This is a genomic window from Chryseobacterium daecheongense, assembly GCF_003729955.1.
Taxonomy (GTDB): Bacteria; Bacteroidota; Bacteroidia; order Flavobacteriales; family Weeksellaceae; genus Chryseobacterium; species Chryseobacterium daecheongense.
In genome coordinates, this window is sequence record NZ_RJTX01000001.1 from 692,060 (window position 1) to 922,745 (window position 230,686).

The 230,686-nt window shown below is 36.3% G+C and carries 218 protein-coding genes, 4 tRNA genes and 1 riboswitch (2 of these 223 cut by a window edge); of the genes, 86 read left to right on the forward strand and 136 right to left on the reverse strand.

What is annotated here, in order from left to right; all coding sequences use genetic code 11:
• From EGI05_RS03200 to atpB, 8 genes are all read right to left on the reverse strand, one after another.
• Positions 1–1,686, reverse strand: partial view of an autotransporter outer membrane beta-barrel domain-containing protein gene (locus tag EGI05_RS03200; RefSeq protein ID WP_123261616.1) — the 5' portion only. It extends 240 nt beyond the left edge of the window; 1,686 of the gene's 1,926 nt are visible here — the first part of the coding sequence; the start codon lies at positions 1,684–1,686; the stop codon falls past the left edge of the window.
• A 17-nt stretch (positions 1,687–1,703) separates the two neighbouring features.
• Positions 1,704–2,180 carry a T9SS type A sorting domain-containing protein gene (locus tag EGI05_RS03205; protein WP_123261617.1) on the reverse strand — a complete coding sequence of 159 codons (477 nt, stop codon included), beginning with the start codon at positions 2,178–2,180 and terminating at the stop codon, positions 1,704–1,706.
• 157 nt (positions 2,181–2,337) lie between these two features.
• The gene (atpG, locus tag EGI05_RS03210) at positions 2,338–3,198 is read right to left on the reverse strand and encodes an ATP synthase F1 subunit gamma (protein ID WP_123261618.1); all 861 of its coding nucleotides are present in this window, start codon (positions 3,196–3,198) and stop codon (positions 2,338–2,340) included.
• An 86-nt stretch (positions 3,199–3,284) separates the two neighbouring features.
• On the reverse strand, positions 3,285–4,862 hold the full coding sequence (gene atpA, locus EGI05_RS03215) for a F0F1 ATP synthase subunit alpha (protein ID WP_123261619.1): 1,578 nt from the start codon (positions 4,860–4,862) through the stop codon (positions 3,285–3,287).
• Positions 4,863–4,880: 18 nt separating this feature from the next.
• Positions 4,881–5,420: an ATP synthase F1 subunit delta gene (gene atpH / locus EGI05_RS03220; protein ID WP_123261620.1), complete on the reverse strand. Its 540-nt coding sequence runs from the start codon at positions 5,418–5,420 to the stop codon at positions 4,881–4,883.
• Between the two features lie 2 nt (positions 5,421–5,422).
• The gene (locus EGI05_RS03225) at positions 5,423–5,917 is read right to left on the reverse strand and encodes a F0F1 ATP synthase subunit B (RefSeq protein WP_123261621.1); all 495 of its coding nucleotides are present in this window, start codon (positions 5,915–5,917) and stop codon (positions 5,423–5,425) included.
• 98 nt (positions 5,918–6,015) lie between these two features.
• Positions 6,016–6,234: an ATP synthase F0 subunit C gene (locus tag EGI05_RS03230; protein WP_007844726.1), complete on the reverse strand. Its 219-nt coding sequence runs from the start codon at positions 6,232–6,234 to the stop codon at positions 6,016–6,018.
• Positions 6,235–6,289: 55 nt separating this feature from the next.
• On the reverse strand, positions 6,290–7,417 hold the full coding sequence (atpB, locus tag EGI05_RS03235; RefSeq protein WP_123261622.1) for a F0F1 ATP synthase subunit A: 1,128 nt from the start codon (positions 7,415–7,417) through the stop codon (positions 6,290–6,292).
• Positions 7,418–7,875: 458 nt separating this feature from the next.
• On the opposite strand from atpB, the gene ffh reads away from it, so the two are divergent.
• Positions 7,876–9,237, forward strand: a complete 1,362-nt coding sequence (ffh, locus tag EGI05_RS03245; RefSeq protein ID WP_123261624.1) for a signal recognition particle protein — start codon at positions 7,876–7,878, stop codon at positions 9,235–9,237.
• Positions 9,238–9,490: 253 nt separating this feature from the next.
• Here ffh and EGI05_RS03250 read toward each other — a convergent pair whose 3' ends face one another.
• The 4 genes from EGI05_RS03250 to EGI05_RS03265 all read right to left on the reverse strand — a co-directional run bounded on the left by EGI05_RS03250 (position 9,491) and on the right by EGI05_RS03265 (position 12,734).
• On the reverse strand, positions 9,491–10,153 hold the full coding sequence (locus tag EGI05_RS03250; protein ID WP_123261625.1) for an outer membrane beta-barrel protein: 663 nt from the start codon (positions 10,151–10,153) through the stop codon (positions 9,491–9,493).
• A 210-nt stretch (positions 10,154–10,363) separates the two neighbouring features.
• Positions 10,364–10,861, reverse strand: a complete 498-nt coding sequence (locus EGI05_RS03255) for a hypothetical protein (protein WP_123261626.1) — start codon at positions 10,859–10,861, stop codon at positions 10,364–10,366.
• Positions 10,862–10,995: 134 nt separating this feature from the next.
• A complete protein-coding gene (locus EGI05_RS03260; protein WP_123261627.1) occupies positions 10,996–11,655 on the reverse strand; it encodes a porin family protein in 660 nt (219 codons plus the stop codon).
• A gap of 119 nt (positions 11,656–11,774) precedes the next feature.
• The gene (locus tag EGI05_RS03265; RefSeq protein ID WP_123261628.1) at positions 11,775–12,734 is read right to left on the reverse strand and encodes a PhoH family protein; all 960 of its coding nucleotides are present in this window, start codon (positions 12,732–12,734) and stop codon (positions 11,775–11,777) included.
• Positions 12,735–12,859: 125 nt separating this feature from the next.
• Here EGI05_RS03265 and EGI05_RS03270 point away from each other — a divergent pair, with 125 nt between their 5' ends.
• The 6 genes from EGI05_RS03270 (at position 12,860) to rplI (ending at position 18,023) form a co-directional block, all read left to right on the forward strand.
• A complete protein-coding gene (locus tag EGI05_RS03270; RefSeq protein WP_123261629.1) occupies positions 12,860–13,687 on the forward strand; it encodes an SAM hydrolase/SAM-dependent halogenase family protein in 828 nt (275 codons plus the stop codon).
• A gap of 63 nt (positions 13,688–13,750) precedes the next feature.
• Positions 13,751–15,067, forward strand: coding sequence for a dihydrolipoamide acetyltransferase family protein (locus tag EGI05_RS03275; RefSeq protein WP_123261630.1), 1,317 nt, complete (start codon positions 13,751–13,753; stop codon positions 15,065–15,067).
• A gap of 150 nt (positions 15,068–15,217) precedes the next feature.
• Positions 15,218–16,579, forward strand: coding sequence for a chloride channel protein (locus EGI05_RS03280; protein ID WP_123261631.1), 1,362 nt, complete (start codon positions 15,218–15,220; stop codon positions 16,577–16,579).
• A gap of 123 nt (positions 16,580–16,702) precedes the next feature.
• A complete protein-coding gene (gene rpsF / locus EGI05_RS03285; protein WP_123261632.1) occupies positions 16,703–17,044 on the forward strand; it encodes a 30S ribosomal protein S6 in 342 nt (113 codons plus the stop codon).
• A 32-nt stretch (positions 17,045–17,076) separates the two neighbouring features.
• Positions 17,077–17,379, forward strand: coding sequence for a 30S ribosomal protein S18 (gene rpsR / locus EGI05_RS03290; protein ID WP_002979091.1), 303 nt, complete (start codon positions 17,077–17,079; stop codon positions 17,377–17,379).
• A gap of 140 nt (positions 17,380–17,519) precedes the next feature.
• Positions 17,520–18,023 carry a 50S ribosomal protein L9 gene (rplI, locus tag EGI05_RS03295; RefSeq protein ID WP_123261633.1) on the forward strand — a complete coding sequence of 168 codons (504 nt, stop codon included), beginning with the start codon at positions 17,520–17,522 and terminating at the stop codon, positions 18,021–18,023.
• A 117-nt stretch (positions 18,024–18,140) separates the two neighbouring features.
• Here the strand turns inward: rplI and EGI05_RS03300 are convergent, their stop codons facing one another.
• Positions 18,141–18,710, reverse strand: a complete 570-nt coding sequence (locus EGI05_RS03300) for a thioredoxin family protein (RefSeq protein ID WP_123261634.1) — start codon at positions 18,708–18,710, stop codon at positions 18,141–18,143.
• Positions 18,711–18,790: 80 nt separating this feature from the next.
• On the opposite strand from EGI05_RS03300, the gene EGI05_RS03305 reads away from it, so the two are divergent.
• The 9 genes from EGI05_RS03305 to EGI05_RS03345 all read left to right on the forward strand — a co-directional run bounded on the left by EGI05_RS03305 (position 18,791) and on the right by EGI05_RS03345 (position 28,349).
• Positions 18,791–19,675 carry a lysophospholipid acyltransferase family protein gene (locus tag EGI05_RS03305; RefSeq protein ID WP_123261635.1) on the forward strand — a complete coding sequence of 295 codons (885 nt, stop codon included), beginning with the start codon at positions 18,791–18,793 and terminating at the stop codon, positions 19,673–19,675.
• A gap of 3 nt (positions 19,676–19,678) precedes the next feature.
• Positions 19,679–20,647, forward strand: coding sequence for a glycosyltransferase family 2 protein (locus tag EGI05_RS03310; protein ID WP_123261636.1), 969 nt, complete (start codon positions 19,679–19,681; stop codon positions 20,645–20,647).
• Between the two features lie 239 nt (positions 20,648–20,886).
• Complete coding sequence (locus EGI05_RS03315; protein WP_123261637.1) at positions 20,887–21,717, forward strand: helix-turn-helix domain-containing protein; 831 nt, start codon at positions 20,887–20,889, stop codon at positions 21,715–21,717.
• A gap of 48 nt (positions 21,718–21,765) precedes the next feature.
• A complete protein-coding gene (locus EGI05_RS03320; RefSeq protein ID WP_123261638.1) occupies positions 21,766–22,170 on the forward strand; it encodes a hypothetical protein in 405 nt (134 codons plus the stop codon).
• 313 nt (positions 22,171–22,483) lie between these two features.
• Positions 22,484–23,008: a hypothetical protein gene (locus EGI05_RS03325; RefSeq protein WP_123261639.1), complete on the forward strand. Its 525-nt coding sequence runs from the start codon at positions 22,484–22,486 to the stop codon at positions 23,006–23,008.
• A gap of 82 nt (positions 23,009–23,090) precedes the next feature.
• Positions 23,091–23,891, forward strand: a complete 801-nt coding sequence (locus EGI05_RS03330) for a fimbrial biogenesis chaperone (RefSeq protein WP_123261640.1) — start codon at positions 23,091–23,093, stop codon at positions 23,889–23,891.
• A complete protein-coding gene (locus EGI05_RS03335) occupies positions 23,884–24,903 on the forward strand; it encodes a hypothetical protein (RefSeq protein ID WP_123261641.1) in 1,020 nt (339 codons plus the stop codon). The genes EGI05_RS03330 and EGI05_RS03335 overlap by 8 nt, the downstream gene beginning before the upstream one ends.
• 7 nt (positions 24,904–24,910) lie before the next feature.
• On the forward strand, positions 24,911–27,712 hold the full coding sequence (locus EGI05_RS03340) for a carboxypeptidase-like regulatory domain-containing protein (RefSeq protein ID WP_123261642.1): 2,802 nt from the start codon (positions 24,911–24,913) through the stop codon (positions 27,710–27,712).
• Between the two features lie 82 nt (positions 27,713–27,794).
• Positions 27,795–28,349, forward strand: coding sequence for a 3'-5' exonuclease (locus tag EGI05_RS03345; RefSeq protein WP_123261643.1), 555 nt, complete (start codon positions 27,795–27,797; stop codon positions 28,347–28,349).
• 70 nt (positions 28,350–28,419) lie between these two features.
• On the opposite strand, the gene apaG is transcribed toward EGI05_RS03345, so the two are convergent.
• The 7 genes from apaG to glgB all read right to left on the reverse strand — a co-directional run bounded on the left by apaG (position 28,420) and on the right by glgB (position 38,957).
• Positions 28,420–28,830, reverse strand: coding sequence for a Co2+/Mg2+ efflux protein ApaG (gene apaG / locus EGI05_RS03350; protein WP_228428538.1), 411 nt, complete (start codon positions 28,828–28,830; stop codon positions 28,420–28,422).
• A 58-nt stretch (positions 28,831–28,888) separates the two neighbouring features.
• Positions 28,889–30,145, reverse strand: coding sequence for a 2-oxoglutarate dehydrogenase complex dihydrolipoyllysine-residue succinyltransferase (gene odhB, locus EGI05_RS03355; RefSeq protein ID WP_123261645.1), 1,257 nt, complete (start codon positions 30,143–30,145; stop codon positions 28,889–28,891).
• Between the two features lie 41 nt (positions 30,146–30,186).
• Complete coding sequence (locus EGI05_RS03360) at positions 30,187–33,000, reverse strand: 2-oxoglutarate dehydrogenase E1 component (RefSeq protein WP_123261646.1); 2,814 nt, start codon at positions 32,998–33,000, stop codon at positions 30,187–30,189.
• Between the two features lie 123 nt (positions 33,001–33,123).
• Complete coding sequence (locus tag EGI05_RS03365; RefSeq protein WP_123261647.1) at positions 33,124–34,164, reverse strand: SRPBCC domain-containing protein; 1,041 nt, start codon at positions 34,162–34,164, stop codon at positions 33,124–33,126.
• Between the two features lie 145 nt (positions 34,165–34,309).
• Positions 34,310–35,578 carry a glucose-1-phosphate adenylyltransferase gene (locus tag EGI05_RS03370; protein ID WP_123261648.1) on the reverse strand — a complete coding sequence of 423 codons (1,269 nt, stop codon included), beginning with the start codon at positions 35,576–35,578 and terminating at the stop codon, positions 34,310–34,312.
• Positions 35,579–35,599: 21 nt separating this feature from the next.
• Positions 35,600–37,006, reverse strand: coding sequence for a glycogen synthase (locus tag EGI05_RS03375; protein WP_123261649.1), 1,407 nt, complete (start codon positions 37,004–37,006; stop codon positions 35,600–35,602).
• Position 37,007: 1 nt separating this feature from the next.
• On the reverse strand, positions 37,008–38,957 hold the full coding sequence (glgB, locus tag EGI05_RS03380; RefSeq protein ID WP_185144951.1) for a 1,4-alpha-glucan branching protein GlgB: 1,950 nt from the start codon (positions 38,955–38,957) through the stop codon (positions 37,008–37,010).
• A 210-nt stretch (positions 38,958–39,167) separates the two neighbouring features.
• Here glgB and EGI05_RS03385 point away from each other — a divergent pair, with 210 nt between their 5' ends.
• The 9 genes from EGI05_RS03385 (at position 39,168) to EGI05_RS03425 (ending at position 48,747) form a co-directional block, all read left to right on the forward strand.
• Complete coding sequence (locus EGI05_RS03385; RefSeq protein ID WP_123261651.1) at positions 39,168–40,289, forward strand: alpha/beta hydrolase-fold protein; 1,122 nt, start codon at positions 39,168–39,170, stop codon at positions 40,287–40,289.
• Between the two features lie 5 nt (positions 40,290–40,294).
• Positions 40,295–41,710, forward strand: coding sequence for a leucyl aminopeptidase family protein (locus EGI05_RS03390; protein ID WP_123261652.1), 1,416 nt, complete (start codon positions 40,295–40,297; stop codon positions 41,708–41,710).
• A 140-nt stretch (positions 41,711–41,850) separates the two neighbouring features.
• Positions 41,851–43,062, forward strand: a complete 1,212-nt coding sequence (locus EGI05_RS03395) for an ATP-grasp domain-containing protein (protein WP_123261653.1) — start codon at positions 41,851–41,853, stop codon at positions 43,060–43,062.
• A gap of 80 nt (positions 43,063–43,142) precedes the next feature.
• Positions 43,143–43,856 (forward strand): alpha/beta hydrolase-fold protein, encoded by a 714-nt coding sequence (locus tag EGI05_RS03400; protein ID WP_123261654.1) that lies wholly within the window; start codon positions 43,143–43,145, stop codon positions 43,854–43,856.
• A gap of 48 nt (positions 43,857–43,904) precedes the next feature.
• Complete coding sequence (locus EGI05_RS03405; RefSeq protein ID WP_123261655.1) at positions 43,905–44,858, forward strand: ATP-grasp domain-containing protein; 954 nt, start codon at positions 43,905–43,907, stop codon at positions 44,856–44,858.
• Between the two features lie 31 nt (positions 44,859–44,889).
• Complete coding sequence (locus EGI05_RS03410) at positions 44,890–46,008, forward strand: carboxylate-amine ligase (RefSeq protein ID WP_123261656.1); 1,119 nt, start codon at positions 44,890–44,892, stop codon at positions 46,006–46,008.
• 34 nt (positions 46,009–46,042) lie between these two features.
• A complete protein-coding gene (locus EGI05_RS03415) occupies positions 46,043–46,876 on the forward strand; it encodes a type 1 glutamine amidotransferase (RefSeq protein WP_123261657.1) in 834 nt (277 codons plus the stop codon).
• Between the two features lie 202 nt (positions 46,877–47,078).
• The gene (locus tag EGI05_RS03420) at positions 47,079–48,263 is read left to right on the forward strand and encodes an ATP-grasp domain-containing protein (RefSeq protein WP_123261658.1); all 1,185 of its coding nucleotides are present in this window, start codon (positions 47,079–47,081) and stop codon (positions 48,261–48,263) included.
• A gap of 22 nt (positions 48,264–48,285) precedes the next feature.
• Complete coding sequence (locus tag EGI05_RS03425; RefSeq protein WP_123261659.1) at positions 48,286–48,747, forward strand: hypothetical protein; 462 nt, start codon at positions 48,286–48,288, stop codon at positions 48,745–48,747.
• A 31-nt stretch (positions 48,748–48,778) separates the two neighbouring features.
• Here the strand turns inward: EGI05_RS03425 and cphA are convergent, their stop codons facing one another.
• The gene (gene cphA / locus EGI05_RS03430; protein WP_123262561.1) at positions 48,779–51,406 is read right to left on the reverse strand and encodes a cyanophycin synthetase; all 2,628 of its coding nucleotides are present in this window, start codon (positions 51,404–51,406) and stop codon (positions 48,779–48,781) included.
• 201 nt (positions 51,407–51,607) lie between these two features.
• Between cphA and EGI05_RS03435 the strand changes: the two genes are divergently transcribed.
• The 3 genes from EGI05_RS03435 (at position 51,608) to EGI05_RS03445 (ending at position 53,724) form a co-directional block, all read left to right on the forward strand.
• Complete coding sequence (locus EGI05_RS03435; protein WP_123262562.1) at positions 51,608–52,495, forward strand: cyanophycinase; 888 nt, start codon at positions 51,608–51,610, stop codon at positions 52,493–52,495.
• Between the two features lie 51 nt (positions 52,496–52,546).
• On the forward strand, positions 52,547–53,389 hold the full coding sequence (locus EGI05_RS03440; protein ID WP_123261660.1) for an isoaspartyl peptidase/L-asparaginase: 843 nt from the start codon (positions 52,547–52,549) through the stop codon (positions 53,387–53,389).
• 98 nt (positions 53,390–53,487) lie between these two features.
• Positions 53,488–53,724 carry a YtxH domain-containing protein gene (locus EGI05_RS03445; RefSeq protein WP_123261661.1) on the forward strand — a complete coding sequence of 79 codons (237 nt, stop codon included), beginning with the start codon at positions 53,488–53,490 and terminating at the stop codon, positions 53,722–53,724.
• 48 nt (positions 53,725–53,772) lie between these two features.
• Here the strand turns inward: EGI05_RS03445 and EGI05_RS03450 are convergent, their stop codons facing one another.
• The 8 genes from EGI05_RS03450 to EGI05_RS03485 form a co-directional block, all read right to left on the reverse strand.
• The gene (locus EGI05_RS03450; protein WP_123261662.1) at positions 53,773–54,573 is read right to left on the reverse strand and encodes a class I SAM-dependent methyltransferase; all 801 of its coding nucleotides are present in this window, start codon (positions 54,571–54,573) and stop codon (positions 53,773–53,775) included.
• 15 nt (positions 54,574–54,588) lie between these two features.
• A complete protein-coding gene (locus EGI05_RS03455) occupies positions 54,589–54,951 on the reverse strand; it encodes a hypothetical protein (RefSeq protein WP_123261663.1) in 363 nt (120 codons plus the stop codon).
• 21 nt (positions 54,952–54,972) lie between these two features.
• Positions 54,973–55,509 (reverse strand): PH domain-containing protein, encoded by a 537-nt coding sequence (locus tag EGI05_RS03460; RefSeq protein ID WP_123262563.1) that lies wholly within the window; start codon positions 55,507–55,509, stop codon positions 54,973–54,975.
• 63 nt (positions 55,510–55,572) lie between these two features.
• Entirely contained in the window at positions 55,573–56,232 is a 660-nt protein-coding gene (locus EGI05_RS03465; protein ID WP_123261664.1) for a GNAT family N-acetyltransferase, read from the reverse strand.
• A 49-nt stretch (positions 56,233–56,281) separates the two neighbouring features.
• Entirely contained in the window at positions 56,282–57,349 is a 1,068-nt protein-coding gene (locus EGI05_RS03470) for a leucine-rich repeat domain-containing protein (RefSeq protein WP_123261665.1), read from the reverse strand.
• 2 nt (positions 57,350–57,351) lie between these two features.
• Positions 57,352–58,704: a histidine--tRNA ligase gene (gene hisS / locus EGI05_RS03475; RefSeq protein WP_123261666.1), complete on the reverse strand. Its 1,353-nt coding sequence runs from the start codon at positions 58,702–58,704 to the stop codon at positions 57,352–57,354.
• A gap of 118 nt (positions 58,705–58,822) precedes the next feature.
• On the reverse strand, positions 58,823–59,272 hold the full coding sequence (locus EGI05_RS03480; RefSeq protein WP_228428539.1) for an HRDC domain-containing protein: 450 nt from the start codon (positions 59,270–59,272) through the stop codon (positions 58,823–58,825).
• Between the two features lie 24 nt (positions 59,273–59,296).
• Entirely contained in the window at positions 59,297–59,629 is a 333-nt protein-coding gene (locus EGI05_RS03485) for a single-stranded DNA-binding protein (protein WP_123261668.1), read from the reverse strand.
• Positions 59,630–59,799: 170 nt separating this feature from the next.
• On the opposite strand from EGI05_RS03485, the gene EGI05_RS03490 reads away from it, so the two are divergent.
• The 8 genes from EGI05_RS03490 (at position 59,800) to EGI05_RS03525 (ending at position 67,545) form a co-directional block, all read left to right on the forward strand.
• Entirely contained in the window at positions 59,800–60,693 is an 894-nt protein-coding gene (locus EGI05_RS03490; protein WP_123261669.1) for an arginase family protein, read from the forward strand.
• 11 nt (positions 60,694–60,704) lie between these two features.
• The gene (locus EGI05_RS03495) at positions 60,705–61,310 is read left to right on the forward strand and encodes an HPP family protein (RefSeq protein ID WP_123261670.1); all 606 of its coding nucleotides are present in this window, start codon (positions 60,705–60,707) and stop codon (positions 61,308–61,310) included.
• Positions 61,307–61,651, forward strand: coding sequence for a hypothetical protein (locus tag EGI05_RS03500; RefSeq protein ID WP_123261671.1), 345 nt, complete (start codon positions 61,307–61,309; stop codon positions 61,649–61,651). The genes EGI05_RS03495 and EGI05_RS03500 overlap by 4 nt, the downstream gene beginning before the upstream one ends.
• Positions 61,652–61,674: 23 nt before the next feature.
• Positions 61,675–62,586 carry a TIGR01777 family oxidoreductase gene (locus EGI05_RS03505; protein WP_123261672.1) on the forward strand — a complete coding sequence of 304 codons (912 nt, stop codon included), beginning with the start codon at positions 61,675–61,677 and terminating at the stop codon, positions 62,584–62,586.
• Between the two features lie 9 nt (positions 62,587–62,595).
• Positions 62,596–63,174 (forward strand): hypothetical protein, encoded by a 579-nt coding sequence (locus EGI05_RS03510; RefSeq protein WP_134197373.1) that lies wholly within the window; start codon positions 62,596–62,598, stop codon positions 63,172–63,174.
• Between the two features lie 50 nt (positions 63,175–63,224).
• Positions 63,225–63,408, forward strand: a riboswitch (cobalamin riboswitch).
• A 181-nt stretch (positions 63,409–63,589) separates the two neighbouring features.
• Entirely contained in the window at positions 63,590–65,905 is a 2,316-nt protein-coding gene (gene metE, locus EGI05_RS03515) for a 5-methyltetrahydropteroyltriglutamate--homocysteine S-methyltransferase (protein ID WP_123261674.1), read from the forward strand.
• A gap of 104 nt (positions 65,906–66,009) precedes the next feature.
• Positions 66,010–67,026, forward strand: coding sequence for an HNH endonuclease (locus EGI05_RS03520; RefSeq protein ID WP_123261675.1), 1,017 nt, complete (start codon positions 66,010–66,012; stop codon positions 67,024–67,026).
• Positions 67,027–67,098: 72 nt separating this feature from the next.
• Positions 67,099–67,545 (forward strand): KTSC domain-containing protein, encoded by a 447-nt coding sequence (locus EGI05_RS03525; protein WP_123261676.1) that lies wholly within the window; start codon positions 67,099–67,101, stop codon positions 67,543–67,545.
• A 258-nt stretch (positions 67,546–67,803) separates the two neighbouring features.
• Here the strand turns inward: EGI05_RS03525 and EGI05_RS03530 are convergent, their stop codons facing one another.
• The 10 genes from EGI05_RS03530 to recQ form a co-directional block, all read right to left on the reverse strand.
• Positions 67,804–71,382, reverse strand: a complete 3,579-nt coding sequence (locus EGI05_RS03530; RefSeq protein ID WP_123261677.1) for an efflux RND transporter permease subunit — start codon at positions 71,380–71,382, stop codon at positions 67,804–67,806.
• Between the two features lie 19 nt (positions 71,383–71,401).
• The gene (locus EGI05_RS03535; RefSeq protein ID WP_123261678.1) at positions 71,402–72,649 is read right to left on the reverse strand and encodes an efflux RND transporter periplasmic adaptor subunit; all 1,248 of its coding nucleotides are present in this window, start codon (positions 72,647–72,649) and stop codon (positions 71,402–71,404) included.
• A gap of 111 nt (positions 72,650–72,760) precedes the next feature.
• Positions 72,761–74,113 carry a TolC family protein gene (locus tag EGI05_RS03540; RefSeq protein WP_123261679.1) on the reverse strand — a complete coding sequence of 451 codons (1,353 nt, stop codon included), beginning with the start codon at positions 74,111–74,113 and terminating at the stop codon, positions 72,761–72,763.
• Between the two features lie 97 nt (positions 74,114–74,210).
• Positions 74,211–74,804 (reverse strand): TetR/AcrR family transcriptional regulator, encoded by a 594-nt coding sequence (locus EGI05_RS03545; RefSeq protein WP_123261680.1) that lies wholly within the window; start codon positions 74,802–74,804, stop codon positions 74,211–74,213.
• A 169-nt stretch (positions 74,805–74,973) separates the two neighbouring features.
• Positions 74,974–75,798: a CvfB family protein gene (locus tag EGI05_RS03550; RefSeq protein ID WP_123261681.1), complete on the reverse strand. Its 825-nt coding sequence runs from the start codon at positions 75,796–75,798 to the stop codon at positions 74,974–74,976.
• 122 nt (positions 75,799–75,920) lie between these two features.
• Positions 75,921–77,324: a dihydrolipoyl dehydrogenase gene (lpdA, locus tag EGI05_RS03555; protein WP_123261682.1), complete on the reverse strand. Its 1,404-nt coding sequence runs from the start codon at positions 77,322–77,324 to the stop codon at positions 75,921–75,923.
• A gap of 124 nt (positions 77,325–77,448) precedes the next feature.
• The gene (locus EGI05_RS03560; RefSeq protein ID WP_123261683.1) at positions 77,449–77,775 is read right to left on the reverse strand and encodes a hypothetical protein; all 327 of its coding nucleotides are present in this window, start codon (positions 77,773–77,775) and stop codon (positions 77,449–77,451) included.
• Positions 77,776–77,873: 98 nt separating this feature from the next.
• On the reverse strand, positions 77,874–78,263 hold the full coding sequence (locus EGI05_RS03565) for a cupin domain-containing protein (protein WP_123261684.1): 390 nt from the start codon (positions 78,261–78,263) through the stop codon (positions 77,874–77,876).
• 17 nt (positions 78,264–78,280) lie between these two features.
• Positions 78,281–79,363, reverse strand: a complete 1,083-nt coding sequence (locus EGI05_RS03570) for a glycosyltransferase (protein WP_123261685.1) — start codon at positions 79,361–79,363, stop codon at positions 78,281–78,283.
• A 49-nt stretch (positions 79,364–79,412) separates the two neighbouring features.
• On the reverse strand, positions 79,413–81,617 hold the full coding sequence (gene recQ / locus EGI05_RS03575; RefSeq protein ID WP_123261686.1) for a DNA helicase RecQ: 2,205 nt from the start codon (positions 81,615–81,617) through the stop codon (positions 79,413–79,415).
• A 157-nt stretch (positions 81,618–81,774) separates the two neighbouring features.
• Between recQ and EGI05_RS03580 the strand changes: the two genes are divergently transcribed.
• Both EGI05_RS03580 and tatC read left to right on the forward strand, forming a co-directional pair.
• Positions 81,775–82,734 carry a KpsF/GutQ family sugar-phosphate isomerase gene (locus EGI05_RS03580; protein WP_123261687.1) on the forward strand — a complete coding sequence of 320 codons (960 nt, stop codon included), beginning with the start codon at positions 81,775–81,777 and terminating at the stop codon, positions 82,732–82,734.
• Positions 82,735–82,860: 126 nt separating this feature from the next.
• On the forward strand, positions 82,861–83,685 hold the full coding sequence (gene tatC, locus EGI05_RS03585) for a twin-arginine translocase subunit TatC (RefSeq protein ID WP_185144952.1): 825 nt from the start codon (positions 82,861–82,863) through the stop codon (positions 83,683–83,685).
• A gap of 50 nt (positions 83,686–83,735) precedes the next feature.
• Here the strand turns inward: tatC and EGI05_RS03590 are convergent, their stop codons facing one another.
• Entirely contained in the window at positions 83,736–84,512 is a 777-nt protein-coding gene (locus EGI05_RS03590; protein ID WP_123261689.1) for a hypothetical protein, read from the reverse strand.
• A 224-nt stretch (positions 84,513–84,736) separates the two neighbouring features.
• Between EGI05_RS03590 and EGI05_RS03595 the strand changes: the two genes are divergently transcribed.
• The 6 genes from EGI05_RS03595 (at position 84,737) to EGI05_RS03620 (ending at position 90,706) form a co-directional block, all read left to right on the forward strand.
• Complete coding sequence (locus EGI05_RS03595; protein WP_123261690.1) at positions 84,737–85,117, forward strand: DoxX-like family protein; 381 nt, start codon at positions 84,737–84,739, stop codon at positions 85,115–85,117.
• Complete coding sequence (locus tag EGI05_RS03600; RefSeq protein WP_123261691.1) at positions 85,117–85,881, forward strand: DUF2071 domain-containing protein; 765 nt, start codon at positions 85,117–85,119, stop codon at positions 85,879–85,881. Before EGI05_RS03595 ends, EGI05_RS03600 begins: the two co-directional genes overlap by 1 nt.
• Positions 85,845–86,597: a class I SAM-dependent methyltransferase gene (locus EGI05_RS03605; RefSeq protein ID WP_123261692.1), complete on the forward strand. Its 753-nt coding sequence runs from the start codon at positions 85,845–85,847 to the stop codon at positions 86,595–86,597. Before EGI05_RS03600 ends, EGI05_RS03605 begins: the two co-directional genes overlap by 37 nt.
• A gap of 10 nt (positions 86,598–86,607) precedes the next feature.
• A complete protein-coding gene (locus tag EGI05_RS03610; RefSeq protein WP_123261693.1) occupies positions 86,608–87,006 on the forward strand; it encodes a hypothetical protein in 399 nt (132 codons plus the stop codon).
• Positions 87,007–87,076: 70 nt separating this feature from the next.
• The gene (locus tag EGI05_RS03615) at positions 87,077–88,708 is read left to right on the forward strand and encodes a M1 family metallopeptidase (protein ID WP_123261694.1); all 1,632 of its coding nucleotides are present in this window, start codon (positions 87,077–87,079) and stop codon (positions 88,706–88,708) included.
• A gap of 141 nt (positions 88,709–88,849) precedes the next feature.
• The gene (locus EGI05_RS03620) at positions 88,850–90,706 is read left to right on the forward strand and encodes a M61 family metallopeptidase (RefSeq protein WP_123261695.1); all 1,857 of its coding nucleotides are present in this window, start codon (positions 88,850–88,852) and stop codon (positions 90,704–90,706) included.
• Positions 90,707–90,799: 93 nt separating this feature from the next.
• On the opposite strand, the gene EGI05_RS03625 is transcribed toward EGI05_RS03620, so the two are convergent.
• From EGI05_RS03625 to pepE, 3 genes are read right to left on the reverse strand one after another with little or no spacing between them, the layout of a single operon-like run.
• The gene (locus EGI05_RS03625) at positions 90,800–91,960 is read right to left on the reverse strand and encodes a sensor histidine kinase (RefSeq protein ID WP_394337977.1); all 1,161 of its coding nucleotides are present in this window, start codon (positions 91,958–91,960) and stop codon (positions 90,800–90,802) included.
• Positions 91,961–93,334 (reverse strand): D-alanyl-D-alanine carboxypeptidase/D-alanyl-D-alanine endopeptidase, encoded by a 1,374-nt coding sequence (dacB, locus tag EGI05_RS03630; protein WP_123261697.1) that lies wholly within the window; start codon positions 93,332–93,334, stop codon positions 91,961–91,963.
• A 54-nt stretch (positions 93,335–93,388) separates the two neighbouring features.
• Positions 93,389–94,081, reverse strand: coding sequence for a dipeptidase PepE (pepE, locus tag EGI05_RS03635; protein ID WP_123261698.1), 693 nt, complete (start codon positions 94,079–94,081; stop codon positions 93,389–93,391).
• Between the two features lie 180 nt (positions 94,082–94,261).
• On the opposite strand from pepE, the gene EGI05_RS03640 reads away from it, so the two are divergent.
• Positions 94,262–94,819: a tetratricopeptide repeat protein gene (locus tag EGI05_RS03640; protein ID WP_123261699.1), complete on the forward strand. Its 558-nt coding sequence runs from the start codon at positions 94,262–94,264 to the stop codon at positions 94,817–94,819.
• Positions 94,820–94,865: 46 nt separating this feature from the next.
• Here the strand turns inward: EGI05_RS03640 and EGI05_RS03645 are convergent, their stop codons facing one another.
• Positions 94,866–95,357 carry a YdeI/OmpD-associated family protein gene (locus tag EGI05_RS03645; RefSeq protein WP_123261700.1) on the reverse strand — a complete coding sequence of 164 codons (492 nt, stop codon included), beginning with the start codon at positions 95,355–95,357 and terminating at the stop codon, positions 94,866–94,868.
• A gap of 115 nt (positions 95,358–95,472) precedes the next feature.
• On the opposite strand from EGI05_RS03645, the gene fsa reads away from it, so the two are divergent.
• Both fsa and EGI05_RS03655 read left to right on the forward strand, forming a co-directional pair.
• On the forward strand, positions 95,473–96,126 hold the full coding sequence (fsa, locus tag EGI05_RS03650; protein ID WP_121460849.1) for a fructose-6-phosphate aldolase: 654 nt from the start codon (positions 95,473–95,475) through the stop codon (positions 96,124–96,126).
• Positions 96,127–96,290: 164 nt separating this feature from the next.
• Positions 96,291–97,283 carry a serine hydrolase domain-containing protein gene (locus EGI05_RS03655; RefSeq protein ID WP_123261701.1) on the forward strand — a complete coding sequence of 331 codons (993 nt, stop codon included), beginning with the start codon at positions 96,291–96,293 and terminating at the stop codon, positions 97,281–97,283.
• A 40-nt stretch (positions 97,284–97,323) separates the two neighbouring features.
• Here the strand turns inward: EGI05_RS03655 and EGI05_RS03660 are convergent, their stop codons facing one another.
• The 3 genes from EGI05_RS03660 to EGI05_RS03670 all read right to left on the reverse strand — a co-directional run bounded on the left by EGI05_RS03660 (position 97,324) and on the right by EGI05_RS03670 (position 100,607).
• The gene (locus tag EGI05_RS03660) at positions 97,324–98,232 is read right to left on the reverse strand and encodes a GLPGLI family protein (protein WP_123261702.1); all 909 of its coding nucleotides are present in this window, start codon (positions 98,230–98,232) and stop codon (positions 97,324–97,326) included.
• A 99-nt stretch (positions 98,233–98,331) separates the two neighbouring features.
• Entirely contained in the window at positions 98,332–100,239 is a 1,908-nt protein-coding gene (locus tag EGI05_RS03665; protein ID WP_123261703.1) for a M56 family metallopeptidase, read from the reverse strand.
• Between the two features lie 2 nt (positions 100,240–100,241).
• Positions 100,242–100,607: a BlaI/MecI/CopY family transcriptional regulator gene (locus EGI05_RS03670; protein WP_123261704.1), complete on the reverse strand. Its 366-nt coding sequence runs from the start codon at positions 100,605–100,607 to the stop codon at positions 100,242–100,244.
• Between the two features lie 337 nt (positions 100,608–100,944).
• Here EGI05_RS03670 and EGI05_RS03675 point away from each other — a divergent pair, with 337 nt between their 5' ends.
• Positions 100,945–101,529 (forward strand): hypothetical protein, encoded by a 585-nt coding sequence (locus tag EGI05_RS03675; protein ID WP_123261705.1) that lies wholly within the window; start codon positions 100,945–100,947, stop codon positions 101,527–101,529.
• A 102-nt stretch (positions 101,530–101,631) separates the two neighbouring features.
• On the opposite strand, the gene EGI05_RS03680 is transcribed toward EGI05_RS03675, so the two are convergent.
• From EGI05_RS03680 to EGI05_RS03700, 5 genes are all read right to left on the reverse strand, one after another.
• Positions 101,632–101,704: transfer RNA gene (locus EGI05_RS03680), tRNA-Met, on the reverse strand.
• A 63-nt stretch (positions 101,705–101,767) separates the two neighbouring features.
• Positions 101,768–101,995, reverse strand: a complete 228-nt coding sequence (locus tag EGI05_RS03685) for a hypothetical protein (RefSeq protein ID WP_123261706.1) — start codon at positions 101,993–101,995, stop codon at positions 101,768–101,770.
• Positions 101,992–102,228: a glutathione synthase gene (locus tag EGI05_RS03690; RefSeq protein WP_123261707.1), complete on the reverse strand. Its 237-nt coding sequence runs from the start codon at positions 102,226–102,228 to the stop codon at positions 101,992–101,994. The genes EGI05_RS03685 and EGI05_RS03690 overlap by 4 nt, the downstream gene beginning before the upstream one ends.
• A 105-nt stretch (positions 102,229–102,333) precedes the next feature.
• Positions 102,334–102,409: transfer RNA gene (locus tag EGI05_RS03695), tRNA-Met, on the reverse strand.
• 33 nt (positions 102,410–102,442) lie between these two features.
• A tRNA-Met gene (locus EGI05_RS03700) sits at positions 102,443–102,515 on the reverse strand.
• Between the two features lie 101 nt (positions 102,516–102,616).
• Between EGI05_RS03700 and EGI05_RS03705 the strand changes: the two genes are divergently transcribed.
• Genes EGI05_RS03705 through EGI05_RS03720 form a run of 4 tightly spaced genes read left to right on the forward strand, consistent with a single transcriptional unit; the run spans position 102,617 to position 105,235 of the window.
• Positions 102,617–103,228 carry an L-threonylcarbamoyladenylate synthase gene (locus tag EGI05_RS03705; protein ID WP_123261708.1) on the forward strand — a complete coding sequence of 204 codons (612 nt, stop codon included), beginning with the start codon at positions 102,617–102,619 and terminating at the stop codon, positions 103,226–103,228.
• A 35-nt stretch (positions 103,229–103,263) separates the two neighbouring features.
• Positions 103,264–104,022, forward strand: coding sequence for a peroxide stress protein YaaA (gene yaaA, locus EGI05_RS03710; RefSeq protein WP_123261709.1), 759 nt, complete (start codon positions 103,264–103,266; stop codon positions 104,020–104,022).
• Complete coding sequence (gene prmC / locus EGI05_RS03715) at positions 104,023–104,871, forward strand: peptide chain release factor N(5)-glutamine methyltransferase (RefSeq protein WP_123261710.1); 849 nt, start codon at positions 104,023–104,025, stop codon at positions 104,869–104,871. It begins immediately after the preceding gene.
• Between the two features lie 4 nt (positions 104,872–104,875).
• Positions 104,876–105,235, forward strand: coding sequence for a DUF4180 domain-containing protein (locus EGI05_RS03720; protein WP_123262564.1), 360 nt, complete (start codon positions 104,876–104,878; stop codon positions 105,233–105,235).
• 6 nt (positions 105,236–105,241) lie between these two features.
• On the opposite strand, the gene EGI05_RS03725 is transcribed toward EGI05_RS03720, so the two are convergent.
• The 7 genes from EGI05_RS03725 to EGI05_RS03755 all read right to left on the reverse strand — a co-directional run bounded on the left by EGI05_RS03725 (position 105,242) and on the right by EGI05_RS03755 (position 113,964).
• Positions 105,242–106,216: an NAD-dependent epimerase/dehydratase family protein gene (locus EGI05_RS03725; RefSeq protein ID WP_123261711.1), complete on the reverse strand. Its 975-nt coding sequence runs from the start codon at positions 106,214–106,216 to the stop codon at positions 105,242–105,244.
• Entirely contained in the window at positions 106,213–106,998 is a 786-nt protein-coding gene (locus tag EGI05_RS03730; protein WP_123261712.1) for an SDR family NAD(P)-dependent oxidoreductase, read from the reverse strand. Before EGI05_RS03730 ends, EGI05_RS03725 begins: the two co-directional genes overlap by 4 nt.
• Positions 106,999–107,155: 157 nt before the next feature.
• Entirely contained in the window at positions 107,156–108,256 is a 1,101-nt protein-coding gene (locus EGI05_RS03735; protein ID WP_123261713.1) for a helix-turn-helix domain-containing protein, read from the reverse strand.
• 28 nt (positions 108,257–108,284) lie between these two features.
• Positions 108,285–108,926, reverse strand: a complete 642-nt coding sequence (locus EGI05_RS03740; protein ID WP_123261714.1) for a rhomboid family intramembrane serine protease — start codon at positions 108,924–108,926, stop codon at positions 108,285–108,287.
• A gap of 13 nt (positions 108,927–108,939) precedes the next feature.
• Positions 108,940–111,543 carry a DNA gyrase/topoisomerase IV subunit A gene (locus tag EGI05_RS03745; RefSeq protein ID WP_123261715.1) on the reverse strand — a complete coding sequence of 868 codons (2,604 nt, stop codon included), beginning with the start codon at positions 111,541–111,543 and terminating at the stop codon, positions 108,940–108,942.
• On the reverse strand, positions 111,518–112,033 hold the full coding sequence (locus tag EGI05_RS03750) for a hypothetical protein (RefSeq protein WP_123261716.1): 516 nt from the start codon (positions 112,031–112,033) through the stop codon (positions 111,518–111,520). The genes EGI05_RS03745 and EGI05_RS03750 overlap by 26 nt, the downstream gene beginning before the upstream one ends.
• A 50-nt stretch (positions 112,034–112,083) precedes the next feature.
• Complete coding sequence (locus tag EGI05_RS03755; protein ID WP_123261717.1) at positions 112,084–113,964, reverse strand: DNA topoisomerase IV subunit B; 1,881 nt, start codon at positions 113,962–113,964, stop codon at positions 112,084–112,086.
• A 359-nt stretch (positions 113,965–114,323) separates the two neighbouring features.
• Between EGI05_RS03755 and EGI05_RS03760 the strand changes: the two genes are divergently transcribed.
• Positions 114,324–115,052 (forward strand): LytR/AlgR family response regulator transcription factor, encoded by a 729-nt coding sequence (locus EGI05_RS03760; RefSeq protein WP_123261718.1) that lies wholly within the window; start codon positions 114,324–114,326, stop codon positions 115,050–115,052.
• 218 nt (positions 115,053–115,270) lie between these two features.
• Positions 115,271–116,473, forward strand: a complete 1,203-nt coding sequence (locus EGI05_RS03765; protein WP_123261719.1) for a T9SS type A sorting domain-containing protein — start codon at positions 115,271–115,273, stop codon at positions 116,471–116,473.
• A gap of 78 nt (positions 116,474–116,551) precedes the next feature.
• Here EGI05_RS03765 and EGI05_RS03770 read toward each other — a convergent pair whose 3' ends face one another.
• Complete coding sequence (locus tag EGI05_RS03770; RefSeq protein WP_123261720.1) at positions 116,552–117,334, reverse strand: TIGR00266 family protein; 783 nt, start codon at positions 117,332–117,334, stop codon at positions 116,552–116,554.
• Between the two features lie 199 nt (positions 117,335–117,533).
• Here EGI05_RS03770 and EGI05_RS03775 point away from each other — a divergent pair, with 199 nt between their 5' ends.
• The 3 genes from EGI05_RS03775 (at position 117,534) to EGI05_RS03785 (ending at position 122,586) form a co-directional block, all read left to right on the forward strand.
• Entirely contained in the window at positions 117,534–120,452 is a 2,919-nt protein-coding gene (locus tag EGI05_RS03775) for a sensor histidine kinase (protein ID WP_166668314.1), read from the forward strand.
• Positions 120,421–121,152 carry a LytR/AlgR family response regulator transcription factor gene (locus EGI05_RS03780; protein ID WP_123261722.1) on the forward strand — a complete coding sequence of 244 codons (732 nt, stop codon included), beginning with the start codon at positions 120,421–120,423 and terminating at the stop codon, positions 121,150–121,152. The genes EGI05_RS03775 and EGI05_RS03780 overlap by 32 nt, the downstream gene beginning before the upstream one ends.
• A 285-nt stretch (positions 121,153–121,437) precedes the next feature.
• Positions 121,438–122,586, forward strand: a complete 1,149-nt coding sequence (locus EGI05_RS03785; protein ID WP_123261723.1) for a methionine aminotransferase — start codon at positions 121,438–121,440, stop codon at positions 122,584–122,586.
• Here EGI05_RS03785 and cls read toward each other — a convergent pair whose 3' ends face one another.
• The 3 genes from cls to EGI05_RS03800 form a co-directional block, all read right to left on the reverse strand.
• Positions 122,587–124,083, reverse strand: a complete 1,497-nt coding sequence (gene cls, locus EGI05_RS03790; RefSeq protein WP_123261724.1) for a cardiolipin synthase — start codon at positions 124,081–124,083, stop codon at positions 122,587–122,589.
• Positions 124,084–124,140: 57 nt separating this feature from the next.
• Entirely contained in the window at positions 124,141–124,905 is a 765-nt protein-coding gene (locus EGI05_RS03795) for an SDR family NAD(P)-dependent oxidoreductase (RefSeq protein WP_123261725.1), read from the reverse strand.
• Between the two features lie 86 nt (positions 124,906–124,991).
• Positions 124,992–125,930 (reverse strand): helix-turn-helix domain-containing protein, encoded by a 939-nt coding sequence (locus EGI05_RS03800; protein WP_123261726.1) that lies wholly within the window; start codon positions 125,928–125,930, stop codon positions 124,992–124,994.
• A 119-nt stretch (positions 125,931–126,049) separates the two neighbouring features.
• On the opposite strand from EGI05_RS03800, the gene EGI05_RS03805 reads away from it, so the two are divergent.
• Entirely contained in the window at positions 126,050–126,607 is a 558-nt protein-coding gene (locus tag EGI05_RS03805) for a hypothetical protein (RefSeq protein WP_134197371.1), read from the forward strand.
• A gap of 87 nt (positions 126,608–126,694) precedes the next feature.
• Here EGI05_RS03805 and ychF read toward each other — a convergent pair whose 3' ends face one another.
• From ychF to typA, 4 genes are all read right to left on the reverse strand, one after another.
• The gene (gene ychF / locus EGI05_RS03810) at positions 126,695–127,786 is read right to left on the reverse strand and encodes a redox-regulated ATPase YchF (protein ID WP_123261728.1); all 1,092 of its coding nucleotides are present in this window, start codon (positions 127,784–127,786) and stop codon (positions 126,695–126,697) included.
• A gap of 172 nt (positions 127,787–127,958) precedes the next feature.
• Positions 127,959–128,510: a ferritin gene (locus tag EGI05_RS03815; RefSeq protein ID WP_123261729.1), complete on the reverse strand. Its 552-nt coding sequence runs from the start codon at positions 128,508–128,510 to the stop codon at positions 127,959–127,961.
• 256 nt (positions 128,511–128,766) lie between these two features.
• Positions 128,767–130,362: a glycoside hydrolase family 10 protein gene (locus EGI05_RS03820; RefSeq protein ID WP_123261730.1), complete on the reverse strand. Its 1,596-nt coding sequence runs from the start codon at positions 130,360–130,362 to the stop codon at positions 128,767–128,769.
• A gap of 116 nt (positions 130,363–130,478) precedes the next feature.
• Complete coding sequence (typA, locus tag EGI05_RS03825; protein ID WP_123261731.1) at positions 130,479–132,287, reverse strand: translational GTPase TypA; 1,809 nt, start codon at positions 132,285–132,287, stop codon at positions 130,479–130,481.
• A gap of 220 nt (positions 132,288–132,507) precedes the next feature.
• Here typA and EGI05_RS03830 point away from each other — a divergent pair, with 220 nt between their 5' ends.
• Positions 132,508–134,025 carry a glycosyl hydrolase family 28-related protein gene (locus EGI05_RS03830; protein WP_123261732.1) on the forward strand — a complete coding sequence of 506 codons (1,518 nt, stop codon included), beginning with the start codon at positions 132,508–132,510 and terminating at the stop codon, positions 134,023–134,025.
• Between the two features lie 141 nt (positions 134,026–134,166).
• The gene (locus tag EGI05_RS03835; protein WP_185144953.1) at positions 134,167–136,566 is read left to right on the forward strand and encodes a hypothetical protein; all 2,400 of its coding nucleotides are present in this window, start codon (positions 134,167–134,169) and stop codon (positions 136,564–136,566) included.
• 73 nt (positions 136,567–136,639) lie between these two features.
• On the opposite strand, the gene EGI05_RS03840 is transcribed toward EGI05_RS03835, so the two are convergent.
• A complete protein-coding gene (locus tag EGI05_RS03840; protein ID WP_123261733.1) occupies positions 136,640–137,317 on the reverse strand; it encodes a YceI family protein in 678 nt (225 codons plus the stop codon).
• Between the two features lie 157 nt (positions 137,318–137,474).
• Between EGI05_RS03840 and EGI05_RS03845 the strand changes: the two genes are divergently transcribed.
• The gene (locus tag EGI05_RS03845; protein ID WP_123261734.1) at positions 137,475–139,598 is read left to right on the forward strand and encodes a Tex family protein; all 2,124 of its coding nucleotides are present in this window, start codon (positions 137,475–137,477) and stop codon (positions 139,596–139,598) included.
• A 34-nt stretch (positions 139,599–139,632) separates the two neighbouring features.
• Here EGI05_RS03845 and EGI05_RS03850 read toward each other — a convergent pair whose 3' ends face one another.
• The 13 genes from EGI05_RS03850 to EGI05_RS03905 all read right to left on the reverse strand — a co-directional run bounded on the left by EGI05_RS03850 (position 139,633) and on the right by EGI05_RS03905 (position 155,220).
• Positions 139,633–139,809, reverse strand: a complete 177-nt coding sequence (locus tag EGI05_RS03850) for a histone H1 (RefSeq protein WP_040994607.1) — start codon at positions 139,807–139,809, stop codon at positions 139,633–139,635.
• A gap of 98 nt (positions 139,810–139,907) precedes the next feature.
• Positions 139,908–141,560 carry a right-handed parallel beta-helix repeat-containing protein gene (locus EGI05_RS03855; protein WP_123261735.1) on the reverse strand — a complete coding sequence of 551 codons (1,653 nt, stop codon included), beginning with the start codon at positions 141,558–141,560 and terminating at the stop codon, positions 139,908–139,910.
• A 114-nt stretch (positions 141,561–141,674) separates the two neighbouring features.
• Positions 141,675–142,478: an SDR family oxidoreductase gene (locus EGI05_RS03860; protein ID WP_123261736.1), complete on the reverse strand. Its 804-nt coding sequence runs from the start codon at positions 142,476–142,478 to the stop codon at positions 141,675–141,677.
• A 23-nt stretch (positions 142,479–142,501) separates the two neighbouring features.
• The gene (locus EGI05_RS03865; protein WP_123261737.1) at positions 142,502–144,160 is read right to left on the reverse strand and encodes an FAD-binding dehydrogenase; all 1,659 of its coding nucleotides are present in this window, start codon (positions 144,158–144,160) and stop codon (positions 142,502–142,504) included.
• Positions 144,161–144,344: 184 nt separating this feature from the next.
• Entirely contained in the window at positions 144,345–146,546 is a 2,202-nt protein-coding gene (locus EGI05_RS03870) for a peptidase domain-containing ABC transporter (RefSeq protein WP_123261738.1), read from the reverse strand.
• Between the two features lie 3 nt (positions 146,547–146,549).
• Positions 146,550–147,761, reverse strand: a complete 1,212-nt coding sequence (locus EGI05_RS03875; RefSeq protein ID WP_123261739.1) for a lanthionine synthetase LanC family protein — start codon at positions 147,759–147,761, stop codon at positions 146,550–146,552.
• On the reverse strand, positions 147,733–150,801 hold the full coding sequence (locus EGI05_RS03880; RefSeq protein WP_123261740.1) for a lantibiotic dehydratase: 3,069 nt from the start codon (positions 150,799–150,801) through the stop codon (positions 147,733–147,735). Before EGI05_RS03880 ends, EGI05_RS03875 begins: the two co-directional genes overlap by 29 nt.
• 235 nt (positions 150,802–151,036) lie before the next feature.
• Positions 151,037–151,222, reverse strand: a complete 186-nt coding sequence (locus tag EGI05_RS03885) for a class I lanthipeptide (protein WP_123261741.1) — start codon at positions 151,220–151,222, stop codon at positions 151,037–151,039.
• Positions 151,223–151,295: 73 nt separating this feature from the next.
• Positions 151,296–151,472, reverse strand: coding sequence for a class I lanthipeptide (locus EGI05_RS17935; RefSeq protein ID WP_166668312.1), 177 nt, complete (start codon positions 151,470–151,472; stop codon positions 151,296–151,298).
• A 127-nt stretch (positions 151,473–151,599) separates the two neighbouring features.
• Positions 151,600–151,782, reverse strand: a complete 183-nt coding sequence (locus EGI05_RS03890) for a class I lanthipeptide (protein WP_123261742.1) — start codon at positions 151,780–151,782, stop codon at positions 151,600–151,602.
• A gap of 89 nt (positions 151,783–151,871) precedes the next feature.
• The gene (locus EGI05_RS03895) at positions 151,872–152,054 is read right to left on the reverse strand and encodes a class I lanthipeptide (protein ID WP_123261743.1); all 183 of its coding nucleotides are present in this window, start codon (positions 152,052–152,054) and stop codon (positions 151,872–151,874) included.
• Positions 152,055–152,142: 88 nt separating this feature from the next.
• Positions 152,143–154,509 carry an outer membrane beta-barrel family protein gene (locus tag EGI05_RS03900; RefSeq protein ID WP_123261745.1) on the reverse strand — a complete coding sequence of 789 codons (2,367 nt, stop codon included), beginning with the start codon at positions 154,507–154,509 and terminating at the stop codon, positions 152,143–152,145.
• Positions 154,510–154,575: 66 nt separating this feature from the next.
• Positions 154,576–155,220 carry a hypothetical protein gene (locus tag EGI05_RS03905; RefSeq protein ID WP_123261746.1) on the reverse strand — a complete coding sequence of 215 codons (645 nt, stop codon included), beginning with the start codon at positions 155,218–155,220 and terminating at the stop codon, positions 154,576–154,578.
• A 134-nt stretch (positions 155,221–155,354) separates the two neighbouring features.
• Here EGI05_RS03905 and EGI05_RS03910 point away from each other — a divergent pair, with 134 nt between their 5' ends.
• Entirely contained in the window at positions 155,355–156,113 is a 759-nt protein-coding gene (locus tag EGI05_RS03910) for a response regulator transcription factor (protein ID WP_123261748.1), read from the forward strand.
• Positions 156,114–156,115: 2 nt separating this feature from the next.
• Here EGI05_RS03910 and EGI05_RS03915 read toward each other — a convergent pair whose 3' ends face one another.
• Positions 156,116–156,865, reverse strand: a complete 750-nt coding sequence (locus EGI05_RS03915) for a ThiF family adenylyltransferase (protein ID WP_123261749.1) — start codon at positions 156,863–156,865, stop codon at positions 156,116–156,118.
• Positions 156,866–157,125: 260 nt separating this feature from the next.
• Between EGI05_RS03915 and EGI05_RS03920 the strand changes: the two genes are divergently transcribed.
• From EGI05_RS03920 to EGI05_RS03940, 5 genes are all read left to right on the forward strand, one after another.
• Complete coding sequence (locus EGI05_RS03920; protein ID WP_123261750.1) at positions 157,126–157,908, forward strand: SDR family oxidoreductase; 783 nt, start codon at positions 157,126–157,128, stop codon at positions 157,906–157,908.
• 10 nt (positions 157,909–157,918) lie between these two features.
• Positions 157,919–158,353 (forward strand): DUF2147 domain-containing protein, encoded by a 435-nt coding sequence (locus tag EGI05_RS03925; RefSeq protein WP_123261751.1) that lies wholly within the window; start codon positions 157,919–157,921, stop codon positions 158,351–158,353.
• Positions 158,354–158,464: 111 nt separating this feature from the next.
• Positions 158,465–158,662 carry a hypothetical protein gene (locus EGI05_RS03930; protein WP_123261752.1) on the forward strand — a complete coding sequence of 66 codons (198 nt, stop codon included), beginning with the start codon at positions 158,465–158,467 and terminating at the stop codon, positions 158,660–158,662.
• Positions 158,662–159,015, forward strand: coding sequence for a hypothetical protein (locus tag EGI05_RS03935; RefSeq protein ID WP_123261753.1), 354 nt, complete (start codon positions 158,662–158,664; stop codon positions 159,013–159,015). Before EGI05_RS03930 ends, EGI05_RS03935 begins: the two co-directional genes overlap by 1 nt.
• Before the next feature lie 12 nt (positions 159,016–159,027).
• Positions 159,028–159,936: a helix-turn-helix domain-containing protein gene (locus EGI05_RS03940; protein ID WP_123261754.1), complete on the forward strand. Its 909-nt coding sequence runs from the start codon at positions 159,028–159,030 to the stop codon at positions 159,934–159,936.
• Between the two features lie 62 nt (positions 159,937–159,998).
• On the opposite strand, the gene EGI05_RS03945 is transcribed toward EGI05_RS03940, so the two are convergent.
• The 4 genes from EGI05_RS03945 to EGI05_RS03960 form a co-directional block, all read right to left on the reverse strand.
• The gene (locus tag EGI05_RS03945; protein WP_123261755.1) at positions 159,999–160,859 is read right to left on the reverse strand and encodes an SDR family oxidoreductase; all 861 of its coding nucleotides are present in this window, start codon (positions 160,857–160,859) and stop codon (positions 159,999–160,001) included.
• A 77-nt stretch (positions 160,860–160,936) separates the two neighbouring features.
• Positions 160,937–161,506, reverse strand: a complete 570-nt coding sequence (locus tag EGI05_RS03950) for a Crp/Fnr family transcriptional regulator (RefSeq protein ID WP_123261756.1) — start codon at positions 161,504–161,506, stop codon at positions 160,937–160,939.
• A 160-nt stretch (positions 161,507–161,666) separates the two neighbouring features.
• Positions 161,667–162,185, reverse strand: a complete 519-nt coding sequence (locus tag EGI05_RS03955; RefSeq protein WP_123261757.1) for a DUF2911 domain-containing protein — start codon at positions 162,183–162,185, stop codon at positions 161,667–161,669.
• A 186-nt stretch (positions 162,186–162,371) separates the two neighbouring features.
• The gene (locus EGI05_RS03960; RefSeq protein WP_123261758.1) at positions 162,372–162,914 is read right to left on the reverse strand and encodes a hypothetical protein; all 543 of its coding nucleotides are present in this window, start codon (positions 162,912–162,914) and stop codon (positions 162,372–162,374) included.
• Between the two features lie 546 nt (positions 162,915–163,460).
• On the opposite strand from EGI05_RS03960, the gene EGI05_RS03970 reads away from it, so the two are divergent.
• Positions 163,461–164,150 carry a hypothetical protein gene (locus EGI05_RS03970; RefSeq protein ID WP_123261759.1) on the forward strand — a complete coding sequence of 230 codons (690 nt, stop codon included), beginning with the start codon at positions 163,461–163,463 and terminating at the stop codon, positions 164,148–164,150.
• Positions 164,151–164,216: 66 nt separating this feature from the next.
• On the opposite strand, the gene EGI05_RS03975 is transcribed toward EGI05_RS03970, so the two are convergent.
• The gene (locus EGI05_RS03975; RefSeq protein ID WP_123261760.1) at positions 164,217–165,824 is read right to left on the reverse strand and encodes a reverse transcriptase domain-containing protein; all 1,608 of its coding nucleotides are present in this window, start codon (positions 165,822–165,824) and stop codon (positions 164,217–164,219) included.
• A gap of 440 nt (positions 165,825–166,264) precedes the next feature.
• Between EGI05_RS03975 and EGI05_RS03980 the strand changes: the two genes are divergently transcribed.
• On the forward strand, positions 166,265–167,470 hold the full coding sequence (locus EGI05_RS03980) for a hypothetical protein (protein ID WP_123261761.1): 1,206 nt from the start codon (positions 166,265–166,267) through the stop codon (positions 167,468–167,470).
• A gap of 80 nt (positions 167,471–167,550) precedes the next feature.
• Here EGI05_RS03980 and EGI05_RS03985 read toward each other — a convergent pair whose 3' ends face one another.
• Together EGI05_RS03985 and EGI05_RS03990 are read right to left on the reverse strand one after the other, a co-directional pair.
• Positions 167,551–168,222, reverse strand: a complete 672-nt coding sequence (locus tag EGI05_RS03985) for a hypothetical protein (RefSeq protein WP_123261762.1) — start codon at positions 168,220–168,222, stop codon at positions 167,551–167,553.
• Between the two features lie 64 nt (positions 168,223–168,286).
• Positions 168,287–168,961 carry a hypothetical protein gene (locus EGI05_RS03990; protein ID WP_123261763.1) on the reverse strand — a complete coding sequence of 225 codons (675 nt, stop codon included), beginning with the start codon at positions 168,959–168,961 and terminating at the stop codon, positions 168,287–168,289.
• Between the two features lie 252 nt (positions 168,962–169,213).
• Here EGI05_RS03990 and EGI05_RS03995 point away from each other — a divergent pair, with 252 nt between their 5' ends.
• From EGI05_RS03995 to EGI05_RS04005, 3 genes are all read left to right on the forward strand, one after another.
• Positions 169,214–170,233 carry an SDR family NAD(P)-dependent oxidoreductase gene (locus EGI05_RS03995; protein ID WP_123261764.1) on the forward strand — a complete coding sequence of 340 codons (1,020 nt, stop codon included), beginning with the start codon at positions 169,214–169,216 and terminating at the stop codon, positions 170,231–170,233.
• Positions 170,234–170,252: 19 nt separating this feature from the next.
• Complete coding sequence (locus tag EGI05_RS04000; protein ID WP_123261765.1) at positions 170,253–170,981, forward strand: SDR family NAD(P)-dependent oxidoreductase; 729 nt, start codon at positions 170,253–170,255, stop codon at positions 170,979–170,981.
• Between the two features lie 152 nt (positions 170,982–171,133).
• A complete protein-coding gene (locus EGI05_RS04005) occupies positions 171,134–171,946 on the forward strand; it encodes a helix-turn-helix domain-containing protein (protein ID WP_123261766.1) in 813 nt (270 codons plus the stop codon).
• Positions 171,947–172,086: 140 nt separating this feature from the next.
• On the opposite strand, the gene EGI05_RS04010 is transcribed toward EGI05_RS04005, so the two are convergent.
• From EGI05_RS04010 to EGI05_RS04020, 3 genes are all read right to left on the reverse strand, one after another.
• Positions 172,087–172,158, reverse strand: a tRNA-Arg gene (locus tag EGI05_RS04010).
• Between the two features lie 73 nt (positions 172,159–172,231).
• On the reverse strand, positions 172,232–174,001 hold the full coding sequence (locus tag EGI05_RS04015) for a TonB-dependent receptor (protein WP_123261767.1): 1,770 nt from the start codon (positions 173,999–174,001) through the stop codon (positions 172,232–172,234).
• Between the two features lie 81 nt (positions 174,002–174,082).
• The gene (locus EGI05_RS04020) at positions 174,083–177,046 is read right to left on the reverse strand and encodes a tetratricopeptide repeat protein (RefSeq protein ID WP_123261768.1); all 2,964 of its coding nucleotides are present in this window, start codon (positions 177,044–177,046) and stop codon (positions 174,083–174,085) included.
• 197 nt (positions 177,047–177,243) lie between these two features.
• Here EGI05_RS04020 and EGI05_RS04025 point away from each other — a divergent pair, with 197 nt between their 5' ends.
• Positions 177,244–178,920, forward strand: coding sequence for an amino acid permease (locus EGI05_RS04025; protein WP_123261769.1), 1,677 nt, complete (start codon positions 177,244–177,246; stop codon positions 178,918–178,920).
• A 122-nt stretch (positions 178,921–179,042) separates the two neighbouring features.
• Entirely contained in the window at positions 179,043–179,357 is a 315-nt protein-coding gene (locus EGI05_RS04030; RefSeq protein ID WP_123261770.1) for a DUF962 domain-containing protein, read from the forward strand.
• Positions 179,358–179,471: 114 nt separating this feature from the next.
• On the opposite strand, the gene EGI05_RS04035 is transcribed toward EGI05_RS04030, so the two are convergent.
• Entirely contained in the window at positions 179,472–181,496 is a 2,025-nt protein-coding gene (locus tag EGI05_RS04035) for a DUF3857 domain-containing protein (RefSeq protein ID WP_123261771.1), read from the reverse strand.
• Between the two features lie 151 nt (positions 181,497–181,647).
• Here EGI05_RS04035 and EGI05_RS04040 point away from each other — a divergent pair, with 151 nt between their 5' ends.
• Positions 181,648–181,995 (forward strand): DUF4377 domain-containing protein, encoded by a 348-nt coding sequence (locus tag EGI05_RS04040; RefSeq protein ID WP_123261772.1) that lies wholly within the window; start codon positions 181,648–181,650, stop codon positions 181,993–181,995.
• 33 nt (positions 181,996–182,028) lie between these two features.
• Here the strand turns inward: EGI05_RS04040 and EGI05_RS04045 are convergent, their stop codons facing one another.
• Together EGI05_RS04045 and EGI05_RS04050 are read right to left on the reverse strand one after the other, a co-directional pair.
• Positions 182,029–182,970, reverse strand: a complete 942-nt coding sequence (locus EGI05_RS04045; RefSeq protein ID WP_123261773.1) for an SPFH domain-containing protein — start codon at positions 182,968–182,970, stop codon at positions 182,029–182,031.
• 70 nt (positions 182,971–183,040) lie between these two features.
• A complete protein-coding gene (locus tag EGI05_RS04050) occupies positions 183,041–184,396 on the reverse strand; it encodes a deoxyguanosinetriphosphate triphosphohydrolase (protein ID WP_123262566.1) in 1,356 nt (451 codons plus the stop codon).
• A 152-nt stretch (positions 184,397–184,548) separates the two neighbouring features.
• On the opposite strand from EGI05_RS04050, the gene EGI05_RS04055 reads away from it, so the two are divergent.
• Positions 184,549–185,091: a hypothetical protein gene (locus tag EGI05_RS04055; RefSeq protein ID WP_123261774.1), complete on the forward strand. Its 543-nt coding sequence runs from the start codon at positions 184,549–184,551 to the stop codon at positions 185,089–185,091.
• Positions 185,092–185,149: 58 nt separating this feature from the next.
• Entirely contained in the window at positions 185,150–185,884 is a 735-nt protein-coding gene (locus EGI05_RS04060; protein ID WP_123261775.1) for a DNA-formamidopyrimidine glycosylase family protein, read from the forward strand.
• Positions 185,885–185,889: 5 nt separating this feature from the next.
• Here the strand turns inward: EGI05_RS04060 and EGI05_RS04065 are convergent, their stop codons facing one another.
• Entirely contained in the window at positions 185,890–186,225 is a 336-nt protein-coding gene (locus tag EGI05_RS04065) for a DMT family transporter (RefSeq protein ID WP_123261776.1), read from the reverse strand.
• Between the two features lie 743 nt (positions 186,226–186,968).
• On the opposite strand from EGI05_RS04065, the gene EGI05_RS04070 reads away from it, so the two are divergent.
• Both EGI05_RS04070 and EGI05_RS04075 read left to right on the forward strand, forming a co-directional pair.
• A complete protein-coding gene (locus tag EGI05_RS04070; RefSeq protein ID WP_123261777.1) occupies positions 186,969–187,688 on the forward strand; it encodes an AAA family ATPase in 720 nt (239 codons plus the stop codon).
• A 45-nt stretch (positions 187,689–187,733) separates the two neighbouring features.
• The gene (locus EGI05_RS04075; protein WP_123261778.1) at positions 187,734–188,099 is read left to right on the forward strand and encodes a hypothetical protein; all 366 of its coding nucleotides are present in this window, start codon (positions 187,734–187,736) and stop codon (positions 188,097–188,099) included.
• Positions 188,100–188,198: 99 nt separating this feature from the next.
• On the opposite strand, the gene gcvP is transcribed toward EGI05_RS04075, so the two are convergent.
• Positions 188,199–191,057: an aminomethyl-transferring glycine dehydrogenase gene (gene gcvP, locus EGI05_RS04080; protein WP_123261779.1), complete on the reverse strand. Its 2,859-nt coding sequence runs from the start codon at positions 191,055–191,057 to the stop codon at positions 188,199–188,201.
• Between the two features lie 272 nt (positions 191,058–191,329).
• Here gcvP and EGI05_RS17940 point away from each other — a divergent pair, with 272 nt between their 5' ends.
• Positions 191,330–191,482, forward strand: a complete 153-nt coding sequence (locus EGI05_RS17940; protein ID WP_166668311.1) for a hypothetical protein — start codon at positions 191,330–191,332, stop codon at positions 191,480–191,482.
• Here EGI05_RS17940 and EGI05_RS04085 read toward each other — a convergent pair.
• The 22 genes from EGI05_RS04085 to tpx form a co-directional block, all read right to left on the reverse strand.
• Complete coding sequence (locus EGI05_RS04085) at positions 191,479–192,126, reverse strand: J domain-containing protein (protein ID WP_123261780.1); 648 nt, start codon at positions 192,124–192,126, stop codon at positions 191,479–191,481. The genes EGI05_RS17940 and EGI05_RS04085 overlap by 4 nt on opposite strands.
• Positions 192,127–192,300: 174 nt before the next feature.
• Complete coding sequence (locus EGI05_RS04090; protein ID WP_123261781.1) at positions 192,301–192,570, reverse strand: hypothetical protein; 270 nt, start codon at positions 192,568–192,570, stop codon at positions 192,301–192,303.
• Positions 192,571–192,662: 92 nt separating this feature from the next.
• On the reverse strand, positions 192,663–193,010 hold the full coding sequence (locus EGI05_RS04095) for a hypothetical protein (RefSeq protein ID WP_123261782.1): 348 nt from the start codon (positions 193,008–193,010) through the stop codon (positions 192,663–192,665).
• 12 nt (positions 193,011–193,022) lie between these two features.
• Complete coding sequence (locus EGI05_RS04100) at positions 193,023–193,577, reverse strand: RNA polymerase sigma factor (RefSeq protein ID WP_228428541.1); 555 nt, start codon at positions 193,575–193,577, stop codon at positions 193,023–193,025.
• A gap of 288 nt (positions 193,578–193,865) precedes the next feature.
• On the reverse strand, positions 193,866–194,324 hold the full coding sequence (locus EGI05_RS04105; RefSeq protein WP_123261784.1) for a DoxX family protein: 459 nt from the start codon (positions 194,322–194,324) through the stop codon (positions 193,866–193,868).
• On the reverse strand, positions 194,321–194,770 hold the full coding sequence (locus EGI05_RS04110) for an SRPBCC family protein (RefSeq protein WP_123261785.1): 450 nt from the start codon (positions 194,768–194,770) through the stop codon (positions 194,321–194,323). The genes EGI05_RS04105 and EGI05_RS04110 overlap by 4 nt, the downstream gene beginning before the upstream one ends.
• Before the next feature lie 24 nt (positions 194,771–194,794).
• Positions 194,795–195,223 (reverse strand): SRPBCC family protein, encoded by a 429-nt coding sequence (locus EGI05_RS04115; RefSeq protein WP_123262567.1) that lies wholly within the window; start codon positions 195,221–195,223, stop codon positions 194,795–194,797.
• A gap of 55 nt (positions 195,224–195,278) precedes the next feature.
• Entirely contained in the window at positions 195,279–196,112 is an 834-nt protein-coding gene (locus EGI05_RS04120; protein ID WP_123261786.1) for an SDR family oxidoreductase, read from the reverse strand.
• Between the two features lie 47 nt (positions 196,113–196,159).
• Complete coding sequence (locus tag EGI05_RS04125) at positions 196,160–197,017, reverse strand: VOC family protein (protein ID WP_123261787.1); 858 nt, start codon at positions 197,015–197,017, stop codon at positions 196,160–196,162.
• 11 nt (positions 197,018–197,028) lie between these two features.
• Positions 197,029–197,466 carry a GNAT family N-acetyltransferase gene (locus tag EGI05_RS04130; RefSeq protein WP_166668310.1) on the reverse strand — a complete coding sequence of 146 codons (438 nt, stop codon included), beginning with the start codon at positions 197,464–197,466 and terminating at the stop codon, positions 197,029–197,031.
• Positions 197,441–197,698: a DNA-directed RNA polymerase subunit alpha C-terminal domain-containing protein gene (locus EGI05_RS04135; protein ID WP_228428542.1), complete on the reverse strand. Its 258-nt coding sequence runs from the start codon at positions 197,696–197,698 to the stop codon at positions 197,441–197,443. Before EGI05_RS04135 ends, EGI05_RS04130 begins: the two co-directional genes overlap by 26 nt.
• 34 nt (positions 197,699–197,732) lie before the next feature.
• Positions 197,733–198,146 carry an SRPBCC family protein gene (locus EGI05_RS04140; protein WP_123261790.1) on the reverse strand — a complete coding sequence of 138 codons (414 nt, stop codon included), beginning with the start codon at positions 198,144–198,146 and terminating at the stop codon, positions 197,733–197,735.
• An 80-nt stretch (positions 198,147–198,226) separates the two neighbouring features.
• Positions 198,227–198,658: a VOC family protein gene (locus EGI05_RS04145; RefSeq protein ID WP_123261791.1), complete on the reverse strand. Its 432-nt coding sequence runs from the start codon at positions 198,656–198,658 to the stop codon at positions 198,227–198,229.
• 35 nt (positions 198,659–198,693) lie between these two features.
• Positions 198,694–199,470 carry an alpha/beta fold hydrolase gene (locus EGI05_RS04150; RefSeq protein WP_123261792.1) on the reverse strand — a complete coding sequence of 259 codons (777 nt, stop codon included), beginning with the start codon at positions 199,468–199,470 and terminating at the stop codon, positions 198,694–198,696.
• A 3-nt stretch (positions 199,471–199,473) separates the two neighbouring features.
• Positions 199,474–199,998 (reverse strand): DinB family protein, encoded by a 525-nt coding sequence (locus EGI05_RS04155; RefSeq protein WP_123261793.1) that lies wholly within the window; start codon positions 199,996–199,998, stop codon positions 199,474–199,476.
• Positions 199,999–200,019: 21 nt separating this feature from the next.
• Positions 200,020–200,460, reverse strand: a complete 441-nt coding sequence (locus EGI05_RS04160; RefSeq protein WP_123261794.1) for an SRPBCC family protein — start codon at positions 200,458–200,460, stop codon at positions 200,020–200,022.
• Between the two features lie 56 nt (positions 200,461–200,516).
• Complete coding sequence (locus EGI05_RS04165) at positions 200,517–200,978, reverse strand: hypothetical protein (RefSeq protein ID WP_123261795.1); 462 nt, start codon at positions 200,976–200,978, stop codon at positions 200,517–200,519.
• 32 nt (positions 200,979–201,010) lie between these two features.
• Positions 201,011–201,418 (reverse strand): VOC family protein, encoded by a 408-nt coding sequence (locus EGI05_RS04170; protein ID WP_123261796.1) that lies wholly within the window; start codon positions 201,416–201,418, stop codon positions 201,011–201,013.
• Between the two features lie 76 nt (positions 201,419–201,494).
• Positions 201,495–202,085 (reverse strand): Crp/Fnr family transcriptional regulator, encoded by a 591-nt coding sequence (locus EGI05_RS04175; RefSeq protein WP_123261797.1) that lies wholly within the window; start codon positions 202,083–202,085, stop codon positions 201,495–201,497.
• Between the two features lie 89 nt (positions 202,086–202,174).
• Positions 202,175–203,386, reverse strand: a complete 1,212-nt coding sequence (locus EGI05_RS04180) for a DUF763 domain-containing protein (RefSeq protein ID WP_123261798.1) — start codon at positions 203,384–203,386, stop codon at positions 202,175–202,177.
• A gap of 126 nt (positions 203,387–203,512) precedes the next feature.
• Positions 203,513–203,920, reverse strand: a complete 408-nt coding sequence (locus EGI05_RS04185; protein ID WP_228428543.1) for a glyoxalase superfamily protein — start codon at positions 203,918–203,920, stop codon at positions 203,513–203,515.
• 98 nt (positions 203,921–204,018) lie between these two features.
• On the reverse strand, positions 204,019–204,519 hold the full coding sequence (gene tpx / locus EGI05_RS04190; RefSeq protein ID WP_123261800.1) for a thiol peroxidase: 501 nt from the start codon (positions 204,517–204,519) through the stop codon (positions 204,019–204,021).
• Between the two features lie 169 nt (positions 204,520–204,688).
• Here tpx and EGI05_RS04195 point away from each other — a divergent pair, with 169 nt between their 5' ends.
• On the forward strand, positions 204,689–206,908 hold the full coding sequence (locus EGI05_RS04195; protein ID WP_123261801.1) for an NADP-dependent isocitrate dehydrogenase: 2,220 nt from the start codon (positions 204,689–204,691) through the stop codon (positions 206,906–206,908).
• A gap of 180 nt (positions 206,909–207,088) precedes the next feature.
• Here EGI05_RS04195 and EGI05_RS04200 read toward each other — a convergent pair whose 3' ends face one another.
• From EGI05_RS04200 to EGI05_RS04220, 5 genes are all read right to left on the reverse strand, one after another.
• On the reverse strand, positions 207,089–208,087 hold the full coding sequence (locus EGI05_RS04200) for an MBL fold metallo-hydrolase (protein WP_123261802.1): 999 nt from the start codon (positions 208,085–208,087) through the stop codon (positions 207,089–207,091).
• 3 nt (positions 208,088–208,090) lie between these two features.
• The gene (locus tag EGI05_RS04205; protein WP_123261803.1) at positions 208,091–209,281 is read right to left on the reverse strand and encodes an MFS transporter; all 1,191 of its coding nucleotides are present in this window, start codon (positions 209,279–209,281) and stop codon (positions 208,091–208,093) included.
• A 66-nt stretch (positions 209,282–209,347) separates the two neighbouring features.
• Positions 209,348–210,349, reverse strand: a complete 1,002-nt coding sequence (locus tag EGI05_RS04210; protein WP_123261804.1) for an aldo/keto reductase — start codon at positions 210,347–210,349, stop codon at positions 209,348–209,350.
• An 86-nt stretch (positions 210,350–210,435) separates the two neighbouring features.
• On the reverse strand, positions 210,436–211,338 hold the full coding sequence (locus tag EGI05_RS04215) for a helix-turn-helix domain-containing protein (protein WP_123261805.1): 903 nt from the start codon (positions 211,336–211,338) through the stop codon (positions 210,436–210,438).
• A gap of 121 nt (positions 211,339–211,459) precedes the next feature.
• The gene (locus tag EGI05_RS04220; protein ID WP_134197369.1) at positions 211,460–211,885 is read right to left on the reverse strand and encodes a hypothetical protein; all 426 of its coding nucleotides are present in this window, start codon (positions 211,883–211,885) and stop codon (positions 211,460–211,462) included.
• A 155-nt stretch (positions 211,886–212,040) separates the two neighbouring features.
• Here EGI05_RS04220 and EGI05_RS04225 point away from each other — a divergent pair, with 155 nt between their 5' ends.
• Positions 212,041–213,315, forward strand: coding sequence for a hemolysin family protein (locus EGI05_RS04225; protein ID WP_123261807.1), 1,275 nt, complete (start codon positions 212,041–212,043; stop codon positions 213,313–213,315).
• Positions 213,316–213,424: 109 nt separating this feature from the next.
• Positions 213,425–213,712: a GNAT family N-acetyltransferase gene (locus EGI05_RS04230; protein ID WP_123261808.1), complete on the forward strand. Its 288-nt coding sequence runs from the start codon at positions 213,425–213,427 to the stop codon at positions 213,710–213,712.
• On the opposite strand, the gene EGI05_RS04235 is transcribed toward EGI05_RS04230, so the two are convergent.
• Positions 213,709–214,803 carry an MBL fold metallo-hydrolase gene (locus tag EGI05_RS04235; RefSeq protein ID WP_123262568.1) on the reverse strand — a complete coding sequence of 365 codons (1,095 nt, stop codon included), beginning with the start codon at positions 214,801–214,803 and terminating at the stop codon, positions 213,709–213,711. The genes EGI05_RS04230 and EGI05_RS04235 overlap by 4 nt on opposite strands.
• A gap of 182 nt (positions 214,804–214,985) precedes the next feature.
• Here EGI05_RS04235 and EGI05_RS04240 point away from each other — a divergent pair, with 182 nt between their 5' ends.
• A complete protein-coding gene (locus tag EGI05_RS04240; RefSeq protein ID WP_123261809.1) occupies positions 214,986–216,521 on the forward strand; it encodes a S41 family peptidase in 1,536 nt (511 codons plus the stop codon).
• Positions 216,522–216,560: 39 nt separating this feature from the next.
• On the opposite strand, the gene EGI05_RS04245 is transcribed toward EGI05_RS04240, so the two are convergent.
• The 7 genes from EGI05_RS04245 to EGI05_RS04275 all read right to left on the reverse strand — a co-directional run bounded on the left by EGI05_RS04245 (position 216,561) and on the right by EGI05_RS04275 (position 224,151).
• Entirely contained in the window at positions 216,561–217,157 is a 597-nt protein-coding gene (locus EGI05_RS04245; protein ID WP_123261810.1) for a hypothetical protein, read from the reverse strand.
• A gap of 20 nt (positions 217,158–217,177) precedes the next feature.
• On the reverse strand, positions 217,178–217,675 hold the full coding sequence (locus EGI05_RS04250; protein WP_123261811.1) for an RNA polymerase sigma factor: 498 nt from the start codon (positions 217,673–217,675) through the stop codon (positions 217,178–217,180).
• 124 nt (positions 217,676–217,799) lie between these two features.
• Complete coding sequence (locus EGI05_RS04255; RefSeq protein WP_123261812.1) at positions 217,800–219,818, reverse strand: M4 family metallopeptidase; 2,019 nt, start codon at positions 219,816–219,818, stop codon at positions 217,800–217,802.
• A gap of 266 nt (positions 219,819–220,084) precedes the next feature.
• Entirely contained in the window at positions 220,085–220,900 is an 816-nt protein-coding gene (locus tag EGI05_RS04260; RefSeq protein ID WP_123261813.1) for a hypothetical protein, read from the reverse strand.
• Between the two features lie 16 nt (positions 220,901–220,916).
• Entirely contained in the window at positions 220,917–221,420 is a 504-nt protein-coding gene (locus tag EGI05_RS04265) for an RNA polymerase sigma factor (protein ID WP_123261814.1), read from the reverse strand.
• Positions 221,421–221,559: 139 nt separating this feature from the next.
• Positions 221,560–223,185 (reverse strand): NADP-dependent glyceraldehyde-3-phosphate dehydrogenase, encoded by a 1,626-nt coding sequence (locus EGI05_RS04270; protein WP_123261815.1) that lies wholly within the window; start codon positions 223,183–223,185, stop codon positions 221,560–221,562.
• A 207-nt stretch (positions 223,186–223,392) separates the two neighbouring features.
• Positions 223,393–224,151 carry an NAD(P)-binding domain-containing protein gene (locus tag EGI05_RS04275; RefSeq protein WP_123262569.1) on the reverse strand — a complete coding sequence of 253 codons (759 nt, stop codon included), beginning with the start codon at positions 224,149–224,151 and terminating at the stop codon, positions 223,393–223,395.
• A 179-nt stretch (positions 224,152–224,330) separates the two neighbouring features.
• Between EGI05_RS04275 and EGI05_RS04280 the strand changes: the two genes are divergently transcribed.
• Both EGI05_RS04280 and EGI05_RS04285 read left to right on the forward strand, forming a co-directional pair.
• Positions 224,331–224,783, forward strand: coding sequence for a DUF2975 domain-containing protein (locus EGI05_RS04280; protein WP_228428544.1), 453 nt, complete (start codon positions 224,331–224,333; stop codon positions 224,781–224,783).
• A gap of 29 nt (positions 224,784–224,812) precedes the next feature.
• On the forward strand, positions 224,813–225,028 hold the full coding sequence (locus EGI05_RS04285) for a helix-turn-helix domain-containing protein (RefSeq protein WP_123261816.1): 216 nt from the start codon (positions 224,813–224,815) through the stop codon (positions 225,026–225,028).
• A gap of 52 nt (positions 225,029–225,080) precedes the next feature.
• Here the strand turns inward: EGI05_RS04285 and EGI05_RS04290 are convergent, their stop codons facing one another.
• The 4 genes from EGI05_RS04290 to EGI05_RS04305 form a co-directional block, all read right to left on the reverse strand.
• On the reverse strand, positions 225,081–225,623 hold the full coding sequence (locus EGI05_RS04290) for a S1 domain-containing protein (RefSeq protein ID WP_123261817.1): 543 nt from the start codon (positions 225,621–225,623) through the stop codon (positions 225,081–225,083).
• A gap of 5 nt (positions 225,624–225,628) precedes the next feature.
• On the reverse strand, positions 225,629–227,614 hold the full coding sequence (locus EGI05_RS04295; RefSeq protein WP_123261818.1) for a urocanate hydratase: 1,986 nt from the start codon (positions 227,612–227,614) through the stop codon (positions 225,629–225,631).
• Between the two features lie 126 nt (positions 227,615–227,740).
• Positions 227,741–228,175: an endonuclease domain-containing protein gene (locus tag EGI05_RS04300; protein WP_123261819.1), complete on the reverse strand. Its 435-nt coding sequence runs from the start codon at positions 228,173–228,175 to the stop codon at positions 227,741–227,743.
• A 185-nt stretch (positions 228,176–228,360) separates the two neighbouring features.
• On the reverse strand, positions 228,361–230,686 hold the 3' portion of the coding sequence (locus EGI05_RS04305) for a T9SS type B sorting domain-containing protein (RefSeq protein ID WP_123261820.1). It continues 1,880 nt past the right edge of the window; the window shows 2,326 of its 4,206 coding nt (coding positions 1,881–4,206); the start codon falls outside the window, past its right edge — the gene reads right to left on this strand; its stop codon occupies positions 228,361–228,363.

Genomic DNA, 230,686 nt, shown 5'->3' on the forward strand with positions numbered 1-230,686 from the left:
ATTGGCATAGTTGTCTTTACGTATACCAGTAACCTGCCAGCTTACTTTTACGGAAGGTTTATCTGTTTTTATTTCAAACGTATTATTTTTCACTTCCTGGGAAACTATGGCATTGGCAAAAGTTCCGATTACGGTTAGCTGATAACGAAAATCTTTATTGAGCGCACTGAAATATTCCGGTAGTTTCACAATGGCATTTCCATTAGCATCGGTAGTAATGTTTCCATTATAGATATTCATCATATCCGGGCTTTCGACAAAACTGTGGTATAAGTATTTATTCTCCGGATCTAACGGGTGATCTATTTTAAACGTACCACTTCCTTTGGCAATAGATCCGGTAATCTGAACATTTCCGGAAAAATATCCTGCATAATTGGTAGTTGCACCGGAAGCAAAACCGTAAACTCCATAGCGAACATTAGGAACCGTTGCCCCACCTACAGTTTGTGCATTTCCATACACCCCATAAGTATTCCCGATTCCCGTAGTTGCAGCGAAAGAAGCATTTTTATTATATCCCACAACTCCTATTCCTCCAATAGAAGCTCCCATCACTCCTGCAGTATTTGCAGATCCGTATACTCCTAAGTCTTGATTTCCTACCCCGAAAGTAGTATTGGCATCCGTATTATTTACACCATTATAACCAGTTCCTTGTAAACCCGTTCCGTAATTGCTCCCGTTATAATATCCATAAACACCTCCTTTAAGTGCTCCTTGTACAGTATAGGAATAGCCCGATATAGCAGGATAATCATCTAACCCCGCCACAGGAGTTGCCGGCTGCATAACTGTAAGTCTTCCTGTTGGAGTACTTGTTCCTATTCCCGAAGCACCGTTGGATACTATAATTCCACGTCCGGTAGTTCCTCCGTCGAAAAATCCGGCTACCCCTGCTCCTGTTGCTACTCCCCAGATACCATTCCCCGTACCTGTACTTACTCCAACTGTTCCACCTAAGGTTCCTGTAGATAAACCATAGACTCCATTTTGAGAGCCACTTACACCAATCACTCCGATTCCTGTGGTTGATTCTCCATAAATAGAACCCGCAGTTGCAATTGCGGTAGCAGGAGTACCTATCAACATTCCTCGGATGGTATTGCCTCCCGTAGTAGCATTGACCTGGAATTTTATATTATTGTTTAAGGTTCCAACATTTACCCCCACGCTTGTTCCATCATCTGTCATTTGTGAATTTCCTATAACATTGGCAGCAGTAAATTTAGGAACAGAATTGGCCGTTCCGCTAATTCCTGATGTAGATTTAGAATATAGTGCGTAAGGTACACTTAAAAGCTGAGAGTCTGAGATCAGTGAATAACTTGTTCCTCCAGCGGGATCTATCTCTACCTTAACAAAATAAGGCCCTGATGACCAATCGATGGCAGCAAAAGTACCGTTTACCGGTGTTCCGGAACCAATTTCCAATGTTAAAAGCCCGTTTGAACTTGTTGTTGGATTAGGATTAAAGACTTCTTTATACATTTCAGTACCACCGGGTGATGTTTTCATAATGCTTATTCTTACTCCGATAGCCTGGTTAGCTACCAAAGCATTACTTGCGTTTCTAATGACAGCCTGATAGCTCATTTTTTCAGGAGCTTGAGCCTCAATATTTTGAAATAATAATAGCAAGGTAGCTATTACAGCTAATTTCATTAAGTGAGAAATTTTTTTCATGGTATTTTATTTTTGTATTAGTTTTTAATGACTTTGAATGTTTTAATGATACTATCTGATCTTAAAACACTTAAAATATAGACTCCGGAAGGTTTAGAAGCCAGATCAATAGAAGTCTCCGTCTGCTGTATCCTATCTTGGAAGATTATTCTTCCTGAAGAATCAAACAGACGGTAGTTTAAGTTTTGGAGAGGGAGATTTTCGATTTTAAGAAAAAGCAATGAAGCAGTCGGGTTTGGATAAACCTTGATCTCGAGCTGAATTCCCGGATACTCATTGGTTCCTAATGTAGTTACTTCATAAGGTTGCTGAACACCTTCTATAAGTACAATCCCGCCACCATTTGTCTGGTGATAGAAAGACTGTCCTATTGAATACGAAACAGAATTGTTAGCATTCGCTGCTTTTCCGCCTGAAGCATTCACAGACTGCTGGGCAAAGCTTGCGAAAGAAAACAATAACAGAAGAAATGAAAGGTATTGCTTTGTTTTCATGGATACAATAATTTTTTGTTAGTTTTTATGCAACAAATTTATTTTATCCAATACAACTTAGTATCCGTTAAAACCCTATTTCTTGTCAGTGAATTTCCTGAAATAAAAAAGCACCGAATAATTTCGATGCTTATATAATAATAAATAATTTTTTTTATTAATTTTTCAAGGCTTCTGCTCCTGAAACGATCTCCAGTATCTCGTTTGTAATAGCTGCCTGTCTTGCTTTGTTGTAGAAGATTACTAATTCATTCTTCAAAGCCTGAGCATTGTCTGTTGCTTTATGCATTGCCGTCATTCTCGCTCCGTGCTCAGATGCTACTGAATCCAAAATAGCTTTGAAGACCTGAGTTTTGATAGATTTTGGAATCAAATTATCAAGGATCTCATTTCTGTTCGGTTCAAAGATATAATCCGTTTCTACTTGAGGCTCGGTATTTTCAGGCATTGAAATCGGAAGAAGTTTTTCTGTATTCACTTCCTGAGTAGCTGCATTAACGAATTTATTATAGATTAAATAAACTTCATCAAATTTACCTTCTCTGAAGCTTGTCATTACCCCTTCAGTAACGTTAGAAACTACATCAAAGTTCAGGTTATCATAAACAGCACTTGAATTTCCATACACTGTACGGTTTCTTCTTACTGCATCATATACTTTTTTTCCAATAGTAAGAACTTCTACTTCATATTGAGAATTGTTCTGGAACTGGTTATTAAGCTCTTTTACGATAGAAGAGTTAAAAGCACCAGCCAAACCTCTGTTGGAAGTGATAGCAATAAAAAGAACTCTTTTCACAGTCCTTTTCTGAGCATAAATAGAAACCTGATCAGGATCTGAACTAGAATTTACATTCTGGATAAGCTCCTGTAATTTTTCAGAATAAGGTCTTAACATTACGATGGCATCCTGTGCTTTTTTTAGTTTCGCAGCGGAAACCATTTTCATAGCACTTGTAATTTGCATCGTAGATGAAATTGAACTGATTCTTCCTCGTATTTCTTTTAAGTTTGCCATATTTGGGTTAGTTGTTGGTTGTCGGTTGTTGGTTGCTAGTTTTAGAAAATTCTGTCAACTATCAACCAAAAACCATCAACTAATTTTTAGTTATATTTAGAAGCTAAATCGTTAGCCGCTTGCTTAAGAACACCTGTGATGTTATCATCGATTTTCCCAGCTTTGATTGCAGCCATTGTTTCAGGGTGCTTAGATCTTAGGAATTCAACATATTCTTTCTGGAATTCTTTTACTTTATTGATCGGAACGTTTCTTAATAAGTTCTCCGTTCCTGCATAGATCATAGCAACTTGGCTGTCTACCGGAAGTGGAGAGTTAACCGGCTGCTTAAGAATTTCCACGTTTCTTTCTCCTTTAGAGATTACTGCTAAAGTAGAAGCATCAAGGTCAGAACCGAATTTAGCAAACGCTTCTAATTCTTTATATTGAGCCTGGTCTAACTTAAGTGTACCAGAAACTTTTTTCATTGACTTGATCTGAGCATTACCTCCTACCCTTGATACAGAGATTCCCACGTTGATCGCCGGACGAACCCCTGAGTTGAATAGATCAGACTCCAAGAAGATCTGTCCGTCTGTAATAGAGATTACGTTGGTTGGGATATACGCAGAAACGTCACCTGCCTGAGTTTCGATAATTGGAAGTGCTGTTAATGAACCACCACCTTTTACGATTGGCTTTAAAGATTCTGGTAAATCGTTCATCTGGCTAGCGATATTATCGTCAGCGATTATTTTCGCAGCTCTTTCCAATAATCTTGAGTGAAGATAGAAAACGTCTCCAGGATAAGCTTCACGTCCCGGTGGTCTTCTCAATAGAAGAGAAAGCTCACGGTAAGCAACAGCTTGCTTCGATAAATCATCATAAACGATAAGCGCTGGTCTACCAGTATCTCTGAAGAACTCACCGATAGATGCACCTGCCATTGCAGAATATACCTGCATTGGAACCGGATCTGAAGCGTTAGCAGCAACAATTACAGTATACGCTAAAGCACCTTTATCTGAAAGGGTTTTAACGATTTGAGCTACTGTAGAAGCTTTCTGCCCAATCGCTACATATATACAATATACAGGTTGTCCTGCATCATAAAATTCTTTTTGGTTGATGATCGTGTCAATCGCAACAGTAGTTTTACCTGTCTGTCTGTCACCAATGATAAGCTCTCTTTGTCCTCTTCCTACAGGAATCATAGAGTCGATAGCAACGATACCTGATTGTAATGGCTCGTTTACCGGTTGTCTATAGATAACTCCAGGAGCTTTTCTTTCCAATGGCATTTCGTATAAATCCCCAGTAATAGGACCTTTACCATCGATAGGGTTACCAAGAGTATCTACTACTCTTCCTAACATACCTTCCCCTACTTTGATAGAAGAGATTCTGTTTGTTCTTTTTACAGTGTCTCCTTCTTTTACTAATTTACTTTCACCAAGTAGAGCAACACCTACGTTGTCTTCTTCAAGGTTAAGTACAATACCTTCTACATCACTAGAAAATTTCACCAACTCTCCGTATTGTACGTTTTCTAACCCGTATACACGAGCAATACCATCACCGATGGTTAAAACTGTACCTACTTCCTCAACATTAGATTGAGTATCGAAGTTGGCCAATTGCTGTTTTAAGATCGCAGATACTTCTGCCGGATTTATTTCTGCCATTGTATGGTTGTTTTTTTCTTAATTTAATTGAAAATCTTTTTTAACTTGATTAAGTTTGGTTTTTACAGATGCGTCTACCTGCTGGTCTCCAACTCTCAAAATATACCCTCCAAGGATTTCAGGCTTGATGTTTACCTTCAAATCAAAATTGGAGCTCACATTTACCATATTTGAAGATTTTAAAATCTCCTCGATATTTGCATTGGAAAGCTGAGTTGCTGTAGTTAGCACTACTCTCTGTATTCCATTGATATCCTCTACCTTATTGATATATTCCTGAGCGATATTTCTAAGCTGATTTTCACGACCTTGCTTAATCACCAATCGGATCAAATTCTGAGAAGAAAGGGATAAACCTTTGAAAATTTCGTTTGCTACTTCTATTTTCTTTTTAGCATCAATGTAAGGTGTCATGAAAAATTTGTTCAGATCCTTAGATTCGGACATAATTTTCGCAACATCTTTCATTTCAGAAAATACAGTAGCTGTCTGACCTGATTCATTAGTGAAATCAAGCAAACCTTGTGCGTATCTTTTAGCTACTTTAGATGTAAGCATTCTTAGTTAAGGTTAGATTTGTTTAAATAATTTTGAACTAATTCATTTTGAGCTTCACTGTTATCTAGCTTTTGTTTCAAGATAGATTCAGCAATATTCACAGATAAAGTACCGATTTGAGTTTTGATATCTGCCATCGCTGCATTTTTCTCAGCCTGAATTGTTTGTCTGGCAGCGTCAATCATCTTGTCTCCTTCAGTTTTTGCTGCATCTTTAGCTTCCCCTACAATTCTGTCTTTGATTTCTCTTGCTTCTTTAAGGATAGCATCTCTTTCGATTTTAGCCTCACGAATGATTCTTTCATTGTCAGCTTTAAGATCTTCCATTTCTTTTTTAGCCAATTTAGCTTGGTTTAATGCATCAACAATAGATGCTTCTCTTTCGTTAACAGCATTAACGATTGGCTTCCAAGCGAATTTTGCCAAAAGAAACAACAGGATAACAAAAGTAAGCGTCATCCAAAACAAAAGTCCAATTCCAGGTTCAATAATTCCCATATCTGTAAAATCTTTTTTAAATGTTATTTATGGATTGTTTTTAAAATTCTTAGCAGCAGCCAACCGCTTTACTGCTAAGAATGTTTTTTTGAGGATAATTACTTGATGAAAGCACCAAAGATAATCGCGATAAGACCAGCACCTTCAATAAGACCAGCAGCAATAAGCATTGCTCCTTGGATCTTACCAGCTTGTTCTGGTTGTCTAGCGATAGCATCCATTGCGTGACCTCCAATTTTACCAATACCTAGACCTACACCTAGTACTGCTAAACCGATACCTACGTAAATTAATCCTGCTCCAGTTGATAAATCCATAATAAATAAATTATATTAGTTAAAAATTATTTTAAATTTTATTTTTTAATTTTAATTAGTGAGCATGTTCTTCATGACCATGTTCGTGATCGTGATCTGCTACTGCGATACCAATAAATAATGCTGACAATACAGTAAAGATATACGCCTGTAATGCTGCAACTAATAATTCCAATACCGATACAAATAATGCTAATGGTACTGATGCAAAACCTAAGAATGGAGACTTGAAGATGAAGATTAATGAAATAATCGCCAGAATCATAATGTGTCCCGCTGTTACGTTAGCGAAAAGTCGCATCATTAATGCAAACGGCTTTGTAAAAATCCCAATGATCTCAATTGGAACCATGATCGGGTACAATAAGATAGGAACCGGCGGCATGAAGATGTGCTTCCAGTAATCTTTATTTGCACTAAATAAAGTGATCAGTAATGTAATAATAGCTAACACAGCAGTGATTGCAATATTACCAGTAAGGTTGGCTCCTCCAGGGAAGAAAGGGATCAATCCGAAAAGGTTGTTAAACCAGATAAAGAAAAATGCTGTTAAAAGATAAGGCATATATCTTTTGTATTTCACTGATCCAATATTTGGAATAGCCACTTCGTCTCTGATGAATACAATTACCGGCTCCATTACTTTTCCAAATCCTTTTGGAAGCTGTGACTTTTTATAATTTCTTGCCATTCCTATGAAAACAACCGCCATAAAAATTACTGACAAAAACATTGAAGCTGTATTCTTCGTAATTGATAAATCAAAGAAAACCTCGTTTGATTTTTGTTTCCCGCTAATGATTGAGAATAATGTTGCTTTTTCAATTCCTTTAGTAGAAACTACTTGTCCGTGCTCTAAAGTATAACCGTCATGCTCATGTCCATGGGCAATATCTTTAGAAAGGAAAGTATGCCACCCTTCATTATCTTTAATAATCACAGGCAAAGGAATAGAGATGTGATGTTCCTCACCGTTATCATCTTTTGTAGTCCATAAATGCCATTCGTTTGAATCACCAATGTGTTCCATGATCATCTTGGTAGCATTGAAGCCTTCTTCCGCTTCTTTGTGCTCTACTTTTTCAGCTGACTTTTCACCTTCAGATTCATGTTGTGCAGCAGCGAAACCACTGATAAACACAAATAAAAATGCGAAAAACAATGAAGAAATCTTTCTGTTCATATCTCTTTTTTAATCGTGTGCAAATATATCGATTTTATTAAACTTTACCAATATTAAAAATTGATTTTTATCATCAAAAAAATCAAGATTTGTTAATGTCTTTTATTATAGGTAAGTATATGAGAAAGGAAGCTATAATAAAACAGATCACAATAAATAGAAAACCCTCTCTTGTTTTATCAATAATTGATAAAGAGACAACAAGCCATACAATATCCTTAAAAATATTGACAACAAGGAATTTCATTCCTGCGTTGGGTTTTCTGTATATATATTTTTTAAATATTATATAAACAATAACATTTAAAAGGAGTATTAAAAGTATGACAAAGAAGCTATCTAAAAAATTCATGCTGCAAAAATAAGACTATAATTTATAAACAAAACAAATCTCCACCCCAGTGTATCATATATATTGTCAAAAATTCCTTATTTTTGCAACCTATAATTGATAAAATATGTTTAATAGTTTACAGGATAAATTAGACAAAGCACTTCATAATATTTCCGGAAGAGGAAAAATTACAGAAATCAATGTGGCGGAAACCGTAAAAGAAATCCGAAGAGCATTGGTGGACGCCGACGTTAACTATAAAGTGGCTAAAGATCTTACGAAAAGGGTTCAGGATAAAGCATTGGGACAAAATGTTCTTACTTCGCTTACTCCGGGACAATTGATGACGAAGATCGTTCATGATGAATTGGTAGATTTAATGGGAGGTTCTCAGGAAGGTATTAATCTTTCAGGGAAGCCATCTGTTATTCTTATTGCAGGTCTTCAAGGTTCGGGTAAAACTACTTTCTCAGGAAAGCTTGCTAATTATTTAAAAACTAAAAGAAATAAAAAACCTCTATTGGTAGCTTGTGACGTATATCGTCCTGCTGCTATCGATCAGCTGAAAGTTTTAGGTGGGCAAATTGGGGTTCCTGTTTTCACGGAGGAAGGTTCTACAAACCCTTCTACCATTGCTGAAAACGCAATCAATTTCGCTAAATCAAACGGTCACGATGTAGTTATTGTGGATACAGCAGGTCGTTTGGCAATTGATGAACAAATGATGAATGAAATTAAATCTGTTCATTATTTCATTAAACCGAACGAAACATTATTCGTTGTAGACTCCATGACAGGTCAGGATGCTGTAAATACAGCAAAAGCATTCAACGATGCTTTGAATTTTGATGGTGTAGTTTTAACAAAATTAGATGGTGATACACGAGGTGGAGCCGCTTTGACGATCCGTTCCGTGGTTGAAAAACCAATTAAATTCATCTCTACCGGTGAAAAAATGGAAGCCTTAGATCTTTTCTACCCGGAAAGGATGGCGGACAGAATTTTAGGAATGGGAGACGTTGTTTCCTTAGTAGAAAGAGCTCAGGAACAGTTTGATGAGGAAGAAGCTAAAAAACTTCACAAAAAGATCGCTAAAAATGAGTTTGGTTTTGATGATTTCTTAAAGCAGATCAATCAGATCAAGAAAATGGGTAATATGAAGGATTTGATGGGAATGATTCCGGGAGTAGGGAAAGCCATTAAAGATGTAGAGATCAGCGATGATGCTTTCAAACATATTGAAGCGATCATTTACTCTATGACTCCGGACGAAAGAAGGAGACCTTCTATCATCAATACGCAGAGAAAACAAAGAATTGCAAAAGGAGCAGGAAGAAAGATTGAAGATGTAAACCAACTGATGAAGCAGTTTGATCAAATGGGGAAAATGATGAAGATGATGCAGGGACCTCAGGGAAAACAGATGATGCAGATGATGAGCAAAATGCCGAATATGCCTGGAATGGGTGGAATGTTTGGAAAATAAAATTCAGAAATAAGGAAATATAAAAAATCCGGTTCTTTCGAACCGGATTTTTTATATTTCCTTCAAAAAGTTTAAGATTCCTGTTTCATTCAACCATCTTGTTTACCGTACTGAAAACGTCTCAACAAAGTTTAGAGATCCCAACGAATGACCAATATAATGTCAAGATATTTATCAGACAAACTCATCACATTTAATTTTAAACAAAAAGCCCTGAGTAAACTCAGGGCTTCTATCTTCAATGTTTCGTTAATTATTTACCGAAAACATATTTAACACCGATAGTTACAGATGATAAATTCAAACCGAATTTATAATTGTTGATGCTTTTTGCACCGTCAACATCTAACTTAGAAGTGTTGTATCCAAACTCACCGATAGTAGCTTCGATAGTCCAGTTTTTGTTTAAGAAATAATCTAAACCTGGTTTGATGTTAACACCTACTGAAGTGTAGTTAGCTTCATCAGAAGTAGAAGTAGTTGTAATGTTTCCTCCTACGTTAGCAGTTGAAGTAGACTCTTCTTTCAATTTACCGAATTCCATTGGAACTTCTAATTGACCGAAGATATATAATTTATCACCTAAAGTCCAGTATTTTCTTACGAAAGGAGCCACTACAAATGCAGACTGAGTAGATTTGTTTTCAGAAGTTACTACAGCAGATCCAACAGTATTTGTTGTAGATACAGTAACTTTATCATTTACATATCCTACTCCTGTACCGATTGCTAAGTTAGGAGCAACGAAATAACCTACAGTAGGTACAATTCTGAAGCTTTCTACTTTAGAATCATTATTATTGTTTTCCTCCTGAGAGTATCCAACTTGTCCAGATACATAAACAGTTCCTTTAGAAATCTGTGCATTCGCTAAACCGAAAAGTGCAACTGCACTCGCTAATAATAATTTTTTCATTTTAAAAAATTTTAATACTTTCTGGGGCAAATTTACAGTGAGCCTTGTTAATATTAAAATTTGTTAATGTGATTAATATCATTAATAAATTTTAGCAATTTCCGATAATAAAACCTATAAATTATAGGGTTTTGCCTTTTTCACAATATTTTGAATAAAAAAACTCCAATTTTTCAATTGGAGCCTAAAAAATGTTCTTTTTTAATATCTTTATTTCAGGAAGAAATTGTATCCAATGTTCACTGCACCTACTGTCCAGCTGGCTGTATACCATCCCCAATCACGCTTATTGCTGATAGATTGATATCCAATATACAATTCACCTTTAGACATTTGGTATCCGAACTTAGGATAAGCATAAAAACCGCCATCTACCCCATCTTTCGTAGAAATTCCATATCCAAGATCCAGCCCTACAAAGATAGGAGCTCCTGAGAATCTATACTTTCCTGAAACCGCAACCGGAATAAATCCAAAATCGTCGAAGTTATCTTCTCCGAAGAAATGAGAATATCCTGAAGCAACCCCCAAATCAAGGCCTTTCGTAATATTCCACATATAAGCTGCATCAATACCTAAAGTAAATGATGAAGCATCACTTGCGTCTGCTACGGGAATACCGATATGGCCCCCTAATTTAAAACCTTCCTGCGCCTGAGCTATACCTCCTAAAAGCGCAAAAGCACCTAGTAATAATAGTTTTTTCATTGTATAATAGTTTAAATTGATGACGTTTCAAATTTAACAATTTATTTTCTATTAGATGGCAAAAAGAAATATTATTATAAACAAAAAAGCCGCTTTAAAGCGACTTTTTTAATTTTATGGTCTAAAAAATTATTTTAGTTACCTCCAAATTTGAAACCTACACCTACTTGCGCAAAGCTGTTAGTTATTTTCCCAGATCCTTCTTTAACAAGGTTGGATACACCATAATTATATCTTGCATCAAAGAATAACCCGTTTTCTAAAGCATATTCTACTCCTACAAATGGAGCAATATTAAGAGATTTCACATCATCTTTAATATCAAACTCCCCGTCTTCTGCTTCAATTCCCACTCCTTCCGGGAAATTTCCGCTCACCTCTGTTTTCTGTTTTGCAGAAAGGATAAATCCAAAGCTAGCTCCCGCCGAAACAGAAAAATATTCCGTAATGAAATACTTAGCAGAAACAGGAACTAATAATGTTCCGAATTTTACATCTGTTTTCTCAGAAAAAGAATATCCGCCTTCTGATACAGAAACATCTTCTTTCCCCCCTAGTGGAGAATATAAAACTTCTCCCTGAAGCCCGAATTTATCACTCAATTTATGCTCTACAAAAGCTCCTGCATAAAAAGTATGTTTAGGATCCATAGATCTGCTGTTAAGATCATCCTGATCATCATCAATTTTGATAGTTGACATTGAGTAACCAGCTTTTACACCGAATCTTGTTTCCTGTGCATTGATGTTTGTTCCCACAAGAGCTAAAGCTCCAATCAATAATAGTTTTTTCATGGTTTATTATATATTATTATTCAGCCGGCTAAACTAATTATTATTTCTCAAATTAACAAATATTAACAGAAAATATTAACAAATTATACAGTTTATAAATAATATTTTTAATTACTCTTTCAATCATTTCTTAATCTTTTCTCCTCATCATTATAAGCAAGGATAATCTTTTTAACTACAGGGTGACGCACCACATCCTCTTCTGTAAGATGCACAAAACCAATCTCTTTCACATCTTTTAAAATTCTCATGGCTTCTTTCAATCCGGATTGCTGTTTAGGTGGTAAATCGACCTGGCTAGGATCTCCCGTGATAATAAATTTAGCATTCATCCCCATTCTGGTGAGGAACATTTTCATTTGAGAATGAGTGGTATTCTGGGCTTCATCAAGTATCACAAAAGCATCATCCAATGTTCTCCCTCTCATAAAAGCCAATGGAGCTACTTCAATAACTTTTTTCTCCATAAAGCCCTCGAGCTTTTCATGCGGAATCATGTCACGAAGCGCATCATATAAAGGCTGTAAATACGGATCAAGCTTTTCTTTAAGGTCCCCGGGTAAAAATCCTAAGCTCTCCCCTGCTTCCACAGCCGGCCTCGTCAGAATGATTCTTTTAACCTCCTTATCTCTTAAAGCCCTTGCAGCCAATGCAACACTCGTATAGGTTTTTCCGGTTCCGGCAGGTCCTATGGCGAAAACCATATCCTTTTTCTCCGTTTCCTTAACGAGCTTTTTAAGATTCGTGGTCTTAGCCTTGATGATCTTCCCATTTACTCCCTTCACAATAATATCCTGATCAAAGATCAATTGCTTCTCATTTTCATCTTTGATATTGAGAATATTTTCAACGTCTTTGAGTTCGATAGAATTATTTTTAGAAATAAATCTTACAATATCATCCAGTTTCTGTTTCAGTATATCCAGAGCCTCCTGATTTCCCATTGCGAAAATAAAATGGTCTCGTCCTGTAATTTTAAGAGTCGGAAAGCTTGATTTTATTAAGTTAAAATATTGGTTATTTACACCATAGAAGCTTTTTGCATCAATTCCCTCTAAATCATATGTTATTTCAAACATGCAAATATTTTTTATTTCGATTTTAAATTTAAAGTTTTTTTTCAAATTTATATTAAATTGTTATCCACAATCTTTCGGGCTTTGTTTTATTTTTAGATAAATTTGCAATTCTATTCTTCAGCTACATGTCAATTATCACCCTTACTTCGGATTTCGGAAATTTAGATTACAGAGTTGCCGCTGTAAAAGGTAAAATCCTTTCTCTGAACCCTGAAGTGAATATTATTGATATTACCCATGATATTCAGGCCTATAATCTGATACAAACCTCCTATATTGTAAGGAATGCTTACAAACATTTCCCGAAAGGCACTATTCATATCCTTTCCGTGGACAGTTTTTTTCATAAATCGAGGAAAAATATATTATATAAAGCAGACGGTTCCTATTTTCTGGCAGCAGATAACGGATTATTGAGTCTTGTTTTTTTTGATATTAAACCTGAGGCCATTTATGAAATTACTTTAAACAACAGGTTTGATGATGTGGTGAATTTTACTTCAACAGATGTTTTTGCTCCTGTGGCAGTACATTTAGCTAACGGTGGATTGCCTGAAGTGATCGGCAGAAAGATAAAATCCTCCAAACAGCTTCTCTTCCCAAAACCTGTTTATAACGAATCTGAAAAGATGATTATTGGCGAAGTCATGTACATTGATAATTTCGGAAATATAATTTCAAATATCAGCAAAGATTTTTATGAAAATATAGCAAAAGGATTTGAAAATTTCACGATTAAGTTCAGAAACCTATCCCTTTCTAAGATATTTTCCAGCCATAGCGAAGTGGTTTCCGACTGGGAAAGGGAAACAGAATTCCATGGACAGTCGGCTGCTATTTTCAATGACAGTCAGCTATTGGAACTTACCATCTATAAAGGCAGCAAAAAAAATGGAGCCAAAACTTTGTTTGGATTGAATGTGGGCGAGAATATTTACATCGAATTTTCCTAAAATTATATTTTTCATAAAAAAACCGATTTTTTTTATATATTTGTCAAAATCTAAAAAATAAAAATGGCAGAGTACAAATTATTGCTTCCTTCCATGGGAGAAGGTGTTATGGAAGCTACAATTATCACTTGGTTATTCAATGAAGGTGATACTGTTAAGGAAGACGATTCCGTAGTAGAAATTGCAACAGATAAGGTGGATTCGGATGTTCCGACACCAGTTTCGGGGAAAATCGTGAAGATCTTAAAACAGAAAGACGAAGTTGCAAAAGTTGGGGAAGCCATTGCTATTTTAGAAATTGAAGGAGAAGGCGGAAATACAGCTTCTGAAGAAGTGAAAACTGAAGCTCCTGCTGCAACTCCGGATGCAGAAACATTAAAAACAATTGAACAGCCTTTACAAGTAGCTGCTTCAACAGAATTTTCGGGTGATCTTTATCTATCCCCGCTTGTAAAATCTATCGCTCAACAGGAAAACATTTCCGAAGCTAAACTTAAAACCATCAAAGGAAGCGGTTTAGAAGGAAGAATTACTAAAGAAGATATCTTAACATACGTTGCCAACAGAGGAAACCAACCGGCAGTTCAGCAAGCCGCTCCGGTACAACAGGCTGTTTCGGCTCCACAGCCAGTGGCAACATCAACTCCGGCTAGTACCATTTCTGCAGGTGCAGGTGATGAAATCATTCCAATGGACAGAATGAGAAAGATCATCGCTGAAAACATGGTAAAAGCAAAACAGATTGCTCCACACGTTACCTCTTTCATCGAAACAGACGTTACCAATGTTGTAAAATGGAGAAATAAAAATAAGACAGCATTCGAAAAAAGAGAAGGTGAAAAGCTGACTTTCATGCCGATTTTCGTAAGAGCGGTAGTAAAAGCTATCCAGGATTTCCCAATGATCAATGTTTCCGTAAATGGTGACAATATCATCAAGAAGAAGAATATCAATATTGGTATGGCAACTGCTTTACCAGATGGAAACCTTATTGTTCCTGTTATTAAAAATGCAGATCAGTTATCACTTTCAGGTCTTGCAAAAGCCATTAATGATTTAGCTTACAGAGCCAGAAACAAAAAATTAAGACCTGAAGATACTCAGGGTGCCACTTATACCATTTCCAACGTAGGAAGCTTTGGAAACCTAATGGGAACTCCGATTATTCCTCAACCTCAGGTTGCGATCTTAGCAATCGGAGCTATTGTTAAAAAACCGGCAGTTCTTGAAACTCCGGATGGAGATGTGATTGCTATCAGAAACTTAATGTTCATGTCTCACTCTTATGACCACAGAGTAGTAGACGGATCTTTAGGAGGAATGATGTTGAAGCATGTTCATGATTACCTGGAGAACTGGGATCTGAATACAGAAATCTAAAATAAATGATCATTGTATCTTAAATATAAACCTTCGGATTTTCCGGAGGTTTTTTTGTTGCCTGTACTTAAAATTATCAATATCAAAATTTTCACATATCATTTACCTCAAAAATTTTCATTTTAATAAATAATAGCCTACATTTGAGGTATGTTCAAAATTTTGCTTCAAATCCGTAAAGGCCTCAAAAAATCTTTTGACAATATCCGAAACGAACGGCTGAAACACAATCTGCTTCAGGCTATCCCTTTTTGGATTGGTTCGGTGATTACCGGTTTTTTCGCAGTGATGTATGCCAAAATTTTTGCATGGGGAGAAAAGCTCCTCAACCTTATCCTTGACTGGCACGACTGGATGATCTTCATTATAGCTCCTATTGGTTTTGTAATTTCATGGTGGCTCGTTAAAGAATTTGCGCCTAATGCCAAAGGAAGCGGGATTCCACAGGTAATGGCAGCTGTAGAATTAGCCAATCCTAAAGAACATAAATATATCAGGAGCTTCTTAAGCCTGAAAATTATTGTTTTTAAAATTTTATCATCCGTTATTTTGGTGATTGGCGGTGGCGCTGTAGGCCGTGAAGGACCTACCATACAAATCGCGGGTTCCGTATTCAGGAAAGTTAATGAATATCTTCCTGACTGGTGGCCGAAGATTTCCAAGAAAAATATGATCATGACAGGAGCTGCGGCAGGACTTGCAGCGGCTTTCAACACTCCACTCGGAGGAATTGTATTTGCCGTGGAAGAGCTTTCTAAAACGCATATTAATTACTTTAAAACAGCCCTTTTCACTGCGGTGATCATAGCCGGTTTAACAGCACAGACACTAGCAGGTTCCTATTTATATCTTGGTTATCCGAAAACCAATGATGTTTCATTGATGGTAATGTTCCCTATTATTCTGGTCGCTGGAATTGCCGGGATTTTAGCCAGCCAGCTTTCCGTCACGATGCTCGCTATGAGTGACTGGAAAAAAAGAAAACTGAAAACACAAAAAGCGAATATTGCATTCCTTGTTTTGAGCGCCCTAATTATTGCTTCTATTGCCTTTTTCATCAACCGGGAAATTTTAGGTTCCGGAAAAGAGATCATGGAGCGTGTCCTTTTTACTTCAGACAAACATGAAGACTGGTATGTCCCTATTTTAAGAATGTTGGGTCCTGCTCTATCCTTTACTTCAGGAGGAGCCGGTGGAATTTTCGCTCCGGCACTCACAGCGGGCGCAAGTATCGGTTCTGTAATTTCAGGATTTATTCATCTAACACCTAATGAGACCAATGTGGTAATTTTAGCCGGAATGGTGGCCTTTCTCACGGGAATTACCAGAGCTCCATTTACCTCTGCCATTATCGTATTGGAAATGACAGACAGACATTCTTTAATTTTTCATCTGATGTTGGCAGGAATGGTTTCCTCTATTGCGTCCATCCTAGTAAGCAGACATTCTTTATATGATGTGATTAAAGTGAACTTCCTGGAAGAAATTAGAAGTAAGAAGTTAGAAGGTTAGTGAAATTAATGTTGAACATTAATAATTACTCTATTCCCACAAATATTCTACTTCCTTATTGCATATTACAAATATAATTTCTAATTTTGCACCTCGAAATAATTAACAAATTTATTTAACATTATGAACAATTACGAAACTGTTTTCATTTTAACTCCCGTTCTATCTGATGCACAGGTGGAGGAAGCAGTGAACAAGTATGTAGATCTTTTAAAAGAAAAGAACTGCGAAATCGTTGCTAAAGAAAACTGGGGATTAAAAAAATTAGCTTATCCGATCCAATTGAAAAAGAACGGATTCTACACTTTGATCGAGTTTAAAGGTGAAGGTACTATCGTTGCTGATCTAGAATTAGCTTTCAAACGTGACGAAAGAGTAATCCGTTACCTTACTACAAAACTAGACAAGCATGCTGTTGAGTACGCTGTAACTAGAAGAGCTAAAGTAAAAGCTGCTAAAGCTTAATTATTAACCCAATTTATTAAAACAGACAAGACATGGCAATAGATGAAATGGCTAAACAAGCCTCAGCTGGAGGAGAATCAGAAGTAAAATTCCTTACTCCGCTTGATATCAATACAAAATCTGAAAAGAAATATTGTAGATTCAAAAAATACGGAATTAAGCACGTAGATTATAAAGATGCTGATTTCTTATTACAATTCGTAAACGAACAAGGTAAAATCTTACCAAGAAGATACACTGGAACTTCTTTAAAATATCAAAGAAAAGTTTCTGCTGCTATCAAAAGAGCTAGACACTTAGCTTTATTACCATACGTAGCTGACTTATTAAAGTAAGATATAAAGAAACAAGAAGAAAGAGAAAAGATTCCGGTCTTTTTCTCTTTTTTTAAGTTGCTGAATTAATTAATAAATTCTAACGATGTGAAGAGAGCCCGGAAACTCCGGAACTCGGAACACTAAAACGGACAACAACAATGGAAATTATCCTAAAAAAAGACGTAGAAAACTTAGGACTTGAGTTTGATACAGTAAACGTAAAGCCAGGTTATGCTAGAAACTTCTTAATCCCTCAAGGATTTGCACTTTTAGCTACACCTAAAAACAAAGCTGCTTTAGAAGCTACATTAGAAGCTAGAAAAGAAGAAGAAGCTAAATTAATCGCTGCTGCTAACGCTGTAGTTGAGCAATTAAAGAAAACTTCTATCACAATCCCTGCAAAAGTAGGTTCTGGTGACAAATTATTCGGATCTATCAACAATGCTGATCTTGCTGCTGCTCTAGAAAAAGCGGGTGTATCTGTAGATAAAAAATACATCAAAATCCCTGGAAGCACTATTAAAAGAACAGGTAAATTCTCTGCTCTTGTTAGACTTCACAGAAATGTTGAGTACAACTACGAGTTTGACATCGTTTCTGATGCTCCGGTTGAAGCTGCTCCTGCTGCTAAAAAAGAAGAGGCTAAATCTGAAGAAGCTTAATCAACAGACGAGATTTTCTCAAAATATGAAACCACTTCAATTGAAGTGGTTTTTTTGTTACCTGTTATAAAACGGAGTCCTTAAAAATAAAAACCGGGAATTTTCCCGGTTATGTTTTTATGATTTAGGAGTCCAGCTACTGAAAAACTCTTTTACTTTTTCCAGGCTATATCCTTTTCCTTCTTCCAACACATCACTTTGCTGTACGTGGATCATCTTTCCATCTTTATCCAGAACAATAAATACTGGATATCCGAATTTCTCTCCGGGATTGCCATACTGGGCAAAAATCTTTTCATTTTTATTATCAGGAGAATAATTAAGATGATAATACAGATAGTTCTGATCTACAAGTTCCTTTAATTCCGGTGTTGTCTGTACAAACTGATTAAACCTCAGACACCAGATACACCAGTTCCCTCCTGCCTGGATCATAATGTTCTTCTTCTCTTTCTTAGCTTTCGCGATCAGCTGATTAATATCTTTCTGTGCATCCGCTTTAGGATCATAAGGCTTCGGAAGCCTGGCTTTTTCTTCTGCTGCTTTTTTCTTAGCCTCTAACTCAGCGTTATCCGGTTTTACCAAAAGAGCCTTTTCTCCTGAGTTTCGTTCAGGAGTATTTTTAATTTCCTGGGAAAAAGCAACTGTGCTTAGTAACAGGAAAGCGAATAATGACAATTTTTTCATGCTTTAAAAATAAAAAAAATAATACTTAACATCAGCAAAAATGAAACCATAATCATATAATCACTAAATTTGTACGTTTTATGAATTTCTTAATAAAAATACTATATCTCATATCCAAGCTGCCGCTCAAAATATTATATATTTTCTCGGATATTATATTTTTTCTGAATCATTATATTGTAGGATACAGAAAAAAAGTGATCACACAGAATATAAAGAACTCTTTCCCTAATAAATCCGACGAGGAAATCAAAGAAATACGGAAAAAATTTTATCGCAATTTCTCTGATTACCTGGTGGAAACAGTAAAGTCATTCAGCATTTCCGAAACCGAATCCAGGGTAAGGATGCAGCACATTAACCAGGATTTATTTCATGAAGCCAAGAAGGAAGGGAAAAACATTATTCTTTTGGCAGGACATGTCTTTAACTGGGAATGGATCAATGCTTTGGCCAAAATCATTCCTCAAGACCACTGTCACCCGGTTTACAGAAAAGTAAACAGTGAATTTTGGGAGAATCAAATGAAAAAAGTCCGCAATAAGTTCGGAAATGAAGCATTAGAAGCCAATGAAGTTATCCTGAATATTTTCAGATCAAAAAACGATGGAAGTTCTGCTTATATGTTTGTGGCGGATCAAACTCCCCATTTCGCTCATATTACTTATGGCCTGGAATTTCTTAATCAAAGAACACCTGTTTTTACGGGATACGACAGATTGGCCACAAGGATGGATCTTATTTTCATCTATTGTGAAATGAAGAAGGTAAAACGGGGATTCTATCAGGTAAATTATCATAGGATTTATCCGGATGGAGAAAAATTTGTAGAGCATGAAGTTGTGAAGAAATTCCATAAATTACTGGAAAACACCTTACACAAACGTCCTGACAATTATCTCTGGTCACATAGAAAATGGAAATATAAAGACTCCATTAAAAACTTCGATTCTGAAAAAGTATAAATCATGTCTGAAAGATTAGCAATCGTCATATTAAACTGGAATGGTAAAACCTGGCTGGAAAAATTTTTGCCCAGTGTGATCCGTTTTTCAGAAAAAGCCAAAGTATATGTCATTGATAACCTTTCCACAGACGATTCAGTGCCTTATTTACAGGCTAACTTTCCGGATGTAGGAATTGTTATCAACAATCAAAATTACGGCTTTGCAGGCGGTTATAATGAAGGTTTAAAGAAGATCAATGCTGAGTATTACTGTTTATTGAATTCCGATGTTGAAGTTACAGAAAACTGGACCAGTCCTGTATTAGGTTTATTTGAAAGAAACTCTGAAATTGCAGCAATACAGCCGAAAATTTTATCTTATCAAAATAAAAATTTCTTTGAATTTGCAGGAGCCGGAGGCGGCTTGATTGATAATTTAGGATACCCTTATTGCAGAGGACGTATTTTTGATGATCTGGAGGAAGATAAAGGACAATATGATGATGAGACGGAAATTTTCTGGGCTTCAGGCTGTTGTTTATTTATCCGTTCTAAAGATTTCTGGGAACAGAATGGTTTTGATGCGAGATTTTTTGCTCATCAGGAAGAAATTGACCTCTGCTGGAGATTGATCAATACCGGGAAGAAAATATATTATACGGGAAAATCTAAAGTGTATCATGTAGGCGGCGGTACACTGAATAAACAGAATGCTCAAAAGACTTATTTAAATATCAGGAATAATCTTTCCATGATGTTGAAAAACCTGCCTTTTCCTCAATTGATCTGGCTGATATTTTTCAGGCTTTGCTTAGATGGTGTTGCCGGGATTTATTTTGGGGTTAAAAACGGATTTCCTCATCTCTGGGCTGTGGTAAGAGCACATTTCAGCTTTTATGGGCAGGCTGTCCAAACCTGGAAGCTTCGCCAGTCATCCCAAAAACATCAATTCTATCAGTCAAAGTGGCTGATTTTCAAACATTTTCTTTAGTCCAGAATATCCATATAGGATGATGAATCTAATTTTTAAACTTTGGGTTTAAAAACCTACCGGTGTGTCTGTTATTTCTCATTTTTCACCTTGTGGTATAACTGCTCTATTTATGATAAAACATTGAAATATGAATATTTAACAATAAAATATTCACAAATAATTCAAAATAAATAATAAAAATTTTATATTTACACCATAATAATAATTAATTTTTATTAAAAATAATCTAATAGTAAATGTATACAATAACAGATCAGTTAAAAGATATGGGATTCAGTATCAACCCATTAGATTATATCATAAAGAGAAACAACAATCACAGGCATTTTAATACGTTAGATTATTTCTGTATATTTATTGTATTGCAGGACCTGGATTTACTCGTTGAAAACATTTTTCACAGCATAAAAGCAGGTAATATTGTTTTCATCGGTCCTCAGAAAAACATCACATTTGGAGAGAGTAAAGGTCCGGAAATTTACCTTATCGCTTTTTCCTCCTGTTTTTATGAAAGATCAACCAAAGACAGCCTTTTCCTTAATTCTCAGCTTTTCTTCAATTATTCTTCTGATATATTTGTTGCCCCTTTTCACAACAAAGAAGAAATGAAGGTGGTTTTTATGGAAAGAATGAAAAGCTTTCAGGAAAAAGATCAAAGTCTGTATGTAGCTGCTGCTCACAATGCTATTGAAAGATTAATGCTGGATGCTTTTCTGCATATTCCTCCTGAAGAAATCAAAAAAGATTATAATTTCGAATACCTATATTACGTCAATAAGTTTAAAGTCATTTTGCAAAGGGATTATAAAAAGGCAAAGAAAGTATCTTATTATGCGAATGAACTTAATATAACTTCCAGGAAACTGACGGAAATGACGGAGTATATTTTCGGTAAAACTGCTAAGCAGCTTATTATTGAAAAGCTTATCACCGAGTTTGAAAAAGCCATCAATTTTTCCAATCATACCATTTCTGAAATCTCTTATGAGCTGGGATTCAGCGACGAAGGAAATTTCAGCAATTTTATAAAAAAACATGCTGGAAAATATCCCTCCGAAATGAAATAAATTGTATATTTACCTAAGTAACCGTTTGGTGAAAAATCTTAGGGAAATATGCTTACCAGGTTTTTAATCATCACTTTCATGTTTGCTTTTGCTGCTATTTCCGCACAGGCAAATGATCGTTTGCAATTAAATATCCGCTTGCACCCTATCCAAACTCTTACTATTAGTGATACAGAATCCAATCCTGATAATAAAGAAATTCTGTCTCCTGAATATATTACGGTATCCAGCGCATCTGCATTTCAGGTAAAGGTAAAGCGTGAAAGCTACAGCAATAAAAAAGAAGATACCAAAAAACATCATGTCCCTAATGAATATAATCTTATCAGTCATTCAAAAGGCGTCATGCATAAAAAATATAATATAGATAAACCTATAGAAAATATCATAAAAGAAACAGAAAATACTACAACTGAGAATAATCTTTTAGTATTCACTATTATTTCGAAATAAATTTTCTGTTCAATTTGTAAAAAATAACTATGCTAAGAATAACAATATTGAATATTGTTCATTCACAACTTATTATCAATTTCTTTTTATGGATAATATTATAGTATTTTTTATATTTTATCATTAAACTTATCATTTTCATATACCACATTTTGTCAATAATTCACAAAATGAACCTATTTTTTACGGCCTTAATATTTGACAAAAATTACAAATTATAAGTATTTTTTCACAAAAGAGTATCTATTCTTTATCTCTACTTTTGCACCATAAAAATTCAAATATACTTAACAAAAAAAAACATTATTTAACTATGAAAAAATGTATTTTGGCTTCTTTTGCTCTAGTAGGATTCGTAACACTTAAAGCGCAACAAAACGTAACATTAAACGTAAGATTAAAACCAATCCAGACGCTTGTTGTAAATAACGCACAAAAAGTGGTTAATCTAGACTATGTAACAAAAGATGATTATACTAATGGAGTAACTTCAGTAAACGCTGACCATTTAAGCATCTACAGTACAGGTGGATTCCAGGTAAAAGTAAAAAGTGCTAATGCAGCTTTACAAAACGGAAGTAAAAACATTCAGGCTAATACAATACAAATCAAAGCAACTGCTGGTTCTGATGCTGTAAACGGAGCTCAGTATGCACAAAATGTACAGCTATCTGCTAACGAAACAACTTTAGTAACTTCCACTCACGGAGGTGTAGACAAAAAAATCAGCATTGAATATAAAGGTGCAGGAGCAAATGCTTATCTTGACAATTATATTGCTGGACAGGATCCGACAGTATATACTACTGAATTAACCTATACTATTGTTTCTCAATAATATAACTCTAATATAGAAAAACTGAAAAGTGTTGTGATTATATTACAACACTTATCTTTTGTTTTTTACGATCAATTCTGTTATGAAAAAACTGTTTTTGTCTTTTCTATATATAATCTGTGCCTATTTTTCAACCGGATACGCGCAGACCGGAGTTTCCGTTTCTCCGCCAAGAGTGTATTTTGAGTCTGATCCAGGAAATAGTAATACCCAGAAAGTTACCGTTACTAACGTAAGCACAAAGAACTCTCTGGATTTCGCCGTAAGCCTGGGAGATTGGGAGTATGACCAGAAAGGGGAAAATGTAATGTATCCCGCCAATACCCTCCCAACATCATGCACAAGCTGGGTTACTATAAAAAAGGAGGATAATTATTTTACATTAGCCCCTGGTGAAAGAAGGGATATTGATATTACCATTACTGTTCCGAATAAGCTAACAGATAAATCACCGGTATCTACTGCTGTTTTATATGTAAGTCAGATGAATCCTGTAGATGATGTAGACAGCAAAGGAGCCCATATAAAAGTAAGTATCCGTTCCGGGATAAAGCTTTTCCATAAATTGCCTTCCGCTAAAAACAAAAAGCTTGAGATTGAAAACCTGGTTTATAATCAGCCTAAAAATACGCTTGATCTGTTTTTTGAAAATCAGGGAGATGTATGGACAGACGGGAAAGTATACACAGACCTTGTTAATACACAGAACGGGAAAAAGACAACGCTAGAATCTGTTGTTTTTTATACAATGCCGGGAAATAAAAGAGAAATGAATATTTCTCTTCCTACCACACTTGAAAAAGGAAAATACACAGCTTCGATCATGCTTGATTACGGAGATAACAACTTGGAAATGGGAGAATTAAATTTCACCTATGAGTAAGAAATTTGTCTTTATTTTACTGCTTCTTTCCGTTAATTGTTTCTCACAGGTGTATTACAGCTCATGGATCAACAGCTATTTACAGATCAATTCTTATAACGGAAACACTAATCCTGATGCATATACGCTTACTTTTGCGGGTAACGGAAATATTAATGTTCCCTATTGGAGGCTGTCTGTAAAATTAAAACAGCCTATTACCTCCATTTTCGGAAATTATGTTATTCCGGCCAATAAAATTTCATTCCAGCCGGTTTCAACATCAGGTCAGGCTTATCCTAATCCTATCCCTTCCATTCCACAGATCGGAATGCCATTGAATGTTTTTTTACAGGAAGGTTCAGAAGTTTTCTTAGTACCACAATCCAATGCAGCATTGTACAACCATCCCGCAAGCCTACTCGGCTATTATAATTTTCAGCTGAAATACAGCATGAGTGTTGCAGGAGGAGCCTATTTGGGCAATTATCCTGCATGGACAGTCTTTACTGCTCCCCTACAGTTTACCGCATATGATCAGTATAACAATATTATTGGTAAAGCTGACCATTATTTTCAGTTTCAGATCGGTACGCTTTCAGGAACACCGCCACCGGAAATGTCTTTGAAATTGAGTGCTAATGCCGTAAATGGAGCATTGGAATTTAAAAGTATGGGAGATTATGTCAACGGGGTAAGTGTAACGTATTCCAATGCATTGATTGTAAGCAGCAATACAAATTATCAGATTAAAATGAAATCTCTGCAGGGTCAATTTACCTCTGCCGCCGGGAATACGATTCCTCTGAATGCCGTCAAGCTGACTTTAAGCCCCACTTCGCAAAATAATGGAAATGTGTATCCGGTCTCATTAAGTGCTTCGCCGCAGCTTATTGCTACCGGAAGCTCCACTCAGGGATCGAGTGTGTACTATGACATCAAATATTTTACGGGATCTAATGATGAAAGGCTTATTGATGCAAAATCCGAAGACTATTCTACTACTATTCAATACGAGATAACTCCCCAATAAATCTATAATGCTACAAGATCTGCTCAAAAAAATAATTCTTGTTTTTTTGATTCCGTTATCAGCTATTCTGATTTCGGCGCAGGATCATTCCGGGATCAGCATGGAGGTCCGCAATGAATCCAAAGCAGATAAAAGCAATATTGTAGATCTTATTGTAGTAGTAAAAAATGAAAATCCCAACACTTCTTTCAAAGGAAATATTACCATTGATGTTCCTACAGGTTTCAGAAGTATTTTGAACAATAGAATTGAAGTGGATCTGAAAGCCGGTGAAAATATCTTTTTACCCGTAAAAATACTGATCAATAATGATGCTCCTTATGGAGAGGCCAATCTTAAAATCAGCCTTACAGACCTTCAAAACCGTTCTGTTGCGCAAAAAGTATTGGTACACAATGTGGCAGAGAATAATATGTTGAGAATAGCCCCGGAAAATTCACTGATTCACATCAATAACTCCAATGATTCCATTGAAGTACGGGCAAGGGTATCTAATATGGGCAATAAAAAACAAAATGTTACTGTAGTTTTTAAAATTCCTGAAGCCACCCAGGAAAACTTCTTTGTAGAGAAAAAAGGAAGTATCGGAGTGCACAGGGATTCGGTATTTGTTTTTCGTTTTATGCCATCAAACAAGATCATTAAGAGTTCTCAGTTTGCCGTCAATATTGTAGGTTTCAGAGATCCTGACAAAGAAATATTCGGAAATGCTTCGGTTTCGGTACAGAACGTTTCGTCAGTGCAGCACTATCAGGATTTGCAGATCAACCCTTTTTCAAACTACACAAAAAACAGTATTACAGCCAGCTATAGAAGTATAGGCAGAGATATTGACATGTATCAGATTACTGGTTCTGGCGGATTCAATCTTCCTGCCGGATATGTTTTTATAAGGGGAAATATTTATACTGTCAATAATCAAAGGGATCCTATCGTTAATAACACCTATGTTTCCTATCGCCGGGAAAACAATGAATTTACTGTAGGAAATATCAGTAAGCTACTGGAATTATCTTTATTCGGAAGAGGTGCAGAATATGCATTTACATCATCTGATAGAGATAAAAAGCTGGAGGTGGGATTTGTTGACCAAAGTTTTAGCCTTATTGAAAGAAATTCATTTTTGAAAAACGGTTATGGCTTTTATGCAAGAGGAATAATAGGTGCTCAAAACGCTTCTAAAAATATGGCCGGAACCTATATTTTCAGGGATGATCCTTATGACAAGGCAAAGCATCATGTATTCGGAACAGATTTGACGCACACTTTTAATGAAAACTGGAAATTAAATACTAAACTATACGGCGGACTCAGCTTTTATGAGAGCATCAATAAAGTAAAGCCTTCATTGGCTATAGAATCTCAATATTCAGGCCTTATTGATAAGACTAACCTTAACGGAAATTATTTTTACAGCACAGATTATTATCCGGGAAACCGAAGAGGGATACTTCAGATCCAACAGAATTTCTCAAGGAATATTTTTAGAGATTATTATCTGTATGCCAATATAACGGTGTCTAATTTTTCACCTAAATTCTATTTTTATAATACCGATTTAAAATCCAACAGTACCCGACTGGATTTCGGACTGAACTTTCCTAAAAAAGGTAATTTGAGTTTCGGGATGGGCTATCAGTATCAGGAAGAGCGTTCCAATACTTATAATACTTTTTTTAATATTGCCGGAACCCAGGAATCAAAACAGCTAAAAGCTCAGCGATTAACAGAATATACGGCCTGGATAAGCCCTGACAGAAAGCACTCTTCCATGCTGAGTATCGAAGCAGGATTTGTTCGTTACCCGGATTTTAGCAGTCCGGAATATCAAATGAAGATAAGCGGTAATTATAATTATAAGTGGTTCAATCTAAGCTATATTTATCAGTATGGCAGTTATTTTCTTTCGGAATACGCTTTTTCCAAAATGCTTAATGAGAACTCACCATACAAGAAATTATCTGTGTCAGCTTTCTTTAATAAAGGCTTTTTTAAAGAAAAGATCAATCTCACCTCCGGTTTAGCTTATACGGACGACGCTTTATATGGAAGATCACCTTCAGGATTTGTCAACCTTAAATACACAAAGGAACGATATGGCATTTTCCTGAACTCTTCATGGTATCATTATTCTTTAAATAATTTAAAAAACAATCTTTTTACCATTGAAGCCGGTTTCACTTTCAACCTTCAGCCCAAAACACTGGATCCGGGAAAAAAATCAAATATAAAAGCATTTGCTTATTATGACAGGAACAATAACAATGTATATGATGAAGGCGATCAGGCAGCCGAGGATTATTTGGTAATGATCAATAACATCTCTTTTAAAACCGATCATGAAGGAAATATCATCTACACAAGAATTCCTTACGGAAAATATACTTTAAAACAAGTTATCCAGCAGGGATGGTATTATGATGATATGGAGTTTGAAGTAAGCAGTCATCAGCATTATTTGGAAATTCCTCTTCATCAAAACGGAACTGTACATGGAAAAGTGACCTATGAATTCAATGCAAAAACAGCTTTAGATTTTGAGCCTAAAATTGAAGGAATTGTTTTTAATATTTATCAGCAGGATAAGCTTATACAACATTTGTTTACAGATGATAATGGTGAATTTATTTCTTTTTTGCCTTCCGGAAGCTACAGAATCAGCATTAATGCCAATTCACTGCCTTTAAATACCTTTTGTGAACAAGCGTATACAGATGTGGACATTCAGGCAGGAAAGATAACACAAGCCCAGCCTTTTATTATTAAAGTAAAAGAAAAAAATATCCGAGTTAAAAAATTTGGGAATTGACCTGTTTTTAGTTTGTATCCTATAAAAAAATATTGGAAATTAAGGGTAAATTTGTACATTTAATCTTTAATAACCTTTAATAATGGATTTCTGTGCAATAGATTTTGAAACCGCCACTCATGAGAGAAGTTCTGCTTGTGAATTGGGTATATGCATTGTACAGGATTCAAAGATCATAGAAACCAAAACATGGCTGATCAAGCCGCCAAGCTTTCCGTATTTTAACCCTTATAATGTAGATATCCATGGGATCACTCCGGATGATGTAAGAGACTCTCCTACTTTTGATGAAATCTGGTATGAAGTGGAAGAAATGATGTACGGAACGTTAATGATTGCCCACAATGCGAGTTTTGATGCTGGAGTTCTGAGAGGATGCCTTAATCATTACGGAATGTTCACCCCGAAGCTCAATTACCTTTGCAGCATTCAGCTTGCCAAGAAATCATGGAATTATCTTCCGCGCTACGGTTTAAAGCATCTGGCTGAATATCATCAGATAGAATTCAAGCATCACAGAGCCGGAGATGACGCCGAAGCATGTGCTAAAATTTCCTTACTGGCTTTTGAAAAGCTCTTACTTCTAAGCAATGAGGAAATACATGATCATATGAAGCTTAAGATTAAAAAGCTGTAATTCTCACTTATGCCAATGACTATGTAATCTTACCAGAATGTAAAGTTACTTCATGCCATTAATCTTGACTTTAATTGCTTAAAACTTCTGACAGCAGGTTGAATTTTGGAATATCGATCTCAAAATTCTCCTGGGTCTTCATGTTTTTCACCAAATATTTACCACTCATATTCCCCACTCCCGAACGTAGCATGACGTTGGAAAAATAGGCAAAATTATCATTGGCCGGTATTTCAGGAGTTAAACCGATCACACCATCACCGATAATTTCTGTGTATCCGAAACCAACATCAAAAATCAGCCACTTTCTTTTCAATATTTTTATAGGGAAATCACCTTCGTTTTCTATAGTGATATTGTATTTGAAAACGTATCGATTTTCAGAAGGGTAACTATTCTTGCTATCATATTCAGGAATTACTGAAACTTTGATATTTGAAGTTATTTTTGAAAACATCATTTTAGTATTTATCAAATACATACAAAAATCTCGCCTTTTTTGAGGCGAGATTTATAATTTATCATTATAATTTCATTAATTATAATTCAAGAGCTTTTCTTTCGTCACCTCCCATTAATACTTCAACAGGGTTATCAATACCTTCTTTTACCGCTACCAGGAATCCTACAGATTCTCTACCATCGATAATTCTGTGGTCATAAGACATCGCTACATACATCATTGGACGAATTACCACTTGTCCATCAACAGCAACTGGTCTTTGAATGATATTGTGCATTCCTAAGATTGCAGATTGAGGAGGGTTGATGATTGGTGTAGATAACATAGATCCGAATACACCACCATTGGTAATTGTAAATGTACCACCAGTCATTTCGTCAACCGTAATTTTACCGTCTCTTACTCTGTCAGCAAGATTTTTAATATTTGCTTCCACTCCTCTGAAAGACATTCCTTCAGCATTTCTCAATACCGGAACCATTAATCCTTTAGGACCTGAAACCGCAATGGAGATATCGCAGAAATCGTAGTTGATTTTGAAATCACCGTCGATAGATGCATTTACATCAGGGTACATTTGTAATGCTCTGGTAACAGCTTTCGTGAAGAAAGACATGAAACCAAGACCAATCCCGTGCTTTTGAGCAAATTCATCTTTATATTGTTTTCTGATTCTGAAGATTTCAGACATGTCTACTTCATTGAAAGTAGTTAACATCGCTGTTTCATTCTTCACAGAAACTAATCTTGCAGCTAATTTTCTTCTAAGAACAGAAAGTTTAGTTGTAGTTGTAGACCTTGAACCAGTAGCCGTTAATGAGCTACCTCCCATTGCAGGAACAGCAGCTAACTCAGCATCAGTTTTAGTGATTCTGCCGTCTCTTCCGCTTCCTGAAACCTGTCCTGCATCAATTCCTTTTTCGTCAAGGATTTTCTTTGCAGCAGGAGATGGAGCTCCGGTTGCATAAGTCTGAGCAGCAGCCGGTTGAGCCGCAGGTTTTGGAGCTTCTTGCTTAACTGGTTCAGCCGCTTTTGGAGCCTCCTCTTGTTTCGGAGCTTCAGCAGCTGGAGCAGCAGCGCCTTCCGGCTTAGCAGCATCCATATCAATTAAACAAACTACCTGACCTACTTGTACCACATCACCTTCTTCAGCTTTTAAAGTAATAACACCACTTTGTTCAGCAGGCAATTCCAGCGTTGCTTTGTCTGAGTCTACCTCAGCGATAGGTTGATCTTTTTCTACATAATCACCATCTTTTACAAGCCAAGTTGCAATTTCAACTTCTGTAATTGATTCGCCCGGTGAAGGAACTTTCATTTCTAAAACTGACATATTGAGTATTTTTTTTATTTTTTAATTGATTATTATTTTTATTAAGCTGTTACCGGTCTTTTTACAGGAGCATCGTTTCTGTCGAATACTCTGTTGATCACCGCATTTTGGTTTTTCTCAAACATTTTGTGGCTACCTGGAGCTGGTGCACCGCTAGGTACAGGAGCAATTACCTGGATTCCCGTATCTCTGAAGTTTCTCAGGATATAAGACCAAGCCCCCATATTTTCCGGTTCTTCCTGAGCCCAAACCAATTCTTTTCTATTTTCGTATTTATTGAAGATCGCTTCAATAGCATCTGCCTGAAGCGGATACAACTGCTCAAATCTTACTAACGCAATATTATCAGCATTCAATTCTTCTTTCTTCGCTAGTAATTCGAAATATAACTTACCTGAACAAAGAACCAATTTTTCCACTTTTTTAGGATCAGCAGTCGGATCGTCTAATACTGGCTGGAATGAACCATTGGCAAAATCTTCCAGTGGAGAAACTACTTTCGGGTGTCTCAACAGAGATTTCGGGCTCATTACTATTAATGGCTTTCTGAATGCCCACTTCAATTGTCTTCTTAATAAGTGGAAATAGTTAGCAGGAGATGTAATATTCGCTACCACCATGTTTTCGTTGGCACAAAGTGTCAGGAATCTCTCCAATCTTGCAGAAGAGTGTTCAGCACCCTGTCCTTCTGAACCGTGAGGCAATAACATCACCAATCCGTCCTGGATTTTCCATTTTTCCTCAGCAGCAGCCAAATACTGGTCAACAATAATCTGCGCTCCATTCACAAAATCCCCGAACTGAGCTTCCCAGATAGTTAATGTATTCGGAGAAGCCATTGCATATCCGTAATCGAATCCTAACACCCCATATTCTGAAAGGTGTGAGTTGTACACATCGAATCTGTTTTCAGAAACATGTCTTAACGGGATATATTCTTCTTCTGTATCTTCTGTTTTCACCACTGCATGTCTGTGAGAGAAAGTCCCTCTTTCCACATCTTCTCCGGAAATTCTTACGTTATGTCCTTCAGTAAGTAATGTAGCATATGCTAACCATTCTCCTAAAGCCCAGTCTAAAGAATTTCCTTCAATAGCTTTGATACGGTTTTCGAATAGTCTTGTAATTTTATTGATGAACTTTTTATCAGCCGGAAGTGTAGACATTTTAATCGCCAGTTCTTTCAGCTTAGCTAAGTCATATTTTGTATCAACTGTTTCCTGAACAGCTCCTCTTTTAGCAATTGGGTAGTTCGTCCAGTCTTCAGCCATAAACACGTCCATTACGTTCTTCTCGATCTCTTTGGATGCATCAAAGTCTTTATCTAAAAGTCCTTTGAAATCTGCTTCCATTTTAGCGATCACGTCATTGGAAGTAACGCTGTCCTTCAATAATTTATCTTTATAAATTTCTCTTGGGTTAGGATGTTTTGAAATAGTTTTATATAAATTAGGCTGTGTGAATCTTGGCTCATCCCCTTCGTTATGACCATATTTTCTATACCCTAATAAGTCGATGTATACATCTTTACCGAATTTAGCTCTGAAATCGGCAGCAAAGTGCATTGCATGAACTACTGCTTCAGCATCATCTGCATTCACATGCATTACAGGAGATTCTGTAACTTTTGCAATATCTGTACAATAGGTTGATGATCTTGCGTCAATATAGTTGGTGGTGAACGATACCTGGTTGTTAACAACAATATGAACCGTTCCTCCTGTTCTGTATCCTTCCAGTGTCATCATCTGAGCCACTTCGTAAGCGATTCCCTGACCAGCAATCGCACCATCACCGTGGATAATGATTGGCAATACTTTAGAGTAATCTTTGTATTTATCATCTACTTTTGCACGGCAGATTCCTTCTACAAGAGCTGCTACGGTTTCAAGGTGAGACGGGTTTGGAGTAAGGTTGATAGAAACTTCTTCTCCTGAAGCTGTTTTGATCTTTTTAGATGATCCTAAGTGATATTTAACGTCTCCTGAGAATACATCTTCTTCAAATTCTTTTCCTTCAAATTCTGAGAAGATTTGTTTGTAAGACTTTCCGAAGATATTGGATAATACGTTCAATCTTCCTCTGTGAGCCATCCCTAACACAACCTCATCTACTCCTAATTGAGAAGATCTTGAGATCAATTGGTCCAATGCAGGAATCAACGTTTCTCCTCCTTCCAACGAGAATCTTTTTTGTCCTACGAATTTGGTGTGAAGATAGTTTTCAAAAGCAACAGCCTGATTTAATTTTAATAAGATCTCAGTTTTTTCATTGGCTGAAAGATTGGGATGGTTTTCGTTTACCTGTAACCATTTTTTGATATAATCTTTCTCCTCAACATTGTTAATGTGCATATATTCCACCCCGATAGAATCACAGTAAATGTTTTCTAAGTGAGTGATAAGATCTTTCAATGTTGCAGGCTCTTTCATTCCTGTTTCTACCGCACAACTGAATTTTGTATTCAGGTCTTCTTTAGACAATCCGAAATTTTCGATGTCTAAAGTAGGGGTATAATGTCTTCTTTCTCTAACCGGGTTAGTTTTGGTAAACAAGTGACCTCTTGTTCTGTATGCTTCGATAAGGTTTACAACCTTGAATTCTTTTTTGATCTGTTCAGGAACTTCTCCGTTGGAAACTGCCTGAGAAATTTGTTGTGCTACAGGAGCAGCATTAGCCGAAGCCTGAGTATATTGAATGCTATCGTCATCGCTATAGTTCTCTAAAGCAAAATCAAAGCCTTGAAAGAAAGCTTTCCATGATGGTTCTAAAGAGTCCGGGAATTTTAAATACTGTTGGTATAAGTCCTCAATTAACTGAGAATGAGCTGCGTTTAGGAATGAAAATCTGTCCATTATTACAGTGTATCTATTATTAAAATTTGTTTGTAGAATTAATCTTCAAATTTAATAAAAAAAACCGACTTGGGATAGCTTCAAACCGTTAAAAAAAACATAAACGCGATAAATATCAGGAATTTACTTAAACACCGTTAAAGAGAGCTTTATGTTAACATCCTGATCTTCCATAGGACGCTCAATAAAGGTTTGTTGAACATCACCAAAACGCATTTCATCTTTTTTAGCTTTTTGGATCAGCTGCTGAATCGCTTTGACTCTCCCGGCATAAGTTCCTTTGTAATACATGACGTAATTCTGGCTGGGATTTACCGTTCTGAAACTAAAGTTATTATCTGTAACTCCCATCTTCTTGGACAAAGGAATACCAATGAAATAGGAAATTTCTTTATCTTTATAATTATCTGCATCCGTCATCAGCATAGGGTACCCGAATTCATCATCTTTTTTGCCTAAATCCATTGTCACATAGTTGTACACTTTGTTGTAGTTCATCACAATATTTCTGTACAACGCATCTTTTTTGTTGGAAGCACTTACATTGATCCCCAACAATAGTTTTTCTTCCTCATTTTCCACCATCAGACTATCGTATTTTATGGCAGCCAGCTGATTGTCTTTTTCTACTTTATTTCCAAGCACATTCCTTAAGGTTGCCATGCTTTTATCAATATTTTCAACGAAACGATCCTCCGTCCAGAAGTTCTGTACTCTTCTGAACACCGAAAGCTTCGGCGTATGGACATACCAGGTGATTTTAGTTTTATTCGCTGAAAGCGCTTTAAATTTCACATCTACAAGGGTAGGATTTTCATTCTTATCTTCAAAAAGCTGATATCTTAATGTCTTATTGGGGTTTTCATACCGAATGAACATTTCTCCATCCGTATCATTTTTAGGGTCTGTATAACTGATGGCGCTTCCCTGCCCTTCATAAGGAGTATAATAATCAATATCAATAGACTGGGAACTTTTAAAAAAATTATTCCATCTCGTGAAATTCTGTAGATTATTAAATTGTGAAAACACTTTATCTACCGGATAATCTATTTCCTTTTCAATCTGAAAATTTTTGCTTTCATCCACAAAATAATACATGGAAAGCGCATAAGCACCTACCAGAAAAAGAATAATAACAGCTATGATTTTTATAAAACGCATCGCACAAAAGTAATACAAATAAAAAAAGTGACCAATAAGTTGATCACTATAGTTGTATGTTAAAATTGTTTAAAATTATTGAAGATGGAAGTTATTGAACTTATAATATTAAAACTTCCATCATCCGGCTTCAAACTCCCTACTTTTATCCGATATGAGTTCCCGGAGGAAGCACCGCTCCTTTTTTCACCACTACAATACCGTCCTGAACGGAGTGGGTACCGTAATCTCCATCTGGCAAGTGTTTCCCGCCTATGATTCTTACATTATCTCCAATATAGCAATTTTTATCAAGAATTGCCTTTTCAATATAGCAGTACTTCCCGATTCCCATATTAGGACGGCCTCCTCTGTCATTCATCACTATTTCAGCAGTATTCTGATAGAAATCGGCTCCCATTACATAAGAATTAACGATCGTACTTCCTTTATCTATTCTCGTTCTGTTTCCTATCACCGAATTTTCGATTTTATCTGCCATAATAATGCATCCATCGCCAAAAACGGCTTTACTTACGTAGGAACCATTAATTTTGGATGGCGGAAGCATTCTCGCTCTTGTGTAAATAGGCGAAGAAGAAAAAAGGTTGAACTGTGGAAAATCCTGGCAAAGATCAAGATTAGCCTCATAGAATGACTCTATAGTTCCGATATCAGTCCAATATCCTTCATACTGATAGCTTAATGTGGTATACTTCCCTATGGAGCTCGGAATAATATCTTTCCCAAAGTCGTCTCCCGCTCCTTCTTCAAACATCTTTTTGAGGATATTTTTAGTAAAGATATAGATTCCCATAGAAGCTAAATATTCTTTTCCTTTGTGTTTGTTCTCATCGGAAACCTCAGATTTCAGACCTTCCAACAGATCAAATCCCGGTTTTTCCACAAAAGAGGTGATATTCCCATCATCATCTGATTTCAAAATCCCAAAACCGGTAGCGTCCTTTGCATTCACCGGAATCGTAGCAATCGTTACATCGCCTCCGTTTTCAATGTGAAAGTCCAGCATTTCCCTGAAATCCATCTGATACAACTGGTCTCCGGAAAGAATCAGGATATAATCGTAATCATATTTTTCAAGATGCTTCATCGACTGGCGAACTGCATCCGCCGTTCCCTGATACCAACTGTCGTTTTCCACATTCTGCTCCGCAGCAAGAATATCTACAAAACCTCTGCTGAAAATATCAAAATGATAAGAGTTTTTAATATGTGAGTTTAATGAAGCTGAATTAAACTGCGTCAAAACCAAAATTTTATTCAGTCCGGAATTCAGGCAATTTGAAATCGGAATATCTACCAAACGGTATTTTCCTGCAATCGGAACCGCAGGTTTAGACCTTGAATAGGTTAACGGAAAAAGCCTTGTTCCTCTACCTCCTCCCAAAACAATGGAAATAACATTGTGTTTCATAATTATCTTGCGTTTTTATATTTAGTTATTGTATAAAGCTATATATTTTTCTGCAGATTTCTCCCATGCGAAATCAAACTGCATATTCGCCTCAATCAGTTTTTCCATTGTGTCTTTTTTGTTGTAGAGAGTAATACCTCTGTTAATGGCATGGATCATATCATCAACTCCGGGATAGGTAAAATTCAGTCCTGCTCCGCCAGTGGAAATATCAGCCACTGTATCTTTCAGCCCTCCGGTATATCTTACTACAGGAATCGTTCCATACCTCATGGAATACATTTGGTTCAGTCCGCATGGTTCTACTCTTGACGGCATTAGTAAAAAGTCCGCCGAAGCATATATTTTATGCGAAAGATGTTCCTTATATCCTAAATCCAAAGCAAAATTGCTGTATGTATAATCATATTCCTTCAGCTTATTTTCAATATAAGGGTTTCCGGACCCAAGTATCATAATATTCAAAGCCCCGTAACTCTGTTTTATACTTCTCCATACCATATCGGGAAGCAGATCCGCTCCTTTTTCTGTTGCAAACCTTCCGATGAAGGCAAACAAAGGAAGTTCCGGTTTCAAGCCATATTCTTTACAAAGCTTCTCTTTATTTTTCTTCTTTTGGGCAACCGCATTTTTAATACTATAATTAAAATCAAGCATCGGATCGGTTTCCGGATTCCATACTTCCGTATCAATTCCATTGATGATTCCGTAAGCTTTGCTGAACTCCTGACGCACCAGACTTTCCAACCCTCTGAATCCTATATACAGCTCTTCCAAATAACCTTCGGAAACAGTGGTAAAAGCATGAGAACATTTGATCATTGAAGCTAATGGATTGATCAATCCGTTCCAGTCTAAAAATCCCCATTTCCAGGAATCGAAATAAGGCATATAATTAGCCATATTCCAGCTCATCATCCCCTGATATTCTCCGTTATGGATAGTTCCTATGGTTTTCACTCCTTTAAGGAATTCAAATTCGGGACAGTTTTCAATCATAAAAGGAACCAGTCCTGTATGATAATCGTGGCAGTGTAAAACATCCGGCCGAATCTGCATAGCACTCAGCCAATGCAAGGCTCCATGCTGAAAGGCTAAAAACTGAAAGCTTTCATCCTGATATCCATAAGGATTATCGCGGTCCAAAAGCCCGGGAATTTTCACCATGTACAATTCAAAACCTAGTACATTCGTTTTTTCCTTCATGACCTGAACCTGAAGCATATTCGGTCCCTGATGAATAAAACCATCAAAAACTATGTCAAACTCATGATCATAAAAAAAAGATTTATTGTACCAAGGCATTACGACTTTAGCATCAACCCCTTTTATTTTATTTTGGTATTTAGGCAACGCTCCTACTACATCTGCCAAACCTCCGACTTTTGCCACCGGATAACATTCCGTACTAAGGTGATAAACAACCATTCTACTTTTTATGTAATTTAATTCTGTGTAATTTATATTTTTTGTCTTTTCTCTGTCTTAAGATCACTCCGGCCAAAGGCGGTAATTTCAGGGTAATAGATTTCGGGTGATTCATCCATTCTTCATATTCTTCTCTGATCACTTCCGGCTTCACTCCGCTTCCGCTATATCGTTCATCATCGGAATTGAAAATAACTTCCCAATGAGTACCACTATTCACTCCTATTTTATAATCCATAACCTGAGGCGTAAGATTTAACACCACCATAAAAACATCTTCTCTTTTTTTGCCTTTCCTCAGATATACATAAACGGAATTGTTCTCATCATTGGCTTCAACCCATTCAAAACCATTGGGATTGAATTGATTTTCATAAAAAGCGGGTTCAGATCGGTAAATATGATTCAGATCTTTCACCACGTTCTGCACCCCTTGATGCACCGGATATTGCAATAAATGCCAATCTAAACTTTGGGTGAAGTTCCATTCGCTTGTCTGTCCAAATTCATCACCCATAAACAAGAGTTTTGCTCCGGGATGGGTATACATATACACGTATAAAGCCCGAAGATTAGCAAATTTCTGCCACTCGTCTCCCACCATTTTGTAAATCAGGCTTGCTTTTCCGTGTACTACTTCATCATGAGACAAAGGCATCATATAATTTTCATTATACATGTACATGGAAGCAAAAGTTAGCTTATGATGATGATATTTTCTACTGCCCGGTTCTTCTTTAAAATAATCCAGTGTATCATGCATCCACCCCATCATCCATTTCATCCCGAATCCTACTCCGCCGTCATGTACCGGTTTGGTCAGCAGCGGAAAATCAGAGCTTTCTTCTGCAATGGTCATGATACTATTTCCAAATTCTTTATAAACAGCAGTATTAAAATCCTGTAAAAAGGCTTTCGCTTCAAGGTTTACATTTCCTCCATGTATATTAGGCTCCCATTCCCCCTCATTCCTGGAATAATCCAGATGCAGCATGGAAGTCACCGCATCTACCCGTAATCCATCTGCATGATAACGCTCCAGCCAGAACATCGCATTGGAAATAAGAAAAGATTTCACTTCATTCCTTCCATAGTTGAAAATGTGTGATTTCCAGTCCGGATGAAAACCTTTTCGGGGGTCCTCATGCTCATATAAAAAAGAACCGTCAAAACGGTGCAGTCCATTAGCATCTCCCGGAAAATGAGATGGTACCCAATCCAAAATAACTCCGATATCATTTTTATGAAGCTCATCAATCAGATACATCAGATCCTGCGGAGAACCGAAGCGAGACGTTGCAGCATAAAAACCTGTGATCTGATATCCCCAGCTTGGGTCATACGGATATTCCATAACGGGCATAAACTCCACATGAGTAAAACCCATTTCTTTAATATAAGGAACAAGCTTTTTAGCAATATCCCTGTAATTCAAAAATCTGTCGGGAGCATCTCCATCTCTCACCCAGGACCCCAAGTGAAGCTCATAAACTGAAATAGGGGCCTCCAGATTATTTTTTTTCCATCGGTTTTGAATCCATTCTTTATCCCCCCATTCGTACCAGGTCGTAGAAACCAATGAAGCAGCCTGAATATTCTGTTCCCAGCTTAATGCATAGGGATCACTTTTCTCCAGAATTTCCCCGTAAGCGGTTTCAATGGCGTATTTATATAAGGTTCCCCACGTTAATCCCGCAATAAAGCCTTCCCAAATTCCGGATTCATCCCAACGGGGATATAAAATATGGTCTTTATGATTCCAGTGATTAAAGTTCCCGATCACGGAAACTTTTTTAGCATTCGGGGCCCAAACCGAAAAATATACCCCCTGAATTCCGTCTTTTTCTACAGAATGGGCTCCAAACTTATCATACAGCTTATAGTGCTTACCCTCCTTAAAAAGGTAAATATCATGCTCTGTGAAAAGCGTGTATGTTTTAACAGAATTCATCAAGGCTGTTTTAATTTTATATTTTCATTGAAACTACAAAAAATATTAACAATAATCGTTACATATTATTGAAATAATTATTATGTTAATTCCCTCTTTTACCCGTTTTCTCAAATATATCATTTTTTCAATCAACGTTTTTATGATTTCAAAATAATCTATAAAAAGATTTTTTATAAATTTAGTGTTTAATTTTTTTCAACACATATGATGAGGTTCGAACTTTATACGGAAGAAAACGATGACAGAACGGTTTATATCACAGGGAATTTCAACAATTGGAACCCTAAAGATTATAATTACCAGCTTAAAGCGTCAAGTTCCGGGACTTATTTTATTGACATTGACGACGGTATCCTTCCGGACCATATTGAATACAAATTCACCAAAGGAGGCTGGGAAAATGTAGAGCTGGATAAATATGGAAATATTACCCCTAACCGTAAAATTGAAAAATCAGCAGGAAAAATTTCGGATATTGTGGAAAAATGGAGGCTCAACTGGGGACCTTTCAAAAAGGAATTTTTCCCTATTGCTGAAATCATTTCGGAGGAATTTTATATTCCGCAGCTTGACCGTTACCGCAAAGTCTGGGCTCTTTTACCTTACGACTACTATGTTTCCGATAAAAGTTACCCTGTTTTATATCTTCAGGATGCACAGAACCTGTTCAATGAAGGGAGCGGTTACGGAAACTGGGAAATCGACAAAAAACTATCCATCCTTGCGGAATATGGCAGAGGGGATTTAATTATCATAGCCATAGAACACGGCAGCGAAGAAAGAATCAAAGAATATATATTCGATAATGATCATGTGGCCAATGGTTCCGAAGGGAAAAAATACATCCGTTTCATTACGGATACTTTGAAACCTTTTGTGGATGAAAACTACAGGACCAAAAAAGACAGGGACAATACAGGTATCGGCGGAAGCTCTTTGGGGGCTTTAATCAGCATTTACAGTGGTTTTCTTTATCCTGAAGTCTATTCCAAATTATTGATCTTCTCCCCTTCTCTTTGGGTAGAGCCGAACAACAATTTCCCCATGATGAATTTCAGAGTTCCCTATAAAATGAAGATCTATTTATACGGAGGCGAAAAAGAAGGCGCTAAAATGGTAAAAAGGATCCATCTTTTTGAAGAATACCTGCGAAGATGGGAAAAGAAAAACCTTTTTGATTTTGAATTCAGAACCAACATTAATCCGGAAGGAGAACACAGTGAATTTTATTGGTCTCAGGAATTTCCAAGAGCTATAGAATGGTTGTATTATGACAATAGTGAAAACCCTGTAGAAGTAAAACCACAACAGAAAAGCATCAAAAATTAACAGGCATGAAATTAATAAATAAAAGAAATAAACAATATACTCAGGTCTTTCATCTGTTCACCGAAGAAGAATGGACTAAAACCAGCAAAAATTTCAATAAAAATATTTCCACGTTTTTCACGGGAAAGAAAAATGAAGTTTTCATCAATGCCCATGAAGAAGGCATTACCTATTTTATCGGTCTCGGAAAATCAACTTTAGCGGATTTTGAAATTCAGCAGGTGGCCAATAAATTCTCTCAAACACAAAAGAAAAATATCCGGACAGTTCCCACATTGTTTTTGGCTGATTTTTTCAATGAAAAACAGTTTGAAGAATTCATCAAAGGGCTTCTACTTGGAACTTATCATTATCCGTTTGATAAAAGCCATCCTTTCTGGAATTCCAAATTTGAAATTCATGTTGAAAATTTAAGCCCTAAAAAATTAGATGCCATTCTTCAAAGATCGGAAGCTTTATGTAACGGACAAACTGCCTGTCAGGATTGGTTGAACAAACCAGCCAATCTTAAAAAACCTGATATTTTTAATGCTTATCTGAAAAATCTTGCTAAAAAATATCAACTAAAATATACAGCTTTTAACAGAAAAAAATGTGAAGAGCTGGGATTGGGAGCCTATCTTGCAGTGAATCAAGGAAGCGCTTATGACGCAGCTTTCACGATTTTAGAATATACTACAACCGTTAAAAAAGCTAAAACCATAGGTTTAGTCGGAAAATGTGTATTGTTTGATACCGGAGGGATTTCCCTGAAAAACCCAACCAATATGCATTATATGAAATCCGATATGGGTGGAGCTACTGCTGTTTTAGGGACATTGATCTATGCCTCGGAAATGAATCTTCCGGTAAATATTATTGCCGTTTTGCCTATTACAGACAATGCAATTTCAGAAAGTGCATACCTTCCAAGCGATGTTATTACCGCCTACAATGGAAAGACCATAGAAGTTCTTGATACAGACGCCGAAGGAAGAATGACTTTAGCCGATGGACTCTCCTATCTTACTAAAAACTATAAAACAGATATTGTTATTGATTTGGCAACATTGACAGGTAGTGCAGTAAGAATGTTTGGCGATACTTGCGGTGCGTTATTCTCCAATAATGAAGAATTGAAAAATCTTTTGATCAAAACCGGTGATGCTACCAACCAAAGACTATGGAATCTTCCATTATGGGACGTTTGGAAAGATGATATCCAGTCTGATGTCGCCGATCTGAAAAACATTTCCATGAAGCCTATTGGAGACTGTATTATTGCCGCCAAATTTCTGGAGCAATTCATTGAAAACCACCCTAAGTGGGCTCATTTGGACATTGCCGGGGTTGCTTTTGGAAACACCAATTATTCTAAAGAAAAAGCAGCAACAGGATATGGGGTACAACTTTTATCACATTTAATTGAAAATTATCACTAAAAATTAGTTTTTTACAAAATTTCTCTGTATAATTGAGTTAGGATTTTCAAAAGCGCATCATATTTCGGATTTTGATATTAAATAATCAATAAAAAATTGCTTTTATTTTTGAAAATCCATCAAATTTTAAAAAACATTATATGGAGGAGAAAACAATAGTATGTATTTCGTGCTATTACAAGGGCTATGATTTCATGGATGAAATGAAGAAGCTCGGTAATAAAATTATCTTAGTAACATCCGAAAATCTTAAAGAAAAAAACTGGCCATGGCATGCCATTGACGAGGTATTTTACATGCCCGAGCTGAAACCTTCTGTCTGGAATCTGGATCATCTTATCCAAGGATTTTCTCATCTGATGCAAACAAGAAAAGTAAATGCTGTAGTTGCTTTGGATGATTATGATGTGGAAAAGGCCGCCCTGATCAGAGAGACCTTCCGAATTCCCGGGATGGGACAGACTACGCACCGTTATTTCAGAGATAAACTTGCCATGCGGCAAAAAGCTAAAGATTCAGGGATTAATGTACCGGAATTTACTGCTGTTTTCAATAATGATGAGGTGAATCAATTTATAGAAAATATACCCGCTCCATGGGTTCTGAAACCCCGCTCAGAAGCATCTGCATCAGGAATTAAAAAATTAGCGACCAAAGAACAGCTTTGGGAAGCTTTAGATGCCCTTGGGGAAGAACGCCATCTGTTTTTATTAGAAAGCTTTAAACCTGGAGATGTGTATCATGTGGACAGCTTAACATTTAATAAAGAAATTGTTTTTACTTCCGCTTCCAAATACTTAGCCCCTCCTATGCAGGTTTCTCACGAAGGAGGTGTTTTCAGAAGTAAAACGCTGGGAAGGTATTCCGATGAATTCAAATCGCTGGAACAGGTAAATGCTAAAGTACTTTCCAGTTTTGGATTGCTGAATGGAGCTACCCATACGGAATTTATCCGTAGCAAGGAAGATGGGAAATGGTATTTCCTTGAAACCTCTTCCAGGGTTGGAGGAGCTCATATTCCTGATCTTGTGGAAGCTTCAAGCAATATCAATATATGGCGGGAATGGGCCAAAATTGAAGATGCCCTTTTAAGAGGCAAAAACTATGAAGTGGCTAAACCTACAGGATATTATTCCGGGCTAATTGTTGCTTTAATCAAAGATAAAGAGCCGGATTACAATGAATTTGAATGTGATGAAGTAGTTAAATTCTTACCTATCGATTATCATGTGGGAATCGTTTATAAATCCAATGATTCCACTGTGGTACAGGAAAGACTCGACAGTGCTGCTGAAAAAATCCAGGCCGATATGCTGAACATCCTTCCACCGAAAGGGAAACCTACAAGTTAAGAAGTTAGGCGAAATTATTATTGATAACTCATCACTATAAAAATTAATCATCACTAATCAATTATCATTTATATTAAAGCATGCCGCAAATAGAACATACCGACTATTATTCCCATATATTAGGAACCAGCCTTAAAGTAGAAGTAACCGGGCATTACGGATACCCGATTGTCATGTTTCCAACTTCCCAGGGACAATATACCCAAAACCACGATTTCCATCTCAATGGAAGTATCAATTGGTTCATTGAGCAGGGAAAAGTAAAGCTTTATAATATTCAGACTATTGACGCCTGGAGCTTTTACGATGAAAAAATATCTCCACAACAAAGAATCAAGAACTATGAATTATATGTACAGTTTTTAATCAAAGAATTTATTCCTTATATCCAAAAACTTCATCAAACCCATCGCGTTGCGGTGGCGGGAGCCAGTTTTGGCGGATACCATGCAGCCAATTTTGCATTCAGGTTTCCTGACGTGGTTTCTCACTTGTTCTGTCTTTCAGGAGCATTCAGCATCAGGAATTTTATGGATGGGTATTCCGATGAATTAGTCTACTTCAATTGCCCGAGAGAGTTTGTGAAAAATGATGAGGCATGGAAGTATAAACATATGCATATTGTGTTGAGTACTTCCGACCAGGATATCTGCAAAGACAAAAATCTGGAAATGGCAGAAATATTAAGTTCCAAAGGGATTGATTTCTGGTATGATGAACGAAAATGGATCAATCACGACTGGCCATTATGGAGAATGGTTTTCCCAACATTCATCGGGGCTTTCTTCTCCTGAAAACTGGTATTTGAAAAAAATTAGTATACAACATTAAAAACAACAATTATGACAAAAAAAGTGGGAATTCTATTTGGAATGGAAGATACATTTCCCTGGGCGTTTATAGAAAAGGTAAATGAGCTGGGTGGCGGAGAAATTATTGCAGAGCCTGTAAATATCGACAAACTGGAGCAAGGAGCAGATTATGGTTATGCAGTAATTATTGACAGAATCTCGCAGGACGTTCCCTTTTACAGAGCTTATCTGAAGAATGCAGCATTGAATGGCACCTACGTGATTAATAATCCATTCTGGTGGAGTGCCGATGAAAAATTCTTCAATAACGCTTTGATGACCAAACTGGGAATTCCACTTCCTAAAACAGTATTGCTTCCTTCTCATGAAAGGCCGACCAATACTTCGGAAACCTCATTCAGAAATTTAAAATTCCCTCATGACTGGGATTATATTTTCAACTATGTGGGCTTTCCTGCGTATATGAAGCCTCATGATGGTGGTGGCTGGAGAAATGTCTACAGGGTGGAAAATCCTGAAGATATGTGGAATAAACTAAGCGAAACGGAACAGCTAGTAATGATGGTTCAGGAAGAGATTATTTTCCAGGATTATTACAGGGTGTATTGCTTAGGGAAGAAATATGTTCACATCATGCCTTATGAGCCTAGAAACCCTCATCATTTACGATATGCAACAACTCATCAAACACAGGGTGAAGAACTGGAAAAACTACTGAAAACTATTCATGATTATACGATCAAAATGAATGAAGCTTTAGGATATGATTTCAATACTGTAGAATTTGCTGTAAGAGATGGCATTCCTTACGCTATTGATTTCTGCAACCCTGCACCGGATGCCGACAGAAATTCTGTAGGAGAAGATAACTTCGCATGGATCGTAGAGCATGCCGCAAAGCTGGCTATTGAAAAAGCCAAAGAATATGTTCCTGGGAAACCTAATATCTCTTGGGGAACATTTGTAAAAGAATCAGCTAAATAACCATTATTAAAAAATACAAACACAGAAAAAAATGCATCAATTTACTATCGGAATCGAAGAAGAGTATCAGATCATTGATGTTGAGAGCAGGGATCTAGTTTCTCATGTTTCGAAAATTATTGAGGGCGGAAAGGCCGTTTTAAGTGAAAATTTAAAACACGAAATGCATGAATCCATGGTTGAAATGGAAACAGGCATCTGCCAGAATATCCAGGAAGCCAGAACAGAGCTTACCAACTTGAGAAGACACCTGATCAATATTGCCCATGAGCAAGGATTACGTGTTTCAGGAGGCGGAACCCACCCTTTTTCAAACTGGGAACATAATACCATTACGGATGGGGAACGCTACCACAAAATTGTAGACGACATGGGTGATGTAGCGCGAGGCAATCTTATTTTCGGGCTCCATGTTCATATCGGTATCCCGAATCGTGAAGAAGGAGTGCGGATTCAGAATGTCATGCGTTATTTCCTTCCTCACGTCTATGCCCTTTCTACCAACTCTCCTTTCTGGATCGGAAGAAGTACTGGGTTCAAATCTTACCGACAGGAAATCTTCGTCAAATTCCCAAGAACAGGGATTCCGAGTTATTTTAATTCATTGGCTGAGTTTGACAGCTATGTTGATCTGCTTGTGAAAACCGGAACCATTGATAATGCCAAGAAAATATGGTGGGATCTAAGAGTGCATCCATTCTACCCTACCATTGAGTTCAGGATTTGCGATATGCCGTTGAGAATTGACGAAACGGTATGTTTAGCCGCTATCATGCAAAGTCTGGTCGCTAAAATTTATAAACTTCACCAGCAAAATTTAAGCTTCAGGAGTTATAGAAGATTATTATTGAACGAAAATAAATGGCGGGCTTCCAAAAGTGGAATTGAAGCCCATCTTATCGATTTTGGGAAAGAAGAATCTGTTCCTTATCCGGACCTTTTAAAAGAGCTTCTTGAGTTCATTGATGACGTGGTGGACGAATTGGGATGCAGAAAAGAAGTGGAATATGCATGGACGATCTTACAAAATGGAACCGGTGCAGACAGACAGCTTAAAATTTTCAATGAGACCGGTGATCTTACCAAAGTGGTGGACTATATGATCTCTGAAACAGAGTATGGCATAACACATGGCGAACCCGCTTCATAATTTTTTGATAACTTTGCCAAAAATATGAAGTAGTATGAAAGATATTCGAATGGCTTTGTTGGATTTAAACAACAACCATGTCAATCAGGGTTTTAGAAACATCAGAGAGATTTCTGAGGCATTCCAGCAAAGTTCGGAAGAAAACGTAAGTATACAGACCTTTGATGTGAGGTATAAAAATGAAATGCCGAACGTTGAAGATTTTGATATTTTCATTTCTTCAGGCGGGCCGGGAACTCCACATAAAGAAGGTTTTGAATGGGAAGAAAAGTATGGGAATTTCCTGGATGCTATTTATGAGCACAATCAATTCAACGAAAATAAAAAATACCTTTTCTTAATCTGCCATTCATTCCAACTGGCAAGTATTCACTGGGAACTGGGTAATATCTGCAAAAGAAAATCCTATTCTTTCGGAGTAATGCCGGTTCATAAAACGGAAGAAGGTGAACAGGAATTTTTATTTAAAAATCTTCCGGATCCTTTCTATGCGGTGGATTCAAGAGCGTACCAGTTTATTGAGCCGAACCATGACCGTTTTGAAGAATTAGGAATGCAAATCGTTGCCATTGAAAAATTCCGTCCTCATATCAATCTTGAAAGAGCTGTAATGGCGGTTCGTTTTTCAGAGGAGATCTTCGGCACCCAATTCCACCCTGAAGCTGATCCTGCCGGAATGATGGAAAACTTGAAAGACGAAAAGAATAAAGAAGCCATGATTGAAAACTTCGGAATGGAGAAGTATCTTGAAACGCTGGACAGAATGGATGACGAGGATAAAATTGTGCTTACCAGAAGCCAGATCCTTCCAAGATTCCTGCAATTTGCCAAAAAAAGTATTTTGAAAGGTGTTGCTGTAATGGCATAATGAATAGTTGATGATTGATAAATGATAGTTGATGAATAATTATATTTTTCATCTCAATTTAAAATCTTTTTATAATTTTTAAGTTGTTATGCTAAACACAAACTATAAGTTTACGAACGGAAGTTTACGAAGCATTTTAAAATAATAACCCCATATAAATCGAGCAATACTGCTCGATTTTTTAAAATCACAAAGAAAAAATATGATCCCAAAATACAGAGAACAATTCAACCAGGAATTTTCACAGGAAAAATACCAGCAGTTTAAGGAAATGCTAAAGCAAAAAAGTGGGATAGAACCTGGTTTCAGGATTTCTGAGAGCCCGATTTTTCTTACCAAAGAATTTGAACATCAACTTATTGATGTCTGCGAAAGCATTATAGACCAGATCAAGGCTTTACCATCTGAAACGCTGGAAAAAGCAATTCCTGAAAACTGTAAGGTTCCCAATGATACCAAGCAGCCTCATTTTCTGACGATAGATTTTGGGATCTGTAAAAATGACAATGGGGACATTGAGCCTCAATTGATAGAACTACAGGCTTTCCCTTCTTTATATGCCTTTCAGAAAATATTTGAAGAGACCTTTTGTGAAGTGTATCCTTTCTTACATGAAATCAGGAATAAGATGCCTCAAGAAGAGTTTAAGAACTATTTAAAGGAGGTTATTATAGGAGATGAAAACCCGGAGAATGTCATTTTGCTTGAAATTTATCCTGAGAAGCAAAAAACTGCTATTGATTTTGTTTTCACTGAAAAATTACTGGGAATAAAAACAGTTTGCTTGACCAAAGTAAAAAAAGAAGGCAGAAAATTATATTACGAAAATGACGGAAAGCTCATAGAGATTAAAAGAATCTACAACCGTGTTATTTTTGATGAGCTGGACAGAATTCCTGATCTTATTACCGAGTTTGATTTCAGGGAAGATATTGATGTTAAATGGATCACACACCCTCACTGGTTCTTTAAGATTTCAAAATTCCTTTTACCTTTGCTGAAACATCAGTTCATTCCGAAAAGTTATTTCTTACATGAATTTCCGGAAGATGAACACCTGGAGAACTTTGTTTTAAAACCATTATTTTCATTTGCAGGAAGCGGTGTTAATTTAAGCCCTACTAAAGAAGTCACAGCAGCCATTGAAGATAAAGAAAACTACATTCTGCAGAGAAAAGTAAACTATGAACCTATTTTCAAGGATATCAATGGTGAATTTTCAAAAGCGGAAATCCGTATGTTGTATGTTTGGAGAGAGAATGACGAGCGTCCTGTTCTATTGGAAAATCTGGGAAGAATGACCAAAGCAGCAATGGTAAATGTAGATTTTAATAAAAAGGATGCGATCTGGATCGGAAGTTCTAATGCATTTTTTGGAGAAGAATAAATTAATTTGATATTTTTATAGCATGGAAGAAAAATCTGCTTTTGACGAATTTGATACAAAAACCAACATTTTACGAAGAAGGGCTTTGCTACCTGTATGGGTAAAAATCTTTATATGGATATTTTTATTTATAGGATTGATCGCCGTACTAATATTGGCTTTTGGATTCTTCCTGAATAATAATGCCAGACTTTCAGTTTATGGGTTGGAAACTACCTCTATTTACAGCCCTATCGGACTTATTATATTAAGCATTCTGATTTTCAAAGGCATAGTTTCCTATGGACTTTGGTTTGAGCAGGAATGGGGACCAAAAGCAGCTGTTATTGATGCTTTTTTGGGAATTTTTATATGTGGAATTACAATGCTTATTTTACCTTTTGTAACCAATGGTCATCATTTCACAATGAGATTTGAATTTCTTTTTTTGATTCCCTATTTAACGAAGATGCAGAAAATCCAGAAAACCTGGATCAAGCTATAATAAAAGCCTCCGATTTTCGGAGGCTTTTATTTTAAATTTTATCGTCTTCCTGCAGCTCTCTCGCCTGATATTCCTGAACCAGGTCAATTGCATTGGAGATCACATCACTTAAGGCCGTAATGAAGGTTCCCTCTTCCGCCATACTCATCGCATGTTTCAGTGCCTCTATTTCTTTCGGAATGATTTCATAACTCACATCTCTTCCTGCTTCATTAATTCCGTCTATAATCAATCCGTTGATTTCCTCTTCAGTTCTTCCACGAAGATGCTTCTCATTTCTGATAATGATATAATCAAACATTCGTCCTGCAATTTTTCCGCACAACTTAATGTCTTCATCCCTTCTATCTCCCACTCCCGAAATAATACCTATTTTCTTGGTAGCTTCCACATTTTTCAGATAATCCTCAATGGCTTCATATCCTGCAGGGTTATGAGCAAAGTCAATTAAGACCTTAAAGCTTTTAAATTTGAAAATATTCAGTCTTCCGGGTGTAAGCTGTGCACTTGGAATAAAGGTTCTCAGTGAATTAGAAATATCTTCAATACCAAAGCCATACAGATAGGAAGCTAAACTTGCGGCAAGAACATTCTGAATCATGAATTTAGCCTTCCCTTCCATAGTGATCGGGAAATCTTTTGCTTTACCGATTCTGATCTTCCAATCCCCTTTTTTGATGGTTACAAAACCTTCTTCGTATACACAGGTAATTTTGCCTTCTTTTGCAAATTTTTTGATGTGGGAATTATTTTCATCCATACTGAAAATAGCTACATTAGAATCTAAGTCATTAACTATTTTCATAGAGTATTCATCATCAGCATTCATCACACTCCATCCACTCTTCTTTACACTGTCAAGAACTACTCTCTTTACTTTGGTAAGATCTTTCAGGTTGTGAATATCGTTCATTCCCAAATGGTCTTCTTTGATGTTCGTTAAAACACCGATATCACATTGTGAAAAACCTAATCCCGAACGAAGAATTCCCCCTCTTGCCGTTTCCAGCACGGCAAATTCTACCGTTGGATCTTTTAAGATAAATTCAGCGGAAAGAGGTCCGGTTGTATCACCTTTTGACAACATAGTATTTTGAATATAAATACCGTCAGAAGTAGTGAACCCTACTCTGTAGCCATTGCTTTTAACAATATGGGAAATCAGTCTTGTTGTGGTTGTTTTTCCGTTCGTTCCTGTAACAGCAATAATGGGAATAGTAAATGGTTTTCCTGGCGGATAAAGCATATCTACAACAGGAGCAGCTACGTTTCTGGGCAATCCTTCGCTCGGAGCCAAATGCATTCTGAATCCAGGGGCTGCATTGACTTCGATAATGGCTCCTCCACTCTCTTTTAAAGGTTGAGTAAGATTTTCTGCCATAATATCGATTCCGCAAACGTCTAATCCAATGATCTTGGAAATCCTTTCTGCCATTGTGATGTTCTCGGGATGGACCATATCTGTTACATCTATTGAAGTTCCCCCTGTTGAAAGGTTGGCTGTAGATTTTAAATAAACCACTTCTCCTTTTTGAGGAACCGTTTCCAGAGTGTATTGGAGTTTTTCAAGAAGTTCTGTGGTATCTTTATCCACTTCTATTTCTGTCAGTACATTTTCGTGACCGTAACCTCTTCTTGGATCTTTGTTTTCCTTTTCGATCAGCTGTTGAATATTTAGTTCCCCGTCTCCTACTACATGAGCAGGAACTCTTCTTGCAGCAGCCACCATTTTATTATTGATCACCAATACCCTGAAATCATATCCGGTGATATATTTTTCTACAATGACCTTTCTTGAATATTTCTGAGCGTGCTGCAGTCCTATTTTAGAAGCTTCCCAATCATTGACATTAATAGAAGTCCCTTTTCCGTGGTTTCCGTCCAAAGGTTTGATCACAATAGGATACCCTATTTTTCTGATCACTCTGTCAAGATCTTCTTCATCAACCACTAATTCCCCTATAGGAACCGGAACGGCCGCATCATGAAGCATTTTTTTCGTTAATTCCTTATTACACGCAATATCAACGGCAATAGAACTCGTTTTTCCTGTAATGGTAGCCTGAAATCGTTGCTGATTGACTCCATATCCTAACTGCACAAGGGAATTGCTTCCCAATCTGATCCAGGGAATTCTTCTGGAAACGGCTTCCTCTACAATACTTCCTGTAGAAGGACCTAAACGTACCCTTTCCCTGATCTCTTTCAGCCTCTGGATACAGGCATTCAGATCGTATTCTTTATTCTCAATTAAAGCTTCTGCAATTTTCACGGCCTGTTCGGCAGCATAAATTCCTGCGTTTTCTTCCAAATAATTAAATACCACATTATAAACACCGGGAGTTTTTGTTTCGCGGGTTCTTCCGAATCCGACATCCATTCCGGCTAATGTTTGTATTTCCAAAGCAATGTGTTCAATAACATGCCCCATCCATGTTCCGGTTTCCACCCTGTGAAAAAAACCGCCTTCTACTCCTTCTGAACATCTGTGGGTAATTAAAGAGGGAATCAATTGTTCTATCCTTTCTCTGAAACCTTCGATTTTATTGGTGGGGAAATTTTCCATTTCTTCAAGATCCAACCTCATCTGTATCAGCTTCTTTCTTCTTATGCTCCAAATATTCGGGCCGCGTAAAGCCTGTATCTTTTCAATTTTCATAGTCAATTTGCATTTTTCCTGATTAGTAATACTTTCTTCTAGAATCAAATATAGTATAAAAGCTCAAAAAAAACTATAGACAGATTAAAGATTTCAAAAAAACAAAGAATTTTTATTACCAATTCTAAAATACTCAGAATCAATTTAAATACATTGAGATTGGGTTCACAGTAAATTATTTTTTTAAATTTGCATACTATGATGAAACCCGTTGGAAAATTAATTGTTATCGGAGGGGCTGTAAACAAAGGAAGCTTCACGGAAACCGATTTTGATCAGAACATTGAAAAAAATTTGAACTTCTTTGAAAGAGGTATTTTAAGAAAGATCATTAACGAATCTAAACATAAGGAGAATTCCGTAATAGAAGTTGTTACAACCGCCTCACAAATCCCTCAAATAGTCGGCACAGAATATAAAAAAGCCTTTGAATTTCTTGGTGCTAAAAACGTCAATATCCTTGATATCCATAACCGCGAAGAAGCCAATTCTGATGCGATGGTGGCAAGAGCCAATGCTGCAGATGTAGTGATGTTCACTGGTGGAGACCAACTTAGGCTTACTTCCATCCTTGGGGGAACAAGATTTCATGATACTATTTTACTGAAATACCAGGAGCAGGATTTTATCTATTCCGGGACTTCTGCCGGAGCTGCCGCTGCTTCTGAAAATATGATTTACCAGGGGAGCAGCTCTGAAGCTTTGCTGAAAGGGGAAATCAAAACCACACAAGGTTTGGGTCTTATTGATAATGTGATCATTGATACCCATTTTGTACAAAGGGGAAGAATTGGACGTCTTTTCCAGGCTGTGGTGAACAATCCCAGAACATTAGGAATAGGATTAGGAGAAGATACTGGACTTTTTATTCATAATGATGTTATGACGGCGGTAGGTTCCGGGCTTGTGATCATTGTGGACGGAAGGTTTATTAAAGATACCAATCTAACGAACATTAACCTGGGAGAGCCAATTTCTATTGATAACTTAACGGTTCATGTGATGTCTATGAATGATCACTATGATCTTACTACGAGAGCATTAACTATCGAGAATTCACAGTTCAATCCTATTCCTCAAGACAAGTAAAATATAAATGATAAATTAAATATCATTTATCATTCATCAACTATATTATTTATGAAAATAATCATCCACGGTGGCTTTTTCTCAGAAAGCGAACAAAGCAATGAAGTGAAAATTGCCAAGCAAAATTCTTTACAAAAAATAGCTTATCAGGCTTTCGAATACCTTCAGTCTAATTCTGCCATTGATACGGTGGCTTATGCTGTATCTTTACTGGAAGATGATGAGCTGTATAATGCAGGAATAGGTTCCCAGATTCAAAGTGATGGTGTTATTCGTATGAGTGCGGCAATCATGGATGGGGAAACTCAGAAATTAAGTGGTGTGATTAATATACAGAATGTAAAAAACCCCGTTTTTGTCGCTAAAGAGCTGATAAAAGAAGATGACAGGGTTCTTGGCGGAAGCGGAGCTAAAAAATATGCTTCAGAACATGGCTTTGAAGATTTTTCAACAGAAATACCTCAGCGGAGAAAGGAATATGAAGCTAAGCTAAATAATGGCGGAAAAGGAACTGTAGGCTGTGTTGCAATCGATAAAAACGGAAAGTTAGCCGTTGCTACTTCCACCGGGGGAAAAGGTTTTGAAATCCCGGGAAGAATTTCAGATTCTGCCACGGTTGCAGGAAATTATGCCAATTCTTTTTGTGCAGTAAGCTGTACCGGTGTTGGTGAAGACATTGTAAGCAATGCTACCGCTACGAAGATTGTGACTAGAGTGACAGATGGAATGAGCCTGGAAAATGCTTTTAATAAAACTTTTGAAGAACTGAAAACCATTGACGGATTTGCCGGAGCAATTGCCATTGACAAGGACGGAAATGTATACCATAAGGACTCCTATCCTACCATGGTTTTTGCCAGCTTCGACGGGAAAACCTTCGAAGTATTCCAATAATTTTAACAATATTTTATAATTCGGTTTATTTTTTTGGCACGTATTTTACATGATACTCTATAACAAATTTTAATATTATTAACTAAAAATTGGAAATCATGGGAAATAAAACAAATGGCTTATTGGCTTTATTAGGTTTAGGTGCATTAGCATACTGGAAATATAAAAAATCAACTCCTGAACAGCAACAGGCGGTAAAAGACAAGATCAATACGGCAAAAGACAATATTAACAAATGGGGAAATGATCTTAAAAGCAAAGCCAATGAAGTAGCTTCTCAGGTTCAGAACAAAGTTGATGAGGTAAAAACAAAGACCGAGGATTCTATCAATTAAGATTTAGTTTTTTTTAACATTCATATATTAAAAAAGTCATCATAATGTTTATGATGACTTTTTTTGTGCCGTTAATGCATAGACCAACGGTATTTTATTTCCGAACTGCGGTATTCTCCATTTTCCTTTCTCAAATTCTTCCACATGTTTAAAACAAGGATAAGGAGACCAGTCTAATTCCTGGAATTCCTTTAATACTAAACCACCATTAAGCAAATTCTGAAGAACTTCTGCCAACGAATGATTCCACATCACATACTCCTGAACAATATCTGCTGAAAAATCTGCATACGTTCCTTCATACGTTTCCACAATAGGCTTTTCATTGAAATAGTTATAGGCAACTCCTTTAAAATCATCATCAAACATCCAGACAACAGGATGAAATTCTGCCATAATGAATTGTCCTCCCGGTTTCAAAAAATGACTAATCACTTTCGCCCATTTTTCCAGATCCGGAAGCCAACCGATCGTGCCGTAACTGGTAAAAACCATATCAAACTTTTGGTCCAGTACATTTGGGAGATCATAAACATCCGAACAGATAAATTCCGTATCAGTATGACATTGCTGAGCCAGATCTTTTGCTGCATCTATCGCTTTATCGGACAAATCTATTCCGGTAACTTTTGCGCCTAATCTTGACAGGGAAATGGAATCCTGCCCGAAATGACATTGAAGATGCAAAATACTTTTTCCGGTTATATCTCCTAAAAGTTCAAGCTCAACAGAGTTTAAAGAGCTTCTTCCCTTTAAAAATTCATCCACAAAATAGAAATCCGATTTCAGATGAGGCTCTACTTTGGCATTCCAGGAGCTTTTATTGATTTCAAGATAGTTTTCTTCCATTAGTTCGTACTTTATTTATTCCGTTTTAAACCCTAAGATATCAAACTTATTTTTAGCCGGATTATATTTAAGTCTTATATCTACTTTTTGAAATCCATTATTTAAAATCAGGACATTATCTGCCTGAAAATCACCATAAGGATATTCTAAATCTCCGGATATTATCTGAAAGCTAAAATTGGAATTTTGGTTTTTTAATTCTTTAATTTTTTGCTTTAAGCCTTCCCCAACAAAAACTATATTATGAGTCGATCTGATACTTGGAGGATCTAGATTTAGCAATTCTTTTCCAACAGCCATAATTTTCTTTTCTCTATTTTCTGATGTACAATACAATAAAAACAAAGAAAGAACAATTAATAATATTTTGGATTTCATTTTCAATCTTCAGTATCAGATTTACAATTTTTTAAGCAATTTTTTCTTTTGTTCATTAAATTCTTCCTCAGTTAATACACCACCGTCTTTAAGCCTCCCTAATTGTTCTAACTGGTCTAAAACACTAGGTTCAGGCTTGTTTTGGAAGTATTCTTTGGGACGGGACATGAAATCCCTTACTCTTTCGCAGAATAGTTCGGCTTCGTATTTTCCTACGCCATCGATTTCAACAATATTTCCCGAAATATGAACATCTATGGAAGCCAACATAAATTCCGTTTCATACTGTATGGAAGTTACTTTATCATAAGAATAATCTTCCACCTTCAATCCATACAAAAATTCCTTATCCAGGAAAATCAGCCTTCTATCTGTAGCCACCAAAAGAATGTGATGATTGGAGATTTTATTCCTTCCTTCTACCAGATATACGATTTTTTCGTCTTCTGAAAGCACATTCGGAAGTTCACGAATTTCTTTTCTGGCAAAAAACGTAGGATTGATATCTAATTTTTCCAGCTCTTCTCTGATTTCATCAAGCCTTGATTTCCCACTCATACCTTTATATTTTAGAGGTTATAATTTTTGATGGTAAATTACTCTTTTTTTAAACACCCTGATTTATTTCGCCGAAATTCCTCCGGGAATTACGACGGATGAATAAAGACAATACAGCTCCCATCCTAATGATTCGTATAACAGTTTACCTTCTTGTGTGGCTACCAGAAAATTATTGAAAACACCTTTTGACAAAGCTATGTTCTCAAGCTCTTTCATTACAATTGTGGCTAAACCTTTTCTTCTATGATCATTTTCAGTGGAGATCCTGTCATAAACCGCCAAATCATCTACAAGAACTACACGTCCTATGCAGGCCAATTCTCTATTTTTTGTAAGAATTTTAACGGTGTGGGTGAAATTATATTGACCAAATTCTAATATATACTCAGGTTCAAGATCAATATTAATCGGTTTCATGGGTCCACAACAAGTCATCATATATCCCTGCGCCTGATGGATCCATTTTTCAGGAATGCGATCTTTAAATTCTTCAAAAGGAGCACAGACTTTTAGGAAAATCCAGGGATCATTAATGGTTCCCGCCAATTGAAAGAAATCATCAGTAAGCCTGGGAAATACATAACGTATTTTTTGCTTTTCGTCACCTACATTTACTTTAAATCCTGATTGATATGGTTCGGGTAAAGGCAATTCTCTGGATAAAGACCAGCCTTTGAGCCATTTTTCAACAATATTTATTATGGAAACTTCTTTTTTCACGCAGGGTATTGACGAGCTAAGAGATGAATTTGTTTCTGTACTAAAATATTTAATACCCCGGACTCGTTTCTACAATTAAGGTCTTAGGTAAAAGCTGCTTTAATTTTTTGACATTTTCCGGGGAGATTTTATTCCCTGCTATAGATAAAAGTTCTAATTTTTTCAGCCTTTCAATCCCCGTCGGTAAATCTTCCAATTGACCGTCATTCAGCACCAAAGTCACTAAGTTTTCCAATTTATAAATTTCCAGTAAAGATGGATTTGAAAGTTTACTTCCTGTAAGATCCAAAGAGCGCAATTTTTTTAATTTTCCTATTCCAGGGGGAATGGTTTCAATTACGTTTTGCTTGAGGTCTAAATACTTTAAGTTTTCCAGTTCATAGAGTTCTTTTGGGAATACTTTCAGCTTATTTCTTACTATTTCAACAGATTCTAACTTTTTAAGTTTAGAAAATGTTGAAGGAAGGCTTTCTAATGAATTGTATGACAGATCTAATTCTACTAAGCTTTCTAAATCCCCTACTTCTGACGGCAATTTTTTCAAATTATTGGATTGAAGGGTCAATCGTTCCAATTTTTTCAAATTACCTATAGAAGCCGGTAGATACAGGTCTTTAAAAACCTGCTTTTCACTTGTAATTGCTCCGCCCCAATACAAGCTCTTGGAAAGCTTCAGTGTCTTCAGATTATGCAGATTACCAAGCTCATTAGGAAACTGATCTATTTTATAGCTTAAAAATTCAAAATATTCCAGATTCGGAATTTTAAAAATTTCTTTTGGAATTTCAACAAACTCATTAGAATTGATTGAAATAGCTTTCAAATTTTGAAGACTTGAAAATTCTTTAGGGAATGTAGCAACACTTCCTCCTTTTAAAGAAAAGTTGATTAACCCTTTCAGGTTCCCTATTTTACTAGGAATTTCTCTAAAATCCTGTTCACCATCAATCATAAGACTTTTGACATTCCAGGAAAAAACTTTCTCAGGAATTTCATGGGCATCATATAATTTGACGTCATCAGATTCCGTCACCTGACCTGCTGGAGGTGGTGGCGGCATTTGTGCATTGATATTAAAAAAAATTACAGTAAGGAGAGGTATTAGTTTTTTTTTCATGATTAATTGTTCAAAAATTCTTCCAAAGAAACCGTTTTCTGTTCTCCTATTTCAAGATTTTTGTAGGTAACCGTTCTGTTTTTAATTTCTTCTTCGCCCAAGAATACAAGGTTCCTGATTCCTTTCTTTTCTGCATAGGTGAATTGCTTATTCAGCTTAGCATTTTCAGGGTATAATTCAGCAGCTATGCCTTTTTCTCTTAATTGAATGATCAGTTTCAATGCTTCTAAAGCTTCTTCCCCTCCGAAATTGGCAAACAGATATTCTACCTTTGAAGTAGCTTCCTCCGGGAATAGCCCTAATTCTTCCATTACCAGATAAATTCTGTCTAATCCGAAAGAGATTCCGATTCCCGGAATGTTTTTTACTCCGAAAACTTCCGTAAGGTTGTCATATCTTCCACCCCCTCCGATAGAGCCCATCTGCACTTCATCGGCTTTCACTTCGAAGATCGCTCCGGTATAATAATCCAGTCCTCTAGCTAATGTAATATTGAAAACCAAATTCTGAATGTCCACCCCAAGACTTAAAGACTGGGTAAGAACAAATTCCAGTTCTTCTACCCCTTTTAGACCGATCTCATTCCCTGCGAATTTTTCTTTAAGCTGAAGAAGGTTTTCCAGAGCATCATCTGACTGAGTGAATAAGAAATCCAGTTTATCGATAGACTCCTGACTAATCTGTCTTTCCAATAATTCTTTTACTACTCCTTCTTTCCCGATTTTATCAAGCTTATCCAGAGCTACTGTAAAATCAATAAGTTTATCTGTAATGCCGGCGTATTCAGCCAACCCGGAAAGAATCTTCCTGTTATTGACATGAATGGTTACCGGAACTTTTAGATCTGAAAATGATTTTAGATATAGCTGAACCAACTCCACTTCCTGGAAAAGACTTTCGCTTCCCACGACATCCGCATCACATTGGTAAAACTCTCTGAATCTTCCTTTTTGTGGGCGGTCTGCTCTCCAAACCGGCTGGATCTGGTAGCGTTTGAAAGGAAATGTCAGCTGATGATGATTCATAGCCACAAATCTTGCAAAAGGTACGGTAAGGTCATAACGAAGAGCTTTATCTGAAATCTGGGAAGTTAACTTCTGATGATTTTTATTTTCCCAATCTTCCTGATTCACTTTTGAGGTATAATCTCCTGAGTTTAATATTTTAAAGATCAGGCGATCTCCTTCTTCTCCATATTTTCCCGTCAATGTAGAAAGATTTTCAAAGCTAGGTGTTTCCAATGGCTGAAATCCGAATAATTCGAAATTCTTCTGTAAAGTATTGATGATATATCTCCTTCTTGAAACTTCTAACGCGGTAAAATCTCTCGTCCCTTTAGCTAAACTTGGCTTCATTTGTTGTATGTCATTTTGATAAACGCAAAAATAAGGAATTGAAAAGAATTTTCTACTATATTAAAAAGCCGGAGATATGTTTCTCCGGCTCTTATTCAATCATTTGTATGGAATCTCTTTATACATTTTCCAGTATTTCAAGAATCTCTTCACCGTAATTTTCTATTTTGTGCTTTCCAAAACCTTTAATATCCAATAATTCTTCTTTTCTGGCAGGTTTGTATTTGGCAACGGACATCAGTTCCTTATTACTCGCAATAAAGTAGGTGGGAAGATTCTGTTCTTTGGCTTTCTCTGCCCTCCACAGCTTTAAAGCATTCAAAATTTTCTCTTCGTCAACTGTCAGTATATCATTTTCAGCAGAATACTTAACACTCTTGGGTTCTTTGACACTGTTTACTGATCTCTGTTCCTCAAAATACAGAAGCACAGACCAATAATTCTCACTATTCACAAAAGCAGTTTCTACTTTTATAATTTCATGAGTTCCCAGGAAATCATCCAGTGATTTCTGATCTTTGTGCAGAAAATCACCGGATAATCTTATGGTAAATACTTTTGTTTTCATCATTTGTGATTTTGTAATTCAAATTTATTTACCTCCCAGAAGCAGAATTTCGTCTACTCTTATTTCTGTAATATACTTCTTCACCCCGTCTTTATCGTCATACGATCTGTAGGTAAGTTTTCCTTCTATCGCAATCTCCTTTCCTTTAGGAACATACTTTTGAAAGATTTCCGCTACTTTTCCGAAAGCGACCAGATTGTGCCATTGTGTTTCTTCTACCTTTTCGCCTTTTGCATTTGTGTAATAATCGCTGGTTGCTAAAGACACACTTGCTTTTACATTTCCGCTATCGAAGTTGACCATTTCTACTTCTTTTCCTGTGTAACCGATTAATGTTACTTTGTTTCTTAGTGACATAACTTTTATTTTTTTAGATTAATAATTCAGATAAGAGACGTTCACTGTTTTCTCAAATCTCTGTTGCAAAGTTGGATGTCTTTTGATGGTCAAGTCGGTAGAAAACTATTTAAATTCATTTGTAGTCGTTTGCAAACGAATAATTCCGTATCTTTGATAAAATCAGAACCATGAAAAAGGACATTAGTATTTTTGAGTTTCCTTTCAATCTTGGACTTACCAAAAAAGAGCATGAGACAGAACCCGGAGTAAAAAAACTTCCCGACTGGCTTAGGAAATTGGGGCTTCATCAGAAAATCAACCCCAAAAATATCTTCAGATTGGACGGACCTGAATATGCAATGGATTATGATGAGGAAACCGGTGTCAAAAATCCTTACGCAATCATTGAATATGCTAAAAAGCAATCCGGGCTTATCCTGAAAAACTACCAAAAAGATACTTTTCATCTGATGTTGGGTGGTGATTGCAGTATCCTTATAGGAAGCGCTCTTGCATTAAAACAGCTTGGAAATTATGGACTATTTTATCTTGACGGGCATACAGATTATATTCCGCCAAGGCTTTCGCCAAGCGGAGGTGTTGCCGGAATGGATCTAGCTATTGTTTCAGGACTTGGGCATGAAAAACTGACAAATATTGATCATCTTAAACCTTATTTTTCAGAAGAGCATATTTTTTGTTTGGGAAATGCAGAAACGGATGATGAAGAATATGTGGAGCAGATTCAGAATTCTGATATTCATTATTTTGATTTATATAACCTAAGAAAGAATGGTTTCAGAAAAACTTCTGAAGACTTTCTGAAAATGGTAGAAGAAAAGAATCTGGATGGATTTTTTATTCACTTTGATGTAGATGTTCTGAACGATAAAATTATGCCCGCCGTAGACAGCAGAATGGAAGACGGAATTGATTATAATAATTTAAAAGATATCCTACAGCCTTTAATCGAAAATGAAAAGTGTTTCGGAATGGAAATCACTATTCTGGACCCGGATTATGATCCAAACGGAGAGTTTACAAAGCCTTTTGTCAATAATTTAATTCAAATACTACAATAAAAAGAAGATTAATGAAGAAGACCATAAAAAGAACGTTCAGAGTATCCAAATATGTGATCTATAAAGAAACCCTTGTTGATTATAAGGAACACTTCTGGTCATTTTTGGGTGCATTTTTCGGAATCGGGATCATTGCTTTTATACAATCCCACACTTTATCTGCAACGGAAAATATATTTTTGATCGGTTCTTTCGGGGCATCGAGTGTTTTGATCTATGGAGCCATTCAAAGTCCATTGGCACAGCCCAGAAATCTTGTTGGCGGGCATGTGATTTCTGCCTTGGTTGGTGTAACGGTTTATAAGATTGTCCCTGATATTATCTGGCTTTCCGCACCTTTAGCCGTAGCTTTCTCCATCGTATTGATGCAATACACCAAAACTTTGCATCCACCTGGTGGTGCAACTGCTTTAATTGCAGTAAGCTCAACAGGAAAAATTCCGGAATTAGGATTTTGGTATGTCATATCACCCGTTCTATCCGGATGCATCATTCTTTTGCTGGTTGCTTTGTTTTTCAACAATATTACACCCAACAGAAGCTATCCAACTCATAACAGATTGATGAAATTACTGAAGAAAAAACACCTGTATAAAATGAAAAAAGGAAAATTATGAATTGTCTTGAATGTGGCGAAAAAATAATCGGCCGGTCTGATAAAAAGTTCTGTAATGACGCTTGCCGAAATGCCTATAACAATAAACAGAACAAAGATTCTACGAATCTCATGCGGAATATCAATAATAAGCTCCGCAAAAATTACCGTATTCTCAGAGAAATAAATATTGACGGTAAAACTAAAATTCCAAAATCGAAGATGGATGGCTTGGGTTTTGATTTTGATTTCTTTACCAATCTGAAAGTATATAAGAACGGTTCCGAATATAAATTCATCTATGATTACGGTTATAAACTTTTAGATGATGATTTTGTTCTGATCGTTAAAAATCAGGCATAAATAAAAATTTCAATCCATCAGCAATGAAAGAAGTAGTTTTAATTACCGGTGCCGGCGGAATGCTTGCTCAAGAGCTGTCCAGGAAGCTTGACAGTAAATATAATATACGGTTTCTAACCCGGAAAAAGCATCACAATAATGACTATGAATGGGATATTCATCAGGGCACAATTGATGAAACTGCTTTTGAAGATGTACAGCACATTATTCATCTTGCCGGAGCCAATATTTCGGAAAAGCGCTGGACTGATGAACGTAAAAAAGAACTCATTTCCAGCCGTGTAGATTCTGCCCGATTGATTTTAGATACACTGAAAAAAAAGAATATTAAGCTCAAATCATTTATTTCTGCATCTGGCGTCAATGTGTATGGTACCGAAACCACAGAAAAAATTTATACGGAAGACGATGAACCCGGAAATGATTTCCTGAGTGAAGTGGTTGTGCTTTGGGAACAATCAGCAGATCAGTTTTTGAAAGAAAATGCTGCTGAAAGAGTAGTAAAAATACGAACAGCCGTTGTTCTTTCTGAAAAAGACGGAGCTTTAAAGAAGATGCTTCCGCCTATACAATATGGGGTGGGATCCCCTTTAGGCAGCGGAAAACAATATATGCCATGGATTCACTTGAAAGACATTTGTTCCATCTATGAATTTGCTTTAGAAAATCCGGCGGTAAGCGGTGCATACAATGCTTCTTCGCCTCAACATACTACCAACGAAAATTTAACAAAAAATATTGCTAAGGTGTTGAACAAACCTTTATTTATGCCTAATGTTCCCGCTTTTGTTTTGCATTTGATGTTTGGTGAACTTGCTGATGCTTTATTTAAAGGTTCAAGAGTTTCTTCGCAGAAAATTCAGGACGCAGGGTTTACATTTGAATACCCGGATTTACAGGGTGCTTTACAGGATTTATTAAAAAAGAAAAATTAAAATAAAATTATGAAATCAATATTTTCATTGAGTCTTTGTGTATTATTATCGATGAATGCTTTTAGTCAGAAAAAAGAAGCTTTAAGTTCTAAAGACAAAGCTGTTGCTGAACATTTTAAGAATGATTATAAAAAGAAGAATTATAAAAGATTTGAAGGAAAAATAACAGAAAAAGACAAATTATTTCAATTTGATGATAAAATTATTTACTATGATAAATCTGATAAAATCACAGCTTTATTGCTAAAAGAAGGCTTGATCTATCCACAGCTTTTAACGGATTATCAGATGCAAAAGTTTCTTGACGAAACCGAAGATAAAACCCAGAAAAGATTTTTGAAGCTACAAAAAGATCCGAAGGCTGGTTTTGATGTCAGTGGCATTAAATTATCCAATACAACCGAAGTTCCTTCCCTGAGTACCAATCCGAATATTAAAAGATTTAAAATTCAGTGCAGGGACAACAGGATTTCCAGTACACTTACCTATTTTATTGAGCTTTCCAATAAAGATGCAAACGATAAAACTTCTTTGGAGGATTTCATTAAAAAATCGAAATTGACTTATATTTATCAAAGACCGGAATAAATATCAGACAAATAATACCTACATTTGTCCTGAAAACAGTTCTTTAACATACTTCATCAAACGGAAAAGGTTTTACTTAACGTAGATTAATAGGGAATCGTGTGAGAATCACGAGCTGTCGCGCAACTGTAAGTAACACGCCAAAGGTTTTGTCCGAGTATATCCACTGCGAAAGCGGGAAGGATGACAACAACCGTTACAAGTCAGGAGACCTGCCTGTTCCGAATTGACAATGCTTTCGCGGTCTGAAGCTTTCGGTCATACAGATGATACTTTTGAACGTATCTCATCGTTAATGGAAAAATTACGTCCTTATTGTATCTTCTTTATTCCTTAAACTTTCTTTCTCCGACGGCATTGCGAAGCATCTGAAGAGCTTTTAAAATCATTGTTTAATTTAAAAGTTTTAAAAGAAATGCGAACGCACATTCTTGGCTATCCGCGTATTGGTAGCAACAGAGAACTCAAAAAAGCCTGCGAGCAATATTGGTCAGGCAAAACATCATTACACGAACTTCTGGAAGTTGGTAAAACCCTTACCAGCCAACACTGGAAATTACAGCAGGAAGCTGGAATTGATCTTATCCCCTGCAACGATTTTTCGTACTACGATCAGGTTCTGGACATGACTTTAACGGTTGGAGCTATTCCGGAACGTTATCAGGAAATTGCGTCCCAAAAATCTGAGCTTGAACTTTACTTTGCTATGGCAAGAGGTTTTCAGAAAGATGGTTTAGACATTACAGCTATGGAAATGACCAAATGGTTTGATACCAATTATCATTACATAGTTCCTGAATTTCAGAAAAATCAGGAATTCAAACTATTCTCCGACAAGATCATCACTGAATTCATCACTGCGAAACGGTCAGGAGTTAATGCAAAACCCGTGATCATCGGTTTATTGACGTACCTTTTATTAGGAAAAGAAAAAGAATCAGGTTTTGATAAACTAGATCTAGTACAAAACTTACTTCCGGTTTATATCCGGATCATAAAAGAACTGGAACATCATGGTGCAGAATGGATTCAATTTGATGAAGCGTTTTTGGTATTGGATTTAAATAAAAAGGCAAAAGAAGCCTTTCAATTTGTTTACACTGAAATCAGAAAACAATTCCCTAATCTGAAATTCATTGTGGCCACCTATTTTGAAGGATTGAAAGACAATCTTTCATTGGCGGTTTCATTACCTGTTGATGTTTTACATATTGATTTGGTTCGTTGCCCGGAACAATTGGATGAAGTTCTACATAGTATTCCTGAAACATTGAGTCTTTCTTTAGGAATTGTAGACGGAAGAAATATCTGGAAAAATGATTTTGAAAAGTCTTTAGCTATCATTAAACAAGCTGTAAGCAAAATTGGTTCAAACAGAGTATTTATTGCACCATCCTGTTCACTGCTTCACTCTCCTTTCGATCTTGATTTGGAGAAAAATGAAGAAATTCTTTCACCTGAGATCAAACAGTGGATGGCTTTTGCAAAACAGAAAGTGTATGAGATTGTTAATTTAAAAAAATTAGCTTCAGAAAATCCGGATTATAACACGTTACAAGCTTTAGCTGAAAATAAAAAAGCAATTGAAAACCGTAAAACCTCAACATTAATTCACAATCAGGATGTGAAAAACCGTGTTGATGTAACAACTGAAGAAGATGCAAAAAGAAATAATCCATTCAATGTAAGAAAAGAAATACAACAAGAAGTTCTCCAACTTCCGCTATTCCCAACAACGACTATCGGTTCGTTTCCACAGACGAAAGAGGTGAGAAACTGGCGTGCAAAATTCAAAAAAGGGGAACTTACCGCCGAACAATATGATAATCTGCTTAAACAGGAAACTGAAAGAACCATCCGTTGGCAGGAAGAAATCGGAATAGATGTATTGGTTCATGGTGAATTTGAGCGAAATGATATGGTGGAATATTTCGGGGAGCAATTGGAAGGATTTGCTTTTACTCAAAACGGTTGGGTACAAAGTTATGGAAGCCGTTGCGTGAAACCTCCTGTTATTTTCGGAGATGTGCACAGACCAAATCCTATGACAGTTTATTGGTCAAAATATGCCCAATCCTTAACTCAACAGTGGGTAAAAGGAATGTTGACAGGTCCAGTAACGATTCTTCAATGGTCTTTTGTACGTGATGATCAACCTCGTTCTTTGACGTGTAAACAGATTGCTTTAGCCATTCGTGATGAGGTGAATGACTTGGAGAAAGCAGGAATCAGAATCATCCAGATTGATGAACCAGCGATCCGTGAAGGTCTTCCGTTAAGAAAATCTGAATGGCAGAATTACCTGAAATGGGCGGTTGAGGCTTTCAGAATTTCGGCAAGTGGTGTTGAAGATGCTACTCAGATCCATACACACATGTGTTATTCTGAATTCAATGACATCATTCAAAATATTGCAGATATGGACGCCGATGTGATTACCATTGAATGCTCCAGAAGTCAGATGGAATTGTTGAATGCTTTTGCAGATTTCAAATATCCGAATGAAATCGGTCCGGGAGTTTATGATATTCACTCTCCAAGAGTTCCGTCAAAAGAGGAAATGCTTCAATTGCTGAAAAAAGCACATGCCGTTATTCCTGCACAACAACTTTGGGTGAATCCAGATTGTGGCTTGAAAACCCGTCATTGGGATGAAACAGAAAAAGCATTGATTGCCATGGTGGAAGCTTCGAGAGAAGCGAGTGAGGAGTTTGCTTTAGAGACTCTTTAATTGATATTATTTTTCGGGAGCCTTTTGGGCTCCTGTTTTTATTTAAGAAATTCAAACAATTTGTTATTTTATGAAAAATATTTTAGTTTAGATTTAAAAATCTAATGACTAATTATTTTAATCAAATTTGCGAGTTCAGGCGAGATTATCCTATTACTTTAAATAATACCATAAGAACCGACAATCCAATTCTAGATGATGTTAAAAAAGCACTCAATAATTTCAAAATAGAACTCGAAAAAAAATATTTAAAATTCGAAGGCATTGATTTCAAAGTAGAAGTTTCAAAAGGTGCTTCTAATTTTCCAAACGTAGTTCATGTTTGCATCCTCCCACCTAATCAAAAAGTTTCGAATGGAATTTATGTCGGAATATGTTTTGATGTTTCTGGAAAAGGAGCTGTAGTGGGTTGTATGGAATCGAAAACAAATCCTAAAGGTCTTAATACTCAAATAAGAAAAAAAAGAAAGCAAGTTCCAGAAATTGACGTTGATGGAGGTAGTTCTAGTACTAAATACAATAATGTTTTTGAAAACCCAAAAGATTTTTATTACAAATTAATAGAAAATTCAGAGTTAGAAAACCATATAAGTAAATCTTTAAGTTTATGTTTATACAATTTAAACTTGATAAAAGCTTCCGAATATTTACAAACAAAAGACTATTTAAATTCAACCATTAACGAACACGAAATTGAATATTTTAATATAGAAAACATTCACGATGACAGAAAAAAAATAGCTGTAGAAATTCATGCAAGAAGAGGACAAAAAAAATTTAGAAAAAAACTTCTTGATTCTTATAATAGAAAATGCGCTGTGACAAATTGTGAAATTGTCGAAATGTTAGAAGCTGCACATATCTATTCTTTTAAGGGCTCCGAAACAGACAAAATACCAAATGGAATTTTATTACGTTCTGACATTCATACATTATTTGATTTGGGACTAATTAGTATTAATCCTGAAAATTACTCAATCCAAGTGAGTGATAAAATTATGACGGATGAGTATTATTCTAACTTAAATAATAAAAAAATTAACCTACCAGAAAGGACTGAAGATTACCCAAACTTAGATTCTCTTAAATATCATTTTGATAACATTTTTGATAATAATTAATTATCAATAAATAACTTATTGTTTCTCAATTAAAAAGCTTAATTTTGCACCCCGAAATAAGGATTATCCATTATGAAAAAATTAGGTGAATACAGAAAGCTTCTTGAGGTTGACAAAAATGTAACTTTAAAGGAACTGAAAACCATTTACAGGAATACAATGAAAGATACGCATCCTGATAAATTTATCAATGATGAAGCGGGAAAGCTGGAAGCTGAAGAAAAAAGTAAATCTGTCATTGAAGCCTATCATTTTTTGGTAAGCATTAATCCTGAAACGCAGGAAAAATTCAAGGAAGAATATACGGAAACAATTACCAAATCGAATATTCAGGACTTTTATCTGGAGAAATCTGTTCTTACGGTTCAGCATTTGAACGGAAATATATATGAATACATCGGTGTTCCGAGAAATACTTATATCAAAATGGTGAATGCAGATTCTCCGAGCCGTTTTGCAAGAAGACATATTTATGGAAGTTTTGTCTACAGAAAGTCCGGCGAGGTGATGGCAGATTAAGTATTGACTAATTCAGATTAATTTTCCTATTAGATTATAAAATATAGGCTTTCGGATAATTTCGGAAGCTTTTTTATTACTTACACTTTAAACACTCTGCTTGTCTTTTCGGAGAAATCCAGGTTGAATCCTTCAACTATTAAACACGCTGCCAGATCCTATAATTTTTTGGGATTGCTTCTTCGCCTCGCTCAACGTAATGACGAAAAAAAGCGCATCATTTCTGATGCGCTTTTCGGTTAATTATAGTTTCTATTATTAAGCTTCAGTTTCGGGTTCTGCTCCGAAATCTTTCTTCTTATGATACTCTTCAAACTCTTCAGGATATAATTTTTTCAGTCTCTCCTGTTCTTCCGCATCTTTTTCTGCATCATGAGCATGTTTTGCTACAAACTTTCTTCTTGCTTTGATCTTTCTCTTAGAAATAATGTAGAACATTACCGGAACGATGATCAAGGTAAGGAATGTTGCAAATGATAATCCGAAGATGATCGTCCAAGCCAATGGTCCCCAGAACATTACGTTATCCCCTCCTACTGAGAAATGAGGGTTAAGTGTTGTAAGGAATGCAAATACGTCGAAGTTCAGACCTACGGCCAATGGAATTAATCCTAAGATCGCAGTTGTTGCCGTTAACAATACCGGTCTTAAACGCTCTTTACCAGATTCGATGATGATTTCTTTCACCTCTTCAAGCTCAAGGTCATCATGAGTTTCCACTCCTTTTTTAGCGACTAATTCATCGAGTTTGAGTACGAAGAAGTCCATCAATACGATACCATTCTTCACTACAACCCCTGCCAAGGAAATAATCCCCATCATCGTCATCAGGATAACGAAGTCCATTCCGAAAATTGATAATCCAAGGAATACACCGGCAAAACTCAGGAAGATCGTGGTCATAATGATCAAGGTCTTCGAAATCGAGTTAAACTGGAATACAATAATGGATGTTACCAATGCCATTGCCAAGAATAGAGCGAATAATAAGAAGTTCATGTTCTTTCCTTGCTCTTCCTGCTCACCACCGAAGCTATACGTAATTCCTTCCGGAGTTTTGTAGCTTTTCAGTGAAGTCTGAATCTTCTGAACAATTTCGTTGGCGTTATAGCCTTTCAATACGTTAGAGTATACCATGATTGTTCTTGTATTATCCTTTCTCTTGATCTTGTTGAAAGTATTTTCTTCTTTCATCGTAGAGAATGTGGACATTGGTACAAGAACCGGTCCGTTTGGTCCCTGAAGGGTAATCGGCTGGTTGAACAATATACTTGTATTTCTTCTCTGATCCTGTTGTAATCTTACAGAAATGTCATAATCATCCTTCACATCTTTGAAAGTGGAAATATCCTGTCCAAATAAAGCTCTACGAAGCGTAATTCCTGTATAAGCAGTAGAAACACCCATATTTCCCGCAGTCTCTCTGTTGATATCTATAATAAGCTCCGGACTTTCTTTGTTAATATCCGATTGCAGTTTTTCAATACCACTGATCCCCTGCTTGTTGATATACTCGATCATTTTATGGGCTTCTCCCAATAGCTCATCATAATCATCACCCTTCAATTCTATGGAAACAGGGTAACCCACCGGTGGTCCGTTTGCATCTTTTTCTACGGTAAAGGTAAATCCTGGAATGTTCGGAATTGCTTTTCTGATCTCTTCCATAACATCACCGGTATCTACTCCATGACGTTTAGCAAATTCTACGAAGGTGATCGTAATTTTTGATTTAAACGGAGTATCCGCTTCTGATCCTGCATCTACCTGCGGATTAATCGCTCCCTTTCCTACTTGGGTAACCATAGATTCCACAAGGAAGTTTTCACCCGTCTTTTTATCATTATATTGTCTAAGAACATTTAAGATCTTAGCTTCCACCTGCTTGGTTGCGGTATTGGTTTTGGCAATATCTGTTCCTTGCGGATACTCCATGTACACAATTACCTGCTTAGGAATATTTTCAGGGAAGAAAAGGACTTTGGAACGCCCGATTCCCATCATTACTCCATAAAGGAAAAATGAAAAAATCAATACTCCCACTACTCCTAAGAATGCATTTCTGGGTTTTTTACCTTGTAAAAGTCCTCTTAAGAATTTCTGATATCTTTTCGCAAGATTTGGAAAGAAAGTATATTGGAAATGCTCAATTCTGTCGTGGAAAAAGTTTTTATATAACCATATCGCTGCAATAGCTAATACCGAAAGCGTCACTACAGCAAGGAAATATTCGACACCTGTAATAAGTCTTAAAGCCCCAAAAACTACTGCTAAAATTGCAAAAATAATGGTGTATTTTTTAGCTTGGGAAACGGTAACGTTTTTATTATCCAGCGTCATACCTCCTGCAGTCATGGAAGCATTAATAATCAATGCCACAAATAAGGAAGCTAAAAGCGTAACGGAAATCGTAATCGGGAAATATCTCATGAATTTACCCATAATTCCCGGCCACATCAGCATTGGCAAGAAAGCACAAACTGTAGTTAAGGTAGAAGTAATTACCGGGAAAGCAATCTCTCCGATACCGAATTTTGATGCTTCTCTTCGTTTATAGCCTTTTTCCATATTGGCATAAACGTTATCTACCACCACAATACCGTCGTCCACTAACATCCCGAGCCCCATTACCATTGCGAAAAGCACCATGGTATTTAAGGTAACCCCAAAAGCATTTAATACTGCAAAGGCAATCAACATCGAAAGCGGAATTGCTGTTCCCACGAACAAGGCATTTTTAAGTCCCATTGAAAAGCTCAATACACACATTACTAAAAGGATACCGATCAAAATGTGGTTGGCCAATTCGTTTACCTGATGCTCAACATCTGTGGATTGGTCAGAAGTTAAAGAAATGTCAATATCTTTCGGAATGTAAGTTTCCTGCGCTTTTTTGATTTTCTCTTTAGCCTGCTCAATGGCAGCGATCATGTTGGTTCCTGATCTTTTTCTCAGGTTGATCATGACTACATCCTTCCCTGATTCTCTTGCATACGTAGTTTTTTCTTTTTCTTTGAATTCTACTTTGGCAAGGTCCATAATTTTCACTCCCGGTTTGATCAGGAAGTTATTCAGTTCAGAAGGTTCTGAAATCTGGCCTTTGATTCTGACGTTTTCACGGTTTCCTTCTGTAATCAGATTACCTCCGGAAATCGTGATGTTTTCGTTTTTAATGGCATTAATAACTTCATCAAAGCTTACTCCGGCTGCATTCATCTTATAGATATCCAATGCCACCTCCACTTCATTGTCATCAACTCCTAAAACTACCGCATCTTTTACTTCCGGAATATCTTCAAGATCATCTTTGATATCATCTGCATATTGTCTTAAAGTAAACTTAGGATAATTCCCTTTTAAATTGATATTCAAAATAGGAATCTCTTCAGAGATGTTAAGGTCAAATACATTGGGTTCTACTTTAGATCCAGAATCCACTGTTGGCCAATCCTGGTCTCCTTTAGCTTCGTCTACTTTATCTTTGATCCTTTGTTTTGCTTCTGCTAAAGGTACATCTTCACTAAATTCCACGGTGATCAGACAGTAATCCTGGAATGAATTGGATGTTACCTTGTCTACTCCTGAAACGTTCTTGAATTTGTCTTCAAGCTCTTTGGTGATCAGTTTTTCAACGTCTTCCGCCGAGTTACCCGGATATACGGAAGAAATATATATTTTATTTTCTACCACTTCGGGAAAGCTTTCCCTCGGCATAGACATGTAAGCAAAAATCCCAATGATTACAATAATAAATGTAAGCACATAAACGGTGGTTCTGTTGTCTACTGCCCAGCTGGAAAAGAAAGATTCTTTCTCGTGGTGTTTATTTTCGCCCATAATTTTAATTTATTTCAAATTATTTAGAGATTTTTACTTTCTGTCCTTCTGTAAGGTTTTTAGAACCATCTGTAATGACTATATCACCTGCTTTCAGGCCTCTTGTAATCTCTACACTGTTCTCAGACTTTTGTCCTGTTTCTACGAGTACTTTTTTCGCAACTCCATTTTCTCCATTGATGTTGGTAGCTACAAATACATAGCTTTTATGCGCTGCATCATCATAAATATACTGAGACGGAATCTGTATTGCAGACGGATTCAGGTAATCCTGGATTTTGATCTGAGCCAATAAATTAGGTTTTACATATCCACCTTCATTAGGAACTGGGATCTGGATGATAAATGTTCTGGTAGCCGGATCTATATAATTCCCCACTAATCTCACACTTGATTTTATGGATTTGTTCAACGCAGGGAAAACAACTTCTACATTGGTTCCCGGCTTGATGTTGGCCAGATAAGTTTCAGGAACTTTAGCCTCAACACGCATGATTCCTAAACTGATCAGCTTTACGATGTCTCTTCCCGGAGCCACCACTTGCCCGTTTTGTGTAATTACTTTATCAATAACTCCACTAAATGGAGCAACAATAGCTGTTTTGGCAAGATTCGATTTTACTGCATCTGCCGCTTTCTGAGTTGCTGAAACAGTACTTTGAGAAGCAGCAACCTGTCTTTGTGCCGCATCATAAGCTGCTTTAGCCTGAAGATACTGGAATTCCGAACCGATTTTCTGTTTCCAAAGGGCAGCTTGTTTTTCATAAGCAATACGCTTCAGATTAGCATCGGTTTTAGCAATCTGTAATTGGGCATTCATAGAGCTCACCTGGATCTGTGCCTGCTTATACTGATCATTCAGTCCGCCATCTGCAATTCTACCTATCACTTGTCCTCTGTTTACTCGCTGACCTTCTTTCACGTATAGTGACAATACTCCGCTGAAATCCGGCTGTATGGTAACATCCTGATCGGTAGTCACATTCCCCTGGATTTCAACATTGTGGGCAAATGAAGTCTCTTGTAGTTTTAGCACGGAAACATATCCTGTAGTCTGGCTTACTCCCCATGCCGTAAGATTCTTGTCTACTTCAGCCATTACATTGTTTAGGCTGTCCAGTTTAGCTTTCTGGCGGTCTTTATATGCCTGAAGACCTTTCACGTCTTTAGTTTTTATAAGCGCTTCCAGAGTTTTATCTTGTACTTCATCCTTCTTGCAGGCTGCAAGGGTAAGTAATAATGCTAGTGGAAGAAATATTTTTTTCATTGGTAAATATTTATATTGTTTTGTCCAATGTAACCGTTGGCATGTGGGAATTTTATCAGTTCACATACACCTTTTCGGTTTCATATATAGTTTATTATTTTCGTTGATTGTTTATAATTCGCCTTTCGCTTTATCTAAGGCAACTTTTGCCTGAACTAAACCTATTGCAGACTGATACAATTTGGTTTGAGAATCATACAATTGGGTTTCACTATTCTGGAGGTCAAAGCTGCTTCCCAATCCTTCTTTGAACTTGATCTGCTCTTTACGGTAAATATTGGAAGACAGCTGGATCAGATCCTGAGCCGTTTTATAGCTTTCAAAAGCATTGTTATAGTCCACTGCTTTCGAGTAATACTCATTTTTCAGGTTTCTTTCCATATCGGCTTTATCCATTTGGGCTTTCTGAAGATCCAGTTTTGCCTGTTGGGTTTGCCAGTGTCTTTGTAACCCGCTGAAGATCGGGATATCTAATTGTACCCCCACCACAGACGTGTTGAACCATTGCTGGTCTTTATCAAAGAATGTAAAGCTGTTACTGTTTCCATTATAAGTTGAACTTAGAAATCCTGATAACGACGGTAAAGATTTTGATTTCTGATATTTCAATTGCAATTCTGAAACTTTCACTGCATTATTGCTCAGTCTCATATCAATATGATTATTGAAATCGATACTTGCACTCTGATCTACCAAAACCTGGTTTTTCTGTACCATTTCATCTAGTGTAGTAGCCAGCTCAATATTCTGGTCCATTGGATAACCCATCAAATATTTAAGGGCCATCAACAGCTTGGTTCTTGTTCTCTTAAGGTTTTCGATATTGACCATAAGATTTTTATAGCTGTACTCCAATTGCTCTACATTCTGCTCTTCCGTTAATCCTACTTTATAGGTTTCTTTGGTATCGTTTAATGTTTTCTCTGCAACCTTTCTGTTTTCCTCCAGGGTTTTAATGTTCTCATCATTTACAATTACCGCAGCATAAGCCATCATAATCCCTTCTTTAACACTTATTTCCGTCTTTTCTTCACCTAAAGCAGCTGTTTCTCTATACGCTTTTGCTGATTGTAATCCAACCAAATAGGATCCATTGAAAAGCAATTGTTTCAATGTAACTCCTGCCGTAGCTGTTTGCTTTAATCCAAACTGAACCGGAATATAGGTTCCCGGAGTACCGCCTGCAATTTCAGCAGGTAAAAGTTGTACGGGAATTTTCAAATAGTAGTTATAAGCACCTTGAGCATCAATTTGAGGAAGCCCGATCCCTGTGGTTTCTTTTACCTTTTGGGAGGCTTTTTCCTGGTCTATCTTGGCTTTCTTTACATTTACGTTGTTAGCAACAGCATATTCCAGGGATTGTTCCACGGTAAAGCTTTGCTGAGCCTGTAAAAAACCAGAAATCATAAATGCAGCAGCTATACCTATCTTAAGCTTTTTTGCAGTTATACGGTTTCTTTTCATAATTTTATACTTCGTTTATTTTTTTAAGTTGAATATTTTATCAAATGTTTTTATTTCTAAAGGACGAATCATTTCTGAAATTACTTTAACATTTTTTTTAGTTTTTAAATAGCATATTCAGAATAATTTCTTTTCTTGCTGAAATAATCTTATCAAATTCTTCATCATTAATCATCAGATTCTCCATCAATAAGGGTCTGACTGCACTTGGGAACACCAATAATGAAACCATATTTAAAACAAACTGGATAGGTTCCATTTTTTCAATATTTCCCAACTCCATTTCTGCTTCTATATCTTTATAAAGTTTATTCAGCTCACCCTCTTCAATATCTTTTTTGTGGCAGTTCCCTTTGTTAATCTGAGAAACAATATAGGTTTCCAGATAAGGATATTGAAGACTGGTTGATAAACTCCCTTCTATAAACTGACTTATTTTTTCCTTAAAAGGTAAATCTGAGTTCATAATGATCTCTGATTTTTCATGTTCTACCTTCTGAGCTTCATCAAAAATGATCTGAATCAAATTATCTCTTGAGCGGAAATAATAATTGATCAGTGTTCTGTTCACTCCTGCCGCATCTGCAATTTCTTGTGTGGTAGCGTCAAACTTTCCTTTCACAAAGAATAAATTCTTTGTTGTCTCTTTAATTAATTCCTGTGTTTGGTCTTTTTTGGCTTGATTTGACATTTTTGTTAAACAAATTTGTGCAAATATAAATCAATCATCTGTTTTGACAAAATTGTTAAACAAAATAATTAATGAAAATTATTATGATTTGCATCATATTTTTTGAATTTTAAAAACAAAAAAAAGAGCAGGACATCCTGCTCTTTTAAAATAATATGTTTGTTGTTGCTTACAGTAATCGAATTTTATCCTCCAAAATATCAATAATTTTATCTTTATAAAGTCCACCAATGGCTTTCTTGAAATTCTTTTTACTCATCTGAAGCTCATCCTTGATCTCTTCAGGAGTAGATTTATCTGACAGATATAGCAACCCGTAGTTTTCTTCTAATTTATCTAAAATCTTCTTTTTGAATTCATCGATATTTTCGAAACCTTCCGGCTGAAGAGAAACGTCAATTTTACCATCTTCCCTGATCGCTTTGATATATCCTGTTTCTTCTGATAAAGGATATAATTTCTTGAAAACATCGGAAGTATACACAAGTCCTATATATTTTTTATTGATGACTACATTCCAGCCCAGTTCACTTTCATTCATCATGATCAAATCTACCTTATCTCCTTTTTTGAAAGGCAGATCTTCATATTGTGGATTTCTTTTGAATTTTGTAGTTCCGGTAATCAAATCTAAGCTTTCGTCAATATACAGATACACCAAATATCTTTTTCCTTCTACAATTTTAGATTTCTGCTGCTTGTAGGGAATAAACAGGTCCTTGATAATTCCCCAATCCATAAAAGCTCCGCTTGGAAGGCTCTGCACGCAACTCATCACTGCAAACTCTCCTACCTCTGCCAATGGGATTTCCGTAGTCGCTTTTAGCTTATGATCATCCTGATACACGAAAACTTCCACATCTTCCCCAATTTCTTTTTCATCATGAATGAAGATTTTAGGTAAAAAGGCTTTTTCACCGGATTCATCCGTTAATATCCATCCTGAGTTATTTTTTTCTGAAATTTGTAAAGTCTGAGTTTTTCCTGGTAGCATTGAATGATAAATTAAATGTCAAAGGTACGGAAATAAAATAAGGTTGGAATTGAGGTTACTCATTTACACAAAAAAAGAGAAGCAAAATGCTTCTCTTGTATATATTGAAATTAAATTCTTAATTACATGTGGATCGGTCTCTTAGCCGTTGCATCTAATGCCGCTTCTTTAATAGCTTCAGCATAAGTTGGGTGAGCGTGAGAACTTCTTGCGATGTCTTCTGCACTTGCACGGAATTCCATAGCAATAACTCCTTCTGCTATTAAGTCTGCTGCTCTCGCTCCTACGATGTGCATTCCTAATACCTCATCTGTTTTCTCGTCAGCGATGATTTTCACTAATCCATCAACATCACCACTTGCACGGCTTCTTCCTAAGGCTCTCATTGGGAAAGAACCTACTTTGTAAGCTACTCCTTCTTCTTTCAATTGTTCTTCAGTTTTACCTACTCCTGCAACTTCCGGCCATGTATACACTACACCAGGAATCAGGTTATAGTTGATATGTGGTTTTTGTCCGGCCAACGTTTCAGCAACAAATACTCCTTCTTCTTCCGCTTTGTGAGCTAACATAGCACCTTTGATCACATCACCAATGGCGTAGATATTAGCAACGTTAGTCTGTAAATGATCGTTTACTTTTACTCTTCCTCTTTCATCAAGCTCAACACCTGCTTTTTCAAGGGCAAGACCGTCTGTGTAAGGTTTTCTACCTACAGAAACTAAACAGTAGTCTCCTTCAACAACAACTTCTTCTCCTTTTTTATCTTTAGCTGTGATTTTTACAGTATCTCCGTTTCTTTCTACTGCTGAAACAGCGGTAGAAAGCATGAACTTCATTCCCTGCTTCTTAAGAACTTTCGTCAATTCTTTGCTTAAAGCTCCATCCATTCCAGGGATGATCTTATCCATAAATTCAACAACTGTTACCTGAGCTCCTAATCTTAGATAAACAGAACCTAATTCAAGACCAATTACTCCACCACCGATTACCACTAAATGCTTAGGAATTTCCTTAAGATTTAAAGCTTCCGTGGAAGTGATCACTCTTTCTTTATCCAGAGTGATGAAAGGCAATGAAGACGGCTTAGAACCTGTTGCGATGATTGTATATTTAGAATCGATCGTTTCAGAAGAACCATCATTCTTTGTAATTTTAATCTGAGTAGCGGATTCGAAGCTGCCTACTCCTTCAAAAACAGTGATCTGGTTTTTATTCATCAGATAGCTGATCCCATCTGTATTTTGCTTGATCACCTCATTTTTACGCTCGATCATTCTTGCGATATCAGCTTGCGGCTCATTGATAATGATTCCGTGACCTGCAAAATTATGCTTTGCGTTCTCGAAATGCTCAGAGCTGTCCAAAAGTGCTTTGGAAGGAATACATCCAACGTTAAGACAAGTTCCGCCTAAAGTTGAATATTTTTCAATAATTGCTGTTTTGAAACCTAATTGTGCTGCACGAATAGCAGCAACATAACCACCAGGACCGGAACCTATTACGGTAACATCGAATTGACTCATGTTATTTTATGAATTTGTTTATTATTATCTTTCTTAATGCTCACAAATTTAACGATTAATTACCATACACCCAAGTGAGTTTTGTCAAGTTTATCTATTGATCGGCGACTTAAGTAAATGGTTATTATCTATTGGCATTGATCCATATAATTACCGCGAAAAAAATCAAAGCAATGCCTATTTTAATTCCCCCTAAAACCACTAATACTATTCCTAAAGAAATAACAATAGTCCCTGCAATGTATAATATGATGCTAATAATAGAACGGTATTTATTTTTCTTTTTTAATATTTTCTGTTTATCTGCATAAATATCTTTCATGGCTTCATCAACGTCCTGTTGATTATAACCTTCCTGAATGATTAATCTATAAATATATTTTTCATTATAATTTTTAGCAAGGTAACTTTTATACTTACCACATATTTCTTCTCTTAATTGGTTATTCATGTTTTTTAAATTCAATTATTTCAGCTAATTTTTAATAGTATTTTAATTCCCCGTTTTAGGCTCATTTTCGGATGTCGGAGAATGTAGAATGAAATCTGCTATTTTAAAAATTGTATGTTTTCTTCTGCCCCTTTTTTCAAATAAATAGCTGTAAAAACCAGGGGTTTATCTTTTGAGGCATTATCAAAATGAAGAATATTAACATTTTTGGGTTCATAAAATGCATCTCCTTCATGAAGGATAACACTTTCTTTACCTTCTATCTGAAAAACAGCTTCACCGGATTTTATGATCCCGATTACCGGGCATGGGTGAAGATGCTTGGGCGCTGCTTGTCCTCCCTCCATTGTTATTTCCTGAACTTCAGCAGTACTCACTTTTTGATTCATTGAAGCTTTTAATAATTCTTTTCGGGCTATCTGACTTTTTTGGCCCATTAATGATATAGAAATCAATATGGAAACAATGAGTGCGATTGTTTTAGTCATATCGTTTGTGATTTTGGTTATTTATAGATCAGGTCCAGCAATACTTTTTCATATTTATCAAGAATAATATTCTTTGAGAACCTTGATTTGATAGAGCTTCTGATAGCTTCTTTATCATAACTCTGATGCAGGATGCTCATTATTTTTTGTGAAAAATCTTCGTGATTATCTATATCGGAAACTTCTCCATTCACCCGGTTTTGAATGATCTCATTGATTCCTCCAGGACAGTTATTAGCCAACGAATATGTTCCGCAGGCTCCTGCTTCCAATAAAACATTCGGGAATCCTTCGTATCTTGAAGAAAGAACAAATAAATCAGCATATTTTAAAAACTGGTAAGGATTTTCCTGTCTGCCATGAAAAAAAACATGCTTTAGTCCCAAGAATTCTTTCATCTGGTGGAGAATTTCCCTGTCTTTTCCATCTCCCAAAATATGAAGAAGCACATTTTCGTTTTTAAGCCTTGAAAACACTTTCAATAAATTATCAAATCCTTTTCGGGCCGAGAGATTTCCGATAGCCACTACATTTTTGTAATTGTATTTAAAGCATTCGGGCTTTTGGGAATACAATAATTTTTCATCTATGAAATCAAAATCCACCGGGTTATTGATCTTGATAATCTTACGCTGCTTCACATTAAAGTTTTCAATAAGATCTTTCATCATATCATCGCTTTGTGCAATGATCCTCTCATAATTATTGTAAAAGCTGTAAAAAAACTTGATATCCTTTCGGGTCACATGTTGGGTCACTACATTGGTTTCCCTTGCAATGAATTTTGTTTTTGGGAAAAGCTTGATGAACAGAGATAAATAAGCATTCACCTCTCCAAAACCAGAGAAGACAATGTCAGGTTTTCTGCGATAAATTTCAGATAAAATAGGCTTTAACGAATGCCTGATTCTTTCGGTGTTGATGTCAATAATTTCAACATCATTTTTAAGGAAATTAAGGTAACCGCCTTGTTTGCGTAAAAGCAATATTTTAGGTTCAAACCGATCCCGGGACAGATGATTTGCAATGGTAGTAATAATTCTTTCTGCACCTCCGGTTTCCAAATCCGGCAGAATAAAAATAACAGAAATCTTTTTCATCATATCAAAAAACCTTACCCATAATCAGGTAAGGTTATTATTTTTAAATTTAATTAGCTACATCACTAATGAATTTTATTCTCAACATTCTCACTTCTTCATCAGAAAGTTCATCTCCGAATTCATCCAGCAACACTTTCATGCTGTCACTTTCAGATTCATTCATGAATTCCATAAAACCATCTACGATGTCTTCATCAAAATTATCTTCTATATAATAATCGATATTGAGCTTTGTTCCCTGATAAACAATACTTTCCATTTCTTTCAAAAGTTCATTCATCGTAAGGTTTTTGGCTCTTGCGATATCTTCAAGATCTATTTTTTTATCGGTACTCTGAATAATGAAAACTTTATGGCTGGATTTGTTTGCCACCTGTTTCAGTACCATATCCTGAGTACGTTCGATATTATTGTCTTCAACGTAGGTTTTGATGAAGTCAGCGAATTCTTTACCATATTTCTTGGCTTTTCCTTCACCCACACCATAAATCTTCGTGATTTCATCCACCGTGATCGGGTATTGAACCGTCATATCTTCCAGACTCGGGTCCATGAATACTGTATAAGGTGGAATTCCGTGCTTTTTAGCTACTTTTTTTCTTAATTCTTTTAATTGATTGAACAGGTTTTGGTCCAAACCGCCTCCCGCCTGCATTTGAATCTGCTCACTTTCAGCTTTAGCCTGGGTAAGATCAAATTCTCTGTCTTCCGCAATTAAAAAGGAATGTTCCAGTTTTCCTTCTAAAACCAGTTTTCCTTTTTCTGCGATCTTTAAAACACCATATGTTTCAATATCCTTTTGTAAGAAATTCTGAACAGTTGCCTGTCTTAAAATGGTTTTCCAGTGGTTATCCTTTTCATCTTTTCCAAAACCGAAATAAGAATTCTGTTCCAGTTTATATGATTTTGTAACCGCTGTTTCTTTCCCTGCAATAACAGAAATCAGGTCTTTAGCTCTGAATTTTTCTCCGGTATCATTAATTAGTTCCAACACCTTCTTAAGATCATCAGTAGCATCTTTTAATTTAGGCGGATCAGATGCGTTATCGCACATCGTGGCTCCGTCTCCTTTTACGGGATCAAAACTTTCCCCGAAATAATACAGGATATACTGTCTTCGGCTCATTGAGGTTTCGGCATAACCTACAACTTCATTGAGAAGCTGTAATCCGATTTCTCTTTCGGAAACAGGCTTTTGAGCCAGGAATTTTTCTAATTTTTCAATATCTTTAGGATCATAGAATGCCAAACAGTGTCCTTCTCCTCCATCTCTTCCGGCACGTCCGGTTTCCTGATAATAGCTTTCCAGCGATTTAGGGAAGTCATAATGAATCACAAAACGTACATCCGGTTTGTCAATTCCCATCCCGAATGCAATGGTAGCTACAATTACGTCCACTTCTTCCATCAGGAATTTATCCTGATTCGCCACTCTTACCTTCTGGTCTAATCCGGCATGATAAGGAAGCGCATTAATTCCGTTTACCTGCAAAAGCTGGGCAAATTCTTCCACTTTTCTGCGGCTTAAGCAGTATACGATTCCCGATTTTCCTTTATGCTGATTGATAAACTTAACGATTTCCTTATCTACATTGATTTTCGGGCGTACTTCGTAATACAGGTTCGGGCGGTTAAAGCTTTCTTTATAGACCAGTGCATTGGCCATCCCTAAAGTCTTTTGAATATCATCCTGAACTTTAGGAGTTGCCGTAGCCGTTAATGCAATGACCGGAACATCGGCTATTTTATCGATAATGAGTTTCAGGTTCCTGTATTCCGGTCTGAAATCGTGTCCCCATTCTGAAATACAGTGTGCTTCGTCTATAGCAAAGAAAGAGATTTTCACATCTTTCAGAAAATCAAGATAATCATCTTTGATCAATGATTCGGGAGCTACATACAAGAGTTTTGTTTTTCCGCTTTTAATGTCGTCAAAAACCTGCTTGGTTTGTGTTTTATTCAATGATGAGTTTAAAACGTGGGCAACTCCGTCGTCAGATGAAAGTCCGTTTACGGCATCTACCTGATTTTTCATTAAGGCTATTAAGGGCGAAACTACTATTGCTGTTCCTTCAGAAATAAGAGCCGGAAGCTGATAGCATAATGATTTACCCCCTCCCGTAGGCATCAAAACAAACACATCTTTTCCATCCAACAGGCTTTCTATGATTTGTTCTTGCTGACCCTTAAACGTAGAAAACCCAAAATATTTTTTCAATTCGCCGGATAAATCGGCTTTTTTTGCGCTCATCTAATTTTGTATTGCTAAATTTGCATCTAACTCAAAGTTATAAAAATTCTGCTTAAAATAAAAGCGAACGAATTTATAAAAAATAAAATTTATATTAAATATTCTTTTTTAAATATAACATTTTTTAAGAGATTTTTTGTATACCCTATAAAAGAAAATGGAAAGGCCTAATATCATTTCAATCGCAAAGAGCACTTTGGAAATAGAAATTTCAGAACTTGAAAAACTTAAAAACAGAATCGACGAAAGCTTTGCAAAGGCAGTAGAGATCATTCATTCCGCAAAAGGAAAACTGATTGTGGTAGGAATCGGGAAATCTGCTCATGTGGGAAATAAAATTGTTGCAACACTTAATTCTACAGGTACACCGTCACAGTTCCTTCATGCTTCAGAAGCCATTCACGGAGATTTGGGAGTGATTCAGAAACAGGATGTTGTTTTATGTATTTCCAATTCCGGAAATTCTCCTGAAATTGTAAATCTAGTTTCCTATCTGAAAGATTATTCCTCAGCTTTGATTGGAATGACGGGTAATTTAAAAAGTAAATTGGCAGAATTTTCTGAAGTTGTCTTGAATACACATGTTGATATGGAAGCATGCCCAAACAAATTGGCCCCTACAAGTTCAACAACATTACAAATGGCCTTAGGAGACGCTTTGGCTGTTGCCTTAATGGAGCTGAATGATTTCAGAGAAAATGACTTTGCCAAATTCCATCCGGGAGGAAACCTAGGAAAAAACCTGATTTCCAAAGTGGATCAGTTTCTTTCAGCACAAAAACCACAGGTCACTGAAAATGCTTCAATCAGGGATGTCATTATTTCCATCAGCGCATCAAGCCATGGAATTACGGTAGTGACTGATGAAAATAAGATCATTGGCGTCATTACAGACGGAGACCTGAGAAGAATGCTGATGAAAGGGGAAGATGTTTCCAAAGTATTGGCAAAAGATATTATGTCTTCCAATCCCAAAACAATTGAGAGGGATGCTTTGGCAAAAGAGGCCATGAAAATCCTGAAAGAAAACAATATAGGACAGCTAATCGTCACTGAAAATGGCGCGTATTTCGGGATTATAGATCTACATAAGCTATTGGATGAAGGAATTAACTGAAACTAGATATTAGATGTTAGATGTTAGAAATTAGAGTTGCTTCGTCTCCGCTGAAAACTAAGTTCCAGCTTCTAACATCAACTTCTTTAAATATTTCATAAATTTGAGCCTTAAAATTTTATTTCTGTGAGTGATGGTAAAGAAATGTCCTTCCTTGGGCATATTGGAGAATTAAGAGGTCACCTCATCCGCTCAATTATTGTTATTATAATTGCCGCTTTCGTTATCGGCTTTAATATCAATTGGATCATGGACCATATTTTTTTCGGCCCTACGAGAAATGATTTTCCTACATTTAAAATTGTTAATCACTTTTCCAGGATGATTTTAGGGGAAGACAGCATTCATTTGCCTAAAGATTTCCCTGTTCGTGTACAAAGGCTTTACCAGCAGTTCAATGTCATGATGGCGGTCTCCATTTTTGGAGGTATTGTTGCGGCATTTCCGTACATTGTCTGGGAGTTGTGGAGATTTATCAGTCCAGCTTTACATCCTAATGAAAGAAAGAATTCAATCTTTATTATCAACTCTGTATGGATTCTTTTCATGACAGGAGTGTTATGCGGATATTTTTTAATTCTTCCTTTTGCAGTTAATTTCGGAGTGATTTTCAAAATTTCGGATATCATCGTACCTCTTTATGATCTGAGTGATTACACTACTCTGTTTTTACAGGTCGTGTTAGGAATGGGTGTTATTTTCCTCTTCCCTATTTTGATCTATTTCCTTACCAGCATTGGGATTTTAACACCGATGTTTATGAGAACTTACCGCCGTCACGCCATAGTTTTAATTATGGTGGTGGCTGCAATCATCACTCCGGCGGATGTTTTAAGTATGCTAATGGCTGCTTTCCCACTGATTCTTCTATATGAATTCAGTATCTTGATGTGTTCTTATACCTATAAAAAAGTGCAAAAAAGATCTTCGAATCTTCCAGCAGTTCAATAATAAAAAAGAGTAGGAAAATTCCCTACTCTTTTTTTTCGATACTATTTCAATTAATATTCTATCGCAAATTGAATCCCTCCCGAAGCAGCGGCAGCTCCAACAGCGGCTCCAACAACAGTTCCTACTGGTCCTCCCACAGTTCCTACAGCCCCACCAATAAGCGCTCCGAATGCATCTGCAACTGCCCCTCCAAATACTCTTGAGAACCATTTTGCTTTACTTGCACTACTTTGTCCGGGTAAATCATTAGGATAATATGCGATCCAATAGTTCATACTGGCTTTTGTCACAGCAATTGTAAGCAATAATTGGTCTTTCTCATGATCAGGTAACTGAGCATTTAAGAATTGTGCCTCAAGATCATCTAATTTGTTTATAATATCACTTGTTGAAGCATAATTATCAGCATTAAAGAATGCTGCCAATTTATACAATTCGGCTTTATAGGCTCCCGAAAAACCAAACCTGGTTGCCAGCTCATTGATTTTATCTGCAGTAAACTGGCTGTTCATAGATTCATTGGCAACCTGCTTCATTTTATCAAAACTTAATAATGATGTATTATAGCCATTTGCCTGAAAAAATGCCATTGATGTACTCACTACTTCATCCTGTGAAGAAATATTAGGATTATTGTGCATCATATTCATAAATTCATTGTGCAACACCCCTACTTGGCTATGTGGGTTTGAGCTCGCCTTAGAAAAGGTAGTAGTAGCTGTGGTTGAAGTTTGATTGGTAAAATCTTCAGTCGTAGAATTTTCATTATTGCATGATGTAAAAAACAGTGCAATGATGACGAACCATTGTAATTTGAAATTTTTCATAAGTAATAGTTTTTTGGTTAATGAGTTTTGTAAATATCTCAACACTAATATATTAAATAATTCATATATTTTTGAATTATTATTATAATTTTTTAACCGCGATAATAGGTTTCTAAACCAATGCTTTTCTATGCTGCAAAACTTACAAAATATTTTATTTTCAATAATTACTGAAAATTCAGTAATTATTTTTATATTTGTATAGAAATTAAATATTCTCTCTAATGAAAACGATCCATATCCTATTGAATTATTGCATTGCAACAGTCTGGATCATGAATGGCTTGTACTGCAAAGTGCTCAACCTCGTTCCCCGCCATCAAGAAATTGTTGCGAGAATAGTAAATGAAGATCACTCAAGAATGCTAACTTTTATAATTGGCTTATCCGAAATTGTTATGGCAGTTTGGATAGTAACAAGAATTCGATCACGACTTAATGCAATCATTCAAATTATTGTCATTGCAGTGATGAATATATTGGAGTTTATTCTCGTTCCGGATCTATTGCTTTGGGGAAAATTCAATGCGCTGTTTGCCTTTTTATTTATCCTGCTTATCTATTATAATGAATTTTATATACAACCTAAAACCGCTCAGTCATAATGCTTGCCTTCTTAAAAAATCACCCGTTTGCTGTTGAAGCTTTTTTTGAAAGCTCACTTGTTTTAACATTTACTGTTCCTAAAGAACAATTAATGCATCTTATTCCCGAATGCCTGGAACTTGACTTATTTCAGGATCAATGGGCTTTTGTGGCCGTAGCCATGGTACAGACAAAAGATTTGCGCCCAAAAGGATTTCCGGCATTCATGGGTAATGACTTTTTCCTGATCGGTTACCGTGTATTTGTGCGTTATACCAACAATGCAGGAAAAAGATTGCGGGGTTTATACATTCTCAAATCTGAGACAGATAAAAAGAAAATGGAATTTAGAGGTAATCTATTTACTCATTATCATTATTCTACAACCGATATCAGGCAAACCGAACAGGAAAGTGTAAAAGAAATACAGTCCTTACAGTCAAACTTTCAGGTGCTGTTCAGCAAAACAGAAGAAAACGTTTCTCTTCCTCAAGGTTCACCCTTTGCAGATTGGAAGGAGGCCAGAAGATTTGCAGGTCCGTTACCCTTTACATTCACTTATAATGAGAAAACCAAAGAAGTTCTTATTATTGAGGGAGTAAGACAGAACTGGGTCCCTCAACCTGTAAAGATCATTAATTATCATTTTGAATTCTTGGAAAAGCTGGGATTGGAAAACCCTGTTCTAGCCAATGCTTTTATCATTAAAAATATTCCGTATTACTGGAAAAAAGGAAAAATCGAATCATGGAAACAAAAAGAAAGAAATTTCAGGGCGTTTTAAATATCCTGAGCTTTAACCGGCATTTTTATATCATTGGATTAGGAATTCTAGGTGTAATCATGATCAGTAATCAGCTATTTGAATGGCCGGAGCTTTTATTCTGGATCATCATTGCCGCTTTTCTTTATGGTCTTATTATGCCTTTGCTTGTCTCTGCTTATGTGTATGATTTTTCCGGATATTATGAGTTTGAATGGCTAAAAAACTGTTCAATTGACCATGAAAACACAAAACACATCATTAATATCAATGCCGGTTTTGACGAAACCAGCTTCATTATTAAAGATAATTTTCCACAAGCTGATCTTAAGGTATTTGATTTTTATGATGCAAAGCGCCATACTGAGCCGGCTATCATCAGAGCCAGGAAAGTAAGCCTTGTTTATCCCGATACAAAGCAAATATCCACCCATTCAATACCTTTACCGAATCAATCAGTAGATCTCGTTTTTCTGCTTTCCGCAGCGCATGAAATAAGATCACATGAAGAGAAAATTCAGTTTTTAAAAGAATGCCGCAGAGTTTGTAATCCTAACGGAAAGGTAATTATGGTGGAACATTTACGGGATCTTCCTAATTTTTTAGCATTTTCAGTGGGTTTTACTCATTTCTTTTCTAAAGCTGTATGGGGAAATGCTTTTGAAAATGCCGGCTTCACATTCTTCAAAGAAGTGAAATTCACCCCTTTTATGTCCATTTTTGTTTATAATCCTTAACGCATTCATCATGTATATTCATTTAAAGATTATCGGAGCGCTTTTCATTGTTCTGGCTATAATACATATCATTTTTCCTAAATATTTCAACTGGGAAAAGGAACTTCAGTCATTAAGCCTTATGAACAGACAAATGATGGTCATTCATACTATCTTCATTGCTTTAATGGTGTTTCTAATGGGAATTCTCTGTCTCACTTCTTCCCATGAATTAATTGAAACCGATCTTGGTCAAAAGATCATTCTTGGATTAGGTATTTTCTGGACCGTTCGGCTGATTTTTCAGTTTTTTGGTTATTCCTCAAAATTATGGAGAGGAAAAGCTTTTGAAACAACTATTCATATCATTTTTTCTTTGCTTTGGATATATGTAAGTTCTGTATTCTGGATCATCTATTTCAAAGGATAAATTATTTTACCCTGGAACAAAGTAATTGGCATTAAATTTCTATTTTTGGAATACTAATAATTTTTATCAGATGAAAAAACTGACGTATACCCTTTTATTTGCTTCAGGACTTGCTTTCGGACAATTCTTTGAAAATCCGAAAACATTCAGCAAACAGGATACTTTGAAAGGCTCCAACACAAAATTCCGTAACTTCTGGGATGTCAAAAAATATGAGCTTTCCGTAGAACCCGATTTTGAACAAAAGAGCATCAGGGGAAATAACAAAATCAGTTTTGAAATTATAAAAGATGTAACCAACCCTGTTTTTCAAATCGATTTACAGAAACCGATGAAAGCGGATAAAGTTACCGCCAGCTTTCCTATAGCCGATTACAAGCAGGATGATGATTTTATTTTTATCCATACTAAAAAGAGCTTTAAAAAAGGAGAAAAATTCACTATTGATATAGTATACTCCGGAAATCCTACCATTGCGAAAAGAGCACCATGGGACGGAGGCTGGGTTTTCACGAAAGACGAAAACGGAAATCCGTGGATGAGCGTTGCAGATGAAGGAATCGGGGCTTCTATATGGCTTCCTACCAAAGATATCTGGAGTGATGAACCGGACAATGGAATCATCATGAAAATCACTACACCCAAAGATCTTGTAGGGGTTGGAAACGGAAGACTTATCGATAAAAAAACGACCAACGATAAAACAACCTATACCTGGGAAGTTAAAAACCCTATCAATGCTTATTCCATCATTCCAAGTATTGGAAAATACGCTAATTTTAAAGATACTTATAAAGGTGAAAAAGGAACTCTGGATTTAGATTACTGGGTTCTGGATTATAATTTAGATAAGGCTAAAAAACAGTTCCAACAGGTAAAACCGATGCTTTCCGCATTTGAATATTGGTTCGGCCCGTATCCATTTTATGAAGATTCTTATAAATTGGTTGACACGCCTTATTTAGGAATGGAACACCAAAGTAATGTGGCTTACGGAAATCATTACATGAATGGATACCTTGGAAATGACCTTTCCGGAACGGGTGTCGGATTAAATTGGGATTATATCATTATCCACGAAAGCGGCCATGAATGGTTTGCCAACAATATTACGGCCAAAGATCAGGCAGATATGTGGATTCATGAAAGCTTCACGATGTATTCTGAAGTTTTGTTCACTGAAAACTATATGGATAAGAAGTCAGCAGATATGTATGCACAAGGTATCCGTGGTAATATTGATAATGACAAACCTATTATCGGTAAATATGGTGTAAGGAATGAAGGAAGCGGAGATATGTATCCGAAGGGAGCAAGCATGATCCACACGATAAGACAGGTCATTAACAATGACGATAAGTTCAGACAGATTTTAAGGGGTATGAATAAAGATTTCTATCATCAAACCGTAACTACGGAACAGATTGAAAATTATATTTCCTCTAAATCCAGGATTGATTTCTCGAGTGTATTTGACCAATATTTGAGAACCGTAATGATTCCGACTCTTGAGTATTCTCAAAAAGGAAATGAACTTAAATTCAGATATACGGACGTGGTTAAAAACCTGAAACTGCCTATAAGAATTAATGGGGATCAAATTATTACTCCTACGGAATCATGGCAGACTGTAAAACTTAAAAAGGATACTCCTGTAGAGTTCAATAAGAATTACTTCATCAACTATCAAGAAGTACAATAATAAAAAAGGCAAAATCAAAAGAGTGGTTTTGCCTTTTGCTTTTTAGCAATTTTGCTTAATCTCAAATTTTATGAAAAGTTTAATACTTCTTTCGTAACAAAATGGATTTTATAACAACTATTTATCTATAAACTAAACTCAATGAAAAAAATAGCACTTACTTTAGGAGTTCTGGCCACTGTTTTGGTGAATGCACAGTCTATTAAAACTACTATCGATCTTGTGAATGTAAAAGACGATAAAGTGGCAGTAACCATGGAATTCCCTAAAATGAAATCCGGCGACGTTAAATTCCATTTTCCTAAGACGGTTCCCGGGACTTATTCTGTAGATGATTACGGAAGATTTATCGAAGGGATCAAATTTCTTGATAATAAGGGTAAAGAATTAACGTATACGAAGGTTAATGACAATACCTACGCTCTTAAAAATGCCCAGAATTTAAATAAGATCACTTATCTGGTAAACGACAGTTTTGATGATGAAATGGACACTTCCAAACATAAAGCGGTGTTCTCTCCTTCCGGAACGGATATCGAAGAAGGTAAGATCTATTTAATCAACACCCACGGTTTTGTAGGATATATCGATAATATGCAGGATGTACCTTATCAATTGGTGATTCAGAAGCCTAATGATTTCTACGGAACAACCGCTTTGGTAGACCAGGATAAATCTGATGCTACGGACACTTATGTATTGGCGAATTATGCTAAAGTAACGGATTCCCCATTAATGTACACTAAACCTGATTATATAACCTTCAATGCAGGCGGAATGGATCTTGTGTTGGGTGTATATTCACCTTCAGGAAAATATAAAGCTGCTGATTTCAAAGAAAATCTTGAAAAAATGGTAGTTGCTCAAAAGAAATTTTTGGGTGATATGAATACCAATAAGAAGTATGCGATCATGTTGTATCTTTCAGGAGATAATGGGCCTCAAATTAAAGGTTTCGGAGCTTTGGAACACCACGAATCCACGAGTGTGGTTCTCCCGGAATTCATGCCTAAAGAAGCCATCGACAAAACCATTACCGATGTAGTGTCCCACGAGTTTTTCCATACGGTAAACCCATTGAAGACTCACTCTGAAGAGATCCATTATTTTGATTATGCAGATCCTAAAATGTCTCAGCATCTTTGGATGTATGAGGGCGGAACTGAATATTTTGCGAATTTATTCCAGATCCAGGAAGGTTTGATCAATAAGGATGAATTCCTTCACAGAATCAATGAAAAAATTACCAATTCCAAGAATTATGATGATACCATGCCGTTTACGGTGATGAGTAAAAATGTTTTATTGGATCAGTATAAAGACCAATATAGAAACGTATATGAAAAAGGAGCCCTTCTTGCCATGTGTCTTGACATTGAATTGAGAAAGCTTTCTAACGGTGAAATGGGATACCGTGATATGATCCGAAAATTATCTCAAAGATTTGGAGAGAACAAACCATTCAAAGATGATAAGTTGATCGACGAATTGGTAACTGTAACAGGTTATCCGCAAATCAGAGATTTTTATAATAAATATATTGCAGGAAACCAACCAACTCCTTATGCAGAATATTTGAATATGGTAGGTATAGAAGCAATGAAGCAGGAAACTCCTCCTATTTTCTGGTTTATTAAGGATCCGAACCAAACAGGATTCGATGAGAAGAACAATGCATTTGCTTTCGATGAAAGTTCAGCTTTATCTCCTTTTGCAAAAAGCATCGGTTTCAAAATTACAGATCAGGTATTTGCTTTAGACGGTAAAACCATAGACATTAAAAATGTTCAAAGCTTTATTGAATATGCTAAGAGTATAAAAGAAGGACAAAATGTTACCGTTACCGTTCTTAGACAGAATGGAGACAAGCTTGACAAAATAGACCTGAAAGGAAAGGCTATTTTAGATAAAATGACTGTGGAAACACTTCAATACAAAGCGAATCCTACTCCTGCAGAACAAAAGCTGCAAAACCAATGGTTAACAGGTAAAAAATAATAAAAAATAAAAAGCGGAGATGTTTCTCCGCTTTTTTATTCCTTTTTCTTTTACTGTAAATTTCTATTCTTTATTCTCTGTTTTAATTTAAATCTACACTTTCTTGATCATAATTCTGAAAGTCGTTCCTTTTCCTACTTCTGTTTGGGCAATCCTGATATCTCCGTTATGATATTCCTGAATTACTCTTTTAGCCAGAGACAATCCTAATCCCCATCCTCGTTTTTTAGTGGAATAACCAGGTTTAAAAGCATTTCCGGCCTGCTGTTTAGTCATCCCGCTTCCGGTATCTTTTACTTCTACCAATATATTCTTGTTTCTTTCAAATACGGCAATGAGAATAGATCCTTCTCCTTTCATGGCATCCACTGCATTCTTAACCAGGTTTTCTATTACCCAGCTCATCAGAATTTTGTTATGGGGAACCAAAATATCATACGTTGGAAGATGCAGGGTAAAATTGATCTTTTTTGATATTCTGGATTTCAGATAATCATAATTTTCTTTAATGGTTTCATTGAAATCAGTATCATTCAGCTCCGGAACAGAACCGATTTTTGAGAATCGTTCTGAGATTGTCCTCAATCTTTCAATATCCTTTTCAATTTCTTGTATGCCTTCAGAGTCGGGAGTTTCAAGTTTCATAACCTCCATCCAACCAATCATTGAAGACAATGGTGTACCTATCTGGTGAGCTGTTTCTTTAGCCAAACCCGCCCAAAGATAACCTTCGTCTGTTTTCTTGATTGTTCTCAAGAACCAAAATGAGAACAAGAAATAACAGAGAATAAAAAAGCCTAATATATATGGAGAATAACGTAAATTATTTAATAATTGTGAGTTATCATAATAAACAAATTGATTATTTCCATTAGAGAACTTTAGTTCAATAGGTGGATAGTTCTTAGCCATTTTCTTTGCTAAGGCCACAATTTCAGTGGTATTGTTTTCAACTTCCTGAGGTATATTTTTATGTTCAATAGGACGATCATCCTTATCTAATATAATTACAGGAATGGTAGTGTTTGAACTATATATTTGAAGTACCAAAGCTTGAACCTCCAAACTTGAACTTGTAACTTCCTGTTGAAACTTTAATGCACTTACCAGAATATCTACCCTTTTGACTTCTTCCTTTCGTAAAAAATTAATGAGAATAGTAGAAGTAACAACAATGCTAATGATTACCACTGTCATCAACGTGAAAATAAACCAGTTATTAAATCTTGCAAGTATGGATTTTCTCAAAACTATTTATTTTAAAACATTCAGGATTTTCTGCAGCTCCGTACTTCCGCTTCCCTGATAATTATTGATAATAATAGAGAATACATATTTTTTTCCGTCTTTTGAAGTATGATATCCCGCATATGATTTGGTATCTCTCATGGTACCGCTTTTCATTTTCATCCCGTTATCTTGAGTGGGAAATCCATCATAATAGGATTCGAACCAAGGCTGTTTTTTAGCATATAAAAGAGCCTGAACTTCCGCTTTTGCCGAAGCATAATTTTGAGGCGAAAGTCCGCTTCCGTCTGCAAAGTTGATCATATTGGCATTGATTCCTTTGGACTTCCAGAATTCTTTAAGATAAGCTACTCCACTTTTAAAGCTTGGATTTCCTTTTTTCTCTTTTCCTAATGTTTTGATCAATGTTTCTCCGTAAAGATTAACGCTTTTTCTCAGAAACCAGAAAATGATTTTATCTAATGTCGGAGACTGATAGGTTAAAATAATATTTGTTTTTGGAGCGGCCAAGGGTTGTTTTCCTTCAATCTCAAGTTGGGAATTCGTGATCACTTTTCCTGAAAACTCTATTCCGGATTCTTTTAACCACTGTTTTACTTCTACACCTAGTTGCAAAGGCGGATTGGGTGTGGAACCTGAGACCGTAACCGTTTTTCCGGACGGCAAAGTCCCATTAATTAAAGCAACATCCGAATGAGGCGCAGTAAAGATCAAACTTTGGTCTGAACTTCCGCCTGCTTTCAGGTCATTTAACCATTTCACACCTTCTAAAGGATAAGAAAAGCTTTTGAAATCTGTTCCATTGATATTGATATCAAACTGGTTTTCTCTCCAGTTTACGCCCCATACTCCGGCTCCATAGTAATTTCCAAGATCATCCCACGGCCAGCCTCCCGGAATCGTCTGATGATCAAAATAGGAGTCATCAATAATCAGATCTCCGGAAATTTTGGTAATTCCTGACTTTTTTATTGCCTCCATGAGTTTCTGTTTAAAACTTTCCGGTTTATAGGCTTCGTAACGCCAACTTCCCAATGTAGGGTCTCCGTTGGAACTGATGAAAAGATTTCCATTCAAAACACCACCCGATAAAGTTCCGGAGTAGCTTGAAGTGGTTGTATAGGTATAATTTTTTCCCAACACTTCCAATGCAGTCCCAGCTGTGAATATTTTCTGAGTGGAAGCGGTAGAAAGCCCCTTATTTCCCTGATATTCATAAATGAAATTACCGCTTTCATCTGCAACATAAAATGATAATCCGGAAGCAATGGCGCCGGAAGAATTCATCAGGCCTTTGGTGGCCTCATCTAACTTCTGGGCAATATTCTGGGCAAAAATAATCTGTGTTGAAAGTGTCAGAATGGCAAATGTTTTTTTCATTGCATTGTAATTTCGTTATGTAAAGATGCTTCTATCAAATATAACTAAATTAACTTATAATTCACTTCCTGCTTCAATCTCATAAGGCTCTTTTCCTTTTTCAAAAATTCTTGTCAGTTCACTTCCTTCTACGGTAGTCTTATTGCCGGTTCTTCTGATCCAGTTTCCTTCACGCAATCCTACAACTTTAACATCATTCTGAGTTAAAAATTCCTTGATTCTGGTTTCCCTGGTTTCTCCGTTATGCTTCAGCTCCGGATTTGGATCCAGATAATGCGGATTCAGGTTGAAAGGAACTAATCCCATACAGTCAAAGCTTGGCGGATAAACGATCGGCATATCATTCGTGGTCTTCATGTTTTGTCCCCCGATATTACTTCCGGCGCTGCATCCTAAATAAGGTTTTCCGCGTTCTACATTTTCTTTCAGAACAGACATCAAGCCTTCCTCATGCAAAGTTTTCACCAATAGAAATGTATTTCCGCCTCCGGTAAAATATGCTTTGCCATTATTTAATGCTGCTTTTTTATCTTCAAATTCATGCAATCCTCTTACTTTAATGTTAATGGTTTCAAAGAAAGATTGTGCTTTTGCCGTATAATCATCGTGGGAAATTCCACCCGGCCTTGCAAAAGGAACGAAAATGATCTCATCAATTCCCTCATATAGTTTGATTAATTCTTCTCTTAAATATTCCAGATATTCTCCTCCGAAAAGGGTGGAAGTTGAAGCTAATATGATGTTCATACAATTATACTGATTAAAAATAGTTGAGTGACAAAGATAATTTAAACTACAATGAATCGAAAATTAAGATAAAAATAGTTAACAGTTAATCTTTTCTAAAAAAACTTAAAGGTTCTAAAATTTAACCTTTTATGGAATTATTATTGAATTTCAGAATAACAATTCAAAAAATATAAGAATATGAAAATGGCTAAAATTAATGTTAAAAACCTTTTTTTAGGTTTGATGTTGGTAGGAGGTGTAAGTTTTATTAATGCTCAAACAACTCAGACAGATAGTACCCAAAATAATACCGCTGCAGCTAGTCAAACAACAAGCAATCCGACGATCGATGCCCTTAAAAAGCAAATTGAAGCCAATCCAAAAGATACGGAATCATTAGCTAAACTGGCTACCGCTTATCAGGAAGCATCGGATTGGACAAATGCAGTGGAAACATGGAAAAAAATATCCGCTTTATTGCCGGATTGGGCTCCGGCTTATTACAGTCAGGCCTATGCTTATCAATCAGCTAAAGATGATGCCAACGCCAAACTTGCTTATGAGAAATATATTGCTGCCGTAAAGCCGGAAGAAGTAGAACAAAGTAAGAAAAACCTGGCATACGCTTATTTCTATGTTGCTTTTGCAGAACAGAAAACCAATCCTGCCAAAGCAAAGGAACATATAGCTAAATCATTACAGTATGATCCGACGAATGAAGACGCAGTAAAGCTTAGCAAAGCTTTAAATTCATAAATCAAATAAAATCCGGGAAGTTTTCCCGGATTTTTATTTTATTTATCTAATTGATCTTTTTACCAAAAAAATCAGTTTCCCCTTTTAAATGCCTGATAATTTTGTCAATATTTCTCCGGATGCTTTCTTCCGTTTTGAGATGATGGATATAACGGATCAATTCATGTTTTCTTGAAGGAATTAATGCTTCAAAGTTCTTTAGTACAACAGGATCTTCTTTAATAGCTCGATCCAAATCCGGATGAATGGAAATGCTTCTGTCCGAATCATCATATTCAACAGAAACCTCAATGGCTTCACCAATTCTTTTGGGAGAATTCGGAAGCATCGTCAAATTGATATACAGTCTCCACTCTCCTAAGTATTTCATCAGGTTTTGTTTAAATTCTTTACCATTTACAGTTCCCTTTACAGGAATAGGGCTTTTGTTTCTTCCCGAAGTTTCAAAAATGATATTCAAAATGTCTTCAGGAATAAAAACAAAGGGATTGATTCCTATGATTTCCAGTTCCGCAGTAAAGATGTTTTTAATTTTCATATGTAAATAGTGGTAAAGTACTTTTGTTTTAACTTCTGACTTCTATCCAAAATTAAAAATTTTCCACTCACAAAGTATTCGTTATCTTTGCAAAAAAATAAATCTACTAAACAAAATGAAATTTTTTATTGACACAGCTAACCTAGAGCAAATTAAAGAAGCTAAAGATCTTGGAATCCTGGATGGTGTAACGACCAACCCGTCCTTAATGGCCAAAGAAGGAATTCAGGGCGCTGAAGCGATCAGAAACCATTATAAAGCAATCTGCGAGATCGTAGATGGTGATATTTCTGCGGAAGTACTTTCTACTACGTATGAAGAAATGATCAAAGAAGGGGAAGAACTTGCAGCGATCCACCCAAACATTGTAGTGAAAATTCCAATGATTAAAGACGGTATCAAAGCGTTAAAATATTTTTCAGATAAAGGAATCAAAACCAATTGCACATTGATTTTCTCTGCAGGACAAGCTCTTTTGGCTGCAAAAGCTGGAGCAACCTATGTTTCTCCTTTCCTTGGAAGATTGGATGATATTTCTACGGATGGTTTAAACCTGATCCAGGAAATCCGTTTGATTTTTGATAATTATATGTATGAAACTGAAATTTTAGCAGCTTCTATCCGTCATTCTATGCACATTATCGACTGTGCTAAAATCGGTGCAGATGTTATTACGTCTCCACTGCCTCCAATCTTGAGCTTATTGAAACACCCATTAACAGATAATGGTTTGGCTCAGTTTATTGCAGATTCTAAGAAATTGGCTTAATCTAATAATCATAAAAATAAAATCCCGAAACAGAGTTTCGGGATTTTATTTTTGTAAAAGATCAAGTTCAAGAAAGAATAAGATGGGCTCTATTAATAACCGGATATGGATGCTCCTTTACAGATTTAACTATTTTATCTTATTTATATCAAAATGTAAAAATCATGAAAAGAAGCTCTATTTTACTCACCTTATTTTTCTTTGCCTCAGTGTTTTCCCAGAACATTACTTTTTCAAAGGAAAAACTGAATCTTCTCAATGAATTCAATCTCGAAAATAAAAGCAGGGCATTTCTCATTTACCAGAATGGGAAGATGATCAATGAAAAGTATTTTGGCAAAAAATTTTTGAATCAGCAGCCGTTTGACGAACATTCCGAATGGTATTGGGCTTCTGCCGGAAAGTCTTTAACAGCAGTACTTATCGGGATAGCACAGCAAGAGAACTTATTACACATTAATGATCCGGTCTCTCAATATTTAGGAAAATGGACGGGAATGGATAAAAAGGAAGAAGATAAGATCACTATTAAACATCTTCTGACTATGACTTCCGGGCTTGACTATACTAAAGATCAGAAATGTGAATCCAGCCAGTGTTATGTGATTAAAAACCCGGCCGGAAGCTTCTGGTATTATGATACTTCTGCCTATTCCCAATTGGCAAAAGTTATAGAAAAAGCCAGCCATAAAACTATAGACCAATATACTTCAGAAAAGTTGGCAGGTTCAGGAATATCCGGAAAATGGATAAAATATGAAAACGGATTAGTTTTCTCAAGCAACGCAAAAGCTTTTTTGCAATTCGGGAAACTTGTTTTAAATAAAGGAAAGCTTGATGGAAAAGTATATTATCAGTATGATGATTACTTTCGCCAGATGACAGATACTTCGCAGAACCTCAATCCATCTTATGGATACTTATGGTGGCTTAATGGAAAAAGTTCCATAAGAATACCCGGAATTGAGAAAATGTTCAATCAGTCATTAGTTCCTAATGCCCCTAAAGATATGTTGTGTGCTTTGGGTAAAAACGGACAGATTCTCGACATTATTCCCAGTCAAAACCTTATTATTATAAGAATGGGTGAAAACCCTAACTTATACAGCAATATGATCAAATTTCACAGAGAGCTCTGGGAAAAGATTCTCGAATAAAAAGAAGCGGCTGAAACAAAGTTTCAGCCGCTTCTTTTTATTAGTTAATTAAATCCGGTTCTATCGGGTTGTTATTCTTTTTCAGTGCTTCTTTCGCTCGTTTTTCCATTTCCCGGAATACCTGATTAGGATCTGAAAGTTCTTTTCCGTCCTGTGTTTTCATTCTGAATACCATTTTGGTATTAGAATCGCCACTATTTCTCATCAACATTTCTCTCATATTCTTGGAAGGATCATTTACATAAGCTTTCCAGGCTTTTTTAAACTGTTCTTTGGTCACCTCTATTTCTTTCCCGCCTATTCCTATCATTCTTATATTTTCAGGAAGCTTAGCTTCCGTGGATGGAGCAGCTGCTGCCATTTTTTTATTGCCGACCAAAGTCATGATATGCGAGCCTGTATTGTCTTCAATTTTAACGATCAGTCCCGGTAAACCGTAAAATTTATACGGCCCGTCCTGAAAAGGAATATCTGTAGAGAACCATGCCGTCCAATCTCTTCCGCCGAAACTTGTAGTTGCTTTCTGTGCATTATATTCTCCAATTTTCTGTTTATCAGGAAGGATTTTCCATTCAGGCTTTTTATCTTCTGCAATCTTATATTGATCTGTAGAAATGCTTCTAAACAGATATGTTTTAAAGTCAGGATATTGTTTAGTTACCTTAAATGACACGGTTCCTGGTCCTTCTCTTTTGGTGATGCTTATATTTTCACCAAAACCGCCTTTCAACTGCTTTTCAATTTCCGCCTTTGAGGTAGAGTCAGCAATAAATTTCTCATGACTGTAATAGGTAGATCCGTTTTTATCAATATCCAGAAGCATCATATCTTTCTTTACATCCGTTTTATCATTGGAGTCCGGGATGTATTTATATTCATAGAAGAATCGGTTGATCTGTGCATTGGCAAAGACGCTTAAAAGCAGGAATAAGAATATATTTTTTCTCATAGATAGTTTAATTTTAATTTAAATTTCATCATGGGTGTTCCTATGAAAAAAAGCTTTGTCAATGCAGCCTATTGCAGATTGACAAAGCTGATTGGAACTTTATTTTTTGGTTTCAATTCTTATTTCACCGGAAGCTCTACCATTGTTGTTGTTTTTATTCACATTCATACTTTTAATATCAGAGGGTTTTAAAGCTTCCAGTTCTTCTTTGGAAACTTCTTTACCATCAATGTAGAACTTCATATCTCCGGTTCCTGAAGCATTCTTTAATCCGGAAATGATAATGCCATTTTTTTTATCTCCGGTTCTGATGTAATCGGAATTGATTCTTATGACTTTATCTTTATCGGATGGAATATTGTAGCTGAAATCATTATTAAAATACATTGCTCTTCTGTTTCCTTCCAATACTCTTCTTTCTGCTTCAAGCTTAGCTCTTTCGCCTTCTAATTTTGCTCTTTTCTCATTAAGCTTTGCTCTTTTTCTATCCAGTTCAGCTCTTTTTTTGGCTGTACTTGCAGATTCTTTAGCCCCTTCAGCAGATCTGAATGCCATATCAGCTTCAGGACTCCATTTCATATCTTTTACATCTTTGAATTTATAGGCTTTTACTTTTGGGAATTTATAGACTCTTACTTTTGGAGCTCCCGGAGCATTGGGAGCAGCCGGGGCACCCGGAACCTCAGGAAAATCAAATTCCATTTCAGGAATTTCCACTTTTAGATTTTTAAGCTCCTTCATGTTCTTTTTCCATTCATCGGAATTGAAAAGCTCTTCCATCTTCTTCATGTTCATATCTGTTCCTTCAAAGTTAAAAGCCATTGCTTCTCCATCATAAGGAACTACAAATCCATGAATAGGCTTTTTAAAATCATCGGAGTTGGTTATTTTTCCTATTTCTTCTGAAAGGCTGCTTATTTCATCGATATTTTTCTTGAACTCTTCACTTTCAGGCTTCAGACTTTTCAGGGCTTTGCTTCTTTCTTCAATTTTTTTACCTAAGTCAGCGATTTTTTTCTGGCTGTCTGATTTTCTGAAAAGTTTAGGTTCACCAGGAGTCTGTATTTTTAATTTCCCAGGAGCAATAGTATCTTTTTTAATCTGGGCAACGGCTTCCTGAATCGCTATATTGGTTTCTTTAATTTCTTTGTTTTTGGCATTTACCATATAAGCAAACGCTACGGAGAATAAAACCGGCAACGCAAAAATTCTTCGCGCATATCCGAATTTGGTTTTAGGTTTTTGTAACATTTTAAGTCGTTTTTTAAGGTTTGAACTTAGAAACGGACTGGTTGCAGGCAACTGTGTTCCGGAAAAGTGGCTTGCTAAAAGCATCTGCGCAAATGCTTTGGTGTCCGATTGTTTTACGGCCTTTTTATCAGCCAGGTATTCATGGATTAAACTTATTTCTTTTTTAATGATATGAAAGAACGGATTGAACCAGAAAACAGAGGTGATGATCTCCATAAAGACCTTATCAAATGAGTGTTTCTGCTCAATGTGTACCATTTCATGCTTCAAGATCTGTTTACCGATATCTGAATTCAATACAATGGTATTTTTCCAGAACAGATTTTTAAAATATGAAAACGGTGCGTCTGTCAGATTTGTCTGGTAAAAATTAATACCATCAAAACTTTCTTTTTGAAACTGGTTTTTAAGTTGGCGGATCCTAAAAATCCCATAGAGAAGTTTTCCTAAAAAATAGAGAGAAACCAGTCCCAAAGCTGAAAAAATAATTCTAAGATAAATGTGGTCATTGTTTAAGTTTTTAGTTGTATTAAAATTTTGTAATTGATCAATCAGCTTATAAACATCATTACTCACTTCTATTGTAAAATCATCTACTTTAATCAGTGGCAGCAATAGTGATATCAACATGGCAGATAACAAATAAAATCTGTTATAATGATGAAACGTCTTGTCTTTTAAAGACAACTGGTAATACAAAAACATTACACCAGAACATACAATTACTTTTCCGAAATATAGAAGTGCTGCTTCCATGGCTAGTTTTTCTTTTTGAGTTCGTCTAATAACATTTCAAGATCCTCCACTGTCATTTCATTTTTTTCCACAAGAAAAGAAACGGCACTTTTGTAAGAACCTTTAAAATAATTTTTCACAAGGCTTTTCATCGTTTTCCCTGAATACTGCTCCTGAGAGATCAGTGGGAAATACTCATGTTGTCTTCCGTATACATTATAGTCTACGAATTCTTTATCTTTCAATACTTTTAAAATAGTAGAGACTGTATTCGTATGCGGTTTGGGTTCCGGAAACAGATCCAGAATATCCTTAAGAAATCCTTTGTCTAATTTCCATAAATACTGCATCACCTGTTCTTCTGCTTTTGTTAAAGTTTGAATTTTCATATCCTTTTCATTTTTATCATTATCTGATATAAAATTATAGCTTAATTCTATATCACTAATAAATTAGTTATACAAATGTAGAAATAAATCTCATCCAAACAACTATTTTTTTAGTGATAAAGTGTTTAAAAACATAACTTATTGAATATCAGTGAAATAATTTTTATTAAAATATGTTAAATTTTTAAAAGACTGTATTTATCTCCTAAACAGTCTGCATCAAAACCTTTGAATTCAGTATAAATTCTTAAAACTTGTTAATTTTTATTAAATAAAATTAAAATGTATTTGTCAGAAGTGAGAAAATATATTTATTTTAGTGCTTTAAAAATTTCTCATGAAAAGATATAATTTACTGATTGTACTATTACTACTTGTTTTTAATGTAGCGACTGCGCAAAAGAAGGGGTCACCTGCAGCAGATTTCAGCGCTGTAAGGGAAACAAAAACTAAAATTGAAAATACGGTCCCATTGGTTCTTAAACATTTGCAGGACATTAGCACAAAAGAAGGAGACAATAATATCCTGGCAAACGGAAAAGTTGCATTGGGAAAAGAATATGGAATTCTGGAATCTGAATGGCGTTTATACAGAATGAATATGAACAACTGTATTTTGAACAATTCTTCTAAGAAAGCAAAGAAATGCATGCAATACCATACTCAGTATTTAAGAAACACTTTAATTAACTACAACAACTATATTACGAATCTAACAAGAAAGAACGGGTATTTAGGGGTAGAAGGTGACACTAAATTTGACTTTAACCCTTCTGAACTTACTACTAAACTTAGTGAATCGTATTTCAATGCTAACGATGCTGCAGGAAGAATGAAAGGAACTCAGAAAACAGAATTTTTAAGCCAGACCTTAGCCGAAGATTACAAACTTCGACCATACGCCGAAATGGCTCAGCAATAAAAAATAAAAAAATCCCGCTTGAAGCGGGATTTTTCTTTATTTAATTTCAATAAGTTTACTGATAAATAAAAAGAGAACCACAATGTGATTCTCTTTTTTTAGTAGCGGGAACCGGACTCGAACCGATGACCTTCGGGTTATGAGCCCGACGAGCTACCTACTGCTCCATCCCGCGATTTTACAGGTGCAAATATAGGACATTTTTTCCAATTATGAAATATAATTCATAATAATTATCCTATTCATCCTCCTTTTTAAAGCTTACCACTTCATATTCATCATTGGAGGAATATTTTTTGCAACTTTCATCATTGAACTTTTCAGGAGATTTCAGGAAGTCCTCAATATATTTTGCACTCTCATCCGTATCTGCCGGAACAATAACAATATGATAGCCGTTTAAGATAGATTCGTGGGCTTTTTTCAGAGATTCTTTCTTGTGTTGTACTGCTTCGCTATACTTCATAACTGCTTGTATTCATCAGAAACTACTCGTCCATCAATAGGTTCACTCCAGAAAATAAAAATGCTGTCATTCATTCTGCTGATCTCAGCCTGTATCAATTCATATTCGCCATCATCCCTTCTTCTTTCCACTATCAGATCAACACCTTCTCCTATTTCTTTTATTTTAAATTCTACTTTATATCTGTCACCATCTTTGACAAATTCTTCTTTTTTAAAATTTCTCGGTGCCATAACTATTGTTTATTGTTATTACAGCAATTTATACACCATTTCAAATCAAAAAAACTTAAACTAACGAAGACATAAAAAAAGGAGAATCATTTCTGATTCTCCTATTGGTAGCGGGGACACGACTCGAACGTGCGACCTCCGGGTTATGAGCCCGACGAGCTACCTACTGCTCTACCCCGCGGTATATTTTCTGAACGCCGCTGCGTTACCTTAGTAGCGGGAACCGGACTCGAACCGATGACCTTCGGGTTATGAGCCCGACGAGCTACCTACTGCTCCATCCCGCGATATTGGATTGCAAATATACGATAATTTTTCACAACTGCAATTTTTTCCTGTAAATAAAGCAGTTTTATAAAAACTATTCAATTATTCGTATCTTTGTTTTATGGCAAAAATCTTAAGAATTTATCCGGAAAACCCTCAGGAAAATCTTATCAATGAGGTAATTAGAACATTAGAAAACGGCGGATTGATCATTTATCCATCCGATACGGTATATGCCTTAGGCTGTAATATTTTTGATATTAAGGCTATGGAAAAGCTGGCTCAGCTAAAAAAAATCAAGCTTGAAAAGGCTCAATTCTCTATTATCTGTAATGATTTAAGCCATCTTTCCGATTTTACAAGACCTATTGATACATCTGTATTCAGGTTTTTAAAAAGTCATTTACCGGGTCCTTTCACATTCATTCTTGATGCCAATAAAAGTTTGCCTTTAGCCTACAAAGGTCATAAAACTATTGGTATCCGTGTTCCGGATCATCCGATACCGCAACTTATTGTGGAAAAATTAGGACATCCGATTGCATCAACTTCCATTAAAGATGATGATGAAATCATTGAATATTCCACAGATCCCGAACTGATTGCAGAGAAATATGATCATTTGGTGGATATCGTCATTGACTCCGGATATGGAGATAATATGGCTTCCACTATTGTGGACTTGACTTCAGGAGAACCGGAAATCATCAGACAAGGGAAAGGTATTATTTAGTGAAACCAGCATCCCATTTTCTAATTTAAATCTTTATGAAAATAGTAACATCACCTGCTAAATTGATGAATGTAGAGAACTCAACGGATCTGCTGAGATCCACTACTCCGAAATTCATTGAAGATGCAGCCTTTATACAATCTCATCTAAAACATAAATCTCCAAAGTATCTTTCCGAATTAATGGAAATTTCTCCGAAATTAGCAGATGAAAACTGGGAGAGAAACCAAAAATGGAAATCTAATCCGAAACCAAAAGAATCTGCTCCGGCTATGTTTGCTTTTACGGGAGAAGTGTATCGAGGTTTGGATGCGAAAACACTGGATAAAAATGCGGTGGATTATTTACAGAAAAACTACAGAATGCTTTCCGGTTTATATGGTCTACTAAAACCCTCTGATAAAGTGATGCTTTACAGATTGGAAATGGGAAGACATTTTGAATTTGATCAGTATAAAAATTTGTATGAATTCTGGACTGAAAAAGTGACGGATCAACTGAATTCCGAAATGAAAAAGAATGAAATTCTATTGAATCTTGCCAGCACCGAATATGGGAAAGTAATCAACAGGAAAAAGCTGAACCATAAAGTCATCGATTTTGATTTCTACGAACTGAAAGACGGGAAACTGAAAACCATTGTAGTATACACCAAACATGCAAGAGGACTGGTAGTAAGATACTGTGCAGAAACCAATGCGAAAACATTGAATGATGTAAAAGCATTCAATTATGAAGGGTATAGGATTAATGAGGAAAAATCTACAGACACGAAATTGGTTTTTACGAGATAAATGACAATTTCAGAATTTAAGCAATATTTCAAAACTGAGCTTTCCGATCTTTACACAGACTCGGAGTGTGCATTTTTGTGTTCTATTTTTATCCAAAAAATAACGGGATTTGACTCATTCCATCAGAGAAGGTTTTCTCATCAGGAATTGTTGATGGAAGATGAAAGAAAGCTTTTTGAAATGGTTGCAGAATTGAAGACGAATAAGCCTTATCAACATATTTTAGGAGAAACGGAATTTTTTGGAATGACTTTCTTTGTGGATGAAAATGTCCTGATTCCCCGTCCGGAAACGGAGGAGCTCCTGGAAATGGCTGTCTATAAGATCCGAAATCATTTTTCTGATAAAAAATTGAAGATTTTAGACATTGGAACAGGAAGCGGGATTATTCCTCTTGTTTTAAAAAAACATTTTCCTGAAGCTGAAGTTTCTTCCATTGATTTTTCGGAAAAAGCATTACAGACTGCCGGAAAAAATGCTGCATTCCATCAACTTGAGGTCCATTTTATTCACCAGGATTATCTGAACTATGAATTAACCGATCATTTTGACATCATCATTTCCAACCCACCTTACATCGGGATTGATGAAGAATATGAGATTGCTGACTCCGTAAAAGAATTCGAGCCAACCATGGCATTGTTCTCTCCTACTTCTGATGCGCTGATTTTTTACAGGAAAATTGCCAAAGACGCAGAAAGGTGCCTGAATGAAAACGGGTTATTGTTTTTAGAGATCAATCAAAAGCTGGGTGCTGAAACTTTAGCGCTGTATACTGATACATTTACCGATGTACAGCTGATTAAGGATTTATCTGAAAATGACCGTTTTATTTTGGGAAGAAAATAATATTATGGAAATTAAAGAACATATTATTAATCATATAAAAATTGCTGAAATCATTTCTGATGAAAGAGTGATAGAATCTGCCCAGGATGGATTGGATCTGTTAGGAAATTTATATTACCAAGGATTTGATAAAGTAATCCTCCATGAAAAGAACATCACTTCCGATTTCTTTGACCTGAAGACTAAACTTGCCGGGGAAATTTTACAAAAATTCTCCAACTATCGTATTCCATTGGCCATTGTAGGTGATTTCAGTCAATACAAAAGTAAAAGCTTCCAAGATTTTATTTCAGAAAGTAATACGACCCAACATATCAATTTTGCGACAAGTTTACCTGAGGCCCTGGAAAGACTTTCAAAATAATCATTGCTATAGCTTTCGTTCTTTAATTTTAAAATATGCAACAGCATCCTCCACCGCTTTATCTATAGACTGATACCGGATTCCCAATTCCTCTACAGATTTAAGGTTAGAGTAAAAGTTATCGATTCTCAACGCTTTCATATTTTCCGAACTCAGATCAGTTTTAATATGTAAAGCTCTTAAAACATCTCCTATTTTCCCCAAAACAATCAATCCCGTATTGGGAATTGGTATCATAAAAGGATTCTGAGCGGTAATACGATTTATTTTTTTAAAAAAGTCTTTATATTTCAAATTCTCCCCGGCTAAAAGATATTTTTCTCCTTTTTTTCCTTTTTCGATGGCATTGACAATTCCAATAGCAGCATCTTCAGCATGCACGAAGTTCTTTCCGCCTTTCGGGTAGAAAACAACTTTCTTTTTCCAGGCCCAGTAAATGATTCTGCCGGAACTAGGCTTTTGATCATAGGCTCCGATCATGAAAGAGGGATTCACAATAACCACTTCTGTTGTTTTATTGTTCTTTAAAAGAAAATGTTCTGCTTCCAGTTTGCTTTTTGCATACAAAGAACAGGTAAACGGATATTTCTGAGGAGATTTTTCATTTCCAGGCTCTTGTATACTTCCATAGCCTAATGTATTGGCTGAACTGACGAATATGAAGCGTTTAGCGTCCGCTGCTACTGCCTGAGAAAACATGTGTACCACCGCCTCATGATTAATTTTTCTGTAATCATGATAAGACAAAAGGTTCTGCCTTGTTTCAGCAGCAATATGAATTACACAATCCACTCCTTTCAGATGCTCAGAAATGTCTGTAAAAAGATCGCCTTCAACCCAGGTCAGGTTTTCATTTTCCGTGCCCATATCGCTGCTTTTCTTACGCACCAGAGCAATAACACTATAACCATCATTCAATAATTTTATCAGTACATTCGTTCCTAAAAGTCCCGTAGTCCCAGTAACAAATACTTTTTTCATGCTTCTATTTCTCTTTTAATCGCATTGGTCATCAAAGGTAATTTAATCCAAATGGGGAGGATTTTCATCACCAGCCAACTTATGGGATTCACCATAATCACAGAATCTTTTTTAAAAAGTTGATCAATGCAGTAACCCGCCACTTTATTCGGATCCAATAAGGTTAGTTTACCCAGGAAGCCCTGTTTTTCAATTCGGTCACAGACATCCGGATTAGTTTTCATCGCTCCGGGGTTCACTACACTCACAAATACATTAGTCCCCTTTAATTCTTCATGTAAACCTCTTGAAAATGAATGGATGAAGGTCTTTGAAGCCGGATACACTGTTTTAAAGCCAATCGGAGAAAAAGCCGCCATACTGGAGACATTGAGGATATAAGATTGTGGCTGTTTTAAAAGATTAGGAAGCAATTGATGGGTGATTAAGGATGTTGCCGCCACATTCACCTGTAAAATAGTATTGATATATTGAGGTGATGCTTCCGTAAATCTTCTTGTTCCTCCCAATCCTGCATTATTAATTAGGATATGAATATTGAAAGAATTGTTCAGCCATTCGGTAAGCTTCAGAACATTTTCATTTACAGAAAGATCTACTTCATAATACTGTGTTTTGACCTGATAGATTTCAGCGATTTCTTCACTAAGCTGTTGCAAATTCTGATCAGGAAGACTCACCAGAACAACATTGATTTTCTTTTTGGCCAGATATTCGGCAAACGCCTTTCCCAATCCTTGGCTGGCTCCTGTTACCACAGCGTATGATTCCCCGGTATTCATAAGATTACATTTTATGATACAAAAGTATCTTCAAAATGTGCCGGGAATGTTCAGGATTATCCGAATGAACCTATTTTATACAGAAAAATAAAAATTCAACAATCTTCTGAAAATCAAACAATTAAAAGCACAAAAAGTAAAACTTTATAAACCTGAACTATTTTTTAAACTCCGAAGGGGTCTGATCAGTCAATTTTTTAAAAGTTGTATTGAAAGATGTTTTTGAATTGAATCCTGATTCGTAGGCAATTCCTAAAATGGACAATTTATTATTACTGTTGTCTTTCAGCAATTTTTTAGCATATTCAATTCTGTATTCATTTACATACTGGAAGAAGTTCTTTTGAAATCCTTTGTTGATGACGTATGACAAATGATGGGTAGAAACGGAAAGCTGTTCCGCAAGCTTAATTAGATTCAGTTCACTATCGAGATAGGGCTTTTCACTATTCATCAGCTCTTCCAGCTGTGTTTTTATTTTAAACAGGTCGTCATCAGAAATCAGTTTTCTTTTGGTTTCCTCTGTTTCCGGGTCTGGATTGATGGAAATTAATTCTTCACGCTGCTTTTCTTCTACAGGATAAATTTCTTTTTGCTTCAATGAATAATATCCTACAAAATAGATTACCAGAAAAAAAGCAAGGTTGATGAAAATATTCAGTCCTGAAGCATCATAAGACACATTATAAATGACATAAACAATACTGACAATGAAAAGAACGAGAATGATATACTCCAGCCAATTCAGATTAATTCCTTCGGTATTGGCGGAAAACTGTTGGATTCTCTTCTGATGTTTCCTGATCGTAAGATAAGAAAGTCCGGTATAAAATACTGCCTGAAAGAGGATCAAAGCAATAAATACAACTTCACCAATGGGTTGATATTCTACATCTCCTGACCTAAGCAATAAAAGATTGACAAAGAAAATAAAAGGCAGTGCTACATACTTCAGATCCGAAATTTTAAATTTAAAAGCCGGATTGGTATAAAACAATACACTAAAGAAGAATATAATAGGCGTTAAAAACTGAACAAACTGAATGAGAAAAATAGAATGAATATCGATAGACGATATTTTCGCCAATGATAATATTTCATCCAGCCAAAAGGTAGACCACAGGAATAAAAACATTCCGAACCAGAAATTGGCTTTTTGATTAACCTTAAGCGGATTGGTAAGTTTTAAAAAAGAAAGCAAAACCAATGAACCATAGATCAGTATAACGACGAAGCGGTTTAACTCTATTGTGTTCATTGGTTTTGATATTTTAGTAAAGATAGTATTATCTTATTTTTTTCCTCACAAAAATCTGATAACTTAAATAAATCAATGGAAGTGACATTATTCCTAGATAGAACCAATTTCTCATTGCTAATTCGGGATTATTTAATACAGCATATAGAAGACCAAAAAATGCTCCTCCTAAATGAGCAGAATGTCCAAGGTTATCCCATTCTTTTGGATTAAGCATCATATAAACAGAATATCCAAAATATAGTGCTCCAAAAATCCAACCAGGCAGAAAATTTACACTTATTTCATTTGGAGCCATTGCTATTGAAGCAAATATAATTCCTGAAACTGCGCCTGAAGCTCCGATTGCAGAATACCAAGCTTGATTTTTATAGATCAGTAAACTGAAAAGATTACCCAAGATCATGGACCCAAAATAAATGATTAAAAAACCTATGTTTCCAAAAAAATATATTACAGCAGCCTGAAACATATATAAAGAAAACATATTAAAAAATAGATGCATAAAATCTGCATGGAGAAATGCAGAACTAACTAATCTGAAATATTCTTTTTTTGATATTATAGCAGCTACATTAAATTTAAATTTTTCGAACAACCTTATATCATTTAGCCCTCTCCAACTAGTAATACATGTAATGCCTATAATAATTATAACTATTAAGTTCATAATTTCTCAATAATTAATTTTCGTTATCGCCTCCGCTTTCATCAAACAAATCTCCGATTACGCCTTCCTCAGCATCATGATCAATAAAGCTGATGTGTCCCTCGGTTTGTTCCACTTCATCAAAACCTTCATGTTCTTCTGGTTCCGGAATGGTAATATTGATGGCTTTTACCTTAAATTTCGTAAACTGGTTTCCTATTGCTTTGATTCCTTTCACCGCAATAAACTCATCGATATTGATGATCTCAGGATCGCGTTCTTTTCCTTTGTCTTTAGCAAAAATAATCTCTGCGGTAGAATCGTTGGCTACAATAATGTTTTCGATGAATGATTTCGGATGCTCCGAAGGCATAAAAGTCTGTACATTGGTTGTATTTTCCAGCAGAAATCTCTTAATGAAATAGATTTCCTTTTCTCCGTCATAGTAAATACAGGTAACAGGTTGTTCCGGTCTCCATTTTTCAAGAACCAGATATTCATCATCGAAACGGTTTCCAAGATCAAAGCTCACCAATTTGGCTTCACCATTGGAATTGATCGTCAGAATCTTATCATCACCCTTGAAATTCCCTAATAAAGTTCCTCTTGCATCTGCATTCAGCCTTCTTACGGTATCATCAAACCATATTTTTCTAGGTGCCAAGGTGGAAACTCCTTCTTCTTTCAAATCAACTTTCTTCACAGCATATTTGGTCACAAGATTTCCTTTGGAATCCCTTCCTTTAATGGCCAGTTCGGAGAAGTCGATCTCCATTTTGTTTTTCCTGATTCTTGGGTTCGGTTTCAACAGTACAGTAACCGTTTCTGCCTCCCCGTTCGGATTAGCAGAGAAATATAACATTTCTGAACCTTTTTTATCGGAAGCTAAAGGATAATCTGTATTTCTGGTGACCCCGGTCACAGAGAAACGTTTCATATAATATGGTCCTTCTTTTCCTTCACGGTAGATCATATTATACACCGTTCTTTTATCATTCTTTTTCCAAACGGCAACGTGAAGAATGTCTTTACCAATAAAGGTTTTTGGCTCTACTTTCACGACTTTCATGCTTCCGTCTTTTCGGAAAGTGATAATATCGTCAATATCAGAACAATCGAAAAGATATTGGTCTTTTTTCAAAGAGGTTCCTATAAAGCCTTCTTCGAAATTGGCATAGAATTTTTCATTGGCAACGGCTACTTTAGTAGCATCAATGGTATCAAAAATTCTTAATTCCGTTTTTCTTTCTTTTCCTTTTCCGTATTTCTTCTGAATATTCAGATAATAATCGATAGCATACGTAATAAGGTTGTTCAGATGATGCTTTACCTGCTCTATTTTGCCTTCTAAAGCGGCAATATTTTCTTTGAATTTATCTAAATCGAATCTTGAAATTCTCTTGATTCGGATTTCAGTCAGTTTAAGGATATCTTCTTCCGTCACTGCTCTTAAAAGATGTCCGGTATGAGGTTTAAGCCCCTCATCTATAGTTTTCAGAACATCTTCCCAGGTTTTCACCTCTTCAATATCATGATAGATTCTGTTTTCAATAAAGATTCTTTCTAATGAAGAGAAATGCCAGCTTTCCTGTAATTCATGAAGCTCTATTTCCAGCTCTTTTTTAAGCAACGACACCGTATGATCGGTGTTCATTTTCAAAATTTCGGAAACGCTAAGGAACATAGGTTTATCTCCTACGATCACACAGGCATTGGGAGAAATGGTTACCTGACAGTCTGTGAATGCATACAATGCATCTATGGTCTTGTCCGGAGAAACATCATTATGAAGATGGATAAGGATTTCTACCGTATCCGAAGTATTGTCTTCAATTTTTTTGATTTTGATTTTCCCTTTTTCATTGGCTTTCAGGATTGAATCAATCAAATCGCTGGTTGTCTTGGAAAAAGGAAGCTCAGAAATCACAAGCAAATGCTTGTCTATTTGCGAAATTCTTGCTCTGGCTCTTACTTTTCCGCCTCTGTGTCCGTCATTATATTCGGTAACGTCCAGATAGCCTGCCGTTAAAAAGTCTGGGTATAGCTCAAACTTCTTGCCTTTTAAGTAAGCTACGGAAGCATTAATCAATTCGTTGAAATTATGCGGAAGAATCTTTGTAGAAAGCCCGACTCCAATCCCTTCAACTCCCTGTGCCAATAGCAAAGGAAATTTTACAGGCAGGTCTATAGGTTCATTATTTCTTCCGTCATAGGACTTAGCCCATTCTGTAGTTTTAGGATTGAAGACCACCTCCAACGCGAAAGGTGTCAAACGTGCTTCAATATATCTTGCAGCAGCAGCAGAGTCTCCCGTATAGATATTTCCCCAGTTTCCCTGGGTATCTATCAACAGTTCTTTCTGCCCGATCTGCACCATGGCATCTGTGATGGAAGCATCACCATGAGGGTGATACTTCATTGTATTTCCTACAATATTGGCTACTTTATTGTATCGCCCGTCTTCCAGCTCACGCATGGAATGCATGATTCTTCGCTGAACAGGTTTGAAGCCATCATATACAGATGGTATGGCTCTATCTAAAATTACATAAGAGGCATAATCAAGAAACCAGTCTTTGTACAGCCCGGAAACTTTTTTAAGACTCTCTCCTTCATGCGAATATTCTTCTGTTATCATTTATGTTTACACTTGCTTCTTTGTTCTCGTTATTAGCTTTTATAACTTTATTCAGAGACACTTTTAAATCGCTTATTTCCTTTCTCGTCAAATAAGAGATTTCATACTTTAAAATGGTTGAACCACTATTCTTACTTGAAATAGTAATATACAACCTTTTCACAAAATATAAGTTAACCACTTCATATTTCATGAGTTTATACTTAGGAAACTCATCACTTAAAGCCTTATCTAAAAACGGCAATGCATTCCTGTTCTTGAAGTTCAGCGCTTCGCCGTCACTGTCATATTCAAAAACCTGCCTTCCGCTCAGATAATAAACTATTAACAAGAGAATAGGTACAATTATTAACAAATAACTTTCCTCTCCTAAAACATCAAATCTGTATTCTTCTAAAAAGAATGCTGCAACGCCACCCAATAACATCATTAACAACACTGTATTAATGAAATTATACACCGGTACTTTGTTTCGGTTACTTAATCTCATAATATATTAAATTTGATTTGTGTTTTTTTTTGAGTTGTATTTATTTTCAATTATTCCGCATCCGTCAATATTTCTTTTTTATTAATATCAGGATCTTCCACTACCAGATTATCCAGGATAAATACCTGTCTGTCCGGTGTATTTTTACCCATATAAAATTCAAGGAGCTGATCAATCGTCTGATCTTTCCCTATTACTACTGGCTCCAGACGGATGTCTGCTCCGATAAAGTGCTTGAACTCATCCGGTGAAATTTCTCCAAGTCCTTTGAATCGGGTAATTTCCGGGTTTTTTCCAAGTTCATTCAGTGCTTTTATTCTTTCTGCTTCTGTATAACAGTATCTTGTTTCCTTTTTATTTCTTACCCTGAACAATGGGGTCTGAAGAATATACAGGTGCCCATTCTTGATCACATCAGGAAAGAACTGAAGAAAGAAAGTAATCATCAGTAACCGGATATGCATTCCGTCCACATCAGCATCGGTTGCAATAATTACCTGATTATATCTTAAATCTTCAAGGCTTTCTTCAATATTCAATGCTGCCTGCAACAGGTTGAACTCTTCATTTTCATACACTACTTTCTTGGTCAATCCATAACAGTTCAGAGGCTTCCCTTTCAAAGAAAATACAGCCTGGGTTTCCACATCTCTGGATTTGGTTATAGATCCTGATGCGGAATCTCCCTCCGTGATAAAGATCTGCGTTTCCGCTTTTCTTTCTGCTTTCTGGTCATTATAATGCTGTCGGCAGTCACGAAGCTTTTTATTGTGAAGAGAAACTTTTTTGGCTCTCTCTCTTGCTAATTTCTGAATTCCCGAAAGCTCTTTTCTTTCTCTCTCTGAAATTAAAATTTTTCTTTGTATCGCTTCTGCAATCTCAGGATTTTTATGCAGGAAATTATCCAGCTTACTTTTCAGGAAGTCAATGATAAAAGTTCTCACGGTAGGACCTTGCGGACCCATATCATTGGAACCTAATTTTGTTTTAGTCTGCGATTCGAAAACCGGCTCTTCCACATTGATGGAGATTGCAGCAATAATGGATTTTCTGATATCCGAAGCATCAAAATTTTTATTGAAGAATTCCCTTACGGTCTTTACATAGGCTTCACGAAATGCATTTAAGTGCGTTCCTCCCTGGGTTGTATTTTGTCCGTTAACGAAGGAGAAATACGTTTCTGTCTGAGATTTATCCGAATGGGTAATAGCTACTTCAATATCATGATCTTTCAGATGAACGATCGGATAAAGCGTTTCGCTTTCCATTTCCTCCTCCAGGAGATCTTTAAGACCGTTTTCGGAATAATAGGTTTCTCCATTGAAGATGATCTTCAATCCGGGATTCAGGTACGCATAATTGCGCAGCATTCTTTCAATGTATTCTTTCCTGTATTTGAAATGCAGGAAAATTTCAGCATCCGGAATGAATGAAATTTCAGTCCCGTTTCTATCGGAGGTATCTGTTTCCGAGTAATCCTGAGTAATCATTCCTCTGGAAAATTCAGCGGTCTTCATTTTCCCGTCACGCACAGATCTTACTCTGAAATAATCTGAGAGGGCATTCACGGCCTTGGTACCCACCCCGTTCAGACCAACGGATTTTTTGAAGGCTTTGCTGTCATACTTTCCTCCTGTATTCATTTTGGAAACGGCATCCACCACTTTCCCTAAAGGAATTCCCCGGCCAAAGTCACGAACCGTAACTTTTCCGTCATCCAGTTTTATTTCAATTCTCTTTCCCGCTTTCATCCTGAACTCATCAATAGAGTTATCCAGGATTTCTTTTAATAGGATATAAATACCATCATCCGCAGACGAACCATCTCCCAGCTTCCCGATGTACATACCGGGGCGCAGGCGGATATGCTCCTGCCAATCGAGGGTTCTGATATTATCTTCGGAATAGGTAGAGTGTATTTCTTGTGACATATATTATTACGCAAACATACAAAAATACAAAATTGAAAAAAACTAGATGAATATGATTTTACTTATTTTTCACCAATTATAAACAATAAGTAATAAAATATAATCACCATATCTTTATTATACAAATATACTACAAAACAATAATTAAAATTACTTATAAATCAATTAATTTTTCTTTACTTATCATTTTTTACTTGATAATTTTCCTTCCATTCAATAGTGAATAATACTGTCCAATTTTAATTTTAATTTATATTATTCCACAATACGTGATAATTAATTTTTATTAAATTTAATAATTAAAAGAAAACCATGACAATCACCTGAAAAAATAAAACTAAAAACCAATCCATATTACCATGAAAACCTATTTAAAAATCTGCATCATTGATGAACAGGATGATGGAGAATCTATCTCCAGATTATTAAAAAGCGAATTCACTGAATTTGAATTTTCACTGCACAGCTGCAACATTGAAGAAGCTTCTTTTTATCTTGATCGAAACACACCCGATATTCTGTTTCTCAACCTGGGTCTTGTAGATGAGAGGGCCGTCAAAATGTTTTCAAAATTCAGAAAAAACCTTTCACAGATTATCTTCATCACAGATTCTGAAGCCAATGCCATTAAAGCGATTAAAAGAGGAATAACCGATTATCTCATTAAGCCCATTAAAAAGCTGGATTTTGTAATCGCCGTAAACAAAGCACTGGAATCAATCAATAAGCAAAAGAACTTTATCTATCACAGTACATTTCACAGTAAGATCAATATTCCGACTCTGCAAGGTTTCAGACGTATCAGTATTCATGAAATCATCCGCTGTGAAGCAGATTCCAATTATACGTTCATCTATTTGCTTGATAAAACAAAAGTGATTGTATCCAAAACATTACATGATTTTGAAATGCACCTTTCAGAATATAATTTTTTCAGAATACATCACAAGCATCTTATCAATCTGGATCATCTAAAAGAATACATCAAAGGAAGAGGCGGACAGGTCATTATGGCCGATAATTCCGTTCTGGATGTTGCTGCCCGTAAGAAAAACGATTTTCTGTATCATGTTGAAAACATTGAATAATCACATTTAAGAGATATATCTACACATTTATACACCTATCCATTCACACCTGCTAATTCACATTACCGTGATGTTAAATATCATGATACTTTTACGACTTCTGATCAATGAATCATTGAGAAGATGTAAAACTGTATTAACGATGAAAACCTCATCAATTCATGAGTATTAATCCTAAAGTTTTTGTTGGCTTTTGATCTATAAAACCAACGTACATTATGGTAAGAATATATTTTTTTGCAGTGTATTTCCTTTTAGGATGTTTCATGCTTCAGGCACAGGCTCCGTGCAGCGATTTTAATGATCCCACTAATCCTGCGGGAAACTGGGCTCCTGCTCCTCCGCCTAATGGAAACGTAAGTGTAGGATTCGGTACAGCCAACCCACTGGATGGATCCCAGTATCTGATTCTAAAAGATCAATCAGGGGGGTCATGGTATCAAAACACGACCGATTTTCAAAAGCTGGGTGATAAATATCTTGGATACTGCCTGTATTTTGATTTCTATCTTGAAAATGACAGCGGTTACGGAATGCCTTATCATCCCTACATCACAATTTCTGATGGAACCAACGGAGCTACATTTGTTGCGAATGTAACCGTAACTCCGGGAAGCGGATGGGTACGCATCAAAGCACCTATTGCATTAGCCAACGGAGGACCTCTTCCAAGTAATTCTGATGGTGCATGGACCGGACCTACTCCTGCTGTTTTTGACAATATTATCATGAACACTGTAAGTGTCGGCATCACTCCGGATATTACGTCCACTCAACAGGAAGTAGTTTATTTTGATAATATTTGCGTGAAACCTTGCAGTGATTGCAGCGAATGTAATTCTAATTTCAAGCTTCAGACAACAACAAGTACTTCCGGTAATTATACTACAGCACAGGTATTCCTTGAAAGCACCAATTCTCCAAGTTTATACTCAGTAGATTGGGGTGATGGAACAGTATCTAATGTTCTAACTTCACATACGTATCTGAATTCAGGTTCTTACAAAGTTTGTGTAACTCAATATGAAAATGACAAGCCTAAATGTACCACCTGTATTGTTATCTGTATCCCAAAGCCGGTTGAAGCAGGCAAAACTACAAACAACGTAAGCTCTCCTCTAAAGGAAAACGCTGAGATAGCAAGAGCAGAATTAAGCAATACCAATCCGAAAGAATATTTACTGGTTCCTAATCCTGCAAAGAATTATGTAGATGTACAAACCAATCTTTCTAAAAAAGGAATGGTAGCCGTAAGAATAATGGATATTTCCGGAAAAGTAGTCATTGAAAAATCCGCAACCATAGAAAGCGGAAGACAAAGTATGAAGCTTGATACTGAAAAATTGGTTCAAGGTACTTACATTGTTGAAATCCAATCAAACGGAAAAACAACCTCACAAAAATTGCTGATTTCAAAATAGATCTCGAATAGAGTTAAAAAGCAAAAGACTGTCCGAAGACAGTCTTTTGTTCTTATATTGATTTGTTGTTAATTCAAATTAAAATCCGTCACCGTCCAACAGATTTCCTAAACCTCCCAGAATACTTCCCTGTTCTCCTTTTTTGGTGGTTCCGTACTGTAGAATTCTGCTTGCTAAACGGGAGATCGGCAACGTCTGAATCCAAACTTTTCCCGGGCCTCGTAATTGAGCAAAGAATAAGCCTTCTCCTCCGAAAATGGTATTTTTAATTCCTCCTACAAACTGAATATCATAATCTACGGTATGGGTAAATCCAACAATACATCCTGTATCAATTTTCAATATTTCACCTGGTTGAAGCTCTTTCTCGATCACATGCCCTCCACTGTGCACAAATGTCATTCCATCTCCTTCCAGTTTTTGCATGATGAAACCTTCCCCACCAAATAAACCGGTTCCCAGCTTTCTCTGGAACTCAATACCAATATTCACTCCTTTGGCAGCACACAGGAAACTGTCTTTCTGGCAAATGACTTTTCCGCCCAGTTGGCTTAAATCTAATGGGATGATCTTTCCTGCATACGGAGCAGCAAAGCTCACCTGCTTTTTTTGAGAAGAAGTATTGGTAAAAATTGTCATAAAAAGATTTTCTCCGGTAAGCATTCTTTTCCCGGCAGAAAATAATTTTCCCATTAATCCTTTTTCCGTTCCGTCTCCAAACATAGTTTCCATCTGGATACCTTCGGTCATCATCATAAAACTTCCCGGTTCGGCAATAACACTTTCGTTAGGATCGAGTTCAATTTCGACGCACTGCATTTCCTCACCGTAAATTTTGTAGTCTATTTCATGATTAGTCATTATTTCTTTTATTAGGGTTATTGCCTACAATATTACTATTTTTAAGGATTACGATACAATAAATTCCTTTGCTTACAGAAATCTTTTTAAAGCTTCCCGATATTTTTGACATTAAAGCATTATTTTTCATCAAATAGGCTTCAGGATGCGTTCATTTTTTTATTTATTCTGCTATATTTACAATATTATTCAATTAGCTGTGAGAAAAATACATTTTCTGACCTCATGTATATGTATTATCCTTTTTTCGTCATTATCAATTGCACAGATTCCGGGATTAGTCAATTATAATGATGAAGATGGGCTTAACAGCTCTTATACCTATCAGATCAAACAGGATTATAAAGGTTTTATATGGATCGGAAGTGATAATGGTTTATTCCGATTCGATGGTAAGGAATTCAAGCAATATGGTAAAAAAGAAGGTTTGCGGAATATTGAGATTTTATCTTGCATACCTTTATCTAATGGTGAAATTTTCATCATTCCATTTCTGAATGATTTCGCCTATATAAAAAATAATAAAATCATTAATTCCAAAATCAATAAAGAACTTCAAAAAATACAGTTCACCAATATTCCCGGCCTTGCATGGAATAAGGATGAAGTATATCTGTATGACAGTTATAACCCCAAAACTATTTTTGTATATAAGGAAGGGAAAGTCAGGGAACTTCCGCTATTTCCCAATTATCAAAAAAAATCACCTCTCCCTATTATAGGTTTTGATTTCGATAACCGACTTACTTATTTACACAGCAAAAAAGGGGAAGTTATTATCTATAATGCGATTACTAAAAAAGAAACGGCATATCCTATTGGTTTAGAAAAAAACATTAGTCTCTTAGAACATAATGGTATATTTTTCGCCAGAAAAGACAAAGAAATAACCATATTAAAGCGGGAAAATTATTCACTTAAAAAGATCAATACTTATAAATCCAAGGAAAATATTCATAATATAATAGTAGATAAAAATAATAAACTATGGTTAGGATTGGAGAATGGCGGCGTACTGTTTTTTGACCAACCCATCACTGAAAAACTTCCTCCGCCTATCAAGCTTTTGGATAATTATGTGATCAATGATGTACTGGTGGATAATGATAATAATGTCTGGTTCACTTCTGTAAAAAACGGGGTTTTCTTTATCGCAGAAAAGTTTTTCAGGAATTATATTAATCTCCCTATAAAAAACAATTCTTCACACATCACCGCTATAGCAGGAAATGCTAATCATATTTTTTTAGGATATAATGAGTCGTATGGCGGGATTTTTCATTCTAACCGTATTGATAACATTTATTTTGAGAAAAACGGAAAAACGGAACACAGGGGAATATACGCTAATAATGACATTGCCATTTTCGGATTAAGCAGAAAGGTATTCCTGTATGACATTCATACCCGTAAAAAAAAATTCCTGAAAAATTATTTCCTGAAAAATATAGCACCTTACACAGACACCTCTGTTTTATTGTGTACACCGGAAGGCTTGACTATTTATGATTTTGTCAAAAAACAAAGCGTCGATATTTCTGTCAATGAAAGAGTATATTCTGTTTTACCTTACGCCAAAGACAGCTTGTTTATGGGAAGTTTCAAAAATCTTTACAAGTTCAATATTCAAACAGGAAAGAAAACTCTTTTTTTAGAGGGATATTATTTTACAGATATCAAAAAGCTAAAGCCTGATCTGTACATCGGGGCTACCAATGTGAAAGGGCTTGTTCTTTTCAATAATAAAGGGCTCATTAAAGAAATTACGGAAAAAGACGGTTTAGCCACCGATAAAATAAAAAGAGTAGACGTAGAAGGTGAAAATATCTTTTGGGCAAGTACCAATTCAGGGCTGCACAGGATCGAACTAAAAGGAAATACCGTCAAAATTAATACTTTTACTCAGACAGACGGACTACCTTCCAACGTTATTGCAGGCTGTATCATAAGAAAAGACAGTATTTATATAGGGACCTCTAAAGGGCTTGGAGTTTTTTCAATTAAAAAATTACTGACCCAGCAAAAATTCATTAATAAAAAGGTTGTCATTAATTCTGTTGTTATCGGAGGCAAAGAATATTTTGACCTTAATCAGGAGTTGGCGGGAAAAACTCCGGACAATAATGTCATTCTGAATTTAAGCTTCCCGGATTATACTTCGCAGGAAAAAATAAGCTATCAGTATAAAATTGAGGGGCTCAATGAAAACTGGCAGACCAGCAATTCTTCGAAGATCATATTGAACTCCATCCCACCGGGAAAATACACATTCAAAGTCTTTGGTTTAGGATATAACGGCAAGCAATCTTTTGTTTCCACGGATCTCCCTTTTGAAATCAAACCTCATTTCTGGCAAACCTGGTGGTTCACCATATTGATGATGTTATCCGCCATTGGTATTCTTTCTTTCATTATTATCCTGTATTTTCAAAGAAGACGTAATGAGAAAATGGATGCGTTGTATTATGAGAAAAAAATTGCGGAGCTGGAACTTCAGGCCATTAAAGCACAGATCAATCCGCATTTTATTTACAACTGTCTTAATTCCATTCAGTATTTACTGTATAAAAAAGATTATACGGAAACGGAAAACTACCTGGAAATTTTCTCTCAAATGATCAGGAAAACTCTTCATTATTCGGAAAAGACGTTTATGCCGGTAAAAGAAGAGGTTGAATATCTTTCTCTGTATCTGGATATGGAAAAACTCCGGTTAAAAGACCAGTTCGATTATACCATATCGGTTTCTGAAAAAGTAAACGGCAATTGGGTGATCCCTTCATTATTGATTCAGCCTTTCGTAGAAAATGCAATAAAACACGGAGTCTCCGGTTTAAAGGATAGAAAAGGACATATTGTAGTTTCATTTGAGCATATAGACGCTTCCCTTTGCATTACTATTGAGGATAATGGGGTGGGAATTGACAATAAATATAAATCTGCCGATAAATCCAATTCTTTTGGGGTAAAGCTATCTCAGAAAAGGATTGAAACATTTAAGCAGCTCTTTGAGACTAATATCATTTTACAGATCAATACCCTTTCTGAAAGACAGGGAACACAAATTAAACTATACATAACACCTTATGAAAACCAAAATACAAGCCTGCATCATTGATGATGAACAAGATGGAAGGGATTATATCTCGCTCCTGCTAGAAAATGAATTTCCGGATGTGCAAATCGTATTTCAGGCTGCAAGCATTGATGAAGCCTATGTTTACCTTATTAAAAATACGCCGGATATTCTGTTTTTGGATATCCAACTGAGTGATGGGACTGCTTTTGACCTGCTCGCCAAACTAAAAGAAATTTCATCCCAGATTATTTTCATTACCGCTTATGAAAATTTTGCCATTCAGGCGATTAAGAATGGAGCTACAGATTATCTGCTTAAACCTATTAAAAAAGTAGATTTCATCATTGCAGTTAACAAGGCAATGGAAAATATAAGGAAAAACAAAACCGTCCAATCCAATTCTCTTCAGAACAATAAAATCAGCCTTCCTTCTTTACAGGGATTTAAAATGATCAACATTGGCGATATCATTCGTTGTGAGGCAGATTCAAGCTATACTACTTTTTACCTTACGGACAAAAGCAAAATTGTGGTTTCCAAAACCATGCATGAATTTGAGGAGCTTCTTTCCGAGCATCATTTTTTCAGGATCCATCATAAACACCTCATCAATTTATCTCATTTAAAAGAATACATTAAAGGCAAAGGCGGCCAAGTCATCATGACGGATGACTCCGTTTTGGATGTTTCTGTGCGTAAAAAAAATGATTTCCTTTCCAGAATAGATTTCATAGAATAAAAAATGGAAAATCACTAAAAAATTACACTTAACGTCATTTTATATACACTTACTAGAAAAATAGCTACACTTATAAATTTATATTACATCCGGATAATAAAATATAGTTATTCTTGCTTTCATTATACTATAAGCAAAAACCATGAAGCTCGGTTAACATTTGAACATAAAAAAAACCAACAAAAGATGAAAAGGCTGTCTCCAAAAAGGGCAGTCTTTTTTATTTCTTTTGTGTATTGATTGTAAAAAATGAATTAAATTCGGTGTCAGTAAAAATTCAGGATTATGATACAGCTTCCTTTCTCTAAACTTTCTAATATAGGAACCACGATTTTCAGCCAAATGACACAATTGGCGAATGAGAACCAGGCCATCAACCTATCACAGGGATTTCCGGATTTCATGCCGGATTCCGAATTGCTGAATCATGTCACTCATTTCATTACAAAAGGTTTTAATCAATACGCTCCTTTGGGAGGAATGATTGGTTTAAAGGAAGAAATTGCCAGGAAAATTGAAAACAGCCATCAAGCGGTTTATCATCCTGATTCCGAAATCACCATTACGGCTGGCGGCACTCAAGCGATATTTACCACTATTGCCACCTTTATTAAAAAAGATGATGAAGTTATTATCTTCGAACCTGCTTATGACTGCTATGAGCCTACTGTAGAGCTTTTTGGAGGAATTGTCAAGCGTTTTGAAATGAAAGCTCCGGATTATGAAATCGACTGGAATGCTGTAAAAGGTTTGGTAAGTGAAAAGACTAAAATGATCATCCTTAACAATCCTAACAATCCTTCAGGAAAGATTTTAAAAGAGAAAGATATTCAGGAGCTTATCGATATTGTAAAAGATACCTCTATTCTGATTTTAAGTGATGAAGTGTATGAAAATATCGTATTCGACGGGAACCAGCATTTAAGCATATGCAGATACCCGGAATTAAAAGAAAGGAGCCTTCTGGTTGCTTCTTTTGGAAAATTGTTTCATGTGACAGGTTGGAAAGTCGGTTATTGTGCAGCCCCGAAGAATTTAACCGATGAGTTCAGAAAAGTACACCAGTTCAATGTTTTCTGTGTGAACACTCCTATTCAGCTCGCTTTGGCGGAGTATATGAAAAATGAAGAACATTACAATCACCTGAATGATTTCTTTCAGGAAAAAAGAGATTTTCTCCGTCAAGGACTTGCCGGTACTTCATTTGAACTGCTAGATTGTGAAGGAACCTATTTTCAGGGGGTAAAATATGATAAAATCTCTGATAAAAATGATTTTGACTTTGCCCGGGAACTCACCATCAATCATAAGGTAGCCACAGTTCCTTTTTCATCATTTTATAAAAACAAACTCAGCGAACATGTAATCCGTTTGTGTTTTGCCAAAAAACAGGAAACCTTGGAACAGGCACTGGAATACCTCTCAAAAATTTAATTATATCAACGGGGAAAGTAATCTGGCCATGTGCTCAAAAAATACTTTCCCTTTTGGTCTTTTTTGCCATTCTTCAAGTGTTATTTCCGTACAATCTTTCATATCATGAAGGAATATCTCCTTGAGTTTAAGGTTGATAGAAGTATCAAAAATAAAAGTATTGACCTCAAAGTTCAGTTCCTGACTTCTCGCGTCCATATTAGCTGTTCCCACACATGAAAAGTTATCATCTATGATCATCGTTTTAGAGTGGATGAATCCTTTTTCATAAAAGAAAATACGCACATTATTTTCCAAAAGTTCTTCATAATAAGAGTAAGCAGCAGCATTCACCACTACAGAATCTCCCGTTTTAGGAACCATCAGTCTTACATCAAGCCCTGCGAGAGCTACCTGTTTGATGGCATTCAATATGGTTTCTACAGGAATAAAATAAGGAGTGACTATATATACTTTTTCTTTGGCAGAAAGAATGGCAGAATTGGTACTGAGCATGATAGAAGGTTTCGTATTTGGACCGCTTGCCGCAACCTGAACAATTGTTTTCCCTGTATTATTCTCATCATATCTGAAATATTCCTTTGATAATTCAGGAATATCTTTTACGGCAAAAATCCAGTTACTCAAAAACAAAAACTGAAAATAAAACGCACCATTCCCCTTCATATACAAATGAACATCTCTCCAATACAGCTGATTCTCATGGTTAATATATTTATCCGACACATTGATACCGCCGGTAAAAACTTCAGTTCCATCTACAATAATAATTTTTCTGTGATCCCTGTAATTAACCCTGTTGGCAAAAATCCTGAACTTAATTTTATTGACCGGAAATACTTCAATACCAGAAGCTCTTAATCTCTTCAAAAGTTTTTTACCGATTTTCCCACTCCCGAAATCATCATATAGAAACCTTATTATAACGCCTTCACCTGCTTTTTCTATCAGAAGATCGGCAAGCTTGTTTCCGACGTCATCGTTTTCATAAATGTAATATTCGAGATGAATATGATGCTTGGCTCTTTGTATGATTTCAAAAACTTTCGGAAACTTTTCTTCTCCGTTCAGTAATACTTCAACATGATTTTCCTGGGATAAGGGCGAATAAGTGGCATTATATAAAAAATTGATCGTATTGATAAAACCCTTTACCTCATCTTCTCTATTGTGCAACGTTTTATAGTGTGTTTCCTCCACATACTTCTGCGCCAGGTTATAAATCTTTTCATTTCGTTTAATAGTAAATGAATAGAATCTGTTTTTCCTGTAATTGACCCCAAAAACGAAATAAATAATAATCCCCACAAAAGGCAGGAAAGTGACAAGCAGCAGATAGGCAAGTGTTTTACTTGTCGTTTTAGTATCCATGATAATTTTTGCAGCCAGCAGGAAGATGCTGATAAAATACAGAATCTCTGCACCTAATAACAAGTAATGATATTGACTCAAAAATTCTTTAACCATAGATTGGGAATGACACTGGAAAATATTCATCAGTATCACCTATTAAAGATAAAAAAAACAGCAGACATAGCTGCTGTTTTTATTTTTTTATAAGAACATTCCTCCGGAAGCCTCGATCCTTTGAGCATTGATCCATCCTGCATCTTCTGTACATAAGAAGGCCACTACTCCACCAATATCATCCGGAAGACCTACTCTACCTAGCGCCGTTGCACTGGCAATCATAGCATTCACTTGTTTATCATCTCTCGTTCTTCCTCCTCCGAAATCAGTTTCTATAGCACCTGGTGCCACTACATTGGCTTTAATTTTTCTTGGTCCCAATTCTTTTGCCATATATTTTGTAAGCATTTCCACCGCCGATTTCATAGAACCATATACGGAAGATCCCGGTAATGCGAATCTCGCCAATCCTGAAGAAATATTGATGATTCCTCCACCATCATTCATCAATGGCAATAATTTCTGGCTTAAGAAAAATACCCCTTTAAAATGGATATTGAACATTTCATCCATCTTTTCTTCAGTGGTTTCCATAATCGGAGAATACAATGCGGTTCCGGCATTATTGATCAGGAAATCTATATTAGGGCTTCCAGTATTTTCCTTTAGATGGTCCGTTACATGCTGTACAAATGCATCAAAACTTTTGGTATCTGTTGTATCCAGTTGAAAAGCGATTGCCTTTCTTCCCATTGATTGTATTTCCTTGACTACAGCATCAGCTTCCTCTTTGCTGTTTTTATAAGTGATGATCACATCCAGACCTTTCTCAGCAATTTTTAATGCTGAATTTTTTCCCAATCCACGGCTTCCACCGGTTACTAACGCAATTTTTGTTTGTGTGTTCATTGTTTCTATGATTTAATGATACAAAGTTGAGGATTTTCCCAAAGGATCGGTTTGCTCCAATCAATCGGAAATTTGCAAAATTCAAATCAGGAACGGAATTCCAAAGGCGCAAAAGAAGTTTTCCGCTTAAAGAAATTGGAAAAATGAGCAATTTCTTCGAATCCTAATGCGTAAGATATTTCTGAGATATTCCATTTGGTTTGCCTTAATAAGATCTTCGCTTCCTGGATCAGACGGTCTGCAATAAATTCAGTGGTGGTTTTACCCGTACTCTCTTTTAATTTCTTATTGAGATAATTCACGTGTACAGCTAACCTGTCAGCATAATCTTTAGCAGTCCTCAGTTGCAGCCTTTGCTCGGCAGATTCAATAGGGAACTGCCTTTCCAGCAGCTCAATGAATAATGAAACTACCCTGAGGGAAGCATCATTAGAAGTGGAGAGTTTGGTTGCAGGCTGCAGCTTTTGACCATAATGAATCAACTCTACCACATAATTTCTAATCAGGTCATATTTAAAAATATAATCGGAGGCTATTTCTTTTTTCATTTTAGAAAAGAGCACTTCTATTTCATCCGCCAATTCATCATCAATCTCAAAAACAGGAATGCCACCCGGCTGAAACAGGGGAAGATCTTCAAGAGAATTCAGGGAACCGTTCTTGATAAAAAAATCTTCCGTAAAAACACAAAAACTCCCGGATTGTTCGGGATCTTCAGGAATCCAGTGGTAAGGTACTTTAGGAGTAGCAAACAACAATGCATTTTTTCTTATGGCAATGATCTTATCTGCATATTCCGCACGGTTTCTCCCTCTGATCAGGCTTATTTTATAATATTTTCTTCTGTTGTAGGGCATCTCGGAAGTTGCCTTGACTTTTTCAATAGTAGGTGCAATATCGAATATATTGAAGTGACCTATATCTTTATGAAGTCCTTTCGGAAAAATGCTATCCAGGTCTTTTCCAAGCTTGGCGGTCATTTCCCGGTAAAAATCTTCCAATGACGTATGTGCTATTTTTTCCATGACATGAGCATTTGTAAAATTCAAATATACGCAGTTTTATACAAATCTCGTTTTTTCCGATTCAGTTTTGAAAAAAGAACAATTATTGCTATATTGTAGAAACACCAATACCTATTGATATGAAAAGAATAATACCTATTATGACCGTCCTGATGATGAGTTCCTGTACCAACTACATCAAAGTAATTGATTCAAAAAAGATCAGCGATGAAGAAAACAGCTTATCTACAAGGGTTATTGATCTTAAAGATGAGTCTTTAGGTCTCAATTTTTACGGAGATTACGAGTTTGAAAACATCAATAAAAAGTTTATTTTCTTCACAAATTCTGATATTGCCCATCTTTTAGGCAACCTTACAAAAAAACCGAAAGAAGTTCTTTTCACTTATACCGAAACAAGCATTTACAATAATCTAGCAGGTTTTTTCTATGAGAATGTAACGCTGGAAGATATTAAAAAACAATGGTCCCAACAGCCAGATAAAGACATGGGAAACGGACTTTTATATCGTTACACTTATAAAGATTACAACATTATAGATGTTTACAGACAGCAAAAAAACGGAGTGATAAGATTCATTGCTATTAATAATCCTAAAAGTCAAAAAAAGGATCAGTTTGAATTGGAAAACGAGGGGATATTTTTTAAGATCAATACCCAATTATGGACACAATAACAGCTGAATGAAAAAATTTTAAACAAAAACGCTTCCAAAAAAATGATGGAAGCGTTTTTAATTACTATAACTAACTTTAATATTTTCTTATACATTGAATCTGAAATGCATAATATCACCGTCCTGAACGATGTACTCTTTTCCTTCTACAGATAGCTTTCCGGCTTCCTTCACTTTTACTTCAGAACCGAAGTTGATGTAATCATTATATTTAATGACTTCCGCACGGATGAAACCTTTTTCAAAATCGGTGTGGATCACTCCGGCTGCCTGTGGAGCAGTCCATCCTTTTCCAATCGTCCATGCTCTTACTTCCTTCACTCCGGCTGTAAAATACGTCTGAAGCTTTAAAAGATCATAGGCTTTTCTGATCAGGCGGTTTACTCCCGGCTCTTCAAGGCCCAATTCTTCAAGGAAAATCTGTCTTTCTTCAAATGTTTCAAGCTCATTGATGTCTGCTTCGATCTGAGCTGCCAAAACTACTACTTCAGCACCTTCATTCTTCGCCATTTCTTCAATTTTGCCAATCCATTCGTTTCCGTTTTTAATTGAATTTTCATCTACATTACAAACGTAAAGCACCGGTTTTTTGGTCAACAACTGGATATCATCAATGATAGGCTTTGTTAAATCATCCACAGGGAATTCTCTTGCGTTTTTACCGTCTTCAATAAACTGTTGTAACTTTTGAAGGGTTTCATACGTCAGGATATCTTCTTTCTTCCCGGATTTGATGAACTTTTTCGCTTTTTCAACCGCTTTTCCTACTGTTTCAAGGTCTTTCAGCTGAAGCTCAATATCAATAATTTCTTTATCTCTTAACGGATCTACTGAACCTTCTACATGGACAATGTTTCCATTGTCAAAACATCTTAAAACGTGGATGATCGCTTCACACTCACGGATATTCGCCAAAAACTGGTTTCCTAATCCTTCTCCCTTACTCGCTCCTTTTACCAATCCCGCAATATCAACGATCTCTACCACCGCCGGTAAAACTCTTTCAGGCTTTACCAGTTTTTCCAGTTCGAACAATCTTTGATCCGGCACTGACACTGTTCCTAAATTAGGCTCAATAGTACAGAAAGGATAATTCGCTGATTGAGCTTTTGCATTGCTTAAACAGTTAAAAAGAGTTGATTTACCTACATTCGGTAAGCCTACGATTCCACATTTCATAATGTATGTTCAGAGTTTAATGTTCAATGTTGAAAGTTTTAGGAGGGGAATCCAACCACTGATCTTTCAGCGTGCAAAGATAGTGAATTTAAGATGAGTTTCATAATAAAAAAATCTACCGGCATTTCCGGCAGATTTTACAAATAATTTTTTGTTCTGTGTTTTTATGCTTTTATGGATTATTCCCTGTAGCTTCCTGGGCTAAAGGAACCTCATTCGGTGTTTCCTGCAGTGTTTTATCTAATGTAAACAGAGATTCATCTGTAGCTCTGTCTCCACCAGCAATTTTCAATTTATCAATTAAGTTCTGCGCTAACGTTTCTTCTTCTATCTGTTCCTGTACGAACCATTGCATGAAGTTCCAGGTTGCCCAATCTTTCTCTTCCATAGCCAGATCTACCAATCTGTAGATGGATGTTGTATTATCAACTTCATGTTTAAATACGCCATCAAAACAAGCAGTTAATGAATCCGGATCTTCCGGAGGCGCAGGAATAGCTTCTACTTTAGGTTTACCACCTCTGTTCAGGATATATTCCATAAATTTAATGGAATGGTTTCTTTCTTCCTGAGCATGTCTGTAAAGGAAGTTGGCAATTCCCTGGTATCCTTTGTCATCTGCCCAGATCCCATAAGATAAAAAAACATGGGAAGCATGGATTTCTTTATTCATCTGGTTGCTCAGTGCTTTTTCCATGATCTCGGAAAGTCTGTTCGTATTCATAATTCATATTTTTAGTGTGGTTATGGAAATTATGATGCAAAAATAGTTCCGATAAAGTTTTTATTTTTAATAAAATATGTTAATATGCTTTTATAATTTATTGAATTACTTCATTTTACCCTTATAATTTATAGTTATTCTAAAATAAAGGCCAGTTCTTAGCAGAACTGGCCTTTTTGTTTTTACCACCCGTCAAAAATTCAAAGAATTTTCGACACCCCTCTAAAAGAGAGGAATTTTTCTTATAACTGGTGGATTATTTGATCTGTTTCGCTATATAATCACTTTCATTACCTAATCTGTCTATAGCTTTCACCGCTACAGCATTTAGCTTTTTCCCATCTTTATATTTTGGGATCGCTTTTGAAAGAGTATCCAGTGTTAGGATCTCGGTTTCCCAAACCCCATTGTACTGAGTGAAAAGTACCCATTGGAAGACATCTCCTATATTTTTAGAACTCCAGCTCGCCTGTGCAAAGCTTCCATTATCTGCTATAAATAAGGTAGGAATTGATAATGGGGTAGCTTTTATCCAAGGTGTTTTGGGAACTAATGCTTTGTCTTTGTAAGGTCCGTTTTTCAAGATCGGGAGCATATTAGGGTTTTTCGTTAATCCCGCAATACTCCAGTGGATTTCGCCTACACTATTTTTTAGTATCTGTCTGGAAATTTCTATTTGATTCTTAATTTCCGTCGGTCGGTCAGAAACTTTTATTTCAACGGTATTTAATCCAGGCCATAAGTGACGGTTTTGCGTGTTTTCAGATTTCCACCAGTTCAATAAAGGCTCAAACCCCTGTCCTTTTGAATCGATTGGCCAATATAATTGTGGTGAGAAGTAATCTACCCAACCGTTGTTCAACCATAATTTGGCATCCGCATACAACTCGTCATATTGAGAAGAACCCGTAATTCCTTCCGGATAACCTGGTTTCCAGATTCCGAAGGGACTGATCCCAAATCTTACGTGGCTTTTTTCTGCATGAATTTCTTTGTAGATACGCTCCACGAATTTATTCACATTATCCCTCCTCCAGTCTGCCCTGGATAAAGTCCCCCCATTTCTCAGATATTCATTCCAGGTTTTACTATCCGGGAAATCCGCTCCTTTGTTGTACGTTGCATACGGATAGAAATAATCATCAAAATGTACGGCATCGATATCATATCTTTTTACAATATCTTTTACAACATTGGAAACATGGCCTTGTGTTCTGGGATCCGCCGGATCAAACCAATACATCCCGTTTTTCAATCTTACGATCATATCGGGAAGCTTTCTGACCATAGACAGTTCATTTACCGGTCCTCCGTTGGCATGATGTGCTCTGTAAGGGTTCAGCCAAACATGAAGTTCCAATCCTCTTTTGTGAGATTCCTCGATCCAGAATTGTAAAGGATCATAATTTGGATAGGGCGGATTTCCTGTTTCCCCGGTTAAGAAATAAGACCATGGTTCCAGTGTACTTGTATATAAGGCATCCGCTGAAGGACGAACCTGAAAGATCACTGCATTGAAGTTATTATCCTTCAGCATATCCAACATATTGATGGCTTCTGCTTTTTGCTGCTCTACAGAAAGGTCATTTCTGGATGGCCAGTTGATATTGGCAACACTTGCCACCCAGGCTCCACGGAATTCTCTTTGTATTGGCGGAAGATTTACTTTAATATTTTCTTCTATCTGACCCGCTCCATTGGCGACAGAGTCTTTAGGTTTCGGAATATTTTTAGGAATGACAACAGGCGGCTTTGGTGCAGATTTTATGGTGTTATTTGAAATGGAACGGGAACTGCTGCACGATACAAAGATCCCTAATAAAAATATCAACTTTAACGAATTCAATCTCATAGGCTACAAAACTACATTAATTTATTTTGGATTTTAAGGGTGTAAAATAAGCATTTTACTCTTTATAATAAAAAAAGCCCCGAAAATCGAGGCTTTTAATTATATGTGAAACAGAATTAATCTGCTTTTGCCATTCTTTCAGCACGTTTTCTATCTTCTTCAGATAATAATTTCTTACGCATTCTGATGAAGTTCGGAGTTACCTCGATGCATTCATCCTGCTGAATATATTCCATACATTCTTCCAAAGAGAACAGGATTTTAGGAGCAATGTTTCCGTCTTTATCTTTTCCGGCTGCTCTCATGTTGTTCAGCTGTTTTCCTTCTACAATGTTCACAACTAAATCTCCAGGCTTATTTTGTTCTCCAACGATCATTCCTGCATACACATCTTCTCCCGGATCAACGAAGAACTTTCCTCTGTCCTGTAGTTTTTCAATAGAATATGCTGTTGTCTGTCCCTGATTTTTAGAAACTAAAACACCCTGGCTTCTTCCCGGGATCTGACCTTTGAAAGGCTTATATTCAGAAAATCTGTGTGCCATGATTGCTTCTCCTGCAGTAGCTGTCAACATTTGAGAACGTAATCCGATCAAACCTCTTGAAGGGATATCGAATTCCATGTGCTGCATTTCTCCTTTAGTTTCCATGATCAATAAATCTCCTTTTCTTTGAGTAGCAAGGTCGATTACTCTTGATGAAAATTCTTCAGGAACATCTACTACCATTGTTTCGTAAGGTTCGCATTTTTCACCATCAATTTCTTTCAGGATAACTTGTGGCTGACCGATCGTCATTTCATATCCTTCTCTTCTCATCGTTTCAATGAGAACTGATAAGTGAAGAATACCTCTACCGAATACCAAGAAGGTATTGGCATCATCTGTCTGCTGAACTCTTAATGCAAGGTTTTTCTCCAATTCTTTTTCTAATCTTTCTTTCAGGTGATTAGACGTTACATATTTACCATCTTTCCCGAAGAACGGTGAGTTGTTGATAGAGAATGTCATATTCAATGTAGGCTCATCGATTGCCAATCTTTCCATTGGCTCCGGATTTTCCAGATCAACGAATGTATCTCCGATCTGGAAAGCATCGAATCCTACTACAGCACAAATATCCCCTGCCTGAACTTCAGTCACTTTTTTCTTTCCTAATCCTTCGAAAACGTATAATTCTTTTACTTTTCCTTTTACAATTTTGTCTCCTTCCTGAGCCAGACCGATCCATTGACCTTCTTTCAAAGTACCTCTCACTACTTTTCCGATGGCGATTCTTCCTAAGAATGAAGAATAATCTAATGAAGTCACCTGCATCTGAAGGTTTCCTTCTTCAATTTTAGGAGCCGGAACATATTCCAATACTCCATCAAGAATAGGAAGAATATTATCTGTAGGCTCTAAAGAAGTGTTGAACCAACCTTGTTTAGAAGATCCGTAATAGGTTGGGAAATCCAATTGTTCTTCAGTAGCATCAAGGTTAAAGAATAAATCGAAAACTTTGTCGTGAACTTCTTCAGGACGACAGTTCTCTTTATCTACTTTATTGATGACCACAATCGGCTTTAATCCTAACTGAAGAGCTTTATGCAAAACGAAACGGGTTTGTGGCATCGGACCTTCAAAAGCATCCACCAACAATAAAACTCCGTCTGCCATTTTCAATACTCTTTCTACCTCTCCTCCGAAATCGGCGTGACCAGGGGTATCAATTACGTTAATTTTTGTGTCTTTATAGGTAACAGAAATATTTTTTGATAAGATCGTGATCCCTCTTTCTCTTTCAAGATCATTGTTATCCATAATTAATTCTCCACTTTCCTGATTTTCTCTGAAAATGTTGGTAGCGTGAATGATCTTGTCAACCAAAGTAGTCTTCCCATGGTCAACGTGTGCGATAATCGCAATATTTCTAATGTTTTGCATATAAGATTTTTACGGGTGCAAAAGTAGTGATTTTTAATGAATTAATTATTATGATTATGAATTATTTAACAAATTCATAATGAGGAAATTAGTAAAAATCCTGTCATATGAATTTAAAAATATAATACGTCAAGTTCTGGCGCTTCCCGCCGTTATATTTGTTTTATAGATTTCTTGCAAGAATATATATCACTAATTATTAACCCTTTAAAAAGAAAAAATGGCAGTAATTGAATTAAATGACCAGTACACCGGCGAATGGACAACCTATAAGGAAAGCACCTACATCTATGATGGCCATACACCTATTGACGACAGTATGGTAGATGATGTGATGTGCATAAAACAAAACAACATCTATTATCTTAGGGTCTTAAAAGACGACAAGGTTAATATAAAATGGTTTGGAGCGAAAGGAGATGGAGATGTTAATGATAATGGAACACCAGATACTCAAGCATTTCTGGATGCCATAGATTCATTATCTAAATTATTTTTCACTCATTCTAAGATTGAGAATGGGGAGAAAGTTTACTTATTTGGAGGATTCACACTGTATATACCTAATGGTAAGTATTTATTATATGATACATTAAAATTACCACATAATACCACGTTGTTAGGCGAAAGTAAAAAAGGAGTTATCCTTCACCAGGTAGTCAACTCCGACACACATCCTACACCTCGAGCAAATGTAACCAATATTACAGGTGAAGATCCAGATCCAGAAAGTGATGTTATTTTTATGTCAGAATCCATTGTCATTAAAAACATCACCTTTTCACAAGGAGGTATTATTTTGCAAGGAGCTTATGATTCAATTATTGATGATGTAAAAGTAACAAGACTGTTTGGAGATACTACAGACGCTTACAATAATAAAACGAGCACGGGTTTAAGTATAAAACTTGCTGTCAACATAAAAGTTTCCAATTTCAAAGTTATGGGATCTGATGGCATTGGTATTCTTTATGAGGATTCTGCAGGAAGCGGACCGAGTACAACAGTTACTTTCAGAAATATTTGGCTGAGCCATTGTGATACTGGCATGCTTATCAACGGTTTACTGACAGAACCTCATGGTATTCAAACCACCTGGATTCAAAATTCAATTTTTGAATACAACAAAACTGGAGTAGAAATAAAAGGTATTACTCAGAATCTGTCTTTCAGGGATATTCATTTTGAACAAAATAATGAATATGCGTTGACTGCTTCTGAAAGCGCATCCTTCTCTTTAGATAACATCTGGGCTGATGGATGGACAAATAACTTACAAAATCACAATAAATTCGTTATTAAATATTCATCCGGTTTAACAGCCAACAATACGGTTCATTTAAAAAACCTATTTATAAAACCCGATATTTTAATTGAAGATGATTATGAAGGTACTGTTTATGTAGACGGATTGGTCAGCAATTTAAAATATTACGACCAGAATATCAAAGTTTATAAAACCTTTGATGACATCGGAGATATTAATAAAAGACCGTTCTCTCCTATTGGAGGATACAATTTTTATAATACTTCAAACAGCAAACCGGAATTCTATGATGGGGGATCTTGGAGAAATGCAGATGGAATGAATGCGGATAATAAAAGATGGGGAACTACAGCAGAAAGGCCATCTAGTAATCTGGACACAGGCTTCAGGTATTTTGATTCCACCATTGGAATGCCAATTTACTGGGAAGGAACAAAATGGGTGAAAGCTGATGGAACATTAATAATCTGATATCATAAAAGCCTTACCATTCTGGTAAAGGCTTTGTTTTAATTAAGTCTATGTTGATTAGAAAAATTATCCATCAGCGGTGACTTAAACATCATAAAAAAACGTATTTTAGCTTCAAATAAAAACACGATAAAAACATCCATGTCAAAAAAATTGATCTTTTTGATTGCGTTAGGTTTTATAAGCTATTCTAATGCACAAGATAAAGCTGAACAGGCTCTCCAAAACTTTGAACAAAAATATCCACAGGAAAAAATACATTTACTTTTTAATAAAAGTAGCTATGTAGCTGGAGAAAATCTTTGGTTTAAATCTTTTGTATTTGATGGATATAATCGTTCTACTATTTCAAGCAATTTATTTGTAGAATTATATGACCGCAATAAAACCCCAATAAGTAAAACTATATTTCCCCTTTACAATGGAGAAGGCAGCGGAAGTCTTAGTCTCCCTGAAACGCTGAAAGAAGATGTATATTATATCAGAGCTTACACTACATGGATGGCTAATTTCAATGAAGATTTTCAACTGATACAGCCCATCGCGGTTTACAATCCATCTTCAAATGAAAAATTGGTTTCCGACACTACTTCGCCTTGGACGGCAACAGTTTTCCCTGAAAGCGGAACTTTTATAGACGGAATCAATACCAAATTTGCTGTTCGTTTACAATCCAACGGTATTACACCTTCTGATTGGAATGGCTATGTAATAGATTCTGAGAATCCGGATGTAAAAATTGCCAGCTTCAAAGGCTTTGATCAGAATGTAGGAGCATTCAGTCTTACTCCTAAAAGTGGTAGAAGATATCAACTTATTGTTCAGGATGATAAAGGAATTAAACAGAATATTGACTTACCTACTATTTCTGCTTCCGGCATCAATTTGCAAGTTAAAAGCAAAACAAATGCAATTACCTATTCTATAAAATCAAAAAATTACCAACATTCATCTTATAAGGTTTTAGGGACTATTAATAATCAACTGGTTTATAAAGCGCAAATACATAATTTATCAAATGAAGCTGTTTATTCTATTCCTACTGATAAACTCGTGAATGGGATTTTACAACTGACCGTTTTTGATGATAAAGAACAAGTAGTTGCCAAAAGGCTTTGCTTTGTACAACCTGAATCATTAAAGATTAACAAGCCATCTGTTCAGTATACATCTCTAAATGATACCCCTCATGAAGCCAATACCTTTACTATTGCAAAAAATCCAAGCTATTCCAGTTATTCAGTAGTCGTTCTTGACGGTGAATCTCAGGATGCGGAAGAAGAAAGAAGTCTTTTAAGCACCTTATGGCTGACCGGAGATATTACTTCCAAAATATATACTCCGGCACAGTATTTTGCTAAAAATCATAATGCAGAAGCTCTGGATGCATTACTTATCTCTGAAAAATGGAAACGCTTTGACTGGAATACTCTTATTTCAGGCAGCTATCCCGCTATAAAATATACTCCTGAATCCTATTTATCTTATAAAGGAAAAATATCCGGACAGCCTAGCGGAAGCTCCGATTTGAATTTTATTTCTAAAACCGATCAGGATAGCGGAACAAAATTATACCAGGTATCTACTGACGCTTCGGGAAATTTCACCTTCAATAATCTAATCTTTGAAGGAACCATGAAATTCTTTTATCAATTGAGCGGTAAACAAAAAACATCTCATCCGGTTAATGCATATGTCCAGCCATCTTATGCATTTATTCCTTATAAAAGCAATCTTCCGGCAGGTGGTTTTCAATTGGTTGAACGCCCATCTAATGATCCTCTGCCAACAGAAGTGGCAAAAGCTGTAGAAACCAAGAACTTTCAGAAATCACTTAATGAAAAGACCAATACTATTGAAGAAATCATCCTGAAAGGACAAAGAAAAGATGATAAAAGAAAATTGAATCAACAATTGAGCAGCTCTTTATTCAGAAGTAACAATGAAGAGATTTTTGATTTCGTCAATGATAATAAAGCTTTAGTTGCCGGAAGTAATATTTTACAGTTCTTAGAAGGCAGAGTAGCCGGTTTTCGGCTGCAAATGCAGAATGGATCCTATGTTCCTATACTCAGAGGAGGTGTAACTCCTATATTCCTTAATGAAGTGAAAATTGATCCCAGCCTGGTAACCAATATTTCAGTTGCGGATGTTGCCATGATCAAAGTAATCAAAGATTATTTTTCGGGAGCAGGTCCAGGCGGCGGCGTTCAAGCCATTGCAATTTATACACGTCAGGGCGGAGATATCAAATTGTCTGAAGAAGAATTAAAACTTTTACCCGGATTAAAATACATTACCTTAAACGGCTATGATAAAGAAGCTGTTTTCAATAATGCAGTTTATGAGAATGTAAGTTTAAAGAATATTGCAAAAGATACCAGAACTACCCTTTACTGGAACCCTTATCTGGAAACAAAAGCTAATGAACCTACAACAGTAAAGTTTTATAACAATGATGATACAAAAAGCCATACCCTACTTGTGATAGGATTTGATGAAAATGATACACCTTTATATTATCACGAAACAAGACCTTAAAGATCATTTTTAACTTGGATACATAAAAAAGCCACCTTTTTGAGGTGGCTTTTTATTTTATTATTAAGGCAAATTATTTTTTAGCTTTAACATCTACAGCAATTTCGATATCTTTGCTGATCATCCATTCTGCAGGATCTGCTTCATCAGTACCGAATTTGATTCCCCAATCTGCTCTGTTTACAGTAAACTTAGCCTGGATAGAAGCTGAGTTATCCACAACATCTACTTTTGCAGGGAAAGTTACATTAACAGTTTTTCCTGATAAAGTAAGATTTCCGCTTACGGTTTTATTAGCTCCGGCAACAGCATCTTTAGGTGCTTCTTTTAAATCTGCAACACTTGTAATTTTGAAATCTGAAGTAGGATTTTTTGCCACATCAAAGAAATCAGGGTTCTTCAAGTGAGCTTCCAGATCCGCAGGTTTTTTATCTTTTTCCGTTACTGAAGCCGGATCTACTTTAATAGAGCTCATATCAATAATAAAGTTACCCGCCGTAAGCTGTCCGCCTTCCACATTTAATTCACCGGATTTTACACTGATTGTTCCCCAACGCGGAGCAAAGCCTCCTTTATGGAATGCTTTCCAGTTCACTACAGAAGTTGCTACATCCACAGGTAAAACTTCACCTGTACCTTCCGCCACTTTTTGTTCAGTAGTGGTAGCCGCTGTTTCTGCTGCCTTGTCTTTGTTACATGATGCTGCTAATAATCCTACAGCTACTAATGCAATAACACTAAGTTTTTTCATATTATTCTTGTTAAAAAGTTATGCTTATAATTTTATAACGTCAAAAATAGAAAAATCAAATATTTCATCGTCTTATCATATATCAAGAAATGAAAATAAATCCTACTATTTATATTCGATATTAAAATCCCTATTTTAGCCCATTCAAATTTATTCAATGAACACGATTCAATTCATCCAGAAAACACTGAACATTTCCGAAAAAAGCATCAATAATACACTTCAACTCTTATCTGAAGACTGCACTGTTCCTTTTATAGCACGTTATAGAAAGGACATGACCGGAAATCTGGATGAAACACAGATAGAACAGATCTCAAAGCTTAATAAACAGTTTGAGGAAATCATCAAAAGAAAAGAAACCATTTTAAAATCTGTTGAAGAACAAAATGCTTTAACTCCTGAATTTAAACAAAGAATAGAGGAAAGCTTTGACCTTCAAGAGCTTGAAGATCTATACTTACCTTTCAAAAAACGTAAGAAAACCAAAGCAGATACCGCCAAAGAAAAAGGATTGGAACCTTTAGCTAAAATCATCATGAGCCAGAAAAACAACGATGTCATGTTTTTGGCCTCAAAGTATTTGAATAATGAGGTCTCTTCTAAAGAAGAAGCCCTACAGGGAGCAAGAGATATTATGGCGGAATGGATCAATGAAAACATGTATGTTCGTAAGAATCTCCGTCGTTTGTTTCAACGAAAAGCCGTGATCTCTTCTAAAGTGGTAAAAGCTAAAAAAGAGGAAGAAGGTGCTCAAAAGTTTTCCCAATATTTTGAATGGGAAGAAAATCTGAACAGAACTCCATCTCACAGACTTCTTGCCATGTTGAGAGCTGAAACTGAAGGTTTTGTTAAAACTAATGTAGGCATTGACAAAGAAGAAGCCATTGAATTTATAGAAAGTGCGATCATCAAATCTAATAATGAAAGTGCTGAGCAAATTTCACTAGCAATAAAAGACAGCTACAAAAGATTACTGGAACCTGCTATTTCCAATGAAGCATTACAGGAAGCCAAAGAAAAAGCCGACAAAAAAGCTATTGAGATATTTTCCGAAAACTTAAGCCAGCTTTTATTAGCTCCGCCATTAGGAGAAAAAAGGATCCTGGCTATTGATCCGGGATACAAAAGCGGCTGTAAAGTAGTTTGTCTGGATGAAAAAGGAGATTTACTCCATAATGAAACCATTTATCCTCATGCTCCCCAAAATGAAACAGGAATGGCAATGAAAAAAATCCGTTCTATGGTGAATGCTTACAATATCGAAGCCATCTCTATTGGGAATGGAACAGCAAGCCGGGAAACAGAATTTTTCATTAAAAAAATTGCTTTTGATAAGCCCATTCAGGTTTTTGTGGTTTCAGAAGCAGGTGCATCGGTTTATTCTGCAAGTAAAATTGCCAGAGAGGAATTTCCCAATTATGATGTTACCGTTCGCGGATCTGTATCAATTGGAAGAAGGCTTTCGGATCCACTGGCAGAATTAGTGAAAATTGATCCCAAATCTATTGGTGTCGGACAATATCAGCACGATGTGGACCAGACTCAATTGAAAAATGAACTTGATTCCACTGTGATGAAATGCGTTAACTCAGTTGGAGTTAACATCAATACAGCCAGCAAGTCATTATTAAGTTACGTTTCCGGAATTGGGGAGAAAACGGCGGAGAATATTGTGAATTACCGCATGGAAAATGGTCCCTTTGAAGACAGGAAACAATTGAAGAAAGTTCCGAGATTGGGTGAAAAGGCTTTTCAACAGGCCGCGGCATTCGTAAGAATCATTAATGCCAAAAATCCATTAGATAATTCAGCAGTTCACCCTGAAGCGTACGGAATTGTTGAAAAAATGGCCAAAGACCTGGGAATGAAAACCCATGAGTTAATTGCTAACAAAGAAAAGATTTCCCAGATACAAGCCGACAAATATATCACCGGCGATATCGGTATTTTGGGAATTAAAGATATTTTAAAAGAGCTTGAAAAACCTGGATTAGACCCCAGAAAGGCTGCGAAAATATTTGAATTTGACCCTAATGTAAAGTCTATTAAAGACCTGAAAATCGGAATGGTCTTACCGGGAATCGTTAATAATATTACGGCTTTCGGGTGTTTTGTGGATTTAGGAATTAAAGAAAGCGGACTGGTTCATATTTCCCAATTGAAAGACGGCTTTGTCTCTGATGCAAATGAGGTGGTAAAACTTCATCAACATGTTCAGGTAAAAGTAACGGAAGTGGATGAAGTGAGAAAAAGAGTTCAGCTGAGTATGATTATATAAAAAACAACCCCTGTCTTTCGACAGGGATTACTTATTATTTTTTAGCCTCCTCAACAGAAACTTTTCTGAATTCTTTGAACAATTTGCTTAGTTCCAAAGCTGATTTACGAGCTCTTGTTCCAGCTGCTTTGTTTCCTTTTTCTGCTTGTTGGTTGGCTTCAGTAGCGAAAGCTTCAAATTCCGCGTTGATTTTTTCGATTAGTTCTTTCATTGAGTTAAAATTTAGGCTGCAAATATAGCTTTTATGGGCATTCCAGCCTAATTGGGAAAGAAAATTTTGAAAAATTTCATATTGACGCTTTTTATCGACTAAGGTTGTTCGCCGGGAGAGTTTTGAATTGTTTTATAATTATCTCGCAAACGTCTTAATTTTGTAAAGCCGTTCAAAAATCTGAGATCTGTATATTTGGCTTTCAAAATAATATTATTTTCAATTTCAAATGTTTCTTGATTTGCATCGTTTTCAGGGTGGTTAGGATTAGGAACAGAATTCCCTTCTATAAAAATCCCCCATCTCATTACCTCAATAGTATTACCCCTTATTTTATTGTGCTTTACAGCAATTTCATAATTTTCGGTTTGTCTAATCGTAATTCCTGTTAAAAAGTCTTCTCCACCGGCATTTTTAACTCCGGGATTATCGATAGTATTCGAATTAACATTTAAAAAATCATTGTTTGACTCAATCATAATGCCACTTTCCTGTGTAGTATGGATATTATTATGGCAAATATCTACTCCTTTGTTGAAAGCAATATAAATTCCTGAATACATACTATCATTCACCATATTATTAGCAACTACTCCACCATCGATAAATCTTACGTTAATACCATGTTGTCCGGCATTTTTAACTATATTTCCTGAGATAACCACATTTTTTGCAAAAATAGTAGGCATATAAATAATTTCAAGAGTAATAGGATCTACTTGTAAAGAAGTATTATTAACAAGAATTCCGTCTCCTCCTTCATCAGTATCACTGATTACATTATTTGATATTACGACATTATTGCAGATATAGTTAAGATTAGCATCATTATTCTGAAGTTTAATACCAATCTTTTTGGTATTTTTTATTCTATTCCCTAAGACAGTGAGATTGGATAAACCTGCGTCCAAATACATCCCATGCTCAAGGATTGTATTCTCAATATCATTATCTGAAATGGATATAAATTCTGAGTTTTCTGCAATAATAATTCCTTGAGAAGTGTTTTTGAAACTGTTTTTAAGAATGGAAATATTTTTCCCTCCTACTGTAATCCCTGTATTATCTTTTTTTCCAAACGGGTATTCAGGACTAACTTCTGCCCATACAACATCAAAGGAGTTTTCCACTCTATTGAAGTTAAAGCTTAGATGATTAACATCCCTTAACCCTGAAACACCTGAATAAGTAAAGTCTTTGAAAATATTGTTTTCAATAATAAGATTCTGAGCACCATAACATAAAATTCCTACCGCTTTTGAACTTGAACTCGGTTGGTAATCTGTACCAAGCCCTTCTAGGCTAAATCCGATAATAGAAATATTGCTTTTGTTTTCACAATTAAAAATTTCTTTTACAAATCCTGATTGCTTAATACTACATCCCTTAGAAAATAGTTTTTGGTTGCTTTGAATAGGCAACGAATCATTAATGACAATTGAAATCTCATCAAAAAAGGTATCATATCCGAGCGCTACAGCTTTCTGTATCCTTGTTGTGGTTTCTGTATAATCTGATAAGGTATTACCAATTCCCCACCATAATATATTAACATAGCCAGTCCACTCTCTTTTATAAAAGTCTGTTCCCTTTTTTCTGTAAATGGCGCCGTCACCGTCTCCAGTTGTCGGAACTCCAACAGTAGTCTTTTTATAGATTACATGCTCACCAGTATAGCTGTCAACTAGCTCTACTACATTATCATTGGGGTAAGTATTCCCAGGAGCGAAGAAATCTTCTGTGTAAATCATAATTTTTTGTTTTAAGATTAATGGTTAGAACTCTCACAAGAATTCATTAATTATAAAACAAAAATAATGAAGGCTAACGCCAGAACTTGACGTATTTTTTACAGTTTAATATGCTTACACCACCTTCGCTTTACGCGTTATTTTTTCCAGTATTGAAGGGAAAAATCTTTTGAGATATACACCCAACACTTCTTTACCTCCTATTGCTGCCTGAGATTTTTTTCTGACTATCACAGTAAGCATTTTCTTGGCAAAAACTTCAACAGGCAATCCATTAGCTGTGGCATCATCCATTGAGTTCTGGGGTGTGCCGGTACCGGTAACGGCGTTCATGGAAATATTGGTTTGCACAAATCCGGGACAAATAATAGTGATAATGATATTTTCTTTGTAAAGTTCCGCTCTCAAAGAATCGAAAAAACCATGCAGAGCATGTTTTGCCGCAGCATAACCACTTCGCATAGGAGCTCCGAAGATTCCCATAAGACTGGACACAACAGCGATTTGCCCACCTCCGTTTTTAATCATGTGAGGAAGAATGGCTTTAGTAAGTGCCACAGTTCCAATATAATCAACCTCCATCAAACGTTTATCCACCTCAATATCGGTTTCTATTGCCAGAGATCGCTGGGACAGACCTGCGTTGTTAATAAGGATATCAACCTTTCCAAATGCTTTGATGGCCTTTGAGGCTACGGCCGGTGCATTCTTATAGTCTTCAAGATCTAAAGGTACGATGGCATAGGAATTTTTATCCAGTCCTGCTTTTTGAGCTACCGATTCCAGTTCTTGTTCACGTCTTGAAGAAAGAATGACTTTTGCTTTGGTTTTTGAAGCTAGTTCTTTGATGATAGCTTCTCCAATACCTGATGACGCACCGGTGATCCACACTACTTTATGATCGAAATACGTATTCATGATTCAAAAAATTTACTAATAATTTAAAGGCTCCCAATATGTTTTCCTACTTTCATTCCTGAAAATATACAGCCTCCAAGAAATGTACCTTCCAACGCCCGGTAGCCATGCATTCCGCCACCGCCAAACCCTGTGACTTCTCCCGCTGCATAAAGTCCTTTGAGGATATTGCCGTCTTCTTGCAAAACCTGCCCATTAAGATTGGTTTCAATCCCGCCTAATGTTTTTCGGGTAAGAATATTAAGCCGTACTGCAATGAGCGGTCCGTTTTCCGGGTCTAATATTTTATGTGGTTTTGCTACCCGTCCCAGCTTGTCTCCTAAATAGGATCTTGTACTTCTGAGATAGTTAATTTGAGTATCTTTTGAAAATTTGTTATCCAGTTCCCTGTCTCTTGCCTCAATCAATGCTTTCACTTCATTGTAATCCAGCAGATGATCTCCCGAAAGCTGATTCATCTTCTGAACCAGTTCCTCTAAATGATCTGAAACTATAAAGTCTTTCCCATGTTCTTTAAAAGCTTCTACCGGGCCCGGTGCTTTCTTCCCAAAGATCCGTTTCAGGAAAAGTATATAATCTTTATTGGTGATATCAGGATTTTGTTCCGAGCCTGAAAGGGCAAATTCTTTTTTAATAATCTTTTGGGTGAGGATGAACCATGAATAATCATATCCTGTATCCTGAATATATTTTAAAGTCCCTAATGTATCAAACCCCGGATACAAAGGTGCAGGTAACCGGTTTCCTAATGCATCAAGCCATATTGAAGATGGTCCGGGCAAAATTCTGATGCCATGATTGGGCCATATCGGATCCCAGTTCTGTAGACCTTCTGTGTAATGCCACATTCGGTCACGATTAATGATATGGGCTCCGGAACTTTCAGCAATCCCGATCATCTTACCGTCTACATACGCAGGAACTCCACACACTATATTTTTGGGTGGTGAACCCAACCTTTGCGGCCAATTTTTACGGACCAAGTCATGATTTGCCCCTATTCCCCCGGTTGCTATGACTATTTGATCTGCTTTATATTCAAACTGATCAATAACATTTCTGTTGGTTACTACTCCTCTATCTTTATCATCATCTTCCAGGATATCCCCTTGAATTCCAACAATAGTATCATTTTCCCGGATCAGGCCTGTCACTCTATGTCTGAATTTCATCTGAAGCAGACCTTTTTCCTTGGCCTCATAAGCTTTTTGTACGAAAGGTTTAATAACTCCTGTCCCGGTACCCCAGCTTACGTGAAATCTTGGAACAGAATTACCATGTCCACTTGCATTTCCGTCTCCCCGTTCTGCCCAGCCCACCATAAACATGAGTTTTATACCCATTTTGGAAATATATTCATATTTCTCCCCTGCTGCGAATTTCAAATAGGCTTCTGCCCATTTCCGGGGCCAATAGTCTTCTTTCCTGTCAAATCCAGCTGTTCCCATCCAATCCTGCAAAGCCAGTTCATAGGAATCTTTAATTCCCATTCTTCGTTGTTGGGGAGAATTGATGAGAAATAAACCTCCGAATGACCAAAAAGCCTGTCCCCCAATATTTTGTTCGGTTTCCTGATCTACCAACATTACTTTTTTTCCAGCATTTGTTATTTCCATTGCCGCAACCAATCCTGCCAAGCCGGAACCGATAATGATTGCATCGGGTTTAAATTCTTTTTCCATGAGTAATAATTAGAAGATACAAATTGCGAACTGAGTTTATACAAATTTAACAGGAAAAAGTTTATCTTTAAAGGTAAAGAGATGAAATAATATTCGTTAAATATCATTATAATTTGGGTGACAATTCAACAAAAAGAGGCAACTTAAAATAAGTTGCCCTTTATTATGAAAAATCTAAGTTATATTAATTGCCCAGTTCCAATTGATTTTTTACCAGGCTGTAATAATCTGCTTTTTTATAAACAAGATCCTGATGTTTCCCGATTTCAGAAATTTCACCTCCTTTTAAAACAATAATCTGATCAGCATTTTTCACGGTGCTCAAACGGTGTGCTACAATAATTACGGTTTTACCTTTAAAGAAGGACTGAAGATTATTGTGAATCACTTTTTCGTTTTCTGCATCCAATGCGGATGTTGCTTCATCAAATAAGATAAAATGTGGGTTTTTGTAAACAGCTCTTGCAATAAGCATTCTTTGTTTTTGTCCTCCGGAAAGTCCGTTTCCGGCAGAGCCAATTTTAGTATTCAAGCCTAGAGGAAGTTCATCTACAAAGGATTTAATATTAGCTGTCTGCAAAGCTCTATCCAATCTTTCATAGTCTATATTTTCATCACTTGTGGCAATATTTCTTTCAATGGTATCTGAAAAAATGAAACCATCCTGCATTACTACTCCTGAATTTCTTCTTAAATCTGATGGAGAAATATCTTTAATATCAAGATGATTAAAATGAATACTCCCGGCTACAGGTTCATAGAACTTTAAAAGCATTTTCATTAAAGTGGTTTTACCGCTTCCACTCGCTCCTACTATTGCTGTTACTTTCCCTTCGGGAATAAACAAATTAATATCTTTTAAAACATATGGAGATTGCGGACCTTCGTATTGAAAGGATACATCTTTGAAATAAATTCCTCGTTCTATCCCATTTTGCTTGGTATATTTTTCATGCATTAACGGAAGATGCTCCTTTTTTTCCTCTTCATCATGGCTTTGTACTTCATTTAATCTGGACAGGCTCAGTTTTGCATCCTGTAATGATCTGAAGAATGTTACCAACTGATTGATAGGAGAATTCATCTGCCCGATAATGTAGGAAACACTTAATAAAGCTCCCAATGTCATATTGCCTTTAATCACAAAGTAAGCAGCAAGGAATGTCACAACTATATTTTTGAACTGGTTGATGAATTCAAACCCGGAAAGCTGCAACTGGTCAAGCTTCAGAATACGCATATTGATCTTGAAAAGTTTATCCTGAATTTTTTCCCATTCGTTTCTTTTATAGTCTTCAAATTGGTTCAGTTTCATTTCTGAGACTCCATTGATCATTTCATAAATGGATTCCTGGTTCTGGCTTCGTTGCTGGAAACGGAAGTAATCAAGGATTTTTCTTTTTTTCATCCAAATCAGTGACCATACTATAGAAACAGTAGTGAGGATGATGTAAACTACCAATATTTCAAAGCTGTAATACCATAAGATCCCGAAAAATACAGAAAATGTAAAGATTGAAAAGATCGTCGGTAAACTCTGTGAGGTAAGAAAGACTTCAATTTTATCATGATCTACGATTCTCTGATTAAAATCACCTGTCAGCTTGGAATCAAAAAACTTGATGGGAAGTCTCAATAATTTTTTCAGAAAATCAGAGAGGATCTGAATATTGATCTTTGTACCAACAACAAGAGTAATCCAGTTTCTAATGACTTCAAATATGATATTTCCAAAGAAAAATGCCAATTGTCCTAATAAAATATATGTAATGACATTCAGGTCTTTTTTGGTAACCCCCTCATCAATCAACTTTTGGGTTAAAATTGGGAAAATAAGGGTTGTAAGTGTCCCTAAAAGCAGCAACAAGAACATCCATGCTATTTTTTTGGTATGAGGTTTCAGATAAGGAATGATGGATCTGAACGATATTTTCTCTTCTTTCGGAGCTTTGAAATCAAAGAACTCTTTAGTAGGATCAAGGAAAAGCACGATTCCCTGATTGTCATCAGAATACCATGACTGTTTAAGTCTTTCTTCTGAAACAGTGATCAGACCATGCCCCGGATCAGCTATTTTATATCTCTTTTTACGCGTAAGGAAATTGACTGAGATTTTATATAATACAACAAAATGATTCTGATTCCAATGAAGAATACAAGGCATCAGTTCGTTATTCAGGTTCTCAACTTCAACTTTTGCAGGTAAAGTATCAAAGCCAATATCTTCTGCTGCTCCTTTAATTCCCAATAAAGAAACTCCTTCCTTGGTTATAAAGCTTTTTTCACGCAAAAACTGCATTCCAATTGGATTCCCATAATGATTCGAAATCATGGACAAACATGCAGGACCGCAGTCCATCTGATCGTATTGAGAGATAAATTTCATGGCTTAAATTCCTATTAATAATAATTCATTGATGGAAGGAAGATTTTTATTCTGAGCCTGCATCAGGCGTATTCCCATACCGCTTATTCCCCAAGCAAAGGAATATCCCGCACTTTCATTTTTTTTATCATCTTTGAAAGCATAGATAAAATCATTATCCGGAGTCCTGTAGGTAAGAACCTGATCATCCCAGTATTTCATGGTGTTTTCGTATACTTGTTTTCCGCTGTCTTCAAAAAGTTCTTCAAAAATATAAGCAATCCCGGAGGCTCCGTATAATATTCCGGCATCGTATGTATATTCGGATTCTACTTTTCTATGACTGCTTGTCTGCAACATTGCTTCAATATCATTCTGATAGGAAGTATTTTGAATCGTTTTATTGGCATTATAAAGAGAGTATAGAATTCCTAAATCTCCGTAACACATGGCAAACTGAGTTTTCCCGGCCTGTTCATTAGTAAGAAATCTGTTAGGAAAATATCCGTCTACTATATTTCTTTTTCTTTCGAATACGAAATTCACTGCCTTATCAAGCCATCGTACCTCATCTTCATTTTCCCCGCTGATAAGATTAAGCTGATATAATTTTGTCCAGAAATTGATCATCATTGCCGAACCATGAGAAAGTCCCAGATAGGCTTGGTTGAGGTAAGCCGGGGCTGTCCAGTAGATTTCATCTTCATTATAATGTACTGCCGCTGATTTGGAACTGTAATAAATTTTTTCAAGATTGGCTGCTGCCACAAAATCCTGTCCTTTTGAATGATAGTATTTATTCAGGAAAAAATGGGCTCCGGATAATGCTCCACTGAAAAAGTCATAGTCTTTCTGTTTGATGCTTTCATCGGCAAGTGTTTGTAGCGTATCACTCAGTACCTCATAATAGGAACTGAAATCGTAGTCATAATCAAACCTGTTTTCAATAAAAAGCAACCCTTTTCCGAAACTTGCGAGAACATTGGATATGGAATCTCCGGTAAATCTGGGTACAAATTCATTCTTTTCAGAGATTTCAGAAATCAGGTTAATTGATTTTTCAACCATTTCTTCTGCTTTATCTAAAAAATGATCTTCATTAAAGTACTGATGACAGAAGTAATAGAAAATTGCAACCCCCATCGTGCCTCCTTCAACAGTGGGTTCATTGAAGGTATCTTTTTTCTGTTCTATGATCGCTATGATATTATTGAGCGTATTTTTTAGCGGGTCCATTTCTTAAGATTTTTGATTTATAACTCTGGAATAAAAAGAAGTAAATTAAAAGTTCATACATTCTTGCTTTGGTATAAAATAACCTGTTTAAAGACATGTGGATGGCGTTTTTCAGGAACTGTAACAGGTCTTCTTCTGAAATATCCTTTTTCTTTTCAAGCAAGTTTTTTGTCCGGATTCCTCTTTTGATAAACGGTTCTATATAATATTGAATCCCGGAAAGATCTTTTTCATGAATCACTTCATCAAAGAAGTAACGATATTGTCTGTACTGGGCATCAATAGATGTTTTGAAACCTTTGAGATATTCTTTCGTTGAAACATCTACAAATTCCGGTAAGAACTGTTGATACAGGTTTTCAAAAATAGTGAGTCTGTCTTTTGAGGAAATCTTGAAATCATCCAACAACATATCTATTGACACAACAGCCGTCATCCAACGGATATTTTCATTGTCACCAGAATCACTCAGCCGAATAAATTCCTGTATAGCTTCGCTGTCATAAAAGAACAGCTCTTCTGCGTCTTCTATTCCGAAAGATAAATATCTTTCTATTTCTCTTGTATAGGTATCAATCTGGATTTTCGAGATCAGTTTTTGATCGAGGAACTTCTTTGCATAGAGGTTGAAAAGTTCTATGACAGGATGATCCAGTTTGCGGTTGATTCGGAATCGTATATGATTTTCCGGATCGTTATATCTTATAAAAAACCATTTTGCAGGTGTTTCTGTGGAAGAAATATCCTGAATAAAAGGTTGTATTACTTCTGTAAGTATCTGATCTCCTATTTTATGGCTGCAATATATTTTAAAATAGCTCCATTCTTCGCCTGGGTAAAAATTTCTTACATCATTAGGAATTTCGATTTCTTTTACTATTGTTTTTTCTTTTTTCTCATCATTGACTAATGGAAAAACAAATTCACCGGCATATTTTTCATTTTCTTTCCGGATAAAGGAAGATTCAATGAAGGATTCATAGAGCACCACATCATGTTTTGCCAGTTTTGCCAGTAATAGAGTAAGGCAAACTTCATTTTCAGTGTCTAAAAGCAGAACATTATCCAGTTCTTTGATATTGCAGTATCTTGGAATGTTGTATTCTGATAACTTTGTCTTAAGTTCAGAAACAGTGTATGCCTTTTTAAGTAATCTCCATCTTGCTTCTGAAAGGATCATTTCTTTATATTCAACTCTTGGCAGATATATACTATCTTCCAAAGCGCCCCATTCCCATCTGAAGCCACGGTAGATATTATAATACTGGATATCTCCTAAAAATCTGATAATCGAAAGTTGATCCAGATGATAATTATACGCAGTGGACATTACGGGTCGTATCCTTTTATTCAGAGACTTTGACCGAAGAACAATCTCATTGTTTTTAATGCTGATCATAATGTCATCGATGCTGATCTTCACTTTGTCTTCTTTGGTTTCAGAGATGTATGGAATTTCGTAAGGATAAAAATTAGGTCTTAATGAAACATTTCCCAAACGATCATTGGAAGAGTTTATAATTTCAGCATAGATTACGTCTGATGAACCTTCGCTCAATTCTTGTATTCTGGATCGTAATTTCTCATCATGGTAAGCAAATCTTGACAATACAGTATTGTAATTCGGCGAAACAGCAGATGCTTTGTTGAAAAACTTAAAATTATTCTCATCCATCTTTTCAGGAGAAGCTGAAAGAATTTCTCCAAATAAGTAATAGGTCTCATGAAGGTCTTTATCCTCCTGGTTTATTGAGCAACTGTCAATATCTTTTTTGGTAAGAACAATAGGTTTACCATTCTGAGCAGACAGAAAATCCGTATAATGAGTCAGGATTCTTTTTACAATAGGAGAAATCTGGTAGATTTCCTTATTTGGATAAGAGAAAAATATATTTTGAAGCAATGGTGTTTCTTCCACATTTCCGCTGGTCTGTAAACCGTACCCGATTCCCAACTGTGGATCCAGAGCTTTGATCAGCTGTATTTCTTCACCTTCGTATTTTTCGTAGAATTTTCTGTGAAAAGTGCTGATCTCGTCAACTTCTTTATGCACCGCAATACCTTTCAGTTCTACAGCTGCTTGAGTAAGCTTTTTGATTATTTTTTCATTGATCGAGTTTTGGGTAAGATTTAGTTTTAAATCCACCTGAAAAAGCTGAAGGTTTTCGTGAAGAATATCTTCATTTTCTTCATATATTTTCTCAATTTCATCAATGTTTATTTCGTTATTGATATGTCTTATCTCTTTAAGAATCTTTGTTCTGTCCGAATCAATTTGATATGAATTGAACTGCCTTTCCAATTCTACCACAGGATCATTAATGTCCGTAAGATAAGGAGGTAATCTGTCTACAAGGATTTTATTTTGAAACAGAAACTCAATATAAGCATCAATATCTTCCTGCGGTGCTTCTGCTTCGATTTCTAAGATGATATTTATAATCTCATCATAGGTAATTCCTTCTTTTGCGGACTGTAATATTTTTTCCAGAATAAAATTAGCATCAATATCAGAGATGGAATAGCTGTAGTTTTTATCCCATTCCACATATCGGATCATGCTATTAAGTTTATATATAGTATTATTCGGATAGTAAACTATCTTTTTAAAATTTTCATTATTGTTAATAATGGAATCCTTAATTTTTCTCAAGGCCAGCAAATCTACTCTTATCTGAGGATTCCAATGATTTTCTCCCAATTCTATCCTTGTGTCTCCAGCAGAAATATCTCCTGTAGAAAATCCGGCAAACAATCCGTAAGGGGTTGCCCTTGTGCAGATTCTGGAATAATATTTATACAGGGTATTAAAAATTTTATCTTCTTTATCGAAAGAAGTTTCTTCCTGTAACCATTTGATTGCTACTCTGTAAAAATATCGGGAAGACAGATAAATTGCTTTCAGGAATTCTTCATTCAGGAATGCTTTCTTCACTGCATGAATGTCTCTTTCCTGAATATGATTGTTCAGTTCGAATAAATTATTAATCGAAAAGCCCGGTGTTCTCAGCAGAAAAAAATCAGTAGTTTTGAGTAGCATTTTGGTTATTGTTTATAGTTGATTTAAAAAATTCCGATCTATCATTATTGAGGCTGTACGATGATCATTCCATTAATTTCAAAAACACATGAATATCCTCTTCACCGTATCCTTTCCTCCTTTTACAGTATCTAATTGGGCTTTATTGAATCAGCCAATTTTTTATTCAGATCTAATTTTGAAATCATTTGATTTCATGATAATTTGAGTTTTCGGGGTTGGGTTTGGTTAGTTTTTATGTTGTTTGGGTTTGTACAACGAGCGTAACTCCTCCTATCGGACAAGTAACACCTAATTCTGTACAATTAAGATCCTGTGTAGGGACAACTTTGCCTCCCTTTACTGTACTTAATTGGGCTTTGTTCAGCTTAGCAACTGACTTTTTGTTCAGTTTCAGCTTTGAAAATGGGTTGGATTTCATGATAATTCGAGTTTTCAGATTAAATTTAAAATCCGGCCTTCCTTCTCATGGAAGGCCGGATGTATAGGCAGTATTAAGATACTCTTGTCTTGATTATTACAGTAGATCCCGGTGTTTCGCAGGTAATACCTCCGTTTGAACATCCGGCTACAGCTCCTTTGCCTCCTTTCACTGCGTTCAACTGAACATCATTCAGGTTTGCAACAGCTTTTTTGTTGATCTGTAATGCTGAAAATTTTTTAGTTTTCATCTTATTAATATTTTAGGATTGGCTCTACTCTTTTTAGGATTTTCGAGAATCTCCTGGTATTAGTTTTTAATGGTTTGAAAAGTATGGTTCTCCGGAAAAGAGAAACCATACTTATTTGTGATCTTGATTAAGATACTTTTGTCTGTACAACGATTGTTGATCCAGCTCCGCTACAAGTAATCCCTCCACCTGTACAGTCAGCAGCTACAGGAACTCCTTTACCTCCTTTTACTGTGCTTAGTTGGTTATCGTTTAATTTTGCGATTGATTTTTTGTTTAGCTGTAACGCTGAGAATTTGTTAGTTTTCATTGTATTAATATTTTGAAATTATTCTCTACTCTTTTTTAGGATTTTCGAGATTCTCCTTTTGTTTTAATTACTTTAAATTGTGATCTTAATTAAGATACTTTTGTCTGAACAACGATAGTTGAACCTGCATCGTTACAAGTGATACCACCATTTGTACAATCTGCAGATACAGGAACTCCTTTACCTCCTTTTACTGAATTCAATTGGTTGTCGTTTAATCTTGCGATTGCTTTTTTGTTTAGCTGTAAAGCTGAAAATTTGTTAGTTTTCATTTTGTTAAGTTTTAAAATTGTTCTCTACTCTTTTGTAAGGATTTTCGAGTTGCTCCTGACGCGCGTTTATTTTTAATTCTGTGAATGTCTAGTTGGCTCTGTTTTTATCTTCAAATCTGATGTTTTTGGATACTCCTTTCACATTCTTGTTTCCGAAGGTGTAAGTGAAACTTAATGTAAATCTTCTGTAATCATTATATTGAGAGAAGTTTTCTCTGTATCCTGTGTATTCTGTATATCCTCTGTTTTTTACGGTTCGGAAAACATCACTTACAACTGCACTTAACTGAAGCTGCTTATCAAACAAGGAAGCTTTGATTCCCGGGGAAAATTCCAACTGATCTTTTATATAAGTACTTCCGTAAGAAAAGGGTAAGGAATGCCAGAAGTTCAGCATCAGATGTATGGTTTTTGATTTATTAACTGTAATCGTGTTATAGAAATAGTACATTAGTGAGCTTACTGATATTTCCTGCAGCTCCGAAATCAAAGGCTTTGTATTTCCGTGTGAAGCAGTTAAGCCCCCTGAAAATTCCCATACTTTAAAGAAAGTATCATAGTAAGAAACATTTAAGCCAAGTTTATTTTCGTTATAGCTGTTCTCTTTAATATTGCTGTATATACCGTCAGAAAATCGCGCTATACTGCTGTATCCGTTTTTTGTATATTGATTATACGCGGAAATCGTGAGTTTATTTTTAAAAGTATAGGATACTTCCACATTATCATTAAATGATGGTTGTAATGCACTGTTCCCTGTATAATACATATAAGGATTGGTATACCATCGGAAGGGGTTCAGCGACTGGAAATCCGGACGGGTGATCCTTCTTGAGTAATTGATTGAAAAAGCATTATTTTCATTGGGATTATAGCTTACATATATGGAAGGAAAAAGTTTACCATAATCGCTACTGACTTCACTGTGCAAAACATTGGGAGAGCTTCCGTTCAACTTGGTATATTCATATCTTAATCCTGCTTTTGCCGTCCATTTTTCCCCAAAGCTTTTCTCATAACTTACATATAGTGCATAATTATGTTCCCGATATTTGAAAAGATTACTGTTTTCCGGATCTATAATGTATTGACCTCCCAGATAATTATAATATCTCACATCCGAATTATTATCCAGAAAAGTATATTTGGCTCCTGTTTCCACGCTTCCCCAGCCAAATGGCAAAGTAAGGTCCGCCTGTCCTGAATACACATTGTATTTCATCAGACTGGTATTTCTTACGATCGATTCATTGAAATTGGAAAGATTGGAAGTTATAAAATTATTGATCTTATCCGGACGGTTATTCAGGAAGTTACCTACCACGCTCAATTTTTTCCCTAGACTGTCGAGCTTCAAATCATAATATGCAGACAAAGTATGGGTTGGGGTTTTCCATTTATGCTTAGCATGAGTATCCAGAATAGAATCCTGCATTACAGACACATATGTACTTTTGTTGTAGGAATCCATCGTATATTTTGAAACACCATAATCATAAATAAAACCTATGTTTGATTTCTTATTGATTTCATAGTCTACACTATAGTTGAGTCCCAATCCGTATGTTCTGTCTTCCCTTCTTTCTTCCGTATAGATTTTATGAGTACTACTTATAAGATCCCTTGTACCTGTAGGAGTATATCCATTATCATAATGTCTTAACTTTAGTGAAGTATTAAACTTATTTGCCCGATAATTAATATTAATTCCGTTTCTGAAGCCATCTTTGGTATTTCTCTGGTAGGAGCTATTCAGAGTACCACTCCACCCGAAATTAGTATTCCTTTTGAGGATAATATTGATCAATCCGCTGTTTCCCTGTGCTTCATATTTTGCTGGTGGTGTTGTAATGACCTCTATTTTAGAGATATCATCGGAACGTAAAGATTGTAGGTAATTGGTAAGTTCACTTCCTGAAAGATTTAGCATTTTACCATTGATCATGACGTTCACATTACTTTTCCCGGCAATAGATAGCCCCTGCATATCATCCATTCTCAGTAGAGGAGTATTTTTCAGTGCATCTGCTGCGCTCATTCCCTGAGAAGCTATTGAGTTTTCAACATTATAAACCAGTCTGTCTACTTTTTGTTCTATAAGCTTTTTTCTGCTTGAGGTTACAACCACTCCCTGTATTTCGGTAGTTTTTATATTGTCATTGATAACAATATCCTTATTAATATCTCCATTGATAGATTGTCTTTCTGTAAAAACTTTTACTCCGTCGTTAAAAATATTTAGCGTGTAATCATTGTTTTTAGCAACCTTCAGGTTATAATATCCTTTGTTATCCGCTATAGCATAAAATTTTTCTTTTTGATATTCAGCAGAAACCTCTGCATATGGTATTGCTTGTCCTTTGCTATTAGTTATCTTACCCGAAATGCTTTGAGCATTTGCAACTGAATTCAGTCCCAAAAAGAATAAGATAGTTATAGAAAGGGTTGTTTTCATATTTCTGATTTTATATTCCAAAAGTATAGGGTTGATTTTTTTTGTTTGCTACACCATAGTGTAGTTCTAAGCAATTTCCTGAAAAACTACACTGTTGTGTAGTTGCATCTGATGTTGAGGAATCAGGTAATAATTCTTGTCTAAAAAACTTCTTAATCCCTTATAACTGAACAATACAGGAACAGTAGCTGATCCTAAATAATAAATAGGCTCGGCCAGAATCTCCGCTTCAATTCCCAGCAACTTTAAGATCTTTAAAAGCTTTACATCACATTCTGCGATAGCCACGGAATTTTCACTTTTGCATACTTCATTGATGGCAAAAGTCATTAACGTTTTAAAAGTTCCGAAACCCGCATTATCCTCACATTTTTTAATGGCAAATCTTCCGATATGCCAGATATTTACATGTTTGTTATCTAGTATGGAAGAAGGTTTAATGGCAAAAAGCTTTTCGATGGGCAATATATCTTTCCCATTCCATTTCAAAACCCGTATCGAACCGCTGATATTATTATCAGCATCTTTTGAAACAAATACTTTTGAATTGTTGAATCTTAGTTCTTCTTTATACAGAATTTCGATTTCTTTATTTAATTTTTTTAAATCAAAACTCTTTGAATGGTGAATAAAATTTTCGTAAATTACGAATTTAGAAAGCTCATGTAGGTCATTACTATTTCCCAGTTGGTAGAAATTTATATTTTTCATAGTTTCGATTAGTTTTAGTAAAAGTATTGGACTAGAGATGAGCATCAGCTACACTAAAGTGTAGATTTAATTAATTTTGAATGAAAACTACACTTTAGTGTAATCGTTCAGCTAATAACCAAAAACCACAAAAAATGGAAGATATTAATAGATTTTTCTCTAAGAAGAATACCGTAGAAAATGTATCAGAAAATGAGCTTTATAAATCTGGAGACTACCTGAATGTCATCAAAGCCTTTTCAAGAATTACCTATAAAAGTATATATGTAATCGATTATCAGAAGAAAACTTTTGAATATGTTTCTGAAAATCCATTATTTCTGTGTAATCATACCCCACAGGAAGTTGAGGCAATGGGATATGCATTTTATTTTCGCCATGTGACGAAAGATGATCTGGAGCTTCTATTTAAGATCAATGAAATAGGATTTGATTTTTATGAAAAGCTCCCTGTAGAAGAAAGAATGCTTTACACGATATCATATGATTTCCATATCGTGAATGAAAGTAAGAATGCTGTTCTAATCAATCATAAGCTTACTCCTCTTTTTCTTTCTCCGGATGGTAAAATGTGGAAGGCAATGTGTATTGTTTCTCTTTCCCATAATTATACATCCGGAAACATATCTATTTTTAAACAGGGAGCAGATGATCTGTGGAAATATAATATTCAGGAAGAAAAATGGGTAAAAGAAGAAAAAATAAAACTCTCGGAAAGAGAGTCGGAAATTTTACGCCTATATGCACAGGGATTAACAATTAATGAAATTGCCAGTAAAATCTTTGTCACAGCCGATACCGTGAAGTTTCACAGACGAAAGCTCTTCGATAAATTAGGCGTTAACAATATTACCGAAGCCTTATCGTATGCAACCAATTATAAGCTTTTATAAGCTTATTCCATAATTGAAGTTATATAGAACTGCGGAAACTTCTTGTAAGGTTTCTCTGTAGCAATATTAAACATAACATGAGTGCACATTCCTGCAACCATCCATGACGCAACGGCTAATTGTGGTGGAGGCAGGTTTTCTTTTTCGTTTTTGTAATCATTGATGATCTTTTCGAGCCATTCATTCGGTTTTTCCCAGAATCTCAAATAACCGGCAACATATTCCACCATTTTCAGCTCATTGAAGTTCTCATCACTGGTCAGACTATTCAGTGGGAGCCCCTTTGGAGTAATTACTGTCACTAAACCTCCCCACCCCAAATTATACGGATGCAAAATATTGATATTTTTCTTCTGGCAAGCTTCGTCAAATACCAATGGAATATTACTGTCAAAATCCAAAGCATTGATCGCAATATCATGTCCTTCAATAATTTCATGTAAATTGTCCTTCGTGATAAACTCTTTTACAAAACTAATATTTGCATTGGGATTAATATTTTTTAAGCGGTTATGCAGTGTTTCAGATTTATAGGCTGAAATATCCTGATGGGTATAGTTCTGCCTGTTTAGATTGGAAAGAGAAACTGTATCTCCATCCACTATTGTAATATTTTCAAAACCAAAACGCAAGGCACATTCAGCAATATTGCTTCCAATGCCGCTTCCAGCAAGTAAAATTGAAAAGCTTTTGATGTACTCTTGCTCTTCTTCTGTAATGTAAAGTCTGTTTCGGGAATAACGCTCTTCCATGCTGTTTATATTTACCACAAAATTACTTACTGTTTTGCGATTTAATGCTACACGTGAGTGTAGTATTGATGGGAAAAATTCTCATTAATCAGGATGATAACCCGTATGAAAAATGCCACACAAAAGCTTGATCAAATTAAATATTTATTCCGTCCAGATCATTATTATATCGATTCGGCCTTTCTACTACAACACCGCGACTTTTGGATACATCTGCTTGAATTGCTTGGCTGAACTTTGCTGTATCAAAATATATCAGTATGGATTTAAAAAACAGTACGGTCCTGATCACAGGCGGAACCAGCGGAATCGGCCTTGAACTTGTAAAACAGCTGACAGAACAAGGAGCAAAGGTCATTGTCACGGGAAGGAAAGTCGAGGCGCTTACAGAAGTGAAAAAACACTTCCCAAATATTTATACTTTTCAAAGCGATGTAAGCAACCCTGAAGACATAAGGCAGCTTTATCAGGACGTTACCCATCAGTTCCCTGAACTGAATGTGGTGATTAACAACGCCGGAGAAATGCGGCTGATTGACATGCAGGATGCCTCTAATAACCTTGAAAATATTACCCGAGAGATTGACATCAACCTGTCAGGCACTATCCATATGGCGTATCAGTTTTTACCTCATCTTCTTACCCAGAAGTCTGCTGCCCTTGTGAATGTTTCTTCCGCAATTGCCTTTATGCCCTACTCCATTGCACCGATATACAGTGCTTCAAAAGCGGGCACCCATGCTTTTACAATGGCACTGCGCCTGCAACTAAAAGATACAAACGTAAAAGTAATGGAACTTATACCTCCGGGGGTTAATACCAACCTGCAAAAAGACTGGGTGCTGAAAACAAACTCCAATCAGATGATGGATGTAGATAAATTGGTGAATGTTGCAATCAGAGGCCTTAAAAATAATACTTCTGAGATAAAGCCATCTATGGTAAAGATTCTAAAATTCCTCAGCCACATTATACCTAATGCCTTGATGAATCTGGGACATAAAGAATTTGGAAAGTTTAAACAGTTAAACAATAACAAATAAATAGAAAGTTATGAAAAAAGCAATTTTAACCGTTGTTCTGATGCTAATATCACTGACATCTTTTGCCCAGAAAATATCGCCCGACAATATTGTAGGTGTATGGCAATGTGTAGATTATAAAATAGAAATCTTCAGATCAGAAGGCAGCTACTCTGCAAAACTTTTATGGTCAAAAGATATGTTTGAAGCCGACGGTAAGACTCCTAAAAAGGATGTTAAAAATCCCAACGAGAAACTAAGGAACAGGTCTATACAAGGTATTGTACATATCTCGGCGCTTATCTTCAAAGATGGTGAGTATGTTGACGGCAAACTGTATAGCGTACAGGATGGTAATACCTATAGCCTGAAAGCTAAACTAAAAAGCGTCAATGACCTTGAAACCAGAGGTTATAAAGGGATTCCTATGATTGGCAAAACCTTTAACTGGAAACGCGTTCGGTAAAGAGCCCTACATTTCAAGCAATTTTCTCAGGATACTTGCACATCGGTGATTAATCAGGTATCCATATTAAACAACGAATTAATTTTTAAAATAACCTAAAAAACAATAAAAATGAAAAATAGTAACGACGACCTTTCAAGGTTCTGGCTGATCTTATCCAATGCCGCTCCGCCTATAGGAATCTTCCTGTATTTCAGGCACAGGGGACAATACCCCAACAAGGCAAAAAAAGCACTCGTAAGTGCGCTTACAGGTATACCTATTGCGATCCTGGCGGGATACATCATGAACACTTATATTCTCAGCTAATGATAAAGAACATCATTTCATTGCTGTTGCTCATCTTTTCGGTATTGTTAAACTTTAAGCACGGCTGGGATACGTTTAATTATAAAAGTAATCCCGAATCAGTAAAAGCAATGGCCGATCTGGGCATTACTGAAACGGCTATCCCTTTTTTGGGTTCGCTGGCGATAATTACCGGTATCCTGTTGTTGTTTCCCAGAACATTCTTTTATGGCAATGTGCTCAACGCGCTGTTGATTACCCTGATCATGGCGCTGGCAGCACGATCAGAGAATTATAAAATGATTCTGCTGGAAATACCTTTCCTATTTATGCCATTGATCATGATCTGGCTGAAATATCCATTTAAAAATTAACTAAATTGCATTATGGGAAACAAAACACCTTTTAGGATCCGGTCCATATCGGAGATACATCGTTTGATGGGACTCCCCAAGCCTCATCATCCGCTGATCAGTATCATTGATTTGAAAGGACTGAGAAATGATACAGGAATCGAAGCCGTTATCTTTGACCTGTATGTCATTTCAATGAAAAGAGGTTGCGATGGTTTACATTACGGCCAGCAAAAATATGATTTTGACGAAGGTTTAATGGCTTTTTTATCACCCGGTCAAATTTTAAGGGGTGAAGAAAGCGGTGTACCGCCTGCTCTGGAAGGCTGGATGCTATTTATACATCCTGACTTTTTATGGAATACCTCGCTTGCCAAAAAAATAAAGAAGTATGAATATTTCGGTTATGCGACCCATGAAGCCTTATTTCTTTCGGACAGGGAAGAACAGCTGATCAATGACATTGTAAAAAATATCAAAGAAGAGTATCATTCCCATATTGACAAATTCAGCCAGGACATTATCATTTCCAATCTCGAAACGATGCTAAACTATGCCGAACGCTTCTATGAACGTCAGTTTATCACCAGGAAGATAACCAACCATTCGATACTTGACCGGCTGGAGGAAGAGCTGACGAACTATTTCAATGACGACAATCTGCTTTCCAAAGGATTGCCAACCGTACGGCATATGGCTGACAAACTGAATATTTCCCCGAAATATTTAAGCAGTTTACTCAAGCAACTCACCGGGCAAACTGCACAGCAGATGATCCATGAAAAATTAATCGATAAGGCAAAAGAAAAATTATCGACAACTGAATTGTCTGTCAGCGAGATCGCATATCAACTGGGATTTGAGCATTCACAATCCTTCAATAAACTTTTTAAGCTCAAGACCAATCAAAGTCCGCTGGAGTTTCGGCAGTCTTTCAATTAGTCACTTAAAGATAAAAAACGGCAGTAGCCCACGCTCCTGCCGTTCTCATTAAGTATGTTTTTTTACAGTAACTCTCCCATCCCGAACACTGTCAGTCCTTTGGCAAATTGTTCGGCTACAGCTTGGTTGGCAGCTTCAATGTATTGGCCGGTTATAGGGTCTACCACGGTGCGTAAAGGCCGGGTGCCTTTTGGGGTGCCGATAAGTTTTACAATAGCATCGGCAACGTCCTGCGGGTTAGGTTTTTTAGCATGCATCTCTCCACCCAATGCGGTTACCATTTTGTTTGGGATATCGGCAATAGCACCGTATCCCTCAAATACTCCCTGATCAGATGCGGGGTTGTTCTTCTGCTGCATTTCGGTAGGGAAAGCACCTGGCTCCACAATGGCCACATCAATGCCTAAACGCTTGACCTCGTAATGCAGACCCTCGCTTATTCCTTCCAGGGCAAACTTGGAGGCTGCATACATGGTAGCAAACGGGAATGATACCCTTCCAAAGCCACTGGTTACGTTAATAATCAGTCCGTCAACTTGCTTACGCATAGCGGGTAACACCTGTTTCATCAGTCGCCAAGGGGCATAAACGTTGATATCAAAAGTGGTGTGCACATCAGCCACGGTAAAGCTCTCAGCTACACCGGTCATCCCGTAACCTGCGTTGTTCACCAGCACATCAATAGTGCCTTCTTTATCCAAAATGGTGTTAACGGCCTGCTTCACACTCTCGTCGTCAGTGAGGGTAACATCCAAAACGGTCACGTTCTCTACGGCTGCAAGGGCAGCCGCTTTATCGGCATTGCGCCCTTTAGTATCGCGCATCGTGGCATATACTTTGTGTCCCAGAGCCGCCACGCTGTGGGCGGTAAGCCAGCCGAAGCCGCTATTTGTCCCGGTTATTAATACGATCTTTTTGCTCATCTTTTTTATTATTTAATGAATATGCAAATATTGAAAATGGCAGCAAAAAAACATTTACCAAATGGTAAAAAGCGCCGTTAACGGATATTACGGCGGATACGGCTTAACGATTGCTGAGTGATGCCAAGGTACGAAGCCACATATGAAAGCGGGATACGGTTGATAAGGTTGGGGAACGCCTCAATGAATGACAGATAACGTGTGGTGGCATCCTCTGAAACCAGAGGACTTCGACGCTCCATGGCCAGCGTAAGGCATTTTTTAACCATTTTTGCCTTCATCATTTCCCAACCCACAATGGTATCAGATATTTCGTCCCAATCTTTTTTGTTAAAAACAAGAACTTTGCAGTCGGTTACAGCCTGTACATATTCCGAGGCCACGATCTGTGATTCGAACTTCTCGTTATCAACTACAAAATTACCTTCGTCCACAAAATAACTGGTAACCTCTTCACTCTTGTTATTGTAATAACAAAAACGAAACACACCCTCCAGCACGAACGCCACATAACGGGGCACCTTCCCGGCTTCCGACAGGTAGTCATTTTTTTTGAATTCGAGCATTTCAACCTTGCTCAGCAAAAAATCGATCTGCTGTTTGTTCAGATCGCCAAATTGCAGGATAAAATTTATCAGCGCTTCCATACGTAAATATAGCGTAAAGTGCAAAGCCCTCAATTACCAAATGGTAAAAACAGAAAGCTTTCATTTTAATAACATCATGTACCAGCTTTTCTGACATGCAACCGCATACGATAAACAAAAAACCCCGGATTAACCGGGATTTTAATTTCTAAATTTAAATTTATTTTATCTCTACGGGAACTGAGATTTTATCCCAATCCATTGTGAATCCGTTATTGTTTATTTTATACACTAAATTTTCCTGTCTGGTTGGTAAAGCTTTTGTTTTTACATCAACACGTAAGGCATCTTTTGCTTCTTCGTATTTATAAGCACCCCATTGTTTTGGTTCTTTATTAAAAATCGCTGTCCAGGTTCCGGATTCTTTAGGGATCAGGAAAAAGCTGTATTTACCTGCAGGCAGCGGTTTACCCTGAACGGTAATGTCTTTATCCGTTTCGAAAGTAGTGGCTTCATTGGCCCCCGCACGCCAAACTTTATCATAAGCTTCTAAACCTCCCCATATGGTACGCTCTTTTACGGAAGGACTGCTATAGGCTATTGTAATGGTGGCATCTTTAATTTTCCCCGTAGCAGTAGCCGGAGGACTGGCAGGTTTTTTAGTTTCCTGGGCAAAGGCATTCAGGGAGATGGTCATGGTTGCAAAAAGGACGGCAGCAGATTTAATGATGGTTTTCATATTATTTTTGTTTGTTGTTGTTTGTTTACGAATTTACTGCTTTTGGCTTATAAAACAGTAAACCGGTTGCCGAAAAAATAATGACTGCCTCTGCCCCAATGACATTAAGCCAAAGGAAAGAAACGATATCGAACCGGTAGACGGCAATAACCGCAACTCCCCACCTTTTATTTACACCCAATCTTCTTATCCTGAATTGATGTCAGCCGTCTCCTTTTCTCTCCTTCTTTGAAGAATAAGGTGTGCGGCATCCAGCATTTTCATTGTATGGATGTAAGGCATCACGATATTTCTTTCCGGCAGGTTTTCATAGGTGCCCATTGAAAAATAGACAATTCCGGACATAAAATAATCAAACTCTTTGAGGGTGTATTCCCTGAAGGCTTTTCTGAAAACCAACAGAGGGTTCCGGTATTCCTTTTCCGAAAGCAGGCCAAGAACCCACGGGGAAATCTTCTCCGGCCGGGTATCAACCGTCCATTTCCTTTCCTTTAGCATCATGAGATAGCCTGCCCGGATCAGCGACCTCATCGACTGATGAAACTGGAAGATGACCGCATGATCTTCATGAATCCAGCTATTTCTCTTTACTGCATAATTCATCATGTTGCTGAGCCTTTCTTTGGAAACATCCAGCTCATTGAACTGAAAGAAAATCTCTATCAGCTGTAACCCGGAGCGCTTACCTGCCCAAAACCGGGGATCAAAATCTGTTTGTATTTTTTTCATTGTTTGTATTTTTTTATAAATGTAGTAAAAAATTACAAGTATTCGGATTTGAGTCCGAGATTTTTATAAGAATATGTAATTTATTTGTTTCTATGACAGAAGCAAATAGAAAAATTGTTGAATTTATAAGGGATGAATGGGTTATCCCTATGAACAATAACAGCAAATTTGCGGTAGATCATAACATTGATGAAAAGACAGTTCGAAGAATAAGAGAAGACGAAACCTATCAAATTTCCCTTCTTACCATAATGCGAATTTGCCATGGTAAGAACTTGACTCTTGCTACCTTTTTTAAAATGGTTGGAATATAAATTACGAAAAATATAATAATAAATCCTGACGAGAGTTGGGATTTTTTTTTCGAAAATTTTCAAGAAATTCCGTAGAAATACTGAATTAAAATTTGGAAGTGCTTTTTATTTTTATTGTTTACGGGAAGCCGTAATCAAAAAAATGGAAAAAGAAATATGTTTGGACATTATATATCATTTCATAAGAAATGATAACATAAATTTACTTTAAATCTAAAAACTTACAATAGTCATGGAAAAAATTACAATTAAGGAATTAGTCGAATTTAGAACAAAAAGCTCTGATAAATCAAAACGTAATTTCGCATTAAAACTTAAAACACGGAAGGCAAAGGAAAAAAAGGAAGAGGATAAAAATGGTGGTGGAAATTATTGGAGTATTAGCAATAGTTCAATATATAATACTTTTAAACATGGTGTAGATGAGTACTATGATGAGAAAATTAAAGATATATTAGATAGACAAAAAAATACTGACAGTAAAAAGGATAAAGAAATGTATCAAAGAAATTTGGATATATTGAAAAGTTTTAAAGAATTCGATATCTTAAATTTAAGACCCAATAATATAACTAAATTTGAGACAATCCATAAATCAATAAAAATAATTAACATACAGAATTTTCCTATATATATTAATCCTGATTTAGTATTTCATTTTGAAGAAAATGGAAAGGAATTTATTGGATCATTATTATTAGTTCCAAAATTAAATGGTTTTACAAAAGCTAATCTTGGTATTTTTTGTGAGGTATTGTACAAATTTTTAAACAAACATTATTCAAACAATCATCAAATTTCACAAGAATATTGCATTGCAATAGATACCTTTAATGCATCAAAAATTTCTTATTTAGACCTAATAAATAAAAAAGCTCCATCTCTACTAAAATCTACTTTAGATGAGATCAAAAAATTATAAAAACTAAACTAAACATGATTACCACTACTCTCTGAAGTCTCCGATTTTGGAGATTTTATGGTTAAATCAATTAAGATGTTTTTTAATACATCTAAATACAATATGCTTTCTCTTTCTTATTTGATTCATAAAATGTTCTTCCTCAAAAATTGAACAACATCGTTTTACATAAGAATAATAGTTGGACTCTTTTTTCGGGTTTGTAGGTATATAATGAGAAAATTCGTAAAAACCTCTTTCATTTTTCTTTAATGAGCTAAATTTCCTTCTTAAACTTTTTTTCTCAGAACTTTCCGAATCACTTAGTTTTAAAGGTTTATTATATAGCTTTTTAACCTGATTCATAAAAATCGCTTCTTTTGCTTCTGGATTTTTATCTAACACTTTTTTAACCCTATAACACCTTCGCTTTGTAACTGAAATTATTTTTCTATAATATTTTGATAAATTAGCAGATTTAATTACAGTTTTATATCCCCTAAACTCAAAGCCTAGATATAATAATGGTGTTTCCGTTTCAAGGTTAGTTTTTTTATCAATCTTAAAGCATGCTAGTCTTTTATCATTATGCTTTGGAGAATATGTAACATTCCTAAAAATAAAGTTTTCGGTTTTACTCTCACTAATATTTACTTTACTTTCTTTTACCAGAGTATAAATATATTCTTCAATGAATTCCGCTTGGCTAGGTTTGCAAACTACCACAATATCATCCGAATATCGTTTATAGTACGCTCCCCTACCTTCAACAAGCTCGGTTACAATATTCAGATCAAAGTCGTATAAATACAAATTTGCTAGTAAAGCACTGATTGGCAGACCTTGTGGAATTCCAATGTTAATTTTATCTTCGGAGTAAAAAGGATTTTTATAAACACGCAATTTTCCGTTTTTAATTGTCCTCCGAAATTCTTCATTACTTTGAAAGAAGCATTTGTATCCTCTTTCTTTCCTAATCTTTGCAAGTTTTGATTCATCAAAACCTGACTTTCTTCCGCTTCGATTATTTCGAACTCTCAGGTCATCAAGCAGAACATATCTAAATTTTGTACAGGCTTTAAATACATTGTAATGATCTTTTGGAAGCTCATTAACACCTAGAAGCCACTTCCATTTTTGTTTTAAGAATTGATGATTCAAACTTGAAAAGAAGCTTTTTAAATCAAAAGTTAGAACACAAACTTCTTCATTTTCACCTCTCTTTTTGATTTCTTCAAATACTTCTTTTGCAAAATGAATTGTACTTTTTCCTTTTTTATCTTCTTGTGAGATTTCAATTTTACGATATGCGTTTACTGAAGAATTTAATTGGGGATTTTCCTTCAACTTCTTTTCATACAATTCATCCAGAATTTCTTTGTAATATCCATAAATCAAAGCATCCATATGACTGGCATAATGCAAAGGCCTAAGCTTACTTGACTTTTCAGCTTTTCCCGTTTTTACATTAATATGGCAATGCTTTCTGCCTTGGCTTTTGTGCTTTTCAGGATCTGCTTTCTTATATTTTCTATCAATTATATTTGTATGAATAAGTGGATAAAATGCATATCTCGCAACAAAGTTTTTATTAATAATGTTACGATAATAATGTTGCCATTCTTCTCCTATTTTAAGAGTGGGGGAAATATGTAAGTAGCCTTTTTCTTTAAGCCAGCTAGGTTTCTCATTCATAAAAAATACTTGCAAAAAGTCAATAACGTTTTATAATTACATACAGCTTTCGCTCAGATAAGTACCCAAATTATTAATATTGAGTCATTGATAATTCCGTAATTGGTGGAAATAGTATTAAGCATAGCAGAGACTGTAATCCCAGAGCTAATAGTTATACTGATAAATTATGAAGACAAAGATGATAAAGTTATTAAATAAAGTTACCCTTTTGGTAGTTTCAATAATTCTTAGTAAATTGCTACTAATTTCCTTTGTATCGGGCTGTCCTTTCGGTGAGCCTTCGATGAAATTCACTAACCTTATAACCCACTTGTTATAAGTAAATCTAAAAAGATCTTTTATCTTATTCTAAACGTAATTACACTTCTTCTTGCAAGCATCTCAAAAATACGAAATAATTCTTATATTTGGAATAATAACCACGATAATAATTAACAATGAGTTCATTTAATATTGGAGATTTCGTATGTCTTCAAAACCATCCTTATTTAAGTACAAATCATAAAATTAAAATTGCTGCAAATGCAGATATGACACCTCCAATTATGATTGTTGGAGAAATTTTGAATAAAGATGAATACAACACTTCAACTGGTAAACAATCTGAAATTCAACTTCGGTGTTATTATTATTCTACAAAAGAGGGAAAATATATAGATAAATGGATTAAAGCTGAACAATTAAAAAAACTTGATGTTTCAGAAACCTATTTGAAAATTGATGAATTTAATAAAATAGATGATTTTGATTTAGAGTATTTGAAAAATTTGTACCTGAATAAAATGGTTTGTTTGAAAAGTGTAGATTTCGAACTCAATAAAAAAAAGATTTTTATTGACAGTTCAGATGGGATCCGTACAAATAAAGAAAATAACCATCTTGAATTCCTACCTCCAGTAATGACTATTATAGATATTGTAAAAAATAAGGAGGAAAAAAGATTTTCTTCTACTAAATCAGACTCTATTGAAAAAGATCTTTCTAAATATATTTTTAAATGTAAGTGGTATAATCCTAAAACTTCATCGTATTCAGAAGAATTTATACCAAGTAAAATTTTAGGTTTTATTGTTAATCAGACAGAGTTTATTGAGATGATTATGGCAGGAATTGCCGAAAATAATTTCTTAATTGCAAGTTTAAAAGGAAAACACATATTAGAATTAGAAGATAGCTCTAACAAGGTGATAAATAACATTATTAAACCTATAGAGATCATTTTCAATCACTATTACTACAAAATAAATGCATTTGACTATGCAAAACAAAAGACATCATCATATACAATAGACAATCTTTATTCATTAGATTTTATTGAAAAATCAACAATCTTTGCCCCTACATATCCTAGATATAAGACCACTTTCTATCCCATCACTGAAAATACCTTCCATGAACAAGAATATTATTTCATAAAATATAGGGATAAATTTAACAAAATAACTAATCGGACTATTAAAGTATTATATAAGGAACCTTATATCGATCCAGAAAGTAATGAAGATTCTTTTTTTATTGTTGCAAACTGTCTTCTACGAAATGGCCATATAAGACACTTTAAATTAAGTCAAATTTTAGAATCTACAGAGATTATTAATGGTGTAAAGATGCTTGAAGAGATTGAAGTCGAAGATATTTTATAATATTAACTAATATTCTCCGAACTCTCCCGGCATTGGAAGTTTAAAAGCAAAGAACCTTTGCACAGCAGAAAAAAAAACACCTACCCCTTCCTAATTTTATCCCGCGTAAGAAAAATATAATTAAACATACAAAACGTCGCCGCCGCCCCGAAAGTATGCCATAAAAAGTGAGTTCCGAAACTGAACCATCCCCATTGATCAGCGATACGGAAGACCAATGCAAAAACAAACGACAATAAAGCAAAGCCTACCCATTGGCCGGCTTTCCATTTTGTATAGATTAAATACCTTAGTACCGAGAAAAGGACAAATGAGGCCATGATTGCATAATTGACGTTGATAAAGAGAGAAGTGTTATCTGCCAGAATCCAGTTTCTCAAAGCGAACATAAGTGCCAAATATCCCAGCACCATTGCAACCGCATAGTACCATCTGGTGCTCTGAGCTACAAAATAAAATCCGGCAGACAGGCAGAGTAACATAATGGGCAGCCAATCCATCATGATAAACACTGGCCATTGTCTGAATGCATGGTAAACAGTTCCCCCTATGGCCCCGATATATAATAAAATCAGGCAGTAAGTTAAAAAGGGATATTCTTTGAAATTACCCTTCAATTTGATAGTCCAGAAAATGGCTATAGCTAAAAAAAATGTGGCAGTAACAGCATTTAACGGCTCAGGGAACAACTGAGCCATATCTGTTTCTTTGTATAACATGCCTCCGTCCGGAGGTATTGGATGTATCGGCATTGTCTTTTTTATGTTATATACTGATTACTTCTTATTAATATAATTTTTCCTCAACTTACCAGGATCATTTGCAATACAAAAGGTCACCGGAATTCATCTTCCCTATGACCTGATTGGCATACTCATTTTTAATAAGATAAAGGAAAGCTCTTATATGAGATTCCTTTTCTCCGCTATTACTATTCTTATTTGCCTGCCGGGCTTCAATTTTCATGGTATTGTTGCCATCGTCACCCACTATACAATATTTAATGATGCGGTCTCCTAAATGCCAGGTATAGATATCATACGGCTTAATAAAGGTTTCTTTGCTCACTTTTGACTTTCCATATTTTTCATCCAACAGCTCTACAAACTTTTCAGTTTCCTCTAAAGAAATCTTCCCCGCAACCGCATTAAAAACCATCATCCTGCCATCAACAGTGGTGGCGAAATTGATGGCATTAAAATCAAAATCGTCAAATCTCGCCAGAACATCTTCATAAGAAAACATTTCCTGCCTGTATTCAATCCGTATGGGTTTTTCACTTCCTATAAACTCTCCGTCTGCAATAGTATCAACACCTATAACTTCAGACTTTATCTGATAATAGTTGTCATACGTTTTGTACTTATCTTTATCTGAGAAATAGGCTGTCGTTTTATTATTAAAGTTGAAATCCTGCAATTCTATGACCTTTTCCTTTTTACAGCCCGTCAGAAAAAGTAAACAGATTAAAATAAGGATGATTTTTTCCATGATTAATATTGGCTAAAGTGTATTGCTATGTTGAAATGAAGTCACCTCTAATATATAAAATATTGGTGTTTCTTATTATAAAAACAGGCAATAATATTGTTAATAATTGAACTCTAATCGAGACCATTTAAAATACCACTGTTCTAAACTATTTTCTCCTGGTCTTTTAAACAAAGTAATTTCGGACGTTTAAACAAAATTCATCGTCCAAATGACCTCTACCTTTGTCTTAACAAAATCAAATTTTAAAAAATGAACGCAAACAATTATCAAGGAGCTTTACAGAAACCAATAGGTTCTGGCTTCACAGCAGCATCAACTTCAACAGAAGTAATCAAAGGAATTGACCTTACCGGTACAATCGCAGTTGTAACAGGTGGCAGCGCAGGGATCGGGCTAGAAACTACAAAAACACTGGCATTAGCCGGCGCAACGGTTATTGTTCTTGCAAGAAACGTGGAAAAAGCGAAAGCGAACCTGGAAGGGATACCAAATATTGAAATTGAAGAAGCAGATATGATGATCCCCTCTTCTATTGACAAATTTGCTGAAAAATTCATTTCATCAGGAAGACCACTTCATTTATTAATTAACAATGCCGGCATTATGTGGGTTCCTTTGCAGCGTGATGAGCGCGGAATTGAATCTCAACTGGCCACCAATCATTTGGGTCAGTTTCATCTTACTGCAAAATTGTGGCCCGCATTAAAACAGGCAAACGGAGCCAGGATTGTGAATGTTTCTTCTCTGGGACATCATAATTCCGACTTTAATTTTGAAGATCCAAATTTTGAAAACAGGGATTATGAAACCCTTCAGGCTTATGGTCAGTCGAAAACTGCAAGTAATCTTTTCGCTTTGGAGCTAGATAACCGAGCCAAAGATTTCAATGTAAGAGCATACTCTTTACATCCCGGTTCTATCGCAGGGACAGAATTAGGCAGAGATGCAGACCCTGAGTATTTGAAGAGCTTAGGCTTTTTGGATGAAGACGGAAATATTCGTCCGGAAGTCCTTGCTGCATTGAAAACCATTCCCCAAGGTGCTGCCACGACTGTTTTTGCCGCAACCAGTCCATTATTGGATACAATAGGCGGCGTGTATCTTGAAGACAACGATATTGCTGAGTTGCTGCCAACAGATCCGTCTGTTCAAACCAATGCAAAACTGCATCAGAGCGGTGTTCAACAATATTCGTTGGATGAAAATTCAGCAAAGCGCTTATGGAATCTCAGTGAAGAAATGACCGGAGTGCCATTCAACATCAATTAATCATACAAATTTCTTAAAAATGAAAAACTTAGATCATAAAGTTGCCGTCATCACAGGCGGCAACAGCGGAATCGGGTATGCTACCGCAAAAGCACTGAAAGAAGAATCAGCCAGCGTAATCATTACGGGCAGAAGAAAAGAAGCCATTGAAAAAGCTTCTGCCGAGCTGGGAGTAACGGGTTTGATAGCTGATCAATCCAAATTATCTGATATTGATCAACTGGTGAATGATGTCGCCCTAAAATTTGGCAAAGTGGACATTTTGCTGATCAATGCCGGGATCACAAAATTTGACACTATAGAACAAATGAAAGAAGATATGTTTGACGAAATCATGAATGTCAATTTCAAAGGTGCTTATTTTACACTTAGCAAGTTTATTCCTATTCTCAATGAGGGTGCCTCTGTGATATTACTGTCATCAACCTCGGCAACGATTTCTCCGGCAAATGCATCGGTTTACGCGGCCAGTAAAGCTGCTATCAATGCGGTGGTCAAAATAGCTGCTCTTGAACTGGCTCCCCGGAATATCCGTGTTAATGCGGTAAGTCCCGGTCCCATTGCCACCGAAATTATGGACAAAATAGGACTGAATGAGCAGTTGGAGCACCAACTAATTGACAGTATTCCCCTGTCCAGATTAGGCAAACCCAGTGAAGTAGCGGATCTGATAACTTTTTTATCCGGAAGCAGCTCTTCCTTTATTACCGGTTCTAATTTTCTGGTTGATGGCGGCCAATCTGTTTAGAAATATTACTAATGCAGGGACACAGGGTTAACAATCGATATTAACTTCGGTTCTTCAAATACAAATAAATGGGCTTTTAAGCAAAGTAATCATATGAAATCTTTATATTTATATCATTATTTACCTTATAAGCCAAACAAATAGCGATCATTATGGAATATACAGCAAAATATATTACAGACGATATTAAACTATCCTGCTATGAGGATAAATTCTTTAAATCGGATATCAGTTTCGAGTGTCATATGCTGATCTGGTTTATTTCCGGGGAAACAAAAATTGTACAGGCTGATGCTACCTATTTCTTTAAAAAGGGCGATATTTTCTTAATCCCAAGAAATCAGCTGGCTACCATTATCAACTATCCTAAAGACGGGCAGCCGCATAAGACAGTTGTCATGCACTTAACGGCGGATAAGCTAAAAAATTTTTATGCAGATCTGGATGTAAAACCCGATGTGCAGCATTCACAAAAAATACAATGCTTCAATAATCACCCGCTATTGAAAAGCTGCCTTTCCTCACTGATTCCTTATTTTGAAATGCAGGAAATTCCGGAAAACATAGCTTCCCTAAAAATCACAGAAGCAATAAGCATCCTCCGTGCGATCGATAAAGAAATAGACAATGTTCTTGCCAATTTTGAAGAACCCGGAAAAATTGATTTGGCAGCATATATGGAAAAGAACTTTATGTTCAACTTGCCACTGGAAAAATTCGGGTATCTAACGGGGAGAAGCCTTACCACTTTTAAAAGGGATTTTAGTAAAATATTCAATCTCACACCGCAGCGGTGGCTCACAAAAAAACGACTGGAATTAGCCCATTACCAATTTGTTGAAAAAAAGATGAAGCCGATTGACGTTTGTTATGAGGTAGGGTTCGAAAACCTTTCACACTTTTCATATGCCTTTAAAAAACAATTCGGTTATGCGCCCACGGAATTATTGGCAGCAAAGAATTAACGATTCTCTTTAAATAGAACTGCTTGAAAACCTTTGTTGCAATAGGTTATTCTATCCTATTTTTCTTGACCAAATTCAAAATAAGGGTTTTAAAAATAAACAACCTGCTGTTTTTACAGCAGGTTGTTTATTTAGCACTGTGACCGCAGAAGGATTCGAACCCTCACTGTCGGAGCCGAAATCCGAAGTTCTATCCATTAAACTATGCAGCCCGTTTCATGAGTAATGAATAATAAGAATCTGTAATTTACATTGCTCATTACCTATTACTCATTACTTATATTTTTAGAACGTAATCTTTACTCCTCCCAAAATCTGTGCACCAAGAACTTTATATCCTTTGTACGTCTGGTATTTTGAGCTTAGAAGATTATTTCCGAGCGCGAAAATACTGAAATTTTTGTGAATTTTATACTCTGCAGAAAGATTTAAGTCTGCATATCCTCCTACTTTATCATTTCTGTCCTCCGTAGACTGATAAATAATATTCGGAGTTGTCTGAATTGCTTCTAAAGTATAGGAATTAGTGGTTCTGTCACTTGCAAAAATTCCTTTGAATCCCAGCAATAACTTTTTATCCAGCATTGTATATTTAGCTCCGATACTCGCACTGAGCAATGGAACATTGTAAATATCCTCATAATTTTTAAGGTCATACTTTCTGAAAAGAACTTCCCCGTCTAAAATCAGGTTCGCCAAAGGAAAATATTGAATGCTTCCTTTAATATCGCTCACATTTCCATCATCATAAATGGCTGAGAATGTATTGGCAAAATTATAAGCAGAACGTTCCTGAGCATCATAACTGAACAGGTCATTTGCTTTGAAGAACATAATATCTCTCATTTTTCCGAAACCAGCAGAGAAATCGTACTTGATTGTTTCATCAAAATCTCCTCTTATCCCCGCATAAAAATGATATTTGGTTTCTGTTGGTCTCAACATCTGATCCGAAAGAATGAATGGATTATCCTGTAAAAGATCGCCATATGTATTCAATTTCAAACCTCCATCAACTCCACCATAAAATTTAAATTCTTTGGAGGCAGCCAACTGGAATTCCGCCTGTGGGAACCAGTAGGTCTTATTATTTTTCATTTCCTCCGCCATCAAATCATTGGAATTCTTAGCATTCAGAAAATTAAATGATGATCCCAACATTAAATAGGTTTCTCCTTTAGCAAAAGTAACCTTTGGAGATAAACTTGTATTGAAAAAATTAGCCGAATTTCTGTCTCTGATGGCAAAATCTGTTTTCACCGTTTCCAAACCAACTCCTAAATCCGCATTTAAAACCACATCCGATTTCCCTAATTCAACAGCATGTTTTGAGAAATTGGCCAAAATGGAAGCCTGATTTTCCTGTGCTTCAAAATGATCTTTCAGAAATGAAGATTTTACTCTCACATCATTCAAAATTTCATTGGAATAAAAATCGTAGTATCCATTTACCTTAAACTGATTCACCTTTTGTTTCAAATCAACATCTGAAGCAGGCTCTAAGGCATAAATCCCGTAATAGTTATAATTATTCAAACCATATTCCGCATTGGCGTTGAATTTTCCTTTCTCTCCATACGCATTTAAAAATGCTCCCAACGTTGCTGAATTTTGCTTGGAATCCCATGCATAATCCTTTTTCAACCCATTAGTGGAAAGTACATGAACATCCCCTCCTACTTCAATCTTATTTTCCAAGGTCGTGGAAATATTAGCATCCGCAAGGATTTTCCCGTAATTTCCCATTCCGAACTGAAAATAATTGTTTTGAGCCGTTGCATCAAATTTCGGAGTCACATCTTCCCCCTGAATGGTTGAAGTCTTGAAATCCGAAACTGCAGGAACATCTGTAATGTTGTATTTTACAGGGTTCTGAGATTTCTCCTCCGGCGGATAATTCTTAATGGTTTCCACAGAAGTTTTTTTCTTTTCGATCTTTTTAACTTCCGGCTCTCTTTTTTTATTAAGAATCAGCTTTTCTTCCTTGATCTGGGAAAACGCAAACGGCGAAATTCCTAAAAATAATATGGATAATAATTGAATTCTTCTGTTCATTATTTTTTGTATTTAAGTATTAAGTAAAGGGTATTAATGAGATTTCATGAATACATTTTACATGAATACGACAGTACATTTTTACTTTTTAATTTGTTTCTTCACTTCTTTAGCCTCCGCAACGATTTCAGGGAAATCCTGGTAATTGGAAATAATCTGGTCGCAAGTATAGCTCGCCTGATAATTATCTTTTAATCCAATATAGTTTTTAGCCATCAACACCAATGCTTTTGCCCCCCAATATTCCTCTGAAGCATAATTATTAGCTAATTTGAAGATGGTTTCATTAGAAGATTTGAACGCTTTTCCTTTATTCTGATAATAGGCTTTTGCATATAAAGCTTCTGCTGCTACTTCCGTATTGGATGATTTTTCCAGGGAAGTATAGGCTGCCTGTGCATCTTTATCTTTTCCGGAATTCATTAAGCTTCTTGCTTTGATCACTTTGGCAGTTTCTATTACTGCTGCTGAGTTTTTGTTGTTTGCAATCACTGCATCTGCTAATTTTTCAGCTTCTGAGAAATTTTTCTCTTCCGCATACATCTTCATCAATTCCACATTAGCATAGTTTCTGATGCTTACATTGGAAGAATTTCTGATATTTTCAAGGTACTTTTTAGCTTCCGCGCTATTTCCCTGTGCTACATAAATCTGAGCAATACGGGTTTGTGCATCATCCTGGTAATCATTCTGAACATTCGCTACTTCCTGTAATACCAGCAAAGCTTTGGTTGCATTATTAGTCTGATAATAGCTCTCTCCCAATTCGTATTTAGCCTGATAAAGCCCTTCTCCTGTAGGGTTTTGCGTTAAATATTTTTCATAGTAAGAAATAGCATTCTTATAATCTTTCTTCGCAAAATATTGATTTCCTGTGGAAAGGTTGATTTCATCAATTTCGGCAGCCTCTATATTCACGCCAATATTTCTGGCAAAGCTTTCATATCCTGCGGCGTCACCATTTTTCGTGAAGATCGGTTTTGCAGCCTGAACAATTTTCTCTGCATACGCCGTGTTTTTATATTGTTCCCCTAAAGATCTCAGCTCAGAAAGAGCCTTATCACTCTGGTTCATATCAATATAATTCTGCGCTCTGTAAATAGAGGCATTGGCAATCAGATCTTTGTCTGAAGAAGATTTAATCACCTTAGCAAAAGAATCATTGGAATTGGCAAAATCATCCTGAGCAGCATAAGCAGTACCCATTTCATACTGAGCATCATCATAATATTCAGAATCCGGATATTTGGACAATAATGTTTTCAAGCTATTGATCTTTGCCTGTGTATCTCCTTTAAATCCTAAAGCCATCGCTTTTTGGTATAAAGTATAATCCGTTGCATCTTCATTTTTATCATAAATGGCAATGGCTTCATTCAGATCATTATTGGCATAATGAATATCCGCTAAACGAAGTTCCGCATCATTTTTAAATTCCGGTTTCGGATTCGCCAGATATTGTTTGAAATATTTTTCAGCCTGATCAAACTTTTTAGATTTAAAGTAAGCATACCCCAAATCATAAGGCAATTGTTGCTTTTCAGGGAAGTTTTCGTTAAGAAGCTTTTCATAACGTACAATGGCAGAAGGATAATTACCTTTCTGATAATATACCTGTCCAAGCCAATATAAAGCTCTGTTATTAAATTCCTTATTAATATCAAATTCTAAACTTCTTAAGAAATACTTTTCCGCTTCATCATAGTTCCCTTTGTTGAATTCCTCTGTTCCCAATAAGTAGGATACCTCCTGGTCCACCTTATCAATATCCGGAGAGGAGCTCTGAAGCTTGTCGATCGCATTCAGGGTTTCTTTATAGTTTCCTGAATATAAATATGATTTCACCAATAATGATCTCATTTCCGGTGTATTCGGATCATTTTGGTTTTCATTGATATAATTTTGAAGAACCGTTGATGCACTTTCGAATGGGTTACCAATATCATAACTTAGCTTTGCATATTGTTCATGAGCCAGTTTCTTCACTTTAGCATCATAATCCATCTGATAAGACGAACGGAAAGCAGAAAGTGCTTCCTGTTTTTTATCAACAGCCAGGTAAGCATTTCCTAACTGATAATATGCATTTTGTGCCAACGCAGAATTGCTGTTGATCAATTGATTATAATAGGAAACGGCTTCATCATATTTTTTAAGCTGTGCGGCTACGAATCCCATTTCATAAAGGTCATTTTCAGAAGGGTTCTGCTGAACACTCAGGTAATCTTTCAAGTGAGGATATGCCGAAGTATAGTCCTTTTTCATGAAGTAGCTTTCTCCGATAATCTTATGAACTTCCGCTTTATAGGAATCGGAAATATCTTCATTCAATAAAGCATTTCCTTCAGAAATAGCCTTATCATAATCCTTATCATTATAATACATCTGCACATAGTACGGACGCACCAGCTTCGAATATTTCTCCTGGTCCTTTATAGAATCGAAAAACTGGAATGCCTTATCATTTTGTCTGTTGGTATAGTACAAATGTCCTAGCATGTAGGCAATATCTCCTTTCTGAGATTCATCGGCCGTTTTATATGCTTCTTCCAAGGCATCCACAGCTCCTTTGGAATCCCCCATCATGAATTTAGCATATCCTAATTTCAGGATATATTGGGTATTTTCTTCCTTGGAAAGCTGATACTGGTTCACTTTCTTCAACGTTTCCAGTGCTTTTTCAAAATCTTTTTTAGCTAAGTAGTAATCTGCCAAAGGCATGTTTGCCTGAGCAAAATAGGCAGAGTTCGGATATTCTTTCATAAAAGCATCCAACCCTTCTTCAGCATGGTTTTTCTGAAGGATCACTCCAATGACATTATCAAAAAACTGCGCAGCTTCCTTTTTCGATTGAGACAAGTGCTGATTGTAAAAATACTGTCTTGCGTACTCGTATTGGGAAGCATTGTATATTTTGGTCTGATAAAGATTTTCGGCTAAACTGAATCTGTATTTTTCCTTCTGGGCGAAGTATTGGGACTGCTGAGCCTCGGAAATTCCGTAGTAAAAAACAGCAGCAGCCAAAAGTATTTTTTTTGATTTCATTCTTTTGAATAAAAAAATTAGTCTATTATATCAACGAAAGTATTGAAAACTTATTGTTTAAACAAGCTTTGAAAGGGATTGTGTCCCGTTATTTCTAAATTTTATGAATTAGTTAACATTTTTTTAATTAAATCATTACATTTGTTTTTTACTAATAGTGTTTACGTATTAAAAAAGATTAACAAAAAAACTAGCGAATGTCTTCAAATATTTTCAGGAAAAAGTCAATTTCAACTATATTAAAACAGGGTGGCGATGGAGAAGACCATGGGGGACTCAGCAAAGTGCTTAATGTAAGAGATTTAACTTTTTTCGGAATAGCAGCCGTTATTGGCGGTGGAACTTTCAGTGCTATTGGTAATGCCTGTTTCGAGGGAGGTCCCGGTGTTGTTTTGCTGTATATAATATGTGCTATTGCTTGTGGCTTTACGGCGTTGTGTTATGCAGAATTCGCATCACGTGTTCCCGTTTCCGGAAGTGCTTATACCTACGCTTATGTTTCTTTCGGGGAACTTTTCGCCTGGATCATCGGTTGGGCATTGATCATGGAATATTCCATTGGAAATATTTATATCGCCTTCTCTTGGAGCGGCTATTTCACCAACCTTCTCGGGACATTCGGAATTCATTTACCGGAATGGATGACCATCAATTATCATGAAGCACATACCGTGTTTACTTCTCAAAATCCTGATATCAATAGTGAAGGATATAAAGCATGGTCTACTGCTCCAATGATCGGGAACCTGAAACTGGTTTTTGACCTTCCTGCTTTTTTAATTAACATTATTATTACTTACCTGGTTTACAGGGGCGCAAAAGAGTCTAAAAACTTAAGTAATGCGATGGTTGTTATCAAACTGGCCATCATTGCCCTGGTTATTATTGTAGGCTGCTTTTATGTGGATATTGATAACTGGACTCCCTTTATGCCTAATGGTTTTGGAGGTGTTATGGCTGGTGTTTCCGCTGTATTCTATGCCTATATAGGATTTGATGCCGTTTCTACACTTGCCGAAGAATGTAAGGACCCACAAAAAGATCTTCCTAAGGGAATGATCTATTCATTAATAATATGTACTGTTATTTACATTATCATGGCATTGGTGTTAACGGGAATGGTTTCTTATACTCTTTTAGGGGTAAGTGACCCTCTTGCAGAAATTTTCGCCATCAAAGGGGTTAAATGGATGCTTTTCATTGTTTCTATTGCTGCTGTTGTAGCCATGACCAGTGTACTTCTTGTTTTCCAGATGGGGCAGCCGAGAATCTGGATGACGATGAGCCGCGATGGTTTAATGCCTAAAAAATTCTCAGAAATTCATCCTAAATACAAGACACCAAGCTTTGCAACCATTATTACCGGGTTGGTAGTAGGATTACCGATATTTTTCACTGATGAGAAATTGGTGTTGGATTTTACCAGTATCGGAACTTTATTTGCGTTTGTTCTGGTTTGCGGTGGTGTTTTGGTATTAACCAGTAAAAAAGAAGAATCTGATGAACCTACCAGAGGAAAATTCAGAGTTCCTTATATCAATGCGAAATTTATTTTGCCCGGATTATATATTCTTTCATTATTATTGATCAATTATCTTTTCCCGGATTATTTTAAAAACCTGTTCGATTTCAGTGATGGAAAAATAGAGACCAATTTACCTCTTATCATATTTTATGTAGCCTGCATTGTGCTTTCCATTCTGGCCTTTATTAAAAACTATTCATTGATTCCTTTATTAGGTTTAGTTTCCTGTCTTTATCTTCTTACAGGAATGACGGCTTCTAACTGGGCCTGGTTCTTCTGCTGGCTTTTGATAGGACTTGTGATCTATTTCCTGTATGGATATAAGAACAGCAAACTCGGAAAAGCTTGATCATAAAAACAATATAGAAAAAAGGCAAAATTGTAAAATACAGTTTTGCCTTTTTTATTTTCATTACAAAATTGGCGAAATTATTGCTTTCAATTTTTCAGAAACTATAAACTAATTATGCCATGTCTGAAAGAATAAAAACATACAGCGAATTTTATCAGTTTTATCTTACCGAACACCGCAAGCTGGGAACCCGAATTTTTCATTTCATCGGAACCTTACTGGTTTTTGTGGTGATTGGATACGTCATCAGCTCAGGAAAAGAACGGTTTTTATGGTATATTCCTATTGTGGGATACGGGTTTGCCTGGTTCAGTCATGCTGTGATTGAAAAGAATAAACCGGCAACATTCAAATATCCTTTGTGGTCATTGATCTCAGATTTCAGGTTGTTTTTTGAGCTGCTGATCGGTAAGCAAAAATTTTATGGTAATTGAAGGACAAAAAGTCTGAAGCCTTATTGATGCATTCATAAGCTCACAAGCAGCTATAAAATAGTTTCGGGCGGGGTGCCGGGGGGGGTGAAAAGCCCCCCGCCCGAAACTTTATCCTTAATTATTGAAACGTTTCTTAAAGCTAAATTTAAGCCTGTTCATCAATCCTGGTTCAATAATATCGATTCCCAATCCGAAATTACTATCAGCAACTGTATGATGGGCTGTTCTGAAATCTTCAAATTCGGCTTGCGGAATTTCCATGTTCACTAAAGGTTGGTACTCTATGAAGACTGTTGCACCGTTTTTGGTGATCTTCTTTCGGCTGGTAAATTCAAAATACGGATTCTTGATAGTACTTTCCTGGGCTGTATACTTTTCTTCAGTATCAATTTTCTGATCAGTATATAAATTGATCTCGTATTTCTCACTGTCGAAATTATGCCAGAAAGGTAAATCCTTATGCATAAAATCTCTTGCACTTGCTTTTACCACGTTACGGTCAAAATACATCAGGAATCTGTTGTTTTTGGCATCTACATAATATGGATTTTCAACCGTTGCCTGATATTGGATTTTAAATTCATTCAGCTTTTTATCATCGCTTACAATATCAATAGTAGCATCTTTGAAAATGTTTCTTACGTCGGTTCCGTTTCTGTCATTGGAATAATTCAGGCTATAGAACAGAAAATTATTCCAGCTGTCCACGATTTCTCTTTTATGGGTATTTTTAAAATACCTTCTCATTGCATTGGCGCGATTCCCTTTATAGGTAGTAACCAGCTTCAAGGTACCTTTAGTATCCTGGGCATTGAACTCTACTTTTTCATCAATACAGTAATAGGGGAATTTATAAGCTTTTCTTTCCTGTAATTCCTGATCACGCTTCACTTCAAGGTAGTGCATGAAATAGATAAACCCTCTGTTTTCAATCAATCCGAATTCATCACGAATGGTAGCATCTATAAAATATGTTTCTCCTTTATAATTGATTTTCACGATTACATGATTGAAGCTCAATAAAGAAGGAAGGTAATATTTGATGTAAAAATCAGTATGGAAATTCACCAGAACAATAGAAGAATCAACACCGATATAATCCAGAATCACTTTTAATAAAACCGATTTTGCTTTGCAGTCTCCTTGCTTATTCTCATATGTAATAGCCGGTTCCTGTGGTTTATGCCCGTTCATTTCATCTGCATTGAAAATATAATAAATATTATTCTGAACATATTCAATGGCAAACTGAAGTTTTTCATCCTGATCTGTAATAGCATCGAGTTTCTCCACCAGATTCGGAGCAAATTCTTTTAATGAAGCCTTATTAAAAATCTCTTCGTAAATCGGAGCAATGTAGTTGGACAAGTCTTTCCAATTACTTTCCGTAGCAAAATCTATAAAAGGGAAAATCTCACGATTGGCATCTACCGGATTGATATAGTTCTCTTCATCAATGATAAACCGTTCCCCTTTTTTCAGATAACTGATCTCAGGCTCCATTACATTTCCTTTTTCATCCCTAAAGAATGTTTTTTTATAAGCAATCGTTTCATTACGCTCATTGATAAACGTAAACCTGAAGTTTCCGTAAGCCCAGTAATTGTCCGGGCTTACCCATACATATTTAGAGAATTCCTTTCTCAAAAAATCACGGTCTGTAAAGGTTTTTACCCGGGTATCTTCCAGAATAAGAATATCATACAGTCTCAGATCTTTTATCGTGATATTTATTTTCTTAGTACTGCTTAATATCCCTCCACTACTCTGGTTTTCATTATCTAAAACCTTGATTTTGGTATCCGGAATTTTATCAATTAACACTCCATCTCTTAGAACACTAATTCTGTGAATGTTGTATATTTCATTTTCTTCAACAACAACATCTGTTACGGAAGCTCTTTCCAGATTGGAAGGTTCATTAAGGGTATAAGCCATACAGACATATTCCTTATTTTCCGTATTGCTTGTATGATAAATTTTATCAAGAAAATAGCAATAGTCTCTTCCTTCATTGATCTGACTGTTTGAAAAATCAGATTCTTTTATTCTTTCCGTCAGTTGCAGGTCATCCACACTTCTCGCCCATTCTTCTGGCTGTTGGATCCTGTAATTTTCAATTGGCATTGGGTTCTCCATATTTATATACACTTTGTGGTTTGGTAAAAAGTTAAGGGGTTTAAATTAATTAATTAAAAAGTAAAAAACAAGAGTAGATTAACGACAGTCTATGGAATTCTCAAATAAAGTTCGGCACAGTAATTGTCCCGTAAGGGATAAAATCAGAATTATGAGAAGTATCAGAACATTTTTAAAGGGTACTATTCCAGCCTTAGCTTTATTGACGATTATGCAATGTACTGCTTCTGCCAACGCAGGGAATGGAGATGAAAAAACATTTATTGTAGGCCCGGAAACAGCAGATTGTACAGGAGTTGCTCCTATGAAATGTCTTCAGGTAAAAGAAAAGCAATCGGAAAACTGGACGAATTTTTACAGCAATATTGAAGGTTTTACCTATGAACCGGGATATGAGTATGTTTTAAAAGTAAAGACTGAAAAAATTGCCAATCCACCAGCAGATGCCTCTTCTATTAAATATACTTTGATCAAACAGGTTTCCAAAACCAAGAAATAAATAAAAACTCCCGGAATCCCGGGAGTTTTTTATTTAATGTTCATGTTCTTTTGTTGGAGGCGGATAATTTCCTTTAGTAACTTCTCCCACCGTATTCGCCGTTGTCATTGCAACAACCAGGTCATTCAGCATATTGCTTGCCGCTGTCGGTGAATTCGGCAACAGGACAAGATTACTTCTGTTACTGGCCCCTACGGAATGCAAGGTGTCATAATGTTGTGTAACAACGATCAATGCAGAAGCTTCATGAGAATTGATATCTACATTATTCAGCATTCTTACAGATTCTTCAAGACCTTTGGCAATTTCTCTTCTCTGATCTGCAATACCCTGACCTTGTAATTTTTTAGATTCAGCTTCTGCTTTAGCTACCGCAACGATTCTGATTCTCTGGGCTTCAGACTCATATTCTGCGGCTGTTTTTTCTCTTTCCGCTGCGTTGATCCTGTTCATGGCATGCTTTACCTGCTCATCGGGATCAATATCCGTTACCAATGCTTTAATGATATCATATCCATAACTTTGCATCGCTTCCTGCAATTCACCCTTTACGGCGATTGCTATATCGTCTTTTTTCACAAAGACATCATCCAGCTTCAGTTTAGGAACTTCTGCTCTTACCACATCAAAAACATAAGATGTAATTTGATTTTCAGGATTTTCTAAACGATAATAAGCATCTCCAACCTGGGTTCTGATCACTTGATACTGAACGGAAATCTTCATTTTAATGAAAACATTATCCAGGGTTTTCGTATCGATCATAACATCCAGCTGCTGAATTCTTAGATTTAATCTTTTAGCAATCTGATCGATGATCGGGATTTTAAGGTGAAGCCCGGAATGTCTTACAGACTGAAATTTTCCGAAACGTTCAATGATGGCAGCGGTTTCCTGCTTCACTACAAAGAATGAGGCAAAAAGGATAATAAGTCCGAAAAAAATAAGCGGAGCTAATAAAAAAGGAAAATTCATAGTTTAATATTTTTTGAATAAGTCGCAGTAACTTATGTTTTGTTATAAATATACCACATTATTTTCAATATTAAACGGTCATGCCTATATCAATTCCCTTTATTTTCCTGTAAAGATCAGTGGCATAGTTATCCGTCATCCCTGAAACAAAATCAATGACGCCAAGAACTTTCTGGTAATCCGTACCCTCTTCATAAACAAATTGTTTCGGAAGAAGCTTCAGAGCCATTTTATCGTAAGATTTTCTTTCGTCTTTCGGTTTCAGTATGGAAGGGATAAAATGATCGAGCAATTCGTACATCACATTATAACCAGCATTCTCAATCTCCACCACGGCTTTATGGTTATAAATCTTTTCAATGGAAAAGCTTTCGATATCCTGTAATGTTCGGTTCTCGGATTTGTATATATCCAGCAATGCCTTATCTAAATTTCCTTCCAGGATTGTAGTAAAGTTGTGTTGATATAATTCAATGGATTTATTGATCAAAGCATTAATTACTTTTGCTCTCAGATAAGAAATCTTTTCATTATCATTTCCGATAGAATCAAGCTTTCTTTTGACTCTGTCTACATCATCAGTCTCAGATTTTACCAGCTCAAAAAACAGGTTTTTGCAGTCTGCTGTGGATACAATACCCAATCTGTGGGCATCTTCCATATCAATGATATTATAGCAAATATCGTCTGCCGCTTCTACCAGCCAAACGAATGGGTGTCTTTTGAAAATATGCGGTTCTTCACTTTCAGAAATCAGTTGGGTTCCTTTGACTATATCTAAAAAAGTCTCTTTTTCATTCTGGAAAAACCCGAATTTCTTTCTGTGAATGATTCCTTTTTTCTTGGCAATAGCTTCACACGGATATTTGGCAATACTTGCCAATGTGGTCATTGTAAGCTGAACCCCACCTTCATCTTTTCCCTGTTGCTGATGGGTCAACACCCTGATTGCATTAGCGTTTCCTTCAAAATTCACGAGATCTGCCCATTCTTTTTCAGAAAATTTAGGCTTCAGATCTTTCTCATTCTTTTCAAAATAGCTTGCGATGGCATCTTCTCCCGAGTGTCCGAATGCAGGATTTCCCACATCATGGCATAAACAAGCTGCTGCAATTACATTTCCAAGGTTATAGAGATAAAAATTCTTTGCGTCTTCGGTAAGATCATTCTGAAAGCTTTCAAAAACAAACTCTCCTATGATACTTCCCAAACTTCTTCCCACTGATGAAACTTCCAGAGAATGCGTTAAGCGGTTATGTACAAAAACACTTCCGGGAAGCGGAAAAACCTGTGTTTTATTCTGCAGCCTTCTGAATGCGGACGAGAAGATGATTCTGTCAAAATCTCTCTGAAAATCCGTTCTTGAGGCTTTAGTATGGGGATTATTTCCTGTACGCTGATTAGTAAAAATCTGGTTTAAATTCATCATTTTTCAAAATTACTTCAAATTTTATTTGTAGTAAAGAAATCCATTAGTTTTTTCAAAAAAAGACCGTATTAAAAGCAGTATGCATCCGTAAAAACCCTTGAAGAACTTTACTGTTCTTAACTTAACTTAGTTCAATAAAAACTAAAACCATGTCTGAATTATTAAAACAAATACTGGGCAGTACAATCATTACAACTCTGATCACATCTGTTATTGTCTATTTCTTCCACAAAAGGACCGAAAGACAGAATGCTCTTATCAAAAGGGAATTTGAAAAACTTTCCCAAAAAGACACCGCTCATTTTGAGTGGAGAAAAAGCACGGTGGAATTACTGGGGCAGGTTTACATTCATCTTAACCGTACTTCTTTGGGGTTTAAGAATAGCTATTCCAAACTGAAAAAATATGATCCTTTTTATGAAAATGAGATCATGTACCACTCTAACAAACACATCCGCGATCTGTTAATCAATAATGGGCATTATCTGCCACCGGAATTATTGGACGAAGCCACAAAACTTATTGAACATTTTGATGTATGGTTAACAAAATATAACCAAGTGCGAACTGTGGAGAAAAATGACCAGGCAAGGCAGATCTATGTAGGTCCGGACGGATTCCCCTTTCCAGAAAATGCGGAAAAAATGTTCAAGGACAAATATATGGAGATGTTCAACGGCCTGCATGAATGAATCTCTTTTTTAGTTTTCCAATGGCAACATTCTTGCTTTGATTATGTAAATTCCATCTATGCCGGAAGGTCCATCAATACTATTAATGAAAGAAAGCCTGCAAAAATTCACAGGTGAAAAAGTCATTGAGGTCTCCGGAAATGCCCAATTTGATAAAGACCCTTTACAAGGAAAGATCTTACTTGAAATCCGGACCTTTGGAAAACAGACCTATTTGGTCTTTGATGCATTCTGTGCAAGAATCCATTTGCTTATGTTTGGCTCTTACAGTGTCGATGAGCAGACAAAACCTGATCAAAGCCTACGTTTAGCCCTGAAGTTTAAAAATGGAAGTTTTTATTTTTATACCTGCTCCGTAAAACTCCTTCCACTTGATCATTTAGCTCAAATCGATTGGGAAGCAGATGTTTTAAGCGACGCCTGGGATCCTCAGAAAGCAGAAAAAAAATTAAAAGCCAAACCTCAGATGATGGTTTGTGATGCATTATTGGATCAGGATATTTTTTCAGGAGTCGGGAATATCATAAAAAATGAAGTGCTGTTCAGAATCGGAGTACAGCCTGAAAGCTTAGTTGGAAATTTACCTTCAAAGAAGCTGAAAGAATTAATTAAAGAAGCCAGAAACTACAGTTTCGATTTCTTGGAATGGAAAAGAGAATTTGTTCTGAAAAAGCACTGGCTGGTTCATACCAAAACCACTTGCCCGAAATGTGGGCAAAAGCTCATTAAAAAGTATACCGGTCTCGGCAAGAGACGAAGCTTTTACTGTGAGAGAGATCAAAAGTTATACTAATTATTCTAATGCATTCCCATTTTTGAAAAAAGATTAATGATCATTACGCCAATAATGATGAGAATAATTCCTATAATGGCAGGCCAGTCCGGAACCTGCTTAAAAGCAATGATCCCGATAATTGTAATACAAACAATTCCCACTCCGGACCAAATCGCATACGTAATTCCTACCGGGATCTGGCGAAGCGTAAGACTTAAACAATAAAAAGCGGCTGAGTACCCTATAACTGTAACTACAGATGGTACCAGCTTTGTAAACTCTTCGGATTTTTTCAGAAAAGTAGTGGCTATGATCTCAAAAACGATAGCCAACATCAGATAAATATAACTTCTTCCCATACTTGCTCCTTCTTTATGGCAAAATTAGCAAATCCATTATTAAAGATTTTGTTCATATGGCTATAAAATTCTGATTAAAAGCATTTAAAAACGAATTTCTTATCAAAGAAATCACTTAGTGTTGAAATTTATACGTCTCAAAAACACTCTTTACAACTATTATGCAACCCATTCTTTCTATTTTGTTTTGTCAGGTTCACTATAGAAGTCTTCAAAAGCTTGTGAATTTTTTAATTTTTTAAACAAAACATAATTAAAGCCATAATAAATTCACAATAATATATTAAATAAATATAAACGAAAGGTTACTTAAATTTAACACAAAACACCCATAAACAACTGATATACATCATGATTTTAGACTTGCAATATCAATTTAAAGTCGTAACTTTGCATTATCAAATTAACAAAAATAATCAAATAAATTAAAAATTAAGCAAAATGGTAACTTACATCGGAATCGCAACATGTTTAGTAGTATTAGCTTCTTATTTCGCAACTGTTAGAAGAGAGAATACTAACTAAGATTTCAGAACTGAATTGTATTGTTTATGTTTTTTAATCTGAATACTCAGATTGCTGCTCTTTTACTCATCGGGAGTAAAAGGGCCCAAAAACATAAAAACACCGTTTACTAAAAACGTAACAAATTTTAATATTATATTAGTCTAGCCGAACTTGAAGTTCGGCTTTTCTTTTTACTTTCAGAAAGCTTTATCTTTGCAATCATTAATTTTTGAATCATGAATCTGTACAATCTTATTATCCAGGACAAAGAAGAGGTAACGCTGAATGATGTTTTTCTAGATCCGGCCAACAAGGAACAGTTTGTACAGCTCATTAAAGAGCATACCTATATCAAGGAACTTCAGGAATATGGGCTTCCTATCAACAATAAAGTTCTTCTTCAGGGGAGTTCGGGCTGTGGAAAGACCATGACTGCCAAAGCCATTGCCAATGCTTTGGGAAAAAGTATCATCATCCTGAATTTAAGCAATATTGTTTCCTCCCGAATCGGAGAAACTTCCCAGAACATCAAAATGATCTTCGATAAAGCGAGCCGTGAAAGATCTGTGCTTTTCCTTGACGAACTGGACCAGATTGGGAAAGCAAGAGGAAGTGACGATAAAGATGTGGGCGAAATGAGAAGATTAGTGAATACTTTGCTTCAACTGATCGATTACTATCCTGAAAATGCCCTTTTGCTTTGTGCTACCAATCATCCTGAAATTATTGATACGGCTTTGATCAGACGTTTTCAATTGAAAATTAATTATGAAATGCCTTCCAAAGAGTTTCTGGATCAGTATTATGATAATTTGTTGTCTCAATTTCCGGAAGATTTAAGGGATATTGAGCGTCAATATGGGATTTCTTTTGCGGAGGCGAAAGATTATGCGTTAACGGTGGTGAAAGGGAATTTGATAAAGAAATTGGAAGCAAAGAATGAAACTATTGCATGAAAAAATACGAATTGAATTAATAAAAATATTTGATTCAAAATAAAAATGAAAAACATAATCCGAATAACATCAATTATATCTTATTTTTCAATAATCCTTGCGGGACAAATGATTGGGCTTCCATTTATTTTATGGCTAATTCTCACTGTTTTTGATTTTGGAAATATTGATCAATTGTTTGCCATACTTGGAGTTATTGGTATCGCTTTAAGTTTCACTAAGTGGAAGAATAAAATTTCAGTAACAATTATTAGTTTAATATTAATGTTATCTCCTATAATAAGTAGATTAATGCAAGCTCCAATAAAAATGTTTGACTATTTAGCTTTTAAAATCCCATTGGCTGTTTTCTTAATCACATATGCTATTTTTATTATAATGAATATAATTGAAAGAAAGAAAGTTGTTTGAAGCAATTGGGAAACCTATATAAAACCCTTTTTCTCATTAACAAAAACAAAAATCCCTCTCAGTTTTGAGAGGGATTTTTTATATCTAAAAAACTTGTAATTACATATAAGCTTCAATCGGCTCACAAGTACAAACTAAGTTTCTGTCTCCATACGCTTCATCTACTCTGGATACAGAAGCAAAGAATTTGTGGTCTCTTACCCACTCTAGCGGATACGCTGCTTTTTCTCTGCTATATGGTTTATCCCAAGAATCTGAGATTACCAATTGCTCTGTGTGAGGCGCATTTTTCAATACATTGTTTGTTGCATCTGCTTCTCCGTTAGCAATTTCATCGATTTCTTTTTTGATAGAGATCAATGCTTCTGCAAAACGGTCGATTTCTGCTTTGCTTTCAGATTCTGTAGGCTCAATCATTAATGTTCCTGCAACCGGGAAAGAAACTGTTGGAGCATGGAAACCATAATCCATTAATCTCTTCGCTACATCAGCTACTTCAATTCCTAAAGACTTGAACTGTCTGAAATCCACGATACATTCGTGAGCTACTTTTCCGTTCTCGTTAGAATATAAGATTGGGAAATGCTCAGCTAATATTTCTTTTAAATAGTTGGCATTTAAGATGGCGTGTTCAGTAGCTTTTTTCAAGCCTGAAGTACCTAACATTTTAATATAAGCGTAAGAGATATTCAAGATCAATCCTGAACCGTAAGGCGCAGCTGAAATCCCTTCAATAGCTTCTTTAGAACCAATTCTGATGTTCGCATTGGTAGGAAGGAAAGGCACTAAATGTTTAGCCACACAGATTGGCCCTACTCCAGGTCCTCCTCCTCCGTGAGGAATGGCGAATGTTTTGTGAAGATTCAAGTGACAAACATCTGCTCCAATGTTTCCAGGACTTGTGTATCCTACCTGAGCATTCATGTTGGCACCATCCATATATACTTGTCCTCCATGTTGGTGGATCAGGTTAGTAATTTCTTTGATATTCGCATCGAAGAATCCGTAGGTAGACGGATACGTGATCATTACACAAGATAAGTTTTCTGAATGCTGTTCCGTTTTTGCTTTTAAGTCTTCGAAATCAATTTCTCCGTTCTCAAGATTTTTAACCACAACAATTTTCATTCCTGCCATCGCCGCAGAAGCCGGATTGGTTCCGTGGGCAGACTGAGGAATCAATACTACATTTCTGTGAGCTTCTCCTCTTGATTTGTGGTATTCTCTGATCACCATTAATCCTGCATATTCTCCCTGAGCCCCTGAGTTCGGCTGAAGTGAAGTTCCTGCAAAACCAGTGATTTCCGCTAAGTCTTTTTCAAGCTCACGGATCATTTCCTGGTACCCTTCTGCCTGATCAACTGGTACGAAAGGGTGAACACTTCCCCAGTTATCCCAAGAAAGCGGTAACATTTGGGTTGCTGCATTAAGCTTCATCGTACAAGAACCCAAAGAAATCATAGAATGCGTCAATGATAAATCTTTTCTTTCCAGACGCTTGATGTAACGCATCAATTCCGTTTCCGTATGGTATTTGTTGAATACTTCTTCTGTAAGGATTTCATCTTTTCTCAAGATATCTGCAGGAATGCTGTACCCTTCTTTGATTTCTAATTTGAAAGCCTGCTTATCTTTGAACTGTGCAAAGGAAGTCATTAAGTAATTCAGCTTCTCAAGCGTAGTACTTTCGTTGATAGCGATGCTTACCACACCTTCCGTGAAGTAATTCAGATTGATTTTATGATCTTTCATCATTCTCATCAATCTTCCTTTTTCATCTTCGCTCATTAAGATTTTCACTGTATCGAAGATAGGCTCCTCCACTGTGTTGTATCCTAAAGCTTTAAGACCGTTATTCAAAGCGTTGGCTTTAAAGTGGATCTGATCTGCGATATAATTTAATCCTTTCGGACCATGATAAACAGCGTACATTCCTGCCATTACTGCCAAAAGAACCTGAGCTGTACAGATATTTGAAGTCGCCTTTTCCCTTTTGATATGCTGTTCTCTTGTCTGTAAAGCCATTCTCAATGCACGTCTTCCGTACATATCCTGAGAAACTCCGATAATTCTTCCCGGAATGTCTCTCTTATACTCTTCTCTACAAGCGAAAAATGCAGCGTGAGGACCGCCGTATCCCATTGGAATACCGAATCTCTGAGTAGTACCTACTGCACAGTCAGCACCCATAGTGGCCGGTGATTTCAATTTCACCAAAGCCATCGGATCACAAGCTACAACAACTTGTAGATCAAGTTTCTTATAATCTACGATATTTTCTGTGTAATCCAGAACAATACCGTTTTTACCAGGATACTGCAATAGAACTCCGTAGTAAGAACCATCAAACTCATGAGTTTTATGATCTCCTACAACGATTTCGATTTCCAACCCTTCCGCTTTAGTTTTTAAAACAGAAACGGTTTGAGGCAAAACCAAATCGGAAACAAAGAATTTGTTTGCATTGGCTTTTTTCTGATCTTTCGTTCTATTGTTAAAGAACATGTGCATAGCTTCCGCAGCAGCTGTAGATTCATCCAATAACGAAGCATTTGCCAAACCAAAACCTGTAAGATCACATACAACAGTCTGGAAATTAAGAAGAGCTTCTAATCTTCCTTGTGCAATTTCTGCCTGATAAGGAGTATATGCCGTATACCAGCTAGGATTTTCAAAGATATTTCTCTGAATAGCTGATGGCAAAAGTGTATTGTAGTATCCAAAACCAATATAGCTCGTAAACTCCGTATTCTTCGATGCCAATTCCTTTGAGCGGATCAGCATTTGGTATTCTGAAAGAGGTTCTGAGATGTCAAGGTCTTTTTCTAAACGGATAGAGGATGGGATGGTTTGAGAAATTAACTCTTCAATACTTGAAACGCCAATTTTTTCCAACATTGCCTGTTTATCGGCTTCATTTAAGGAAATGTGACGGTTCACAAACTGTTCTGTATTCATTTTTTATATTAGATTTTGTTTGTAAAAAAGATGGGTAAAATTACAAATTTTTAAGGGATTGCACAAGAGAGGAAAATCGGCAGCAAAATGATAAAAAAATTAAATAACTGTTTCTCTTTTTGGGTTTAAAACCATTTTCTGTGAGCTAAATTCAAGATAGATTCTATCTTTTTCAACCATAAAAAGTTTCATTAAACATGCTGATTATCAGGTTTCAGATATTTTTTGAAAATTTATTAATTATATTTATTCTAAATTAATATATTTGCAGCATGAATATGATTGTTCCATTCAAAGTAGCACCATTAGCTCCTGCATACTCTGCTTCTAATGAAGAGATGTATTGTGGAAAAAAGTCTTGCTGTAAGAAATTCAAAACGGGAAAAAGATGCAAAAAATGCCCGGGGAGAAAAAAGCTGGCTTAGCTAAAGTTTTTTACTAAAAAATACAGCGCCAACGCTAACAGTATAACTGCCACCAAAATTTTCGCAATTTTCGGCTGGCCATGTGGATTAGTCGCAGTTCTCGGCTGTGATTTGAACAGATCTTCCACATCATTTCTGAATTTCTCTCCATCATTTTCAAAAACTTCCGTAATGGTAATCCCCTTTACAACCGTTTTATGCAACAATGAATTGGTGGCATGAAGCAGAAGCTGGAATTTACCATCCTTAAATTCCGTAATTTTAAAAACTCTTTCACCATAAGGCTTTTCCAACCCGAAAGGAAGCACTTTCACCACATCCGCATTGCTGGTCTGCCAGCTGATGATGATCTCCTCTCCTTTTTTTGCATGAATTTTATTGGAAGTAAATGTCTTAATAGATGGCGGAATGTTATACCTGAAACTTTTCTGATGATTCTCTAAATTCTGATCATAAGTCCTTCTTTTAGCTGCATCGCTCAGAATCTCATACGCTTCCTGAATTTCACGGAAACGGTCAGCAAAAAAATCATCATTTTCATTTTTATCGGGATGATATTTTAAGGAAAGCTTTCGATATGCTTTTTTGATGTCTTCTTCTGAAGCATCCTGAGAAATCCCTAGAAAATAGTAGTAATCTTTCATGTAACAAATGCAAAAATAAGGATTTATTTTCCGAATTTCCGGGTTTCAAGGCTAAAATTACAGGCTTATCTATTGTCCTTCTGAGTGGAAAGAACGGAATTCTGAATAAAAAAGTTCCGGCGCGGGAAGCTTCGCTTCCCGCGCCGGAAATAACAATTTCAATTTAGTTTAATATTATGCTTCTACTTCAAAGCTTTGGTCTTTTCTGCTGCAGCATCTTCCTTTCCCGAATTCTTTTTTGAATTTTCCTTTCAGTTCCTGATACTGCTCATCATTCATTTCTCTGATTTTATCGGCCAATCCGAATGGAGATTTTTCCTTGATTCCGTATTCATCGAAAATACCTCTCATGAATTTTCTTCTTTCTCCTATTTTTTTAGCTGCCAATGCAACGCCCACAACGGCTAGTGCTCCTAATGCACCTTTTAATGCTGAATTTTTCATTTTTTCAAAATTTTAAATTTTACTACTTCTTGTTTTTTTATATAGACGAATGAATTCTAATTTTACTTTACTACTTCTTTTAAAAATTCTAATTATTCGTTTGTTTTTTTATGTCTGTTGAAGAATCCGCTTTCGCATCTGCTTCTCCATACTTCCTTGAATTTCTCTCTTTCTTCAGGAGACAGGTTCATCATTTTTTCTCTCATTTTTCTTTCTTTGAAGCCTCTCACTCCCCTTTCGAATTTCCCGTGGAATCCTCCGAAAAGAATTTTGCTTAAAACCAATACTCCCATGGCTTGCCAGAATGTAATGGATTTCGCACCTAGAATTTCAGGAAGCAAGGCATTCCAAAGCCACATTACAATCCAGGTAACGCCCAGAAAAATCAATGGTGGACAAAGAATTAAAAAAATCCAACCTTTTTTGTGTTTATGATTCATAATATTTGCTTTCTAACTGTTTAAATCTTCGTATAACTTTCTTAATCTATTTCTTAAATGCTTCACAGCATAATTTTTTCTGCTGATGATCGTCTTGATATTTTCGCCTTGTTCATCGGCTATTTCCTGGAGGGTTTTGTCGTTCAGCTCATTTTCAACGTAGACCAGTCTTTGTTTTTCCGGAAGTTCTTCCAAAGCTTCAAAAAGCTTTTTCCAAATCTCATCCTGAAACATTTTAACTTCCGGACCGGCACTTTCGTCCATCAGTAAGATATCTTTGATAGAGAAGTCTCCGTCCTCATCTTCATATACAAAATCTTCAAGATTTTCCGTTTTCTTTTTACGGTAACGGTCCGTAATTTTGTTTGCCGTAACCCTGTACAGCCAACCTCCTACGTTCACAATCTCGGAAAGATTGGTAAGACTACTGAACTGATACCACACTTCCTGCAGAATATCTTCCGCATCTTCGGTGTTTTTCACTTTGGGACGAATATAGGACATCAGCTTTCCTCCGTACTTAGAAACGGTTTGGGCAATGATATTTTCCTTGTCCTTCTGTGGCATTGTTATTTTTTCGACAACCTCCATATTGCTATGACGATCAGTCTTTTGATTTTACTTTAATAAATTTAAAATATTTTCTACTCTTTTATTATCAAATGAATATTTTTATTTTTCTTGTCATTCTGAACGAAGTGAAAAATCTTCTAACGGCTAAATAATCTTATGCAAGAGATTCTTCATTCTGCTGTGCTTCATTCAGAATGACAAAGTGAGTGTTTAGCAATGAAAACAAGAAACGGAAAGCAAAACACTTTCCGTTTTTATTTCTCTGAAAATTTGTCAGTATTTTTAAGATAAATATATTCCAAAATACCAGGTCCATGCTATTAAAATAATCTGCATAGGGATTCTTTCCGTATACAGATATTTCATTCCCGGACCGGTGTAATTTGCTTTAAATATATTAATGTTCTTTTTTGACGAATTGATATTCGCAACGAAGACCAACACATAAAAAATAATCAGCAGAATGGCTGTTGTTTCCCGGATCGATGGAATCATCAAACCAATTCCAGCGGCTATTTCAATAATTCCTGTGAAATAGACCCAGAACATTTTGCCCGGAATAAAGTCAGGAATCATCATGGCCATTCCTTTCTGAAATTTGAAATGCGAAAAACCAGTAAAAATGATGAAGACGGCCATTCCCAGATTTCCCGAGAATAAGAAATTCCAGCTTCCCTGAAAAATTTTGGTTCCCAGCAAAGCCAGAATAAAAGTTCCGAAAAGAATAGCTAAGAGCTTCATGAATTTTCAGCAAGATTTTTCACTACTTCCAATCCCTTGATGAAACCAGTATTCATATGTTCTTCCCATTCTTTATCTACCTGTACTTCCACATGGAGTTTTGTTTTTCCGTCCAGATCTGTTAAAAAATATTTTTCCTGAGCCCCGCTCCACTCCATTACTTCTTTGCTTTGTGTATCTTCCACTCCGTTGCTTACCATCCCCAAATGTTTAAAGACTATCTGGTTGGGTTCTTCCAAACTGTCTATGGTTGAAACCATCCCTTCATCATTGGCATTGAGGAAATAGGTTTTTCCGCCTACTTTCCAATCTGTTTTCATTTTTGACCCGGTACTGTCCGGGCTGAAAAATTGAGTCCATCGGCCATAGGTTTCCGGGCCCCAAAGAATGTCCCATACTTTTTGCAAGGGAGCATTAATGACCGTTTCGTAAGATAATGTTTCCATATATAATATTTTTTGTAGTTAGATTTACAGTTGATTTTCCGAAAGGTTTTTAACAATTCCCAATGCTTTCGGGAATTTATCTTCAAAGAATCCTTTAAACTCTTCCGGAGTTTGTATTATTCCTTTTAAAGTAGTTCCTGATTCTGTTTCTTCTAAAATATAAGACTCTGTAGCTTCGCCCCAATCCTGTGGCTGCTCCACACCGTCATAGATTTCACCCAAATGCAGAAATTTTATTTCTTTATTAGGTATGTTTTTTTCAACACGGCTGTACATACCATTATTGTTAGGATCAAAAAACTTTACAAGAGTTCCTTCTTCAAGGGTTCCTTCATAAAATGAGCCTTCAGTAAAAGCAGTTGTCCATTGTCTGTAGCTTATGTCATTCCAGAGTACGCTCCATACTTTTTCGGGTGTTGCTTCTATTTGAACTTCAAAAGATAATGTCTCCATCTTGTAATTTTTAATTAGTTGATACACCATTGAGGTGAATGGTTCAAATATATCATTATCCTCCTACAAAATCACCACCATTGATGTGTATGACTTCTCCCGTAATGTAATTGGCATCTTCGGAAGCCAGAAAAACAAAGGCCGGCGCCACTTCTGAAGGCTGCCCCGCACGTTTTAACGGAGTATCTTTTCCAAAGGTTGAAAGATCATCGAATGTTTCCTTCACAAGAGGTGTCCATATAGGGCCGGGTGCAATTCCATTAACCAGTATCTTTTTTTCTGCAAGATTAGTAGATAAGGAACGAATAAAAGACAGGATAGCTCCTTTGGTGGCTGCATAATCAATCAGGTGATCGCTTCCGCGATACGCTGTAACGGATGTTGTACAGATAATTCTTCCGCCTTCTCCTATTAACGGCAAAAAAGCCCGCGTCAATGCAATCATTGAAATGATATTGGTATGGAAGGTTTCTTCAATCTGTTCATCGGAAATCTTTTCAAGGGTATCCTTGGAAGTGTGGATTCCGGCATTGTTAATCAGGATATCCAGATTTTTCCACTTTTTTTTGATTGTATTCAGGCATTTTGTCCTGAACGTTTTTTTGGTAAGATCTCCTTTCAATAAAATACATTCACCTCCTTCTTTTTCAACCAGCTTTTGGGTTTCTTTCGCATCATCATCACTTTCTTTGTAAATGATGGCTATATCTGCTCCTTCTCTTGCAAAATGAACGGCAACAGCCTGCCCTATTCCGCTGTCCCCTCCTGTTATTATTGCTTTTTTACCTGCTAATTTTTGGCTTCCAAGATAGTTTTCACGGATGATCTCCGGAAACAGGCCTTCTTTGGGGACTTTTGATTTAGATTGTGACTTGTTCTGTGTTTTCATAAGCAAATCTTTCTCTAAATACATCAAACAGCAAGCCGAAACAGTGTTTAAGAATGATAAGCTTCTTCTAAATCTTTTATAATAATTTTCTGCATTTTCATCATCGCCTGTACCACTTTCTGTGCTTTTTCCTGATCGGAATCATTCATTAACTGAATTAATCTTTTAGGAACGATCTGCCAGCTAAAACCATACTTATCTTTCAACCATCCACACATGCTCTCTCTTCCACCTCCTGAAATAAGGGTATTCCACAGGTGATCCGTTTCCTCCTGATCATCTGTCATGATGACCATAGAGATTCCTTCATTGAAGTCAAACTGGTGATCATACGAATTATCCATGCAGAATAAGTCATATCCATCAATAATAAAATGGGCATGCTGAATATTTTCGGGAACTTCTCCCGCTTCTCCGCCATCTTTGTATTTCAATACATTTCCAATACTTGAGTTCGGGAACGTCTGCGTATAGAATTCCATTGCTTCCATAGCTTTTCCATTATTTTGGTGGATGAACATTAGGGTAGGAATAATTTTCTGATCGCTTGCTTTTTCTCCCAGGAACAGCTGCCACGTAACTCCATACTGATCTCGAACCCAGCCGTATTTTTTACTCCATGGATAAGAATCTAACGGCATTAAAGCCATCCCGCCCTCCAGTAGCTGATCCCAGTATTTTTGGACCTCATCTTCAGTTTCACAGATGACCATAAAAGAAACGGAAGCATTCTTCTGGAAATGCGGGCCTCCGTTCAGCAGCATCAGCTTTTGACCAAACAATTCAATATTCAATACAACAGGGGTATCTGCGGTAATTTTTCCGTTGAATACCTGGCAATAAAAGTCTGCCGATTGTTTTGCATCTCCGTCATACCAGAGACACGGGAAAATATCATTATTCATAGTTTTAATGTTTATAATTTGTACGAAAAATTGGTTATATCTTCTTCCGGAATTCCTTTGAGTTTCCTATAGAAGCGTAAAGCATGCTCATCTACATTATCTGCCTGAAGAAAAACTTCTGCCGCATCCAGATTTTTAGAAATTTCAAATATTTTCTGCATCAATAACGTTCCGATTCCTTTTCTCTGAAAATTGTTTTTAACTGCCAGGTCATAAACATAGACTTCCAGATGGCCATGAAGTGAAGGCATGAGATAAGCCGTCAATCCACCTATGATTTCATATTCGTTTTCGGCAATAAGGTAGATGAAATTGTCGTTCTTTAAAAGGTTCTTGAAATATTCCAATCCCGGATTCTGTGAGTTTTTCACTTCAAAGACCTCCACATATAATTTTTCAAGAAGTCTCAGTTTTTCAGAATCATCAGGATTCAATCTCGAAATTTTCATTTTTAAAGGAGACTTTATATTCATTCATATGATTCTTAAGCTTATCCATGGTATTTTTCCCAAAACCATGAAGGCTCATGATCTCTTCTTCAGAATAGTCGGAAAGCTTTTCCAGGGAATCTATTTTCTCTTTTTCCAAAGCTCTTCTTGCGGGCATTGCAATAATCCCCTTGAGAAAATCCCCTTTGACAGTGCGATGATCTGTACAAACGGAATTGAGACATCTTGCCATTATCACTAAATTGAGCATGGTCTTAGGAAGTTTTTTAGTGGTTCTCTACATATTTATGGAAATTATTGAGAATGGCATACCATCCGTCTCTTTGCATTTCCACGGAGTTTTGCTTTTCCGAATCGAACTCTATACGGACTTTGGTCGTATTTTCATCCACTTTATCAAAGTTTATTTCTACATTTCTTCCATCTTCCATATGATATTTTATTTTCTCATTAGGGATCACCTCATCATAAACTCCCTCAAAATCAAATCCAAAACTTCCATCCTTAGCTTCCATTCTGTTTTTAAATTTTCCTCCGACTCTTAAATCATTTTCGGAGCTTGGACATTGCCATGATTCGTGAGCAAAATTCCATTTGGTGATATGTTTAGGAGTATTGTAATAATCCCAAACCTTCTGAACAGGTTCTAAAATAGTGATGTCAATTTTAATAGGTTCCATATCATTTAATTTTTAATGTGGTGTGAAAGGGCAGCCAAAGCAACATTTGGCCACCCGTTTATAATTAGTTAAATATAAGATTATTTTGTGTATTCTTCATTATAGTTCACCATCCAATGAACTCCGTATTTGTCCTGGAAGCTTCCGAAATAGTCGCCCCAGAACTGATCTTCGATCGGCATTTCTATATTCCCGCCTTCTGAAAGGCCTTTGAAAAGCCTGTCTGCTTCTTCCCTGGATTCAGGGAAAATGGAAACATAATTATTATTTCCTACGTTAAGCTTCTGTCCAAACGACGGAACAATATCTGAAGCCATTAAAAGATCGTTTCCGATGGGAAGGGCAATATGCATTACTCTGTTTTTTTCTTCTTCAGAAAGGTTTTCTGTTCCGGGAGCATTTCCCATTTTATGAACTTCACCTGCGAATTCACCTCCGAAAACAGATTTGTAAAAATTGAAAGCTTCTTCTGCTTTCCCGTCAAAATTGAGGTATGGATTTAATTTAGCCATGATTTTTATTTTTAAAAGTTATTGTTTCTTTAATTTTAATGGTGTAAGAATTTTTCCACTTCTGATGTTGTAAAGCTGATCAGGTTTTGATCTGTATTTCCCTCAAAATCTGCCATCATATAAGAACCGTGAGTTGCAGGCAGGATCATTAATTGTGAATCAGGGATCAAACGCCACATTTCTACGGTATGTTCCGGCTTCATAACATCTTTATCTCCTGTGATCAATAACGTTGGTGATTGGATACCCTTTAAAATATCTTCACTCCAGTCTTCAAAAGTCTGCATTCTCTTGCTGTCTTTATCAAAGAGATTTTCGAGCTTTGAGAAGTCCGGGTTTAGGTTTAAAAAATTAATTTTAAGCGGTTCAGGCATTATTTCCAGTGTGGCTTCCTGCATTCCTTCAAAAAAACCTTCTATCATTCCGCTTCTTTTGAAAAAAGCCGAAGCTACGATCAGCTTTTCCACCAGGTCAGGATAGAGATGGGCAATCTGCATTACTGTATTGCCGCCGTTGCTGAATCCCCAGAATGAGGCTTTATGAATATTAATTTCTTTTAAAAGCGCCGCTACATCATGAGCATCCTGCTCAAAAGTTTCCGGAATGTCTCTATGTTCTGTCATTCCGTGGTTTTGAAGATCAATCCCGATAAGCCGAAATCGGTCTTCAAGCCTTGCAATCACTTCTTTGAAATCAAACAGAATGGATGATCCTCCTCCATGAATCAGCACCAAAGGTTTTCCGGAGCCATATATTTCATAATACATCTGGATCCCGTTCACTGTTTTATATCCTTTTTCTTTCGGCGTCATTGATTAATATTTAAGATCTTTATCAAAATCGTATTTCATTCCCTCGTATCCGAGGATTCTACGCATCAGTCCCATTTGCCCGGAAAGGTAATCCTCACGTCCAATACACATTCCTATAAAGTTTAAAGCAGTTTCTGGGAAAAAATCAATGTTCATTCCCATTGGAAAAGGTTTTTCAAGCTCTTCATCGGAAACTTCAAGCAATTTCTGATATACAAGCGGTGAAATTTTATGAAACTCTTCTTTAAGCTGTTGCAGAGAAGGATAATTCAGGTTTTTATCCAATGCTTTTCCCTGGAAGAAAAAATCTTTATACTGAAACTCTTCATTGAGTCCAAGAATGCTTCCCATTGCATAACGCATATCCAGAAAGTTCCCCACCATCCAAATGACATGATTGGTTCTTCCTTCTATTCTTTTTAATGCATCTTCTTCTGATATTCCGTCGAGAACCAACAAGAAACTCTGGCTGTGTCCTCGAAAGGCCGGAATAATGATTTCTAATTTTTTTGATTTTGGGGTGTCCATTTGATTGATTGTTTTAATTGTTTAAAAGTCGTCCCGTTCAGCATAAGGAACATGAAGTCCTTCTTCTACAAATCTTTTCAGAATTCTTAAATACATGGCCCAACAGAAAGAGGTTTGCCGGAAATGGTCATTGGTTGATTTCCACCCCGAATGATAAAAGCTTATGCGGGTGCCGTTTTTTGTTTCTTTAAGAATACATCCAACCTGTGTTCCTAACCAGTCTTTATCTGCCTCCGTCATTACGTATTCAATTTCAAAAGGAGGATTGAGCTTCGAAATCTTTCCCTTCCAGATATATTCTTCCGAAAACTCAAAGGTGTATTCTGAGTCTGGTTCTGGAGTTCCCTGACAATAGTGGGTCCACCATTCATTTAAAAATTCGGGAACGGAAAACATCTGGAAAACATTCTCCAGGGTTGCGTTGACTTCAAGATTATGAAGTATTGAAAATGAGTTTTCCATGGTTATTGATTTTATCGTTTTTATCGTTGCTTGAGCAGATTACACAGATATTAAATCTATTTTATGACTCCCGGTTTTCCGAGAATTCTTCTAAGATATCCGATTTGCCCGCTATGATACGCTTCATGAAAAGATAGAATGGCAAGATCATTGACGTTTTCATGATCAATTTTTTCAAGTTTATTGAAAGCTGATTCCAGTTTATCCTGAGAGTCTTTTAAATAGGATTTCAACTCTTCGAAGTTTATTAACTCATCTTTTCTGTTCAAAGGAATTTCTCCTCTGTTATATGCTGAGAATTTTTCATTATCCCAAACAGATTCTTCACCCAGAATATTCAGGAAAGCATTTCTTATGTAGATCATGTGCCCTAAAATCCAGTTCATACAATTGGCATCTCCGTTTGGAAAAATCATGGATTCTTCATGGGTAATACCCTCAAGATTCATAGAAATCACTTTATAGTTGCTGACTGCCTGTATTTTTATGATTTCAATATCGTTTGCTATTGTTTCCATATTTTATATTTTAGTGGTTATAATTTGTTGATTTATTCTGACGGAAACTGAGATATATCCGCAAAGGTTACATTCCAGCCGTGTCCATTGATATCCCAAAAAGAATTCTGGTACATCCATCCGTAGTCTTGCGGTTCTTCGTCCTGTGTTCCTCCGTTTTTCAAGGCTGTATTCACAACAGTATCGACTTCCTCACGGCTGTTAAGCCCAATGGCTACAAGAACCTGCGCGGTATCTCCTTTAGGAACGGGCTTATGGGAAAAAGTCTGGAAATACTCTTCTGTTAAGAACATCACGTAGATATCATCATTCATGATGACACAGGCCGCCTTATCATCGGAAAACTGCTCATTAATGGAAAAGCCGAGGTTCGTCCAGAACTCTCTTGTTTTCTGGATATCTTTTACCGGAAGGTTGACATAAATTTGGCTGATTTTCATTTTGTAATTTTTAGTGTTAAACTTTTAACCAAAATTACCAAGTCGGTATGAAAATCAACTTGCCATAAGACAAGATTTAAATTTTCTTCGGATGGGAAACCAATTCTTTCCGGATTCTGCTTAAGGAAGTATCTGTAACACCAAGATAGGAAGCGATTTGCTTCAGCGGAGCATATTGTACCACCTGTGATTTTTGTTCCAGCAGATTGAGATAACGTTTGGTGGCAGAAAGGGTAAACATTTCAACAGAACGTTGTTTATAAGCAAAAAGCTGTTGAGACATCCATGATCTTCCCCATTCTCTAAGGTTCGGGATTTTATGGAAAAGATCCTGAAATACTTCGAAATCCAGTCTCCAGCATTCGCAATCTGTGATGCACACAATATTTTCCTGGGTAGGAATTCTTTGGAAAAGTGATGATACCTCAATTACAACTTCATTGTCGATAAAAAAATGGGTGGTTACCTCATTTCCATTGAAGTCATTAACAAATGAGCGAGCCAATCCGTTTTCTATGATATAGTATTCATTCGCAGTTTTTCCTTCTTCGAGGATAAAATCTCCTTTCTGGAATTGAACTTTTTCATGAGCTTTAAATATCTCATCAAGCTCCTCGGGCAGGAAAAACGGAAAATCATAAGAAATTTCCAGGGCTTTATAACTCATTTGGCTAGCTGTTTTTAGGATCTTAAAAATAAAATTTTTCTTGCATTCAATACAAGAAATTATTTTTTTTAACTATTTAATAAGATATCTTAAAATAAAGACAACTGTATCGGCTTGGAACTTCCAGGTTTCTGAGCATCTCCAAAAACAGTTTTCCCTCCGAATCGCCAAGAGTTTTGTCTTTCTTCTTCAATAACCTGTTGAATATCAAAATCCGGGGTAAAGTTTTTTTCAGCGGTTGTGATTACTTCATGCAGCTTATTTAAAGTTTTTAGCTTATCGGCATTTCCCAGTTTGGATTTTTCAATTCCTTTTTTGAGAATATGTATGCTTTCGTCATATACTTTGGTAGGAACCGGAAAAGGGTGTCCGTCCTTTCCTCCGTGAGCGAAGGAAAACCTTGCAGGATCCGTAAACCTGGACGGCGCGCCATGAATCACTTCACTTACCAAAGCCAGAGACTGCATGGTTCTTGGTCCTACTCCTTCCAACATCAATAGATCTTCAAAATTTTGCGGTTGCTGTTCTCGGGTTACATATAAAAGCGCTCCCAGTCTTTTCAAATCAACATCTGAAGCCTGTACATCATGATGATTAGGAAGAATCAATCTTGAAAAATCGCTCATGATCTTTGCGGAATCCGTATGGGAAATTTCAACAATTCCTTTCCTATTATCGGAAGCTTCCGCAGCCGTGAGGTTGAGAATTTGTCCTCTGAAAACCCCGTTAATTCCCGTATGGGGTTCTTCAACAAAAGATTTTATATTTTCGGAGTGCCAGTGATACCGTCTCGCTGTTCCATCGGATTCATGCATTCCCTGTTGAACTACGCTCCAATTTCCATTATCTGCTAAAATAAAGTTGTGGAGATACAATTGATAACCATCATGAATAGCTGTATTATCCACTTTTGCAGAAAGTTTGCTTGCTTTCACTAATTCTGTTCCGTTCAAACCGGTTTTATCTGCAATTTGAATCAGTTCCGAAGGAGTATCTCTGGAGAATTTACCTTTTCCACCACAGATGTAAAGGCCAAGAGATTGAGCATTAGGATTAATGGAACGTTTTAAAGCCCCCATTACTGAGGTGGTGATCCCTGAAGAATGCCAATCCATCCCCATTACTGCCCCAAAGCTCTGAAACCAGAACGGATCAGCCAGCCTGCGGAGTACCTCGTCTTTTCCGTAATCCATTAAGATGACTTCAACAATAGAAAGTCCCAGAACAGACATACGTTCATACAACCATGGCGGTACTTTGCCATAGTGAAGGGGTAAATCTGCTGTTCCTGAACGTTTCATTGCATTTTTTGTTTCCGCCAAAGGCGAAATTACTTTTATATTGTTGTATATCTTATGATCTGACTCAATATTATAATCTATTCCCTACACTATCGCTTCATTCAGAATGATGTGTATATGTAAAAATCAATGAATTGAATAGAATTCCAAATCTTTATGTTTCTCTTCATCAAATTTCTCATTGAAAATGATTTTATTTCCGAACGGATCATCTACGGTAAAGGAAACGGTATCATAAAAGGTTTTTTCAAGACCTGGCCTGTTATATTTGTACTTCTTATCCAAGAGCTCTTTATGATACTCCGGGACACCTTCTCCCAAGATAAAAATCCGGCTTCCGGGAGTTCCGTCTCCGTGATGTTCACTTAAATGAAGAATAATATTGTTCTTTTTCACTTCCATATAAACCGGAGTATTTTCTTCGAAATGATGTTCCCAAACGATTTCAAAGCCTAACCAGTCTACATAGAATTCAACGGTCTTCTGATAATCGAAAATCCTAACAATAGGAATAACCTGTTCTGCTGTCATCATCAAATGATTATAAGTGTGAAAGAATATTAATCAATATTGCTGAAAAAGCCTTGCGAAAATAAGATTCTCACAAGGCTTTCGTCCATTGTAGGTTTTACTTATTTTAACGCTGCAATCGCTGCCTCATAATTCGGCTCTTGAGTAATTTCAGGAACCTGTTCTGTGTAAACTACTTTATTATTTTCGTCAGTAACAATTACAGCTCTGCTCAAAAGACCTTTCATTGGAGAATCTGTAATAGTTACCTCATAATCATCTCCAAAGCTGCTTCTGAAATCCGAAAGTGTTTCAACATTATTCAGTCCTTCTGCAGCACAGAATCTTCCTAAGGCAAAAGGTAAATCTTTTGAAACGTTAATTACAACGGTATTGTGCAGTTTTGAAGCTTCTTCATTGAACTTTCTTGCAGAAGCCGCACAAATTCCTGTATCTATACTTGGAAAAATATTGAAGACTTTTTTCTTCCCGTCGAAATCCTGCAGTGTTTTTACATGCAGATTGGAATCTACCAATGCAAAATCTCTTACTGTAATTCCTACAGATGGAAGAACTCCTATAGTGTGTACTTCATTTCCTTTTAAAGTAATAGTAGTTGACATAAACTTTGTTTTTTTAGTTTATCAAATTTACTCAAATTACACGCATTTCTGCTCAAATAATGGTTAAATAATTCTTAAAGTGCAAAAACTTCCTGAGTATTAATTTAAAAAAATTAAATTTTAACTAAATTTGTGGGACTTAAAATTTCAAATAATAAATAACAGTATAATGTCAGAAAAATCAAAAATCTACTACACATTAACGGATGAGGCTCCAATGCTGGCTACACACTCGTTTTTACCTATCGTAAAGGCTTTTACAAAATCAGCAGATATTGAAATTGCTGTTCCGGATATTTCTTTGGCTGGAAGGATTCTAGCGAACTTTCCTGAATTCTTAAAAGATGATCAGAAAATTGGAGATGCTTTGGCTGAATTAGGTCAATTGGCTACTCAGCCTGATGCGAATATCATTAAATTACCTAATATTTCGGCTTCTGTTCCTCAGTTAGATGAAGCAATTGCTGAATTACAGGCTAAAGGTTTCGCAGTTCCTAATTATCCGGCAGAGCCTAAAAATGATGAAGAAAAAGCGATCAAAGCTAAATATGCCAAAGTATTGGGTAGTGCTGTAAATCCTGTGTTGAGAGAAGGTAATTCTGACAGACGTGCTCCAAAAGCTGTTAAAAATTATGCTAAAGCAAACCCACACAGAATGGGTGACTGGGCTTCTGACAGCAAAACAGATGTTGCTCACATGAACAGTGGAGATTTCTACGGAACTGAAACGTCAACTACAGTAGAAAACGCAACGAAATTCAGAATTGTATTCAAAGGTAACGATGGTTCTGAAACCGTATTGAAAGATTTTGCAGCTCTTCAGGCAGGAGAAGTGATTGATTCTTCTGTAATGAACTTAAAAGCTTTGAAATCTTTTGTTCAGCAGGCTATTGATGAGGCTAAAAACAGAAATGTACTTCTTTCCGCTCACTTAAAAGCTACGATGATGAAGATCTCTGACCCTATTATTTTCGGGGCTATCGTAGAAACTTACTTTAAAAATGTATTTACAAAATATGCGGAGACTTTCAAGTCTTTAGACATTAATCCTAATAACGGTCTTGCTGATCTTTTCGAAAAAATCAAAGGAAATGCTCAGGAAGCTGATATCAAAGCCGATATTGAAGCGGCTTTAGCAAACGGACCAAGAGTAGCAATGGTAAATTCTGATAAAGGAATTACTAATTTCCATGTTCCTTCTGACATTATTGTTGATGCATCTATGGCTGCTTTGGTAAGAGGCGGAGGAAAAATGTGGAACAAAGACGGAAATGAAGAAGATACTGTTTGTATCATTCCGGACCGTTCTTATGCAGGTTTCTACCAGTCTGTCATTGATGATATGAAAGCTCACGGAAAACTAGATCCTACAACAATGGGTTCTGTTCCGAATGTTGGATTAATGGCTCAGAAAGCTGAAGAATATGGTTCTCATGACAAAACGTTCCAGGCTACGGCCGAAGGAACTATTGAAGTTCAGGACGAAGCAGGAAACATCCTTCTTTCTCAGAAAGTAGAAAAAGATGATATCTTCAGAATGTGTCAGACCAAAGATGCACCGATCCAGGATTGGGTGAAATTAGCAGTAAACAGATCAAGACTGTCTGATACTCCGGCTATTTTCTGGCTAGACAAAGGAAGAGCACACGACAGAGAGATCATCAAAAAAGTAGAAAAATATCTTAAAGACCACGATACTACAGGGCTTGACATCAGAATTCTTGATGTAAAAGACGCGATGACTGAAACGTTGAAAAGAGCAAGAGAAGGTAAAGATACGATCTCTGTTTCCGGAAACGTATTGAGAGATTATTTAACAGATCTTTTCCCAATCCTTGAGCTGGGAACTTCTGCTAAAATGCTTTCTATCGTTCCATTGATGAATGGTGGTGGTTTATTTGAAACAGGAGCAGGAGGTTCTGCACCAAAACACATCGAACAGTTTATTGAAGAAGGTTATTTAAGATGGGATTCTTTAGGAGAGTTCTTAGCCCTTCAGGCTTCTTTGGAACATTTAGCTCAGACTCAGGGAAATACTAAATCTCAAGTGTTAGCGGATGCATTAGATGAAGCGAATGCTAAATTCTTAGCTACCGATAAATCTCCTGCAAGAAAGATTGGACAAATCGATAACAGGGGTTCTCACTTCTACCTGGCTATGTATTGGGCTGAAGCATTGGCTAATCAAACTGCTGATGCTGAATTAGCAGCACAATTTGCCCCAATTGCAAAAGCAATGCAGGAAAACGAAGCTGTTATTAATGCAGAATTAATCGGAGCACAAGGTAAACCTCAGGATATCGGAGGTTATTATAAATCAGATACTTACAAAACGTATGCGGCTATGAGACCTAGTACAGTTTTAAATGAAATCATTGACGGAATTTAAGTTTTAAAAATAATAAATGTAAAAAGCCCCATAAAAGGGGCTTTTTTTGTTGTCTTTTTATTCCAGTATAAAAGCTTTATAACATTTTGGATTATTATTTATTACAATAGATAACAAAACCTCTCAAAAATGAGAGGTTTCATTGTAGAAAATTATGAGTAGAAAATATAAGTGTAATTATTAAGGGGTCATAAAGCTTTCCGGGAACCATTCGAATCCTTTGGTTTTCTTTTGGGTAAAGCCTAATCCGGGCCATGGCAAATGATACGCAAAAGCTCTGGCTTTTGACTCTGCTAATTGCTGAAGTAGCTGTATTCTGGATTGGGCAGCAATATCCAGATCTGTATCCCCAAAATATCCCCAATCCGGATGCGGAAACAGAATCACATCGGAATGGATAAGATCAGCAATATAAATCAGCTTTTCTTTTCCGGAAGAAATCGTCATCACCGTTAATCCGGGTGTATGTCCCGGAGCTAACTGAAAACTGAAATGATCGTACAAACTTTTATTCAGATCAAAAAATTTCAGTTTAGGCTGTATGGTTTTCAGAATATTCTGAATAGCAGGAATAATCTGGTTAAGAAATTCCGGCTGCTCCTTCAAAGCACTGTTGCTGAAATCCTTAATAGTAGCCTTCAACCAAAAATCATATTCAATTTTTGAAATAAAAAGATGGGCATTGGGAAACACCAGTTTATTCTGCTTATCCACTACACCGCCAATATGATCGGGATGAGCGTGCGAAATAAAAACATCCGTAACATCTCCCGCTGTAAATCCTGCTTTCTGAAGGCTTCTCAAGAGAAAGCCGGTTCTTTCATCGGCAAAGATTCCCATTCCTGTATCCAGTAAGACCAGTTTATCTTTTGTTTTAATTAAAAGAATATTCATAGCCATGTCGATAAAGTCTTCAGATCGGAAATTCTCTTTAAGAATAGTTTTCATTTTCGCCAGATTTCCTCTCGGAGCAAAAGATTTTAAATTCTGCTCATGAATATACCCGTCTGTCAGGATGAATAATTCCAATTCCCCAAGACGGATTTTTTTGAATCCTGAAAGATCATTTTCAGGTTCTGAATATTTTCTTTCATTGGCTGCAGCAAAAACTCCTGAAAAAGGAGCAATGCTTAGTGCTCCTGCCAACAATCCGTTTTTTAAAAGTTCTCTTCTGTTCATCGTTTAAATATGTGCTTTTCTGATTTTGATCATGCTTAAAATAAAGAGTCCCAAAATTCCCAATATGAAATATCCTTCGGCTACCTGCAACTGAATTTCAGGCTTAATCAGGGCTACAATTCCATAGCTGATTCCTGAAGTAATAATAAAGGCAACTCCACCCGTTAAACCTCCTGCAAGACCTGCGGAATCCGGAAACCTTCCCAGACAATAGGCAAAATAATTATTAAAGATAAATCCTGCCGTAATGTGAATGGCAAATGCAAATGCCACCAAACTATAAAGATTGCTTGTAAAATAGGATGCCGCAAACATCAGAACAATCAATGCCAGCTGAATGAAATTAGCATATCGTATCTTAGGCAGGAATGCTTTATTGATCAATGCTTTTCCTAAAAAACCTCCTACCATCCAGGCAAATCCTAAAATCAGGGAAGCATAACCAGCGATGACCTCGGAATAACCCATTTTATGTTCAATAATGAAAGCCCCGCAAAGATTGAAAAAAATGACCATTGCATAGCTTAATCCACACATCAGCATCCCATAGAAGAAATCTTTGGTTTTAAACATCCTTTCATATTCCTTCAATAGAAAACTAATATGAAAAGGATTTTTTGTTTTTAAAGTTTCTCCTGAGAATATCAATTCTAGAATCAATATCAATAAGCTGTATCCGGCTAAAACATAAAAATTAGACTGCCATCCGAAATGCTTCTGGAGATATCCACCGATAAATGGGGCAATGATAGGTCCAACCGACCAGACAATTGTCATGATACTTAAATAATGCTTACGTTGCTCACCTTCATAAACATCAACAAAAAATGCACGTTTGGAAACGACCGCAAGCCCCGATAAAGCTCCCTGACAAACCCGCATCGCATAAATCACCATAATATTGTCAGTAGACACCGTAATTAAAAAACTCACGACAAATAATGCCATAGAGATCAGGGAAATCCTGTATCTTCCAAAGGAATCAGCGATACTTCCGGCAAAGAATTGAGTGAGCCCATAACTGATCAGAAATATGGATAAGGTAAGCTGGATACTGCTTTCCGGAAGATTGAATTCCGTTGCCATACTCGGCATCGAAGGCAGGTAAATATCCGTTGCCAAACCGGATATAGGAATAACAGCAAAAGCCAGTATAGTGGCAATAAATTTGTTTTTTTCTTTAAGAGTCCTCATTTATCTTTTCATCTTTTTAAAAAATCTGAGCCTTGAAATTCAAAAGCCCAGATCATATATATCAGTTTAATTATTAACCAGCTTCATAGAACCTTCCGTATATCTTTCTCCTACATTCGGATATTTTTTTAGAAGAGCATCTATGGTATCCAGATCAGATTGGGATAGCTCAATATTGATAGCCTGAATATTTTCTTCCAGGTATTTGATACGTTTCGTTCCCGGAATCGGAATGATATCATCCCCCTGATTCAATACCCACGCTAAAGCTAGTTGAGTTCCTTTTACGCCTTTGGAAGCTGCAAAATCATTAAATTCTTTAGCCAGGTTTCTGTTATTCTCAAGGTATTCCTGCTGATAGCGAGGCAGAGATTTTCTGAAGTCATCATCCCCGAAATTCTGAACTTCATTGATGTTTGCAAAAAGTCCTCTTGCCAATGGAGAATAAGGGACTAATGAAATTCCAAGTTCTCTGATAGTCGGTAAGATTTCTTTTTCCACATCTTTGGTCAGGATAGAATATTCAGATTGTAAAGCGGCAATTGGATGTATCTTATTGGCTTTTCTGATAGATTCCGCAGAAGCTTCCGACAATCCCAAATATCTCACTTTACCTGCTTTCACCAAATCAGCCATAGCTCCAACTGTTTCTTCAACAGGAACATTCGGGTCTACTCTGTGTGCGTAATAAAGATCAATGGTATCTATTTTCAGTCTCTGAAGGCTTAAGTCAACAGCCTGTTTGATCCATTCCGGGGAACCGTCAAAATAAGTTCCAGGAGCTCCACTGTGGCTTGCTTTACCATCTTTAAACCTGAATCCGAATTTAGTAGCAATAAAAATCTTGTCGCGATTCGGTACCAATACTTTAGAAATCAATTTTTCGTTCTCTCCGTTAGCATACATATCGGCTGTATCCCAAAAGTTAACGCCTAAATCCAATGCTTTGTGCAAAGTATTGATGCTTTCCTGTTCATCTGCGGGACCATATGCAAAACTCATCCCCATGCATCCCAATCCGATAGCAGATAACTGTTCTCCTGTGTTTCCTAATTTTTTAAATTTCATAATGTTGGTGATTGTAATTAATGGAACAAAATTAGAACAAGAACCATCAGTTCTTGATATAGAATTCAAACTAAGAATTATAAAATTCAAACAAGGTTACTTCTGAGTGCATTCGGAGTATATCCTGTTTGTTTTTTGAAGTAATTGGTAAAATACGCAGGTTCTTCAAACCCCAATCCATAGGCAATTTCAGAAACATTCCAGTCTGTATGTTTCAAAAGGGCATTTGCTTCCCGGATGATCCTTGCCGTGATCTGCTGTGTGGTTGTTTTTCCTGTGATCTCCTTTACAGAACGGTTTAAAGAATTAACATGAATGGAAAGACTTTCCGCATAATCAGTAGGCGTTTTAAGCTTCAGGTATGCTTCCGGGCTGTCAATAGGAAACTGCCTTTCCAACAGTTCCATGAATAAGGAAGCTACCCGTTGCGAAGCGTTCTGATAAGGCTCAAAGCTTTCAGCAGGTTGCATTTTCATAGTTTCGTGTATCAAGAGATGAAGATAAGCACGCAACATATCATATTTATGCAGATAATCGGACTGAATCTCAGTCATCATTTTCATAAATATTTCAGAAACGGATTGCTGCTGTTGCTCATCCACAAAGAAAACAGGAGTTCCTCCAATTTTGAAAAGCGGTGATTCCTGAATATTTCCCAGACGGTTCCCATTTTGCAGAAACTGGTCTGTAAACAGGCAAAACCACCCTCTCTGATCTTCTTCCTCCGCTTCCCAGGAATATGGAACAACGGGGTTGGAAAATAATAATGCAGGTTTGTCCACATAGATCCATTTATCCGCATAATGAAGCTTTCCTTTTCCTATGATTAAAGAAATTTTATAATAATCTCTTCTGCTGTAAGGTGTAACGGATGAACAATTCTCCCTTGAAAACACATTGAAGTGTCCTATTCCCGGAGTTTTGATACACGAAAAACCTTCTTTGCCGTTACGCTCGTAAAATCCTCTTATTGTTTCTATTGATTCCATGATTCAAAATTATAAAATTCAAACAGTAATCTGACAAAAAATAATAACAATTGATAAAATAAAAAATGACTGATCCGAAGATCAGCCATTAAAAAAATTGAATGTATAGTTGAATAGTTAGTTAATGCTTGTGGCCGTTTCCTTTATCGCCTTTGTAAGCTTTTACTTTTGGCGCCATATGCTTGTATTTCTTATTGTTATTTTTGTTTCGGTTGTAAACGGCTACCGGATTTTGTCCTTTATAATATTTGTTTTTAAACTTTATATATTTCTGTGGTCCCAGTATTCTTTCAATTTCATAATATCTGTCTGTTCTCCATCTGTCAGGATTGTCACCATATACTCTAAGCCAGGAATTATAATCGGAATATCTGTTATTAAGAGCATTCAGCTCTCTTACCTGAATAGCAGTTAATACTAAATCTGTAGCAATATTTGTCCAGTTAACATCCGTAATACTTCTTCTGTAATCATTATAATAATCTGACTGGGCAAAGCTTAATGTAAATGTTCCAAAAAGCATCATTGTCAATAAAATCTTTTTCATTTTCTGTAATTTTTTTTGTTCAATGATATGATACTCACAATTTAAATGCCAAATTATTTTCATGTATCACAATTTTTGTTAAATCCCTTATAACAGGCTTAATACGATTAAAATATTTCCTACTTTTATGTAAACACCCAGATATCTGAAACTGTATGGAAATTATTGTGATCATTCTCCTTATTCTGCTGAACGGCATTTTCTCCATGTCTGAAATGGCCCTGGTGTCTTCCCGGAATTTCAAGCTGAAAAGTGAAACAAGAAAAGGGAATTCCAATGCTAAAACAGCTATGGAACTTTCAGAGAACCCCAATAAATTCCTTTCAACTGTGCAGATCGGCATTACACTGATCGGTATTTTACTGGGAATCTATTCCGGGGATAAATTAACAGCAGATCTGGCTCAATATATTTCTAAATTTGAAGGCTTGGCAGAATATTCCAAAGGTATTGCCTCCGTACTTATTGTCGCCATCATCACATTTTTATCTATTGTTTTTGGTGAATTGTTGCCGAAGAGGCTCGGGTTAAAATTTCCTGAGAAAATTGCGATGTTCATTGCCAAACCCATGTATTGGATCTCGGCTTTGGCCTCTCCTTTTGTCTGGCTTCTTACCATTACCAATGAAGGAGTTTTGAAGCTTATGGGTATCAGCAATGATGAAAAAGAGCTGGTAACCGAAGAAGAAATAAAATCTATCATCAAAGAAGGGAAAGAAGGCGGAATTATTGAAGAAAAGGAACACGATGTTTTAAAGAACGCTTTTGAGCTGGGAGACAGAAGAGTTAATTCTTTAGCCACTTACCGTTCCCATATCATTGCTCTCGATGCAGATGACAGCTATGAAACCGTAAAGGAAAAAATCAAAAACAGCCCTTATTCCACTTATCCTGTCACAGATGGTAATAATCTTGATAACATCATCGGAATTGTAAAAATGAAAGATTTGTTTGATCTGGATCATGAACATTTCGATTTACGGGGACATCTGAGAAAAGCCGTATTCGTAAGTGAAAATTCCTTCATTTATCCTTTAATGGAAAGCTTCCAGAATAATAAATCCCACATTGCCGTTGTGATTGATGAATATGGCACTACAAAAGGAATTATAACGTTAAATGACATTCTTGATGATCTTGTTGGAAATATTCCGGATGGATCTGATGAAGAGCCTGAAATCATCAAGCGTAACGAAAACTCATGGCTTGTTGACGGCAAATGCCCTATTCATACTTTTAAAAAGCACTTTAAACTGGAAATAGATGCTGAAACGGAGCGGAATTTTATCAGTATTTCCGGGTTTTTCATTCATGAATTCGGGAATATTCCCCAAACCGGCGACCGGATAAAAATCGGAAACCTGCTGATGGAAATTGTGGATAAAGATGGCAACAGGATTGATAAAATCCTTGTTACGAAAGTGATTTAATTATTTATTACGATTACAGATTATTCAATATTTAATGGAGAATGATCAATTTATAATTTTTAATTCGTAATTTTAAAGTAAAGTTATAATCAACCCAATCTCAATACTTATGGAAAATATAAAATTTAAAATATCTCCATATCAAGATGAATTGCAGATATTAATTGATGAGAAAAAAGCAGGCTATATGTCCATAGAGATTGACGGAAGGCTTTTAATTGTGTATTACACCAAGCTTGATCCGGAACATGAAGGGAAAGGATATGCCAAAATGCTTTTGGATGAACTTGTACGATATGCTGAAGAAAAAGACTTATTGGTTGACCCGGAATGCGATTTTGTAAGACAGCAGTTTGAAAACCATCCGGCAAGATACAAAGACATCTGGCATGCCTAATCTTCCCACCACGTTGTAAAATGGTTATCTGCCTTGTTTAAATCAACAATTTCACCGATCATTGGGGTCAGTATATTGAGATTTTTTCCCTTTCCAAGTTCGGTTACCTTTTTCAAAGGCTCATTCCATGCGTGCAGTGCTAAAGCAAATTTTGATGAATGAACCGGAATAATGTTTTTGGCATTCACATCTATACTGGCCTGTATCACATCTTCCGGCAATGCATGAATATATTTCCAGGCTTCATTGTATTGCCCGTTTTCAATGATCGCAAAATCAAATGGTCCATACGTTTCACCGATCATTTTAAAATGGGTATCGTATCCGCTGTCACCACCCAGAAATATTTTTTTAGTCGGCGTTTCCAAAACATAAGAGGTCCAAAGAGTATTATTCCTCTTTACTTTTCTTCCTGAAAAGTGTCTTGCAGGAGTATAGATAATTGTACTGTCGTTTTTTAAATCGATGGATGTACCCCATTCTTCTTCAATAAGCTGATCCGGAGTATACCCCCATCTTTCCAGGTGCGCTCCTACTCCCAAAGGCAAGATTGCCTTATTTACCCTGTTTCTAATTGCTTTTACCGTAGGATAATCAAGATGATCGAAATGATCATGGGTAATAATCAGATAATCCAGATTGGGAATATCTTCAGGCTTGAAAATATCAGATCCGGCAAATGCCTTATTGAAAAATTTAAATGGGGAACCGTAAGAGCTCAACACAGGATCTATTAAAAAAGAAAGACCATCAGTCTGGATATAATACGATGAATGGCCCAGCCAAATAAAAACCTCCTCTCTTTTAGAAAGATTTCTTAAATCTGTATGAACAGACGGAATGTTTTTCAAAGGCTTCAGAAGCGGATTTTTTTTCGCAAAAAAGAAATCATACATCACTTTCGGCATACTATAGCCTTCCGCAATAGATGGTGTAGGGCTCAAATTCTGAAACTGTTTGTCTTTATACAGTTTGGACTGTTTCATACGCTGTAACCTTTCTCCTTTAGGTTCTGCTCCGAAAGCCTGCTGTCCGGTTATGATAAAATAGAGTGCTATAAAAACAGCTATAACGATAAGTAAATAAATCATTTGTCTTTGAAAATAAGCGTCAAATGTATTGACTTTTTGAATGAAATGAAAATCCCCAGTGTCCGGATCCTTTATTTTAACTAAAATTATAAGGATTTCAGAATAATTTATTGTTGAATTCATCAATCCATACTGTAAAACTCTTTAATTTAGCAGATTGATTAAAAAAAACTTAAGTTAGGTTGAAAAGCTATTCGATCATATTATTATTTATGATTCTCACTTCATGCTCTGTTCAGAAACACAATGAACAGAGAACTTCTCTTATTCCCCCTGAAAAGCTGAAAGAAGATGTGGATTACGCCTATCGTAAGCTCCAGAAGATGCATCCGCAACTATACTGGTATATTTCAAAAGAGGAATTGGATCATAAGTTCGACAGCGTAAAAAATACCATCAACAGACCTCTTACTCCGCTTCAGTTTTATTTTACTTTGCAACCGGTGATTGCAAGCATCAGAGAAGGACATTTATCGCTCAGAATTCCTAGGAAGAGATTCAAAAAGAAAGATTTCAGATCGTTTCGGAATAAAAAAGGGATGTTCAGCCGTTTCGGATATTACGTTAAGGATGATCATCTGTATATTGTTGAAAATAAAGATTCTATACAAGGGATACCACCCGGAACAGAAATATTATCCATTAATAACATTCCTGTTTCAGATTATCTTAAAAAGTACAGAAATCTGATCAGCAGTGATGGATTCAATACCACTTTTCAGCCCTATTTTCTGAAAGACACTTTTTTTAATTTTTATACCGCAGAAAAGGGACTTGCCGATAGTGCCACCATTGAAACGATCTATAATAATGTAAAGAAGGTTTATACCTTAAAGAGAGAAACCAAGTCCGAAAATGATCTTGAAGTCGATAAAAAACAAAAGAAAAGAACTCTTGAGAAAAAAGTGAATGATTATATTGCTTTTAATAATTCCTATAACAGAAATTTCAAATTTTTAGATAAAGACAGCAGTATTGCTTATATAAAAGTAAGAAGTTTTTCAAGAAGCTATTCTGACCAGTTTTATAAGGAAGCTTTTACCAAAATTAAACATGCAAAAGCCTCTTACCTCATCATAGACATCCGTAATAATTACGGCGGTTCTTTATATGAGATCAATAATCTGTATTCCTATCTTGCACCGGAACCTTTTGTATTGATAAAGCCTTCGGAAGTTACTTCTAAAATGACTCCCCTTAAGACCAATTATTTCAGAAAAAGCAATGTCCTGCAATACGCTTTTAAAAGCCTGACTTATCCTACTTATGTTTTTGCCCAAACCTTCAGTACCTATAAAAAAGACGGCAAAGTTTTTTACAAAATGAAGGAAAACAAATCCACAAAGCCTGATAAAAATGCTTTTAACGGGAAGGTATTCGTCCTGGTGAATGGTGGCAGCTTTTCAGCATCTTCCATTATTTCGTCAAAGCTTAAAAATGATCAACGTGCCATTATTGTAGGTGAAGAAACAGGAGGTGCCAATGACGGCACTGTTGCCGGATTCTATTCTTATCAAAAGCTCCCTAATTCCAAAATTGATCTACCGATCGGGTTACTTTTGGTACAGCCTAATATCAATTTTACTAATACACAGCGAGGAGTCATTCCGGATGTGAATGTAACTGAGAGCATTCAGGATATTATTGATAAAAAAGATCCTCAAATGGATTGGGTGATGAAAGAAATAGGAAGAGAGAAGGGAAACAGTATACAATAAAAAAGATTTCGGCGGGCTTTCAGCCCGCCGAAATCTTTTTTATTTCTTTAATTGTTCTATAAGGTTTTCCACCTGTTTAATATATCTTCCGTAGAATTTCTCAAACCACCACCTGCCCATGATAAACAGACCAAATAAAGCGACCAGAAGAGTTATAATGATGGTCAGTGCAGTCTGCAGATCTGTCAGGGGTTTCGCGTATGGAATAAATTCCAGGACAATGATCAGCTCACAAACCAGAAAGGGAGCGAAAGCCACATAGAAAGAAAAGTAATACTGTTTATTTAAATTGAACTGATGTAATAATTCCACTAATCCTTCATATGTATTCAGGACCGGATTGCTCATATCTTTATACAGTTTAAAAAACTTACTGAAAAAGAATACGGTAACGAACACCATCGAGGCGACCAGGATGGCAATATAAAATTTAAATTTAAATGGGGCTTCACATAGAGCGATCAGTCCGAAAGCAAAGATAAAAATCCCGATGGTTGACCAAGCTTCCATTCGCATATTTTTACGCATTTTCTCAAGAGGAAGATGGATCTTATTTCTTTGCTCAATACTGATTTTTGGTGTTTCTTCAAGAGCATCATCTTCATTCCATGTATTTTTTAGTTCATCTATATTCATTGTTGCTGTTTTAAAAATTACTATTTATTTGAGTGTAAGATATCTTTCAGTTTATTCTTGGCGCGGTTCATTTTCACCCTTACATTTCCTTCAGAGATCCCCATCTGTTCTGCAATCTGCTTGCCCGAGAAATCTTCCAGATAGTAGAAAATAAAAGCTTTATCAATAGGATTCAGCTGATGGATCGCATGATACATTGCAGACAGTTTTTCTTCTTTTTCAAGGTTATATTCCTCCTGTACTATTTTGTAATTGGAAAAATCTTCATTGGCAATGAAACTTCTCTTTTTTTCAGACTTCAGGAAAATAATAGCCGTATTCAGAGCAATCCTGTATAACCAGGTGGAAAATTCACTTTCTCCTCTGAAAGAAGGATATGCCTTCCAGACCTGATAGTTGATCTCCTGGAAGAGATCATCTCGGTCGTCTTTCTCATGCATATACATCTTAGAAATCTTGAAAATGATTCCTTTATGCTTTTCTATTTTTTCTAAAAAATCCTGTTCTGATGAGGTCATGGTTGCTTACTCTATAGAGTTAGTTGGGCTTCAAAAAAAATGTTACAGATTTTTTCAAAAAAATAATAAAAAAAACCGGCAGAAAATTTCCTGCCGGTTTCATTGATGTCGGTACAATTCAATTTTACTCAACTACTATTTTTTTGGAAACAGTAGATCCCTCAGAACTAATCTTTAATAAGTAAACTCCTTTTTGAACTCCGTCAATATTAATTTTATTTTTCCCTTTATTCAGTTTTTCTTCTTTTTTAACCAATCTTCCTGAAACATCATATATTTCAAATACTGCATCATTTTTGGTGTTTTCTATAGTGAAAACACCTCCTTTCGCCGGATTAGGATAGATACTAAACTGATTCTCCAATTTATTCCCCACTTCATTAGTTGCTAACAACCCATTACCAAATCCAACAGCATACCATGCTTTTACGTTCTGAAGCTGCTCATTGCTGGAAGCTCCGTAAAGATCTGTTACAGCTTGCTTTGACAAGTTATAAGCATCTACAAATTGGCTGTTTGCCGTAAGGTAATTCGCTAAAGTTCTATAGGCAATTTTTTCTGCCTTTTGAATAGTAATCCCTGTTACGCTAAAAGCATTCCCAAGATCATTGGTTCCCGAACCTCCCACAGAAAGCAGATAAAACCAGTAATTTCCTACCCCGCTGTTCGTATGCACTCCTCCAAAATCATTATTCTGTGTATAGGGACCAGCCGTATTCGCCCAATAGGTTCCCTGGTAAGTATCCGGTTGTTGTGAACCCAATGCTGCAGGTCCTGAATTAGGATTCGACATGCTTCTTAAATAGGTAAACCCTAAAGCAGGATTAGGGATTCCTTCTCCAATGGTCCAGTTCGGATTAATATTGGAATAAAATTCTATAGACGCTCCGAATATATCTGCAAATGATTCATTCAATGCACCGGATTCTCCCTGATAGGCCAAATTAGCCGTTCTGCTTACCATCAGGTGAGAATATTCGTGTCCCGCCACATCTAATGCCACAAATGGATTGAAAAATCCTGCCTGACCTTGATATTTTCCATTTCCATATACCATTGCCACAACACCTTGCGTATCAATTGCAGCAGCATTTACTCCGTTTTCTGGCTGTCCTGAACCAGCAAAATTAATATTATAGTAATTCCTGATAATAGATCCACCGTTATCATAAGAATTTCTGTTATGTCTGTTTACATAATAATCATAAGCCATCTTCATAGCCCAGTGCACTTCAACAGCTGGTTTAGTTTCCGTTGCCGTAAAGTTAGCCGTAGCGTTGGTATATTCGGTGATAGTCCCCGTTAAGCCTCCTCCAGGCGTTCCATTACCGTCCCAACCAGTTCCGTTCATGGTGTGGATATTTCTTGCATTATCTTTTAAACGATAGCTTCCGTTGTATGAATCAACGGTAATTTGTTGATTTCCTTTATAATAAGTTGCACTTGTAGAGGATGCATCAACTAAAGGTCCTACTGTACTTACAGGAATATTATGATGATGAATCTTTTCTAATTTCTTTACAACTTGTTTTGTGGTATTATCAATATAATACATATAGCTTTTCAATGCTTTTAATGAAAGCGCATTGATTTGGCTTGTCAAGTGCAGGCTTACTTCTCTTCCTGTAATAACTTTAGTAATTACCTGATCAAATTCATCGAAAGTAATATTTTGTGCTTTCATGTCAGCATTAACGATACTTTCCGCTTCTGTTCTGGTAAGAGGTTGTTTGATCGTCAGATTAATATTACTGCTTAATTCCCCATTCACAAAAGTAAGTTTACCTTCTTTTTCATGAAGTAAAATCACCTCATCAGCTACTTTTATCCCTTTATAGAAATGCTGATACGTAGAATGTTTTATTCCCAATTCATCCGTTGAAGCCTTTACGAATGTATACGTATGATCACTGCTCGTTCCCAGCCATTCTCCTAAATGAGCAGATAAAAAATCAGCAGATACATCTCTCCCGCTAAAGTTAGCATGGAAGCTTCCTACAAAAGAATTAAAAGAAATCTTAGGCAGATCTTTAACAGCAATTTCTGTTCTGTTCTTATCCTGTGCCTGCAATACAGATAACGGAGCAAGGCCAACAGCAAAAACAAATGATAATGTTTTAACAATAGTAATGCTTTTCTTCATAATATTTTGATTTATTCTCGACAGTTAGTAGAAAAAAAATAAATTTGTTACAGTTATCTCATTCTTTTTTTGCTAAAACAAAAAACCGACAGGAAATTTCCTATCGGTCATCATGATGTTTGTGTTTTTTTTTAATTTATTCAACTACTATCTTTAGAAATTAGAAATAGTATTTCCGTAATAGTTACCTATGCTGGACTTAATTTCTCACAGTTAGTAGGAAAAAATCAAAAATGTTACATATAAATTGTATTTTTTTTTAATGTCTAATTAAGTTTGTTCAACGCATTCAGAAGTGACTTCGCATCAATGAAATGCAATTTAATCCCTGCAATAATGATAATGCTAAAAACAGCTGTTAAAAAGACAATAATGAGGATGTAAACAGATATAAACCACAAAATGGTATTCAGAACATTTCCTTTAATTCCATATTTCGTCATAAAAAATTTTTGAGACCTCTCAAACCATGTTTTTTTGGTGGTAATTCCGGGTTTTACTTCTATTCCGTTCAATTCATCTACCAAAAGCACCACTTCCTTAATATATTTCCCATACATATAATGGATCCAGTATTTGATAATAACATAGATAAGAAAGAGGGTGATTAGGAAGCTGAAACCAAATATGGCAAGGTTATATTCCATATCAAAGTGGAAATTGATCTGTATCAATGACAGTAATAAAGCGAGCGGAATATAGGAAATGTAATAGGAAATATAAATTTCTTTCGATATTAGAAGCTGTGTTCTGAGGTTAAATAAATCATAATTGGTATTGATACTGCTTTTTTTGAGCATCTTATACAGTTTGAGAAACCTCGAATAAAAATAAACAATAAGAGCAAGTGTCAGAATTGTAACACATATCGATATTGTCCTGATATTCACGTCATTTATTGAAAACGGGGAACCAATGAGGAGCATGGGCAATGTAATAACCATCAGCCAAAATTCGGTTTCCATATTGATTTTAAGCATCTGTAGCGGTGAATGAATTTCATTCTGCTTTTCCAGCGATACTTCAGGAGGGGACTGCCTGTTGTCCTTATTCCAGAGTTCTTTAAAGTTTTCTAGTTCCATTCCTTAATGTTTTGGTTTAAATAGCCCTCTGTTTTTCAACGATTTCTTTTAATTTAGCTTTAGCCCTATTGAGCTTTACCCTCGCATTCACTTCCGTAATACCCAGCTGAAGAGCTATTTCCTTACCCGGAAAGTCTTCCAGAAAGAAAAAAATAAGTGCTTTATCAATGGGACTGAGTTGTTGAATGGCTTCATACATCATCTTCATATTCTTATCATCTGTGTCGTTATAAGATTCCTGATGAACCGTAATATTTTCTATATTTTGATTTTGTATAAAACTACGTTTTTTTTCGCTTCGGAGAAATACGATGGCTGTGTTGAGTGCTGTTCTGTAAAGCCAAGTTGAGAAATCGCTCTTCCTTTGGAAATCGGCGTATGATTTCCAGGCCTGGTAAATGATCTCCTGGTAGAGATCATTCTGATCGTCCTGATTATCCATATACATCTTAGAAATCTTGAAAATCACGCCCTTATGCTTTTCAATTTTCTCCAAGAATTCTTTTTCCTGTAAAGACATGGCTTGTAGTCTTTACAGTTAGTAGCATTTTTTTACAAATGTTACATTTTTTAACACAAATAAAGTATTAAAAACTAAAAATCCTCAATAAAAGAAACACTTCATTGAGGATTTTAAATATTATGTTAAATTCAAATACCTAGAATATGTAATCGGTGCTCAGGAAATTAGAGTCATGATCTCTTACAATTGTATTTAATAATTCCTTGTTGGATTCCGTTAATTTCGCCGCCACCAAAGATCTGATCGAGAATGAACGAAGCGCATCAAACACGGAAAGTGTACCTTCCGCACTGTCTTTTCTTCCGGTGAACGGGAAAACATCCGGCCCTCTTTGTGCCTGACAATTGATATTCACACGGCTTACCAGATTCACGAACGGATCAATCAGTTCCGCTACCTCCTGCGGATCTTCACTGAAGATGCTTACCTGCATTCCATGCGAAGCATTCACCTGATAATCGATAGGTTCCTCAATCGTATCAAAAGGCACCACCGGAATCACAGGACCAAACTGTTCTTCATGATAAAGCTTCATTTCATTGTTCACAGGATACACCACTGCCGGAAAAACAAAAGATTCCTCTGTATAGCCACCATTTTCATTGAGAACCTTTGCTCCTTTTGCCACAGCATCATCAATACATTCTTTCAGATAGCCGGGCTTATTCATTTCGGGAAGAGGTGTTACTTTCACATCTTTTTCCCAAGGTAATCCGGGTTTTAAAGCTGAAACAGCTGCTGTTAATTTTTCAGTGAATTCCGCAGCAACGTCTTTTTGTACAAAGATCAGCTTAAGGGCAGTACAACGTTGTCCGTTGAAGGATAATGATCCCAGAATACATTCGCTTACCGCAACATCAAGATTAGCGTTTTTAGTGACGATCGCTGCATTTTTGGCATCTAAGCTTAAAATTGCTCTTAACCTATTTACCTTTGGATGCAGTTTTTTCAATCCGTTGGCAACTTTACTTGATCCGATGAAGGCCAATACATTCACCTTTCCGCTTTCCATGATCGGGGTAATGATTTCCGAACCTTTACCGTACAAAGTATTCACGGTTCCCTTCGGAAATGCTTCCTTAAAGGCATTCAATAAAGGATAATGAGCCAGGACCCCATGTTTCGGAAGCTTGAATAAAATGGTATTCCCCATAATCAATGCCGGAATAAGGGTGGTGAAAATTTCATTCAGAGGATAATTGAACGGTCCCATACTTAAAACCACTCCAAGCGGTGCCCTTCTTATCTGGGCAATAGTTCCTTCTGCCTGTTGAAAACGTGATGACTCTCTGTCCAGGTCTTTTAAGGCATCAATGGTCTGGTTGATGTAATCTACGGTACGGTCAAATTCTTTGGTAGAATCCGCCAATGTTTTTCCGATTTCCCACATTAGTAATTTAATGATAAGATCCCGTTGCTGGATCATCAGGTACACAAATTTCTGCATACATCTGATTCGTCCTTCCACAGACATGGTGGGCCATTCTCCCAATCCGTTATCATAAGCTTTAACGCAGGCATCAAGAACTTCCAGGGCTTCCTCCGGACCGATATTCGGAATGCTTCCCAGCAGTTTCCTTTCTAAACCGTTTTCCGTAGGAATGCAAACGGGTGAATAGATGTTTTGTACTTCTCCTTTCCACTCTACCAATTCTCCATTGAGGAGATATGTTCTTTGATGAATTTCGGGAACCTTATATTCTTCCGGGATTGCGTTTTCGCTTTTAAAAATTTCAGGAAATACTGTATTGACTGAATCCATATTTTTTTAATGTTAGTGTAATTGTTGAATAAAGGTAGAGGATAAAAATGATTTTGAGAATAACGGATTGATAGATTTGCTCTATTTGAAATAAAAAAACCAACAATTTTGCTGATCATACGAAAGCCAGTCATTCCTTACCACTAATGTTGTCATTATTTTTCTTAAGAAAAACAAACAAAATTCAATTACATTATTCAGAAGTCTTTAAAGATGAAAATACCTCGGATCCGGATACTGAAACTCAAAACCCAGCTCTGAAATTAATTTAGCTGGAGAAATGAGTCTTCCTTTCTCTGTCCGCACTCCCAAATAAGGCAGATCTTTCTGTGCGCAGATCACTTCCTCCTTGTTAGGATGAATGGGCGCTACCACATTATAGACTTTGGACTGCGACTGTTTTTCCAGCATTTTTTCAACCACCGAGCAGATATCCGCATAATGAACATGGTTCACCAGCTGATCCAGATTGGAAATATTGTAATTCTTTAATAATCTCGTTCCTCCCATTAATCCTGCCAGTCTCAGAATATTAGCCTGAGGAAATTGATGGGTAATGAAACTTTCACTTTCCACCCTGTCAGCAGAAAGATCGACTTCGGTAAATTCTTTTTCTGCTTGCGGATACACTCCGGTAGAACTCATCAAAAACAGCTGACCTTTATAATCTCCAAGGAACTTCAACAAGTTTTTCTGCCTGTTTTTCATGGAAACCTGCATTCCCCTGATTCCTGAAAACGGAACGGTAATAATGATGGCATCCAACTGTGATGCCACTTCCCACCCTGTTATTTCCTCAGAACGATCATCAGCAAAGTCTACCAACGTTGCATGATATCCTTTAGAAGCTAAATCTTCAGCTTTAGACTGAGTAGTTGTAGTGACAAAAATTTCGTACTGGTGTGATAATCTTTCCGCCATATGATTTCCTAACCAGCCAAAACCTATGATCCCTAATTTTTTCATAGAGAATGCTTGTATTCTATAATATTCAAAAATATTGTTTTTAGTGCTATATTTTGTTTTTTTCTTCCCAATGTTCACCATTTAATAAGGAATACATCAAAAATTCACTATAAGCAATATATTTTTATTGTTTATCAATAAATATTTATTAATTTAGCGCCATAAAAATAAATATTGTCATGAAAAAAATTTCAATTGTGTTTCTTCAGGCAGTCATTGTGTTGATTGGTATTGTAGCACTTGCTGTTTTGATCCGCTTTCCTTTAACTGAGGGAAGAGCTAAAGATTTAGATCTATTCAGCATTTACGCTGATCCGCTTATTTTGTATGGATATTTATCGTCAATTGCCTTTTTTGTGGCATTGTATAACGCTTTCAGATTGCTTGGATATGTCGGGCAGAATAAAGTGTTCTCACTACCCTCTGTTAAGGCTTTAAAGAATATAAAGTATTGCGCTATAGTAACAGGTATTTTAATTGTGATTGCGGGAATATATGTTAATATGACTCATCATAAGGATGATGATCCAGCAGGATTTACTGCTATTTGTTTTGTGGCTTGCTTTGCATCTGTTGTAGTTGCCACCGCTGCTGCCATATTTGAAAAATCTTGCAAAATGCCGTGGATATGAAATCTGAAAACGACCTAACTATTTAAGCTATGCCAATTATTGTAAACCTAGACGTGATGATGGCCAAACGAAAAATCTCTCTGAATGAGCTTTCCGAAAGAGTCGATCTGACATTATCTAACCTTTCTATTTTAAAGACAGGAAAAGCAAAAGCCGTTCGTTTCAGTACTTTAGAAGCCATCTGTAAAGCATTAGACTGCCAACCTGGAGATATTTTAGAATACATTCCTGACGAGACAAAATAATGAATCGCTTAGATAAACCATAAAACCTGCTTTACAGCAGGTTTTATACAATTTATGAATTCCTATAAACAAAATTTCCAAATTCGTCTACCAAATCATGGAATCGATGTTCGCTATGTCTTACATAATCTCCAATTTGAGCATTTTTAGAAACATATCTTTTATGTAAAAGTCCGGTATTTCCGTTTTCGGTATCTAACAACAAATAATCATCATAGATATCAATAATTTTATAAATAGTGCGAATGGCAACCGTGACATGGAAAACCAAAAAATCGTCAGGGTTTGGTTTATTATTATGACCTATTGATATTATGTTATACTCGAAAGCATTTTCATACAGTCCTTTTTGTTTTTTTATATCATTGATTTCCCTGAAGTTAATATGGCTAAATATTTCAGTTTCGCCATCAAATCTTTTCTCTTCTGAAGAGTGAATAATTCTTGCTTTAACTTCCCAATAAAGTCCAGTAGATACAGACTTTAAGACCATTCCTTTTTTAAATCCAGATTCGACATCTGAAATCTGTACAATTATTCCATAATTTGTAAGATTAAAAGAGGATATTACTCTGTATTTATTTTTAGAATCCAAGATAATTAAAATATATTCTCATCCACAAAATTCGGCAGTGTCACTTTCAGCTTCGGTTCCACTTCCATGGCTCTTTTAATGGCGAAAATAGCGCCTTCATTTCTTGCCCAGCTTCTTCTGGAGATTCCGTTGTTGACATCCCAGAAAAGCATAGATTTCAGTCTTCTGTCTGCATCATCACTTCCATCCAATAACATTCCAAAACCACCATTGATCACTTCTCCCCAACCAACTCCACCTCCATTATGGATGGAAACCCAGGTTGCCCCACGGAAGCTGTCACCAATCACATTATGGATCGCCATATCTGCTGTAAATCTGGAACCGTCATAAATATTGGAAGTTTCCCTGTACGGCGAATCCGTTCCCGAAACATCATGATGGTCTCTTCCTAATACTACAGGGCCGATGTCACCATTCTTGATGGCTTTGTTGAAAGCTTCTGCAATTTTCATTCTTCCTTCCGCATCTGCGTAAAGGATTCTCGCCTGGGAGCCTACGACCAATTTGTTTTCCTGCGCCCCTTTAATCCATTGGATATTATCTTTCATCTGCTGCTGGATCTCTTCAGGGGAATTCTGCTGAATTTCTTCTAAAACAGCACACGCAATATCATCCGTTTTCTGTAGATCTTCCGGTTTTCCGCTTGTACAAACCCAACGGAATGGCCCGAAACCATAATCAAAACACATAGGTCCCATAATATCCTGAACATAGCTTGGATATTTAAATTCTCTTCCTAATGTAGGATTTTCCGCCATTACATCTGCTCCGGCTCTGGAAGCTTCCAGTAAGAAAGCATTTCCGTAATCGAAGAAGTAGGTTCCTTTTTCCGTGTGTTTATTGATAGCTGCGGCATGTCTTCGTAAGCTTTCCTGAACTTTTTCCTTGAATAATTCCGGATCTTCTGCCATCATTTTATTAGACTCTTCAAAGCTTTGGCCTACAGGATAATATCCTCCTGCCCAAGGGTTATGAAGTGAAGTCTGGTCTGAACCAATATCAATTCTTAAATCCTCCTGATCAAATTTCTCCCAAACCTCAACTACATTTCCTAAATAAGCCAAAGAAACGGTTTCTTTATTTTCTTGAGCAGTTCTTACTCTTTCCACCAACTGATCAAGATCTTCATAAATTTCATTCACCCACTTCTGATCGTGACGGATTTTGGTGATCTTCGGATTCACTTCTGCACAAACCGTTACACAGCCTGCAATATTTCCTGCTTTCGGCTGAGCCCCACTCATTCCTCCTAGTCCGGAAGTCACAAAGAGACCGCCTTTCGGTTCTTTGTTGATTTTTCTGAAAGCATTCAAAGCAGTGATCGTAGTTCCATGAACAATTCCCTGTGGCCCGATATACATATAACTTCCTGCTGTCATTTGTCCGTACTGCGTTACCCCTAAAGCATTAAACTTTTCCCAATCATCCGGTTTTGAATAATTCGGGATCATCATTCCATTGGTTACCACCACTCTCGGAGCATCTTTATGAGACGGGAACAATCCCATCGGATGCCCGGAATACATTACTAAAGTCTGCTCATCCGTCATTTCAGACAAATACTTCATCGTCAGAAGGTATTGCGCCCAGTTGGAAAATACAGCCCCATTTCCTCCGTAAGTAATCAGCTCATGCGGATGCTGGGCCACTGCATAATCCAGGTTATTCTGGATCATCAGCATAATCGCTTTTGCCTGCTCAGATTTCCCCGGATAATCCGTGATAGGTCTTGCCTTCATTTCATAATCCGGACGGAAACGATACATATAGATTCTTCCGTAATCTTCCAATTCCTGCCTGAATTCAGGCAATAATTCCGCATGAAATTTCGGATCGAAGTAACGCAATGCATTCTTTAATGCCAGTTTTTTTTCTTCTTCTCCTAAAATCTCTTTACGCTTCGGGGCATGATTGATATTGGATTCATAAGGTTTGGGCTGTGGTAATTGATCGGGTATCCCTTGTTGTATCTGTTCCTGGAAAGTCATATTGTTATTCAAAGTTCAACGATTTTTATTCAAAAGTTTGAAGTTTTAAAGATATTCAAATTAGAAAATATAATGCAACTAAACGGTAAAAATTCCCCTCCTCCGGAGGGGTGGATTCAAAAATCACTAAATTTTTGAAGACGGGGTGGTTCCATACTTCCACACAATAAAATCTTCCAGCTCCTTCATCACTACAGAAAGATTATTTCTCACATCAAAATCAGTAATCCTGAAAATAACCAGTCCCAATGATTCCAAATAATTCTGCCGGATGTCGTCATATTCCTGTTTCATATCATGGCTTGGGCCGTCAATTTCAATAACAAGTCCCAACGTTTTCACATAAAAATCCACAATATAATTCCCAATGATTCTCTGCCTGTCGAAATCAATATCATGGAATGTTTTTGCTCGAACCTGTTTCCAGAATATAACTTCACTAAGGATTCCGGCTTTACGTTTATCTTTTAATAATATTTTTAAGTTCGGATTATATGGAAGATCTTTTACGAAGTTCTTGTGGATAGGAACTCCGTTGATTTGGGTTAGAATTTCTGTCATTTGTGTTTTCTTTTTTTACCACCCCGTCAAAATTTTCAATTTTGCCACCCCTCCTTTGGAGGGAAATGTTTTTCTTTCAAAACAGAATGGTCTTCCAAAAATAAAAAAACCTTACTGAAAGCTCAGTAAGGTCGGATGGATTGATTCTATGTTCTAAATTGAGAAAGTTATGGTTATATGATATATTAATTATTACTTTTTACGACAACCCAACCGTTGAACACTCTTCCATCCGGCAATGTGATCACGTACCAATAACTGGATGTAGGAACCGTTCTTCCTGCTATTGTTCCATCCCAAATAAATTGTGTATTGGAATCCTGTTCAAAAACTTTAAATCCGTAACGGTCATATATTTTTACATTGGATCTCTTACTTCCGAATACGTGAAGATCTTTCACAATCCAATGATCATTGATTCCGTCTCCGTTAGGGGTGATGGCATTTTTAATATCGAGGATAACGCCGTCCTGCTTAATGATACACTCCCCTTCCACGTATTTCACATAGAACGTGGTAACTCCTGTAGGTAAATTGTGGAAAACATTGCCGGATTGCCACGTTGTACCATTTATTGAATACAGGATAGGTTTTGTACCCGTTGCATGAACCGTAATACTGTTTCCATTAGCTTCCAGGCTTTGAATGACCGGAACGTCAAAATGTTTCACTTCAAAAGTATCGGTATAAGAACAGCCGTTATCTGCAGTTACAGTCAGACTATAAGTTCCCAGTACGGTAATATTGGAAATGCTATCTGTTGTAGAAATCACCTGCCCGGAAGGATCGCTCCAGACATAGCTTACGATATTGTAATTGGCAATTTGAGCAGTATAACTTAAAGAGCTGTCCGGACAGAAGAATTGGGTCGGAATATCAAAAATCGGAGTTGGCTTAAGAGACAAATGAATCTCCACCACTTCCGGACAATATCCCGGAACACTGACTTTTACGTAAATAATATTCGGTCCTGTATTCTGATTGAACTGATAGTTAGCCGGAGTACTAATGGCATTCGTATTCGCATTGAGATCAGCCAATGTAGGATAATAGGTGAATGTAACATTCGTTCCGGTATATATTTGTGACTGGAACTGTGTTAAATTCACGTTTTCTATTCCATCATTCCCTGTGTCACAGACGTTATTAAGCTGGAAAGGACCTCCGTTCTGAACCACCACTTTAGTTCCGATAACAAAGCTAATGCTTGCAATATCATCACATCCAGGCAAATTCTGTACTTTCACCCAAATTTGGGTTGGGAAAGGCTGTGCTGTGAAATTTTGCGGATTAGGAATCGGATTAGTTCCGTTTTGAGCATCTGTTTGTGTAAGATAAAAAGTAAATACATTATTCGGATTCGGAAGATCTACCATTTGATTGGTATAACTCATTAAGTTGACCTCATAAACTCCATCTAAATTATCATCACATATCGTAATACTTGAATTGATCGCTTTCGGAGGGAAATAGGTATTTAACTGAATGGAAGCTATGGAATAACATCCCGTAGTCTGAGACTGGAATCTCGCCCAAACTTCCACCATGGAAATGTTCGTTGTGACACTTGTCCCTATTTGAGTGGCCGGATTTCCGGCATTCGCTTCAGCAGCAGTATTATAATAAGATATCGTCATATCCGAAAGCGGCTGTGTATTCTGTGATGCAATGAATAACTGCGGAATGGCATCATTCAGCGGGAAGGTTTCACTCAGATTGAAATCCTCATCACATCTGTCTAACACTGCATTGTGCAGAACCACAGGAGGTAAAAAGCTTACGTTAAGATTTAATTGTGCAGCTGAAAAACATTCACTGCTATTAAATTTCACTTTAACATATACTGTAATATTTCCCGGCTGAATCGCAAACTGTCCCGGATTTGTAATTTCATTAGAGAAAGTTTGTGTGGCAGGATCATAAGAAGTGTAATACGTGAAAGTAACAGGACTTGATCCATTATAAATTTGTGCCTGAGCTTGAGTGAGGTCATACGTTTCCGTCCCGTCATTATTATTATCACAAATATTCAGCAAAGAAATATTGACAGGTGAATTTACTGCAGGAGTAGCGACCAGGCTTAAATTAAAAGGATATATTTCCACACAATTGTATGAGGTGATTTTTACAAACACCTGAAGACTTCCTGCAACTGTAACACTGGTAATGGGGTTGTTGCCGCTTTGCGCATCAGCCAGGGTGGCATAAAATAGTGTAGTTGCATTCTGTGTGCCTATTATTCCGGCTGAAAATTGAGCAAGAGAGACATTTTCTGTATTATTGTTATTAACATCACAAATCACAAAACTGGACTGAACAATAACCGGATGTACCAGATTCACGTTGATGGCTCTAACCGTGAAACACGTATCCGACTGTTCAAAACGGACATAATAAGTTTGTGTCACAAAATTTCCGTTATTGGTAATGGTTTGATTAGGACTGATCGGGTTATTCCCCAACATGGCACTGCTGAAATCAGCATAAAATTCTATAACAGGTACGGATGAA

What these genes read in the sequence shown, in the direction of transcription:
- EGI05_RS03505 (WP_123261672.1), top strand. Translation starts at nt 61,675, where the DNA reads ATGAAAGAAGTAGTTTTAATTACCGGTGCCGGCGGAATGCTTGCTCAA.
- EGI05_RS04285 (WP_123261816.1), top strand. Translation starts at nt 224,813, where the DNA reads ATGCCAATTATTGTAAACCTAGACGTGATGATGGCCAAACGAAAAATC.
- EGI05_RS03955 (WP_123261757.1), bottom strand. Translation starts at nt 162,185, where the DNA reads ATGAAAACCATCATTAAATCTGCTGCCGTCCTTTTTGCAACCATGACC.
- EGI05_RS04095 (WP_123261782.1), bottom strand. Translation starts at nt 193,010, where the DNA reads ATGAATCATAAACACAAAAAAGGTTGGATTTTTTTAATTCTTTGTCCA.
- EGI05_RS04125 (WP_123261787.1), bottom strand. Translation starts at nt 197,017, where the DNA reads ATGAATAATGATATTTTCCCGTGTCTCTGGTATGACGGAGATGCAAAA.
- EGI05_RS04215 (WP_123261805.1), bottom strand. Translation starts at nt 211,338, where the DNA reads ATGGAATCAATAGAAACAATAAGAGGATTTTACGAGCGTAACGGCAAA.
- EGI05_RS03450 (WP_123261662.1), bottom strand. Translation starts at nt 54,573, where the DNA reads ATGGAAGAAAACTATCTTGAAATCAATAAAAGCTCCTGGAATGCCAAA.
- EGI05_RS03600 (WP_123261691.1), top strand. Translation starts at nt 85,117, where the DNA reads ATGCTTGCCTTCTTAAAAAATCACCCGTTTGCTGTTGAAGCTTTTTTT.
- hisS (WP_123261666.1), bottom strand. Translation starts at nt 58,704, where the DNA reads ATGAAGCCAAGTTTAGCTAAAGGGACGAGAGATTTTACCGCGTTAGAA.
- EGI05_RS04090 (WP_123261781.1), bottom strand. Translation starts at nt 192,570, where the DNA reads ATGAAAAATTCAGCATTAAAAGGTGCATTAGGAGCACTAGCCGTTGTG.
- EGI05_RS03665 (WP_123261703.1), bottom strand. Translation starts at nt 100,239, where the DNA reads ATGGAAGCAGCACTTCTATATTTCGGAAAAGTAATTGTATGTTCTGGT.
- EGI05_RS03370 (WP_123261648.1), bottom strand. Translation starts at nt 35,578, where the DNA reads ATGAAACACAATGTTATTTCCATTGTTTTGGGAGGAGGTAGAGGAACA.
- EGI05_RS03470 (WP_123261665.1), bottom strand. Translation starts at nt 57,349, where the DNA reads ATGAAAAAAAAACTAATACCTCTCCTTACTGTAATTTTTTTTAATATC.
- EGI05_RS03735 (WP_123261713.1), bottom strand. Translation starts at nt 108,256, where the DNA reads ATGAACACAATAGAGTTAAACCGCTTCGTCGTTATACTGATCTATGGT.
- EGI05_RS17940 (WP_166668311.1), top strand. Translation starts at nt 191,330, where the DNA reads ATGAATATGATTGTTCCATTCAAAGTAGCACCATTAGCTCCTGCATAC.
- fsa (WP_121460849.1), top strand. Translation starts at nt 95,473, where the DNA reads ATGAAATTTTTTATTGACACAGCTAACCTAGAGCAAATTAAAGAAGCT.
- EGI05_RS04270 (WP_123261815.1), bottom strand. Translation starts at nt 223,185, where the DNA reads ATGGATTCAGTCAATACAGTATTTCCTGAAATTTTTAAAAGCGAAAAC.
- EGI05_RS04050 (WP_123262566.1), bottom strand. Translation starts at nt 184,396, where the DNA reads ATGAATTTAAACCAGATTTTTACTAATCAGCGTACAGGAAATAATCCC.
- rplI (WP_123261633.1), top strand. Translation starts at nt 17,520, where the DNA reads ATGGAAATTATCCTAAAAAAAGACGTAGAAAACTTAGGACTTGAGTTT.
- EGI05_RS03745 (WP_123261715.1), bottom strand. Translation starts at nt 111,543, where the DNA reads ATGATAACAGAAGAATATTCGCATGAAGGAGAGAGTCTTAAAAAAGTT.
- EGI05_RS03730 (WP_123261712.1), bottom strand. Translation starts at nt 106,998, where the DNA reads ATGAATACCGGGGAATCATACGCTGTGGTAACAGGAGCCAGCCAAGGA.
- EGI05_RS03920 (WP_123261750.1), top strand. Translation starts at nt 157,126, where the DNA reads ATGGATTTAAAAAACAGTACGGTCCTGATCACAGGCGGAACCAGCGGA.
- EGI05_RS03905 (WP_123261746.1), bottom strand. Translation starts at nt 155,220, where the DNA reads ATGAAAAATATAAATTTCTACCAACTGGGAAATAGTAATGACCTACAT.
- EGI05_RS04280 (WP_228428544.1), top strand. Translation starts at nt 224,331, where the DNA reads ATGAAAAAAATTTCAATTGTGTTTCTTCAGGCAGTCATTGTGTTGATT.
- EGI05_RS04255 (WP_123261812.1), bottom strand. Translation starts at nt 219,818, where the DNA reads ATGAAGAAAAGCATTACTATTGTTAAAACATTATCATTTGTTTTTGCT.
- EGI05_RS03990 (WP_123261763.1), bottom strand. Translation starts at nt 168,961, where the DNA reads ATGGAAAAAATCATCCTTATTTTAATCTGTTTACTTTTTCTGACGGGC.
- EGI05_RS03595 (WP_123261690.1), top strand. Translation starts at nt 84,737, where the DNA reads ATGAAAACGATCCATATCCTATTGAATTATTGCATTGCAACAGTCTGG.
- EGI05_RS03360 (WP_123261646.1), bottom strand. Translation starts at nt 33,000, where the DNA reads ATGGACAGATTTTCATTCCTAAACGCAGCTCATTCTCAGTTAATTGAG.
- EGI05_RS03865 (WP_123261737.1), bottom strand. Translation starts at nt 144,160, where the DNA reads ATGGAAAAAGAATTTAAACCCGATGCAATCATTATCGGTTCCGGCTTG.
- EGI05_RS04165 (WP_123261795.1), bottom strand. Translation starts at nt 200,978, where the DNA reads ATGGAAACAATAGCAAACGATATTGAAATCATAAAAATACAGGCAGTC.
- EGI05_RS03420 (WP_123261658.1), top strand. Translation starts at nt 47,079, where the DNA reads ATGATCCCAAAATACAGAGAACAATTCAACCAGGAATTTTCACAGGAA.
- EGI05_RS03610 (WP_123261693.1), top strand. Translation starts at nt 86,608, where the DNA reads ATGTATATTCATTTAAAGATTATCGGAGCGCTTTTCATTGTTCTGGCT.
- EGI05_RS03335 (WP_123261641.1), top strand. Translation starts at nt 23,884, where the DNA reads ATGAGTAAGAAATTTGTCTTTATTTTACTGCTTCTTTCCGTTAATTGT.
- EGI05_RS03970 (WP_123261759.1), top strand. Translation starts at nt 163,461, where the DNA reads ATGGAAAAAATTACAATTAAGGAATTAGTCGAATTTAGAACAAAAAGC.
- EGI05_RS03345 (WP_123261643.1), top strand. Translation starts at nt 27,795, where the DNA reads ATGGATTTCTGTGCAATAGATTTTGAAACCGCCACTCATGAGAGAAGT.
- EGI05_RS03540 (WP_123261679.1), bottom strand. Translation starts at nt 74,113, where the DNA reads ATGAAAAGAAACCGTATAACTGCAAAAAAGCTTAAGATAGGTATAGCT.
- EGI05_RS03590 (WP_123261689.1), bottom strand. Translation starts at nt 84,512, where the DNA reads ATGAAAAATTTCAAATTACAATGGTTCGTCATCATTGCACTGTTTTTT.
- EGI05_RS04000 (WP_123261765.1), top strand. Translation starts at nt 170,253, where the DNA reads ATGAAAAACTTAGATCATAAAGTTGCCGTCATCACAGGCGGCAACAGC.
- EGI05_RS03305 (WP_123261635.1), top strand. Translation starts at nt 18,791, where the DNA reads ATGAATTTCTTAATAAAAATACTATATCTCATATCCAAGCTGCCGCTC.
- EGI05_RS04150 (WP_123261792.1), bottom strand. Translation starts at nt 199,470, where the DNA reads ATGACGCCGAAAGAAAAAGGATATAAAACAGTGAACGGGATCCAGATG.
- EGI05_RS03855 (WP_123261735.1), bottom strand. Translation starts at nt 141,560, where the DNA reads ATGATTTACACAGAAGATTTCTTCGCTCCTGGGAATACTTACCCCAAT.
- EGI05_RS03910 (WP_123261748.1), top strand. Translation starts at nt 155,355, where the DNA reads ATGGAAGATATTAATAGATTTTTCTCTAAGAAGAATACCGTAGAAAAT.
- EGI05_RS03250 (WP_123261625.1), bottom strand. Translation starts at nt 10,153, where the DNA reads ATGAAAAAATTATTATTAGCGAGTGCAGTTGCACTTTTCGGTTTAGCG.
- EGI05_RS03750 (WP_123261716.1), bottom strand. Translation starts at nt 112,033, where the DNA reads ATGAGATTAAGTAACCGAAACAAAGTACCGGTGTATAATTTCATTAAT.
- typA (WP_123261731.1), bottom strand. Translation starts at nt 132,287, where the DNA reads ATGCAAAACATTAGAAATATTGCGATTATCGCACACGTTGACCATGGG.
- EGI05_RS03845 (WP_123261734.1), top strand. Translation starts at nt 137,475, where the DNA reads ATGAACACGATTCAATTCATCCAGAAAACACTGAACATTTCCGAAAAA.
- EGI05_RS04045 (WP_123261773.1), bottom strand. Translation starts at nt 182,970, where the DNA reads ATGAATTTTCCTTTTTTATTAGCTCCGCTTATTTTTTTCGGACTTATT.
- ychF (WP_123261728.1), bottom strand. Translation starts at nt 127,786, where the DNA reads ATGAAATGTGGAATCGTAGGCTTACCGAATGTAGGTAAATCAACTCTT.
- yaaA (WP_123261709.1), top strand. Translation starts at nt 103,264, where the DNA reads ATGAAAATAGTAACATCACCTGCTAAATTGATGAATGTAGAGAACTCA.
- EGI05_RS03945 (WP_123261755.1), bottom strand. Translation starts at nt 160,859, where the DNA reads ATGAGCAAAAAGATCGTATTAATAACCGGGACAAATAGCGGCTTCGGC.
- cphA (WP_123262561.1), bottom strand. Translation starts at nt 51,406, where the DNA reads ATGAAAATTGAAAAGATACAGGCTTTACGCGGCCCGAATATTTGGAGC.
- EGI05_RS04300 (WP_123261819.1), bottom strand. Translation starts at nt 228,175, where the DNA reads ATGACAGAAATTCTAACCCAAATCAACGGAGTTCCTATCCACAAGAAC.
- EGI05_RS03755 (WP_123261717.1), bottom strand. Translation starts at nt 113,964, where the DNA reads ATGTCACAAGAAATACACTCTACCTATTCCGAAGATAATATCAGAACC.
- EGI05_RS03390 (WP_123261652.1), top strand. Translation starts at nt 40,295, where the DNA reads ATGAAATTAATAAATAAAAGAAATAAACAATATACTCAGGTCTTTCAT.
- EGI05_RS03400 (WP_123261654.1), top strand. Translation starts at nt 43,143, where the DNA reads ATGCCGCAAATAGAACATACCGACTATTATTCCCATATATTAGGAACC.
- EGI05_RS04100 (WP_228428541.1), bottom strand. Translation starts at nt 193,577, where the DNA reads ATGCCACAGAAGGACAAGGAAAATATCATTGCCCAAACCGTTTCTAAG.
- EGI05_RS04025 (WP_123261769.1), top strand. Translation starts at nt 177,244, where the DNA reads ATGTCTTCAAATATTTTCAGGAAAAAGTCAATTTCAACTATATTAAAA.
- ffh (WP_123261624.1), top strand. Translation starts at nt 7,876, where the DNA reads ATGTTTAATAGTTTACAGGATAAATTAGACAAAGCACTTCATAATATT.
- EGI05_RS03835 (WP_185144953.1), top strand. Translation starts at nt 134,167, where the DNA reads ATGTCAAAAAAATTGATCTTTTTGATTGCGTTAGGTTTTATAAGCTAT.
- EGI05_RS03485 (WP_123261668.1), bottom strand. Translation starts at nt 59,629, where the DNA reads ATGTCACTAAGAAACAAAGTAACATTAATCGGTTACACAGGAAAAGAA.
- EGI05_RS03435 (WP_123262562.1), top strand. Translation starts at nt 51,608, where the DNA reads ATGAAACCCGTTGGAAAATTAATTGTTATCGGAGGGGCTGTAAACAAA.
- EGI05_RS03660 (WP_123261702.1), bottom strand. Translation starts at nt 98,232, where the DNA reads ATGAGAAAAAATATATTCTTATTCCTGCTTTTAAGCGTCTTTGCCAAT.
- EGI05_RS04210 (WP_123261804.1), bottom strand. Translation starts at nt 210,349, where the DNA reads ATGAAATTTAAAAAATTAGGAAACACAGGAGAACAGTTATCTGCTATC.
- EGI05_RS03495 (WP_123261670.1), top strand. Translation starts at nt 60,705, where the DNA reads ATGAAGAAGACCATAAAAAGAACGTTCAGAGTATCCAAATATGTGATC.
- EGI05_RS03530 (WP_123261677.1), bottom strand. Translation starts at nt 71,382, where the DNA reads ATGGGCGAAAATAAACACCACGAGAAAGAATCTTTCTTTTCCAGCTGG.
- EGI05_RS04200 (WP_123261802.1), bottom strand. Translation starts at nt 208,087, where the DNA reads ATGAACAGAAGAGAACTTTTAAAAAACGGATTGTTGGCAGGAGCACTA.
- EGI05_RS04175 (WP_123261797.1), bottom strand. Translation starts at nt 202,085, where the DNA reads ATGAGTTATAAAGCCCTGGAAATTTCTTATGATTTTCCGTTTTTCCTG.
- EGI05_RS04035 (WP_123261771.1), bottom strand. Translation starts at nt 181,496, where the DNA reads ATGGAGAACCCAATGCCAATTGAAAATTACAGGATCCAACAGCCAGAA.
- EGI05_RS03975 (WP_123261760.1), bottom strand. Translation starts at nt 165,824, where the DNA reads ATGAATGAGAAACCTAGCTGGCTTAAAGAAAAAGGCTACTTACATATT.
- EGI05_RS03960 (WP_123261758.1), bottom strand. Translation starts at nt 162,914, where the DNA reads ATGAAAAAAATACAAACAGATTTTGATCCCCGGTTTTGGGCAGGTAAG.
- EGI05_RS04075 (WP_123261778.1), top strand. Translation starts at nt 187,734, where the DNA reads ATGAAAAACATAATCCGAATAACATCAATTATATCTTATTTTTCAATA.
- EGI05_RS03930 (WP_123261752.1), top strand. Translation starts at nt 158,465, where the DNA reads ATGAAAAATAGTAACGACGACCTTTCAAGGTTCTGGCTGATCTTATCC.
- EGI05_RS03230 (WP_007844726.1), bottom strand. Translation starts at nt 6,234, where the DNA reads ATGGATTTATCAACTGGAGCAGGATTAATTTACGTAGGTATCGGTTTA.
- EGI05_RS03605 (WP_123261692.1), top strand. Translation starts at nt 85,845, where the DNA reads ATGGAAACAAAAAGAAAGAAATTTCAGGGCGTTTTAAATATCCTGAGC.
- EGI05_RS03935 (WP_123261753.1), top strand. Translation starts at nt 158,662, where the DNA reads ATGATAAAGAACATCATTTCATTGCTGTTGCTCATCTTTTCGGTATTG.
- EGI05_RS03805 (WP_134197371.1), top strand. Translation starts at nt 126,050, where the DNA reads ATGAAAAGAATAATACCTATTATGACCGTCCTGATGATGAGTTCCTGT.
- EGI05_RS03820 (WP_123261730.1), bottom strand. Translation starts at nt 130,362, where the DNA reads ATGAGATTGAATTCGTTAAAGTTGATATTTTTATTAGGGATCTTTGTA.
- EGI05_RS03440 (WP_123261660.1), top strand. Translation starts at nt 52,547, where the DNA reads ATGAAAATAATCATCCACGGTGGCTTTTTCTCAGAAAGCGAACAAAGC.
- EGI05_RS04205 (WP_123261803.1), bottom strand. Translation starts at nt 209,281, where the DNA reads ATGAGGACTCTTAAAGAAAAAAACAAATTTATTGCCACTATACTGGCT.
- EGI05_RS03535 (WP_123261678.1), bottom strand. Translation starts at nt 72,649, where the DNA reads ATGAAAAAAATATTTCTTCCACTAGCATTATTACTTACCCTTGCAGCC.
- EGI05_RS03415 (WP_123261657.1), top strand. Translation starts at nt 46,043, where the DNA reads ATGAAAGATATTCGAATGGCTTTGTTGGATTTAAACAACAACCATGTC.
- EGI05_RS04105 (WP_123261784.1), bottom strand. Translation starts at nt 194,324, where the DNA reads ATGAAGCTCTTAGCTATTCTTTTCGGAACTTTTATTCTGGCTTTGCTG.
- EGI05_RS03860 (WP_123261736.1), bottom strand. Translation starts at nt 142,478, where the DNA reads ATGAATACGTATTTCGATCATAAAGTAGTGTGGATCACCGGTGCGTCA.
- EGI05_RS04070 (WP_123261777.1), top strand. Translation starts at nt 186,969, where the DNA reads ATGAATCTGTACAATCTTATTATCCAGGACAAAGAAGAGGTAACGCTG.
- atpB (WP_123261622.1), bottom strand. Translation starts at nt 7,417, where the DNA reads ATGAACAGAAAGATTTCTTCATTGTTTTTCGCATTTTTATTTGTGTTT.
- EGI05_RS03455 (WP_123261663.1), bottom strand. Translation starts at nt 54,951, where the DNA reads ATGAAATCCAAAATATTATTAATTGTTCTTTCTTTGTTTTTATTGTAT.
- EGI05_RS03280 (WP_123261631.1), top strand. Translation starts at nt 15,218, where the DNA reads ATGTTCAAAATTTTGCTTCAAATCCGTAAAGGCCTCAAAAAATCTTTT.
- EGI05_RS03225 (WP_123261621.1), bottom strand. Translation starts at nt 5,917, where the DNA reads ATGGGAATTATTGAACCTGGAATTGGACTTTTGTTTTGGATGACGCTT.
- EGI05_RS04275 (WP_123262569.1), bottom strand. Translation starts at nt 224,151, where the DNA reads ATGAAAAAATTAGGGATCATAGGTTTTGGCTGGTTAGGAAATCATATG.
- EGI05_RS03330 (WP_123261640.1), top strand. Translation starts at nt 23,091, where the DNA reads ATGAAAAAACTGTTTTTGTCTTTTCTATATATAATCTGTGCCTATTTT.
- EGI05_RS03670 (WP_123261704.1), bottom strand. Translation starts at nt 100,607, where the DNA reads ATGAAAATTCAAACTTTAACAAAAGCAGAAGAACAGGTGATGCAGTAT.
- EGI05_RS03615 (WP_123261694.1), top strand. Translation starts at nt 87,077, where the DNA reads ATGAAAAAACTGACGTATACCCTTTTATTTGCTTCAGGACTTGCTTTC.
- EGI05_RS03785 (WP_123261723.1), top strand. Translation starts at nt 121,438, where the DNA reads ATGATACAGCTTCCTTTCTCTAAACTTTCTAATATAGGAACCACGATT.
- EGI05_RS03880 (WP_123261740.1), bottom strand. Translation starts at nt 150,801, where the DNA reads ATGCTACTCAAAACTACTGATTTTTTTCTGCTGAGAACACCGGGCTTT.
- EGI05_RS04260 (WP_123261813.1), bottom strand. Translation starts at nt 220,900, where the DNA reads ATGGAACTAGAAAACTTTAAAGAACTCTGGAATAAGGACAACAGGCAG.
- EGI05_RS03690 (WP_123261707.1), bottom strand. Translation starts at nt 102,228, where the DNA reads ATGGCACCGAGAAATTTTAAAAAAGAAGAATTTGTCAAAGATGGTGAC.
- EGI05_RS04065 (WP_123261776.1), bottom strand. Translation starts at nt 186,225, where the DNA reads ATGGGAAGAAGTTATATTTATCTGATGTTGGCTATCGTTTTTGAGATC.
- EGI05_RS03205 (WP_123261617.1), bottom strand. Translation starts at nt 2,180, where the DNA reads ATGAAAACAAAGCAATACCTTTCATTTCTTCTGTTATTGTTTTCTTTC.
- cls (WP_123261724.1), bottom strand. Translation starts at nt 124,083, where the DNA reads ATGAATATTTTCCAGTGTCATTCCCAATCTATGGTTAAAGAATTTTTG.
- EGI05_RS03725 (WP_123261711.1), bottom strand. Translation starts at nt 106,216, where the DNA reads ATGAAAAAAGTATTTGTTACTGGGACTACGGGACTTTTAGGAACGAAT.
- EGI05_RS04155 (WP_123261793.1), bottom strand. Translation starts at nt 199,998, where the DNA reads ATGGACACCCCAAAATCAAAAAAATTAGAAATCATTATTCCGGCCTTT.
- EGI05_RS03525 (WP_123261676.1), top strand. Translation starts at nt 67,099, where the DNA reads ATGAAAAAATTAGGTGAATACAGAAAGCTTCTTGAGGTTGACAAAAAT.
- EGI05_RS04115 (WP_123262567.1), bottom strand. Translation starts at nt 195,223, where the DNA reads ATGGAGACATTATCTTTTGAAGTTCAAATAGAAGCAACACCCGAAAAA.
- EGI05_RS03385 (WP_123261651.1), top strand. Translation starts at nt 39,168, where the DNA reads ATGAGGTTCGAACTTTATACGGAAGAAAACGATGACAGAACGGTTTAT.
- atpH (WP_123261620.1), bottom strand. Translation starts at nt 5,420, where the DNA reads ATGCTTACATCTAAAGTAGCTAAAAGATACGCACAAGGTTTGCTTGAT.
- EGI05_RS03885 (WP_123261741.1), bottom strand. Translation starts at nt 151,222, where the DNA reads ATGAAATCCAACCCATTTTCAAAGCTGAAACTGAACAAAAAGTCAGTT.
- EGI05_RS17935 (WP_166668312.1), bottom strand. Translation starts at nt 151,472, where the DNA reads ATGAAAACTAAAAAATTTTCAGCATTACAGATCAACAAAAAAGCTGTT.
- EGI05_RS03760 (WP_123261718.1), top strand. Translation starts at nt 114,324, where the DNA reads ATGAAAACCTATTTAAAAATCTGCATCATTGATGAACAGGATGATGGA.
- EGI05_RS03770 (WP_123261720.1), bottom strand. Translation starts at nt 117,334, where the DNA reads ATGACTAATCATGAAATAGACTACAAAATTTACGGTGAGGAAATGCAG.
- EGI05_RS04295 (WP_123261818.1), bottom strand. Translation starts at nt 227,614, where the DNA reads ATGACTTTCCAGGAACAGATACAACAAGGGATACCCGATCAATTACCA.
- EGI05_RS03480 (WP_228428539.1), bottom strand. Translation starts at nt 59,272, where the DNA reads ATGAAAACAAAAGTATTTACCATAAGATTATCCGGTGATTTTCTGCAC.
- EGI05_RS03260 (WP_123261627.1), bottom strand. Translation starts at nt 11,655, where the DNA reads ATGAAAAAACTATTATTGATTGGAGCTTTAGCTCTTGTGGGAACAAAC.
- EGI05_RS04135 (WP_228428542.1), bottom strand. Translation starts at nt 197,698, where the DNA reads ATGGCAAGATGTCTCAATTCCGTTTGTACAGATCATCGCACTGTCAAA.
- EGI05_RS03395 (WP_123261653.1), top strand. Translation starts at nt 41,851, where the DNA reads ATGGAGGAGAAAACAATAGTATGTATTTCGTGCTATTACAAGGGCTAT.
- EGI05_RS03510 (WP_134197373.1), top strand. Translation starts at nt 62,596, where the DNA reads ATGAAATCAATATTTTCATTGAGTCTTTGTGTATTATTATCGATGAAT.
- EGI05_RS04055 (WP_123261774.1), top strand. Translation starts at nt 184,549, where the DNA reads ATGTCTGAATTATTAAAACAAATACTGGGCAGTACAATCATTACAACT.
- dacB (WP_123261697.1), bottom strand. Translation starts at nt 93,334, where the DNA reads ATGAAAAAAACATTTGCCATTCTGACACTTTCAACACAGATTATTTTT.
- lpdA (WP_123261682.1), bottom strand. Translation starts at nt 77,324, where the DNA reads ATGAGTCAATTCGATGTTACCGTAATAGGTTCCGGTCCTGGTGGTTAT.
- EGI05_RS03950 (WP_123261756.1), bottom strand. Translation starts at nt 161,506, where the DNA reads ATGGAAGCGCTGATAAATTTTATCCTGCAATTTGGCGATCTGAACAAA.
- EGI05_RS03315 (WP_123261637.1), top strand. Translation starts at nt 20,887, where the DNA reads ATGTATACAATAACAGATCAGTTAAAAGATATGGGATTCAGTATCAAC.
- EGI05_RS03890 (WP_123261742.1), bottom strand. Translation starts at nt 151,782, where the DNA reads ATGAAAACTAACAAATTCTCAGCGTTACAGCTAAACAAAAAATCAATC.
- EGI05_RS03740 (WP_123261714.1), bottom strand. Translation starts at nt 108,926, where the DNA reads ATGAACTTAATAGTTATAATTATTATAGGCATTACATGTATTACTAGT.
- EGI05_RS04265 (WP_123261814.1), bottom strand. Translation starts at nt 221,420, where the DNA reads ATGTCTTTACAGGAAAAAGAATTCTTGGAGAAAATTGAAAAGCATAAG.
- EGI05_RS03300 (WP_123261634.1), bottom strand. Translation starts at nt 18,710, where the DNA reads ATGAAAAAATTGTCATTATTCGCTTTCCTGTTACTAAGCACAGTTGCT.
- EGI05_RS03255 (WP_123261626.1), bottom strand. Translation starts at nt 10,861, where the DNA reads ATGAAAAAACTATTATTACTAGGTGCTTTTGCGCTTTTAGGAGGTATA.
- EGI05_RS03795 (WP_123261725.1), bottom strand. Translation starts at nt 124,905, where the DNA reads ATGAACACACAAACAAAAATTGCGTTAGTAACCGGTGGAAGCCGTGGA.
- gcvP (WP_123261779.1), bottom strand. Translation starts at nt 191,057, where the DNA reads ATGAATACAGAACAGTTTGTGAACCGTCACATTTCCTTAAATGAAGCC.
- EGI05_RS03925 (WP_123261751.1), top strand. Translation starts at nt 157,919, where the DNA reads ATGAAAAAAGCAATTTTAACCGTTGTTCTGATGCTAATATCACTGACA.
- EGI05_RS03720 (WP_123262564.1), top strand. Translation starts at nt 104,876, where the DNA reads ATGGAAATTAAAGAACATATTATTAATCATATAAAAATTGCTGAAATC.
- EGI05_RS03840 (WP_123261733.1), bottom strand. Translation starts at nt 137,317, where the DNA reads ATGAAAAAACTTAGTGTTATTGCATTAGTAGCTGTAGGATTATTAGCA.
- EGI05_RS03565 (WP_123261684.1), bottom strand. Translation starts at nt 78,263, where the DNA reads ATGACTAAAACAATCGCACTCATTGTTTCCATATTGATTTCTATATCA.
- EGI05_RS03645 (WP_123261700.1), bottom strand. Translation starts at nt 95,357, where the DNA reads ATGAAAATTAAAAACATCTTTACTGCGGAACTGGAAATCATAGGAATC.
- EGI05_RS03580 (WP_123261687.1), top strand. Translation starts at nt 81,775, where the DNA reads ATGGAAAGGCCTAATATCATTTCAATCGCAAAGAGCACTTTGGAAATA.
- EGI05_RS04245 (WP_123261810.1), bottom strand. Translation starts at nt 217,157, where the DNA reads ATGAATATAGATGAACTAAAAAATACATGGAATGAAGATGATGCTCTT.
- pepE (WP_123261698.1), bottom strand. Translation starts at nt 94,081, where the DNA reads ATGAACATCATATTAGCTTCAACTTCCACCCTTTTCGGAGGAGAATAT.
- atpG (WP_123261618.1), bottom strand. Translation starts at nt 3,198, where the DNA reads ATGGCAAACTTAAAAGAAATACGAGGAAGAATCAGTTCAATTTCATCT.
- EGI05_RS04110 (WP_123261785.1), bottom strand. Translation starts at nt 194,770, where the DNA reads ATGGAAACATTATCTTACGAAACGGTCATTAATGCTCCCTTGCAAAAA.
- EGI05_RS03850 (WP_040994607.1), bottom strand. Translation starts at nt 139,809, where the DNA reads ATGAAAGAACTAATCGAAAAAATCAACGCGGAATTTGAAGCTTTCGCT.
- odhB (WP_123261645.1), bottom strand. Translation starts at nt 30,145, where the DNA reads ATGTCAGTTTTAGAAATGAAAGTTCCTTCACCGGGCGAATCAATTACA.
- EGI05_RS03980 (WP_123261761.1), top strand. Translation starts at nt 166,265, where the DNA reads ATGAGTTCATTTAATATTGGAGATTTCGTATGTCTTCAAAACCATCCT.
- EGI05_RS03265 (WP_123261628.1), bottom strand. Translation starts at nt 12,734, where the DNA reads ATGTTTGAAATAACATATGATTTAGAGGGAATTGATGCAAAAAGCTTC.
- EGI05_RS03275 (WP_123261630.1), top strand. Translation starts at nt 13,751, where the DNA reads ATGGCAGAGTACAAATTATTGCTTCCTTCCATGGGAGAAGGTGTTATG.
- EGI05_RS03310 (WP_123261636.1), top strand. Translation starts at nt 19,679, where the DNA reads ATGTCTGAAAGATTAGCAATCGTCATATTAAACTGGAATGGTAAAACC.
- EGI05_RS03405 (WP_123261655.1), top strand. Translation starts at nt 43,905, where the DNA reads ATGACAAAAAAAGTGGGAATTCTATTTGGAATGGAAGATACATTTCCC.
- EGI05_RS03780 (WP_123261722.1), top strand. Translation starts at nt 120,421, where the DNA reads ATGAAAACCAAAATACAAGCCTGCATCATTGATGATGAACAAGATGGA.
- EGI05_RS04005 (WP_123261766.1), top strand. Translation starts at nt 171,134, where the DNA reads ATGGAATATACAGCAAAATATATTACAGACGATATTAAACTATCCTGC.
- EGI05_RS03765 (WP_123261719.1), top strand. Translation starts at nt 115,271, where the DNA reads ATGGTAAGAATATATTTTTTTGCAGTGTATTTCCTTTTAGGATGTTTC.
- EGI05_RS04170 (WP_123261796.1), bottom strand. Translation starts at nt 201,418, where the DNA reads ATGAAAATCAGCCAAATTTATGTCAACCTTCCGGTAAAAGATATCCAG.
- EGI05_RS03620 (WP_123261695.1), top strand. Translation starts at nt 88,850, where the DNA reads ATGAAAAAAATAGCACTTACTTTAGGAGTTCTGGCCACTGTTTTGGTG.
- EGI05_RS04250 (WP_123261811.1), bottom strand. Translation starts at nt 217,675, where the DNA reads ATGACCTCATCAGAACAGGATTTTTTAGAAAAAATAGAAAAGCATAAA.
- EGI05_RS03870 (WP_123261738.1), bottom strand. Translation starts at nt 146,546, where the DNA reads ATGAAATTTATCTCTCAATACGATCAGATGGACTGCGGTCCTGCATGT.
- EGI05_RS04225 (WP_123261807.1), top strand. Translation starts at nt 212,041, where the DNA reads ATGGAAATTATTGTGATCATTCTCCTTATTCTGCTGAACGGCATTTTC.
- EGI05_RS03320 (WP_123261638.1), top strand. Translation starts at nt 21,766, where the DNA reads ATGCTTACCAGGTTTTTAATCATCACTTTCATGTTTGCTTTTGCTGCT.
- EGI05_RS04185 (WP_228428543.1), bottom strand. Translation starts at nt 203,920, where the DNA reads ATGATGACAGCAGAACAGGTTATTCCTATTGTTAGGATTTTCGATTAT.
- EGI05_RS03940 (WP_123261754.1), top strand. Translation starts at nt 159,028, where the DNA reads ATGGGAAACAAAACACCTTTTAGGATCCGGTCCATATCGGAGATACAT.
- atpA (WP_123261619.1), bottom strand. Translation starts at nt 4,862, where the DNA reads ATGGCAGAAATAAATCCGGCAGAAGTATCTGCGATCTTAAAACAGCAA.
- glgB (WP_185144951.1), bottom strand. Translation starts at nt 38,957, where the DNA reads ATGAATTCTGTTAAAACATACACGCTTTTCACAGAGCATGATATTTAC.
- recQ (WP_123261686.1), bottom strand. Translation starts at nt 81,617, where the DNA reads ATGAGCGCAAAAAAAGCCGATTTATCCGGCGAATTGAAAAAATATTTT.
- rpsR (WP_002979091.1), top strand. Translation starts at nt 17,077, where the DNA reads ATGGCAATAGATGAAATGGCTAAACAAGCCTCAGCTGGAGGAGAATCA.
- EGI05_RS04145 (WP_123261791.1), bottom strand. Translation starts at nt 198,658, where the DNA reads ATGGCTAAATTAAATCCATACCTCAATTTTGACGGGAAAGCAGAAGAA.
- EGI05_RS04030 (WP_123261770.1), top strand. Translation starts at nt 179,043, where the DNA reads ATGTCTGAAAGAATAAAAACATACAGCGAATTTTATCAGTTTTATCTT.
- EGI05_RS04220 (WP_134197369.1), bottom strand. Translation starts at nt 211,885, where the DNA reads ATGAAAAAGATTTTATTGACAATGATGCTTTTTGGAACATTTACATTA.
- EGI05_RS04195 (WP_123261801.1), top strand. Translation starts at nt 204,689, where the DNA reads ATGTCAGAAAAATCAAAAATCTACTACACATTAACGGATGAGGCTCCA.
- EGI05_RS04120 (WP_123261786.1), bottom strand. Translation starts at nt 196,112, where the DNA reads ATGAAAACACAGAACAAGTCACAATCTAAATCAAAAGTCCCCAAAGAA.
- EGI05_RS03460 (WP_123262563.1), bottom strand. Translation starts at nt 55,509, where the DNA reads ATGAGTGGGAAATCAAGGCTTGATGAAATCAGAGAAGAGCTGGAAAAA.
- EGI05_RS04060 (WP_123261775.1), top strand. Translation starts at nt 185,150, where the DNA reads ATGCCGGAAGGTCCATCAATACTATTAATGAAAGAAAGCCTGCAAAAA.
- EGI05_RS03675 (WP_123261705.1), top strand. Translation starts at nt 100,945, where the DNA reads ATGAAAAGATATAATTTACTGATTGTACTATTACTACTTGTTTTTAAT.
- EGI05_RS03270 (WP_123261629.1), top strand. Translation starts at nt 12,860, where the DNA reads ATGTCAATTATCACCCTTACTTCGGATTTCGGAAATTTAGATTACAGA.
- EGI05_RS04040 (WP_123261772.1), top strand. Translation starts at nt 181,648, where the DNA reads ATGAGAAGTATCAGAACATTTTTAAAGGGTACTATTCCAGCCTTAGCT.
- EGI05_RS03500 (WP_123261671.1), top strand. Translation starts at nt 61,307, where the DNA reads ATGAATTGTCTTGAATGTGGCGAAAAAATAATCGGCCGGTCTGATAAA.
- EGI05_RS04180 (WP_123261798.1), bottom strand. Translation starts at nt 203,386, where the DNA reads ATGAAACGTTCAGGAACAGCAGATTTACCCCTTCACTATGGCAAAGTA.
- EGI05_RS03445 (WP_123261661.1), top strand. Translation starts at nt 53,488, where the DNA reads ATGGGAAATAAAACAAATGGCTTATTGGCTTTATTAGGTTTAGGTGCA.
- apaG (WP_228428538.1), bottom strand. Translation starts at nt 28,830, where the DNA reads ATGTATTTGATAAATACTAAAATGATGTTTTCAAAAATAACTTCAAAT.
- EGI05_RS03685 (WP_123261706.1), bottom strand. Translation starts at nt 101,995, where the DNA reads ATGAAGTATAGCGAAGCAGTACAACACAAGAAAGAATCTCTGAAAAAA.
- EGI05_RS03490 (WP_123261669.1), top strand. Translation starts at nt 59,800, where the DNA reads ATGAAAAAGGACATTAGTATTTTTGAGTTTCCTTTCAATCTTGGACTT.
- EGI05_RS03915 (WP_123261749.1), bottom strand. Translation starts at nt 156,865, where the DNA reads ATGGAAGAGCGTTATTCCCGAAACAGACTTTACATTACAGAAGAAGAG.
- EGI05_RS04140 (WP_123261790.1), bottom strand. Translation starts at nt 198,146, where the DNA reads ATGGAACCTATTAAAATTGACATCACTATTTTAGAACCTGTTCAGAAG.
- EGI05_RS03340 (WP_123261642.1), top strand. Translation starts at nt 24,911, where the DNA reads ATGCTACAAGATCTGCTCAAAAAAATAATTCTTGTTTTTTTGATTCCG.
- rpsF (WP_123261632.1), top strand. Translation starts at nt 16,703, where the DNA reads ATGAACAATTACGAAACTGTTTTCATTTTAACTCCCGTTCTATCTGAT.
- EGI05_RS03545 (WP_123261680.1), bottom strand. Translation starts at nt 74,804, where the DNA reads ATGTCAAATCAAGCCAAAAAAGACCAAACACAGGAATTAATTAAAGAG.
- EGI05_RS04085 (WP_123261780.1), bottom strand. Translation starts at nt 192,126, where the DNA reads ATGAAAGATTACTACTATTTTCTAGGGATTTCTCAGGATGCTTCAGAA.
- EGI05_RS03550 (WP_123261681.1), bottom strand. Translation starts at nt 75,798, where the DNA reads ATGCTACCAGGAAAAACTCAGACTTTACAAATTTCAGAAAAAAATAAC.
- EGI05_RS03410 (WP_123261656.1), top strand. Translation starts at nt 44,890, where the DNA reads ATGCATCAATTTACTATCGGAATCGAAGAAGAGTATCAGATCATTGAT.
- EGI05_RS03900 (WP_123261745.1), bottom strand. Translation starts at nt 154,509, where the DNA reads ATGAAAACAACCCTTTCTATAACTATCTTATTCTTTTTGGGACTGAAT.
- EGI05_RS04230 (WP_123261808.1), top strand. Translation starts at nt 213,425, where the DNA reads ATGGAAAATATAAAATTTAAAATATCTCCATATCAAGATGAATTGCAG.
- EGI05_RS04160 (WP_123261794.1), bottom strand. Translation starts at nt 200,460, where the DNA reads ATGGAAAACTCATTTTCAATACTTCATAATCTTGAAGTCAACGCAACC.
- EGI05_RS03895 (WP_123261743.1), bottom strand. Translation starts at nt 152,054, where the DNA reads ATGAAAACTAACAAATTTTCAGCTTTACAGCTAAACAAAAAAGCAATC.
- EGI05_RS03520 (WP_123261675.1), top strand. Translation starts at nt 66,010, where the DNA reads ATGACTAATTATTTTAATCAAATTTGCGAGTTCAGGCGAGATTATCCT.
- tpx (WP_123261800.1), bottom strand. Translation starts at nt 204,519, where the DNA reads ATGTCAACTACTATTACTTTAAAAGGAAATGAAGTACACACTATAGGA.
- EGI05_RS03560 (WP_123261683.1), bottom strand. Translation starts at nt 77,775, where the DNA reads ATGAATAACCAATTAAGAGAAGAAATATGTGGTAAGTATAAAAGTTAC.
- EGI05_RS03425 (WP_123261659.1), top strand. Translation starts at nt 48,286, where the DNA reads ATGGAAGAAAAATCTGCTTTTGACGAATTTGATACAAAAACCAACATT.
- EGI05_RS03570 (WP_123261685.1), bottom strand. Translation starts at nt 79,363, where the DNA reads ATGAAAAAGATTTCTGTTATTTTTATTCTGCCGGATTTGGAAACCGGA.
- EGI05_RS03705 (WP_123261708.1), top strand. Translation starts at nt 102,617, where the DNA reads ATGGCAAAAATCTTAAGAATTTATCCGGAAAACCCTCAGGAAAATCTT.
- prmC (WP_123261710.1), top strand. Translation starts at nt 104,023, where the DNA reads ATGACAATTTCAGAATTTAAGCAATATTTCAAAACTGAGCTTTCCGAT.
- EGI05_RS03995 (WP_123261764.1), top strand. Translation starts at nt 169,214, where the DNA reads ATGAACGCAAACAATTATCAAGGAGCTTTACAGAAACCAATAGGTTCT.
- EGI05_RS03800 (WP_123261726.1), bottom strand. Translation starts at nt 125,930, where the DNA reads ATGGAAAAAATAGCACATACGTCATTGGAAGATTTTTACCGGGAAATG.
- EGI05_RS04235 (WP_123262568.1), bottom strand. Translation starts at nt 214,803, where the DNA reads ATGATTTATTTACTTATCGTTATAGCTGTTTTTATAGCACTCTATTTT.
- EGI05_RS03640 (WP_123261699.1), top strand. Translation starts at nt 94,262, where the DNA reads ATGAAAATGGCTAAAATTAATGTTAAAAACCTTTTTTTAGGTTTGATG.
- EGI05_RS04020 (WP_123261768.1), bottom strand. Translation starts at nt 177,046, where the DNA reads ATGAAATCAAAAAAAATACTTTTGGCTGCTGCTGTTTTTTACTACGGA.
- EGI05_RS03375 (WP_123261649.1), bottom strand. Translation starts at nt 37,006, where the DNA reads ATGGTTGTTTATCACCTTAGTACGGAATGTTATCCGGTGGCAAAAGTC.
- EGI05_RS03830 (WP_123261732.1), top strand. Translation starts at nt 132,508, where the DNA reads ATGGCAGTAATTGAATTAAATGACCAGTACACCGGCGAATGGACAACC.
- EGI05_RS03365 (WP_123261647.1), bottom strand. Translation starts at nt 34,164, where the DNA reads ATGCGTTTTATAAAAATCATAGCTGTTATTATTCTTTTTCTGGTAGGT.
- EGI05_RS04130 (WP_166668310.1), bottom strand. Translation starts at nt 197,466, where the DNA reads ATGAAAATTTCGAGATTGAATCCTGATGATTCTGAAAAACTGAGACTT.
- EGI05_RS04015 (WP_123261767.1), bottom strand. Translation starts at nt 174,001, where the DNA reads ATGAACAGAAGAATTCAATTATTATCCATATTATTTTTAGGAATTTCG.
- EGI05_RS03655 (WP_123261701.1), top strand. Translation starts at nt 96,291, where the DNA reads ATGAAAAGAAGCTCTATTTTACTCACCTTATTTTTCTTTGCCTCAGTG.
- metE (WP_123261674.1), top strand. Translation starts at nt 63,590, where the DNA reads ATGCGAACGCACATTCTTGGCTATCCGCGTATTGGTAGCAACAGAGAA.
- EGI05_RS03325 (WP_123261639.1), top strand. Translation starts at nt 22,484, where the DNA reads ATGAAAAAATGTATTTTGGCTTCTTTTGCTCTAGTAGGATTCGTAACA.
- EGI05_RS03875 (WP_123261739.1), bottom strand. Translation starts at nt 147,761, where the DNA reads ATGGACCCGCTAAAAAATACGCTCAATAATATCATAGCGATCATAGAA.
- EGI05_RS03985 (WP_123261762.1), bottom strand. Translation starts at nt 168,222, where the DNA reads ATGCCGATACATCCAATACCTCCGGACGGAGGCATGTTATACAAAGAA.
- EGI05_RS03815 (WP_123261729.1), bottom strand. Translation starts at nt 128,510, where the DNA reads ATGAATACGAACAGACTTTCCGAGATCATGGAAAAAGCACTGAGCAAC.